The organism is Acidimicrobiia bacterium, assembly GCA_030584185.1.
GTDB lineage: Bacteria > Actinomycetota > Acidimicrobiia > Spongiisociales > UBA11373.
Window position 1 is genome coordinate 1,930,477 of sequence record CP129495.1, and the last position, 225,154, is coordinate 2,155,630.

232 protein-coding genes, 3 tRNA genes and 1 pseudogene (2 of these 236 running past the window's edge) are annotated in these 225,154 nt (G+C 69.7%); 165 read left to right on the top strand and 71 right to left on the bottom strand.

Annotated features, from left to right (window positions below; all coding sequences use genetic code 11):
* Positions 1-739: the beginning of a gamma-glutamyltransferase gene (locus QY307_09980; protein WKZ82396.1), read on the bottom strand. Its footprint begins 845 nt before the window's first position; the window shows 739 of its 1,584 coding nt (coding positions 1-739); it begins with the start codon at positions 737-739; the stop codon falls past the left edge of the window.
* A gap of 9 nt (positions 740-748) precedes the next feature.
* Entirely contained in the window at positions 749-1,363 is a 615-nt protein-coding gene (locus tag QY307_09985; protein ID WKZ82397.1) for a hypothetical protein, read from the bottom strand.
* 504 nt (positions 1,364-1,867) lie between these two features.
* Between QY307_09985 and QY307_09990 the strand changes: the two genes are divergently transcribed.
* The 4 genes from QY307_09990 to QY307_10005 are packed head-to-tail and all read left to right on the top strand — an operon-like array spanning position 1,868 to position 5,632.
* The gene (locus QY307_09990; protein ID WKZ82398.1) at positions 1,868-3,169 is read left to right on the top strand and encodes an HD domain-containing protein; all 1,302 of its coding nucleotides are present in this window, start codon (positions 1,868-1,870) and stop codon (positions 3,167-3,169) included.
* A complete protein-coding gene (locus QY307_09995) occupies positions 3,162-4,346 on the top strand; it encodes a hypothetical protein (GenBank protein WKZ82399.1) in 1,185 nt (394 codons plus the stop codon). The genes QY307_09990 and QY307_09995 overlap by 8 nt, the downstream gene beginning before the upstream one ends.
* Before the next feature lie 36 nt (positions 4,347-4,382).
* Positions 4,383-5,150 (top strand): enoyl-CoA hydratase-related protein, encoded by a 768-nt coding sequence (locus tag QY307_10000; GenBank protein ID WKZ82400.1) that lies wholly within the window; start codon positions 4,383-4,385, stop codon positions 5,148-5,150.
* Positions 5,147-5,632: an NUDIX domain-containing protein gene (locus QY307_10005; protein ID WKZ82401.1), complete on the top strand. Its 486-nt coding sequence runs from the start codon at positions 5,147-5,149 to the stop codon at positions 5,630-5,632. Before QY307_10000 ends, QY307_10005 begins: the two co-directional genes overlap by 4 nt.
* 4 nt (positions 5,633-5,636) lie before the next feature.
* On the opposite strand, the gene QY307_10010 is transcribed toward QY307_10005, so the two are convergent.
* The gene (locus QY307_10010; GenBank protein ID WKZ82402.1) at positions 5,637-6,257 is read right to left on the bottom strand and encodes a TlpA disulfide reductase family protein; all 621 of its coding nucleotides are present in this window, start codon (positions 6,255-6,257) and stop codon (positions 5,637-5,639) included.
* Positions 6,258-6,308: 51 nt separating this feature from the next.
* On the opposite strand from QY307_10010, the gene QY307_10015 reads away from it, so the two are divergent.
* Entirely contained in the window at positions 6,309-6,923 is a 615-nt protein-coding gene (locus QY307_10015; protein WKZ82403.1) for a sulfite oxidase-like oxidoreductase, read from the top strand.
* Here the strand turns inward: QY307_10015 and QY307_10020 are convergent.
* Positions 6,895-7,971 (bottom strand): enolase C-terminal domain-like protein, encoded by a 1,077-nt coding sequence (locus QY307_10020; protein WKZ82404.1) that lies wholly within the window; start codon positions 7,969-7,971, stop codon positions 6,895-6,897. The genes QY307_10015 and QY307_10020 overlap by 29 nt on opposite strands.
* Before the next feature lie 17 nt (positions 7,972-7,988).
* Positions 7,989-10,676 (bottom strand): aconitate hydratase AcnA, encoded by a 2,688-nt coding sequence (acnA, locus tag QY307_10025; protein ID WKZ82405.1) that lies wholly within the window; start codon positions 10,674-10,676, stop codon positions 7,989-7,991.
* Positions 10,677-10,769: 93 nt separating this feature from the next.
* On the opposite strand from acnA, the gene QY307_10030 reads away from it, so the two are divergent.
* From QY307_10030 to QY307_10045, 4 genes are all read left to right on the top strand, one after another.
* Positions 10,770-11,321: a LemA family protein gene (locus QY307_10030; GenBank protein WKZ82406.1), complete on the top strand. Its 552-nt coding sequence runs from the start codon at positions 10,770-10,772 to the stop codon at positions 11,319-11,321.
* Between the two features lie 101 nt (positions 11,322-11,422).
* Complete coding sequence (locus tag QY307_10035; protein ID WKZ82407.1) at positions 11,423-13,198, top strand: DUF2207 domain-containing protein; 1,776 nt, start codon at positions 11,423-11,425, stop codon at positions 13,196-13,198.
* 51 nt (positions 13,199-13,249) lie between these two features.
* Complete coding sequence (locus QY307_10040; GenBank protein ID WKZ82408.1) at positions 13,250-14,329, top strand: Mrp/NBP35 family ATP-binding protein; 1,080 nt, start codon at positions 13,250-13,252, stop codon at positions 14,327-14,329.
* Positions 14,330-14,352: 23 nt separating this feature from the next.
* Entirely contained in the window at positions 14,353-14,589 is a 237-nt protein-coding gene (locus tag QY307_10045; protein WKZ82409.1) for a DUF3107 family protein, read from the top strand.
* A 42-nt stretch (positions 14,590-14,631) separates the two neighbouring features.
* Here QY307_10045 and QY307_10050 read toward each other — a convergent pair whose 3' ends face one another.
* Positions 14,632-14,898, bottom strand: a complete 267-nt coding sequence (locus QY307_10050; protein WKZ82410.1) for a WhiB family transcriptional regulator — start codon at positions 14,896-14,898, stop codon at positions 14,632-14,634.
* Positions 14,899-15,060: 162 nt separating this feature from the next.
* Between QY307_10050 and QY307_10055 the strand changes: the two genes are divergently transcribed.
* Genes QY307_10055 through tdh form a run of 4 tightly spaced genes read left to right on the top strand, consistent with a single transcriptional unit; the run spans position 15,061 to position 18,592 of the window.
* The gene (locus QY307_10055) at positions 15,061-15,525 is read left to right on the top strand and encodes a GatB/YqeY domain-containing protein (GenBank protein WKZ82411.1); all 465 of its coding nucleotides are present in this window, start codon (positions 15,061-15,063) and stop codon (positions 15,523-15,525) included.
* Positions 15,526-15,579: 54 nt separating this feature from the next.
* A complete protein-coding gene (locus QY307_10060) occupies positions 15,580-16,341 on the top strand; it encodes a CPBP family intramembrane metalloprotease (GenBank protein WKZ82412.1) in 762 nt (253 codons plus the stop codon).
* A gap of 35 nt (positions 16,342-16,376) precedes the next feature.
* Complete coding sequence (locus tag QY307_10065; protein WKZ82413.1) at positions 16,377-17,567, top strand: glycine C-acetyltransferase; 1,191 nt, start codon at positions 16,377-16,379, stop codon at positions 17,565-17,567.
* A complete protein-coding gene (tdh, locus tag QY307_10070; protein ID WKZ82414.1) occupies positions 17,564-18,592 on the top strand; it encodes an L-threonine 3-dehydrogenase in 1,029 nt (342 codons plus the stop codon). Before QY307_10065 ends, tdh begins: the two co-directional genes overlap by 4 nt.
* Positions 18,593-18,596: 4 nt before the next feature.
* Here the strand turns inward: tdh and QY307_10075 are convergent, their stop codons facing one another.
* The 5 genes from QY307_10075 to QY307_10095 form a co-directional block, all read right to left on the bottom strand.
* Positions 18,597-20,366 (bottom strand): ABC transporter ATP-binding protein, encoded by a 1,770-nt coding sequence (locus QY307_10075; GenBank protein WKZ82415.1) that lies wholly within the window; start codon positions 20,364-20,366, stop codon positions 18,597-18,599.
* Positions 20,363-22,159, bottom strand: coding sequence for an ABC transporter ATP-binding protein (locus tag QY307_10080; protein ID WKZ82416.1), 1,797 nt, complete (start codon positions 22,157-22,159; stop codon positions 20,363-20,365). Before QY307_10080 ends, QY307_10075 begins: the two co-directional genes overlap by 4 nt.
* Positions 22,160-22,273: 114 nt before the next feature.
* A complete protein-coding gene (locus QY307_10085; protein WKZ82417.1) occupies positions 22,274-22,606 on the bottom strand; it encodes a TraR/DksA C4-type zinc finger protein in 333 nt (110 codons plus the stop codon).
* Between the two features lie 31 nt (positions 22,607-22,637).
* A complete protein-coding gene (locus QY307_10090) occupies positions 22,638-24,257 on the bottom strand; it encodes an NAD(P)/FAD-dependent oxidoreductase (protein ID WKZ82418.1) in 1,620 nt (539 codons plus the stop codon).
* Between the two features lie 434 nt (positions 24,258-24,691).
* Positions 24,692-24,763 (bottom strand) — tRNA-Arg (locus QY307_10095).
* A 62-nt stretch (positions 24,764-24,825) separates the two neighbouring features.
* Between QY307_10095 and argS the strand changes: the two genes are divergently transcribed.
* From argS to QY307_10140, 9 genes are all read left to right on the top strand, one after another.
* A complete protein-coding gene (argS, locus tag QY307_10100) occupies positions 24,826-26,484 on the top strand; it encodes an arginine--tRNA ligase (protein WKZ82419.1) in 1,659 nt (552 codons plus the stop codon).
* Positions 26,485-26,492: 8 nt separating this feature from the next.
* Complete coding sequence (locus QY307_10105) at positions 26,493-27,776, top strand: homoserine dehydrogenase (protein ID WKZ82420.1); 1,284 nt, start codon at positions 26,493-26,495, stop codon at positions 27,774-27,776.
* The gene (gene thrC, locus QY307_10110; GenBank protein WKZ82421.1) at positions 27,773-28,798 is read left to right on the top strand and encodes a threonine synthase; all 1,026 of its coding nucleotides are present in this window, start codon (positions 27,773-27,775) and stop codon (positions 28,796-28,798) included. Before QY307_10105 ends, thrC begins: the two co-directional genes overlap by 4 nt.
* Positions 28,799-28,948: 150 nt before the next feature.
* The gene (fsa, locus tag QY307_10115) at positions 28,949-29,617 is read left to right on the top strand and encodes a fructose-6-phosphate aldolase (protein WKZ82422.1); all 669 of its coding nucleotides are present in this window, start codon (positions 28,949-28,951) and stop codon (positions 29,615-29,617) included.
* 13 nt (positions 29,618-29,630) lie between these two features.
* A complete protein-coding gene (rho, locus tag QY307_10120) occupies positions 29,631-31,163 on the top strand; it encodes a transcription termination factor Rho (protein ID WKZ82423.1) in 1,533 nt (510 codons plus the stop codon).
* 39 nt (positions 31,164-31,202) lie between these two features.
* Positions 31,203-31,487 carry a type B 50S ribosomal protein L31 gene (locus QY307_10125; GenBank protein WKZ82424.1) on the top strand — a complete coding sequence of 95 codons (285 nt, stop codon included), beginning with the start codon at positions 31,203-31,205 and terminating at the stop codon, positions 31,485-31,487.
* The gene (locus tag QY307_10130; protein ID WKZ82425.1) at positions 31,488-32,420 is read left to right on the top strand and encodes a DUF1385 domain-containing protein; all 933 of its coding nucleotides are present in this window, start codon (positions 31,488-31,490) and stop codon (positions 32,418-32,420) included.
* The gene (gene prfA, locus QY307_10135) at positions 32,420-33,496 is read left to right on the top strand and encodes a peptide chain release factor 1 (protein ID WKZ82426.1); all 1,077 of its coding nucleotides are present in this window, start codon (positions 32,420-32,422) and stop codon (positions 33,494-33,496) included. The genes QY307_10130 and prfA overlap by 1 nt, the downstream gene beginning before the upstream one ends.
* Positions 33,497-33,847: 351 nt before the next feature.
* On the top strand, positions 33,848-34,021 hold the full coding sequence (locus QY307_10140) for a hypothetical protein (protein ID WKZ82427.1): 174 nt from the start codon (positions 33,848-33,850) through the stop codon (positions 34,019-34,021).
* A gap of 86 nt (positions 34,022-34,107) precedes the next feature.
* On the opposite strand, the gene QY307_10145 is transcribed toward QY307_10140, so the two are convergent.
* From QY307_10145 to QY307_10155, 3 genes are all read right to left on the bottom strand, one after another.
* Positions 34,108-34,776, bottom strand: coding sequence for a 50S ribosomal protein L11 methyltransferase (locus QY307_10145; GenBank protein WKZ82428.1), 669 nt, complete (start codon positions 34,774-34,776; stop codon positions 34,108-34,110).
* A gap of 122 nt (positions 34,777-34,898) precedes the next feature.
* Positions 34,899-35,246 carry a type II toxin-antitoxin system PemK/MazF family toxin gene (locus QY307_10150; protein WKZ82429.1) on the bottom strand — a complete coding sequence of 116 codons (348 nt, stop codon included), beginning with the start codon at positions 35,244-35,246 and terminating at the stop codon, positions 34,899-34,901.
* Positions 35,246-35,470, bottom strand: a complete 225-nt coding sequence (locus QY307_10155; protein ID WKZ82430.1) for a ribbon-helix-helix domain-containing protein — start codon at positions 35,468-35,470, stop codon at positions 35,246-35,248. Before QY307_10155 ends, QY307_10150 begins: the two co-directional genes overlap by 1 nt.
* Positions 35,471-35,626: 156 nt before the next feature.
* Here QY307_10155 and QY307_10160 point away from each other — a divergent pair, with 156 nt between their 5' ends.
* Both QY307_10160 and QY307_10165 read left to right on the top strand, forming a co-directional pair.
* Positions 35,627-36,727, top strand: coding sequence for a DUF222 domain-containing protein (locus tag QY307_10160; protein ID WKZ82431.1), 1,101 nt, complete (start codon positions 35,627-35,629; stop codon positions 36,725-36,727).
* Positions 36,728-36,757: 30 nt separating this feature from the next.
* Positions 36,758-38,386: a PQQ-binding-like beta-propeller repeat protein gene (locus tag QY307_10165; protein WKZ82432.1), complete on the top strand. Its 1,629-nt coding sequence runs from the start codon at positions 36,758-36,760 to the stop codon at positions 38,384-38,386.
* A 9-nt stretch (positions 38,387-38,395) separates the two neighbouring features.
* On the opposite strand, the gene QY307_10170 is transcribed toward QY307_10165, so the two are convergent.
* Complete coding sequence (locus tag QY307_10170) at positions 38,396-40,312, bottom strand: prolyl oligopeptidase family serine peptidase (GenBank protein WKZ82433.1); 1,917 nt, start codon at positions 40,310-40,312, stop codon at positions 38,396-38,398.
* Between the two features lie 58 nt (positions 40,313-40,370).
* On the opposite strand from QY307_10170, the gene prmC reads away from it, so the two are divergent.
* The 14 genes from prmC to QY307_10240 all read left to right on the top strand — a co-directional run bounded on the left by prmC (position 40,371) and on the right by QY307_10240 (position 50,816).
* Positions 40,371-41,162, top strand: a complete 792-nt coding sequence (gene prmC / locus QY307_10175; GenBank protein WKZ82434.1) for a peptide chain release factor N(5)-glutamine methyltransferase — start codon at positions 40,371-40,373, stop codon at positions 41,160-41,162.
* Positions 41,163-41,263: 101 nt separating this feature from the next.
* A complete protein-coding gene (locus QY307_10180) occupies positions 41,264-41,842 on the top strand; it encodes an L-threonylcarbamoyladenylate synthase (protein WKZ82435.1) in 579 nt (192 codons plus the stop codon).
* Positions 41,839-42,471 carry a hypothetical protein gene (locus QY307_10185; GenBank protein ID WKZ82436.1) on the top strand — a complete coding sequence of 211 codons (633 nt, stop codon included), beginning with the start codon at positions 41,839-41,841 and terminating at the stop codon, positions 42,469-42,471. The genes QY307_10180 and QY307_10185 overlap by 4 nt, the downstream gene beginning before the upstream one ends.
* A gap of 37 nt (positions 42,472-42,508) precedes the next feature.
* Complete coding sequence (gene glyA / locus QY307_10190; GenBank protein ID WKZ82437.1) at positions 42,509-43,780, top strand: serine hydroxymethyltransferase; 1,272 nt, start codon at positions 42,509-42,511, stop codon at positions 43,778-43,780.
* A 34-nt stretch (positions 43,781-43,814) separates the two neighbouring features.
* Complete coding sequence (locus tag QY307_10195; GenBank protein WKZ82438.1) at positions 43,815-44,066, top strand: AtpZ/AtpI family protein; 252 nt, start codon at positions 43,815-43,817, stop codon at positions 44,064-44,066.
* Positions 44,056-44,454, top strand: coding sequence for a hypothetical protein (locus QY307_10200; GenBank protein ID WKZ82439.1), 399 nt, complete (start codon positions 44,056-44,058; stop codon positions 44,452-44,454). Before QY307_10195 ends, QY307_10200 begins: the two co-directional genes overlap by 11 nt.
* Positions 44,454-45,260 (top strand): F0F1 ATP synthase subunit A, encoded by an 807-nt coding sequence (atpB, locus tag QY307_10205; GenBank protein ID WKZ82440.1) that lies wholly within the window; start codon positions 44,454-44,456, stop codon positions 45,258-45,260. The genes QY307_10200 and atpB overlap by 1 nt, the downstream gene beginning before the upstream one ends.
* Positions 45,261-45,275: 15 nt before the next feature.
* The gene (gene atpE, locus QY307_10210) at positions 45,276-45,488 is read left to right on the top strand and encodes an ATP synthase F0 subunit C (protein WKZ82441.1); all 213 of its coding nucleotides are present in this window, start codon (positions 45,276-45,278) and stop codon (positions 45,486-45,488) included.
* Positions 45,489-45,507: 19 nt separating this feature from the next.
* Entirely contained in the window at positions 45,508-46,071 is a 564-nt protein-coding gene (gene atpF, locus QY307_10215) for a F0F1 ATP synthase subunit B (protein ID WKZ82442.1), read from the top strand.
* Positions 46,071-46,610, top strand: a complete 540-nt coding sequence (gene atpH, locus QY307_10220) for an ATP synthase F1 subunit delta (protein ID WKZ82443.1) — start codon at positions 46,071-46,073, stop codon at positions 46,608-46,610. The genes atpF and atpH overlap by 1 nt, the downstream gene beginning before the upstream one ends.
* A gap of 10 nt (positions 46,611-46,620) precedes the next feature.
* Positions 46,621-48,135, top strand: a complete 1,515-nt coding sequence (gene atpA / locus QY307_10225) for a F0F1 ATP synthase subunit alpha (GenBank protein ID WKZ82444.1) — start codon at positions 46,621-46,623, stop codon at positions 48,133-48,135.
* 7 nt (positions 48,136-48,142) lie between these two features.
* The gene (locus tag QY307_10230; protein ID WKZ82445.1) at positions 48,143-49,021 is read left to right on the top strand and encodes a F0F1 ATP synthase subunit gamma; all 879 of its coding nucleotides are present in this window, start codon (positions 48,143-48,145) and stop codon (positions 49,019-49,021) included.
* A 16-nt stretch (positions 49,022-49,037) separates the two neighbouring features.
* Positions 49,038-50,459, top strand: a complete 1,422-nt coding sequence (gene atpD / locus QY307_10235; GenBank protein WKZ82446.1) for a F0F1 ATP synthase subunit beta — start codon at positions 49,038-49,040, stop codon at positions 50,457-50,459.
* A 33-nt stretch (positions 50,460-50,492) separates the two neighbouring features.
* On the top strand, positions 50,493-50,816 hold the full coding sequence (locus QY307_10240) for a F0F1 ATP synthase subunit epsilon (GenBank protein ID WKZ82447.1): 324 nt from the start codon (positions 50,493-50,495) through the stop codon (positions 50,814-50,816).
* A 9-nt stretch (positions 50,817-50,825) separates the two neighbouring features.
* On the opposite strand, the gene QY307_10245 is transcribed toward QY307_10240, so the two are convergent.
* From QY307_10245 to QY307_10260, 4 genes are all read right to left on the bottom strand, one after another.
* Positions 50,826-51,257, bottom strand: coding sequence for an SRPBCC family protein (locus tag QY307_10245; GenBank protein ID WKZ82448.1), 432 nt, complete (start codon positions 51,255-51,257; stop codon positions 50,826-50,828).
* A gap of 28 nt (positions 51,258-51,285) precedes the next feature.
* Entirely contained in the window at positions 51,286-51,735 is a 450-nt protein-coding gene (locus QY307_10250) for a hypothetical protein (GenBank protein WKZ82449.1), read from the bottom strand.
* A 17-nt stretch (positions 51,736-51,752) separates the two neighbouring features.
* Positions 51,753-52,898 carry a peptidoglycan-binding protein gene (locus QY307_10255; GenBank protein WKZ82450.1) on the bottom strand — a complete coding sequence of 382 codons (1,146 nt, stop codon included), beginning with the start codon at positions 52,896-52,898 and terminating at the stop codon, positions 51,753-51,755.
* 98 nt (positions 52,899-52,996) lie between these two features.
* Positions 52,997-54,073 carry a CapA family protein gene (locus tag QY307_10260; GenBank protein ID WKZ82451.1) on the bottom strand — a complete coding sequence of 359 codons (1,077 nt, stop codon included), beginning with the start codon at positions 54,071-54,073 and terminating at the stop codon, positions 52,997-52,999.
* Between the two features lie 55 nt (positions 54,074-54,128).
* Between QY307_10260 and QY307_10265 the strand changes: the two genes are divergently transcribed.
* Both QY307_10265 and QY307_10270 read left to right on the top strand, forming a co-directional pair.
* Entirely contained in the window at positions 54,129-54,947 is an 819-nt protein-coding gene (locus QY307_10265; GenBank protein ID WKZ82452.1) for a PIG-L family deacetylase, read from the top strand.
* Positions 54,948-54,984: 37 nt separating this feature from the next.
* Positions 54,985-55,722, top strand: a complete 738-nt coding sequence (locus QY307_10270) for a HisA/HisF-related TIM barrel protein (protein WKZ82453.1) — start codon at positions 54,985-54,987, stop codon at positions 55,720-55,722.
* On the opposite strand, the gene QY307_10275 is transcribed toward QY307_10270, so the two are convergent.
* From QY307_10275 to sodX, 6 genes are all read right to left on the bottom strand, one after another.
* Entirely contained in the window at positions 55,719-56,438 is a 720-nt protein-coding gene (locus QY307_10275; GenBank protein ID WKZ82454.1) for a hypothetical protein, read from the bottom strand. The two genes, QY307_10270 and QY307_10275, sit on opposite strands and share 4 nt — an antisense overlap.
* Before the next feature lie 77 nt (positions 56,439-56,515).
* A complete protein-coding gene (locus QY307_10280; GenBank protein ID WKZ82455.1) occupies positions 56,516-57,523 on the bottom strand; it encodes a 2-oxoacid:ferredoxin oxidoreductase subunit beta in 1,008 nt (335 codons plus the stop codon).
* The gene (locus QY307_10285; GenBank protein WKZ82456.1) at positions 57,520-59,388 is read right to left on the bottom strand and encodes a 2-oxoacid:acceptor oxidoreductase subunit alpha; all 1,869 of its coding nucleotides are present in this window, start codon (positions 59,386-59,388) and stop codon (positions 57,520-57,522) included. The genes QY307_10280 and QY307_10285 overlap by 4 nt, the downstream gene beginning before the upstream one ends.
* A 149-nt stretch (positions 59,389-59,537) precedes the next feature.
* Positions 59,538-60,899, bottom strand: a complete 1,362-nt coding sequence (locus QY307_10290) for an amidase (protein WKZ82457.1) — start codon at positions 60,897-60,899, stop codon at positions 59,538-59,540.
* Positions 60,896-62,002, bottom strand: a complete 1,107-nt coding sequence (locus QY307_10295) for a DUF3048 domain-containing protein (protein ID WKZ82458.1) — start codon at positions 62,000-62,002, stop codon at positions 60,896-60,898. The genes QY307_10290 and QY307_10295 overlap by 4 nt, the downstream gene beginning before the upstream one ends.
* A 56-nt stretch (positions 62,003-62,058) precedes the next feature.
* Positions 62,059-62,433, bottom strand: a complete 375-nt coding sequence (sodX, locus tag QY307_10300) for a nickel-type superoxide dismutase maturation protease (GenBank protein ID WKZ82459.1) — start codon at positions 62,431-62,433, stop codon at positions 62,059-62,061.
* A gap of 62 nt (positions 62,434-62,495) precedes the next feature.
* Between sodX and sodN the strand changes: the two genes are divergently transcribed.
* The gene (gene sodN / locus QY307_10305) at positions 62,496-62,882 is read left to right on the top strand and encodes a superoxide dismutase, Ni (GenBank protein WKZ82460.1); all 387 of its coding nucleotides are present in this window, start codon (positions 62,496-62,498) and stop codon (positions 62,880-62,882) included.
* 54 nt (positions 62,883-62,936) lie between these two features.
* On the opposite strand, the gene murJ is transcribed toward sodN, so the two are convergent.
* Genes murJ through QY307_10335 form a run of 6 tightly spaced genes read right to left on the bottom strand, consistent with a single transcriptional unit; the run spans position 62,937 to position 68,610 of the window.
* Positions 62,937-64,496 (bottom strand): murein biosynthesis integral membrane protein MurJ, encoded by a 1,560-nt coding sequence (gene murJ, locus QY307_10310; protein ID WKZ82461.1) that lies wholly within the window; start codon positions 64,494-64,496, stop codon positions 62,937-62,939.
* A 51-nt stretch (positions 64,497-64,547) separates the two neighbouring features.
* Positions 64,548-65,300, bottom strand: a complete 753-nt coding sequence (locus QY307_10315; GenBank protein WKZ82462.1) for an ABC transporter permease — start codon at positions 65,298-65,300, stop codon at positions 64,548-64,550.
* Positions 65,297-66,232 carry an ABC transporter ATP-binding protein gene (locus QY307_10320; GenBank protein WKZ82463.1) on the bottom strand — a complete coding sequence of 312 codons (936 nt, stop codon included), beginning with the start codon at positions 66,230-66,232 and terminating at the stop codon, positions 65,297-65,299. The genes QY307_10315 and QY307_10320 overlap by 4 nt, the downstream gene beginning before the upstream one ends.
* Positions 66,229-67,098, bottom strand: coding sequence for a hypothetical protein (locus tag QY307_10325; GenBank protein ID WKZ82464.1), 870 nt, complete (start codon positions 67,096-67,098; stop codon positions 66,229-66,231). Before QY307_10325 ends, QY307_10320 begins: the two co-directional genes overlap by 4 nt.
* Positions 67,091-68,014, bottom strand: coding sequence for an ABC transporter ATP-binding protein (locus QY307_10330; GenBank protein ID WKZ82465.1), 924 nt, complete (start codon positions 68,012-68,014; stop codon positions 67,091-67,093). The genes QY307_10325 and QY307_10330 overlap by 8 nt, the downstream gene beginning before the upstream one ends.
* Entirely contained in the window at positions 68,011-68,610 is a 600-nt protein-coding gene (locus tag QY307_10335; GenBank protein ID WKZ82466.1) for a hypothetical protein, read from the bottom strand. Before QY307_10335 ends, QY307_10330 begins: the two co-directional genes overlap by 4 nt.
* Before the next feature lie 218 nt (positions 68,611-68,828).
* On the opposite strand from QY307_10335, the gene rpiB (QY307_10340) reads away from it, so the two are divergent.
* The 10 genes from rpiB (QY307_10340) (at position 68,829) to QY307_10385 (ending at position 74,409) form a co-directional block, all read left to right on the top strand.
* Positions 68,829-69,281 (top strand): ribose 5-phosphate isomerase B, encoded by a 453-nt coding sequence (gene rpiB, locus QY307_10340; protein ID WKZ83793.1) that lies wholly within the window; start codon positions 68,829-68,831, stop codon positions 69,279-69,281.
* Between the two features lie 77 nt (positions 69,282-69,358).
* Positions 69,359-70,135, top strand: a complete 777-nt coding sequence (gene deoC, locus QY307_10345) for a deoxyribose-phosphate aldolase (protein ID WKZ83794.1) — start codon at positions 69,359-69,361, stop codon at positions 70,133-70,135.
* The gene (locus QY307_10350; GenBank protein ID WKZ82467.1) at positions 70,122-70,748 is read left to right on the top strand and encodes a hypothetical protein; all 627 of its coding nucleotides are present in this window, start codon (positions 70,122-70,124) and stop codon (positions 70,746-70,748) included. The genes deoC and QY307_10350 overlap by 14 nt, the downstream gene beginning before the upstream one ends.
* A gap of 45 nt (positions 70,749-70,793) precedes the next feature.
* Positions 70,794-71,096: a BMC domain-containing protein gene (locus QY307_10355; protein WKZ82468.1), complete on the top strand. Its 303-nt coding sequence runs from the start codon at positions 70,794-70,796 to the stop codon at positions 71,094-71,096.
* Positions 71,097-71,106: 10 nt separating this feature from the next.
* Positions 71,107-71,394 carry a EutN/CcmL family microcompartment protein gene (locus QY307_10360; protein WKZ82469.1) on the top strand — a complete coding sequence of 96 codons (288 nt, stop codon included), beginning with the start codon at positions 71,107-71,109 and terminating at the stop codon, positions 71,392-71,394.
* A 1-nt stretch (position 71,395) separates the two neighbouring features.
* Entirely contained in the window at positions 71,396-72,850 is a 1,455-nt protein-coding gene (locus tag QY307_10365; GenBank protein ID WKZ82470.1) for an aldehyde dehydrogenase, read from the top strand.
* 1 nt (position 72,851) lies between these two features.
* Positions 72,852-73,451: a BMC domain-containing protein gene (locus tag QY307_10370; protein WKZ82471.1), complete on the top strand. Its 600-nt coding sequence runs from the start codon at positions 72,852-72,854 to the stop codon at positions 73,449-73,451.
* Positions 73,438-73,710 carry a EutN/CcmL family microcompartment protein gene (locus tag QY307_10375; GenBank protein WKZ82472.1) on the top strand — a complete coding sequence of 91 codons (273 nt, stop codon included), beginning with the start codon at positions 73,438-73,440 and terminating at the stop codon, positions 73,708-73,710. The genes QY307_10370 and QY307_10375 overlap by 14 nt, the downstream gene beginning before the upstream one ends.
* Positions 73,707-73,976, top strand: a complete 270-nt coding sequence (locus tag QY307_10380) for a EutN/CcmL family microcompartment protein (protein ID WKZ82473.1) — start codon at positions 73,707-73,709, stop codon at positions 73,974-73,976. The genes QY307_10375 and QY307_10380 overlap by 4 nt, the downstream gene beginning before the upstream one ends.
* Before the next feature lie 37 nt (positions 73,977-74,013).
* Entirely contained in the window at positions 74,014-74,409 is a 396-nt protein-coding gene (locus QY307_10385) for a hypothetical protein (protein ID WKZ82474.1), read from the top strand.
* A gap of 4 nt (positions 74,410-74,413) precedes the next feature.
* Here QY307_10385 and pgl read toward each other — a convergent pair whose 3' ends face one another.
* Positions 74,414-75,088, bottom strand: a complete 675-nt coding sequence (pgl, locus tag QY307_10390) for a 6-phosphogluconolactonase (GenBank protein ID WKZ82475.1) — start codon at positions 75,086-75,088, stop codon at positions 74,414-74,416.
* Positions 75,089-75,130: 42 nt separating this feature from the next.
* Here pgl and QY307_10395 point away from each other — a divergent pair, with 42 nt between their 5' ends.
* Positions 75,131-75,808: a hypothetical protein gene (locus QY307_10395; protein ID WKZ82476.1), complete on the top strand. Its 678-nt coding sequence runs from the start codon at positions 75,131-75,133 to the stop codon at positions 75,806-75,808.
* Here the strand turns inward: QY307_10395 and QY307_10400 are convergent.
* Genes QY307_10400 through rpiB (QY307_10410) form a run of 3 tightly spaced genes read right to left on the bottom strand, consistent with a single transcriptional unit; the run spans position 75,787 to position 79,201 of the window.
* Complete coding sequence (locus QY307_10400; protein WKZ82477.1) at positions 75,787-76,248, bottom strand: phosphoglycerate mutase family protein; 462 nt, start codon at positions 76,246-76,248, stop codon at positions 75,787-75,789. The genes QY307_10395 and QY307_10400 overlap by 22 nt on opposite strands.
* Positions 76,230-78,719 carry a polyphosphate kinase 1 gene (ppk1, locus tag QY307_10405; protein WKZ82478.1) on the bottom strand — a complete coding sequence of 830 codons (2,490 nt, stop codon included), beginning with the start codon at positions 78,717-78,719 and terminating at the stop codon, positions 76,230-76,232. The genes QY307_10400 and ppk1 overlap by 19 nt, the downstream gene beginning before the upstream one ends.
* A gap of 35 nt (positions 78,720-78,754) precedes the next feature.
* A complete protein-coding gene (gene rpiB, locus QY307_10410; GenBank protein WKZ82479.1) occupies positions 78,755-79,201 on the bottom strand; it encodes a ribose 5-phosphate isomerase B in 447 nt (148 codons plus the stop codon).
* A 63-nt stretch (positions 79,202-79,264) separates the two neighbouring features.
* On the opposite strand from rpiB (QY307_10410), the gene murA reads away from it, so the two are divergent.
* The 3 genes from murA to meaB are packed head-to-tail and all read left to right on the top strand — an operon-like array spanning position 79,265 to position 81,811.
* Positions 79,265-80,539 carry a UDP-N-acetylglucosamine 1-carboxyvinyltransferase gene (gene murA, locus QY307_10415; protein ID WKZ82480.1) on the top strand — a complete coding sequence of 425 codons (1,275 nt, stop codon included), beginning with the start codon at positions 79,265-79,267 and terminating at the stop codon, positions 80,537-80,539.
* Positions 80,540-80,579: 40 nt separating this feature from the next.
* Positions 80,580-80,825 carry a NifU family protein gene (locus QY307_10420; protein WKZ82481.1) on the top strand — a complete coding sequence of 82 codons (246 nt, stop codon included), beginning with the start codon at positions 80,580-80,582 and terminating at the stop codon, positions 80,823-80,825.
* A gap of 59 nt (positions 80,826-80,884) precedes the next feature.
* On the top strand, positions 80,885-81,811 hold the full coding sequence (meaB, locus tag QY307_10425; GenBank protein ID WKZ83795.1) for a methylmalonyl Co-A mutase-associated GTPase MeaB: 927 nt from the start codon (positions 80,885-80,887) through the stop codon (positions 81,809-81,811).
* 53 nt (positions 81,812-81,864) lie between these two features.
* Here meaB and QY307_10430 read toward each other — a convergent pair whose 3' ends face one another.
* On the bottom strand, positions 81,865-82,281 hold the full coding sequence (locus QY307_10430) for a DUF1761 domain-containing protein (protein WKZ82482.1): 417 nt from the start codon (positions 82,279-82,281) through the stop codon (positions 81,865-81,867).
* Between the two features lie 123 nt (positions 82,282-82,404).
* On the opposite strand from QY307_10430, the gene QY307_10435 reads away from it, so the two are divergent.
* Positions 82,405-83,175, top strand: a complete 771-nt coding sequence (locus tag QY307_10435; protein WKZ82483.1) for an enoyl-CoA hydratase/isomerase family protein — start codon at positions 82,405-82,407, stop codon at positions 83,173-83,175.
* Between the two features lies 1 nt (position 83,176).
* Here QY307_10435 and QY307_10440 read toward each other — a convergent pair whose 3' ends face one another.
* On the bottom strand, positions 83,177-83,611 hold the full coding sequence (locus QY307_10440) for an SRPBCC family protein (GenBank protein WKZ82484.1): 435 nt from the start codon (positions 83,609-83,611) through the stop codon (positions 83,177-83,179).
* 55 nt (positions 83,612-83,666) lie between these two features.
* Between QY307_10440 and QY307_10445 the strand changes: the two genes are divergently transcribed.
* Genes QY307_10445 through QY307_10470 form a run of 6 tightly spaced genes read left to right on the top strand, consistent with a single transcriptional unit; the run spans position 83,667 to position 90,659 of the window.
* Entirely contained in the window at positions 83,667-84,806 is a 1,140-nt protein-coding gene (locus tag QY307_10445; protein ID WKZ82485.1) for a hypothetical protein, read from the top strand.
* Positions 84,807-84,845: 39 nt separating this feature from the next.
* On the top strand, positions 84,846-85,976 hold the full coding sequence (locus QY307_10450; GenBank protein WKZ82486.1) for a cysteine desulfurase family protein: 1,131 nt from the start codon (positions 84,846-84,848) through the stop codon (positions 85,974-85,976).
* Complete coding sequence (gene mnmA, locus QY307_10455; GenBank protein WKZ82487.1) at positions 85,973-87,034, top strand: tRNA 2-thiouridine(34) synthase MnmA; 1,062 nt, start codon at positions 85,973-85,975, stop codon at positions 87,032-87,034. The genes QY307_10450 and mnmA overlap by 4 nt, the downstream gene beginning before the upstream one ends.
* On the top strand, positions 87,031-89,079 hold the full coding sequence (ligA, locus tag QY307_10460) for an NAD-dependent DNA ligase LigA (GenBank protein WKZ82488.1): 2,049 nt from the start codon (positions 87,031-87,033) through the stop codon (positions 89,077-89,079). Before mnmA ends, ligA begins: the two co-directional genes overlap by 4 nt.
* A 54-nt stretch (positions 89,080-89,133) precedes the next feature.
* Positions 89,134-90,012: a CBS domain-containing protein gene (locus QY307_10465; GenBank protein ID WKZ82489.1), complete on the top strand. Its 879-nt coding sequence runs from the start codon at positions 89,134-89,136 to the stop codon at positions 90,010-90,012.
* Complete coding sequence (locus tag QY307_10470) at positions 90,009-90,659, top strand: GNAT family protein (protein ID WKZ82490.1); 651 nt, start codon at positions 90,009-90,011, stop codon at positions 90,657-90,659. Before QY307_10465 ends, QY307_10470 begins: the two co-directional genes overlap by 4 nt.
* 9 nt (positions 90,660-90,668) lie before the next feature.
* On the opposite strand, the gene QY307_10475 is transcribed toward QY307_10470, so the two are convergent.
* Complete coding sequence (locus QY307_10475; GenBank protein WKZ82491.1) at positions 90,669-91,073, bottom strand: hypothetical protein; 405 nt, start codon at positions 91,071-91,073, stop codon at positions 90,669-90,671.
* A 50-nt stretch (positions 91,074-91,123) separates the two neighbouring features.
* Here QY307_10475 and QY307_10480 point away from each other — a divergent pair, with 50 nt between their 5' ends.
* From QY307_10480 to dapE, 3 genes are read left to right on the top strand one after another with little or no spacing between them, the layout of a single operon-like run.
* Positions 91,124-92,266: a pyridoxal phosphate-dependent aminotransferase gene (locus QY307_10480; GenBank protein WKZ82492.1), complete on the top strand. Its 1,143-nt coding sequence runs from the start codon at positions 91,124-91,126 to the stop codon at positions 92,264-92,266.
* Positions 92,251-93,054 (top strand): 2,3,4,5-tetrahydropyridine-2,6-dicarboxylate N-succinyltransferase, encoded by an 804-nt coding sequence (locus QY307_10485; GenBank protein ID WKZ82493.1) that lies wholly within the window; start codon positions 92,251-92,253, stop codon positions 93,052-93,054. Before QY307_10480 ends, QY307_10485 begins: the two co-directional genes overlap by 16 nt.
* The gene (gene dapE / locus QY307_10490; protein ID WKZ82494.1) at positions 93,051-94,082 is read left to right on the top strand and encodes a succinyl-diaminopimelate desuccinylase; all 1,032 of its coding nucleotides are present in this window, start codon (positions 93,051-93,053) and stop codon (positions 94,080-94,082) included. The genes QY307_10485 and dapE overlap by 4 nt, the downstream gene beginning before the upstream one ends.
* A gap of 161 nt (positions 94,083-94,243) precedes the next feature.
* On the opposite strand, the gene QY307_10495 is transcribed toward dapE, so the two are convergent.
* Entirely contained in the window at positions 94,244-94,441 is a 198-nt protein-coding gene (locus tag QY307_10495) for a hypothetical protein (GenBank protein ID WKZ82495.1), read from the bottom strand.
* A 223-nt stretch (positions 94,442-94,664) separates the two neighbouring features.
* Between QY307_10495 and gatC the strand changes: the two genes are divergently transcribed.
* The 7 genes from gatC (at position 94,665) to QY307_10530 (ending at position 103,675) form a co-directional block, all read left to right on the top strand.
* Positions 94,665-94,952, top strand: a complete 288-nt coding sequence (gene gatC / locus QY307_10500) for an Asp-tRNA(Asn)/Glu-tRNA(Gln) amidotransferase subunit GatC (GenBank protein ID WKZ82496.1) — start codon at positions 94,665-94,667, stop codon at positions 94,950-94,952.
* Complete coding sequence (gatA, locus tag QY307_10505) at positions 94,953-96,428, top strand: Asp-tRNA(Asn)/Glu-tRNA(Gln) amidotransferase subunit GatA (GenBank protein WKZ82497.1); 1,476 nt, start codon at positions 94,953-94,955, stop codon at positions 96,426-96,428.
* Positions 96,425-97,867, top strand: coding sequence for an Asp-tRNA(Asn)/Glu-tRNA(Gln) amidotransferase subunit GatB (gatB, locus tag QY307_10510; GenBank protein WKZ82498.1), 1,443 nt, complete (start codon positions 96,425-96,427; stop codon positions 97,865-97,867). Before gatA ends, gatB begins: the two co-directional genes overlap by 4 nt.
* Positions 97,864-98,505, top strand: coding sequence for an HAD family phosphatase (locus tag QY307_10515; GenBank protein ID WKZ82499.1), 642 nt, complete (start codon positions 97,864-97,866; stop codon positions 98,503-98,505). Before gatB ends, QY307_10515 begins: the two co-directional genes overlap by 4 nt.
* Before the next feature lie 416 nt (positions 98,506-98,921).
* A complete protein-coding gene (locus QY307_10520) occupies positions 98,922-99,914 on the top strand; it encodes an NAD-dependent epimerase/dehydratase family protein (GenBank protein WKZ82500.1) in 993 nt (330 codons plus the stop codon).
* A gap of 12 nt (positions 99,915-99,926) precedes the next feature.
* Positions 99,927-102,443 carry an aminopeptidase N gene (gene pepN, locus QY307_10525; GenBank protein ID WKZ82501.1) on the top strand — a complete coding sequence of 839 codons (2,517 nt, stop codon included), beginning with the start codon at positions 99,927-99,929 and terminating at the stop codon, positions 102,441-102,443.
* Positions 102,416-103,675, top strand: a complete 1,260-nt coding sequence (locus QY307_10530; protein ID WKZ82502.1) for a hypothetical protein — start codon at positions 102,416-102,418, stop codon at positions 103,673-103,675. Before pepN ends, QY307_10530 begins: the two co-directional genes overlap by 28 nt.
* Here QY307_10530 and QY307_10535 read toward each other — a convergent pair.
* A complete protein-coding gene (locus tag QY307_10535) occupies positions 103,672-105,150 on the bottom strand; it encodes an LCP family protein (protein WKZ82503.1) in 1,479 nt (492 codons plus the stop codon). The genes QY307_10530 and QY307_10535 overlap by 4 nt on opposite strands.
* A gap of 85 nt (positions 105,151-105,235) precedes the next feature.
* Here QY307_10535 and QY307_10540 point away from each other — a divergent pair, with 85 nt between their 5' ends.
* The 4 genes from QY307_10540 to QY307_10555 are packed head-to-tail and all read left to right on the top strand — an operon-like array spanning position 105,236 to position 107,942.
* Positions 105,236-105,460: a hypothetical protein gene (locus QY307_10540; GenBank protein WKZ82504.1), complete on the top strand. Its 225-nt coding sequence runs from the start codon at positions 105,236-105,238 to the stop codon at positions 105,458-105,460.
* 3 nt (positions 105,461-105,463) lie between these two features.
* Positions 105,464-106,159, top strand: a complete 696-nt coding sequence (locus QY307_10545) for an ABC transporter permease (protein WKZ82505.1) — start codon at positions 105,464-105,466, stop codon at positions 106,157-106,159.
* On the top strand, positions 106,156-107,154 hold the full coding sequence (locus QY307_10550; GenBank protein ID WKZ82506.1) for an ATP-binding cassette domain-containing protein: 999 nt from the start codon (positions 106,156-106,158) through the stop codon (positions 107,152-107,154). Before QY307_10545 ends, QY307_10550 begins: the two co-directional genes overlap by 4 nt.
* Complete coding sequence (locus QY307_10555; GenBank protein ID WKZ82507.1) at positions 107,151-107,942, top strand: substrate-binding domain-containing protein; 792 nt, start codon at positions 107,151-107,153, stop codon at positions 107,940-107,942. The genes QY307_10550 and QY307_10555 overlap by 4 nt, the downstream gene beginning before the upstream one ends.
* Positions 107,943-107,951: 9 nt before the next feature.
* Here the strand turns inward: QY307_10555 and QY307_10560 are convergent, their stop codons facing one another.
* Both QY307_10560 and QY307_10565 read right to left on the bottom strand, forming a co-directional pair.
* Positions 107,952-109,175: an MFS transporter gene (locus tag QY307_10560; GenBank protein WKZ82508.1), complete on the bottom strand. Its 1,224-nt coding sequence runs from the start codon at positions 109,173-109,175 to the stop codon at positions 107,952-107,954.
* Positions 109,172-109,627 (bottom strand): phosphatidylglycerophosphatase A, encoded by a 456-nt coding sequence (locus QY307_10565; GenBank protein ID WKZ82509.1) that lies wholly within the window; start codon positions 109,625-109,627, stop codon positions 109,172-109,174. The genes QY307_10560 and QY307_10565 overlap by 4 nt, the downstream gene beginning before the upstream one ends.
* 65 nt (positions 109,628-109,692) lie before the next feature.
* Here QY307_10565 and QY307_10570 point away from each other — a divergent pair, with 65 nt between their 5' ends.
* From QY307_10570 to QY307_10600, 7 genes are all read left to right on the top strand, one after another.
* A complete protein-coding gene (locus tag QY307_10570; protein ID WKZ82510.1) occupies positions 109,693-111,615 on the top strand; it encodes a S9 family peptidase in 1,923 nt (640 codons plus the stop codon).
* A 7-nt stretch (positions 111,616-111,622) separates the two neighbouring features.
* The gene (locus QY307_10575) at positions 111,623-112,540 is read left to right on the top strand and encodes a branched-chain amino acid transaminase (GenBank protein WKZ82511.1); all 918 of its coding nucleotides are present in this window, start codon (positions 111,623-111,625) and stop codon (positions 112,538-112,540) included.
* 8 nt (positions 112,541-112,548) lie between these two features.
* Entirely contained in the window at positions 112,549-112,989 is a 441-nt protein-coding gene (locus QY307_10580; GenBank protein WKZ82512.1) for a hypothetical protein, read from the top strand.
* Complete coding sequence (locus QY307_10585) at positions 112,986-113,750, top strand: fumarylacetoacetate hydrolase family protein (GenBank protein ID WKZ82513.1); 765 nt, start codon at positions 112,986-112,988, stop codon at positions 113,748-113,750. Before QY307_10580 ends, QY307_10585 begins: the two co-directional genes overlap by 4 nt.
* On the top strand, positions 113,747-115,192 hold the full coding sequence (gltX, locus tag QY307_10590; GenBank protein WKZ82514.1) for a glutamate--tRNA ligase: 1,446 nt from the start codon (positions 113,747-113,749) through the stop codon (positions 115,190-115,192). The genes QY307_10585 and gltX overlap by 4 nt, the downstream gene beginning before the upstream one ends.
* Before the next feature lie 56 nt (positions 115,193-115,248).
* A tRNA-Gln gene (locus tag QY307_10595) sits at positions 115,249-115,319 on the top strand.
* A gap of 25 nt (positions 115,320-115,344) precedes the next feature.
* Positions 115,345-115,420 (top strand) — tRNA-Glu (locus tag QY307_10600).
* Positions 115,421-115,501: 81 nt separating this feature from the next.
* Here QY307_10600 and QY307_10605 read toward each other — a convergent pair.
* The 3 genes from QY307_10605 to cofC all read right to left on the bottom strand — a co-directional run bounded on the left by QY307_10605 (position 115,502) and on the right by cofC (position 117,983).
* Positions 115,502-116,209: an SDR family NAD(P)-dependent oxidoreductase gene (locus QY307_10605; protein WKZ82515.1), complete on the bottom strand. Its 708-nt coding sequence runs from the start codon at positions 116,207-116,209 to the stop codon at positions 115,502-115,504.
* Between the two features lie 63 nt (positions 116,210-116,272).
* Positions 116,273-117,397 carry an FAD-dependent oxidoreductase gene (locus QY307_10610; GenBank protein ID WKZ82516.1) on the bottom strand — a complete coding sequence of 375 codons (1,125 nt, stop codon included), beginning with the start codon at positions 117,395-117,397 and terminating at the stop codon, positions 116,273-116,275.
* Between the two features lie 4 nt (positions 117,398-117,401).
* Positions 117,402-117,983, bottom strand: coding sequence for a 2-phospho-L-lactate guanylyltransferase (gene cofC / locus QY307_10615; protein ID WKZ82517.1), 582 nt, complete (start codon positions 117,981-117,983; stop codon positions 117,402-117,404).
* Between the two features lie 45 nt (positions 117,984-118,028).
* Here cofC and pyk point away from each other — a divergent pair, with 45 nt between their 5' ends.
* Both pyk and QY307_10625 read left to right on the top strand, forming a co-directional pair.
* Complete coding sequence (pyk, locus tag QY307_10620; protein WKZ82518.1) at positions 118,029-119,450, top strand: pyruvate kinase; 1,422 nt, start codon at positions 118,029-118,031, stop codon at positions 119,448-119,450.
* 12 nt (positions 119,451-119,462) lie between these two features.
* The gene (locus tag QY307_10625) at positions 119,463-119,765 is read left to right on the top strand and encodes a hypothetical protein (protein WKZ82519.1); all 303 of its coding nucleotides are present in this window, start codon (positions 119,463-119,465) and stop codon (positions 119,763-119,765) included.
* A gap of 9 nt (positions 119,766-119,774) precedes the next feature.
* On the opposite strand, the gene QY307_10630 is transcribed toward QY307_10625, so the two are convergent.
* Complete coding sequence (locus QY307_10630; GenBank protein WKZ82520.1) at positions 119,775-121,805, bottom strand: VanW family protein; 2,031 nt, start codon at positions 121,803-121,805, stop codon at positions 119,775-119,777.
* Between the two features lie 80 nt (positions 121,806-121,885).
* Here QY307_10630 and QY307_10635 point away from each other — a divergent pair, with 80 nt between their 5' ends.
* Positions 121,886-122,671 (top strand): PD-(D/E)XK nuclease family protein, encoded by a 786-nt coding sequence (locus QY307_10635; protein ID WKZ82521.1) that lies wholly within the window; start codon positions 121,886-121,888, stop codon positions 122,669-122,671.
* Here the strand turns inward: QY307_10635 and QY307_10640 are convergent.
* A complete protein-coding gene (locus QY307_10640) occupies positions 122,668-123,330 on the bottom strand; it encodes an HD domain-containing protein (protein ID WKZ82522.1) in 663 nt (220 codons plus the stop codon). The two genes, QY307_10635 and QY307_10640, sit on opposite strands and share 4 nt — an antisense overlap.
* 143 nt (positions 123,331-123,473) lie before the next feature.
* On the opposite strand from QY307_10640, the gene QY307_10645 reads away from it, so the two are divergent.
* Complete coding sequence (locus QY307_10645; protein ID WKZ82523.1) at positions 123,474-124,880, top strand: 50S ribosome-binding GTPase; 1,407 nt, start codon at positions 123,474-123,476, stop codon at positions 124,878-124,880.
* Positions 124,877-126,061, top strand: a complete 1,185-nt coding sequence (locus QY307_10650; protein ID WKZ82524.1) for a hypothetical protein — start codon at positions 124,877-124,879, stop codon at positions 126,059-126,061. Before QY307_10645 ends, QY307_10650 begins: the two co-directional genes overlap by 4 nt.
* On the opposite strand, the gene QY307_10655 is transcribed toward QY307_10650, so the two are convergent.
* Entirely contained in the window at positions 126,058-126,990 is a 933-nt protein-coding gene (locus tag QY307_10655) for a diacylglycerol kinase family protein (GenBank protein WKZ82525.1), read from the bottom strand. The two genes, QY307_10650 and QY307_10655, sit on opposite strands and share 4 nt — an antisense overlap.
* Positions 126,991-127,032: 42 nt before the next feature.
* Here QY307_10655 and QY307_10660 point away from each other — a divergent pair, with 42 nt between their 5' ends.
* The 6 genes from QY307_10660 to QY307_10685 all read left to right on the top strand — a co-directional run bounded on the left by QY307_10660 (position 127,033) and on the right by QY307_10685 (position 133,941).
* Positions 127,033-127,662 (top strand): phosphoribosyltransferase family protein, encoded by a 630-nt coding sequence (locus QY307_10660; GenBank protein ID WKZ82526.1) that lies wholly within the window; start codon positions 127,033-127,035, stop codon positions 127,660-127,662.
* Between the two features lie 71 nt (positions 127,663-127,733).
* Positions 127,734-127,865 (top strand): hypothetical protein, encoded by a 132-nt coding sequence (locus tag QY307_10665; GenBank protein WKZ82527.1) that lies wholly within the window; start codon positions 127,734-127,736, stop codon positions 127,863-127,865.
* A gap of 54 nt (positions 127,866-127,919) precedes the next feature.
* Entirely contained in the window at positions 127,920-129,203 is a 1,284-nt protein-coding gene (locus tag QY307_10670) for an MFS transporter (protein WKZ82528.1), read from the top strand.
* 95 nt (positions 129,204-129,298) lie between these two features.
* Positions 129,299-130,855 (top strand): L-glutamate gamma-semialdehyde dehydrogenase, encoded by a 1,557-nt coding sequence (gene pruA / locus QY307_10675; GenBank protein ID WKZ82529.1) that lies wholly within the window; start codon positions 129,299-129,301, stop codon positions 130,853-130,855.
* 79 nt (positions 130,856-130,934) lie between these two features.
* Positions 130,935-132,425, top strand: coding sequence for a DUF2079 domain-containing protein (locus QY307_10680; GenBank protein WKZ82530.1), 1,491 nt, complete (start codon positions 130,935-130,937; stop codon positions 132,423-132,425).
* Positions 132,426-132,480: 55 nt separating this feature from the next.
* The gene (locus tag QY307_10685) at positions 132,481-133,941 is read left to right on the top strand and encodes a DUF2079 domain-containing protein (protein WKZ82531.1); all 1,461 of its coding nucleotides are present in this window, start codon (positions 132,481-132,483) and stop codon (positions 133,939-133,941) included.
* 4 nt (positions 133,942-133,945) lie between these two features.
* Here the strand turns inward: QY307_10685 and QY307_10690 are convergent, their stop codons facing one another.
* Genes QY307_10690 through QY307_10700 form a run of 3 tightly spaced genes read right to left on the bottom strand, consistent with a single transcriptional unit; the run spans position 133,946 to position 136,471 of the window.
* Positions 133,946-134,617 (bottom strand): hemolysin III family protein, encoded by a 672-nt coding sequence (locus QY307_10690; GenBank protein ID WKZ82532.1) that lies wholly within the window; start codon positions 134,615-134,617, stop codon positions 133,946-133,948.
* A 37-nt stretch (positions 134,618-134,654) separates the two neighbouring features.
* Positions 134,655-135,665: a GTP 3',8-cyclase MoaA gene (moaA, locus tag QY307_10695; protein WKZ82533.1), complete on the bottom strand. Its 1,011-nt coding sequence runs from the start codon at positions 135,663-135,665 to the stop codon at positions 134,655-134,657.
* Positions 135,662-136,471 carry a lamin tail domain-containing protein gene (locus tag QY307_10700; protein WKZ82534.1) on the bottom strand — a complete coding sequence of 270 codons (810 nt, stop codon included), beginning with the start codon at positions 136,469-136,471 and terminating at the stop codon, positions 135,662-135,664. Before QY307_10700 ends, moaA begins: the two co-directional genes overlap by 4 nt.
* A gap of 116 nt (positions 136,472-136,587) precedes the next feature.
* Here QY307_10700 and QY307_10705 point away from each other — a divergent pair, with 116 nt between their 5' ends.
* Positions 136,588-137,391, top strand: coding sequence for an alpha/beta hydrolase (locus tag QY307_10705; GenBank protein ID WKZ82535.1), 804 nt, complete (start codon positions 136,588-136,590; stop codon positions 137,389-137,391).
* 24 nt (positions 137,392-137,415) lie between these two features.
* Here the strand turns inward: QY307_10705 and QY307_10710 are convergent, their stop codons facing one another.
* Positions 137,416-138,768, bottom strand: coding sequence for an MFS transporter (locus QY307_10710; GenBank protein WKZ82536.1), 1,353 nt, complete (start codon positions 138,766-138,768; stop codon positions 137,416-137,418).
* A gap of 208 nt (positions 138,769-138,976) precedes the next feature.
* Between QY307_10710 and QY307_10715 the strand changes: the two genes are divergently transcribed.
* From QY307_10715 to dtd, 5 genes are all read left to right on the top strand, one after another.
* Complete coding sequence (locus tag QY307_10715; protein WKZ82537.1) at positions 138,977-139,549, top strand: hypothetical protein; 573 nt, start codon at positions 138,977-138,979, stop codon at positions 139,547-139,549.
* A 168-nt stretch (positions 139,550-139,717) separates the two neighbouring features.
* A complete protein-coding gene (locus tag QY307_10720; protein ID WKZ82538.1) occupies positions 139,718-140,872 on the top strand; it encodes a CaiB/BaiF CoA-transferase family protein in 1,155 nt (384 codons plus the stop codon).
* A gap of 19 nt (positions 140,873-140,891) precedes the next feature.
* Positions 140,892-143,039 (top strand): cation:proton antiporter, encoded by a 2,148-nt coding sequence (locus QY307_10725; protein ID WKZ82539.1) that lies wholly within the window; start codon positions 140,892-140,894, stop codon positions 143,037-143,039.
* 41 nt (positions 143,040-143,080) lie between these two features.
* Positions 143,081-144,154 carry a redox-regulated ATPase YchF gene (gene ychF, locus QY307_10730; GenBank protein WKZ82540.1) on the top strand — a complete coding sequence of 358 codons (1,074 nt, stop codon included), beginning with the start codon at positions 143,081-143,083 and terminating at the stop codon, positions 144,152-144,154.
* Between the two features lie 30 nt (positions 144,155-144,184).
* A complete protein-coding gene (gene dtd / locus QY307_10735) occupies positions 144,185-144,646 on the top strand; it encodes a D-aminoacyl-tRNA deacylase (GenBank protein ID WKZ82541.1) in 462 nt (153 codons plus the stop codon).
* Here dtd and QY307_10740 read toward each other — a convergent pair.
* Genes QY307_10740 through QY307_10750 form a run of 3 tightly spaced genes read right to left on the bottom strand, consistent with a single transcriptional unit; the run spans position 144,629 to position 151,145 of the window.
* Positions 144,629-145,201 carry a glycerol-3-phosphate acyltransferase gene (locus tag QY307_10740; GenBank protein ID WKZ82542.1) on the bottom strand — a complete coding sequence of 191 codons (573 nt, stop codon included), beginning with the start codon at positions 145,199-145,201 and terminating at the stop codon, positions 144,629-144,631. The two genes, dtd and QY307_10740, sit on opposite strands and share 18 nt — an antisense overlap.
* Positions 145,198-148,227: an ATP-dependent DNA helicase gene (locus tag QY307_10745; protein WKZ82543.1), complete on the bottom strand. Its 3,030-nt coding sequence runs from the start codon at positions 148,225-148,227 to the stop codon at positions 145,198-145,200. Before QY307_10745 ends, QY307_10740 begins: the two co-directional genes overlap by 4 nt.
* Positions 148,224-151,145: an ATP-dependent DNA helicase gene (locus QY307_10750; GenBank protein WKZ82544.1), complete on the bottom strand. Its 2,922-nt coding sequence runs from the start codon at positions 151,143-151,145 to the stop codon at positions 148,224-148,226. The genes QY307_10745 and QY307_10750 overlap by 4 nt, the downstream gene beginning before the upstream one ends.
* Positions 151,146-151,304: 159 nt before the next feature.
* Here QY307_10750 and QY307_10755 point away from each other — a divergent pair, with 159 nt between their 5' ends.
* The gene (locus QY307_10755) at positions 151,305-152,591 is read left to right on the top strand and encodes a Glu/Leu/Phe/Val dehydrogenase (protein ID WKZ82545.1); all 1,287 of its coding nucleotides are present in this window, start codon (positions 151,305-151,307) and stop codon (positions 152,589-152,591) included.
* Between the two features lie 13 nt (positions 152,592-152,604).
* Here QY307_10755 and QY307_10760 read toward each other — a convergent pair whose 3' ends face one another.
* Both QY307_10760 and QY307_10765 read right to left on the bottom strand, forming a co-directional pair.
* Positions 152,605-153,381: a PD-(D/E)XK nuclease family protein gene (locus QY307_10760; GenBank protein WKZ82546.1), complete on the bottom strand. Its 777-nt coding sequence runs from the start codon at positions 153,379-153,381 to the stop codon at positions 152,605-152,607.
* A 15-nt stretch (positions 153,382-153,396) separates the two neighbouring features.
* A complete protein-coding gene (locus QY307_10765) occupies positions 153,397-154,566 on the bottom strand; it encodes an MFS transporter (GenBank protein WKZ82547.1) in 1,170 nt (389 codons plus the stop codon).
* 994 nt (positions 154,567-155,560) lie between these two features.
* Here QY307_10765 and QY307_10770 point away from each other — a divergent pair.
* Genes QY307_10770 through QY307_10780 form a run of 3 tightly spaced genes read left to right on the top strand, consistent with a single transcriptional unit; the run spans position 155,561 to position 158,273 of the window.
* The gene (locus tag QY307_10770; protein WKZ82548.1) at positions 155,561-156,175 is read left to right on the top strand and encodes a PH domain-containing protein; all 615 of its coding nucleotides are present in this window, start codon (positions 155,561-155,563) and stop codon (positions 156,173-156,175) included.
* A gap of 21 nt (positions 156,176-156,196) precedes the next feature.
* Positions 156,197-157,810 carry a long-chain fatty acid--CoA ligase gene (locus tag QY307_10775; GenBank protein ID WKZ82549.1) on the top strand — a complete coding sequence of 538 codons (1,614 nt, stop codon included), beginning with the start codon at positions 156,197-156,199 and terminating at the stop codon, positions 157,808-157,810.
* 10 nt (positions 157,811-157,820) lie between these two features.
* Positions 157,821-158,273, top strand: a complete 453-nt coding sequence (locus tag QY307_10780) for a YbaK/EbsC family protein (protein ID WKZ82550.1) — start codon at positions 157,821-157,823, stop codon at positions 158,271-158,273.
* A 13-nt stretch (positions 158,274-158,286) separates the two neighbouring features.
* On the opposite strand, the gene QY307_10785 is transcribed toward QY307_10780, so the two are convergent.
* Entirely contained in the window at positions 158,287-159,975 is a 1,689-nt protein-coding gene (locus tag QY307_10785) for a histidine kinase dimerization/phospho-acceptor domain-containing protein (GenBank protein WKZ82551.1), read from the bottom strand.
* A gap of 316 nt (positions 159,976-160,291) precedes the next feature.
* On the opposite strand from QY307_10785, the gene QY307_10790 reads away from it, so the two are divergent.
* Genes QY307_10790 through QY307_10805 form a run of 4 tightly spaced genes read left to right on the top strand, consistent with a single transcriptional unit; the run spans position 160,292 to position 163,176 of the window.
* Positions 160,292-160,906: a class I SAM-dependent methyltransferase gene (locus tag QY307_10790; GenBank protein WKZ82552.1), complete on the top strand. Its 615-nt coding sequence runs from the start codon at positions 160,292-160,294 to the stop codon at positions 160,904-160,906.
* Between the two features lie 9 nt (positions 160,907-160,915).
* Positions 160,916-161,272, top strand: a complete 357-nt coding sequence (locus tag QY307_10795) for a hypothetical protein (GenBank protein WKZ82553.1) — start codon at positions 160,916-160,918, stop codon at positions 161,270-161,272.
* Positions 161,273-161,321: 49 nt separating this feature from the next.
* Positions 161,322-162,110 carry an enoyl-ACP reductase FabI gene (gene fabI / locus QY307_10800; protein WKZ82554.1) on the top strand — a complete coding sequence of 263 codons (789 nt, stop codon included), beginning with the start codon at positions 161,322-161,324 and terminating at the stop codon, positions 162,108-162,110.
* Positions 162,111-162,162: 52 nt separating this feature from the next.
* Positions 162,163-163,176 carry a D-alanine--D-alanine ligase family protein gene (locus tag QY307_10805; GenBank protein ID WKZ82555.1) on the top strand — a complete coding sequence of 338 codons (1,014 nt, stop codon included), beginning with the start codon at positions 162,163-162,165 and terminating at the stop codon, positions 163,174-163,176.
* Between the two features lie 67 nt (positions 163,177-163,243).
* On the opposite strand, the gene QY307_10810 is transcribed toward QY307_10805, so the two are convergent.
* A complete protein-coding gene (locus QY307_10810) occupies positions 163,244-163,477 on the bottom strand; it encodes an Lrp/AsnC ligand binding domain-containing protein (GenBank protein WKZ82556.1) in 234 nt (77 codons plus the stop codon).
* A 93-nt stretch (positions 163,478-163,570) separates the two neighbouring features.
* On the opposite strand from QY307_10810, the gene QY307_10815 reads away from it, so the two are divergent.
* Positions 163,571-164,125, top strand: a complete 555-nt coding sequence (locus QY307_10815; GenBank protein ID WKZ82557.1) for a GNAT family protein — start codon at positions 163,571-163,573, stop codon at positions 164,123-164,125.
* On the opposite strand, the gene QY307_10820 is transcribed toward QY307_10815, so the two are convergent.
* Positions 164,119-164,334, bottom strand: a complete 216-nt coding sequence (locus QY307_10820) for a cold shock domain-containing protein (GenBank protein ID WKZ82558.1) — start codon at positions 164,332-164,334, stop codon at positions 164,119-164,121. The genes QY307_10815 and QY307_10820 overlap by 7 nt on opposite strands.
* A gap of 3 nt (positions 164,335-164,337) precedes the next feature.
* Complete coding sequence (gene rpmB / locus QY307_10825; GenBank protein WKZ82559.1) at positions 164,338-164,526, bottom strand: 50S ribosomal protein L28; 189 nt, start codon at positions 164,524-164,526, stop codon at positions 164,338-164,340.
* Positions 164,527-164,608: 82 nt separating this feature from the next.
* On the opposite strand from rpmB, the gene QY307_10830 reads away from it, so the two are divergent.
* The 14 genes from QY307_10830 (at position 164,609) to QY307_10895 (ending at position 178,238) form a co-directional block, all read left to right on the top strand.
* Positions 164,609-166,255, top strand: a complete 1,647-nt coding sequence (locus tag QY307_10830; GenBank protein ID WKZ82560.1) for a DAK2 domain-containing protein — start codon at positions 164,609-164,611, stop codon at positions 166,253-166,255.
* A complete protein-coding gene (gene recG / locus QY307_10835) occupies positions 166,252-168,333 on the top strand; it encodes an ATP-dependent DNA helicase RecG (protein ID WKZ82561.1) in 2,082 nt (693 codons plus the stop codon). The genes QY307_10830 and recG overlap by 4 nt, the downstream gene beginning before the upstream one ends.
* Positions 168,330-168,872, top strand: coding sequence for an RsmD family RNA methyltransferase (locus QY307_10840; GenBank protein WKZ82562.1), 543 nt, complete (start codon positions 168,330-168,332; stop codon positions 168,870-168,872). The genes recG and QY307_10840 overlap by 4 nt, the downstream gene beginning before the upstream one ends.
* Positions 168,869-169,342, top strand: coding sequence for a pantetheine-phosphate adenylyltransferase (coaD, locus tag QY307_10845; protein WKZ82563.1), 474 nt, complete (start codon positions 168,869-168,871; stop codon positions 169,340-169,342). Before QY307_10840 ends, coaD begins: the two co-directional genes overlap by 4 nt.
* Positions 169,339-169,854 carry a hypothetical protein gene (locus QY307_10850; protein ID WKZ82564.1) on the top strand — a complete coding sequence of 172 codons (516 nt, stop codon included), beginning with the start codon at positions 169,339-169,341 and terminating at the stop codon, positions 169,852-169,854. Before coaD ends, QY307_10850 begins: the two co-directional genes overlap by 4 nt.
* Positions 169,855-169,856: 2 nt before the next feature.
* Positions 169,857-170,354, top strand: coding sequence for a DUF177 domain-containing protein (locus tag QY307_10855; GenBank protein ID WKZ82565.1), 498 nt, complete (start codon positions 169,857-169,859; stop codon positions 170,352-170,354).
* A gap of 21 nt (positions 170,355-170,375) precedes the next feature.
* The gene (gene rpmF / locus QY307_10860; protein ID WKZ82566.1) at positions 170,376-170,549 is read left to right on the top strand and encodes a 50S ribosomal protein L32; all 174 of its coding nucleotides are present in this window, start codon (positions 170,376-170,378) and stop codon (positions 170,547-170,549) included.
* Between the two features lie 10 nt (positions 170,550-170,559).
* Positions 170,560-171,537 carry a phosphate acyltransferase PlsX gene (gene plsX, locus QY307_10865; protein WKZ82567.1) on the top strand — a complete coding sequence of 326 codons (978 nt, stop codon included), beginning with the start codon at positions 170,560-170,562 and terminating at the stop codon, positions 171,535-171,537.
* On the top strand, positions 171,530-172,264 hold the full coding sequence (rnc, locus tag QY307_10870; protein WKZ82568.1) for a ribonuclease III: 735 nt from the start codon (positions 171,530-171,532) through the stop codon (positions 172,262-172,264). Before plsX ends, rnc begins: the two co-directional genes overlap by 8 nt.
* A complete protein-coding gene (mutM, locus tag QY307_10875; GenBank protein ID WKZ82569.1) occupies positions 172,257-173,084 on the top strand; it encodes a bifunctional DNA-formamidopyrimidine glycosylase/DNA-(apurinic or apyrimidinic site) lyase in 828 nt (275 codons plus the stop codon). The genes rnc and mutM overlap by 8 nt, the downstream gene beginning before the upstream one ends.
* A 79-nt stretch (positions 173,085-173,163) precedes the next feature.
* Positions 173,164-176,583 carry a chromosome segregation protein SMC gene (smc, locus tag QY307_10880; GenBank protein ID WKZ82570.1) on the top strand — a complete coding sequence of 1,140 codons (3,420 nt, stop codon included), beginning with the start codon at positions 173,164-173,166 and terminating at the stop codon, positions 176,581-176,583.
* Complete coding sequence (gene ftsY / locus QY307_10885) at positions 176,580-177,539, top strand: signal recognition particle-docking protein FtsY (protein WKZ82571.1); 960 nt, start codon at positions 176,580-176,582, stop codon at positions 177,537-177,539. The genes smc and ftsY overlap by 4 nt, the downstream gene beginning before the upstream one ends.
* A complete protein-coding gene (locus tag QY307_10890; protein ID WKZ82572.1) occupies positions 177,536-177,916 on the top strand; it encodes a cytidine deaminase in 381 nt (126 codons plus the stop codon). Before ftsY ends, QY307_10890 begins: the two co-directional genes overlap by 4 nt.
* A 55-nt stretch (positions 177,917-177,971) precedes the next feature.
* Complete coding sequence (locus QY307_10895; protein WKZ82573.1) at positions 177,972-178,238, top strand: hypothetical protein; 267 nt, start codon at positions 177,972-177,974, stop codon at positions 178,236-178,238.
* 7 nt (positions 178,239-178,245) lie between these two features.
* Here QY307_10895 and QY307_10900 read toward each other — a convergent pair whose 3' ends face one another.
* Genes QY307_10900 through upp form a run of 6 tightly spaced genes read right to left on the bottom strand, consistent with a single transcriptional unit; the run spans position 178,246 to position 183,046 of the window.
* Positions 178,246-179,193: an electron transfer flavoprotein subunit alpha/FixB family protein gene (locus tag QY307_10900; GenBank protein WKZ82574.1), complete on the bottom strand. Its 948-nt coding sequence runs from the start codon at positions 179,191-179,193 to the stop codon at positions 178,246-178,248.
* Position 179,194: 1 nt separating this feature from the next.
* Positions 179,195-179,971, bottom strand: a complete 777-nt coding sequence (locus tag QY307_10905) for an electron transfer flavoprotein subunit beta/FixA family protein (protein WKZ82575.1) — start codon at positions 179,969-179,971, stop codon at positions 179,195-179,197.
* Between the two features lie 60 nt (positions 179,972-180,031).
* Entirely contained in the window at positions 180,032-180,856 is an 825-nt protein-coding gene (locus QY307_10910) for a purine-nucleoside phosphorylase (GenBank protein ID WKZ82576.1), read from the bottom strand.
* The gene (locus QY307_10915) at positions 180,853-182,157 is read right to left on the bottom strand and encodes a thymidine phosphorylase (GenBank protein ID WKZ82577.1); all 1,305 of its coding nucleotides are present in this window, start codon (positions 182,155-182,157) and stop codon (positions 180,853-180,855) included. The genes QY307_10910 and QY307_10915 overlap by 4 nt, the downstream gene beginning before the upstream one ends.
* On the bottom strand, positions 182,154-182,432 hold the full coding sequence (locus QY307_10920; protein ID WKZ82578.1) for an MGMT family protein: 279 nt from the start codon (positions 182,430-182,432) through the stop codon (positions 182,154-182,156). The genes QY307_10915 and QY307_10920 overlap by 4 nt, the downstream gene beginning before the upstream one ends.
* On the bottom strand, positions 182,429-183,046 hold the full coding sequence (gene upp / locus QY307_10925; protein ID WKZ82579.1) for a uracil phosphoribosyltransferase: 618 nt from the start codon (positions 183,044-183,046) through the stop codon (positions 182,429-182,431). Before upp ends, QY307_10920 begins: the two co-directional genes overlap by 4 nt.
* Positions 183,047-183,119: 73 nt before the next feature.
* On the opposite strand from upp, the gene ffh reads away from it, so the two are divergent.
* The 4 genes from ffh to rimM all read left to right on the top strand — a co-directional run bounded on the left by ffh (position 183,120) and on the right by rimM (position 185,687).
* Positions 183,120-184,460, top strand: a complete 1,341-nt coding sequence (gene ffh, locus QY307_10930) for a signal recognition particle protein (protein ID WKZ82580.1) — start codon at positions 183,120-183,122, stop codon at positions 184,458-184,460.
* A 3-nt stretch (positions 184,461-184,463) separates the two neighbouring features.
* A complete protein-coding gene (gene rpsP, locus QY307_10935) occupies positions 184,464-184,940 on the top strand; it encodes a 30S ribosomal protein S16 (GenBank protein WKZ82581.1) in 477 nt (158 codons plus the stop codon).
* Positions 184,937-185,185, top strand: coding sequence for a KH domain-containing protein (locus QY307_10940; GenBank protein WKZ82582.1), 249 nt, complete (start codon positions 184,937-184,939; stop codon positions 185,183-185,185). Before rpsP ends, QY307_10940 begins: the two co-directional genes overlap by 4 nt.
* Positions 185,186-185,246: 61 nt before the next feature.
* On the top strand, positions 185,247-185,687 hold the full coding sequence (gene rimM, locus QY307_10945; GenBank protein WKZ82583.1) for a ribosome maturation factor RimM: 441 nt from the start codon (positions 185,247-185,249) through the stop codon (positions 185,685-185,687).
* A 128-nt stretch (positions 185,688-185,815) separates the two neighbouring features.
* On the opposite strand, the gene QY307_10950 is transcribed toward rimM, so the two are convergent.
* The 3 genes from QY307_10950 to QY307_10960 all read right to left on the bottom strand — a co-directional run bounded on the left by QY307_10950 (position 185,816) and on the right by QY307_10960 (position 188,322).
* Entirely contained in the window at positions 185,816-186,247 is a 432-nt protein-coding gene (locus tag QY307_10950) for a cupredoxin domain-containing protein (GenBank protein ID WKZ82584.1), read from the bottom strand.
* A gap of 66 nt (positions 186,248-186,313) precedes the next feature.
* Positions 186,314-187,315: a type I glyceraldehyde-3-phosphate dehydrogenase gene (gene gap / locus QY307_10955; protein ID WKZ82585.1), complete on the bottom strand. Its 1,002-nt coding sequence runs from the start codon at positions 187,313-187,315 to the stop codon at positions 186,314-186,316.
* Entirely contained in the window at positions 187,312-188,322 is a 1,011-nt protein-coding gene (locus QY307_10960; protein ID WKZ82586.1) for a glyceraldehyde 3-phosphate dehydrogenase NAD-binding domain-containing protein, read from the bottom strand. The genes gap and QY307_10960 overlap by 4 nt, the downstream gene beginning before the upstream one ends.
* 99 nt (positions 188,323-188,421) lie before the next feature.
* Here QY307_10960 and cofG point away from each other — a divergent pair, with 99 nt between their 5' ends.
* The 7 genes and pseudogenes from cofG to QY307_10995 all read left to right on the top strand — a co-directional run bounded on the left by cofG (position 188,422) and on the right by QY307_10995 (position 194,007).
* Entirely contained in the window at positions 188,422-189,558 is a 1,137-nt protein-coding gene (gene cofG, locus QY307_10965; GenBank protein ID WKZ82587.1) for a 7,8-didemethyl-8-hydroxy-5-deazariboflavin synthase CofG, read from the top strand.
* An 809-nt stretch (positions 189,559-190,367) separates the two neighbouring features.
* Positions 190,368-191,399, top strand: a pseudogene (gene cofH, locus QY307_10970) (5-amino-6-(D-ribitylamino)uracil--L-tyrosine 4-hydroxyphenyl transferase CofH).
* A gap of 29 nt (positions 191,400-191,428) precedes the next feature.
* On the top strand, positions 191,429-192,121 hold the full coding sequence (gene trmD / locus QY307_10975; GenBank protein ID WKZ82588.1) for a tRNA (guanosine(37)-N1)-methyltransferase TrmD: 693 nt from the start codon (positions 191,429-191,431) through the stop codon (positions 192,119-192,121).
* A gap of 47 nt (positions 192,122-192,168) precedes the next feature.
* Positions 192,169-192,516, top strand: a complete 348-nt coding sequence (gene rplS, locus QY307_10980) for a 50S ribosomal protein L19 (GenBank protein ID WKZ82589.1) — start codon at positions 192,169-192,171, stop codon at positions 192,514-192,516.
* 141 nt (positions 192,517-192,657) lie between these two features.
* Positions 192,658-193,251: a signal peptidase I gene (lepB, locus tag QY307_10985; GenBank protein WKZ82590.1), complete on the top strand. Its 594-nt coding sequence runs from the start codon at positions 192,658-192,660 to the stop codon at positions 193,249-193,251.
* A 133-nt stretch (positions 193,252-193,384) separates the two neighbouring features.
* On the top strand, positions 193,385-193,702 hold the full coding sequence (locus QY307_10990; GenBank protein WKZ82591.1) for a DUF2469 domain-containing protein: 318 nt from the start codon (positions 193,385-193,387) through the stop codon (positions 193,700-193,702).
* A 17-nt stretch (positions 193,703-193,719) separates the two neighbouring features.
* Entirely contained in the window at positions 193,720-194,007 is a 288-nt protein-coding gene (locus QY307_10995) for a YraN family protein (protein WKZ82592.1), read from the top strand.
* A 10-nt stretch (positions 194,008-194,017) separates the two neighbouring features.
* Here QY307_10995 and QY307_11000 read toward each other — a convergent pair whose 3' ends face one another.
* Positions 194,018-194,218 carry a hypothetical protein gene (locus tag QY307_11000; GenBank protein WKZ82593.1) on the bottom strand — a complete coding sequence of 67 codons (201 nt, stop codon included), beginning with the start codon at positions 194,216-194,218 and terminating at the stop codon, positions 194,018-194,020.
* A 145-nt stretch (positions 194,219-194,363) separates the two neighbouring features.
* Between QY307_11000 and QY307_11005 the strand changes: the two genes are divergently transcribed.
* The 31 genes from QY307_11005 to truB form a co-directional block, all read left to right on the top strand.
* Positions 194,364-195,131, top strand: a complete 768-nt coding sequence (locus tag QY307_11005) for an enoyl-CoA hydratase/isomerase family protein (GenBank protein WKZ82594.1) — start codon at positions 194,364-194,366, stop codon at positions 195,129-195,131.
* A gap of 43 nt (positions 195,132-195,174) precedes the next feature.
* Positions 195,175-196,644: a YifB family Mg chelatase-like AAA ATPase gene (locus QY307_11010; GenBank protein ID WKZ82595.1), complete on the top strand. Its 1,470-nt coding sequence runs from the start codon at positions 195,175-195,177 to the stop codon at positions 196,642-196,644.
* The gene (dprA, locus tag QY307_11015) at positions 196,641-197,663 is read left to right on the top strand and encodes a DNA-processing protein DprA (GenBank protein ID WKZ82596.1); all 1,023 of its coding nucleotides are present in this window, start codon (positions 196,641-196,643) and stop codon (positions 197,661-197,663) included. The genes QY307_11010 and dprA overlap by 4 nt, the downstream gene beginning before the upstream one ends.
* 30 nt (positions 197,664-197,693) lie before the next feature.
* Positions 197,694-198,803, top strand: coding sequence for a hypothetical protein (locus QY307_11020; protein ID WKZ82597.1), 1,110 nt, complete (start codon positions 197,694-197,696; stop codon positions 198,801-198,803).
* 81 nt (positions 198,804-198,884) lie between these two features.
* Positions 198,885-199,541: a helix-turn-helix transcriptional regulator gene (locus tag QY307_11025; GenBank protein ID WKZ82598.1), complete on the top strand. Its 657-nt coding sequence runs from the start codon at positions 198,885-198,887 to the stop codon at positions 199,539-199,541.
* A 169-nt stretch (positions 199,542-199,710) separates the two neighbouring features.
* Positions 199,711-199,878, top strand: a complete 168-nt coding sequence (locus QY307_11030; protein ID WKZ82599.1) for a Flp family type IVb pilin — start codon at positions 199,711-199,713, stop codon at positions 199,876-199,878.
* Positions 199,879-199,952: 74 nt separating this feature from the next.
* Entirely contained in the window at positions 199,953-200,315 is a 363-nt protein-coding gene (locus QY307_11035) for a pilus assembly protein (protein WKZ82600.1), read from the top strand.
* Positions 200,303-201,265 carry a Tad domain-containing protein gene (locus QY307_11040; protein WKZ82601.1) on the top strand — a complete coding sequence of 321 codons (963 nt, stop codon included), beginning with the start codon at positions 200,303-200,305 and terminating at the stop codon, positions 201,263-201,265. Before QY307_11035 ends, QY307_11040 begins: the two co-directional genes overlap by 13 nt.
* A 10-nt stretch (positions 201,266-201,275) precedes the next feature.
* On the top strand, positions 201,276-202,109 hold the full coding sequence (locus tag QY307_11045) for an RcpC/CpaB family pilus assembly protein (GenBank protein WKZ82602.1): 834 nt from the start codon (positions 201,276-201,278) through the stop codon (positions 202,107-202,109).
* Positions 202,106-203,281 (top strand): AAA family ATPase, encoded by a 1,176-nt coding sequence (locus QY307_11050; protein WKZ82603.1) that lies wholly within the window; start codon positions 202,106-202,108, stop codon positions 203,279-203,281. Before QY307_11045 ends, QY307_11050 begins: the two co-directional genes overlap by 4 nt.
* On the top strand, positions 203,282-204,658 hold the full coding sequence (locus QY307_11055; protein WKZ82604.1) for a CpaF family protein: 1,377 nt from the start codon (positions 203,282-203,284) through the stop codon (positions 204,656-204,658).
* Positions 204,655-206,556 (top strand): type II secretion system F family protein, encoded by a 1,902-nt coding sequence (locus QY307_11060; GenBank protein WKZ82605.1) that lies wholly within the window; start codon positions 204,655-204,657, stop codon positions 206,554-206,556. The genes QY307_11055 and QY307_11060 overlap by 4 nt, the downstream gene beginning before the upstream one ends.
* Positions 206,556-207,464 (top strand): type II secretion system F family protein, encoded by a 909-nt coding sequence (locus QY307_11065; GenBank protein ID WKZ82606.1) that lies wholly within the window; start codon positions 206,556-206,558, stop codon positions 207,462-207,464. Before QY307_11060 ends, QY307_11065 begins: the two co-directional genes overlap by 1 nt.
* Before the next feature lie 18 nt (positions 207,465-207,482).
* On the top strand, positions 207,483-208,400 hold the full coding sequence (locus QY307_11070) for a tyrosine-type recombinase/integrase (GenBank protein ID WKZ82607.1): 918 nt from the start codon (positions 207,483-207,485) through the stop codon (positions 208,398-208,400).
* Positions 208,375-209,172, top strand: a complete 798-nt coding sequence (gene whiG, locus QY307_11075; protein WKZ82608.1) for an RNA polymerase sigma factor WhiG — start codon at positions 208,375-208,377, stop codon at positions 209,170-209,172. The genes QY307_11070 and whiG overlap by 26 nt, the downstream gene beginning before the upstream one ends.
* Positions 209,173-209,328: 156 nt before the next feature.
* Complete coding sequence (gene rpsB, locus QY307_11080; protein ID WKZ82609.1) at positions 209,329-210,096, top strand: 30S ribosomal protein S2; 768 nt, start codon at positions 209,329-209,331, stop codon at positions 210,094-210,096.
* Positions 210,089-210,709, top strand: a complete 621-nt coding sequence (locus tag QY307_11085; protein WKZ82610.1) for a translation elongation factor Ts — start codon at positions 210,089-210,091, stop codon at positions 210,707-210,709. The genes rpsB and QY307_11085 overlap by 8 nt, the downstream gene beginning before the upstream one ends.
* A complete protein-coding gene (gene pyrH, locus QY307_11090) occupies positions 210,709-211,413 on the top strand; it encodes a UMP kinase (GenBank protein ID WKZ82611.1) in 705 nt (234 codons plus the stop codon). Before QY307_11085 ends, pyrH begins: the two co-directional genes overlap by 1 nt.
* A gap of 13 nt (positions 211,414-211,426) precedes the next feature.
* Positions 211,427-211,978: a ribosome recycling factor gene (gene frr / locus QY307_11095; GenBank protein ID WKZ82612.1), complete on the top strand. Its 552-nt coding sequence runs from the start codon at positions 211,427-211,429 to the stop codon at positions 211,976-211,978.
* 23 nt (positions 211,979-212,001) lie between these two features.
* Positions 212,002-214,353: a phosphatidate cytidylyltransferase gene (locus QY307_11100; protein WKZ82613.1), complete on the top strand. Its 2,352-nt coding sequence runs from the start codon at positions 212,002-212,004 to the stop codon at positions 214,351-214,353.
* 53 nt (positions 214,354-214,406) lie between these two features.
* Positions 214,407-215,489, top strand: coding sequence for a 1-deoxy-D-xylulose-5-phosphate reductoisomerase (dxr, locus tag QY307_11105; protein WKZ82614.1), 1,083 nt, complete (start codon positions 214,407-214,409; stop codon positions 215,487-215,489).
* A 44-nt stretch (positions 215,490-215,533) separates the two neighbouring features.
* Positions 215,534-216,643 carry a site-2 protease family protein gene (locus tag QY307_11110; protein ID WKZ82615.1) on the top strand — a complete coding sequence of 370 codons (1,110 nt, stop codon included), beginning with the start codon at positions 215,534-215,536 and terminating at the stop codon, positions 216,641-216,643.
* Positions 216,640-217,848: a flavodoxin-dependent (E)-4-hydroxy-3-methylbut-2-enyl-diphosphate synthase gene (gene ispG, locus QY307_11115; protein ID WKZ82616.1), complete on the top strand. Its 1,209-nt coding sequence runs from the start codon at positions 216,640-216,642 to the stop codon at positions 217,846-217,848. The genes QY307_11110 and ispG overlap by 4 nt, the downstream gene beginning before the upstream one ends.
* A 26-nt stretch (positions 217,849-217,874) precedes the next feature.
* On the top strand, positions 217,875-219,599 hold the full coding sequence (locus QY307_11120; GenBank protein ID WKZ83796.1) for a proline--tRNA ligase: 1,725 nt from the start codon (positions 217,875-217,877) through the stop codon (positions 219,597-219,599).
* 105 nt (positions 219,600-219,704) lie between these two features.
* Positions 219,705-220,196, top strand: a complete 492-nt coding sequence (gene rimP, locus QY307_11125; protein ID WKZ82617.1) for a ribosome maturation factor RimP — start codon at positions 219,705-219,707, stop codon at positions 220,194-220,196.
* Positions 220,193-221,368: a transcription termination factor NusA gene (nusA, locus tag QY307_11130; GenBank protein WKZ82618.1), complete on the top strand. Its 1,176-nt coding sequence runs from the start codon at positions 220,193-220,195 to the stop codon at positions 221,366-221,368. Before rimP ends, nusA begins: the two co-directional genes overlap by 4 nt.
* Positions 221,369-221,412: 44 nt before the next feature.
* A complete protein-coding gene (gene infB, locus QY307_11135) occupies positions 221,413-223,506 on the top strand; it encodes a translation initiation factor IF-2 (protein WKZ82619.1) in 2,094 nt (697 codons plus the stop codon).
* Positions 223,507-223,553: 47 nt separating this feature from the next.
* Positions 223,554-223,841, top strand: a complete 288-nt coding sequence (locus tag QY307_11140; protein WKZ82620.1) for a DUF503 domain-containing protein — start codon at positions 223,554-223,556, stop codon at positions 223,839-223,841.
* Complete coding sequence (gene rbfA, locus QY307_11145) at positions 223,838-224,218, top strand: 30S ribosome-binding factor RbfA (GenBank protein WKZ82621.1); 381 nt, start codon at positions 223,838-223,840, stop codon at positions 224,216-224,218. Before QY307_11140 ends, rbfA begins: the two co-directional genes overlap by 4 nt.
* The gene (locus QY307_11150; protein ID WKZ82622.1) at positions 224,181-225,149 is read left to right on the top strand and encodes a DHH family phosphoesterase; all 969 of its coding nucleotides are present in this window, start codon (positions 224,181-224,183) and stop codon (positions 225,147-225,149) included. Before rbfA ends, QY307_11150 begins: the two co-directional genes overlap by 38 nt.
* Positions 225,142-225,154, top strand: the 5' portion of a protein-coding gene (truB, locus tag QY307_11155) for a tRNA pseudouridine(55) synthase TruB (GenBank protein WKZ82623.1). It continues 875 nt past the right edge of the window; 13 of the gene's 888 nt are visible here — the first part of the coding sequence; it begins with the start codon at positions 225,142-225,144; the stop codon falls past the right edge of the window. The genes QY307_11150 and truB overlap by 8 nt, the downstream gene beginning before the upstream one ends.

Here is a 225,154-nt window from a genome sequence, read left to right on the forward strand (position 1 = left end):
TCCATGCCCGGAGGCCGAAGAGATCGGCCCCGAGCGCCGGCACCCAGTCCGGCCGGTTGGCTTCGAGGTCGGCGGCAGCGAGAACGCCATCGGTGGCGGCCACGATCGCGGCCGCCACCCTCCCCGAATAGAAGGCGTGGCGTCCCTCGGTGGCGATGGCGCCAAGCGTTCCGGCCAGATCGGGGCGCCGCAGCACGGTGCCGGGCGGGGGTGGCGACCCGCCCGGGTACAGGGCACGGGCCGGATCCTGGCCGGCGACGACGCCCTCGATCCGCACCAGGTCGTCCGCCAGCTCCTTCGACACCTCGAAGCCGTCCTCGGCGAGGGAGATCGCCGGTGCCAGGAGTCGGGCCAGGTTGCGCGATCCGTGGCGGCCGGCAAGGGCCTCCCATCCGTCGACGCATCCGGGCACCGTGATCGACTCCGGCGAGCGCCTCGGGATCGCCTTCAGCCCGCCGGCTCGCAGCGCGTCGGCATCGAGCCCCGATCCCCCCCGACCCGAGGCGTTGAGCACTTCCGGGGCTTCCATTCCCGGGCGGTGGACGATGGCGAACAGGTCGCCGCCCACCCCGCAGGTCGTGGGCAGCACGGTGCCCAGCACGGCGTTGGCGGCGATCACGGCGTCGGCGGCGTTGCCGCCTTCCCTCATCACCGAGAGAGCGGCCTCCGTGGCCAGATGGTGGGGGGTGACCGCAACGGCGCCGCTACCCCGGTACTCGGAGACGGGAAGCGGCGACACCGTCGGGGTTCAGTCGCGCCGGACGATGCGCCGGTTGAGGGCGTCGAGCACGGCTCGCACCACGGCCTCCGACTCGTCGCCCTGGCTGATCGCAGACCCCACGGCGATCTCCTCTCCCCGGTCTCCGGTGGAGACGACGACGGCGACGACCACGGTGCGCATGCCGATGGCGGTGGCGCCGACGGCGTCCAGGGCCAGGGCTTCGCCGGGGAGCAGGCCCTCCACGGCCCGGGTCGCCGCCTCGCCGACCAGGCGCATGCGAGCCGCCGGGGAGGCGGGGCCGGTGGCGGTTCCGACATGATCCTCCCCGTACCAGTGGAGGGTGACCGCAACCGTGGTCCGGGCCCCTTCCGGGATCTCGTGAACGCCTTTGATGGCCGGACGATCATCGCCGTCGCTCAGGTTCTCGGGGCCGATGGAGACGACGGAGATGGCGCGCCGGTCGATGCTGACCCCGAAGCGTGCCAGGGCCAGGGTCTGCACGTCGCGCACCACCTGCTTCGGCGCCTTCTGCGGCGAGGCGAGCACGTGCACCTCCGAGACGCCGTCGCCGTTGCCGGTGACGCGCACCGCCCTCACCGAGGGCAGCCTCGCCAGGGTCTCTTCGATCTCGTGGATGTCCACATCCCCTCCGCAGGGTGGGAAGGCCGGGTACGGGTCCCTCCGCCGTGGCCACCAAGCGTAGCCACCGTGGTGACCGGCTGTGATCCCTGCGAAAAGCCGCGAAATCCTCCCCAGAACCTACCGGGATGCGCTACCGTGTCTTCGGGCGGACGTCTCCCTGCGATGTGCAGGGGCGTCCGTTTTTTGGTGCCCGGAGTCATCCGGGTGGGTAGGTGAGGCCGCCGGTGGCGGCCCATCTTTGACATTGAGGTGGGCGCCCCGCGTGCCGATGAGGTACGCAGGCGACCTCCGGGGTTGCCCGGGTCACGTACGGCTGGCTAGCACTCGAGAGAGAGCGAAGCGGATCGATCCGTCGCCGGACTAGGGAAGGCGACGAGATTCAGGAAGGGAAGCGGTAAGTGACATGTGGCAGACCGTGGGAGTTAAGCCGAAGGCTTGCCGGTTCGAATGAGCTGGCGGGTCGGTTGATCAACTGACACCCGGGCAACCCCCTACCCAACCAACATGAGACCCAACGAACGCAAGGGCGCAGTCCTGGCAGCATGCCTGGCAGCAACAGGCATCGCCGTGCTCGTCGTGCTCTTCATCATCCAATCGGAACCCGATCCGATGTGGCTGTGGGCGACTCTGGCGGCAGCCTTCGTGGTGCTGGACTTCGCATCGGTGGAGGTGAACGACCGGCTCTTCGTGTCGGGTTCCATCATGGCGGCATTCACCGCTGCAGTGATCTTCGGGCCGGAGTCGGCGGTGCTCGCCGTGTCCTTGATGGCCGCCGTCGCCGTCCTCCACCCCGACGACCTGAGGGAGCGCAACTGGAGGCGCCCTGCGGCCAACTTCGGTCAGCTGGTGATCTCGGCGGCGGTGGGCACCGCCGTCTTCCTCCCCTTCCTCCCCGAAGGCCCCGTGGAGGCGTCGCACCTTCCGCTCCTCGCCGCCGGGGCCGCCCTGTCTGCGGCCGTCTACGACTGGGTCAACTTCCGACTGGTGCGCTTCATCGTGCGAATCCTCTACCCCGACCGAACCCTGCGGCCGTGGTCGAAGATGCTCACCAACCACCTGGCGCTCGCCGTGCTCGGCGGCTTCGGCGGGATCCTGGGCGCCGCCTATGTGATGGTGGGCCCGGTCATCCTCCCGCTGATGTTCATCGTGTTCCTGGTCGGCCAGATGGGTTTCCACACCTACTCGCAGCTCAGGGTGGCTCACGAGGATGCGGTGCGCGGCCTGGTCAAGGCGCTCGAGGCGATCGACCCCTACACCAAGGGGCACACCGAACGGGTCGCCCACTTCGTTCAGATCGCCGGCGGCCGCCTCGGGCTGGCCCCTGAGCGGCTGGAGCGAATGCGATGGGCGGCACTCATCCACGACGTGGGCAAGGTGGCGGTCCCATCCGGGCTGCTGCACCATCAGGGGCCCCTCACCCCGGAAGACCACCGGGTGATGACCGAGCGGATGCAGCCGGTGGAGCGCGTCCTCGCCACGGTCGACTTCCTCGCCCCCATGGTGGAGATCGCCGCCGCCCAGCATCTGGTCCATGATCCGTCGCGGGTGCCGCTCTCGCAGGAGCAGCGGCTGCTGGTGATCGCCGACGAGTTCGACGCCATGACCAGCACCCGCTCCTACCGGGCGGCCATCACCCAGCGGGAGGCGTTCGCCCGGCTGCGGGAGCGCGCCCTCGACCTCGGCCAGGTCGAGGTGGAGGCGCTCATCGGGGCCATCATCGAGCGTGGCGAGGCGTATGGCTCCCCGGAGCGGGAGTCCTCCGAGGCGGTGGAGCGCCTGGTCCGGGAGCGTTCGATCCGTGCCTGACCGTCGTCGCCTCGCTGTCGCCCTGGTCGCTGCTGCTGTCGGCACCGGAGCCCTGGCCGCCCGGTGGCCGGGCCCGATCGGGCTGCTCGTCGTCGGCCTCTACGCCTTGGCCCAGGTGCCGCTCATGCCGACACCCTCAGGTATGGGGGTCTCCTTCACCCCGGCGGTGGCAGGCGGTCTCGCCCTGGCCAGCGGTGGTTCCCCGATCCTGGTGCTGGCCGCCGGGGCGGTGGCACTCCCCATGGGTGTCGCCGCAACCCACTTGGTCCCGTGGGGAGCCACCGCGCGGTCCCGCATTCCCTCGGAGGCTGCAGGGGTGGCATCGTTTGGCGCCGTCTTCTGCGCCGCCGTTCTCCTGTTCCCCGAACGCCAGGTCGACCATCCGCTGGTGCTCGCCGCTTTCGCGGCGTCGGCGACGATCGGCTTGATGGTCACCACGCTCCTTCGCGCCGGCGCCGGAGGACGGCTCACACCTCGCCGGCTGCTGATGGTGCGCGCCTTCGCCGACTGGCCTGCGTACACGGTGCTGTATGCGGCCGCCGCCATGTTCGCCATCACCGTCCCCGAGATGGGGGCTTGGTCGCTCCTCCTCGCCGGCCTCCCGACGGCATTCGGGTACCTGGCCATGATGCGCCTGCAACGTACCCGCCACACCTACCGGCAGACCATCCACGCCCTGGGCCGGATCCCCGAAGCAGGCGGGCTGGTCGCAGATGGGCATTCCGAGCGAACGGCGGCATTGGCCACCGCGGTGGCGGCACAGCTCGGTCTGGGCGGCCGGGCCCTGGACCGGGTCGAGTTCGCCGCCCTGCTGCACGGGATAGGCCGGCTGGTGCTCGCCAACCCGGCGGTGACCGCCGGCGAGTACAGCCTCGCCGACGTCAGCGGCTGGAGCGCGGCGATCATCGGGGAGTCCGAGTATCTGGCGGAGGTCGCCGAGATCGTCGCCGTGATGAACAGCCCCTACCGACAACCCGGCCAGGAGCGCGACCGCTCCCTCCCGGTCGAGGCGCAGGTGGTCCGTACCGCCTCCGCGTTCTGTGACGGGAGCTCCGAGGGTGCAGGCCCACTGGAGGCCATGGAGACCCTGCACCGCGGTGCCGCCTACGACTTCGATCCCGAGGTGGTCGCCGCCCTGCGCCGGGTGCTGGAGCGCGAGGGCGCCATCGCCGGCTGACCCGGATTAGCCTCGGGCGCCCGCCTCCGAGGACTGATGCTTCGCTACCAGGTCACACCGCCACGGGCCACGGTCACCATCGACGATCCGGAGAGGCGCAACCCCCTCTCCAACGCGGCGATGGACGAGATGGCCGAACTGATCGTGCGCGCCGCTGCCGACCCGGAGGTGAGGGTGATCGTGATCACCGGCGCCGGCGACCAGGCGTTCTCCGCAGGGGGCGACCTCGGTGGAGGCTTCGTCGATCGGCCGGTCGCCGGGCACGGTGAGAGGGCCGCCCTCGCCCGGCTGCTGATGGCGATGCGGGACTGCGGCAAGCCGACGCTGGCCAGGGTCAACGGACACGCCCTTGCCGGCGGGTTCGGTATCGCCGCCGCCTGCGACGTGGTGATAGCCGTGGACGATGCCTCCTTCGGGGCTCCCGAGATCAAGGTTGGCCTGTGGCCGATGATGATCACCGCCGTGCTGCAGCGAGTGATGCCCCAGAAGGCGGCCTTGGAGCTGATGATGACCGGGCGTCGCATCGACGCCGAGGAGGCGCGGCGTCTCGGTGTGGTGTCGCGTGTCGTGGCCCGGCACGAGCTGGACACCGTGGTCGACCTGGTCGTCGCCGAACTGGCCTCGATGAGCCCGCTGGTGCTGCGCCTCGGTCGCGACGCCTTCTACGCCGTCGAGGACATGGCGTTCGAGGAGTCCTTGCAGCGCCTTCACGCCGGGCTGACGGCGGTGGCCGCCACCGAAGACGCCGCCGAGGGTGTCGCCGCCTTCGTGGAGAAGCGCAAGCCGCGTTGGCGGGGAAGGTGACATCCACGGAGCCGAAGCGTTTCCGACCGTCGGCGAAGGCGGTGGTCGTCGTCGACGGTCGGCTCCTGGTGACCCGAAACCGAACACCGGGTGACGCTCGGCCCGACTGGCACATCGTGCCCGGCGGCGGGCAGCGCCCCGGAGAGACCCTTCACGAAGCCCTGGTGCGCGAGGTGGCCGAGGAGACCGGCTTCGAGGTGGTACCCGGCCGGCTGCTCTGGGTGCGCGAGCTGATTGCCGCCCGTCGGACCGAGTTCCCCTTCGATCCCGAGGATCACGCCATCGAGGTGATGTTCGCCGCCACCCCGACCGGCGTGGTCTCCGAGCCCAGCGAGGTGGATTCCTACCAGCAGGAAGTGGTGTGGGTCACCGGGCCCGAGCTGGAGCGCATTCGCTTCTATCCGGCCTCACTGGTGCCGGCCATCCGCCGTTACATGACCGGAGGCGACCCGGGCCCGGTCTACCTGGGTGACGTCGACTGAGGCCTCACGGTCCGAACGCCGTCTCCAGCAGCGAATCGAGTTGAGCCTCGTCGAGCCTGCCGAACACGGTCTTCACGATCAGGCCGTCCGTCGAGATGAAGTAGGTGGCTGGCAGGCCAGGTGATGGGTAGCGGCGTGCCACCCGCTCCGCCTCGTCGATCGCCAGCGGGTAGGAGACGGCGATCTCGGCGGCGAACCCGGCGGCCGCCGTCGGGTCGTCCTCGACGGCCACCCCCAGGAAGAGAACCTCGGGGTGGGCGGTGGCGGCGGCGTCGAGCGCCGGCATCTCCGCCCGGCACGGGGTGCACCACGAGGCCCAGAGGTTGAGCACCACCGGCCGGCCGTCCTCCTCGAGATGGGTCGACAGTCGAAACGGGGTGCCGTCGATCAGGTCCACTTCGAAGTCGGGGGCGGTGTCGCCGGCCACGGTCGGGATCGGGCCCAGCGAGGGGAGGGAGGTGTCGGCGGCGTCGCCCTCGGTGCCTCCCAGAAGGGCGGCGCCGCCGGCGACCAGACCCACGAAGATGAGGGTGAGCAGGCCAAGAGGCCAGCGCCTGCCGGCTCGGGTCGGGGCGGGATCGGCAGCCGGTTCGGGCGTCGGCTCGGCAGCGGTGTCGAGATCCATCGCTGCGAGCGTACCGGGGCCACGTCGGTACCCCATGGGTACCATCGGTCGATGCCGTCGTTCTTCGAGCGCAACCGAGCCGGTCTCTCCGAGGGGGGGATCGATCCGGCCCGCCTCCCTCCCGGCCAGTACCACACAGATCGTTTCCCGGTGCTCCACGCCGGGGAGGTGCCCACCGTGGATCCGGCAGAGTGGGAGTTCACGGTGGGCGGTCTGGTGGGGAAGCCGGGACGATGGGACCTGGAGGGATTTCGATCACTGCGGCGGCGGTCGATCGTGGCCGACATCCACTGCGTCACCAAGTGGTCGCGGTTCGACACCGAATGGGAGGGGGTACCGACCACGGAGGTGCTCTCGCTGGTGTCGCCGCTTCCCACCGCCACCCATGTCCTGGTCCGGGCCGAGCACGGCTTCACCGGGAACCTCCCTCTCGAGGACTTCGCCCGGGAGGACAACCTCTTCGCCTGGCGGCACGGTGGCGAGGATCTGACCCCGGATCACGGCTGGCCGCTGCGGCTGGTAGTTCCACACCTGTATTTCTGGAAGTCGGTGAAGTGGGTGCGGGGATTCGACCTTCTGGACCACGACCGGCCCGGCTTCTGGGAGCGCAACGGCTACCACATGTACGGCGACCCGTTCAGGGAGCAGCGCTTCTGGGGGGATTGAGGGCGGCTCTCTCGAGGGACACCTCGGCCTTGCGGATGCAGGTCCGATCGAGGAGTTCGGTGTCGGGATCTATCCCGATGCCGGGGGCCTCCTCGGGCGCCACCGCACCGTCGACAGCGTCCGGGTAGGGCGCCAGGTCGGCGGCGAGGTAACCGTTGGGGGGTCCGACGGCGGCGTCGTCCACCCCGGGCAGCGTCGCCAGCGCCAACAGGTGCCTCCTCCCGATGGCGGTGTCGAAGGTCCCCCCCACCTGCACGCCGACGCCGGCCGCCGAGCACAGGTCGAGTATCGCCCGCAAGGCGGCCAGCCCCGCCCGGTTCGGTTTCACCGCCACCCGCCCGGCGGCGCCGGCGGCGAGTGCTCGGCGCACCGCAGCCTCGTCGGGGACGCTCTCGTCGAGGGCCACCACCGCCTGCAGGCGCCGCCTCAGGGCTGCATGAGAGTCGAGATCTTCGGCGGGGAACGGTTGCTCGATGAAGGAGACACCCATGGCGTCGAGGGCGGTGAGACGGTCGTCGCCCGGATCCCGGTAGGACCCGTTGGCGTCCACACCGATGTCGAGCCCGGGAACTCCCTCGCGAAGCACGCCCACCGGCTCCAGCTCGCGGTCGGGGGCCACCTTCACCTTCACCGCCCGCACGCCTCGGTCGGCCAGCCGGTTCGCCTCGGCGGCGGCCTGCTCCCGGTCGAGGATCCCCAAGGGTGTGCGGGCAGGAACCGGGCGTCCCGACGCCCCAAGGTGGCGGTGCAGCGGAACCCCGGCAGAACGGGCGGCGGCGTCGGCCCTTGCCGCCTGCATGGCGGCGGCTGCGATCGGGACCGGGGGGAGGCCATCGATCCAGATCTCGGGGCGGCAAAGGGTGGCGTATGCGGCCTCGGCGGTGCCTGCCCTGCCCGACGGGAACGCCGGGGCCTCACCCCAGCCGACTGAGCCTTCCGCGTCGAGGGCGACGATCACCGAGCGGCGGCCCGTGTAGGTGCCCGTAGCCGTGACGAGCGGGCTCAGGAACTGCACCTCGATCTCCCAGAGCCGCAGGCGCGGGGTCATGTCGGGCAGGGTAGGGGTCAGGCCTTCTCCTGGCGGGCGCCTTCGGCCATCTGCCGCAGCACCATGTGGAGGATGCCGCCGTGGCGCAGGTACTCCACCTCGATGGGCGTGTCCACCCTGGCCACGGCCGTGAACTCCACCGAAGAGCCATCGGAGCGGGCGGCGGTGATCCGGAGGAGCGACCTGGGCTCCAGGGAGTCGTCGAGGCCGATGGCGAAGGTCTCGGTTCCTTCCAGTCCCAGCGTGGCGGCGCTCTCCCCGTCCTGGAAGGTGAGCGGCAACACCCCCATCATCACCAGGTTGGAACGGTGGATCCGTTCGAAGGACTCGACGAGAACCGCCTTCACACCGAGGAGGAAGGTCCCCTTGGCGGCCCAGTCCCGTGATGATCCCATGCCGTAGTCCTTGCCTGCGATCACGATCAACGGCGTTCCTGCCCGCCGGTAGGAGAGAGACGCCTCATGGACGCTCTTCACCTCCCCGTCGGTGAAGTCGGTGGTGAGCCCGCCCTCGGTGCCGGGAGCGAGACCGTTGCGGATACGCACGTTGGCGAAGGTGCCCCGGGTCATGACCCGGTCGTTTCCCCGCCGCGACCCGTACGAGTTGAACTCGGCCGGGTCGACTCCGCGCTCCATCAGATACCTGCCGGCCGGGGAGTCCTCGGCGATCGAGCCGGCCGGGCTGATGTGGTCGGTGGTCACCGAGTCGCCGAGCATCAGCAGCGCCCGGGCACCTTCGATCGGCTGCAGCGAGGCCGGTTCGGTGGCCAGGTCGCGGAAGAAGGGTGGCTCCTGTATGTAGGTGCTGGCCTCGCTCCATTCGTAGATGTCGCCTGTCGGGGCGGCTATTGCCTGCCACTCGTCGGATCCCTCGAACACCGAGGCGTACTGCTCGCGGAAGCGGTCCTCGGTGACATGGGCCGCCACCAGGGAGGCGACCTCGTCCGGGTCCGGCCAGATGTCTCTCAGGAACACCGGGCTGCCCTCCGGGTCGTACCCGAGCGGCTCGGAGGTGAGGTCGATGTCGATCGTCCCCGCCAGTGCGTACGCCACCACCAGCGGTGGAGAGGCCAGGAAGTTGGCCCGCACGTCGGGGGAGATCCGCCCTTCGAAGTTCCGGTTGCCGGAGAGAACGGCAGCCGCCACCAGGTCGTGCGAGACGATGGCGTCGTGGATCGGATCGGGAAGCGGGCCCGAGTTGCCGATACATGTCGTGCACCCATAACCGACCAGGTGGAACCCGAGAGCCTCGAGGTCCTCGGTGAGCCCGGCGCGGTCCAGGTACTCGGTCACGACCTTGGAACCGGGGGCGAACGACGTCTTCACCCACGGCTTTCGGGTGAGACCCCTCCGGCGTGCCTTTCGAGCCACCAATCCGGCGCCCACAATCACGAACGGGTTGGAGGTGTTGGTGCACGAGGTGATGGCGGCGATCACCACGTCCCCGTTGCTCAGGTCGAAGCGGGCGTCGCCGTACTCGACACCGACCGCCGGCGCGACGCCCTTGCCGGCCCAGGCGCCCGCCATCTCGGTGGCCCAGGCCGCCTTCACCTGGTCGAGGTCGATGCGATCCTGTGGCCGGCGCGGTCCCGCCACAGAGGCGGTCACCGTGCCCATGTCCAGGGAGAGGGTCGACGAGTAGGCGATCGGGGCCGAGTCGTCGCGCCACATCCCCTGCATCCGGTAGTACTGCTCGACCGCCTCCACCAGCGCCTCGTCGCGCCCGGTGAGTCGCAGGTAGCGGGTCACCTGCTCATCTACCGGGAAGAACCCGACCGTCGCCCCGTACTCGGGAGCCATGTTGGCGATGGTGGCCCGGTTGGCCACCGGCATCCCCGCCAGCCCGGGGCCGAAGAACTCCACGAACTTGCCCACCACGCCGTGGGCGCGCAATATCTCGGTCACCCGCAGCACCAGGTCGGTCGCCGTCGAACCATGGGGAAGCGTTCCCTCGAGGCGGAACCCGACCACCTCGGGCACCAGCATGTAGATCGGCTGGCCCACCATCCCCGCCTCGGCTTCGATGCCGCCGACACCCCAGCCGAGCACACCGAGGCCGTTGATCATCGTCGTGTGCGAGTCGGTCCCCACCAGCGAGTCGGGGAACACCCGGCCCCCCTCGTCCCACAGCACCTTTGCCAGGTACTCCAGGTTGACCTGATGGACGATCCCGGTGGCAGGAGGCACCACTCGGAACCCGTCGAAGGCCTGCCGGCCCCACTTGAGGAACTCGTACCGCTCCCGGTTGCGCTCGAACTCACGCCTGCTGTTGAAGGCGAACGCCATCGGCGAGGCGAACATGTCCACCTGCACCGAGTGATCCACCACCAGGTCGGACTGCACCAGGGGGTTCACCAGTGCGGCGCTGGCCGGATCGCCGGTCATGCGGACGATCGCCGAGCGCATCGCCGCCAGGTCCACCACCGCGGGGACCCCGGTGAAATCCTGCAGGACGACCCGCGCCGGACGGAACGCCACCTCCACCTCGCCCACCTTGCTTGCGTCGTATCCGGCGAGGGCGGCCACGTCCTCGTCCCGCACCACCAGGCCGTCGTGGGATCTCAATGCCGCCTCGAGCAGCACCTTGATCGAGTACGGCATGGCGGCCAGATCCCCGAGATGTGCCAGGGCATCCAGGCGAAACACCTCGCGCTGCCCCAGCGGCGTGTCGACGGTGTAACGGGCTCGAAACGGATCGGGTGTCATCTCAGGTCCTCGGTCGGCACCTGCCGAGTCTACGAAGCCCGGAGAGACACGCCGTCCCAGCGACTCCAGGGCAATGCGGGTAGGCTTTCCGGCATGACCGCCATCATCATCGCCGCCGCCATCGTCGCGCTTCTGATCCTGCTCGTGGTGGTTCTCTACAACCGCCTGGTGCGTCTTCGCAACCGCACCGACAACGCATGGTCGCAGGTCGACGTCCAGCTCAAGCGCCGCTACGACCTCATCCCCAACCTGGTGGAGACCGTCCGCGGCTACGCCACCCATGAGCGCGAGACCTTCGAGGCGGTGACCCGAGCGCGCGGCCTCGCCCAGGACGCCTCCACCGTCGAGGAACAGGCCACCGCCGAGAACATGCTCACCGGCGCCCTGCGACGGCTGTTCGCAGTTGCCGAGGACTACCCGGAGCTCCTCGCCAGCGAGAACTTCCGCAACCTGCAGGCGGAGCTGACCGAGGCCGAGAACAAGATCTCGGTGGCGCGCCAGATCTACAACGACGCCACGCTGACCTTCAACAACACCGTGCAGACGGTGCCCTCGAATCTCGTCGCCGGCATGTTCGGGTTCCGGACCCGGGCCTACTTCGAGGGCGAGGACGACATCCGCAGCGCTCCCGAGGTGCAGTTCTGAAGCGAGCCCTGCCCGTCGCCCTGATCACAGCGGCGCTGCTGGCGCTGGCGGTCCCGCCTGCGGCGGCGAAGTCGTACCACGTCGCCGCCGCCCGGGTGGAGGTGGAGATCGCCTCCGACGGGTCGGTGTGGGTCACCGAACACCTCACGTTCTCCTTCGACGGCACCTTCGAGGGCGCATACCGCGACATCCCCACCTGTCCCGGTGAGCGGGTCCTCGACGTCGCCGTCTCGGAGGCAGGACAGGCCTACGCCCCCGGTGCCTCGACCGTGCTCGGGTCCACGGACAGGCCGGGCACCTTCGGAACGGTTGACCTCGGATCGCGGCTGCGGGTGGTGTGGCATTACCGCGCCGCCGACGAGGATCGCACCTTCACCATCTCCTACCGGATGACCGGTCTGGCCGTGGCCTACGACGATGTGGTGGACGTCAACCTCCAGGTGTGGGGCGACCAGTGGGCGGTGGATCTCGACCAGATCGAGGCGGTGATGTCGGTGCCGGGGTCGCCCGAGTCGGGTGAGGTGCTGGTGTGGGCCCATCCCGGCACCGTCCAGGGGTTCACCGAGTTCGATGTCGACGGCATCACCCCGCTGCTCTACGCCGTGAACGTGCCACCCAACCAGTTCGTCGAGATGAGGGTGGTGTTCCCCAGGGACCTGCTCACAGGCACCTCGGGGGCGACGGTGAGGTCGGGTGACGGCCTGGACGGAATCCTCGCCGAGGAGGAGGCCGAGGCAGCCCGCAGCGAGGCGGAGATCGCCGCCGAGGAGGAGCGCCGGCGCGCCCAGCGCAACTCGGTGCTCGCCCTGCTCCTCTTCCTGATCCCGATCCCGATCATCCTCACGTGGGGGTACCGCCGGTTCGGGGCCGAACCGCGCGTCCGTTTCGACCGGGAGTACGAGCAGGAGCCGCCGTCGAGCCATCCTCCCGCCGTAGTGGCCGCTCTGGTCTCCCAGGGCCACGCCGATGAGGCGGCCTTCACCGCCACCCTGTTCGACCTGATCCGCAGGGGAGTCTTCACCGCCGAGCCGGTGCAGGTCGAACGATCCACTTGGATGGGGCTGCGCAAGGAGATGATCTCCGACCTCCAGATCGGGCTGGGCGACACGGAGCGCTCCCTGCGGGCCTTCGAACGCTCGGTGGTAGACATCGTCGAACGCGTCCTCGACGGCGAACCCCAGCCCCTGCACGAGTTCCGCAAGCTGATCCGCGAGGACATCACCGAGAACGCCTCCACCTATCAGTCGTTTCGCCGTCAGGCGGTGGAGGCCGCCACCTCCGGCGGGATGATCGACATCTCGGGAAGGACGCGGGGCCCGGTGACGGTCGGGACGGTGATGGTGGTCTTCGCCGGCCTGGCCTGGATGGTGGCGCCGACCTTCATCGAGATGATCACCGGTGCCGCCGACACCGAGGTGTTCCGTGTGGGGATCGTCGTCGTGGGCGTGTTCGGTCTCTTCGCCGTCGGGATGAGCGCACTCTCCAACCGCTTCTGGGTGCGCCGATCGTCCGAAGGGGCGCTCCTGGCGGCCCGTTGGGAGGCGTTTCGCAGATACCTCCAGGACTTCAGCCGGATGGAGGAGGCCCCGGTCATCTCGCTCACCCTCTGGGAGGAGTTCCTGGTGTACGGGATAGCCCTCGGGGTCGCCGAGGACGTGCTCGAGGCAGCCCGGTTGAGCGCACCGGTGGAGGTCGAAGACTCCAGCCTGTTCTGGTACGGGAGCCACGGCTTCGGCGGGCACTCCTCGAACGCCATCTCCGGGATCGAGCGGGCTCTCACCGGGGCGTTCAGCCCGCCATCGTCCTCCGGTGGGGGAGGCGGGTTCTCGGGCGGTGGGGGTGGGGGAGGCGGCGGTGGCGGCGGAGGTGCCTGGTGAGGGTGCCGCCGGGCCACCGTTAGCATTCACCGTCCCTGCGAAAGGTTCAGCGTGAGCTCCCCCGATCCCGAGGCCATCGCCTCCGCCGTCGTCGAGCCTCTGCTGCGTCGCCCGGCGGGAGAGCTGGGGATGGTGCGAGAGGCGAGCGCTTCGGGTGCCGCGGCCCGGGTGGGGATCGTGGTCCCGTCGCAACGATGGGAGGCGTCTTCCCTGGCCGCCGCCATCGCCGACGCCCTCAAGCGTGCGGGCTTCTCCACGGTCGACGTCGAGGTCGCCTTCATGGACGACGACGAGCGCGACGCCCTGGCCGCCAGGCTGGCATCCGAACGCCCCGGACCGGTCGGTGGCCCGGGGTCCCGCACCCGGGTCATCGCCATCGCCTCCGGAAAGGGGGGGGTGGGCAAGTCGTCGATCACCGCCAACCTGGCGGTCTCCCTTGCAGGCATGGGTCACGACGTGGCCGTCATCGACGCCGACGTGTGGGGCTACTCGATACCCCGGATGCTCGGGATCGAGGATCCGCCGTCGGCTCTCGGCCCGCTGATAGTCCCGCCGTCGGCTCACGGCGTGCGCGTCATCTCAATGGACTTCTTCGTGCCAACGGACGAGGCGGTGGTGTGGCGGGGGCCGATGTTGCACAAGGCCCTCGAGCAGTTCCTGGGCGACGTCTTCTGGGACGAGCCCGAGTTCCTGCTGGTGGACATGCCGCCAGGGACCGGCGACGTGGCGATATCCATGTCCCAGTTCCTGCCGCGGTCCCAGACCATCGTGGTGACCACGCCTCAGCCGACCGCCCAGCGCGTCGCCAAGCGCGCTGCCGGGATGGCGGCCAAGGTCAACCAGGAGGTCATGGGAGTGGTGGAGAACATGTCCTGGTTCACCGGTGACGACGACCAGAGGTACGAGCTGTTCGGTGCCGGTGGCGGCCAGGAGCTGGCCGACGAGTTGGGGGTGCCGCTTCTGGGCCAGGTCCCACTGGTGCCCGCCATGCGTCAGGGCGCTGACGATGGTCTCCCGGTGACCCTGGCCGCCCCCGAATCGGAGGCGGCGTCGGCGTTCGCCTCCATCGCCGAGCGCATCGTGGCGCTCCGGCCGCGGGTCCGCACCCATCCCGAGCTGGTGATCAGGTGACCGGCACCATCTAGGATCGGGACATGGCCACGAACGCGCGCGTCAAGATCGGAATCACCTTCGCCCCTCGCGAGATCGACGTGGAGGTCGAGGACGCCGACGCCTTCATGGCCGAGTTCGCTCGGATCGTGGAGGAGGGGGTCCGCGTCTGGTGGGTGACCGATCGCGAGCAGCACCGGCACGGCGTGCTCGTCGACAAGATCGCCTACGTGGACGTGGAACCCGAGCGCGATCGAAAGATCGGATTCAGCAATCAGTAGTTGGGGCGGCGGCCGCCCGGGCGTGGTGCCCGGCGGCAGGGATCAGCTGGCGCGGCGGCGTCGTTCGGCGAGCCAGCGCTTGCGCAGGCGGCGCCGGTCGTCCTCGGCATAGCCACCCCATACCCCCGCCTCCTGGTTGGTCTCCAGGGCGTAGTTGAGGCACTCCTCCTGGACGGCACACTGGGCGCAGATGGCCTTGGCGGCTTCGATCTGCTCCACGGCCGGCCCGGTGGTTCCGATGGGGAAGAACAGGCTCGGGTCCGAGTCGCGACACGCCGAGAGCTCTCGCCAATCGGTGATCGTCAACATGATGTTGGTTTCCTCCTGGATTCGGCCGTGAATGTGCAAACTTTCACAAGGCCGTTGCGAAATGTAGGCGCGGAGGGGGCCCCGGTCAAGGGGTTTTCTCGGTGCACTCGGAAAAACACCTGAGCGCTTTGTGTTGTTCCCCCGGGGTAATCTCCCGACATCATGTCGATAGGTGAAGAACTCCACGCCGAGCTCCAGGACGCCATGCGCAGCCGCGACCGAAACCGGCTCGACGTCATCCGCCAGATCGAGACCGAGGTGTCGCGGGCCAAGTCCGAGCCCGGTTTCGCCGGCCAGGCCGACGACGCCCTGTATCTCGGGGTGATCGCCGCCTACATCAAGAAGATGGACAAGGCGAGGGCCGAGTTCGCCGCCGCCGGCGAACGGGGGCAGGACGCCGTGGAGAAGCTCACCTTCGAGATCGACTACCTGTCCCGCTGGCTTCCGGCAGCGGCCGGCGAGGACGAGACCCGCGAGGTGGTGCGCGTCGCCCTGATGGAGCTGCGCGCCGCCGATCCCAGGCAGGCGGGCCAGGTGATCGGCCACATCATGAAGAACGGCCCCAGGGGAATGGACGGGGCGCTGGTCGCCCGGCTGGTGCGTGAGGCCCTCGGCGCCGAGGGCTGAGGGGCCGCCGAACGCCGGGCCCCGCTCGGCCCCGTCTGATACCGTCGCCTGCCCGTGACCACCGAAGCGCCGGCCGGCGCCCCCATGCTCGACCGTCGCAGCCTGGTGGTCTACGTGTCGGCCACCGTGCTGCTCGTTCTGTTCAACTACTGGGCCCTGCCCGTTCGATTCGAGGGGACGGTGCTGGAGGGGCGGGTCATGGACCTGCTCGGTGACGGCTACGAGCATTACCGGCCACTTCTCGCCTACCAGTTCTGGGGGATGGCCAGCCTCGTGCTCCGGGTGCTGGTCCCGGCTGCGATCGTGGTCTGGGTGCTGAACGAGCGGCCCGGCGATTGGGGGTTCCGCATCCGGGGGCAGTGGGCGAAGCTCCGGCCCTACCTCCTGGCGCTCGCCGTGATGCTCCCGGTGCTCTTCCTCGTGTCCGGCCTCTCATCCTTCCAGGCCAAGTACCCCCTCTACGACTTCGCCGTCCTCGGCGGGTGGCACTTCTGGGGCTTTCACCTCTTCTATGGGTTGCAGTTCCTGGGGCTGGAGGCGTTCTTCCGCGGCTTCGTGCTCTTCGGCCTGCACCCCCGCCTGGGCAACCACGCCATCGCCGTCATGATGATCCCCTATGTGATGGTCCACTTCGGGAAGCCGATGCCCGAGACCCTCTCCGCCATCGTCGCCGGGTTCGTGCTCGGGTACCTGGCACTCAAGTCCGGTTCCTTCCTCTGGGGATGGATGCTCCACTGGGGGGTGGCGCTCACCATGGACGTGATGGTGATCGGCCGCGAGTTCGGGTTCGGGGCGATACCCGGGATCCTGTTCTGAGCGGCTCGGTGCCACAGTCGGGTAGCTTCGGGGTGATGTCCGACGCCTTTCGCTCCGATCTGGCGGCCCGCATCGCCGACCTGCGCCATCGCGGCCTCTACAAGTCGGAGCGGGTCATCGGCTCGCCCCAGTCGGCCCGGATCCGCCTCGAGGACGGCACCGAGGTGGTCAACATGTGCGCCAACAACTACCTGGGGTTGGCGGACCATCCCGCCCTGGTGGAGGCGGCGAAGCGCGCCCTCGACACCTACGGGTACGGCATGGCCTCGGTGCGCTTCATCTGCGGCACCTCGACGGTGCATCGGGCGCTCGAAGAGCACGTCTCCGGGTTCCTCGGCACCGAGGACACCATCCTCTATTCGTCCTGCTTCGACGCCAACACCGGGCTGTTCGAGACGATCATCGACGAGGGGGATGCCGTAATCTCGGACTCCCTCAACCACGCCTCGATCATCGACGGGATCCGCCTGTGCAAGGCCGAGCGCCTCCGGTACGCCAACAACGACATGGTGGACCTCGAGGCCCGGCTGGGGGAGGCCGCCGGAGCCCGCCACCGCCTGATCGCAACCGACGGCGTTTTCTCGATGGACGGGGTGCTCGCCGACCTGAGCGGGATCGTGGCCCTGGCCGAAGAGCACGACGCCATGGTGATGGTCGACGACTCCCACGCCGTCGGCTTCGTAGGCCCGCGAGGACGGGGCACCCCCGAGGCCACCGGGACCATGGGACGGATCGACCTGCTCACCGGAACCTTTGGCAAGGCCCTGGGCGGGGCCTCCGGCGGGTACACCAGCGGTCCCGCCGAGGTGATCGCCTGGCTGCGGCAGCGATCCCGTCCCTACCTCTTCTCCAACTCTCTGGCCCCGGTGATCGCCGCCACCACGATGCGGGCGCTCGACCTCATCGACGAGTCCGACGAGCCACGTCGGCGCCTGGCGGAGAACGCCCGGGCCTTCCGGGAAGGGATGACGGCAGCCGGCTTCACCCTGGCCGGAGCGGACCACCCGATCATCCCTGTGATGCTCGGGGACGCCCGGGTGGCGGCGCAGATGGCCGATCGGCTCCTCGACGAGGGGCTCTACGTGATCGGCTTCTCCTTCCCTGTGGTCCCCGAGGGCCAGGCCCGGATCCGGACCCAGATGTCGGCGGCACACACTCGAGCCGACATCGAGTTCGCCGTGGAGGCGTTCACCCGGATTGGGCGAGCGATGGGGGTGGTGAGGTGAAGGCCCTGGTGAAGGCGCATCCGGAGCCGGGGCTGTGGATGGAGGACGTCGATCCGCCTTCCCCCGGTGACCACGACGTGCTGATCAGGGTGCTCAAGACCTCGATCTGTGGCACCGACCTGCACATCCTCAACTGGGATCCGTGGGCACAGGCGACGATTCCGGTGCCGATGGTGGTCGGTCACGAGTTCATGGGGGAGGTTCTCGCCCTCGGAGGCTCGGTGGGAGGCCTTGAGGTGGGGCAGCGGGTCTCGGGCGAGGGACACATCACCTGCGGCCACTGCCGCAACTGCCGGGCGGGGCGCCGTCACTTCTGTCACAACCACCTGGGCCTGGGCGTCACCCGCCCCGGGGCGTTCGCCGAGCAGCTGGTGCTTCCCGCAGAGAACGTGTTCCCGGTGCCCGCCCACGTCTCCGACGACGTGGCTGCGGTCCTCGACCCGCTGGGCAACGCCGCCCACACCGCCCTCGAGTTCGACCTGGTGGGGGAGGACGTGCTGGTGACCGGGGCAGGCCCGATCGGCCTAATGGCGGCAGCGATCGCCCGACATGTGGGGGCCCGCTTCGTGGTGGTCACCGACGTCAACCGGTTCCGCCTGGCACTGGCCTCGGCGATCGGGGTCGATCGAGTCGTCGACGTCGCCTCCGAGGCGGTGGCATCGGTGATGGGAGAACTCGGCATGACCGAGGGATTCGACGTGGGGATGGAGATGTCGGGAAGCGCCGACGCCTTCAACCAGATGCTCGGCGTGATGAACCACGGCGGGAAGGTGGCGGTGCTGGGGATCCCTCCGGGCGAGGTGACCCTCGACCTCGACGCGGTGATCTTCAAGGGCCTCTCGGTGCACGGGATCTACGGGCGCAAGATCTTCGACACCTGGTACAAGGTCTCGTCGATGCTTCAGACCGGCCTCGACGTGGCGCCGACCATCACCCACCACTTCTCCGTGGACGAGTACCAACAGGCGTTCTCCGCGGTGGCCTCGGGGGAGTGCGGGAAGGTGATCCTGGACTGGGCCCGGTGAGGCCTCACATCACCGCCGTGCCCAGGGTCCAGTCGGCGTAGAGCCGGGCGTACACCCCACCCGACACCACCAGGCGATGGTGCGGTCCCCGTTCCACCAGGCGGCCCTGGTCGAACACCAGAACCTCGTCCGAGGCCTCCGCCGTAGCCAGTCGGTGGGCGATGGTCACCGAGGTGCGCCCGGTGGTGAGCCGGTCGATGGCGTGACGCAGCGACACGTCCAGTGCCGGGTCCACCGCCGAGGTGGCCTCGTCGAGCACCAGCAGGTCGGGGTCGGAGATCCAGGCGCGCACCATGGCGATCAGCTGCCTCTCCCCGGCGGACACCCCCGAACCGCGTTCGCCGACCGGGGAGTGGATCCCGGCGGGCAGCCCGGCCAACCAGTCCTGCAGGTCTAGCTCCCGGAACGCCTGGCGTATCTGCTCGTCGGTGGCGTCGGGGCAACCGTACCGGACGTTGTCCGCCACCGTCCCCGTGAACAGGAAACCCTCCTGGGGGACGAACGCCACCCGGGAGCGCAGGCTGGCCATTCGCACCTCTCGCAGGTCGATGCCGCCGATGCTCACCTCGCCCTCGCTGGGGTCGAGGAGGCGGACCAGGAGCTTGGCGAAGGTGGTCTTCCCTGAACCGGTCTCGCCCACCACCGCCACCCGCGTACCCGGCGGCAGCTCGAGGTCGATCCCGGAGAGGACCTCGCCGCCCGTCGGATATGAGAACGACACGCCGGAGAAGGCGAGCCCGAGGGGACCCTCCGGAAGGTCCGCAGCATCCTCTGCCTCGGCCACCTCCACCGGTGCGTCCAGGGTCTCCACGATGCGGCGCAGGCCCGAAGCGGCGCTCTGGGCGAAGTCGAGGATCTCCACCAGGCTCTGGATCGGTGCGATCAGGAGGTTCACCAGGAAGAGGAAGGCGAGAAGCACCCCTGCGGTGACACCGTGCTCCGGGCCCAGGTAGAGCCCGACCACGATGACGGTGGTGGTGAGTGCGGCGGCGAACAGCTCGGCGGTGGAGAACAGCACGTTCCCGAAGTGGGCGGCCTTGAACTGGGCCCGGAACCGGGTCTCGAGGGCGTCGTCTACCCGCTGCAGGGTCACCGCCTCGGCGCCGTAGGCACGAACCTCGGGGAGGGCGTTGATCGCCTCGCCCATGATCGCCAGGCTGTTGGCCACGCGCTCCCGCACCCGGTCGTAGCGGCGACGAAGCACCTTCTGCGCCCACAGCAGGTTGATGGTGAACAGGACGGTGCCCCCGAGCACGATCAGCGCCAGCAGCCACTGGTACAGGGCCATGACCACCAGCGCCGCCAGCACCTGGGTTCCGTTGACCATGAACATGATCCCGCCCCAGTTCATGAAGTCCTGAAGGGTGCGCATGTCGGAGGTGACCCTTGAGACCAGTGCGCCGCGGCGTTCGGTCTGCACGTGGAGCACCGATCGGCGCAGCAGATGGGAGAACACCTCGACCCTGAGGTCGGAGATGCCCGTGGACGCCTGGCGAACCAGCCGCACGAGCCCGGTGCGGGTCATGACACCGCCGGCCACCACCGCCACCAGGCCGACCACGGCCAGGGTGATCACCCCGCCGAGGTCGACGCCGTCGGAGGTGATGTGGCGATCCAGTGTCAGCTGGGTGAGTATCGGGATCAGGATCTGCACCGCCGTGCCACCCAGGTTGAGCAGCACCACCAGCCACAGCCTGCGGCCGATGATCGGCGCCTCGGCTAGGGCGCGTCGGATCGCCTGCAGGGTCGACAGGCGGGCCGCGGCGGTGGTCATCCCACCCCCCGGGACCTGGCGGCGGCCTCCTGCTCGTACGCCTCGACCAGCCGGGCGTAGCCGCGCTCGGTGGCGAGCAGTTCGGAGTGGGAGCCCTGGGCGATCACGCGGCCGTCGTCGATGAAGATCACCTGGTCGGCGAGACGGATCGAGGACGGCCGGTACGCCACCACGATGATCGTCGAGGGCAGGGCGGCGGTGTGCAGACGGCGCAGGATCTCGGCCTCCACCGACGGATCCACCGCCGAGGTGGCGTCGTCCATTATCAGCACCCGGGGACGGCGAGCCAGGGCCCGGGCGAGGGCGATTCGCTGCCGCTGGCCGCCGGAGAGCGACGCTCCCCGCTCACCGACATGGGTGTCATACCCCTCGGGGAGTGCCTCGATGAAGTCGTGGGCGCCGGCGAGCCGGGCCGCCTCGATCACCCTCTCGTCCGGCATCTCCACGCCGAGAGTGATGTTGCCCCGCACCGTGTCGTCGAACAGGTACGCGGTCTGGGCCACGTAGGCGATCTCCTTGGCCAGTTCGTGCCGGGCGAATTCCCGCAGGTCTCTCTCGTCGAGGTGGATGCGCCCACTCGCCGGGTCCCAGAGGCGGGCAAGGAGCAGGGTGAGGGTGGTCTTCCCCGAACCGGTGGGGCCGACCACGGCCACGGTGCGTCCTGCGGGGACGTCCACCACCACGTCGGTGAGGACGGCCTCCCCGGTCTCGTAACCGAAGCCGACCGCCGCCGAGTCGACCGGCGCCGGCCCCGTCTCGGGCCGGGCGGCGAGGTCGCCGTACTCGACGCGTTCGTCGGCGGCGAGCACGGCAGCCACACGGTTCCAGGCGGGGATGGCCGCCGCCATGTCGAAGAGCACGAAGGCGATCAGCTGGATGGGAAAGGTGAGTAGCGAGAGCAGGTACATGGCGGTGACGATGTCGCCCTCGGTGATCGCCCCGGCGTCCACCCGCAGTGCACCCACCGCCAGGACGCCGAGGGCGACCGCCGGGATGAGAACCACGATGAGCGTCCGGAAGGTCTCCCAGCGAACCCCCAGGTCGACGGTGATGTCGCGCAGCCCGTCCGAAGCCACCCGCATGCGCGCCGTCTCATGGTCCTCCCGTCCCAGTGCCTTGACGGTGAGCGCCCCGTCGAAGCTCTCGTGGGCGACCCCGCTGACGACACCGTTCTGCGTCTGGATCCCCTCCCATGCCGGGTACAGGGTGATGGCGGCCCGCACCTCGATGGCCACCACCACGCCCATCCCGGCGAGCGCCACCATACCGAGCCACGGGTCGAGCAGGGCGAGCATCACCACGGTTCCGATCACCAACAGCGACACGCCGGTGGCGTAGGGGAGTGGAGCGAGGACGCTGGTGCCCCGCTCGGTGTCGTTGTCTGCCACCGCCAGCAGATCGCCGATCGACTGGCGATCGAACCACGCCAGCTCCAGTTCCAGCTGGTGCTCGATGAGCCGGCTCCGTAGCTGCTGCTGGTTGCGCAGCTGGAGCCACCCGGCCGAGGTGCGGCGCATCACGATGGCCGCCGCCTTCCAGGCGGCCACTCCGACCACGGCCAGCACCACGGGAAGCGCCTTGCCCGACATCGGCTTCCCGTCGCGCAGGACGGGCAGCACCGCAGTGTCGGTAACCCAACCGATCACCAGCGATGAGGCGATGATCGCGGCGGCGAACCCGGCGGCGCCGGTGACCGCCAGGGCGAATGCGAGCGGCTGGGTTCGGATGAACCCGCCGACGATTCGCAGGCCTTTGCCCAGAACCTGGGCGGCATTCAGGGGTGGTTGCTCCACCGGGTCAGGATAGGGGCCGTGACGGGGGATCCTCACGGGCGGTCGGGAGCGTCGCGGTGCGCACATCTCGTGATACGGCGGTCGTGGCGTCAGGTACTGCTTCCTGGTCGGGGATCAGCTCTCACCGGCGCAGGAAACGCATCGAGAGGTCCATGGAATCACCTCGAGGCGCGCCTCAGGGATGTCGGATGAGCAGACCTCACACCGCCCGTACCCGCCCTCGGCGAGGCGGGTCAGGGCGTGATCCACTTCTTCCAGGGATCGGGCGATGGAGCGGGCGGAGGCGGTGGTGGCCAGCCTCTCCACCGCCTCGGAGGTGCCGTCCCCGACCCTTTTCCCAAACGAGACCCCGACACCCGGTGCTCTCGGCTCGGTGAGACGGTCGAGCTCGGCCTGGAGCTCGGTTCGCCTGATCGTCAGCCTCTCGCGTGCCACGCCAAGGTCCATGGGGCCATGGTGGCATGCCGGCCTCAGCCGGTCACCGGACCTCGGGGAGTATCGGGGGACGCATCAGCGGCCGGAGGAAGGCGAGGGCGGGGCGCGGCTCGGCGGCGGCAGCGGCGAGCACCCCGCCGTTCAAGGCACCCACGATCCCGGGTGCCGAGGCGTCGGCCCCGCCCAGATAGAGGCCTCGCAGACGGGTCCTGGGTAGGAGCGAACCGTCATGGAACCGGGCGACCGCCGTGCCCAGTCCGTAGATCGAGCCGCGGTGGGCTGCGGCGAAGTGGTTGGTGGACAGCGGGGTGGACATCTCGACGTGGTCGACCATCTGGGCCAGGGCGGGGTATCGGCCCAGGTACTGCTCGAGCAGTCTGGCGGTGAGGGCCGCCTTGAACTCGTCGTAGGCGGCGGGACGGCGCTGCCACCTGGTGCCCTGCCACCGTGCGAACGCCTCCCAGGGGACGAAGGCGATCGCCTCCCCCGTGTGGCGCGTCTCCGTCCCGGGGTCGTGGAGTGGATCCTTGAGCGAGGGGAACGAGCAGAACATCACGGGCGAAGCGCCTGGCTCACGATCCGGCGCCACCTGCCACAGCCCCTCCTCGACATCCCATGAACCGAAGTACCACTGGCACCATCTGCGGGCGCCCGCAGCAGCGATGTCGCCCCGGAAACCGAGGTAGAGGCTGACGTGGGCGGGCCCGGCCTCCCGGTAGGGCTCGCCGGGACCCCCCAGTTCTTCGCCGAGCAGCCCGGCGGTGGGTATGGCTCCGATCGTGCTGACCACCCGCCGCGCTTCCACGAGGGATCCGTCACCGAGGCGGACGCCGACGACACGGCCGCGATGGCGCTCGATGGCGGTCACGGGGCGTCGTACCGCCGTCCAGCCGCCGGCGTCGGCGACGGTTCGCAGCAGCGAATCGGCGATGCTCGCCGCCCCGCCCACCGGGTAGTAGGCGCCTCGCAGGAAGTGGCGGACCATCAGGGCGTGCATGGCGAAAGAAGACCGCGAGGGCGGGGTGCCGTAGTAGCCCCACTGGGCGGCGAGAACCGCCCGCATCCGGGGGTCGTCGGTGAGGGAGGCCAGCACCTCGGCAGTGGTGGCGTCGACGTGTGGTGCGGCTGCGGCCATCGCCCTTCCCGCCGCCCCCGGGGCCAGCAGGCGGGGCATGGCCCGCGCCTGGATCGCCTTGGACACCGATCGTGCCGCCGTCCTGGTGAGGGCGAGGTACTCGTCGATGGCGGCCCTCTCCCCGGGGAAGGACTCCCCCAGGGTCTGGCGGAACCCTTCGGCGGTGTCGGGAAGGCGGACCGAGAACCCGTCCGGGAAGTTGAACTCGTCGTAGAACTCGCCCACCGGCTCCCAGGCGAGCCGCCCGTCGCCGAGTGCGGCGAGGAGCCGCCCCGGATACGACTGCTGGGACATCTCCCCGACGATGTGCACGCCTACGTCCCAGCGGTATCCGGGCCGCTTGAAGGTCTGGGTGAATCCCCCCGGGATGTTGTGCTGCTCCAGGATCAGCACCCGGCGTCCGAGGCGGGCGAGGAGGGCGGCGGCGGCCATCCCGCCGATGCCCGAGCCGATGACCACGTAGTCCCATGGCCCTTCGGGGACGTCGTGGCTCCAGGGTCGAGACGGCTTCGGGTCGGTGTCGGTCACTGTTCCACCTCGGGTATCGGATCCAGGAGGGTACGCCGAAGCGGGTTCGGCAGCGATGGAAGGATCCGGTGTGGGGACGCGAGGAGTGTCGCCCCCTCCGGCAGTTCGTTCCTACCCCCGCTGGGAGGAGCACCCCGAAGGGGAGCGATGGGCAGGCCCCGACGGACCAGTGTCGCGCGGTGCCCCCTCCGGCCATTCGGGCCACCTCCCCCTGCGGGGGAGGGAACACGCCACACCTGCTTCGGGCGGTTTCTTCCTCCCCTCGTTTGGGGAGTACCCCGATGCGGAGCGGCTCATTCGTCCCCGGCAGGGGGGAGTACGGCGAAACCGGGAGGGGGGCAAGAGCAACATGAGCCATGGACTCGATCTCGCCGCCGATGCCTTGGCGCAGATGCCGCCACGCGACAACCGTGCACGATGTCTCGCGACCTCGGCGCCCTCGGCAGGATTCGAACCTGCGCACCCGGCTCCGGAGGCCGGCGCTCTATCCCCTGAGCTACGAGGGCGGTTCCACCATTGTACCGGTGCGGGGTGCGATCACCGGCGGCCGGTACGATGCCACCACACCATGGTCCAGTTCCCCGACGCCATCCGCGAGGCACTTCAAGCCGCCCTGGACGCAGCCGCCGCCGATGGCGCACTGCCCGGCCTCGGTCCCGTCGAGTTCGTGGTGGAGCGGCCCCGGGATCGGGCCAACGGCGACTGGGCATGCAACGTCGCCCTGGTCGCCGCCGGGGCGGCGAAGATGCCGCCCCGTGCCGTTGCCGATGCGGTCGTCGCCCACCTTCCCCCCATCCCTCACGTCGAGCGGGTGGAGGTCGCCGGCCCCGGTTTCATCAACTTCACGGTGGCGCGCTCCTGGTACCTGGAGGTGCTGCAACGCGCCGCCACGGGTGGTCCCGGGTTCGCCCGGTCCAGCGCTGGATCGGGGGAGCGGGTCCAGGTGGAGTTCGTCTCCTCCAACCCCAACGGCCCGCTGCACATCGGGCACGGTAGGGGTGGCGTGATCGGCGACGTACTGGCTCGCCTGCTCGAGTACGTCGGCCACCCGGTGGAACGGGAGTACTACTACAACGACGCCGGGGCACAGATCGACCGCTACGCCCTCAGCCTCCAGGCCCGATACCTCCAGGCCCTCGGCCGGGACGCCGCCGTGCCCGAGGACGGTTACCACGGCGCCTATCTGGAGGAGTGGGGCCGGGAGTTGGCCACCGAGGTGGGTGACGTCCTGGCCACCGACGGCCTGGCCGAGATCCGTGCCTGGGGCCTGGCCCGGGCGATGCGCGACATCGAGGAGACCCTGATCCTCGCCCGCATCCCCTTCGACGTCTGGTTCAGTGAGACCAGCCTGCACCAGGACGGCCGGGTGGACGAGTCGATCCGGGTGCTCGAGGAGCGGGGTCACGTCTATCGGGACGAAGGCGCCACCTGGTTCCGCACCACCGAATTCGGCGACGAGAAGGACCGGGTCCTGGTCAAGTCGAACGGCGAGTACACCTACATCGCCCCCGACGTCGCCTACCACCGGGACAAGTTCGAGCGCGGCTTCGACCGGGTGATCAACATCTGGGGTGCCGACCATCACGGATATGTGCCGAGGATGAAGGCGGCGGTGGAGGCGATGGGATACGACCCGGAGCGCCTGGAGGTGGTGATCACTCAAACGGTGAACCTGATGCGGTCCGGCGAGCCGGTGCGGATGTCCACCCGGGCGGGCGAGTTCGTCACCTTCCGCGAGGTCCTGGAGGAGGTGGGCACCGACGCCACCCGTTACCACCTTGCCGCCTTCAGCCCCGACACCGCCATCAACTTCGACCTGGAGGCGGCCCGGGCACAGTCGATGGACAACCCGGTCTACTACCTGCAGTACGCCCACGCCCGCATGTGCTCCCTGGAGCGGTTCGCCTCCGAGCAGGGAGTGACCCGCGTGCCGTTGGGCGACGCCGACCTGTCGCTGTTGACGCACCCGGCCGAGGCCTCCCTCCTCGAACAGCTCGACCTGCTGGCCGAGGAGGTCGCCGAGGCGGCCCGGCGTCGCGCCCCGCACCGCCTCTGCGGTTTCGGCCAGGAGTACGCCGCAGCCTTCCACCGCTTCTACACGGATTGCCGCATCGTCACCGACGATCCGGAGATCACCCAGGCCCGCCTCTGGCTGGTGGAGGCCTCCCGCAACGGGATCAGGGCCATCCTCGATCTGCTCGGGCTCAGCGCGCCCGAGCAGATGTAGGGGGCGCCGTGGCGGTTGGCATCGGAATCGCCGGAGCCGGGACGGTGGGAGGCACCCTGATCCGACGGCTGGTGGACGAGCGGGAGATGGTGACCGCCCGCACCGGGCTCGACCTGGAGGTGCGCCGGGTGGCCGTGCGCGACCCCTCCAAGGCGCGGGTGTTCGACCTGCCATCTGGGATCGTCACCGGCGACGTCATGGATCTCGTCTCCGACCTCACGGTGGACCTGGTGGTGGAGGTGATGGGGGGGCTGGAGCCGGCCGGGTCGCTGGTGCTCGCCGCCCTGCAGGCGGGCAAGCCCGTGGTCACCGCCAACAAGGAGCTGATCGCCGCTCGTGCGCCCGAGCTGGTTGCGGCCGCCGCCGCCTCCGGGGTTCCGCTGCTGTTCGAGGCGGCGGTGGGCGGGGGTATCCCGATCATCCGGCCGCTCTCCGAGACCCTTGCCGGGGAGCAGGTGGACCGGGTGATGGGGATCGTCAACGGCACCACCAACTTCATCCTCACCGCCATGGCCGAACAAGGCTGGTCGTACGAGGAGGCCCTGGCCGAGGCCCAGCGCCTCGGTTACGCCGAGCCCGATCCGGAGGCCGACGTCTCCGGAGCCGACGCCGCCTCCAAGGCGGCCATCCTGGCCGGGCTCGCCTTCGGCGTGTGGGTCGACCCGGCCCGAGTCCATCGTGAGGGCATCGACGGGATCACCGTCGACGACCTGGCAGCTGCTTCGCGGCTCGGATACGCCATTCGCCTTCTCGCCGTGGCCGAGCGCATCCCGGCCGGTGTCGTCGCCCGGGTGCATCCGGCGATGGTGCCGCTCGCCCATCCGCTGGCCTCGATCCGGGGGGCGACCAACGCCATCTTCATCACGGGAGCATCGGCCGGCGAGCTGCTCTTCGCCGGCCCTGGCGCCGGCGGCGATCCCACCGCCACCGCGGTGCTGGGGGACGTCATCGACGCCGCCCGGGAGCTTCTGTCGGGGGCCCAGGCGGCCCCCCGTCTCGCCTTCGGCCCCGGCGAAGTGGCCGGCTTCGAGGAGGTGGAAACCCGCTGGTGCCTGCGCCTGGAGGTCCAGGACAGTCCCGGGGTGCTGGCCCGGATCGCCGGGGCGTTCGGCGACGCCGGCGTGAGCTTGCGATCGGTGTGGCAGGAGGGTCGGGGCGACCGGGCGACCCTGCTGCTCGTGACCCATGCCGCCCCCGAGGCGGCGCAGCGCCGGGCGCGAAGTGCCCTCGAGGGCCTCGACGTGGTGGCCGAGGTGGCGTCGGTGATCCGCGTGGAGGGCGAGCCGGGGTGAGTGCCTGGCCCGGGGTGATCGCCCGATTCCGCGACCGACTCCCCGTGACCGACTCCACGCCGGTGGTCACCCTGCTCGAGGGCGACACCCCGCTGCTGCCGGCACCGCACCTTTCGGGCCTGGTGGGGCGCCAGGTTTTCCTCAAGGTCGAGGGGGCCAACCCGACCGGCTCCTTCAAGGATCGGGGGATGACCCTGGCGGTGAGCAAGGCCCTCGAGGAGGGTGCTACCGCCGTCGCCTGCGCCTCCACCGGGAACACCTCGGCGTCGGCCGCCGCCTACGCCGCCCGCGCCGGGATCGAGTGCATCGTGGTGCTGCCCGCCGGGAAGGTGGCGCTGGGCAAGCTGGCCCAGGCGGTTCGCCATGGCGCTCGGGTGATCTCGGTCGACGGCTCCTTCGACCAGGCCCTGGAGATCACGGTCGCCCTCTCGGAGCGTCACGGGGTGTCCCTGGTCAACTCGATCAACCCGTACCGCATCCTCGGCCAGCAGTCGGTCGCCTGGGAGGTGGTGGAGGCGCTAGGGGAGGCGCCGGCGGTCCACGCCCTGCCGGTCGGCAACGCCGGGAACATCACCGCCCACTGGATGGGGTACCGGGCGGTGGGGGCGGCACCCCGGATGTGGGGGTTCCAGGCGGCAGGGTCGGCGCCGATCGTCCTCGGGCGGCGGGTGGAGCGTCCGGAGACGGTGGCCACCGCCATCCGCATCGGGAACCCGGCGTCATGGGATGGGGCCGTCGCCGCTCGCAACGAATCCGGGGGGCGCATCGAGGCGGTGACCGACGAGCAGATCCTCACCGCCTACGACCTGCTCGCCTCACGTGAGGGGGTGTTCTGCGAGCCGGCGTCGGCGGCGTCGGTGGCCGGGGTCCTCGCCTTCGCCGGGGATCTGCCCGACGGGCCGGTGGTGTGCACCCTCACCGGGCACGGCCTCAAGGATCCCGGGGTGGCGGTCGACGGTCTGGAGCCCGCCGCACCGGTGGAGGCGACCCTGGAGGCGGTGGTCTCGGCGCTGGGTTGGTGAGGGCTCTGCCTGCCTTTGCTCCCGGCGGAGAATCCCCTACAATGCGAATCGGGCATCCGCCCCGATCTCCTCGACCGGTTCCCCATGGCCCGCGTACACGCCGGTGCCGTGCCCGATCGAGGGACATCCCAAGACCTCGCTGGAGGTAGCGTGAAGCTCTTCCTGGACACGGCGCACCTCGCCGACATCGAAACCGCACGCGGCTGGGGGATCCTCGACGGGATCACCACCAACCCCACCCTTGCCGCCAAGGAAGGTCTCTTGTTCCACGACCTGATCCGCGCCATCACCTCGATCATCGATGGCCCGGTCTCTGCCGAGGTGGTCGCCGACGACCGCGAGGAGATGCTGCGCCAGGCACGTGAGATCTCCGCCATCGCCGGCAATGTGGTGGTGAAGGTGCCCATGACCCGCGAGGGCGTCGCCGCCGGCGCCCGCATCGTTGAGGAGGGGATCCCGATCAACGTGACCCTGGTGTTCTCCGCCGCCCAGGCGATCCTGGCGGCCAACATCGGGGCCACATTCGTCTCGCCGTTCCTGGGCCGGGTGGACGACGTGGGCAACGACGGCCTCGGCCTCCTATCCGAGATCACCTCCATCTACGCCACTCAGGGGTACGACACCGAGGTGCTCGCCGCCAGCCTGCGCCACCCGGTGCACGTGGTGGAGTCGGCCCGGCTCGGCGCCGACGCCGCAACCATGCCCTTCGCCGTGATGGAGAAACTCTTCGACCATCCACTGACCGACATCGGCAACGAACGTTTCAACCGCGACTGGGAGGCCTATCAGGCCGCCCTCGCCGCTCGCAAGCAGTCCTGAGGAAAGGGACCAGATGACCAGCAGAGCCATGCTCCACGAGAAGTCGCTCGACGAGCTGCGGGTGATCGCCGCCTCCGTCGGTGTGACCGATCACGAGTCGCTGCAGAAGTCGAAGCTGATCGCCGCCATCCTCGGCTCCGACGCCTTCGACGCCAGCTCCGAGCCGGCCCCGGTCGAGCTGCCCGCCGTCGAGGAGCGTCGCTCCCCGGACGGCCAGGGCGGAGCCGAAGCGGAGGAGGACCTCTCGGGTGAGTCGGCCGACCGCCAGGCGCGGGTCACCGCCCGCAGCGACCAGCGGGGCGGCCAGAGCCGTCGTGACGACCCCCGCGGCAACCGGCGCGGCGGCCGCAGCCGGAACGGGCGCCCCGGTGCCGTCACAGGCGGCGGGGGAGCCCCCGAACCACAGCAGCAGTGGGACGATGCCGACCTGGAGAACCGTGAGGGGATCCTCGACGTCCTCCCCGAGGGGTACGGCTTCCTGCGCTGCACCGGGTACCTGCCCGGCGACAAGGACGTGTACGTGTCGGCCACCCAGGTGCGCCGCTTCGGCCTGCGCCGGGGCGACATCATCAGCGGCCCGATCCGTCCGCCCCGGTCACAGGAGAAGTTCCCTGCCCTGACCCGGATCGACAACGTGAGCGGGATGGACGTGGAGGAGGCCCGGCGCCGCCCCAAGTTCGGCGACCTCACCCCTCTCTTCCCCGACCAGCGGCTCCGCCTCGAGGTGCCCGGTCAGCCCAACCACGTACTGGCCCGGATCGTCGATCTGATCGCCCCCATCGGCAAGGGGCAGCGCGGCCTGATCGTTTCGCCCCCGAAGGCGGGCAAGACCACGGTGCTCAAGGAGATCGCCAACTCGATCTCCCACAACAACCCGGAGTGCCACCTGATCGTGGTCCTGGTCGACGAGCGTCCGGAGGAGGTCACCGACATGCAGCGCTCGGTGAAGGGCGACGTGATCTTCTCCACCTTCGATCGTCCCGCCGAGGAGCACACCCAGGTCGCTGAGCTTGCCCTGGAGCGGGCCAAGCGGCTCGTGGAGTCGGGCAACGACGTCGTGATCCTGCTCGACTCGATCACCCGCCTCGCCCGGGCGTACAACCTGGCCACCCCGGCATCGGGGCGTATCCTCTCCGGAGGCGTCGACTCCACCGCCCTGTACCCGCCGAAGCGCTTCTTCGGTGCGGCGCGCAACATCGAGGAGGGGGGCAGCCTCACGATCCTGGGCACCGCCCTGGTCGAGACCGGGTCCCGCATGGACGAGGTGATCTTCGAAGAGTTCAAGGGCACCGGGAACATGGAGCTGCGGCTCGACCGCAAGCTCGCCGACAAGCGGGTGTACCCGGCGATCGACATCGAGGCCTCCGGGACCCGCAAGGAGGAGCTGCTCTTCGAGCCCGATGAGCTCACACAGGTGTGGAAGCTGCGGCGGGTGCTGCTCGCCCTGCCCGAGCCTTCGGCCGGGCTGGAGTTGCTCATCGACCGCCTCAAGAACGCCAAGTCCAACGCCGAGTTCCTCGCCGATGTGGCCAAGTCGGGCAACTGACCGCCACCGGGTAGGATCCAGCACCCCAGGAGAGACACCGTGAAGCAAGGCATCCATCCCCATTACCGCGAGGTCGTTTTCCAGGACACCTCCTCCGGGTTCAAGTTCCTCACCCGATCCACCATCGACACCTCGGAGACGATCGAGTGGGAGGACGGCAACACCTACCCGCTGGCCCGGGTGGAGATCTCCAGCGCCAGCCACCCCTTCTACACCGGGAAGCAGATCCTGGTCGACTCGGGGGGCCGGGTGGAGCGCTTCCGCAAGCGTTACGGGCGCCAGGGCTTCACCAGCGGGCCCGGCGAGACCGCCCAGGGCGAGTAGGTGTCCCGGTCCCCGGGGGCCACGGTCGGGGGACAGGCCGTCATCGAAGGCGTGATGATGCGCGCCCCATCCAAGTGGGCGGTGGCAGTGCGTCGCCCCGACGGGGTGATCGAAGCCCGGCGCCACGACCTTCCCCGTCTCTCCGCTCGATCCCGCCTGGCCCGCATCCCCTTCGTGCGCGGGGTGATGGTGCTGGGCGAGTCGCTCACCCTCGGGTTCCGGGCACTCACCTGGTCGGCCCGCAAGGCGTCCGAGGAGGAGGGCGAGGAGGAGCTGAAGTCGTCCCACCTGGTCGTCGCCATGCTCGGGGCGCTTGTGGTGTTCGTCGGGGTGTTCATGCTCCTGCCCCTGCTCGCCGCCAAAGGGGCCGAGCGCCTCTTCGGTGAGTCCACCATCGTGTTCAACGTGGTCGACGGCGTCGTGCGCGTGGTCCTCTTCGTCGGGTACATCTGGGCGATCGGGAGGTCGGCCGAGATCAAGCGGGTGTTCGAGTTCCACGGGGCGGAGCACAAGACGATCCATGCCTACGAGGCGGGCGACCCGCTGACCCTGGATGCGATCCAGAAGTACAGCCCCCGCCATCCTCGCTGCGGCACCAACTTCCTGTTGATCGTGATCCTGGTGGCGATCGTGGTGTTCACCTTCGTGGGGCGGCCGTCGCTGGTGTGGTTGGTGGCGAGCCGCGTATTCCTGATCCCCGTGATCGCCGGGATCTCGTACGAGTTGTTGAAGGCAGCCGCCGACCGCAGGTGGATGGCGGCCGTGTCGCGGCCGGGGATCTGGCTGCAGCGGCTCACCACCGCCGAGCCCGACGCCGACCAGGTGGAGGTGGCGGTGGCTTCTCTGCTCGCCGCACTCGACGACGGCGAGAGGGTGGCGGTGGAGGGTCGAGGCCCGGTGCTCCCCGGGGCCCTCGCCTTCGAGGTGACCTGATGGACCCCGGCCTCCTGGCCCGCCTGCAGGAGGTGGAGGCCGCCTTCGAGCAGACCCTCGAGGAGATGGGCGACCCGGCGGTGGCCGGCGACCAGGAGCGCTACGCCGTCATCGCCCGGCGTCACGCCGAGCTGCGCGACGTGGTGGAGGCGTTCCGGCAGTGGCGGGATGCCGAAACCGAGGCGTCCGAAGCCGCCGAGTTGGCCGATGCCGAGACCGAGCCGGGCATGGCGGCCGAGCTGCGGGCCATGGCCGACGAGCGATCCGGTGCCGCTCAGCGGCTGGAGCGCCGCATGCGGGTGATGCTGGTACCCAGGGACCCCAACGACGACAAGGACGTGATCGTCGAGATCCGGGGAGCCGTCGGGGGCGACGAGGCTGCGATCTGGGCGGGGGACCTCTGCAAGATGTACCAGAGGTACGCCGAGGAGCACGGCTGGATCGTGGAGCCGGTCGCCTCGTCCCCCTCGGAGGCGGGTGGATTCAAAGAGGTCACCTTCGCCGTGAAGGGTCGGGGCGCCTACTCCCGGCTCAAGTACGAGGCGGGGCCCCACCGGGTGCAGCGGGTCCCCAGGACCGAGTCGCAGGGCCGGGTGCACACCTCGATCGCCACGGTGGCGGTGCTGCCGGAGGCCGAGGAGGTGGAGGTGCAGGTCGACGACAACGACCTGGAGATCGACGTGTTCCGCTCCACCGGGCCTGGTGGGCAGTCGGTGAACACCACCGACTCGGCGGTCCGCATCACCCACAAGCCGACCGGGCTGGTGGTGACCTGCCAGGACGAGAAGTCGCAGCTGCAGAACAAGGCCAAGGCGCTGCGTGTGCTGCGCGCCCGGCTGTATCAGATCGAGATGGAGCGCCAGCAGGCCGCCCAGGCGGCGGACCGGCGGTTCCAGGTGGGTTCGGGGGAGCGGGCCGAGAAGATCCGCACCTACAACTACAAGGAGAACCGGGTCACCGACCACCGCATCGGTCTCACCATCAAGCGGCTCCCCGAGATCCTCGAAGGCGACCTCGACGAGTTCGTCGACGCCCTCACCCTGGAAGACGAGGCGAGGCGGCTCGGCGGGGGTTGAGGGGCCGGGGTGATGGCTGGTCCCACTACCCCCGGCCTTCTCGGCTGGTGTCTCGCATGGGTGCCCTGGACCGCCGTCTCGGTGGCCCATCATCTCGCCGATCGGTTCCCCGAGGCCTGAGAGCGAACCGGTTGACCTCGACCCCACCCCATGGCACGGTTGCGCGGAGTGACATCTCAGGACGCATCCCGCCTCGATCTATACACTGGCCTCGTCGAAGTCCTTGGACCCAACAGGGCGGACACGCTCATGGCCTACCTTCCGACCACGGATCTTGGCACGCTTGCCACTAGGTCCGACCTCGCAGTGCTGAGGTCCGACCTCGCAGTGCTGAGGTCCGACCTAGGAGTGTTGAGGTCCGACCTCGCCCTGCTGGTCGATCGCGTGTCGGGCATCGAGCAGGCGGTGGTTCGCCTCGACGGGAGGATGACCCAGCGCCTGGACCGACTCTTCCTCGCTCTCGTGGCCGGGCTGTTCGTGGTGGTCGCCGCCATGGCCGGCGCGGTGGCAGCGGCACTGGGATAGTCGGGTCGGCTTCCGGCACGCGAAGTCGCCTACTGGGTTCGGCCGTGCTTGGCCGGGTCGTGTCGAGTGGACACGAGTTCAGGCGTTCAACCCGCAGTGCACTCCCACACCCGTGCGGTCCACAGCATGCGCGACCCCTTCTCGCGGAGCTGCACGATCCGCTCCTTGGCCAGGGCCACCACCACCGGTGCCTCGGCCAGGGCGCGGGGGAGCGGGATCTGCCTCTCGCTCAGCTGGGTGATCTTCCCGTAGATGGTGCGCGCAGCGCGCAGGATCGATCCCTCGTCCTGCAGGCTTCCAGTGGGCAGGAAGAGGCGTCCCCCCGCCCGCAGCCGCTCCCGCGCCGCCCGCAGCATCCGGATCGGCAGCTCGGAGCCCCGCGGGCCACCCCCGCCACGCGACGGGAACCATCCGCTCTCGGCGGCGATGGCATCCGGGATGCCCGAGACGTCGCCGATGATGACATCCGCCTGGACGTCCGCGGGGAGCGGGTCGAAGAGGTCGCCATGGAGGAACGTGATCCGATCGCCGACGCCGTGGCGCTCGGCGTTGCGTGTCGCCAGCTCGGCGACGTCGGGGGCCGAGTCGATCCCGAACACCCTTCGAGCCCCCAGCTTGGCGGCGATGATCGACAGGATGCCCGAGCCGCAACCGACGTCGATCACCTCGTCGCCCTCGGCAACCTCGATGGCCTCGGCGAGGACCGTCGAGATCGTGGAGGGCTGGAAGGTGCTCTCGGAGATCTCGAGGTCCATCGGGCCGCACCGGCCCGTCCAGTGGAAGGTTCCAGCGTCCATGCGTGCCCCCAGGGGTCGGTGCCCTCGGCGAGGACCAGATCAGTGTACGCCCACGGTCGACCTTTGTCGGGGGTGGTTGTTCACAGGGCGAGGTGGAGGCGCAACGCCTCGTCGATCGCAGCCATTAGGGTTGGCGGCACGGATCCGAGCCGGGCGCCGACACGGCCGACGGCGAGCGACCGCACCTGCTCCGCCTGGGCCTTGGAGTCGTGCCCCAGCCCGGTGGCGGCCGAAGGCAGCAAGACTTGGAAGGGGTATAGCCGCGCGACGCTGGTCGAGAGGGGCACGACCGTGATGACTCCCCTGCCGAGACGGGCCGCCGCGGTGTTGGCGCCGTCGTTGGAGACGATCACCGCCGGCCGCCGCTTATCCGCCTCGCCCGACTTGGCTGGATCGAGGTCGACCGAGCGGATCTCGCCGCGCAGCATCAGCGAATGCCCAGCCCGTCGCCGACCACGGCATCCCACGCATCGGCCTGATCGGATCCTTCCCACTCCTCCCAGGCGTCGGCGTACTCCGCACCAAGTTCCTCCGCCCGCAACATGCGCACCGCCCGGTGGACCACAGCCGATCGAGACTCGTAGCCGCGGCTGCGTGCGTAGCGATCGAGGAACTCGACGTCTTCGGCCGGGAGGCTCACGCTCAGCTTCACACCACAATCCTACCTTTGGTATGACCAGAGTACTACCAGGGAGATGCCACCCATCGCCACGGGGTGTGCCCAAGCACTGCGAACCACCCAGCCGCTGCACCACCGCGCCCGTCGGTGCAACGGGTTTCTGTCATACCGGGGTCGTATCTTCGGGGAATGACTGTCCTTCTGGATCGGGTCGACGTGCCGATGTTCACCGAGGACCTCGTGGACCGGCTGGCCGACCGCCGCCGGCAGATCGCAGCCCTCGAGGCCGAATGCGCCGACCTGGTCGCCGAGCTCGTCGAGCGGGCCGATCACGAGGCCCTGGGGCATCGCTCCCTCGTCGGCCTCCTGGTCGATCGCGTGGGCGTCTCCTCTGGCGCAGCCAGGGGGATGATCAGAGTGGCGACCGCCCTCACCGACATGCCAGCCACCCGCCTCGCCCTTGCCGAAGGCGACATCGACCTGCCCCGGGCGCGCTTGCTCGCCTCGGCCCGTGACACCAACCCCGTCCTCTTTGCGCGACATGAGCGCACCCTGGTCGACGCCGCCACCAGCCTGGGGATGACCGACACCACGCGGGCGGTCTCCTACTGGACCCAGCAGGCCAACCTGGGCGCCGCCGAAGCAGGTGCCGCCGCGGCGTGGGACCGCCGCCGCCTCTTCGTGTCGACGGTGGGCAGCGTCGTCCATCTCGACGGCGTCCTCGACCCGGTCTCCGGGCAGGTGGTGATGACCGCCCTCGGGCTCGCCACCGACCGGGGCAACCTCGATCCGTGCGACACCCGCTCCGCCCCCCAGCGGCGCGCCGACGCCCTCGTCGAGATGTGCCGGGACCGCCTCGAGCGGGTCGAGCCCGACGACCCGCGCACCGAGCGGCCGCACGTCATGGTGCACCTCTCTCTGGATGCCCTGGAGGGCCGGGCGGGACGGCCCTGCGAGCTCGACGACGCCGGGGTGATCACCCCGCAGGAGGCCCGGATGCTCTCCTGCGACGCCAGGGTCACCCGGGTGATCACCGGCCCCGACTCCCGGATCGTCGACGTGGGGCGCACCACCAGGGTGGTGTCCACCGGGATGCGCCTCGCCCTCGCCGCACGCGATCGGGGATGCGTGATGCCGGGATGTGGGGCACCTCGCCGTTGGTGCGACGCCCACCATGTGGTCCACTGGGCCGACGGTGGGCCGACCACGCTCGACAACCTGGTCCTGCTCTGCGCCCGCCATCACACCCTGGTCCATCAGGGCCGGGCCTGGATCCCCAGGCGGGAGTGAGCCGCCCCACGCCCATACACTCGCCGTCACATGCCACCGCTTCGCCCCGTCCTGGTCGGAATCCTGATCGCCGGCCTGGTCGCCGCCGTTGCCGTGGGCGCCTTCGTGCTGCTTGGCGACGACACCCCGAGCACCACCGGCACGACCGCTCTCGCCGCCACCACCAGCACCACCGAAGCGGCGCCGGCGACGACCACCACTCCCGCCACCACCACGACCATCGTCCCGTCCACGACCACCACCACCGAGCCGCCCCTGCATCCCTGGGTGGACCGCCGCACCGTGGGGCTGCCCTGGGGAGACACCGTCACCGGCCTGCTCACCTTCCGGGGCAACCCCACCCACACCTTCCACGGCACCGGCCCGGTCCCCGACGATCCGGTGATCCTGTGGCGGTACCCGCAGGGCTCCCCGATGTGCTCGCAGCTCGCCGACTTCGGGGTGGTCTACACCTGGTGTGGCAACGGATGGACCGGCCAGCCGGTGGTGTGGGAGCGGCCCGACGGCGTGGTCGAACTGCTCTCCGGCTCCTACGACGCCCGATTCCACTTCGTCGACACCGCCACCGGGCTGCCGACCCGTGCTCCACTGCAGACCGGGAGCGTCGTCAAGGGCAGCCCCACCCTCGACCCCGATGGCTTTCCTCTTGTCTACTTCGGCAGCACCGACGGCCGGCTGCGGATCGTCGCCCTCGACCGGGGTGAGGCCGAAGAGCTCTGGCAGTTCGCCTCGCCTCCCTTCTCGGAGGAGGGACGCTGGAACACCCACTGGGACTCCGCCCCCCTCGTCGTCAACGACTTCATGTTCGAAGGCGGCGAGAACTCCATGTACTACGTGTGGCGGCTCAACCGCTCCTACGACGCCTCGGGCCTGGTCGCCGTCGACCCGGAGCTCGTCTTCAAGATTCCCACCTGGGACGACGACCTGCTGGCCAAGATCCAGCGGGGCTGCTCCGCCAGCAACCAGGCCCGCTGCACCTCCACCAGCGTCGAATCCACCACAGCCATGTTCGAGGGTCGCATCTACTTCGGCACCTCGGCGGGACGGATCCTCGGGCTGGACATCACCGGCGTCGAGCAGGGCAAGGTCGAGGTGGTGTTCGACTACTGGGTGGGCGACGACTCCGACGGCACCCTGGTGGTCGACCCGGAGGGGATGCTCTACGTCCCTGTGCAGTGGAAGCGGTTCAACGATCGCAGCCGCGAGGTCGGACAGCTGGTCAAGCTCGACCCGTACACCGACGGCGATCCCCGGGTGTGGGGGATGTCCTCCGTCACCGACTCCTCCGCCTACGGGGGGGTGTGGGGCAGCCCGGCGCTGGGGGACGGCGTCGTCTATGTGCTCACCAACAAAGGCAACGTGGTCGCCGTCGATCAGGAGACCGGCGAGGAGCTCTGGTACCACCACATCGGCCCGGCCCCCCGGGTGGGGATGTCGACGGCGCTCACCTCCCCCGTGCTGATCGGCGACGACCTCCTGGTGGCCGGATGGGAGGGCACGCTGCACCGGTTCGACGTCTCCGACCCCCGCAGCCCGACCCTGGTGTGGTCCTTCCCGGTGGGAGGGGCGACCATCGAGGCCACCCCGGCGGTGTGGGACGGAGTCATCTACCTCTTCTCGCGCGACGGATACCTCTACGCCATCGGCGATGCCGGCTGATCGCTCCGGCTACAGGCCGGCGATCTCCATGGGTTCCAGGTCGTCGGCCGGTTCGAAACCGAGCACCCGCCCGTAGAACCACAGTTCCGCCTCCAGCGCCCGCACCTGGGTGGAGGCCGCCCGGAACCCGTGCCCCTCGCCCGCGAACTCCAGGTACCCCACCGGCACCCCCTGCCTCACGAGGGCGTCTCGCATCGCCCGGGCTTGTTCCGGCGGGACCACGCGGTCGTCGGCGCCTTGGAGCAGCAGCACCGGCACCCGGATCGATCCGACCTGCTCGATCGGGGACCGCTCCCGGTACACCTGCCGCTCCTCCGGGTACGGCCCCACCAGCCGGTCCAGATAGCGTGACTCGAACTTGTGGGTGTCGGTGGCCAGGGTCTCCAGGTCGGTTACGGCGTACTGCGCCGAACCGGCGGTGAAGGTCTGGTGCTGCGCCAGTGCCAGGAGGACGGTGAACCCGCCGGCGCTCCCGCCCGAGATCACCAGCCGCTGCGGGTCTGCTCTCCCGGCGGCGGCGAGGTGGGCGGCGGCGAGGGCGCAGTCCCTCACGTCCACCACACCCCAGGTCCCCTCCAGTCGCCGGCGATAGGCCCGTCCGTACCCGGAGGAGCCCCCGTAGTCGACGTCGAGGACGCCGAAGCCCCGGCTGGTCCAGAAGAGGCGGCCCGGGAGCAGGCCCGGGCGCGCCGCGGCCGTGGGTCCGCCATGGATGGTGACGATCACCGGCGGCCGCTCGCCCCCCGGTGCGGTGAACTCCGGGTTCGCCGGCGGGTAGTAGAGGGCGTAGGCCTCGCCGTCGGGTGTGTCGAAGGCGATTCGCTCCGGGATGCTGAGCAGGCCCGGGTCGAACCGCGGCCCCGGGGAAACGTGGATCTCCTCGACCGTTGTGTCGTCGATCCCGACCCGGACCACACCCGTGGTGCGGTCCGGTCCCGAGGCCACCAGGAACACCGCCCCCTCGGCGGCCGCCAGGCTGCTCCCAGCGCCGGCAAAGGGGAGGGCAACGGTCCGTGGCTTCCTTTCCCCGAGGACCAGCAGGGCGTCGCCGTCCGGGCCGCCGAACGCCGCCACCAGCCTCCCGTCGGGCAGGAAGCAGTACCGCGACATGCCGAAGCCCCACTGCGGCACGCCGAACTCGGCGGTCATCGGGGCCAGCGGTTCCGCTTCCTCGCCCCGGTACAGGTTCCACCACCCGGTGCGATCCGACACGAAGTGGATCACCCCGTCCGGTCCCCACTCCGGCTGGAAGATCGACTCGCTCTCGCCCCCGGCCACCAGGTGGGGCGTCGACACCCGGCCCTCGGCCGTCAGGTCGGCCACCCACAGCCCGGTCGCATCCCAGGGCATGTCCGGGTGATCCCATGCCAGCCAGGCGAGCCGGGTGCCGTCGGGGGAGATGCGCGGCGACGAGAAGAAGTCGTGGCCGGAGGCGACCACCTCCACTCCTGACCCGTCGAGGGCGATCCGCACCAGCTCGTTGGTCGGCTCGCCCCCCGTGTCGTGCCGTTCTCGCACCCCGATCGCCCATCGGTTTCGGATCGTCAGATCGGCGTAGCGCAGGCCGCGCGCCGGTTCCGGCTCGGGGGTGATGGGGACCGCCGAACCGTCTACGGACAACCGGTACAGCCGCTGATCGGCGAACGACGAGGCGTAAGCCACTCCTGCCGACGCCGCGTAGGCGCCGCCGCCGTACTCGTGTGCCGAGGTGCGGGTGTTGAACTCGGGCGGTCCGAAGTCGGCGATCACCCCGTCGGGGGTGCGCCGCACCAGGGCGCTGCGGCCGGACTCGATGGGGCGGCTCTCCACCCAGAAGAGGCACCCTTCGTCGGTGGCGAGCCTGTCGGTGATGCGGATTCCGGCGCGCGTGGTGGCCTCGGCGGTGATCGGCGAGGACCAGGTTCCGTACGGGGCTACAGACGGCATGGGCCCAACCTAGCGATCCGGTCCCCGCTCCCGACCCGGGGCGACCTACCCTCGGACCATGACCCTCCCGGCACACGAGATGGACCGTCTGCGACGGGCGGTGACCGGACGCACTCGCGCCGGCCTGGTGCTCGAGCCCGGCCTCTCGCCCGACGAGCAGGCCCGACTCGACGCCCTGGTGGGGCGCCGCCTGGCCGGTGAGCCCCTGCAGTACCTGGAGGGAACGGTCGAGTTCGGCCCGATCACTCTCAGCATGGACCGCCGCGCCCTCATCCCGCGTCCCGAGACCGAACGGGTGTGGGAGGAGGCGGTCGCCTCGCTGCGGGAGGCGGGGCCGGGGACGGTGATCGTCGACCTGGGCACCGGGTCCGGTTGCCTGGCCCTGGCCCTCAAGCACGCCTTTCCTGAGGCCCGGGTCATCGGCATCGACACCTCCGCCGAGGCGCTGTCCCTGGCCAGGGAGAACTCGGTGCTGACCGGTCTCGACGTGGAGTGGCTGCAGGGAGACCTCTTCGAGCCGCTCGACCGGGCTCTGGAGGGGCGGATCGACCTGGTGGTGTCCAACCCGCCCTACGTGGCGACTGGCGACCCCCTACCCCCCGACGTGTTCGACCACGAGCCCCACGAAGCCCTGTTCGCCGGTCCCGGCGGCACCGAGGTTCTGGCCCGGATCGCCGACGAGGCGTTCTGGTGGGTGGGGGTCGGGGGATGGGTGATATGCGAGATCGGCGACACCCAGGGCGCCGCCACTCTCGACCACTTCTCCGCCTTCGACCGGGAGGTGCGCCCCGACCTCGCCGGACGGGATCGCATCCTGGTGGCCCGCCGCGGTGCTTCGTGCTGCGTGTAGAGGGGCGGTCCGTTCGCCCTGCTGAATGAGGGAGCACCCCCGAGAGCGGAGGGGGTGAGCCTGGACCCGCGCGGGGCCCATCACCATGCGATTACCCTGCCGTGTCGTCCATCAAGACTCTAATGTCCTCCACCGCCCTCGCACTCGAAGCGCTCGCCCGTGGTGAGGTGATCGGCTTCCCCACCGACACCGTCTACGGGATCGGCGCCGCCATCAACAGCCGCGAGGGCGTCGAGGCCCTCTTCGAGATCAAGGGCCGCAGCGAGGAGAAGCCGATCCCGGTGCTGGTCGCCTCCCTCTCCGACGCCCGTGGCGTGGGGATGGTCGACGCCGGGGTCGCGCCCCACTGGCCAGGGGCTCTCACAGTTGTGGTGCGTCGCATGCCATCGGTGCCTTCTTGGGTGGGGGACCCCGATGCCGGCACCGTCGCCATCCGGATCCCGGACCACCCTGTGGCCCTGGACCTGCTGCAGCGCTCCGGCCCCCTGGCCGTGACCTCGGCCAACCGGTCCGGCGAGCCGTCCGCCCTCGACGACACTACGGCTCGGGCGTCGTTGGGGGACGCCGTTGCGGTGTATGTGCCCGGCACCTCGCCCGGGGGCAGCGCCTCGACCGTCGTCGACCTCACGGGTCAGACTCCCGTCATCCTCCGCCCCGGCCCAGTGGTCTGGGAAACATGAGCAGGCGCAAGGGCTCCCGAGAGAGGCCCCGGGCGGAGCAGCGGCAGTATCGGGAGAAGTTCACCGGCGGGGGCCGCCGTACCCGGCCTGTCCCAGCGGCGTCTCCAGCCCGAACCGATCCCGGCGAGCCGATCACCCGGGCCAGGCGGTGGGCGGCCGCACTGCTCGCCACGGTCGTCCTCATCGGGGCGTTCGTCGCCGTCGTGATGGCCATCATCGCCCAGGACGAAGGCCGCGAGGAGGCGGCCACTCGGGCCACGGCGGTGGCGGCCGGCCTGGTGCCCGTCGCCCTGGCGGTGTTGGCGATGGTGTCGCGCACGCCGAAGCCGATGCGCCGGGTGCTGCTCGCCACCCCGCTCTCCATCGCCGGTTTCGCCGGCCTGGCCACCCTCCTCCGGGAGCCGGCCACGGCCCTGGTGTTCTCCTTCGGCGTGGCCGGGGCGTTCCTGCTGCGGGCCGATGCCGGCCACCGGGTGACCCTCAGGATCTCGATGGTCTCGCTGGCGGCTGCGGCCACCCTGCTGCTCGCCGTGCTGGTGCCCGAGGCGGCAGTCCTGCTCGCCCCGCTGCTCCCGTTCCCCGCCTCGGTGGCGGCGGACATCCTCGCCGAGTCCCGGCGGGCCGCCTGACCGGCTCCGCTACCCTCGCCGCAGAGGAGGAGGCAGGATGGTTTCGACCCGACCGCTGGAGGAGACCGACCCGGAACTCGCCCGGATCATCGCCGGCGACGTCGCCCGGCAGCGGGGCAACATCCAGCTGATCGCCTCCGAGAACTTCGTCTCGCGCGCCGTCATGGAGGCCTCGGGGTCGGTACTCACCAACAAGTACTCCGAGGGCTACCCGGGCCGTCGCTACTACGAGGGCTGCGAGCACGTCGACGAGGCGGAGAACCTGGCGATCTCCCGTGCCAAGGCGCTGTTCGGCGCCGAGCACGCCAACGTGCAGGCCCACAGCGGAGCCCAGGCGAACATGGGGGTCTACTACGGCCTGCTCCAGCCGGGGGCCAAGATCATGGGGATGCGCCTAGACCAGGGCGGCCACCTCACCCACGGATCCCCGGTCAACTTCTCCGGGATCCTCTACGACTTCGTCTCCTACGGGGTCGATCCCGAAGCCGAAGTGGTCGACATGGAGGAGGTCGCCGAACTGGCGCGTCGGGAGCGCCCCGCGATGATCGTCGCCGGCTACTCCGCCTACTCCCGGCTCCTCGACTGGGGGCGTTTCCGCCAGATCGCCGACGAGGTTGGTGCTTTGCTCATGGTCGACGCCGCCCACGTCATCGGCCTCATAGCCGGCGGTGCCCATCCCAACCCGACGCCCTACGCCGACGTGGTCACCGCCACCACCCACAAGGCACTGCGGGGGCCTCGAGGCGGGATGATCCTGTGTCGGGAGGAGCACGCCGCCGCCATCGACAAGGGGGTGTTCCCCAACGCCCAGGGTGGCCCCCTCAACAACCACATCGCCGCCAAGGCGGTGTGCTTCCACGAAGCCGCAGCCCCCGAGTACCGCGCCTACGCCGCCCAGATCGTGGCCAACGCCGCCGCCATGGCCGATGCCGTCGCCGGCGAGGGCGTTCGGATCGTCTCCGGCGGTACCGACAACCATCTCTTCCTCATCGACCTGCGCTCCGTCGACGACGACCTCACGGGCCGCGACGCCGCCCGGCTGCTCTCGACCGTCGGGATCACCCTCAACTTCAACACCATCCCGTTCGACCCGCGACCGCCGTACAGGGCCTCGGGCCTGCGCGTCGGCACCCCTGCGGTGACCACCGCAGGGATGAAGGAGGGCGAGGTGGCCGAGGTGGGCCGCCTGCTGGCGCGTGCGCTGAGGGAGCGGGCCGACGGCGCTGCGCTGGACGCGGTGCGAACCCGGGTGGGGGAGCTGACCGCCGCCTTTCCTCCCTACCCGCCCGACTTTCCCGGGCACGTGTGACCGACTTGCCCCGCCCGCAGCGGGGGGATACATTGTGAAAGAAATCACAAATAGATCAGAGGGGCGAGGGGTCGGCGGGGGTTCGTACCACGAGGAACTGGGCCGTTCGGTCGCCTCGGAGCACGCCGCCGCCGGGTTCTTCGCCTCGATCCTCGCCGGGATGTTGCTTGGCCTCGGCCTCGACGCCTGGCTGGGCACGGCTCCCGGCCTGGTGATCCTGGGGATAGTGTCCGGATCGGTCATAGGTTTCTGGAGGATGTGGCAGGTGGCGAATCGTGACGACTGACGTCGAGGCGGTACTGGCGCGCCACACCGCCCGCCGGGTGGTGGTGGTCGGCCCGTTGATCATGGGTGCCTTTCTCATCGCCCGGGGACCCGAGGGCGCCCTCGCCGCCGCCATCGGCGTGCTCATCGTCGTCGGATACTTCCTCTTCGGTGGGGCCATGCTCTCGGTGGCGGCACGCATCTCGCTTGGTGCCTATCATGCCGCCGCCCTGCTCGGGTTCTTCATGCGGCTCGGGCTAATCGCCTTGACGATGCTGGTGGTGGCGCGGGTGACCGACATCGATCGGATCGCCCTGGGGATCGCGGTGGTGGTGTCCTACCTCGTCCTGCTGGGATGGGAGACGGTCGCCGTTTCTAGGGGAAGGGAAAGGGAACTGGAGTGGACCTGATGATCTGGGCTTCGGGCTCGTGCGATCCGGCGGTCGACATCATCTGCAAGCCGGAGTTCGTCAACGAGCTGTTCGAGACCCCGGTGGTCTTCAGCATCGGCGGGTTCGACGTCAACCGGGCCATGCTTCTCATGTTCCTCGCCGCCTTCATCGCCATCGCCCTGCTCTTCTTCGCCTTCCGCAAGCCCCGCGTGGTGCCCACCAAGTTCGGCACCGCCATGGAGGGGCTGGTGGGATTCGTACGCGACGAGATCGCAATAGGCATCATCGGCCATGACGGGATCAAGTACTTCCCCTACCTGCTCTCCGTGTTCCTCTTCGTCCTCGTGGGCAACCTCTTCGAGGTCACCCCGCTGATCAACTTCCCGATCACCTCCCGGATGGCGATCCCCGCCTTCCTCGCCCTGGTCACCTACCTGATCTTCGTGGTGGTCGGGTTCAAGAAGAACGGGTTCAGCTACCTGGGCGACATCATCTGGCCCAAGTCGGTGCCGGTGGCGCTGCGTCCGCTGGTCGGTCTGATCGAGCTGGTGTCCACCTTCCTGATCCGCCCGCTCACCCTGGCCGTCCGGCTCTTCGCCAACCTGGTCGCCGGACACGTCATGCTCACCCTCCTGCTTGCCAGCGGGTGGGTGTTCATCTCCCACGTCGCCGAGATCGGCCCCCGCGCCGCCATCGGCCTGGGATGGTTCCTGGTGGGGATGGGGATCTTCCTCTTCGAGATCGCCGTCGCCTTCCTGCAGGCCTACATCTTCACGCTGCTCTCCGCCGTCTACATCCAGACGTCGGTGCATCCGGAACACTGATCGGAGGAAACCAGAATGGAAGACATCAGCGGCGCCCTGGCGCTCATCGGCTACGGCCTGGCGGCCATCGGCCCCGGCATCGGCATCGGCATCGTTGCCGGCAACGCCGTGCAGGCGATGGCCCGTCAGCCGGAGGCTGCCGGAATGGTCCGTACGACCATGTTCCTCGGCATCGCCTTCACCGAGGCCCTGGCCCTGATCGGCTTCGTCCTCTTCTTCATCGCCTGAACGAGAGGAACCAGAAGTCATGATGAGACTGTTCGCCACCATCGCCTGGGCGGCGGAGGAGACCGTCGAGGAGGCGCCATCGGGCATCGACCTGGTGCTCCCCGAGATCAACGAGCTGATCGCCGGGGTGATCGCCTTCGCGATCGTGTTCCTCGTCGTGTGGATCTGGGCTCGCCCTGCGATCGCCCGCACCCTGGAGGCACGCCAGGACGCCATCACCGGTCAGCTGGCCGCCGCCGAGGGCTCAAAGCAGGAGGCCGAGAGCCTGCTCGCCGACTACAAGGCGCAGCTGGCCAAGGCGCGTGCCGAGGCCAACCAGATCGTCGAGGATGCCCGTCGGGCCGCCGAGGCGTTGCGAGCCGAGATCACCGCCAGGGCCGAGGCCGAGGCCGCCGAGATCGCCCGGCGCGCCCAGGAGGAGACCAGGGCGGAGCGGGAGCGGGCCACCGCCGCCATCCGCGACGAGGTGGCGTCGCTCTCGCTGAGCGTGGCCCAGAAGGCGGTCGCCGAGTCCATCGACGCCAAGGTGCACAAGGCCCTTGTCGACAAGTACATCGCCGAGCTGGGGAGCCTCGCCAACTGATGGCCGCCGACGACCGCATCGACGGGTACGCATCCGCCATCCTCGAGCTGGCCAAGGCCGAGGGGCAACTGGAGCGCGTGGGCGACGAACTGTTCCGGATCGCCCGCGCCTTCGAGTCCTCGGCCGAGTTGCGAGACGCCCTAACCGACCCCCGGGTTCCCGGGGAGCGCAAGAAGGGCGTCGTCGACGACCTGCTGGGCGGCCGGACCTCGCCTCTCACGCTGAACCTGGTCAACTTCGTGGTGAGCGCCGGGAGGGCCTCCGACCTCCCTGCCATCGCCGACCGGGTCGCCGCCATGGCCGCCGCCGGCCGCAACAAGGCCATCGCCGAGGTCCGGACCGCCGTCGACCTCGACGAGCCCACCCTGCAGGCCCTCACCGAGGCGTTGAACCGCGCCACCGGCAAGGACGTCGAGGTGAAGACCGTGATCGATCCTTCCGTGATCGGCGGCGTCGTCGCCCGCATCGGTGACGTCGTCATCGACGGCACCGTGGGCCACCGCCTGCAGCAACTTCGTGAGACCCTGAACAAGCGCTGAGGAGACCGCAATGGCCGAACTGACCATCAATCCCCAGGAGATCGCCGAGGCGCTGCGCCGCAACCTCGAAGGCTGGGACCCGTCCCTGGAGGCCGCCACCGTGGGCCGAGTCATCTCGATCGGTGACGGCGTCGCCCGGGTCGAAGGTCTCCCCGACGCCATGGCCTCCGAGCTGCTCGAGTTCCCCGGCGGCCTCTTCGGCGTCGCCCTCAACCTCGAGGAGGACTCGATAGGCGCCGTGCTCATGGGCGAGGCCAAGCACGTCCAGGAGGGCGACCCGGTGCGTCAGACCGGCAGGGTGCTCTCGGTTCCTGTCGGCGACGCCCTGCTGGGCAGGGTGATCGACCCCCTGGGCAACCCGCTGGATGGAAAAGGGCCGATCGAGGCGACCGAGACCCGGTTCCTGGAGACCCAGGCCCCCACCGTGGTCGAGCGTCAGCCGGTGCACGAGCCCCTGCAGACCGGGATCAAGGCGATCGACGCCATGACCCCGATCGGCCGCGGCCAGCGGCAGCTGATCATCGGCGACCGCCAGATCGGCAAGACCGCCATCGTGGTGGACACCATCATCAACCAGCGCGACTCCGGCGTGAAGTGCATCTACGTTGCCATCGGCCAGAAGGCGTCCACGGTCGCCGAGGTCGTGGACACCCTGGAGCGCAACGGCGCCATGGAGTACACCGTGGTGGTCAACGCCTCGGCGGGAGTGTCCCCGGCGTTGCAGATGTATGCCCCTTACTCCGGCTCGGCCATCGGCCAGCACTGGATGTACGAGGGCGAGCACGCCCTGATCATCTTCGACGACCTCTCCAAGCAGGCGGTCGCCTACCGGTCGATCTCGCTGCTGCTGCGCCGTCCGCCAGGCCGTGAGGCCTACCCGGGCGACGTCTTCTACCTGCACAGCCGGCTGTTGGAGCGCTGCGCCAAGCTCTCCGACGACCTCGGTGCCGGGTCGCTCACGGGTCTCCCCATCGTGGAGACGCGGGCCGGTGACGTCTCCGCCTACATCCCCACCAACGTGATCTCGATCACCGACGGGCAGATCTACCTGGAGGGCGACCTCTTCTACTCGGGCGTCCGCCCGGCGATCAACGCCGGCATCTCGGTGTCCCGGGTGGGTGGCAACGCCCAGATCAAGGCGATGAAGGGCGTGGCCGGCACCCTGCGCCTCAACCTGGCTCAGTTCCGGGAACTGGAGGCGTTCGCCGAGTTCGGTTCCGACCTCGACGCCGCATCGCAAGCGCAGCTGGCGCGGGGACGGCGGGTGGTCGAGGTCCTCAAACAGCCTCAGTACTCCCCGGTCCCGGTGGCCGACCAGGTGATCTCCATCTACGCCGTGAGCAACGGCCACATGGATCGGATTCCGGTGGAGCGGATCTCGGAGTTCGAGAAGGCCCTGGCCGACCACGTCGCCACCCACCATCCCGCCCTGCTGGCGCAGATCGTCGACTCCGGGACCCTGCCCGATCGGGAGGCGCTCGACGCCGCAATCGGCGAGTTCGTCCCGCGATTCCTGGGGGAGTAGCCAGCCGATGGCCAGCGCCGAGCTTCGCCGCATCCAGAGACGGATCAAGAGCGTCCAGTCGACGATGAAGATCACGCGCGCCATGGAGCTGATCGCCGCCTCCCGGATCGTGCGGGCGCAGAGCCGGGTGGCCGCCGCTCAGCCCTACACCCGCAAGATGAACGAGGTGATCCGCAACGTGGCGGCTGCATCGGGGGGCGCCAGCCATCCGCTCCTGGAGGCCCGCCCGGCGGGGACCGTCGGCGCACTGGTGGTGAGCTCGGATCGCGGTCTGGCCGGGGCCTACAACACCAACGTGCTGCGTCTCGCCGAGGGCAGGCTGATCGACCTCAAGGGCGCCGGCCGCGACCTGCGGATCTACGTCGTCGGCAAGAAGGCTGCCGCCTACTTTCGCTATCGCGGATACATCGTGCAGCAGACCTTCCTGGGGGTCACCGACGCCCCCGGGTACGGCGACGCCCGGGGGATCGCCAACGTGCTGATGAACGACTTCGCCGAAGGCACCGTCGACTCGGTCGAGGTGTTCACCACCCGCTACCAGTCGGCGTTGACCCAGACGGCTTCCACCTGGAACCTGCTCCCCATCGAACCGCCCGCCGGCGGCGATGACGCCGCAGGGCCGGTGGGGTACACCTACGAGCCGTCGGCCGACGCCATCCTGGGGCGGCTGCTGCCGCGTTACGTCGAAGGGGCCGTGTTCGGCATCCTGCTCGAGGCATCGGCCTCCGAGCACGCCGCCCGTCGCCGCGCCATGAAGGCGGCCACCGAGAACGCCGAAGAACTGACACGGGTGCTCAGCCGGCAGGCCAACCAGGCCCGCCAGGCCGAGATCACCACCGAGATCTCCGAGATCGTCGGCGGTGCCGAGGCGCTGACCCGCGGATGAATCGAGGAGGAGAACAGTGAGCGAAGCAGTCAGCATCGGCCGGATCGTCAAGGTGGCGGGCCCGGTGGTCGACGTCGAGTTCCCGCCAGACGGGCTCCCCGACGTGTATCACGCCGTCGAGTTCGACATCGCCATCGAAGGCACCTCGCAGACGGTGGTGGCCGAGGTCGCCCAGCACCTGGGGGAGGGGCGGGTGCGGGCCATCGCCATGAAGCCCACCGACGGCCTGGTGCGGGGTGCTCCGGTGCGCAACACGGGAGCGCCGATCAGCGTGCCGGTGGGCCAGCAGACACTGGGACACATCTTCAACGTGCTCGGCGAGCCCCTGGACGTGGATCCTTCGACCATCGACTTCGCCACCCGCTGGCCGATCCACCGTCCCGCCCCGGACTTCGACGACCTCTCCGCCCAGAGCGAGATGTTCGAGACCGGGATCAAGGTCATCGACCTGCTCGAGCCCTACGTGAAGGGCGGCAAGATCGGCATGTTTGGCGGCGCCGGGGTGGGCAAGACCGTGGTCATCCAGGAGATGATCCACCGGGTGGCCACCGAGCACGGCGGCGTCTCGGTGTTCGCCGGCGTCGGCGAGCGCACCCGTGAGGGCAACGACCTCTTCCGGGAGATGCGCGAGTCGGGGGTGATCGACAAGGCGGCCCTGGTGTTCGGCCAGATGGACGAGCCGCCCGGGGTGCGCCTCCGGGTGGGTCTCTCCGCACTGACCATGGCCGAGTACTTCCGCGACGAGATGGGCCAGGACGTGCTGCTCTTCGTGGACAACGTCTTCCGGTTCACCCAGGCGGGGTCCGAGGTGTCGACGCTGCTGGGGCGCATGCCCTCGGCGGTGGGGTACCAGCCGACGCTGGCCGACGAGATGGGAGCGCTCCAGGAGCGGATCACCTCGGTGAAGGGGCGGTCGATCACCTCGCTGCAGGCGGTGTACGTGCCCGCAGACGACATCACCGACCCGGCACCGCACACGACATTCGCCCACCTGGACGCCACCACGGTGCTCTCCCGGAAGATCTCCGAGCTGGGCATCTACCCGGCGGTCGACCCGCTCGACTCGACCTCGCGGATCCTCGATCCGCTGATCGTCGGTGAGGAGCACTACACCGTGGCGCGGCAGGTGCAGCAGATCCTGCAGCGCTACAAGGACCTGCAGGACATCATCGCCATCCTCGGCATCGACGAGCTGTCGGAGGACGACCGCCTCACGGTGGGCCGTGCCCGCCGCATCGAGCGGTTCCTCTCCCAGCCCTTCTACGTGGCCGAGCAGTTCACCGGTATCCCCGGCAAGACGGTCCCGCTCGAGGAGGCGATCCGTTCCTTCAAGATGATCGTCGACGGCGAGGTGGATCAGATTCCGGAGCAGGCCTTCTACATGCAGGGCGGCATAGAAGACGTCCTGGCGCGGGCCAAGGAGATGGCCAATGCGTGATGACCGGCATGCCCTCGGGGGATCGAGGTCGGTGTGAGCAAGGCCTTCCACCTCGACGTGGTCTCGCCCGAGGCGATCGTGTGGTCCGGAGAAGCCGAGATGCTGACAACCCGGACCACCGAAGGCGAGATCGGCATCCTGGCCGACCACGAGCCGACCATGGCGGCGCTTGCCACCGGATCGTCCGAGATCCATGCCGCCGGCGGCGGCACCATCACCCTGGCGATCCATGGCGGGTTCCTCCAGGTGTTTCGCAACGAGGTGACGCTGCTCACCGACCGGGCCGAGATCGCCGAGGGGGATCGAGACCAGGCGCGGGAGCTGGCACGGGCCCTCGCCGAGGTGGAAGAGGGCTGACGCCCCCCGCTATCCGAACGAGGCGGCGAACTCGTCCAGTTGGCTCCTCAGGCCACCGCCGAGGGCGGAGGCCACCGGTCCCCAGAACAGCCCGGCGAGGACGCCACGCGACTGGGCGGTGAGAGCCGCCGCCACCGTGGTGCCCCCCGCCTCGGGCTGGATCTCGAGCACCATGACGCCACTCATCTCGGCGGACTCGAGGGTGAGGCTCATCCCCCTCAGGGGCCGCGACTCGTCGACGATCGCCGACCCCCGATAGGTCCGGCCGGCCACCAGAGCGGTCCAGGAGAACGACGCCAGCCCGGAGTCGGTGGTGACCACGTCCGCCATCTCGTCGATCATTCCGAACCCCTGCCAGGTTTCGGCCCGCTGCAGGGCGTCCCACACGGCGGCGGGGCGGGCGGCGACTTGCACGCGGTGGGAGAAGGTGTCCCGGGGCATGAACGGCGAGGCTAGCCCGTGCCCCGCATCAGCAGGCGAGCTCCACCGCGATCCCCAGGTTCTCGCTCCGGTCCTCCCACGCAGAGCAGGCCGCTGCCACCGCCCGGGCCAGGGCGTCGACCTCGGTCGAGGTCTCCAGTGCCGCCACGAAGGCTTCAGGATCGAGGGACTCGGTGTCGGCCAGGAACGCCTCACCTCCGGACACCAGCCGGCGAAGGGCCTCCACCAGCACCAGGTGCTCCGGCTCCATCTCGGCGGGAGGGCTGAGAGCCTCCAGCGCCTCCGCGGCACGTCTGCGCGCCTCCACCACGGTCGAGATGGCCTCCCGGCCTGGTGTCGATCCGGCGGGCACGGCGGCGAAGGTGTCGGCGGTCATGGATGCGATCACCTCCTGCACGGCCAGGTCGTAGGTCGCGATCGAGCCGGCATCGGCTCCGGAATCCCCTCCGCAGGCGGACAGCGAGGCCACGAGCGCCACGGCGAGGAGCGACCTGGTCAGCCGCTGCAGGCCTTGACGTTGCCCAGGCCGAGGAAGGTCGCCAGGGCGGCCCGGGTGGCGGGTCCGATCTTTCCGTCGATGTCGAGGCCGCCGTACGCCCTCTGGAAGGCCGCCACCGCAGCCTCCGTCTTCGGCCCGTACACGCCGTCGGCGGGGCCGGGGTCGTAGCCGGCGAGGGCGAGCAGCTTCTGCATCGACTTGGCGTCCTCTCCGCGGTAGCCGGGTCGGAGGATCCGGTTGGTGGTGTCCAGCGCCGGGACCACCGGGAGCACCTTGCCGATCCGGTCGATGTGCTGCCTGGTTGTTGGGCCGACCACCCCGTCGGCGGCGATGCCCCTGGCCTCCTGGAAGGCGCGCAGTGCGGTGATCGTCTTGGATCCGGCCACGCCGTCGATCGGGCCCGGATCGTGCCCGACCGCTGCCAGGAAGGCCTGCAGCTCGCGAACCTCGACGCCCCTGGTGTCCTGCTTGATGAGGGTGTTGCTCCCGAGGAGGTTGTCCAGGCTGGCGGTCGCCGGCTTGCAGATCGTCGGCGGGATGCCGGTCGCCGCGGAACGCAAGGATTCGTAGGGGTCGACGAGCACGCCGTCGGGGTCCATGAGCTCGAAGTGGAGGTGGGGCGAGGTGCCTTCAGCGTTTCCGCTGTCGCCCACCCAGCCGATCACCTGGCCGGCCTGCACCCGAGTGCCCAGGGCGAGGTCGGGGGCTATCCCCCAACCCTGGCCGTCGTCGGTGCCCGGGGTGTCGTTGTTGAGGTGGATGTACTTGGAGGTCCAGCCGTCGTCGTGGGCGATCCACAGCGTGCAACATCTGCTGTAGCTGTCGATCCAGGCCTGGTTGGTGCCGCCGTTGTACCGGCCGACCACGCCGTCGGCGACGGCGACCACAGGGGTCATCTTCGGCGACATGATGTCGATCCCGTGGTGGATGCCGGTGCCCCGCGCCGCCCAGAAGGAGGCGCTGTACCGGTTCTCGCCGCCGACGGGGAACACCATCGGGTAGTCGACCACCTCGCCGTACTCGTGCTGGGGCCCGTCGAAGGGGGCGGCGTGGTTGGCCTCGGCCGGGGATGCAGGAACCATGGCGAGAGCAGCCGTCAACGCCACGGCGAGTCCGATGCTGGCTGCTCTGCTGGGGCGCATGGTCTCCGGCCTTCTGCGCGGCTTCCCTGGGGGCGAGTCGCCCCGAGGGGATGGCAACGCTAGTCGAAGACGCGAAAAAGCACCATGTGGCGAACCGGTCATGGCGTGCCGGCGGCGTCGGCGGGCCTGGTCGGCAAGGAGCCGCAGAACCGGCTCACGACGCTCGGATCGGGTGATCCCTCGAGCACCGGGTGGCTGTCGGAGGCCAGGTAGGCCGGGATCAACCGAGCGGTGATCGAGCCGTCACGCTCCACCACGATCTCGGCGACCGCAGTCACGTCGCGATCCGGGCCTTGGGCGCTCCACACGAAATTGCCCATCCCCCAGAAGATAGGGCGGTCCTGGAAATACTCGAACGGAAGCAGGCGATGGTGATGGTGGGCGATCACGGCGTCCGCCCCGGCTTCGATCAGGGTCTCGGCCCGCTCCCTCTCCAGCTCGGTCGGGATTCGCGTCTCGTTGTACTCACCCTGGTGAAGTGAGACCAGCACGATGTCCACCTGCTGGTCCAGGGCCGACACCACCTCTCGCATCAGGTCGAAGCGAGCCGGCGCCACGCCCGGATGATCCGGTTCTGCGAACCAGGGGTTGATCAGCGCCGGCCCGGCGGGGTAGGCGGAGGTGTAGGTGAGCCCGGTCACCCCGGAGAATGCCACCACGGCGATCGTCCAGCCGCCACGTTCGAACACCGCCGGTTGCGTCGCCTCGGACTGGTCGGCGCCGGCCCCGATCGGGTTGAGCCCCAGTGCCTCCAGGTTTCGTCGCCCTTCGACCAGCTTCTCGAAGCCGAAGTCCCCGGCATGGTTGTTGGCCATCACGGTGACGTCGATGCCGTACTTCGCCAGGACCGGAAGCGCCGATGTGTCGCAGCGCAGATTGTTCGGCTTGTTGGACATGATGGCGCCGCCGTCCGCCGGGGCGCACTCCAGGTTGGCGATGGTGAGTGCGTCGCGCAGGAAGATGCCCTGCATCCCGGTGAAGGCGATGTCGTGACCCATCCGGCGGAAGGTCCCTTCGAAACAATCGCAGAGCAGGATGTCCCCGACGGCGTGGATGACCACCCGCTCGCGCCTCTCGGGCGGCTCCGGAGGCTCGGGGCTCGCCGCCGCCTGCGAGATCGGTGTCGCCGCCGCCAGGGCGAGGAGCAGGGCGGCGGTGGCTCGACGGGCGGTCATCGGCGGCGAGGGTACCGGCGGCATGGTCGGCGGGGATGGTTAGTGTCGCCCCGTCATGGCTGGACTCCTCGCCTTTCACGCCCACCCCGACGACGAGTCGATCTCGATGGGGGGCACCATGGCCGAGCTGGCCGGGCGAGGGGTCCCGGTGACGGTGGTCACCGCCACCCGGGGTGAGGCCGGCGAGATCCACGGCGAGCCCGACCCGGAGTCGGTCCGCCCCCGTCTCGGCGAGATGCGCGAGGCCGAGGAGCGCGCCGCCCTGGCCGTCCTCGGGGTGACGGACATCGAGTTCCTCGGCTACCGCGACTCGGGGATGATGGGAACACCCGAGAACTCCCGACGAGACGCCTTCTGGAACGCCGACTTCATGGAGGCCACCGGCCGGCTGGTGCGCCTGATCCGGGATCGTCGACCGACCGTGGTCACCGCCTACGACCCGTTCGGTGGATACGGCCATCCCGACCACGTCCAGGTGCACCGCGTTGGCACCGCCGCCTTCTTCGGCGCTCCCGACCGGGGGCGTTTCCCCGTCTCCGAGTTCGGTGAGCCCTGGGAGCCGGAGACACTGCTGTGGGCCTCCTGGTCGCGCGATCGGATGATCCGGGTGCGGCGGGCGATGCAGGCCGACCTCGGCGCCGACGATCCGGGGGAGGAGCCGGCCACCGGGTTCCTGTCCCGGTTCCTCACCCTCCGTCGGGACGTCTCGAGGTTCGCCGAGACCAAGCATCGCGCGCTTCTGTGTCACTCCACTCAGTTCTCTGCCGAGTCCTGGGTGCGCGGAGCCGCCGCAGACCTCCGTTCCGAGTTCCTCGGGGAAGAGGTGTTCGTCGGGGTCTGGGCCGCCTCAGGAGATCCGTTCGCCGCCCTCTGAGCCCTCACAGCGTCGCCGTCGGGCGTAGGCTCTGCGGGTGGACCTGTACGCCCGCATCAACATCCTCGACGGCCGTGCTGTTCGGCTGCCCCACGGAGACGTCCGCCACGCCATTGCCCTCGACGCCGACCCGGTGGCGCGCGCCATGGGCTGGGTGAGCAAGGGAGCCGACCACCTCCACGTGGTCGATCTCGATGCAGCCGCCTATGGGGACTACGAGAACCGGCCGCTGATACGGGACATCATCGAGGCGGTGTCGGTCCCGGTTCAGGTGGCAGGCGGGGTCCGATCCGGTTCCGAGGTCGAGAGGCTCCTCGGATACGGCGCCTCGCGGGTGGTGATGGGCACCGCCGCCATCGAAGACCAGGTCGCGCTGTGGGACCTGTGCCGCGACTACCCGGACCGGATCGCCGTCGGGCTCGACGTCCGGCCCGACGAGGAACTGGCGATCCGCGGGTGGATGGTCGACAGCGGGGTGTACATGGAGCAGGCCCTGCTGGAACTCTCGTCGGCAGGGGTGGCCGCCTTCTTCGTCTCCGAGGCGGGGCGCGACGCCCTGGAGGAGCAGTCGAACCTGGGGATCCTTCGCCGGGCCCTGGAACTCGCAGATGAGCCGGTGATCGCCGCCGGGGGCGCCAGGGATCGTGACGACCTGCGGTCCCTGGTCACCCTTCAGGCCGGAGGCAGGCATCTCTCGGGAATCGTCGTCGGGCGCGAGGTGACCGAGGGGCGGTTCACCATGGCAGAGGCGATCGAGGTCCTCGGCGGCGCCTAACCCCGGGGGCGTCCCGCCAGCCGGGCGCCGACCCAGATGAGAACCAGGCCGACCAGCAGAGTCGGGGGGAGGGCAGCGGCCCCACCGAGACGGGAGGCCACCCCTCCCAGCGCCGGGGTGATCGCACCCAGAGCAAGGAGAGCGTTCCCCGCCACCTGCGTTCCGCCGCCTCCGCCTCCCAGGCGTTGCCACCCGGATCGTATGGCTCCTCCAGCCAGGTAGGTGACGGCGAACACGTTGAGGAACGGCGTGAAGATGCGCACCCACCCCCATCCGAGAGACGCTCCGGCCAGATCCCCCGACGGCAGGGGGGCAACCGGGGACATCATCACTGCCAGGGTGCATCCGGCCGCCACCACTCCAACCGTGCGGACGATCTGGGAGGCGGTCTCGGCCCGGTGGTGCAGGTGCACCGTCCCCAGCGCCAGGATCGCTCCGCCGAGCACGGCGCCTGCGGTGTACCAGATGCGGAAGGCGGCAGGAGACCACCCGAATCTCTCGACATGAGCGGCGGCGCCGGTTCCCAGGCCGTAGAGGACGACCCCCAGGCCCCACCAGAGGAGGTGACGGCGACCCGGCGCCTTCGCCCAGCGTCGCATGAGATCGAAGCCGAACCCGGCGGCGAGGAGCGTCGTCATCAGGGACACGGCGAGCACCGGCTCAGGATGGCCGGGTCGTGATCCGACGGCGTGTCGGGCCGGGTTGGGGAGCGACAACCGCTCCGATCACGAATCGGGCGACGGCTGTTTGCAGGCACCGACTCCGATTGCCGTCGGCCGAGCCGACGAGGGTCTCAGCCGACGGTCCAGGTGCCAGCCGAGGCGATGAGCGCCGCCAGATCGCCTGGACCCTTGCGTGCCTGGGCGTCGTGGATCTGCCCCTGGAGGGTGTCCTCGTAGACGGGTCGCTCCTTGGAGCGGAAGATCCCGACCGGGGTCGGTCCGAACGGGCCATGGCTCAGCCGGCTCAGGGCGTACGCCGCCGCAGGGTCGTCGGCGTGGGCGTCGTGGACGTGGACGGCATCGATCCCCACCTCGGCCACCTCCACGATCCGTGCCGAACCCCCTTCGATCACCACTCCCCGGGAACCGTCGGGTCCGAACACGACCTTCTCACCGTGGGTGAGGTTGATCCGATTCACCTCGCGCTCCTCCCGTCCGGTGAGGGCGGCAAACGCCTTGTCGTTGAACACGTTGCAGTTCTGGTAGATCTCGACGAACGCCGCCCCGCGATGCTCGTGCGCCGCCGCCAGGATCTCTTGCGTGTGGGGGCGGTCCATGTCGATGGTGCGGGCCACGAACGAGGCCTCGGCCCCCAGGGCAAGGCTCACCGGGTTGAACGGGTGGTCGATCGACCCCGACGGGCTCGACTTGGTCCGCTTCCCCACCTCCGAGGTTGGGGAGTACTGCCCCTTGGTCAGGCCGTAGATCTGGTTGTTGAACAGCAGGATCTTGACGTTGACGTTGCGGCGGAGGGTGTGGATCAGATGGTTGCCCCCGATCGACATGGCATCGCCGTCACCGCTCACCACCCATACCGAGAGGTCGGGCCGGGCGACGGCCACACCGCTGGCGATGGCCGGTGCCCGGCCGTGGATGCTGTGCATCCCGTAGGTGTTCATGTAATAGGGGAAGCGTGCGGCACACCCGATGCCGGAGATGAAGACGATGTCCTCCCGGGCGATTCCGGCCTCGGCCATGAAGTTCTGGACCGAAGCCAGGATCGTGTAGTCGCCGCAGCCGGGACACCACCGCACCTCCTGGTCGGTCTGGAAGTCCTGCCGGGAGTACTCGACGGTCATTCGGTCATCTCCATCAGCCTTGTCTCGATCTCACTCGCCTTGAACGGCTGGCCCTGGACCTTGGTGAAGCGCTCGGCATCGACCAGGAACTCGGCCCGGATCAGGCGCCACAGCTGGCCCCGGTTCAGCTCCGGGACCAGTACCCGGTCGTAGGACCCCAGCACCTCGCCCAGGTTGGCCGGGAACGGGTTGAGATGGCGCAGGTGGACGCGGGCCACCTTCCGTCCCCGGGCGCGCACCCGGTGCACTCCGGCGGCGATCGCCCCGTAGGACGATCCCCATCCCACCACCAGGACCCGGGCTCCCTCCTCCCCTTCGACCTCGGCGGGCGGGATGTCGGCGGCGATCCCGGCCACCTTGCCCTCACGAAGCATGGTCATCCGCTCGTGGTTGGCCGGGTTGTAGGAGACGTTCCCGGTGCCGTCCTCCTTCTCCAGGCCGCCCAGGCGGTGCTCCAGCCCGGGTGTCCCGGGGACGGCCCACGGCCTGGCCAGCGTCGTCTCGTCGCGCAGGAACGGGAGGTACTCCCCGTCGGGGGTGTTGGGTTCGGTGGTGAAGGGCACGGAGATGTCGGGGAGCGAGTCGAGGTCGGGAAGCAGCCAGGGCTCGGCACTGGTGCCGATGTAACCGTCCGATAGGAGAATGACCGGGGTCATGAACTTGAGGGCGATGCGGGCGGCCTCGATGGCACACTCGAAGGCGTCGGAGGGCTTGGAGACCGCCACGATGGGCAGGGGCGCCTCCCCGTGGCGCCCGTACATCGCCATCAGCAGGTCCGACTGCTCGGTCTTGGTGGGCAGGCCGGTCGAGGGCCCGCCTCGCTGCACGTCGACGATCACCAGAGGCAGCTCGGTCATCAGGGCCAGGCTGATGGTCTCGCTCTTGAGTGCGAGGCCCGGACCCGAGGTACCGGTCACCCCCAGGTGACCGGCGAACGCCCCGCCCAGTGCGGCACCGGCGGCTGCGATCTCGTCCTCTGCCTGGAAGGTGCGGACCCCGAAGTTGCGATGCCGGGAGAGCTCGTGGAGGATCTCCGAAGCCGGGGTGATCGGGTACGAGGCGTAGAAGAGGGGGAGGCGAGCCGCTTGGGCGGCGGCGACCAGGCCCCACGCCAGCGCCTGGTTGCCGGTCACATTGGTGTAGGTGCCGGCAGGGAGTCGGGCCGGAGGCACCTGATAGGTGTGCCGGAACATCTCGGTGGTCTCCCCGAGGTTGTATCCGGCTCGAAACGCCATCTCGTTGGCGGCACGCACCTCGGGGCTCTTGGCGAACTTGTCGGCGATCCAGGTCAGGGTCGGCTCCAAGGGGCGGTGGAACATCCACGCCATGAGCCCGACAGCCAAGAAGTTCTTGGAACGGAGCACCTCGCGGCCCTTGACGCCGGAGCCTTCGACCGCCTTCTTGGTGAGGTCCTCCATCGGCACCTTGAGCACCCGGTATGCGTCCAGTGAGCCGTCCTCGAGCGGATTCGAGGTGTAGCCGGCCTTCTCCAGGTTGCGTTCGTCGAAGGCGTCGGTGTTGATCACCAGGATCCCCGCCGGCGCCAGGTCGGCGAGGTTGGCCTTCAAGGCCGCCGGGTTCATCGCCACCAGTACGTCGGGCTGGTCGCCCGGCGTCAGGATGTCGCGATCGGCGATGTGGACCTGGAACGAGGAGACACCGGGAAGCGTTCCCGCAGGGGCCCGGATCTCCGCCGGAAAGTTGGGGAAGGTGGAGAGGTCGTTGCCGAAGATCGCCGAGGCGTCGGTGAACCGGGCACCGGCCACCTGCATGCCGTCGCCGGAGTCTCCGGCGAAGCGGATGGCCACTGCGTGCAGTTCTTCGGTGTCGCGGTCGACGTTCTCTACGGTGGGGGCTTCGGACATGGTCCGATCACTCCTCGGAGGGGGTCGCCGGGTGTGCCGGAGAGTGGGCTCGTGTGGAGCCCGGTTCGGCGGTTTCGTCCAGTTGGATCACGGCGTGGGGCATTGTAAGTACATCTGCGACGGGTCCATCCGGCGCGACGATGCCGACTCTAGGGTCGGTCGGTTGGCAATTGGCCGCTCTCGGCTCGGACCGGTGGCGAGAACCCGACGAGTCCCGCCTCCTCCAGCGCCAGCCCGATCGCCAGCAGTGCCGGCTCCCGGTGGCGCGGTGCGATCAGCTGCACCGACGCCGGCGGCCTGCCCGGGGCCGCCGTGCCGGCCACGGGCAGGGCCAGGGCGGGAAGGCCGGCCTGGCTGGGCAGGGTGGTGAACCACGAGAACGCCCCTCGGTAGCCCTCCCTCGTCCCGGCGACCTCGACCTCGTCGACCCCGATCACCTTTCGCCACGCTGCCGTGGTCGGCGTCAGCAGCAGGTCGGTGGAGGCGAAGGCGCCGGCGAAGGCGTGGCGCAGGCCGGCACGCCATCGGTGTGCCTCGGACACTGCGTCTGCGTCGAAATCGATCACGGCGGCGACGCGGGATCGGACCGATGGGCCGTAGCGTTCGGGATCCTCTTCGAACCAGCGGCGGTGGACGGCTCCGGCCTCTGCGTAGGTCGCCGGGGGGAGCGCATCCGGGTCGAGCGAAGGGAGGCGCACCACCGTCACCACGGCGCCGGCGTCCGCCAGGCCGGCGACGAAGGACTCGAAACCGGATTTCAGCCAGGGGTCGAGGGGGCGATCCACCCAGGGATGGGGAACGGCGACCCGGAGCCCCTCGAGGGTGGCGGCGCCACCGGTCGCCTCCACCGGTTCTGGCGACGACCAGGGGTCGGCGGGGTGGTGGCCGGCGATGACCGAGAAGGCGGCGGCGGCGTCGGAGACGGTGCGGGCAATCGGGCCGACCGTGTCCAGAGAGCCGCACAGCGGGAACACACCGGTGAGCGGCACCCGGCCGTGTCCCACCTTCAGGCCGACGCAGCCACACAGGGCCGCCGGCACCCGCACCGATCCCCCGGTGTCGGTGCCGATGGCCACCGGCACGATGCCCGCCGCCACAGCCGCCGCCGAACCGCCGGAGGAACCGCCGGCCGAGAGGGTCGGATCCCAGGGGTTGCGCACCGGGCCGAACCAGGCGTTCTCCGAGGAGAAGCCGAAGGCGAACTCGTGAAGGTTGTTGCGGCCCATCACCACGGCGCCCGCCGCCTCCAGTCTCTCCACCACGGTCGCCGAGCGGGTCGCCAGGTGCCGGTAGAACGAAGATCCGGCGGTGGTCGTCCGGCCGGAGTGGTCGATCAGGTCCTTGAGGGCGACGGGCCTGCCGGCGAGCGGCCCGGGACGGTCGTCCTCGTCGATCAGTCGGGCCCGTTCGAGGGCGTCCTCATCGACCGAGATGAACGCGTTGAGATCGTCGTCGCCGGCGGCTCCCAGGGCCGCCTCGACTGCGGCCCCGGGCTCCCGACCGGTACTCATGGGCCCGAGATCTCGATCTGGTTTCCCCCGGGGAAGATCGACACCCAGGGCACCCCTGCCGGAACCACGGCCTCCTCGCCGTCGGGGCCGAGGAGCCGGAACTGATCGGTGATGGCCTCCCGCTCCCAGGTTCCGGTCCAGACTGCTCCGCGCGAGATCACCCAGGCGGTCCCGGTTCCCACGGTGTCGGTGGCGGGAACCGGAGTGCCGTCGCCTCCGGGCGGCTCGGCGGTGTACTGCCGCCCGGCGAGGATTACCAGCACGTCAACGGTGATCTGGCCCTTCTCCCCGCTCTCGGTTCGGTACTCGTGCGGGGTCGAACCCATCCAGCGGGTGTACCGGCCACCCTCGTAACGCCAGGTGATCACCGAGTTCTGCGACCAGTGGAGGATCACCTCGGTCGCCGTCGCGTCCGGGATCTCCCACTCGTCGACCCGGTAGAGCCACTGCGGGGGGTCGTTGGAGATCGCCCGGGCGTCGGCGGCGGCGCGAACCTTGGCGGTGTCGGCGTAGAGGTTGTGGGGTGCCGTCCGGGAGGAGGTGCGGAACAGGCCCGAGGTGCTCTCCCCGAGCAGGCGCACCTTGCGGCTGGCGGTGAGCGACTGCACCCAGGGCTGCCCGCCGGACATCACCAATACCGACGGGATGGCCGGCATCAGCGTCGAGTCGGTGGGGCGCAGCGATCTCACCGGCCCCAGGTACTCCGAGTCGTCATCGTGGAAGACGGCGATGAAGCGGGTGAACCCACCCTCCACCAGCAACTCGATGACGGCGTCGGCCTCCTGCAGGCCCGACTGGGGCCTGGCCTCGGGGTGGTTGTCGATCTTGAACGAGATCGCCCTCCTGTCGAGCAGGGTCTCCAGCGGCGGGGACAGGCCGTTCACGGGGGACCGGTAGCCCTCGGGTGGAAGCGTGACCACGTTGCTCGTCGTAGTCGTGGTGGCAGGGACGGTGGTTGTCGTCGTCGAGGTGCTGGTGGTCGATGTGCTCGTGGTCGTGGAGGGAGGCGCGCTGGTGGTGGTCGAGGTAGAGGGGGCGGCCTCGCCGCCACAGGCGGCGAGCAGGATCATCACGGCGGTCAGGCTGCGGATCGGGGTGCTCACCGCCGGGAGCGTACCGGTGGAGCCGGGCGTCGGTGTCCGCCGGACCGGGGCGACCCTCAGAGCGGCCTCATCGGGAGCGGGCGGTACACCAGGATCAGCCGCGCCTGCACGGAGTCGGAGGCAATGACCCCGAACAGCCTGCTGTCGACGCTCGCCTCGGGCCGATCCCCGAGGACGGTGAGGCGGTCCCCGTCGACGGCGGCGACCCGCTTGACCAGGGTGAACCCGGGCCGGTCGGGATGATCGATCGCCACCACGTCGCCCACATTCGGGGATCGGGGTCTCTTCACCGCCAGCACCCAGTCTCCAGGTGCCAGGACGGGCAGCATGCTCTCCTCGGCGACCTCGTACCTGGTGAGCCTGAATGACAACGCAGCCAGCACCGCTTCGAGGATCGCCCGGGCCCTGGATGGCGTCTTGTGGGCCTTCACACCCTTCCCCCCGTGCTGGCGGCGAGTGTAGGGTTGAACCGATCACAGGAGGGAAGGAAGAGATGCGATTGCTGCGTCCCAAGAAGGTGGCTCACGCCCACTGCGACCTGATGTGCGGGGTGTACGACCCGGCTCAGGCGCGCATCGAGGCGGAGTCGGTGCGGGCCATCATGCAGAAGTACCAGGACTCCGACGACGAGGTCTTCCGGCAGAGGTGCGTGATCATCAAGGAGCAGCGCGCCGAGCTCGTGAAGCACCACCTCTGGGTGCTCTGGACCGACTACTTCAAGCCGCCCCACGTGGAGCAGTTCCCACACCTCCACGACCTCTTCTGGAGAGCCACGAAGAAGGCGGGTGACGCCAAGAAGTCGGTCGACCCGGCGGTGGGAGACGAACTGCTGGCGCTGATCGCCGAGATCGCCGACGTCTTCCAGAAGACCAAGAGCTAGCCGTACTCGGAGCGACCCGGAAGGGGGCGGCCCCAGGCCGTCCCCTTCCCCGCGTCACCCGACCGGTCCGGGCAGGCGAAGGTCGCGGCGCACCCAGGGAAGCCCGATCGTGGCGCCCGCCACCACCAGGCCCCCCAGGGTCACCGCCACCAGGTCGGACCAGGCGCCGGCTTCGAGCAGGTCTCCGATCGATGCGGCCAGCCACCAGACGGCCAGGCCGGAGAGCCCGGCCGGAACCAGTGCCCGCCCGGCGGTGATCGCCACCGGAAGCGCTTCATGGGGGCCGGTCCGGCGATACCACACGATCGCCAGTGCCGCCGTGTACAGGGTGATCGCCAGGCTGGAGGCGAGGGCCAGACCCTCGATGCCGAGGGCTCGGTTCAGGACCCAGTAGATGGGCACCGCGGCGACGGTGGCGGCGGTGCCGATCAGCACTGGCGCCCACATCTCCTCCCGGGCGTAGAAGCCGCGCGCCAGTATCTGCTGGATCCCCCACATGGGGATGCCGATGGCGAAGAACAGCACCGTTCCCGCGGTGGCAGCGGTGTCGGCGGCGTCGAACGAGCCCCGTTCGTACAACAGGCGCACGACGGGTTCGGAGAGCGCCATCAGGGCCGCCGCCCCCGCCAGGCTGAACACGATCACGTATCTCACCGCGCGGCCGACCGCAGCCGCCATCTCGCGATGGCGGCCCTCGGCGGCCAGCCGGGCGAGGAACGGATACGCCGCCACCCCGGCGGCCTGGGCGATGACCCCCACCGGCACCAGCATCGCCTGTCTTCCGAACGAGAGCCATGAGATGCCGCCGTCGGCGTGCAGCGAGCCGAAGGCCCGTCCCAACTGCTCGTCGAGGACGACCAGGGACTGCCCCAACATCAGGGGGATGGCCAGCGTGAAGTACCGGCGGACCGCCGGGTGCCGCCGCAGGCCGTCGCTCCGCCAGCGCAGGCCCTGGCGCCACGCTCCCCAGACCTGGAGGAGGAAGATCCCGGCGAATGCCCCGGCCAGGGCACCCCAGGCGAATCCGTCCGCCCCAGGATCCTGGCGTCCCAGAGCCCCGATCAGGCCGCCGGCGATGATCCCCAGGTTGTAGATGATCGGCCCGAGAGTGGGTATCAGGAACCGCTCCCTGGCGAACTGCCAGGCGGTGAAGAGCTGGCCGAGCACGAAGAACACCTGGGCGGGGAGGACGATCCGGGTGAGGTGAGCCGCCCTCCCCACCTGCTCCTCGGTGAACCCCGGCTCCACCAGCCGCAGGATGGGCTCGACCAGGGGGAAGGCGAGCACGGCGAGCACGGTGATGCCCAGCGCGAGTGGCCGGGCCACCGCCCAGAACGCCCGTTGAGCGTCGTCTTCGTCGCCGTGGGCGAAGCGCCGAGTGAGCAGCGGAATCAGGGTGATCGCCATGTACGCCCCGGCGAGCAGATAGTTGAGCAGGTCGGGGATGAGGAAGGCGACGAAGTACTCGTCTCCGGCGGTTCCGGCTCCGAGCAGCCCGGCGAACACGACCTGACGGATCAGGCCGAGTAGGCGCGACACCAACACGCCGCCGGCGACGATGGCGGCGGCGATGCCCATTCGCCGGTAGAGACCGCGTCGGGGCGGTGCTGTCATCGCTGCGACGCTAGCCCCCGATCGCCGGTCCGGGCGCTGGGTCGGCTTGGATCACTCGGATCCCAGATCCCGGCGCTTCAGCAGCGAACCGGTGGCGATCGTCGCCACGAAGGCCACGGCGATCGCCTTGGCCACGGCCCCTCCGGCCCCGGGAGTGACGCTCCCCAGGACGTCGTCCAGGATCGATCGGCTCTCCGGGACGAGGCCGGCGTATGCGCTCAGGCCGATCCGGAACAACGAGACGTTCGCCAGGGATGCTGCGGCGAAGGTGAACCCGCTCTCCCAGATGAAGACGTAGAGCAGGCCGAGCAGCACCGCCCTTGCGGTCAGGTAGCCGAGGGGCACGAACACGGCGCAGTAGGCCATGGCGGACACGGCGGCCCCCAGCGCCACCGGGCCCAGCCGCGACCAGTCCCCGCTGCGGGCCCCCACCGCCGCTGCCGCCGCTGCACCTGATGCCGCCACCAGGGCCGCGGCGACCAACCAGGCGGCGAAGATCTTGGCGGCGGCGATCGACCACCGAGGGCGGGGGCGCAGGGCGAGGAACGACAGCGTGTCGTCCCGTCGCTCGTCACCCAGGGCCCCTGCTCCGAGGATCAGCGAGACGATCGGAACCACCACCAGGAACAGGATGGCGATCGGTGCCTCGTCGAATCGGCGTTCGACGCCATCGGCGGTGAGCCCGCCCGACGACAGCCACATGACCACCCCCGGCAGCGCCGCCAGGAGGCCGAAGAGCAACAGGCGCTTGCCGCCTGCGAGCTGGCGCATGGTGGTTCGGACCATGGCGAGCCAGCCCCTCATCGCCGCCTCACCAGGTAGCGGAACACGCTCTCCAGCGACTCGTCCTCCGGCTCGAATCCGGTGAGCCGGGCACCCTGGGTTCGGGCGAGGCGCGGCACCAGGGCTCCCAATCGCGCCAGATCGCCGGCCTCCACCCGAAGCCGGCCGCCGGTGATCGCCACCGACTCCACTGCCTCTTCCAGGACCAGTGCCGCGGCGAGCTCGCGTGGTCGATCGACGTCGATCCGCACCCGATACGGGATGTCGGTCATCGCCCGACGGATGGCGGCCACGTCGCCGGCGGCCGCCAGCCTTCCGTCGACGATCGCCAGGACCCGGTCGGCCATCCGCTCCACCTCGGCGAGCACATGCGATGAGACGATCACGGTCTTTCCGTGGGCGGCCAGCGCCTGGAAGGTCTCGATCAGGCGAGCCCGCTGCACCGGGTCGGTCCCGTTCAGGGGCTCGTCGAGGATCAGCACCTGGGGATCGGTCACCAGCGCCGCCGCCACCTTGGCCCGCTGGCGCATCCCCTTGCTGAACCCCGAGATCGGTCGGTCCGCTGCACCCTGGAGGTCGACCTTCGCGATCGCCTCGTCCACACCGGCCCCGGGTGCACCGGAAAGGGTCGCCGAGTAGGCGACGAACTGGCGCGCCGTCAAGAATCCGTACACGGCGTCCTCCTCGGGGACCAGGGCGACCCGCCGGTACACGAGGTGGTTCACCCGGGGGTCGTGGCCGAGCAGGCGCACCTCGCCGTCGGACGGTCGGAGCAGACCGCACAGAATCCGCAGCAGGGTCGTCTTCCCGGCGCCGTTGGGCCCGAGGAGCCCGGTGAGGCCGGGCCCGAACGAGCAGGAGAGGTCGGAGACGGCCACCTTGTGGCCGAACCACTTCGACACCGACGACACCTCGATCGTCGGCTCGGGGGCGAAGGCGGGGCCGGTGGTCACAGCGCCTTCCGCTGCCGGAAGAGGACCACCAGCCAGCAGGCTGCCGCCAGGGTCGCCATCATGACCAGGGAAGCGGCCGGCCCGTATCCGGCCACCTCGGGGAGCCACTCGTTGGTGGAGGCGCCCATCACCCAGTCCTTCACGTAGCCGGGGTGGTGGGGAAGCGCCAGCAGGCTCAACGACGAGTAGCCGGATTCGGTGAGGGCGGTGGCGGTGGGGACGCTCACCGTGACGACGCCCAGGAAGGCTCCGGCGGCGATGGCGGGCCGGCGCGAGACGCTGGCGACGGCGAAGGCCAGCGGCGTGTAGGCGAGGAGGTAGGCCAGGGAGGCGATCGCCGTGGTCAGCAGGACATCGGCCTCGGCAACCGCGTACGAGGCGAACCCCTCGGCCGACACCCACGCCCGCCCCAAGTAGAGCACCAGGTGGGGCAGCCAGAGGAACGAGAACGCCACCGTGGCCAGGGCGGCCGCCCGTCCCAGGAGGTAGTCGACGGTGGTCAGCGGGCGCGAGGCGTACACCTGGAGCGTTCCGAAAGAGCGGTCCGGGATGAGCAGCTCGCCGGCGGCGAGGGCCACGAAGATCAGCGCCATCTGGCCGGTGAGGTCGAAGTACTGAGGGTGGCCGAACAGCACGAGGGCGGCATCGAACTCCCCGACCACGACGCCGATCGCCACGAAGAAGAGGGCTGGGAGCAGGGCGCCGCCGATCAGCACCATCGGGAGGAGCTTGCGTCGCGCCCGGCGCCTTATCCCGAGCACGCGGCGGATCCCGTCGCGATACAGCGCCCGCCTGGCGCCGCGGCGACCGGTTCGCGGCCCCTCGTGGGGCCGGTAGCCCAGATCGAAGACCACGCCTTCAGCCATGGGCGCCGCTGCCTTCCACGAGGAAGACGTCCTCGAGGGTGGTGCGGCGAACTCCGAGTCGCTTGATCGAGGCACCGGCCTCCACCACGGCATCGCGTGCCACCTCGAAGGGGTCCAGGTCTTCGTGGGAGATCACCAGCGACCTGGCCTCCCGCCGGACTTCGGCTCCCAGACGGCGTGCCGCCGCCTCGGTCGCCTCCGGATCACCGATCACCTCCAGCTCGGCCTCACCGGCTGTGGAGAAATCGGTGAGCGGCCCCGAACGCAGCACCCGGCCTCCGTCGAGCATCACCACCCACTCGCAGGTGTGCTCGATGTCGGTGAGCACGTGGGACGAGGTCAGCGAGTTGATCCCGAATCCGGCGAGCCGGGTGATCAGGTCGAGCATCTCCTCCCGGCCCTCCGGGTCGAGGCCGGCGGTCGGCTCGTCGAGCAGCACCAGCTCCGGATCGTGGACGATCGCCTGGGCCAGCTTGGCCCGCTGCCGCATTCCCGTTGAGAACTCACCCATGTAGCGGAAACGCTCCTCGTGCAGGCCGACCAGTCCGAGCACGTCGGAGGCGCGTTGCCGGGCGGCCCTGGTGGGGAGCCCGCCCAGCTCTGCGGCGTAGACCATGAAGTCGGCTGCCGTCTGGTCGTCGGGGAGGCAGTCGCGCTCCGGCATCCAACCCACGCGGCTGCGCACGTCTATGGCGCCGCCGGCGAGACCGTGGCCCAGCACGCTCACCGCTCCGGCGGCAGGGGTGAGCACCCCCAGGAGCACCTTGAGGAGCGTCGTCTTGCCGGCGCCGTTGGCGCCCACCAGGCCGATACGGCCGCGGGGCACCTCGAGGTCGATGCCGTCGAGGGCGACGATGTCCCCGTACGAGAAGCGGAGGCCGCTGGTGGCTATGGCAGCCGGGGAGGTGTCGGTCATCCGCTTCCCCTCAGGCGCCTTCTCAGGCGCTCCCAGGCGCCGGGAGCGGCCGTCGGCGGTGGCTCCGCTACCTGCGGTGTGGCTGCCCTCTCGGCACGCATCTCGGCGAGACGCTCGCGCAGGAACGCCGCTTCGGTCTCCGCCTTGGCCGCCCGCTCCCTGGCCTCGGCCAGCATCAGCCCGGCCTCGTGCAGGTTCCCCAGCTGATCCATCATGCGGTCCCAGGCGTCGCGCGGCACCAGCATGGCGGTTCCGTCGGCGGTGGGGCCGGTGGCCTCTTCCCTGACCGTCTCCTTGCGAGCGCCCTTTGGCGGTGGCGCCGACCTCCTCGGGTTTCTAGACAGGCGATGGGCCACCGACTCCGGGGTCACCATCCAGCGCGGTCCCGAAGGGCCCGCCTCGGAGACGGCGTCGACGGCACCCTTGCTGGCCCATGAGCGAAGGGTTCCCACCGGGACGCCGAAGCGGTGATGGGCCTCGCGCAGCGTGATGCGGGCCTCGGTGGGCGAGGGATCCGCGGCAGGGAGGCGCCGGGTGCGGGCAGGCGCCGCCGTGGACCGGCGCTGGGCCCACACGAATGCCGGGTCGTCCGCCATCTTCTCCTTCGTCGAGCAGCGAGGTTAGAGGCGCCGCGTCGGCACCACCGGACCGGCGGCCCGGTTCGTGGAATAATCCTCCCGTGCCCCTGCGCCCAGCACCCACCGAGGACGAGGTGAGATCTCTGGTGGAGCGCGTCGTCGCCGGCCTGACCGTCGACTCCCCGCAGGAGGCACCGGAGGCGATCCCAGGCCCCGCCACGGAAGACGCGGGCGCAATCGCCATCGGCGCCGACCACGGCGGATACCGCCTCAAGGAGCGGATCGCCTTTCGGCTGCGCGAGGCCGGGCACCAGGTCGTGGATTGCGGAACCGACTCCACCGACCCGGTGGACTACCCCGACATCGCCGTGGCGGTGGCCCGACGGGTCGCGTCGGGGGAGTGCGGCGTCGGGATCATGATCGACGGCGCCGGCATCGGCTCGGCGATGGCTGCCAACAAGGTTCCCGGGGTGCGGGCGGCGTCGTGCTACGACGTCTCCTCCGCCCGTAACTCGCGGGAGCACAACCATGCCAACCTGCTCACGCTGGGGGCGGGGCTCATCGGCGAGAACCTGGCGTGGCAGATCGTCGAGGAGTGGCTGGCGACTCCCTGGGCGGGTGGTCGCCACGCCGCCCGGGTGGCCAAGATCGACGCCCTCGACGCCATCGCCGCGGTGAGGTCGGCATGACCGACCGCGATGCACTGGTCGAAGCCGTCACCCGCGAGGTGCTGGCGACCATCGCCGGTGGAGCATGGGACGACTGCATGGTCTGCATCGGCGACTGTGTCGCCCACTCGGCGGACAGCGTGCGCACGGTCTTGGCTGCCGGGGCGTCGCGCATCACGTTCAACGGGGCCGGGGCCGACGTCCCCACCGACCTCGCCGGCTTCATCGACCACACCATCCTGAAGCCCGACGCCACCGCAGCCGAGATCGATCGCATGTGCTCAGAGGCCATCGAGTACGGTTTCGCCTCGGTGTGCGTCAACCCGACCTGGGCCCGGCGGGTGGCCACCAACCTGAAGGGCACCGGCGTGATCACCTGCTGCGTGGTCGGCTTCCCTCTGGGGGCCACCACTCCCGAGATCAAGGCGATGGAGGCGCGTCGCGCCCTGCGCGACGGTGCTCGAGAGATCGACATGGTGCTCAACGTCGGCGCCCTCAAGTCGGGGGATCTCGACCTGGTGCGAAGGGACATAGCCGGGGTCACCGAGGCCTGCCGCGAGGCCGGGGCGGTGTCGAAGGTGATCCTGGAGACGGCCCTGCTCACCGACGAGGAGAAGGTCATCGCATCCCGACTGGCCGTCGGCGCCCGGGCCGACTTCGTCAAGACCTCGACGGGGTTCGGGCCGGGTGGTGCCACCGTCTACGACGTGGCCCTGATGCGAGAAGCGGTCGGACCGGTGGTGGGGGTCAAGGCATCGGGCGGCATCCGCAGCGCCGATGATGCACGGCAGATGATCGCCGCCGGGGCGACCAGGATCGGCGCTTCGGCGGGAGTGGCAATCGTGACGGGAGGAGCATCCGGTGAGCAGTATTGACCTGAGGGGCTACTCGTTCCTCGACAGCCTCCAGCCGCAGTATGCGGCTTTCCTGGGCACCGTGGCCCAGGGTTTCCTGCCGCTCGCCGGCGATGCCTCCCTCTACGTCGAGATTTCTCCCGGGGTGGAGATCAACCGCCTCACCGACGTGGCACTCAAGGCCACCGAGGTCCGACCAGGGATGCAGATCGTGGAGCGCTACTTCGGGCTGCTCGAGGTCCACTCGCCCTCGCAGGCAGAGGTCCGGGCGGCGGGCCAGGCGATCCTCGCCGAGATCGGGGCCGAGGAGTCGGATCGGATCAAGCCGCGGATCGCCTCCAGCCAGATCATCCGCCGCATCGACGACCATCACGCCCAGCTGATCAACCGCACCCGCCACGGGCAGATGATCATCCCCGGTCAGACCCTGTACCTCCTGGAGATGGAGCCTGCTTCCTACGCCCCGCTGGCGGCCAACGAAGCGGAGAAGGCGGCTCGGATCAACGTGCTCGAGGTGCGGTCGTTCGGATCGCTGGGAAGGGTGTACCTGGGCGGGGAGGAGGCGGACATCGACGTCGGCTGGAGGGCCGCGGTGGCCGCGTTGGAGGAGTTGGAGGGTCGGGAGCTCTCCTGATGGAGCGCTCCCGCCTGCGAACACGGAAAGGAAGAGCGAGAACCGATGGCTGAAGCATTGGGAATGATCGAGTGCCGCGGGTTCGCGGCGATGGTGGAGGCGGCCGACGCCATGGTGAAGGCGGCCAAGGTGGAGCTGGTGTCGTATGAGAAGACCGGCGGCGGATACGTCACCGCCGTGGTAAGGGGCGACGTCGCCGCGGTCAAGGCGGCGATCGACGCCGGCGTCCGCAGCGCCGAGAAGGTCGGCGAGGTGGTCTCGACCCATGTCATCGCCCGTCCCCACGCCCTCATCGACATCGTGCTGCCGTTGGGGCGGGGCGACCGCACCGACACGGACGAGGGTTAGGGGGCGGGCCGTGCTGTTGGGCCGGGTGACCGGCACCGTGGTCGCCACCCGCAAGGAGCCGACCCTCGACGGGCTCACCTTCCTGGTGGTCGCCCACCTGGACGCAGAGGGCAAGGAGACCGGCGGTTCGGTGGTGGCCGCCGATGCCGTCGGAGCCGGTGTCGGGGAGGTCGTCATGTACGCCTCGGGATCGTCGGCGCGCCAGACGATCGCCACCAAGGACCGCCCCTGCGATGCGGTGATCATGGCGATCGTCGACACGTGGGAGGTGGGCGGCCAAGTGAAGTTCGTGAAGTGAGATGAAGCAGTCGTTCTCGGACGACGAGGTTCGGGCGATCATCGCTCGGGTGAGGTCGCGTCTCGGCGGCTCCGCCGAGGCCGCGCCCGAGCGCCCCCGGATCCCGGTCGACGTGCCCGAGGTCCCGCTGGGCGAGGGCGTGCACGACGGTGTCGACGGGGCAGTGGGGGCGGCGGCTGCGGCCCAGGAGCGGTTTGCCGCGATGGGCACCGCCATCCGTTCCTCGGTGGTGGCTTCGATCCGCAGTGCCATGATCGAGAACGCCGAGCGCCTGGCCGCCATGGCCCATGAGGAGACCGGGCTGGGTCGGGTCGCGGACAAGACCCGTAAGAACCTGTTGGTGGCCAACCGGACCCCGGGCCCGGAGGACCTGGAACCGATCATCGAGACCGGCGACGGCGGGATGATGCTCACCGAGCACGCTCCGTTCGGGGTGATCGGGTCGATCACCCCCACCACCAACCCCACCGCGACCATCATCAACAACTCGATCGCAATCCTGAGCGGCGGCAACGCCGTGGTGTTCAACGCCCATCCCAACGCCCGAAGGGTCTCGGCGGAGACGGTGCGGCTGATCAATCGGGCGGTCGTGGCTGCCGGCGGCCCATCCGACCTGGTGACCGCAGTTGCGGTGCCCACCATCGAGTCGGCCCAGGAGTTGATGCACCATCCCAGGGTCCCCGTCCTGCTGGTGACCGGCGGACCCGGCGTGGTGCGCGAGGCGCTCAAGACCGACAAGCGGGCGATCACGGCCGGGCCGGGGAACCCACCGGCCGTCGTCGACGAGACCGCCGACGTGGTGAAGGCGGCCCGGGACATCGTCGCCGGCGCCTCGTTCGACAACAACGTCATCTGCACCGACGAGAAGACCACCATCGCCGTCCGGGCCATCGCCGACGACCTGGTGCGGGCCATGGGGCGCGCCGGCGCCCGGGTCCTCCAGGAGCACGAACTGCGCAAGGTGGAGCGGGTCATCTTCGAGACGATGGGCCCGCCGGGGAAGCCGGGTGTGATCGATCGCTCCTGGGTGGGCAAGGACGCCGCCGCCATCGCCACCGCCGCCGGGATCGAGACCGACGGCGATCCGCGCCTCCTGGTGGCCGTGGTCCCCAACGATCACAACCTGGTGTGGACCGAGCAGATGATGCCGGTGATGCCGGTGACCGTGGTCTCCGATGTGGAGGCGGCGATCGACCTCGCCGTGCGGTCGGAGCACAGGTTCCGGCACACGGCCTCGATCCACTCCAACAACGTGGACACCATCACCCGAATGGCGCGCACCATCAACGTGTCGATCTTCGTGGCCAACGGCCCCAACTACGCCGGGCTGGGCCAGGGGGGTGAAGGCTTCACCTCGTTCTCGATCGCCAGCCCGTCCGGAGACGGGATGACCCGTCCCCTCACCTTCACCCGGGAGCGCCGCATCGCCGTCGTCGGCGCCCTCAGGATCGTCTGAAGTGCGTCCCGCCCTCGCCCTGCTCGAGTTCTCCTCGGTGGCTGTGGGGATCGTGGCCGGGGATGCGATGGTGAAACGGGCCCCGGTGGCGGGGATCGTCGCCGGGACGGTTCATCCCGGCGGGTACCTGGTGATGGTGACCGGAGAGGTGGGTGACGTCGAGGAGGCGGTGATCGGCGGAGTGGCTGCCGGGAGCGATGCCCTCGTCGACCGGGTGTTCCTCCCCGAGGTGCACGCCGCGGTGACCGCAGCCCTGGGCGGAGGGCGCGGCGCCGTCCGGGGGGAGGCGCTGGGGGTCATCGAGACCGTCACCGTCGCCGCCACGCTGGAGGCTGCGGATGCCGCCATGAAGCGAGCCGAGGTCTCGCTGCTGGCGGTGCGCCTCGCAGACGGTCTCGGCGGGAAGGCGTACGCCCTGTACTCCGGAAGCCTGCCCGAGGTGCAGTCGGCGATCGATGCCGGCCTGGCGGCGATCCATCCCGATGTCGTCGTCGGATCGAGCATCGTGCCCAACCTGGCCGGGGAGATGGGTGAGAACGTGTACGACGCCCCCCGCTTCGGGGACCGCGCCGGCTGGGGGAGCGGCGATGCAGCTGGCTGAGGTGATTGGAACCGTGGTGGCCAGCGTCAAGGCCGACGGGCTCGAAGGCGTCAGGTTCCTGATCGTGCAGCCGCTGGATCGGGACCTCGTGCCTCGGGGGTTCCCCGTGGTGGCGGCCGATGCGGTGACGATGGCAGGCCCGGGGGACACCGTGAACGTGGTCGCCAGCCGGGAGGCTGCGCTCGCCCTCCCCGTGCCGTTCGTGCCCGTCGACCACGCCGTGGTCGGCATCGTGGACCACGTGGAGCGTGACCGGTGAGGCTGGGCAGGGTGAGCGGCACCGTGGTGGCGACCATCGGAGTTCCGGCATACGGGTCCCGTCGGCTGCTCATGTGCGACCTCCTCGATGGCGCCGGCGCTGATACCGGCGACTACCTGGTGTGTGTCGACTCGGTGGGGGCCGGGGCAGGCGAGACGGTGCTCATCCTCGACGAGGGCAACGGAGCCCGTCAGGTCCTCGACGCCCCGGACGCCCCGGTGCGGGCGGTGATCGTCGGGATCGTCGACGCCGTGACCATCGACTGACCGCTGCAGCACCGACCCGGCGGTACCCTGGCGTACCGTGCACCGTGCCGTCTCCCTTGCCGCCGTGGTCCTGGCTCTCGCCGCCTGCAGCACCCCGTCGGCACCCATCCCCACGACCGCCCCTCCCGGCACTCCGAGTACGGTCACCACGATCGAGGACGACACCTGCGGACTGCTCGCCACCGACACCGCCCGGTATCTGGAGTCGGTGATGGCGGTCCTCGACCAGACGACGCTCGATGAGGCCAGGGACCGCGAGTCGTGGCCGGAGGGAATGGTGGCCCTGGAACAGATGGGAAAGGATCTCGATCTGCGCTCGCAGGCGATGCGCTGTGATCGGGCTCGGGTCCAGACGCAGGCCTTCGAAGAGGCCCGTCTCGATCCCCAATCCGAACTGGCACAGTATCTGCTCCACCTCCTGGGCCAGGAGTAGCCGGTCAGAGCAGCGCGGCCGCCTCGCGGTCGAGCATCCACACGACGTCCTCGGCGAGCCCGGCGACGACGGCCGCCGGAAGCGAGCGGTCACCAGAGATCGCCGCCGCCACCGACTCCGCCTTGGCGGATCCGGAGGCGACGAAGATGATCCGGCGGGCGCCTGCCAGGAGCGGTGGCGTGGCGGTGAGACGCCACCCGCGGCCGGGGACCTCCACGGCGGCGAAGTGCCGCGTCGTCTCGGCGAGCACAGGAGAACCGGGAAACAGCGAAGCCGTGTGGCCGTCGTCGCCGATCCCGAGCATCACCAGGCCTGGGCGGGGACCACCGTCGCCGGGGAGGATCGTTCGCAGGGTCTGCTCGTAGCGGGAGGCGGCGACCTCGGGGTCCGGGTCCCACGGAACCTCATGCAGGGTGGCGGGGACGTGGTCGAACAGTGAGCGGAGCGCCATTCCCGCGTTGCTGTCGGGGTGGTCGACGGGGACGTGGCGCTCATCGGTCACCCATGCCGTGACCTCCGCCCAGGGCACTCGGGCGCGCCGCAGCCGCTCGTAGGCCCGACGCGGCGTGGATCCACCTGCCAGGCCGACGTCGGTGCCATCGTGGCGCAGCCAGCGGGCCACGGCGGCGGCGACGCCGGCGGCGAGTGCTTCGGGGGAGGTGAACACCCGCACCCTCATGTGGGGCGATGGTAGGGGGAGCCCCGCTGGCACACTGGTTCCATGACCGCGCGGGAACACTCGCCCCGGCCGTTGCACCAGGGCGTGATGAAACTGGAGTGGGCGCCGGGAAGGTGTACCACCGTGGAGACCATCGGAAACGGGCCGGGGGTGGTTCTCGCCCATGGCGCAGGCGCCGGCCCGAGGCATCCCTTCATGGTCGGGCTCGCCGGTCGGCTGGGGGCCGCAGGCTTGCGGGTCTCGGCGTTCGAGTATCCCTATGTTGCCGAGGGGAGGAAGGCGCCCGATCGCCTGGAGACCCTGATCGCCTGTCACCGGGCAGTGGCCGCCGCCGCAGCCGACGGGGGCGCCGTGCCGTTCCTCGTGGGCAAGTCGATGGGAGGGAGGGTCGGTTCGCATCTCGACCTGGAATCTCCGGGGCGGGTGTTCCTCGGATACCCCCTGGTGGCGCCCGGGAGCGGGAGTCGGCGGGGTCACGAGCATCTCTCCGGGAAGGGCCCGCTGCTCTTCGTACAGGGCTCGCGTGACCGGCTCGGTCCCCCCGCCCTCATTGCCGAGGTCGTGGAGTCGCTGGCGTTCGCCGAGATGGTGGTGATCGAAGGCGCCGATCACTCGTTCGCCACGCCTAAGGCCATGGGAATCCGACCGGAGGAGATGCTCGACCGTCTGGCGGCGACAGTCGTGGACTGGATTCGCCGTCAGCCGGGTGGCGGAACGTAGCGGCCCCGCACCACCTTCCCCTTGACGATCTTCAGCACCCAAGCGGCCCCCTTGCGGATGGGCAGCGCCTCCTCGAGGGGTGCACCCAGGCCGACGAAGTGGCTCACCAGCTCCGCCAGCTCGTCTCCATGGCTGCACATCAGGACTCCGTCCCAGTCGTCGAGGCGCTTCAGCAGCCTGATCGGGCGACCGCCCTCTCCCAGATCATCGATCGCCTCCACCTTCACCCCGTTGGCGCGGGCTAGCGGTTCGACGGTCTGCAGGCACCGGGTGTAGGGGCTGCTCAAGATCCGGCGCGGCCCCAAGGGGCCGATCGTGTTCACGAGATCCCGGGCCTGTCGTAGACCCTCGGCGGAGAGAGGTCGCTCTCGATCGGGGTGGTGGCTGCCGCGCTCGCCCGCCTGGGCATGGCGCAGCAGGATCAGCCGCCGTCCGCCCACGATCTGAGCAGGGCGCGGTCCCTGCCATAGCTGAGTCGCTCCACCGCCGCCGACGGTGTCAGCCAGGCGATCTGGTCCACCTCGGGGTTGGGGGCGAACCTGCCTGTCTGGTGCTCCATTGCGAAGTAGTGGACCACCTTCGGGGCTCCCGAGCGGTCGCGGTACTCGACGATGCCCACCCGGTCGCCCAGGGAGCAGTAGAAGCCGGTCTCTTCTTCCACCTCGCGCATCGCCGCCTCGGCCGGCGACTCGCCCTCGTCCAGCTTCCCCTTGGGGAACGACCAGTCGTCGTAGCGGGGTCGGTGGACCAGGAGCATCTCGGTGACGCCGCCGACCACCCTGGTCACCAGGCCGCCTGCCGCGACGACGAGATCGGGGGGGGCTGCCGCCGTGCCGGGGTCGGGCAGGGCTCCCTGGGACCGGGCGGCGGCGAGGTGCTGGAAGCGCACCTGGGCGTCGAGGCCGATCTCGGTGGCGACCTTCTCCCAGGACTGGTCGGAGAGCTGCCAGGCGAGCCGATCGTCGGCAAGGTAGACCAGGAGCATCTCCTCGAGCCGTCGCCGCAGGCGGGGATGGGTGATCGGGACCAGCACCTCGACCCGCCCGCCCAGGTTGCGGGGCATCATGTCGGCCGAGCCGATCAGGTACTCCGCCGTCTCGCCCCGTCCGAACCGGTACACCCGGGAGTGCTCCAGGTACCGACCCACGATGGAGCGCACCGTGATGTTCTCCGAGAGGCCGGGCACGCCGGGACGCAGGCAGCACATGCCGCGCACGATCAGGTCGATCCTGGTCCCGGCCGCCGAGGCGGCGTACAGCTCGTCGATGATCGCCGGGTCCACCAGGTGATTCAGCTTGATGCAGATCGAGCCCTCTTCCCCGAGGGCTGCCTGGGTCCGGATCCGGGCGGTGACCTCGTTTCGCAGGTGATCGGGGGCCACCAGCAGACGCCGGAAGCGGCCGGCGTACCCGAACCCGGTGAGCAGGTTGAACAGCTCGGAGAGGTCGGCTCCGATGTCGGGATCCACGGTGAGCAGACCGAGATCCTCGTAGAGGCGCGCCGTCTTCGGGTTGTAGTTTCCGGTGCCGATGTGGGAGTACCGGCGCAGCTCGTCGCCCTCGCGTCGTACCACCAGGGCCACCTTGGCATGGGTCTTCAGACCGGCGACCCCGTACACCACATGGACGCCGGCTTCCTCCAGCATTCGGGCCCAGGCGATGTTGGCCTCCTCGTCGAAACGAGCCTTCAGCTCGACCAGCACCACCACCTGCTTCCCGGCGCGGGCGGCACCCATCAGGGATTGCACGATCGACTGCTCGCCACCGCGCGCCGGGTCGTCGGCGGCAGAGGTCCGGTACAGGGTCTGCTTGATCGCCACCACCTGAGGATCGCGGGCGGCGGCTGCGATGAACGCTCCGACCGATGTGCCGAAAGCCTCGTACGGGAGGTGGACGAGCACGTCGCGTCGCTGCAGGCGGTCGAACAGGGTCTCGCCGGGATCCAGGTGCCCGAGGATCGGCTGGGTCGTCGGGACCCATGATCTGTGGACCAGGTCGGGGCGCGGGAGGGAGGCGAGCAGCGACAGGCCTGCCATGTCGAGATGGCCATGCTGGGTGTACACCTGGTCGCTGCCGATCCGCATCTCCTCCATGAGGAGGTCGACCACGGCTTCGGGCATGGTGGTGTCGATCTCGAGCCGGACCAGCCTGCTGAAACGATGGCGGGTCTGGAGGAGCTCTTCGATTGCCTCGAGGAGGTCGTCGGCCTCGTCCTCCTCCAATGCCTGCTCGGCACTGCGGGTGACCCGGAACGGGTGGCTGCTCACGATCTCCATGCCGGGAAACAGTGCCTCGAGGTGGGCGGCGATGACTTCCTCCACCGGCACGAAACTGGTCGTTCCGGGGACGGCCAGGAACCGCGGCAGCAGGGGCGGAACCTTCACCCTGGCGAAGCGTTCCCGGGCACCTCTCGGGTCGCCGACTGTCACCGCCAGGTTCAGCGACAGGTTGGAGATGTAGGGGAAGGGATGGGTGGGGTCTACGGCGAGCGGGGTGAGCATCGGGTAGATCTCTCGCTCGAAGATCGCCTCCAACTGCTTGCGCTCCTCATCGGCCAGGTCGTCCCAGGTGACCATGAGGATCCCGTGCTCGGCAAGGCCAGGGAGCAACTCGGCTTCGAGCAGCCGGCCCATCCGTTCCCGCAGAGTGATGCACCGGCTGCGGATGGCGTTCAGCTGGTCGGCCACGGAGATCTCATCGGGTGCGCCACCGTCGAGGCCAGAGGCCATCTGCTCACGCAGGCCCGCCACCCGCACCTGAAAGAACTCGTCGAGGTTGGAGGCGACGATGGCGAGGAATCGAACCCGTTCCAGGATGGGAAGGTTGGGATCCTCGGCGAGCGCCAGCACCCGCTCCTGGAAGTCGAGCAGGGACAGCTCGCGGTTGGTGTAGCGGGAGGTCGATTCGATCACTGGTGCCGATGGTATCGGCGGCCGTCGCGGGAAGTTCAGCCGTCTCCCTCGAGGGCCTTGATCTTGGCCACCCGCCTCAGATGGCGCTCCTCGGCAGTGAAGCGGGCCGCCAAGAAGGTGCTGACGATCTCGGCCGCCAGGGCGGGCCCGATCACCCGGGCGCCGATCGCCAGCAGGTTGGCATCGTCGTGTTCGACGGCCTGGTGTGCGGTGTAGGTGTCGTGGGCCTGGGCAGCCCTGACCCCGCGCACCTTGTTGGCGGCGATGGCGGCACCCGCTCCCGAGCCACACACCACGATGCCTCGCTCGACCTTTCCCTGGACCACCGCCCGACCGACGGCGGCGGCGTAGTCCGGGTAGTCGACCGGCTCCTCGGAGTGGGTTCCCAGGTCGGTGACGGCGTGGCCGGTGGCGGCCATGGCGGCCGCCAGCTCCTCCTTGAGCCGGAACCCGGCGTGGTCCGAGGCGATGGCGACGCGCATTGCGGGTGGAGGGTAGTGACGGCCGGCGGCGCCGGTCGGACGGGGTGTCCATACAATCGCCACATGGATCGGTTCGTCGTCACCGGTGGTACCCCCTTGGAGGGCTCGGTGGCGGTGCTGGGGGCGAAGAACGCAGTGCTCAAACATCTGGTGGCCGCCCTCCTGGCCCCGGGAACCCACCGCATCGAGAACATTCCGGCGATCCGCGACGTGGCACTGATGGGGAGCGTCATCGAGCACATCGGGGCCCGGTGCCGTTTCGACGGATCGGCCGTCGAGGTGGAGGTCCCCGAGGAGCTGCTTCCGGAGGCGCCACTGGAGCTGGTGCGCAGGATGCGGGCATCGATCGTCGTTCTCGGGGCTCTACTCGCTCGCTGTGGCGAGGCCCGGGTCGCCTTGCCCGGCGGCGACGACTTCGGGTCCCGGCCCATCGACATGCACCTCGGTGGGCTGGAGGCCATGGGTGCCCACTTCGAACTGGTGCACGGCGAGCTCGTCGGCAGCGCCCCGGAGGGCCTGCGCGGCGCCGAGGTCCACCTCGACTTCCCCTCGGTGGGCGCCACCGAGAACGTGCTGCTCGCCGGGGTGACGGCCGAAGGAACCACCGTCATCCACAACGCCGCTCGGGAGCCGGAGATCCAGGACCTGGCGGCGTTTCTCGGGCGGATGGGCGCCCGAATCGATGGAGCAGGTACTTCCACAGTGGTGGTGGAGGGCGTCGGGAGCCTGTCTCCGGCGACACATCGCGCTGTTCCCGACAGGCTGGAGGCAGGCACCTACCTGGTCGGCGCCGCGATCACGGGGGGTGAGGTGACCGTGGTCGACTGCGTTCCCGAGCACCTGCGGATGGAGCTGCGCAAGCTGGGGGAGGCCGGGTGCGGCATCGAGGTGGGGGAGGACTGGGTTCGACTCACCGGCCCGTCGCGGCCGATCCCGGTCGATTTCGCCACGCTTCCCTACCCCGGGTTCCACACCGACATGCACCCGCAGATGGTGGCGCTCCTGTCCCTGGCTGCCGGCCGCTCGGTGATCACCGAGAACATATACGCCGCGAGGTTCCGCTACGTCGGCGAGCTGAACCGGCTCGGAGCCAGGGTCAGGCTGGAAGGTCAGCACGTGATAATCGACGGCACCGACGCCCTCTCCGGATGCGAGGTCGACGCCTGCGACATCAGGGCGGGGGCGGCTCTGGTGCTGGCAGGGCTGGCCGCCGAGGGGGAGACGACGATCACCGAGGTGGGCCACATCGATCGCGGCTACACCGACTTCGACGGGCGGCTTGCCTCGTTGGGGGCCAAGATCACTCGCCAGACGGTGCTCCCGCCAACACCCACCTAGAATCGGGAATGATCCCGCCCGCCAATCGTTGGAATCACCGATGAGCGAAGACATCGCCACCGAGGTCGACCTCGACCTGCTCACCGAGACCCTCGAGTACATCCGCCCGGCACTCCAGGCAGACGGCGGCGACCTGGTGCTGCTCGGGGTCGAAGACGGCGTGGTGAACCTTCAGCTGGTCGGAGCCTGTGGCGGCTGTCCCATGTCGACGATGACCCTGACCGCCGGGATCGAGCGGATCCTCCTCGACCGGGTTCCCGGAGTGGTCGAGGTGAACGCAGTCTGAGGTTCACCGGAGCCGCCCGCCGATTGCGGGGACGGTGCCACCGGTAACCTCCCGGCGTGATCACCGCACCCGAGGCCCTGGTGTCCGCCGTCACCGCAGGTGACCGCCGGGCGCTGGCCCGTCTGATCACCCTGGTCGAAGACGACCTCCCGGGTGCCGCCGAGGCGTTGAGGGAGGCGTTCACCGCCGCCGCACCCTCCCACCGCATCGGCATCACCGGAGCACCCGGCGCCGGGAAGTCGACGCTCACCGACCGGCTCATCGCCGCCGCCCGTGACGCCGGCGAGACCGTGGCGGTGCTCGCCGTCGACCCCACCAGCCCGTTCACCGGCGGGGCGGTACTGGGCGATCGGGTGCGGATGCAGGATCACGTGCTCGATCGGGGCGTGTTCGTGCGCTCGATGGCGAGCCGCGGCCACCTGGGCGGGCTGGCAGTGGCCGCTCCCAAGGCGCTGCTCGCCATGGAGGCCGGCGGGTTCTCTCGTCTGATCGTGGAGACCGTCGGCGTGGGTCAGGATGAGGTGGAGGTGGTATCCGCCGCCGACACCGTGGTGGTCGTGGTCACCCCCGGCTGGGGAGACGGGATCCAGGCCGCCAAGGCGGGGATCCTCGAGATCGGGAACGTGTTCGTCGTCAACAAGGCCGACCGGGAAGGGGCCGCCGAGACCGTCGCCGATCTCCGGGCGATGCTCGACATGGGAAGCCATGACGGCTGGGTGCCGCCGGTCCTGGAGACGGTCGCCGTCGAGGACCGCGGAGTGGCCGAGGTGTGGGAGGCGATCCGGGCCCATCGCACCCACATGGGAGACCCGGGTGTGGCGCGTGCTCGGAGCCGCCGCCGGCTCTGGGAGTTGGAGACTGCCCTGGTGGGTGAGCTGAGGGAGCGGGCGCGTCGGGCGATGGACCAGGGCTCGCAGCTGGTTGCGGCGGTCGCCGCCGGTGAGACCGACCCGTGGACGGCTGCCGGGATTCTCGCCGCACGCTGACGCGCTGCGGGCCGGCCCCGGGGGACCGGCCCGCAGACCACTGACCAACCCGCTCAGGCCATCAGGCCCTGGACGTAGCCTCCGACGGCCACGGCACAGAAGTAGTACCCGAGATCGATGGCATATGCGGTCTTGCTGGCGTTGAGCCAGATCACGCGGGCCATGAGCGCCGGGCCGATGAGGAAGAGTGTCACCATCAGGGCGGTGACCAGTGAGTGCTCGATGTCGTCGGCGGCGCCCATGTAGGCCACCCCGATCTGGAGCAGGAAGGCCTGCACCAAGCCGGGGATGTCCTGCTTGAGGTCCATCTTCATGCTGTACTCGGTGCCGTTCGCCTGGGCCCACTTCTTGCCCAGGCCGGGCCCGTAGAAGAGCATGGTGATCACGGCCAGCACCACGATGGTGGCGACGACGATCGCCAGCCAGTCGAGGTCACCCAGCGTCTCGAAGAACCCGCTGAAGGTCCTCACGGTCTTGCCTCCCTTTGGTCGATGGACCGGCAAACTAGCGGCGCCCTCTGGCCGCCGTCGGGGGATCCGGGGGGTTTCTTCTGCGACTCCTACCATCGCCTCCAGTCGCCCCTGGAGGTACCCATGACCCTGGTTCGTACCGATCGCCACGGTGCGGTCGCCGTGATCACCCTCGACCGCCCGCCGGTGAACGCCCTCGGGGCGGCTCTGATCGCCGACTTCGGTGTGGCGGTGGCCGAGGCGGCGGATCCGGAGGTGCGGGCCGTGGTCGTGACGGGATCCCCACACTTCGCCGCCGGGGCCGACATCGCGGCGTTCAAGACGCTGATGGACGAGGGAGGCAGCGCCGCCGAACTCGGGGAGGACCTGGGGCGGGTCCTCCAGATGCTGGCCGCCCTTCCCAAGCCGGTGGTGGCGGCGGTCCGCGGCTTCGCCCTGGGCGGTGGCCTCGAGCTGGCCATGGCTTGCGATCTGCGGATGTTCTCCGCCGACGCCCGCGTCGGTCAACCCGAGATCAAGCTGGGGGTCATTCCCGGGGCCGGAGGGACGCAGAGGCTCCCCAGGCTGATCGGTATCGGTCGGGCACGCGACCTCGTCTACACGGGAAGGATGGTCGACGCCGCCGAGGCCAAGGCGATCGGGCTGGCCGATCGCCTCGTCGCCGACGCCGAGTTGGACGATGCCGCCCTGGAATGGGCCACCGAGCTGGCGTCGGGCGCCACGGCGGCGATCGCCATCGCCAAGGCCGCCATCGACCGGGGATGGGACCTCCCGCTGCTTGATGCTCTCGGGCTCGAGGCGGCAGGCTTCCGGGAGGCGTTCGGGACCAGCGACGCCGTCGAGGGGGTCACCGCCTTCCTCGACAAGCGCCCACCCAGATTCCAGGGGGTGTGAGTCAGGGCTTGAAGCGGGCGGCAAGGCGGCGAAGGTTGCGGCGCCAGATGGCGCCGAGGATGGGGCGTGCTGCCCAGGCCCCCACAGGGCCCCCCAGGAACCAGGGGAACCGGATCTGTTCGGACCAGGTGAAGCGGGTTCCTCCTGCCTCTGCTGCCAGCGTGAACCGACCCGACCCGGTGAACAGGCCCTGATGGTGCACCCCCATCGTCTTCGGTGGGTCCCAGGCTGTGAACTCCATCACGTCGTTGGTGCGGAAGGGACCGACCCGGGTGGCGACGGCGATCCGGGTGCCCACTCCGGTTCGTGTCTCCCCGAGGAACTCGATCCCTTCGGCGTCGGCCATCCACTCGGTGTGGCTCTCCAGGCGGGACAGGTCCGCCCAGACCGCCTCGGGCGGGGCGGGGATGAACACGGAGACGGTGATGCCGGACATGGCGCCACGCTACCGGTCAACTCCTTCCAAGGGGCGTCGGTACCATCCCCTGCCAATGGTGACCAAGCGGGCGCGGAGATGGCTGACCCGAGCGGCGCTGGTCGGCTCGGTCGTGGTGTCGGGGACCCTGGCCGTCTCGGCGTGGTCGCTGGCCGGGTCGATCTCGGAGACGCTCCTGGAGTTCCCGCCACGATCCACCGCCGTGGAGGTGGTGGCGATCGACGACGACACGGTGACCCTGAGAGCCGCTGCATCCGTCTCTCGTCCCGGTCGGTGGGCGCTGGTTGGGGAGGATGCCTGGGTCGAGGTCGGTCCGGTCGTGGCCACGGCTGCGGGAACGGTGACCCGGCAGGTCATCGCGGTATCGGGTCGGCCCGGGGGGACGATGCGGATCGAGGCGGAGGCCTACGGTCCCGATCCGGGCGCCATGGGCATCGAGTTCGACGAGAGGATCGTCGCCGGGAGCGGAGGTGACCACTCGGTGTGGACCGTCGAAGGAACCGGAACCCTCTGGGTGGTGATGGTCCACGACGGTGACACCGGCCGCACCCAGGCGCTGCGCGCCCTGGAGACCGTCGTCGGGATGGGCCTGCCGGCGGTGGTGCCGGCGATGCTCGGCGCCGACGGAGCCCCCGAAGGCGGTCGCCCCGGCCTGGGCGCCGCCGAGTGGCGTGACGTCGAGGCGGCGATCGGCCTCGCCCTCTCGCTCGGAGCCGAGGAGGTTGTGCTCATGGGTTGGGGCACCGGGGCATCGGCGGCGCTGGTCACGGCGCGCCAGTCGCGTCACGCTCCCCGGGTGGCGGCGCTGGTGCTCGAGGACCCCCTGCTCGACCCGGGATCCATCGCCGAGGCCCGACTGCGAGAGGACAAGGTTCCCGGATTCCTCATCGGCTGGTCGAAGGCGGTGGCGGTGTTTCGCTTCGGAATCGACTGGGATCGGCTGGACCACCTGGCGGTCGCCGCAGATCAGACCTTGCCGACCCTGTTGATCCACGGATCGGCCAACGATCGACATCCGCCGGCGGCGACCGAGGCGTACGCCGCGGCGGCCCCCGAGGCCGTTGCGTTCGTGGTGCCCGGGGCGGGGCACGGAGAGGCATGGAACGTCGATCCTGATCGGTATCGAGCAACGCTGGAGGAGTTCCTGGCCAAGGTTGTCGTCGGGAGAGCGCAAGACGATCCCGAGTCCGACTGAGGTCCTCGCAGGGTTGCCGCCACCGGCATACTGGGGCTCGTGCCGTATCTGGATCACGCCGCGACCACACCGCTGCGCCCCGAGGCGGCCGAGGCGATGCGCCCCTGGCTGGGTGGATCCTTCGGCAACCCGTCGGGGGTGCACGCCGTGAGCCGCCGCGCCAAGGCCGCCGTCGAGGACGCCCGGGAGCGAGCCGCCTCCCTGCTCGGGGCGGCCCATCCCCTCGACATCGTCTTCACCGGTGGCGGGACCGAGTCGGACAACCTGGCCCTGTTGGGGGTGGCCCTGGCCGGCGGTCGGCGTGGCGGCGTGGTCACCACCGCCGTGGAGCACCCGGCGGTGCTCGAGACGGCCCGATTCCTGGAGACCCTCGGGTGCGCCGTCACCACCGTCGGAGTCGATGGGAGCGGCGTGGTCAGTACCGAGGCCCTGCTGGCGGCGATCGAGCCCGGTACGGCCGTGGTGTCGGTGATGACGGCGAACAACGAGACCGGCGTGGTGCAGCCGGTGGCGGAGGTGGCCGAATGGCTCGAGGGCACCGGGGTCCTGCTGCACACCGACGCCGCACAGGCGGCGGTGTCGCGCTCGGTGACCCTTGATGATCTCGGTGCCGACCTGGTGTCGCTGGCGTCCCACAAGCTGGGCGGCCCGCAAGGCGTCGGCTTGCTTGCGCTGCGCCCGGGAATCGTCCTGGAGCCGTTGCTCCACGGCGGTGGTCAGGAGTTGGGGAGACGCAGCGGCACCCACAACGTCGCCGGGATACTGGGGCTGGTGTCCGCCATGGAGGCGGCGTTGTTCGACCGGAAGCGCTTCGTGGCCGAGGTGGGGGAGGGGCGCTCCCGCTTCGAATCGGCGATCCTCGCCGCCGTGCCCGGCGCCAGGGTGACCTCCGGTGATGCCGATCGCCTCGTGCAGCACAGCCACCTGCAACTCCCGGGTGCCGATGCCGAGACCCTCCTGGTGCGTCTCGATGGGATGGGGGTATCGGCCGCTGCGGGCTCGGCATGCCACAGCGGAGCCATCACGCCGTCGCACGTCCTCACCGCCATGGGCCTCTCCCCGGCGGACGCAGCATCCTGCGTTCGGTTCTCCTTCGGCTGGGACTCGGTCGCCGAGGACGGGGAGGTGGCGGCATCGGCGGTGATCGCAGCCCTGGGGGCGAGCAGATGAGGGCCCTCGTCGCCATGTCCGGTGGAGTCGACTCGAGCGTGGCGGCGGCCCTGACGCTCGCCGAGGGCCACGAGGTGGTCGGGGTCACCCTCAAGCAGTGGGTGGGGGAGGACGGCCGGCTCCCCGCCACCGGATGCTGCACCGTGGCCGACGCCGAGGACGCCCGCAGCGTCGCTGCCCGCCTCGGAATCCGCCACTACGTGCTCGATCACGTCGCCGACTTCACCCGGGAGGTCGTGGATCGGTTCGTGGCCGGCTACCGGGCCGGCCTCACCCCCAACCCGTGCATCGAGTGCAACCGGCGGGTGCGGTTCGGGGCGCTGTTCGACCGCCTCGAAGCCCTGGGTTGCGACTTCCTGGTCACCGGGCACCACGCCCGGGTCGTGCGGCGGGACGGATCGGCCCGACTGCTCGTGGGGCGTGATGGCGACAAGGATCAGTCCTACGTCCTGCACATGCTGTCCTCAGACCGGTTGGAGCGGGTGCGCCTCCCCATCGGCGAGCTCACCAAGGCCGAGGTCAGGGAGCACGCCTCCCGGCTCGGGTTGCGCACCGCCGCCAAGCCGGACAGCCAGGACCTGTGCTTCGTCGACGGCGATTACCGCCAATTCCTCGCCCGGCGCGCCGGCGTCGGCCAGGCGGGAGAGGTGGTCGATCGCGGCGGCAACGTGCTGGCCGTCCACGACGGCGTCGGGCGGTTCACCGTCGGTCAGCGACGTGGCCTCGGGATCTCCGGCGGCGAGCAGCGGTTCGTGCTGGAGACCGACTCCGCCACCGGGCGCGTGGTGGTCGGCAGTCGCCACGACCTCGCTTCTCGGGGGTGCATCGTGTCGGAGGTGGGGTTCATCGGTGCCGCCGAGCCACCCGGCACCGAGGTGGCGGTGAAGGTGCGCTATCGGACGCCGCCGGTCCCGGCGCGCATCTTCCCCGAGGGCGACGAGTGGCGGGTCGAGTTCCAGCGCCCGCAGGAGGCCGTGGCTCCCGGCCAGGCTGCTGTGTTCTACCGTGGTGACGAGGTGCTGGGTGGGGGAACGATCTTGACCACGGTGGCGGCGTGAGCGGGATCTCCGAGCGGATCGAGGATCTGCGTCGGCTGATTCGGCATCACGGGCACCGCTATCACGTGCTCGATGTGCCCGAGATCTCCGACGCCGAGTACGACGCACTCTTCCGTGAGCTGTTGGAACTCGAGGAGGCAAACCCGGAACTGGTGGCCCCCGACTCGCCGACCCAGCGGGTGGGCGCCCCTCCCGACGGTGCCTTCGCTCCGGTGGCGCACCGCAGCCCGATGTTCTCCCTGGACAACGCCGAGAGCGCCGAGGACCTCGACGCCTGGGCGGGCCGGGCCGTCCGGGTGCTGGGCCGGGAGCCATCTGGATACTCCTGTGAGCTCAAGATCGATGGAGTGGCGGTGTCCCTCACCTACGAGGGAGGACGGTACGTTCGCGGCGCCACCCGCGGGGACGGGGCCGTGGGGGAGGACGTCACCGCCAACCTGCGGACCCTGGAGCAGCTGCCCCTGGTGATGCTGGGCGAGGGCGCTCCGGGTGTCATCGAGGTTCGCGGCGAGGTGTACATGCCCGAGACCGCATTCTCCGCCCTCAACCGGACGCAGGCCGATGCCGGCGAGCGGATCTTCGTCAACCCTCGCAACGCCGCCGCCGGGGCCCTGCGGCAGAAGGATCCGGCGGTGACCGCCTCCCGCCGTCTCGCCCTGTGGGTGTATCAGATCGGGTACATGGAGAGCGACCCGGGCCTGACCACGCACTCCGAGGCCATGGCATGGCTGGCGGATCGCGGCTTCCCGGTGAACCCGGCGTCGCGCGTGGTCTCCGATCTCGACGGCGTGAAGGAGTTCGTGACAGACGCCGAGGGTTCACGGCACTCCCACGGCTATCAGACCGACGGTGTGGTGGTGAAGGTCGACTCGCTCGCCGAACAGGCCGTCCTCGGGTTCACCGCCCGTTCGCCGCGTTGGGCGATCGCCTACAAGTTCCCACCCGAGGAGCAGACCACCCGCCTCGTTGCGATAGAGGTGAACGTGGGTCGAACCGGTGCGGTCACTCCGTACGCCGTCCTCGAGCCGGTGTTCGTCGGGGGTGCCACCGTGACCAACGCCACCCTGCACAACCAGGACGAGGTGGCGAGGCGCGACCTGCGGATCGGGGACACAGTGGTCGTGCGCCGCGCCGGAGACGTCATTCCCGAGGTGGTCGCTCCGGTCGTCTCCCTGCGAACCGGGAAGGAGAGGGTGTGGCGGATGCCGGTGCAGTGCCCGTTCTGTGGGAGCCCGATCGTCCGCAAGGAGGGCGAGGCGGTGGCGCGTTGCACCGGCGGGTTCTCCTGTCCGAGCAGGCTGCGCGAGCACCTGGTCCACTTCGCCGGACGGGGGGGGATGGACATCGAAGGCCTGGGGTACAAGACGGTCGACCTGCTCCTGAACCGGGGCCTGGTGCGGGATCCGGCCGACATCTTCACGCTGCGTCCCGACGATCTGAGGGGACTGGAAGGCTGGGGTGAGGTCTCGGTGGGGAACCTGATGGCTGCGATCGACGTCGCCCGGCGACGCCCGCTGGCCCGGTTGTTGACGGCATTGGGGATCCCTCTCGTCGGTGCGACCGTGGCCCGCATGCTCGCCCGACGGTTTGGTTCGATGTGGTCCCTGCTCGACGCCACCGAGGAGGATCTCGCCGCCATCGACGGGGTGGGGCCGGAGATCGCCGGTTCGGTTCGAGTCTGGGGGTCCGATCCGGAGAACCGTGCCCTGGTCTCCCGGTTGGAGGCGGCCGGGGTCGCGATGGAGGAGTCGGTTCCGGGTGCTCGGTCGGCGATGCTCGACGGGGTCACGCTCGTGGTGACCGGAACCCTCGACGGGTTCTCTCGCGACGAGGCGCAGGTGGCGATCGAAGAGCGCGGGGGCCGGGTCACGGGCTCGGTGTCGGGGCGCACCACCGCCGTGGTCGCCGGAAGCGAGCCCGGGGCCTCCAAGCTGGCCAGGGCGTCCGAGCTCGGGATACCGGTGATCGACGAGGCCGTCTTCGAGCGCCTGCTTGCCGAAGGGTCGGGAGCCCTCGCCGGGACGGATGTCGCCGACTCCGTGTAGCGTGGCGCCCATGCTGTTCAGTTCGCCTGGCGTGAGCGCGTCGTCGCCGCAGGCATGAGCCACCGGCTGGCCGGTTTTCCCCGGCGTGTGATGTGGACCCGCGGCGAGGGCTGCGCCGAACTGGCGACGGCCATCGGACCCGCGGTTCAGGTGGAAGGCGACCTGCGCTCCGCCGTGATCAAGGGTCGGGCCGACCTGTTGGTGGCCCGCAAGCTCACCTCGTTCGACCTGGTGGGCGTCGCCGTCCCGCACGGATTCTCCGCTCCCGAGGTCGCGGGGGTTGTGGCTGCAGTCGGTGGCGGGCCGCACTCGGCCCTGGCAGCGGTGGTCGCCGGGAGGCTCGCCGCCTCGCTCGGTGTCACCGGTTCGATCGCCTCCGCATCTGCGTCCAGTGAGGACGACGCCGCCGCCGAAGGGCTGCTGGCGGAAGTCGGTTCTCTGGTGCCTGAGATGCCCGCCAAGGTGGTACGCGCCGCCAGCGCCCGGCATCTCGTGGATGGCCTCCCCCATGGATCCCTGCTGGTGGTGGGTGCCCCGGGCGGCTCCTGGATGCAGCGCCAGTTCTTCGGTCCCGGGCGGCAGTTGGTGGTCCGGGCATCGGCGGGGGCGGTTGTGGTGCGCAGCGCCCCGGCACGCTGCTTCCACGCCATGGAGGAGGCTTCCCCGTTCGGTCCGGCGATGCCAGTCGCCGAGGCACGGCGGCTGTTGATCGACTCGTCGGCTCCGGTGGTCGACGCCGGGGTGCTGGTAGGGATCGTGCGCCGATCTGCACTCATCGATTCAGCCGGGGGGACGGTCGGTGACGTTTCCGAGGATCCGGTGTTCGTGAGCGATGCCGATCCTCTGGAGGCGGCAGCCGACCTGCTCGGCTTCATCGATCCGGTGCCGGTGGTCGACTCTTCCGGCCGGCTCAAAGGCGTGGTTCGGGGTTGAGCCTCCTCGGCGAACCGGTGGGGCAATTGCCGCCTTCGGCGCCGGCCCGCTCCGAGATCCGCGGCCGCGGTCTGATACTGAGGCGGCCCGACCCTGTCGGCGACGTCTCCGACCTGTACTCGGCCACGCACGGTGCCCCGGAGTGTGAGGCGGTGTGGGAGTACATGGGGTACGGCCCCTGGTCCGACGAGTTTCAGATGGCCGGGTGGATGGCGTCGACGCTGGACTCGGCGGACCCCTTCTGGTGGGTCGTGGAGTCGGAGGGCCATCCGGTGGGGATGGCGGCGGTGCTCAACGTGGACCAGATCCACCGGCGAGCCGAGATCGGCCACATCTGGTACGTCCCGTCGGTTCATCGAACGACGGTCAACACCGAGGCGGCGTACCTGATGATCCGGGAGTGCTTCGAGACGATGGGCTCGCGGCGCGTGGAGTGGAAGTGCGACGCCCTCAACCTTCGGTCCCGGGAGGCGGCACAACGCCTCGGTTTCGTGTTCGAAGGCGTGTTCCGGCACCACATGATCGTGAAGGGCCGTAATCGCGACACGGCGTGGTTCGCCATGACCGCCGACGACTGGCGAGGCGCTCGTCCCATGATCGAGGCCTGGTTGTCGGATCCGAAGCCGGGCGGCCTGCGGGGCGGATGACCGATCCGGTCAGATCACCCGAAACGACCAGGTGAACGAGCCCGGGTCTGGCCGGCCCCCCGCAACCCGTTCCCAGGCGACCTCGACGACGTGGTCGCCCGGACCCCACGCTTCCACGATCCCACCCACGGCGGGCTGCCATCGAAAGGTGCCGGTGGCCTCCACCCACTCCACCTCCGACTCCGGGATCGGGGTGCCGTCGACCACCAGGTCGAGGCGGTAGCCGACCGGGAGGACCACCACGACCTCGGCCGGACTGACCACCACCGCCCCGGGGACGGGTTGCACCGATACCAGTGGCGGGGGAACCCCTTCGGGATCCCCCTGCGGAGCGAACGCCCATGCGGCGGCGATCACCGCAGTGGCGGCCGTGGCGAGCAGGGCGAGGGTGAACCGGTGGCGGCGGGCGCTCATGCCCCGATGGTAGGAAGGCCTTGCCCGGTAGCCCGCTACCGTTCCGGCGGATGCGCCGCAACCCCGTTCTCGACCGTCTCGGTGAGTACCCGATCGCCGAGCTGCAGAGCCTGGCCCGCAGCATGCGTGCCGCCGGGGAACGGCTCATCGACTTCTCGATAGGCGACCCCAGGGAGCCCACCCCCGAGTTCATTCGGGAGGCGTTGCGCCGGGCGGTTCCCGAGGCGTCGCAGTACCCGACCGTGGCCGGACTGCCCGAACTGCGCCATGCGGTCTCCGCCTATCTGCGGCGCAGGTTCGGAGTGGATGTCGATCCAGAGACCCAGGTGGTCCCGGTGTCCGGGGCCAAGGAGGCGATCTTCTCCACCCCGCTCGCCTTCATCGATCGCGCCGCCGGGGAGGCGGGTGCCTTCGCCACCCCGGGGTACCCGATCCACGAGAGGGGGCTGGTGTTCGCCGGCGCCGATACGGTCGCCATCAGGCTCGCCGGGGACTTCGTGCTGCGGTCCGAGGACGTCCCTGCCGCCTCCTGGGAACGCCTGCGTCTGCTGTGGACCTGCTCGCCGCACAACCCGACCGGGGCGGTGGCCGCTCTGGAGGATCTCGCCGACCTCTACGGGGCATGCCGGAAGCACGACACCCTGTTGCTGAGCGACGAGCCCTACACCGACATCTACGAGGGAGAGCCACCCCATTCGGCTCTCGAGGTCGCCGGCCCGGGTTCGCCCGGTGTCCTCGCCTACCTGTCGTGCTCGAAGCGGTCTGGCATGACCGGGTACCGGTGCGGCGCCGTGGTGGGAGATCCCGAGGCGATAGCCGCCCTCAAGGCCCTGCGCTCGTCGGTCGGGGTGGCACCGCCCGAGTTCGTCCAGGCGGCCGCCGCCGTGGCCTGGGCCGACGACGACCACGTGGCGGAGCGCCGCGCCGTCTTCGCCGCCAAGCGAAGGGTGCTGAGAGATCGGCTCGAGCTCGCCGGGATCCGGGTGGCCGGCGCGTCGGCAGGGCTGTACCTGTGGGTCGAGGTCGAGGACGACACCGCAGCGGCCAAGCGGCTGCTCGCCGAGGGCGTGGTGGTGTCGCCGGGAAGGGTGTTCGGCCCTGGCGGGGAGGGGCACCTGCGCCTCGCCCTGGTGCCGACCCTGGACGAGTGTGCCGAGGCGGCAGAAGTGGTGGCGAGATGCCTGCAAGCCTGATCGACGCCGTCTACGAAGACCTGAGCCGCATCGAGGAGGCCCGTGAGGCGGTGCTGGAGACGATAGACGCCCTCGACCGGGGTGAGATCCGGGTGGCGGAGAAGCGGGACGGGGAATGGGTGGTCAACGAGTGGGTGAAGCGGGCGATCCTGCTCTACTTCCGCCTCGCCGGGATGGAGACCTGGCGGGCCGGTCCGCTGGAGTTCCATGACAAGATCCCTCCCAAGACGGGGCTCGAGGCAGCCGGGGTGCGGGTGGTTCCCCCTGGGACGGTGCGCCGCGGGGCCTTCTGCGAGCCCGGTGTGGTGGTGATGCCGGGGTACGTGAACATCGGGGCGCGCGTGGGGTCGGGAACCATGGTCGACACCTGGGCCACGGTCGGATCCTGCGCCCAGATCGGCCGGGACGTGCACCTCTCCGGCGGTGTCGGGATCGGCGGGGTGCTGGAGCCGCCATCGGCCCGTCCGGTGATCGTCGAGGACGGGGCCTTCATCGGGAGCCGCTCCATAGTGGTCGAGGGGGTGATCGTCGAGGAGGGCGCGGTCCTGGGGGCCAACACCACGATCACATCGTCGACCCCGATCATCGACGTCACCGGTTCGGAGCCGGTGGAGCACCGGGGGAGGGTCCCCGCCAACTCGGTGGTCATCCCCGGCACCCGTCCCCGGGAGTTCCCGGCCGGCACCTTTCAGACCCAGTGCGCCCTGATCGTCGGCAAGCGGTCCGAGTCGACCGATCGCAAGACCACGCTGGAGGCTGCCCTCCGGGACTTCGGGGTCCAGGCGTGACCCTGGCGGGCGACCTGGCCTGGCTGGTCGACATCCCTTCACCCACGGGCAACGAGGAGGCCCTCAGAGACGCCCTGGGGGAGCGGCTCGCGGGACGCTCGCCCCGGATGGTGGGGAGCTCCCTGGTGGCGGGAAGGCGCACCGACAAGCCCCTGATAGTCCTGTACGGGCATCTCGACACCGTTCCCGAACAGGGCAACCTGCCCGCCCGGGTGGAGGGGGGGCGGGTCCACGGCCTGGGCGCCTCGGACATGAAGGCTGGCCTGGCGGTGATGGTGGCCCTGCTCGAGGATGCGGCTGTCGAGGCGGGCCCCCACGATCTGATGGCGGTGTTCTACGACGGTGAGGAGGGCCCCTATGAGGGCAACGGCCTCGAGGCGGTCCTCGATGCGGTCCCCGAGTTGGGCGAGGCGGCCTTGTCGATCGTCATGGAGCCCACCGACGGGGAGCTGCAGCTCGGATGTCAGGGGACCATGAACGCCCGGGTGGAGTTTGGCGGCACCGCCGCCCACAGTGCCCGGCCCTGGCTGGGGGTGAACGCCATCACGCGGGCGGGGAGGTGGCTGGCGGAGATGGACGGGATCGGCTGGCACGACGTCGAGGTGGCCGGGCTCGTGTTCAAGGAGACCTTCGCCGTGACCACCGCTACAGGCGGGATCGCCCGCAACGTGATCCCGGCATCGTTCGAGGTGACGGTGAACCATCGTTTCCCTCCCGACAGGACGCCGGCCGAGGCGGAGGCGCGGCTACGGGAGATCTGCAGTGCCGCCGACCGGGTCGAGATACTCGACTACGCGCCTGCCGCCCCGATCCCTTCCGGCAACCCCCACCTGGAACGCCTTCGGGACCTGGTCGGGATCGTGACCGCCAAGACCGCCTGGACCGACGTTGCCCGCCTGGCGGCGCGGGGCTTGGACGCGGTCAACTACGGGCCAGGTGAGGTGGCACTGGCGCACCGCGCGGACGAGAGCGCTTCCATGGCTGCCATGGAGCGGTGCCTGGCGGTGATGCGGGAGTTCCTGGGGTAGGGGTGGGGCCGAAGGGGGCAAGGGAGCGAGACACGCGCACGCAGGGTTGCCCCCCTCCCGGCTTCGCCGTACTCGCCCCTGCGGGGGTAGGAAATGCGGTGGCCGGTGGGTCGGGGGGCATGGAGGCGACTGAGGCTGCAACCGATCGCTCCGGCATCGACCTACCTGGCGCCCTCCTCGAGCCGTCGGGCCTCGGCTTCGGTGTGCTCCTGCTTGCGGCGCGTCTCGGCTTCCTCGGACTCCGCCAGGCGCCGCTTCTCGGCCTCGAGGCTCTCCTCGCGCTGCAGCCGTTCGGCTTCCATGCCGGCTTGTCGACGGTCGGCGTCTTGTGACGCGTCGTCGGTGTGGGCGGTCGTCATGTACCGAGGGTAGGTGTGGCGTCTGCCGTCGGTGGCGGGTTGCGCCCCGCAATCGGATCGGTTGCAGGTGAGGGCATTGGAGAGAAGGTGTCGGCCGCGGTCGCGGGTTCGTTCCCGCCGGCCACCAACAGGTGGTGCGGGACACACTCGTTTCGGCTTGGTCCCGACTCCGACCTGAAGCGTCTCGCCCTGGCCGCCACCTGCGGTCGGTACCATCCCTGCCATGCCCGTCGAGATCGACATCGCCAAGGTGGCCCGCCTCGCCCGGATCGGGTTGAGCCCCGACGACCTGGCCCATCACAGCGAGCAGCTGCAGGTGATCCTGGAGCACGCCGCCCGGGTGCAGGCGCTTCCCACCGAGGGCGTGGAGCCCACGGCGCATCCGCTCCCGATGGTGAACGCCCTCCGGAGCGACGAGGTCGAGCCGACCCTCGACCGGGACGAGGTGCTCTCCCAGGCGCCCGACCGGGAGGGGCCCTACTTCCGGGTCCCGCCGTTCCTGGAGGACTGAGTGGACCCGGCCGACCTGACCATCGCCGAGGCCGGCACCCGGTTGCGAGCGGGTGACCTGACGTCCGCCGACCTTCTCCATGCCGTTCGCAGGCGCGCCTCGATGACCGAGGCGGTGCTGCACGCCTACCTGAACATCGATCACGACGGGGCGGCCGCAGCGGCGGCAGCGGCCGACGAGGCGCTGCGACGGGGTGACGATCGGGGGCCCCTGCACGGCATCCCCGTCGCCCTCAAGGACAACATGGTGACCCGGGGTCTGGAGACCACCTGCTCCTCCCGTATCCTCGCCGGGTATCGCCCTCCCTACGACGCCACGGTCGTAGAGAGGCTCCGGGCCGCCGGGGCGGTCGTGTTCGGCAAGACCAACCTCGATGAGTTCGCCATGGGGTCCTCGACCGAGAACTCGGCGTACGGGCCGACACGCAACCCTTGGGATCCGGACCGCGTTCCCGGTGGCTCCAGCGGCGGATCGGCTGCGGCTGTGGCCGTCGGCTCGGCGTTCGCCGCACTCGGGTCGGACACCGGCGGTTCGATCCGGCAGCCGGCGGCTCTCACCGGCACCGTGGGGATGAAACCCACCTACGGCCTGGTCAGCCGGTACGGACTGATCGCCTTCGCCTCGTCGCTCGACCAGATCGGTCCGATCACGCGCAGCGTCGACGACAGCGTCACGATGCTCGCCGCCATCGCCGGGCATGACCCGTCGGATGCCACCTCCTACCGGGGCGGATACCCGGACTTCGCCTCGTCGATGGGTGATGGCGTCGCCGGCCTGCGCATCGGTGTCATCCGGGAGCTGTCCGGCGAGGGGATCGCCGCCGACGTGTCGGCCGCCTTCCGGGCGACGGTCGACGCCCTGGTGGCCGCCGGGGCCGAGGTGAGCGAGGTGTCGCTCCCCTCCACCGAGTACGCCCTCAGCGCCTACTACCTGATCGCCCCCGCAGAGTGCTCCGCCAACCTGGCGCGATTCGACGGGGTGAGGTACGGGCCCCGGCTTCCCGGATCCTCCGTGGAGGAGATGATGGCCGCCACCAGGGCGGACGGCTTCGGCCCCGAGGTCACCCGTCGCATCCTGCTCGGGACCTACGCACTCAGCGCCGGGTACTACGACGCCTTCTACGGGCAGGCCCAGAAGGTCCGCACGCTGGTGGTCGAGGACTTCCGCCGCGCCTACGCGGAGGTGGACGTCCTGGTCACCCCCACCAGTCCGACCACGGCGTTCGCCTTGGGGGAGCGGGCCGACGACCCGCTGGCCATGTACCTGAGCGACATCTGCACGATTCCGAGCAACCTGGCAGGTGATCCGGCGATCTCGCTGCCGTGCGGGCTCGACTCGGCGGGGCTGCCCATCGGGTTCCAGGTGTTGGCGCCCGCCCTGGGGGAGCCGGTCATGTTCCGCGTGGCCAAGGCGGTCGAGGAACTGGTCGGCTTCTCCGCTCGGCCAGCCCTGGCCTCCTCGGAGGGGGCGGCATGACCTGGGAGGCGGTCATCGGGATCGAGACCCACGTCGAGCTGCTCACCCGTTCCAAGATGTTCTGCGGATGCCCGGCCGACTTCGGCGCCGAGCCCAACACCAACGTGTGTCCGGTCTGCCTCGGGCTCCCCGGTGCCCTCCCTGTCCCCAACGCCGCTGCCATCGAGTGGACCGCCTCCCTCGGCCTGGCCCTCGAGTGCGAGATCTCGCCTCGTTCGGTGTTCCATCGCAAGAACTACTTCTACGCCGATCTGCCGAAGAACTACCAGATCAGCCAGTTCGACCTGCCTCTTTGCATCGGGGGGAGGCTGGAGGTAGACGGGGGGTCCGGGCCGCGAGTGATCGGCATCACCCGGGTGCATCTCGAAGAGGACACCGGCAAGTCCACCCACACCGGTGCCGGCGGTCGCATCCATGACGCCGAGGGGGCGCTCATCGACTTCAACCGGGCAGGCATCCCACTGGTGGAGGTGGTCACAGAACCCGACCTGCGCACCCCCGAGGAGGCCCGGGCCTACGGCCAGGCCCTGCGGGCGATCGTGCTCGCTCTCGGCATCTCCGACGCCCGTCTCGAGGAGGGGTCGATGCGCTTCGATGCCAACGTGTCGCTGCGACGCCCCGGCGCCGACACGCTGGGGGTCAAGGTCGAGGTGAAGAACATGAACTCGCTGCGCTCGCTGCAGAGGGCGCTGGCACATGAGATCGCCCGACAGACTGCTTTGCTCGATGCCGGCGAGGTGGTGGCTCAGGAGACCAGGCACTGGGACGAGGAGGCGGGCCGCACCTCGTCGGGCCGCTCCAAGGAGGAGTCGAGCGACTACCGGTACTTCCAGGAGCCCGATCTGGTGCCCATCGAGATCGATGCCTCCGAAGTCGCCCGACTGCGCCATGCCCTTCCCGAGCTCCCCGGTGACCAGCAGGGTCGCCTGGTCGAAGCGGGTGTAGACGAGATTGCGGCGAGGACGATCGTCGCCGGTGGGCTCGTCGGGTTGCTCGATGCCGCCGTGACAGCCGGGGCGTCGGCGCGCGGTGCCGCCAACTGGCTGGCGGGAGAGGTCACCGCCCACCTCAACCGGACCGGTGAGGACCCCTCCACGCTGCCTTTGGACGGTTCCGGCCTCGCCGAGTTGGTGGCGATGGTGGAGGGCGGCGAGCTGTCCGCCACCGCCGCCAAGGAAGTGCTGAGCGGGGTGCTCGCCGGAGAAGGTGGCCCCCGGTCGGTTGCCGCCGATCGCGACCTGCTCCAGGTGAGCGACGAGGTTTCGTTGGCCGCCATCGTCGCCGAAATCCTGGCCGACCATCCCGACGAGGCGGCACGCCTCGCTGCCGGGGAGGAGCGGCTCGTCGGATTCCTCGTCGGGCAGGCGATGCGGCGCAGCGGGGGCCGCGCCGACCCGAAGGTGGTCGACCGCCTCATCCGGGAGAAGACGGGCAGGTGACTCTCCCGGGCGGGGTGGTCTTCGACTGCGACGGCGTCCTCGTCGACTCCGAGCCGCACTCGGTCGCAGCCTGGCTCGCCGTCTTGCGGCACCTCGGCCATCCCGCCGGCGCCGCCCAGGTGGAGCGCTGTACCGGCCTCGGGTTCATACCGACGCGTCGGGCGTTGACCGATCTGGGTCCCCTCCCGCCGCCGGAGGAGTTGTGGCCTGCGCTGCTCGCCGCCCTCGAGGAGTCGTTCCGGCATCGCCTGGTGGTGTTCGACGACGCCCTGGGCGTGCTCGCAGCCTGCGAGCGATCAGGGGTGCCGGTGGCGGTGGCATCGGCCAGCCCCCGTGAGCGTCTCGACCTGACACTTGCGGTGGCGGGGCTGAGCGGCCGGTTCCCGGTGTCGGTCGGCGGCGACGAGGTGCCCGAAGGCAAGCCGGCGCCTGACGTCTACCTGCGCGCTGCCACCCTTCTCGCTGTCGACCCGGAACGATGCGTCGCCGTCGAGGACTCCCCGACGGGGGCGGCTGCAGCGGTGGCTGCCGGGATGCGGGTCCTTGGCGTGGCGCGGCGGCCGGGCGAGGCGGCGGCGCTGCAACTGGTCGGGGCCGAGGTGGTGGATCGGCTGGACCCGGCGGCGCTGGGGCTGTAGGGCGAGGTTCCCTCGCACCCGTTGACGGAGCACCCCGTCGGGCGGAGGGGGGTGGTCCACTCCTCCCCCTGCAGGGGAGTACGGCGAAGCCGGGTGGGGGGGGCAGACCCTTACAGACCATTGTCGCCTGTTGCCCCCTCCGGCCCTGCGGGCCACCTCCCCCGTCGGGGGAGGGAACGTCGGCGTCGGCCCTGTGGGCCTCCGCGCTCTTCCCCGAGCAGGGGTGATACCGCGAAGTGCGATCAGCCCGGTCATTCCTCCCCCTGCAGGGGAGTACGGCGAAGCCGGGTGGGGGGGCAGACCCTGACAGACCTTTGTCGCCTGTTGCCCCCTCCGGCCCTTCGGGCCACCTCCCCCGTCGGGGGAGGGGAGGCTCCTCGCCGATGCCGATCGACCGCCCGGATACCATTCCGCCCGTGCACTACTTCGTCACCGGAGCCACAGGGTTCGTCGGCGGGTATGTGACCGCCCAGTTGCTCGAGGGCTCCCACCGGGTGACGGCCTTGGTCGCCGACCGGGAGCAGGCCCGCGAGATCGCTGCCTACGGGGTCGAGCCCCACGTCGGCTCGGTGGTGGACAAGGAGAGCCTGCGTCCTGCGATCCGACACGTGGAGGGCGTGTTCCACCTCGCCGGACATCGGATCGGGTTCGGCCGCCGTTCCACCGCCGAGGCGGTCAACCTCACCGGCACCCGCTCCGTGGTGGACCTGGTCCGCGAGCACCGGATACCCCGCCTCGTGGTCACATCCACTCTGGGGATCAACTCGGACACCAGGGGCAAGGTCGTCGACGAGTCGTACCGGTTCACCGGGAAGCATCTCACCGCCCATGACCGGATCAAGGCGAGGGTGTATCGCGAAGTGCTGCAGCCCGCCATGAGCGGGGGAGTTCCCCTGGTGGTGCTGCTGCCGGGGGCGGTGTACGGCCCCCGCGACACCAGCCTGATGGCCGACGTCCTGGCTCGCTACCTGGTGGGGCGCGCCTGGTTCGTCTCGGCCCGGTCCGCCTTCTGCTGGGCGCACGTGGAGGATGTCGCCCAGGCTCACCTGCTGGCGATGCAGTTCGGGCGGGTCGGTGAGTCCTACATCGTCGGCGGCGAGCCACGCCGGGTACGCGAGGTCCTGGCCCTGGCCGGAAGCCTGGTGGGCCGCCGGACGCCCCCGATCCCGCTGCCGGCGCCCGTCGTATGGCCTGCGGCCGGGGCGGTTCGCCTCGCCTCCGTCTTGATCCCCTGGCTCCGTCCCACCGCCGACCGGCTGCGGGTCGCCACCGGCGTGACCTACCTCGGAACGGACGCCAAGGCGCGCTCCGAGCTCGGGTTCGCGCCGAGGACCCTCGAAGACGGCCTTCCCGACGCCGTCGAGTGGCTGCTCCGTGACCGTTTCGAGGCCGAGCCGGCCTCCTGGTAGAAAGCTCGAACCATGACCACATCAAGAGACCGTCTCGGCCGCGACGAGGCCGCCCGGCGCGCCGAGCAGGTGTCCGGAGTCCAGTACACCCTGCACATCGATCTCGCCGCCGGCGAGAAGGAGTTCGGCGGCGAGGCCACGATTCAGTTCGACCACTCCGGCGGGGACACCTTCCTGGAGTGGATGGGCGGGCGCATCGAGTCGTTCGAGGTGAACGGGGCCGAGTCGGACCCGGAGTGGGACGGCCACCGGATCTCCCTTCCCGCCTCCATCCTCGGGTCGCACAACCGGATCCGTGTCTCCTACCGGCGCCCCTACGACCGGACCGGTGAGGGGCTGCACCACTTCATCGATCCCGAGGACGGACGGGAGTACCTCTACACCCAGTTGGAGCCGTACTCCGCCCATCGCATCTTCCCCTGCTTCGACCAACCCGACCTCAAGGCCACCTACGACCTGACGGTGACCGCCCCCTCCACCTGGGAGGTGACCGGTCCCTCGTCGGAGGTGGAGCGTGAGGATGTCGGAGAAGGGCGTGAACGGCGGCGGTTCGCCACCACCAAACCCTTCAGCACCTACCTGATGTCGATCGTCGCCGGAGAGTACGGGTCGATCTCCGCCGGCCAGGCACCGGTGCCGATGCGGCTCCTCACCCGTGCATCTCTCATGCCACACCTGGAGCGAGACGCCGCGTCGCTGTTCGACACCACCACGCGTGCGATGGAGTACTTCGCCGGTCTGTTCGGCGAGCCTTATCCCTTCGACAAGTACGACCAGGCGTTCGTCCCCGAGTTCAACTGGGGGGGCATGGAGAACGTGGGCAACGTCACCTACACCGACACCGTGGTGTTCCGTGAGCCGCCCACCGCCGATCGGGTGCGGCGTCGGGCGGAGTACTTCACCCACGAGCTCGCCCACATGTGGTTCGGGGACCTGGTGACCATGCGCTGGTGGGAGGACATCTGGCTCAACGAGTCGTTCGCCTCATACGCCGGCTACCTGGCACTCGAAGCGCTGGGCGACCACGAGGTGTGGCAGGACTTCAACTTCCGCATGAAGGCATGGGCGTACCGGGAGGATCAGCGCCCCACGACCCATCGCATCGCCGATTCGGTGGCCTCGACCGACGAGGTGTTCCTCAACTTCGACGGCATCACCTACGGCAAGGGGGCTGCGGTCCTGAAGCAGCTGGTGCGCGCCAGCGGGATCGAAGGCTTTTCGGCGGGCCTGCACACCTACTTTCGCCGTCACCGCTTCGGCAACGCCAACCTCGCCGACTTCCTGGCGGCACTGCAGGAGGGCAGCGGCCTCGATCTCGTGGGCTGGGCGGCGCGCTGGCTGAAGACTCCCTCACTCAACACGATCGGGACCACCCTCACCTCGACCGGTGACACCATCACCCGCCTCGAACTGATGCAGTCGGCGCCCGACGACCATCCCCACCTGCGGCCGCACCACCTGGACATCGCCCTGGTGTCGGCATCGGGCGCCGTCACTGCGGTGCCGGGCGTGATCGAGGGGGTCACCGCAGTCGTGCCCGAGGCCGAAGGCCTTCCGGTCCCCGCCTTCGTGTACCCCAACCTGGGCGACCACGCCTTCGCCAAGGTCGTCCTCGACCCGGGCTCGCTCGAGTTCGTGACGCACGACATGGGCCGGCTCGACGACGCCCTGCTGCGCCAGCAGGTGTGGGCGTCCCTGTACGAGATGACCCGTGACGCCATCCTTCCCGCTCCCCGATACATGGGCCTCGTGGAGCGCCTCCTCCCGGATGAGCGGTCGCTCCCGATCGTGGAGATGGTTACGGCAACCCTGCCGACGGTGATCGGCCGCTTCCTCCCCGAGGATGGGATCGAGGAGGCGGCGAGCAGGTTCGTCGCCACGGCGCGCGCCGCCGTGGAGTCGGTACCCGAGGGCGACGCCCGCGTGCTGTGGGCGAGGACGCTGGTCGCTGTCGCCGCCTCGGCGCCCGACCTGGTGGTTGCCGCCGCCCTGGTCGACGCTCCTCCTGAGGGGCTGCTGGTGGATCAGGACATGCGGTGGTCGGTGGCGGTCAAGGCGATCGCCTTCGGCGTCGAGGGCGCCGACGCCAGGCTCGCCGGAGAACGGGAACGCGACCCGTCAGACCGGGGCGATCGAGCCATGGCCTCAGCCGGATCCTCGCGCCCCGAAGCCGGGGCCAAGCAGGAGGCGTGGGACCGCATCCACGGCGACGGTCACGGGTCGCTCGCCATGCGCCGCGCCGCCGCCTCCGGGTTCTGGCGCCGCTCCCAGGCGGCGCTGGTCGAGCCATTCGTCTCGCCGTTCTTCGACGACCTTCCGGATCGGTTCGTCGAGTACGAGGCGGAGGAGGCGAAGGCCTACTTCGCCACCTTCTTCCCCCGGCACCGCGTCGACGAGGAGCTGAGAGGAAGGATCGCCGCCCTTCTTGCCGGGGCCGAGATCGGGCCCATGCTGCGCCGCATGCTCGTCGAGGAGGACGACGACCTCGCCCGAGCACTGCGATGTCGCGCCGCCGCGGCGTCGGAATGAGCGCAGGCGGCCCCGCCGGGGACTCCGCGGCGAGGCGATACGCCACCGACGGCACGCCCTACATAGTCGCCGGGACGCTGGTCGCCTCCCTGGGAGTGGTGGCGTTCCAGGTGATCGGTGGCAGGTCGTTGGGTCCGGAGGGCTTCGATCCGGTCACGGCCCTGCTCACTGTGCACTTCCTGGTGTTCACTGTGCTTCTGCTCCCCGTGGAGCAGTTCGAGGTGCGCCGGGTGACCCTGGGGCTCACCGGGGGAGGCGTGCTGGTGACGGCGGTCGTGGTCGCCGGCAGCATCGGCGTGGCCACATTCGTCTTGCTGACCCGCCACCGCTACTTCGAAGGCGATGCTTGGTACGTGGCCATCGCCCTGGTGTCGGTGGTGAGCCACACGGTGATGGCCGTGGGGCGGGGCCGTCTCGCCGGAGCGAGGCGTTTTCGCGCCTATGGCCTGGTGAGCGGGGCGGTGGCGATGGTTCGCCTGGCGCTCGCCCTGGTGGTGGTGGCGGTGGCGGCAAGCGGACCCGGCTTCGGATGGGCTCTTGCCCTCGCCGGGTTCGTCACCCTGGCCTGGCGGCCTTTCGGCAGGACCCCGAGGGGTGTCGAGCGGGTGGAGCGGGCCGGTCGGTTTCTCGGCGGCTTCGTACTGGCCGCCGCCGCTTCCCAGGTGCTGCTCCTCGCCGCGCCGCTGGCGGTCCGACTGCTCGACTCGGAACCCGGCCTGATGTCGGTGGTGTTCGTCACCTTCCAGGTGTTCCGGGCCCCCATCGTCGTCGTGCAGAACCTTCTGGCCCGGCTGCTGCCGCCGTTCACCACGCTCGCCGCAACCGGGCGCGGCCGCGAGCTGGGCGCCTGGGCGACCCGGTTCGGCTGGGGTGGTGTCGCCGCTGCAGTACCGGCGGCTGCTCTGTCTGCGCTGTTCGGACCGGCAGTGATCGGCCTGCTCTTCGGGGAGGGCTTCACCCCATCGGCTGGAGTGGCCGCGGCAGCCGCTGCCGGAATGGTGTTGGCATCGGCGGCGCTCCTCGCCGGACAGGTGCTGGTGGCGGCGGGTCGTACCGGGGCACTGGCCGCCTCCTGGCTTGCGGGGTTGGTTGTGGCGGCTGCGGCGCTGCCGGCCGTCCGCGGGGGTGCCGACCTGCGGGTCACGATGGCGTTCGCCCTCGGTGAGGCCGCAGCCCTGGCCGCCACGGTCGTCGCCGCCCGCCGTTCCGACGGCACCGGTGTCGCCGCCTAGCCGGAGCTCCCGCAGACGTCGTCGATCGGCTGCAGGTTGAGCTGCTCGATTGCCTGCAGAGGCGGCAGGGAGAGCGCGGTGTCCACCGTGGCGGCGATGAACTCCCGATCGGGTATCGGGAACCGGTCGTCGGTCCAGGCGCCTATGTACGACGTCGGGGTGCCGGCGAACTCCGGGGCGTCGGGCATGAACCGGATCGAGACCACCTCTTCGACGTTCACCTTCTCTAGGAGCCCGATGAAGTCGGGTATGACGCTCACCGGCACGTCGGTGATGACACTGCTCTCGATGGCGGGAACCAGGGTGGGGAATTGGCGGATGGCGGTCACCGGGTCGGTCTGGGCGGCGATCGCCTCCAGGAGGCACCGTTGCCGGTTCATCCGGTCGAAGTCGTTGGAGCCCTGGCGGGATCGGGTGTAGTAGAGGGCCATCTCGCCGTCCATGTGGTACTCGCCAGGCTGGAGGTCGATCACCGAGAAGGTTCCGTCGGGGTTGGGGTACTCGGTGTCGTAGATCCGGGCAGTCACTGTGATGTCCACGCCGCCGATCGCATCGATGATCTCGATGAAGCCTTCCAGGTCGACCAGGGCGAAGTAATGGATGTCGATCCCCAGCAGGTGTCCCATGATCACCTTCATGCTGTTGCCGCCCGAGTTGGGGCCGCCGAAGAGGTCGGGCCGGACCAGGCCCCATTCGTAGACCTGGTTGGCGAGCAGCGGGAAGCACCCGTCGCAGGAGTCCCAGGCGTTGGTGGCAGGGTGGTCCGACGGGATCGGTATGTGGGTCAGGTTGCGGGGGATCCCGAGCATCGCCGTCCATCCGGTCTCCGGGTCGATGCTGACCACGATCATGGTGTCGGTGCGGATCCCCTCCCGGTCGACGCCGGCATCCCCGCCCATCAGCAGGACGTTCACCCGGCCCGCCTCGGGGAAGGCATCGGAGAGCGTCGTGGTAGTCACCTGGCTGCTCGTGGTGCCGCCTTCGCCAGCGGTGGTGGATGTCACCTGATCCAGCGGCACCTGCCCGGGGTCGGCGGAGAAATCGTGGGTCATCAGGTCGTAGAGGAGCAGGTTGCGCTCACCAACCCAGCCGTGGGGAAGGGCGGTCAGGAACAGGAGTGCCGCCAGACCCACGGCCATGACACCGCCCGACCGGGATTGCGTCGACGACCGCCGGGCCAACAGGTAGGCATCGACCACCGCCACGGCGCGGAACACCAGCAGGAGGGCGTTGGCCACCAGCAGGACCCCCAGCAGGGTCGGGTGCTCGAAGAAGGGGCGCGACAGCGTTATCGCCAACCCGAGGCCGCTGACATAGAAGATCATCAGGTAGAGGAACGCCGCCGGCACCACGAGACCGATGGTGATCAGCAGGTAGGGGCGCGCCCTCCGCCGTGCCCCGGCGTACCACTGACCCGCCCCCGGCACCAGGGCGGAGAGCAACGCGGCGAGAAATGGGTTGCTCGGGCGGGGCATCGGCGGCATGTTACGGGTGCCCTGCGTTTGGGAGTGACCGCACGTTTGGTGTCGCGCCTGGCCGGTGTGGGTCTAACCTGGCTCCATGCTCCACCTTCTCGCCCAGATCCCGGTGACGATCCCCGAGAACGCCGAAGAGATCATCGATCAGGTGAAGGAGAACCCGGTCCTGGCAGCGATCCTGCTCGGCGTCGGCCTCCTCACCGCCTTCGTGTTCGTCTGGGGGATCACCAAGCAGGCGTTCAAGGCGGCCATCTTCGGTGGCCTGCTCAGCGCCGCCGCCTGGTACTGGTACTTCAACGTGAGATAGGCGATGGAGTTCCTCGGGGACGTCCTGCGCGACGCCCTGGAGCTCCTCGGGGCCTTCGGGTCGGAGCTGCGTGAGGTCCTCGGCCTCACGATCGTGGTCTCCGGGCTGGCCACCGTCATCGGGGCCGGGATCGGGATACCGCTCGGCATCGCCCTCGCCGCCGGCAGGTTCCGCGGTCGCACCGGGCTCACCATCCTGGTCAACACCGGCATGGGGATGCCGCCGGTCCTCGCCGGCCTGGTGCTGCTCCTCCTGCTGTGGAATCAGGGTCCCCTGGGATCATGGGGTCTCCTGTTCACGCCGGCGGCCATGATCGCCGCCCAGTCGATGCTCGCCATCCCCATCGCCGCCGGGGTCACGGCCGGGGCGGTGCGGTCCCTGCCGCCCGAGGCGCTCGAGCACATCCGGGCCATGCGCCTGCCGCGGGGGCGGGCGGGGATGGTGCTGGGACGCGAGGCGTGGCCGGGGGTGGCGGCAGCCGTGGCGGCCGCCTTCGGCCGCGTGGTGTCGGAGGTGGGTGCCGTCCTGGTGGTCGGGGGCAACATCGAGGGCGAGACCAGGGTCCTCACCACGGCGATCGTCCAGGAGGCGCGCCGCGCCGAGTTCGGGGCGGCACTGGCTCTCGGGATCATCCTCTTCCTGCTCGCCCTTGCGGTCAACGGAGTGCTCACCTGGCTGCAGCTCCGGGAGGCCCGATGACCGGGATCGCCATCGCAGGCATCGACCTCGATCTCGGGCCACTGCACCTCGTCATCGACGAGCTCACCGTCGGCTCGGGCGAGACCCTGGTCCTGTTCGGACCCAACGGCGCCGGCAAGACCACGCTGCTGAGATGCATCGCCGGGCTGGCTCCCGGTTGCGCCGGGGTGGAGGCGGCGTACCTCCCGCAGCGTCCGTGGGTGCTGCGCGGGCCGGCGCGACGGACACTGCATCTGGGATCGGGCCCGGCCGGCATCGAGAGGGCCGAGGCCCTCGCTGCCTCGATGGGCCTCGGTGGGAGGCTCGAAGGGCCAGGACGCGCCCTCTCGGGCGGGGAACGTCAGCGGCTGGCGCTCGCTGCCGTCCTGGCGAGGTCCGAGCCAGTGGTGCTGCTCGACGAGCCGCTAGGGGCACTCGATGCGGCGGACCGCCCCTCGGTGGCGGCCATCGTGCGGGATGCGCTGCGGGACAGGTCGGCGGTGGTGGTGACCCACGACCGGGACGAGGCGGTGATGCTCGGCGACGAGATGGCGGTGCTCATCGGCGGCCGGATCAGGCAGCGGGGGCCGGCCGCCGAGGTGGTGTCGCTGCCCGCCGACGAGGGGGTGGCCGGGGTGCTCGGTGTGGCCAACGCCGTGGTCGGAGAGGTGGTCGAAGCCGCTCCCGGGCTGGCCGCCGTGGTCGCAGGGTCGGGGGTCCTGGTCTGGGGCCTCGGCGACGCCACCGTCGGTGCGCCGGGTACCGCCCTGTTCGGGGCCGAGACGGTGACCGTCTTCCGGGGAGGCGACGCCGCCAGCGGATCGGCCCGCAACCACTGGACGGGGCGGGTGGTCGCCCTCCGCCAGGTGGGGAGGCTGGTCGAGGTGGTGGCCGAAGTCGGGGTGACCGTGGCTGCCCTGCTCACCCCGGGGAGCGTCGAGGCGATGCGCCTGGAGGTCGGCGAGGTGGTGACACTGTCGGTGAAGGCGACGGCGGTCAGGGTCGTTCCCAGGTGAGGCGTTCCCTGGGTATCGCCGTCGCCGTTTCGGTGCTGGCGTTCGGAGTCGCCTCCTGCGGCGCTGCTGAGGAACGCGTCGTGGTGGCTGCGGGCACCACGCTGGTCGACTCCGGGATCCTGGACGATCTCGTCTCCGCGTACGAGCGGGCGCGGCCTGAGGCGCGGATCTCCGTGGTCGGGGACGCCACTGCCCGGGTACTGGCGCTGGGCCGCAGCGAAACGGCCTCTGTGCTGATCACGCATTCGCCTGAAAGTGAGGAGCGGTTCCTCGAGGAGGCGGGCGCCGCCCGATACGAGTTGCTGATGATGAGCCACTTCCTGCTGCTCGGCCCCGCCGAGGCGGTGACCTCGCTGGCCGGGATGTCGGCGGCCGAGGCGTTCGCCGCCATCGCCGGACAGCGGTTCGTCGCCCGGGCGGATGGCTCGGGCACCTCCGAGGCCGAGGCCGCCATCTGGAGTGCCGCCGGGATCGATCCATCGGCCGAGACCTGGTACTCGACGACCGGGTTGGGAATGGCGGAGACGCTTCAGGTGGCCGAAACGCGGGGTGCCTTCGTTCTCGCCGAGGCGGGGGCCTACCTGGAGGCTTCCGGGGTCCTCTCCCTGGTTCCGGCGGCCCTCGCTCCCGGGCCCCTCCTCGACAACCCGTACCACCTCATCCTCACCGTGGGGGCCCCCCAGGAGGCGACGGCCCTGGTCGAGTGGCTGCTCTCGCCGGAAGGCCGCGACGCACTGCACCGCGCTCAGCGGGAGCGGTTCGGCGAGGTCGTGTACCAGGCACCATGATCGCCGACCTCAGGCGGAGTCGCTCCGTTGTGCCGCCAGGCGGCGCCCCCCGGTCACGACCATCAACGGGACCACGGTCAGCGCTGCTCCCACGAAGCACAGCACGGCGTAGCTGCTCGCCGCCAGTACGAACCCCGAGGCCAGGCTGGCGACGGCGCCACCGACCCACACCACCGAGTCCCCCTGCCCCTGGCGCCGCACCCGCAGAGCCGGCAACAGCCCATCGCTGAGCAGGGCCGATCCGCCCACGAAGGAGAAGTTCCAGCCGAGCCCGAGGAGGAAGAGGGCCACGGTGAGCACCCCGCTGGCGGCCGGGTCGGCCACCGCCGCCAGCAGGGCCGACACCGCCAGGATGAGGTGTCCGGTGACGATGACCGGAACCCTCCCCAGGCGGTCGGCGAGGAGCCCGGTGATCGGGGACACGGCGAACATGCCCAGCGTGTGGGCGGAGATGATCACCCCGACCGTTCCCAGGCCGTGGCCGTGGTCCCGCACATGGATGGGGGTCATCGCCATGATCACCACCATGACCACCTGTCCGATGGCCAGTGCGGTCAATGCGGTCAGAGCGGCGTGCGACATGGGAACCCGGCCGGTGGTGGACGGCTCCAGGGGATCGCCCCGATCGGCGAAGGTGAGGGGGTCGGGCCTGAGCAGGACCTGGATGACCGCCATGGCGGCGAGGGCGCCGATCACGGCCAGCAGGAAGCCGCCGGCGAGAGGCTCGATCCCCAGGGCCGTTCCCAGGTCCTCCGCCGGACCGAGCAGTGAAGGGCCGACCACCGATCCGATGGTGCCTGCCCACACCACGAAGGCGATCGCCGTTCCCCGGCGAGCCGGAGGGTGCACGTCGGCTGCGGCGTAGCGCCCCAGGTTGTCGGCGCTGGCGCCGAACCCGAACACCGCCATGGCGACGATCAGCACGCAGAACGATCCGATGGCGGTGGCGGTCGCCGCCCCTGCCCCTCCTAGTGCCATCATCGCGTAGCCGCCTGCGATGCCGGGCCGCCTGCCGTGACGCTCCATCAGCGCCGAGAGGCGGGTGCTCCCCAGGGCCGAGCCGAGCACCGACACCGCACCGGGGAGCCCGGCCCAGGTCGCCGAGCCGAGCATGTCCTTGGCCACCAGGGTGACGACGGTGATCGCCGCGATGTAGCCGGTGCGGCTGATCGCCACGCCTGCGAACAGCGTGGCGGTGAGTCTCCGGGCGACCGGCTTGGGGGCGCCGCTCATGCCGCCATGGTCAGGGCCCATCCCACCGCCAGTCCGTACAGTCCGGCCATCAGGTCGTCGGCCGTCACACCCCAGGCGCCGGGGAGCCGTTCGGCGCCTCTCACGCCGGGCAGGACCTTGAAGATGTCGGCCAGCCGGCCGACCACCAGGGCGACAATCCACGGGAGGCCGCCCAGCCCGATGAGGGCCACCAGCGTCCCAGCGGTCTCGTCGATGGACACCCAGCCGGGGTCGGAATGGTCCGAGGCGAACGGGCGCGCCGCCCAGACCGAGAGCACCAGGAGTGCCGCAGCGAGCAGCGCCCCCACCCACCATGCCGCCTCGATCAGCAGCAGCCCGCCGCCCAGGGCGGCGCCCAGGGCGGCACCGAAGGTGCCCGCCCCGGCGTCGGTGCCCCACAGGCGCCGGGGGATGAGGCCGAGGCCGAGGGAAGAGGCGAGGAGGCGGCGCATTCGGCGGAGCGTAACGCGGCGATCCCCCGCCGCCGGCCCATGACCACCGGTTACCCTCGCCACCCATGGACCCGACATCGCTCGATCGCTTCTTCACGCCCTCGGACCCGCAGATCCATCCCGACGGGGTGCGGGTCGCCTTCGTCGTCTCCCGGATGGACTTCGATTCGGACCGCTATGAGCGTCGCATCTGGTTGTGGGATGGGGTCGAGGCCCGTCCCTTCACCCACGGACCCGTGGACTCTCGCCCCCGGTGGTCGCCCGACGGATCGTCGCTGGCCTTTCTTCGCTCTTCCGGCGAGCCGGGTGCCACGCCCCAGGTGGCGGTGATGCCAGCCGGAGGGGGGGAGGCCAGGCTGCTCACCTCTTTCGACGGCGGCGCCGAGGAGGCCGAGTGGTCACCGGACGGCTCGCGCCTGGCAGTGGTGGCCACGACGCTGGTCGACCCCGACCTGGATGGCGACGAACGCAAGCGCCGACCCCGGCGGGTCGCCGGCCCCAACTACCGTTTCGACAGCATCGGGTGGCTCGCCGATCGCACCCGGAGCATCTTCGTCCAGGACCCCGACGGCGGGGATCCGGTGCGCCTCACCTCCGGTGCGGGTCGTGACTCCGGTGTCGCCTGGCGTCCCGACGGCGAGGCCGTCGGCTTCCTGAGCGCCCGCCACCCGAGGGCGTTCATCGATCCCGGCCAGCAGCCCTGGGAGGTGGCGGCGGGCGGAGGGGAGCCCACGGCGCTGGCCGAGGTGGGTGCCTGGTCGGGGATCTCCTACGGTCCCGACGGGACCGTCCATCTCATCGGCGATCCCGACCCGTGGGACCAGCCGGGGACCTCTGGGGTCTGGCGCCTGAAGGGCGAGGTCCCGGAGCGCCTCGCCGCCGACCTCGACCGCAACTTCGCCGTGCCCTCGCCGCCGGTGGCGCCCGGTGGCCCCCAGTGGCTAGCCGATGGTTCGTTCCGATCCGTGGTTGAGGACCGGGGGACCACCATGGTGGTCGGGGTAGGGCACGACGGAGCCTGGCACAGACTGGCGTCCGGCGACCGCCTGGTCACCGGACTCACCACGCGTGCCGACGGCTCGGCGTTCGTGATGACGGTCACCACCCCCACCGACCCGGGGGAGGTCGTCTGGTGGGAGGGCGGCGAGGAGCGCACCATCACGGCGCTCAACGAGGGGTTTCGGGCGGAGGCCGGCTTGTTGGAGCCGCAACACTTCGTGGTGGAACACGACGGGGTCGAGCTCGACGCCTGGGTGGTGCTTCCCCCCGGGGAGGAAAAGGTCCCCTTGCTGCTCAACATCCATGGCGGGCCCGCCACCCAGTACGGGTTCGGGTTCTTCGATGAGTTCCAGGTGTATGCCGGCGCCGGGTTCGGGGTCGTCGGGTGCAATCCTCGAGGGTCTTCGGGACGGGGCCGCGACTTCGTGCGGGTGCCGGTGGGACGGTGGACAGAGGAGCGCCCGCCGGACCTGGAGGACGTGCTGACCGTGGTCGACGCCGCCCTGGCCCGCTTTCCCCGGCTGGACCCCGAGCGGATGGGGATCATGGGCGGCTCCTACGGCGGGTTCCTCACCGCCCGCATCGTCGCCGTCGATCATCGGTGGCGCTCGGCGGTCCCCGAGCGGGGCGTCTACTCCTGGACGTCCTTTGCCGGCACCTCCGACATCGGGCACACCTTCCCCCACCACTACCTGGGGAGGTGGAGCCATGACGAGTGGTCGTCGTTGTGGCAGGCGAGCCCGCTGGCCATGGCCCACCGGATCACCACGCCCTGCCTCATCGTGCACTCGGAGGACGACCACCGATGCCCGATCGAGCAGGCCGAGCAGCTGTTCGCCGTTCTGATCGCCAACGACGTCGAGGCCGAGATGCTTCGCTTCCCGGGGAGCAGCCATGAGCTGTCACGCGGGGGAAGGCCTCGTTACCGGAGGGAGCGATTCGAGGCGATCCTGGAGTGGCATCGTCGTCATCTCGATGTGACAACATAGGAGGCGAATGCTGCAGCCCACCTCCTTCGTGTGGTTCAACGGCCGCCTCGTACCCTGGGACGAGGCCAACGTCCATGTCCTGACCCACGGTCTGCACTACGGCACCGGAGCCTTCGAGGGGATCCGCGTCTACGCCACCGATGACGGCCCCGCCGCCTTCCGGCTCTCCGACCACATCAAGCGGTTGATCGGCTCGGCCAAGGCCTTCGGCATTCCGATCGAATGGACGCAGGCCGAGCTGGTGGAGGCCGCCCTCGAGGTGGTCCGGGTCAACGAGCTCTCCGCCTGTTATCTGCGTCCCATAGTGTTCTACGGGATGGGGTCGCTGGGCCTCAACCCGGCCGGGGCGTCGATCGACGCCGCCATCGCCGCCTTCGTGTGGGGCGCCTATCTGGGCGAGGAGGGTCTGGAGCGCGGCATCCGCGCCAAGGTCTCCTCCTGGCGCCGGATCGGCCACGAGGCTCTGATCCCCAATGCCAAGGGAACCGGTCAGTACGTAAACAGCGTCATGGCCAAGCAGGAGGCACTCGCCGGAGGCTACGACGAGGCGCTGATGCTCAACTACGAGGGCTACGTGGTCGAGGGGAGCGGCGAGAACCTCTTCCTGGTGCGCGACGGGATGGTGGCCACTCCGTCCACCACCTCCGGCGCCCTCGACGGGATCACCCGGGCCAGCGTCATGACCCTGCTCCAAGACGACGGGTACCAGGTGGTCGAGATGCCGATCACCCGTGCCGACCTCTACTACGCCGATGAGGCGTTCTTCACCGGAACCGCCGCCGAGGTGACGCCGATCCGCGAGATCGACGATCGTCCGGTGCGGGACGGGACTCCGGGGCCGGTCACCCGTCACACCCAGGACCTGTTCATGCAGGTCGTTCACGGCCGCCTGGATCGCTATCGCAGTTGGTTGGACTTCGTCTAGGAGGTTTCGTGGGCCAGCAGCCGAACCTGTCGCACTCCATGGAGCACCTTCCCCGGCCCACCACCCACCCGCCGGCTCCTCGGCGTTGGTCGCCGGACCGTCCAGGGGAGCTGACCGAACCGTCGCAGGTGCCCTGGGGGGGAGCGTTCGGCACGACCGGGCCCGACGCCGGGTTCGCCCTTCGCCTTGCCAGCGGTCGCCCGCTGCCCGGTGACGAACACCTGCGCCGGGATGTCGTCGCCGCCGTCGCCTCCGTGGCGGCGGCCAGGGCGTCGGCCCTGGGGCGCGGTCCCATGGCCGACGACCTCGACGTTGCGATCGATCTGCTCGACCTCGACGACTCCACGGCCCCCGCCCTGGCCGGCGTGGCGCACGATCACGGCAGGTTGCGCGCCCTGGTCGCCTCGATCCCGGCTGAGCGCCTCACCGCCACCATGTCGCCGCGGTGAAGATCGTTCGGATGGCCCTGGCGGGTGACGAGATCGCCTATGGGGCGGTCGAGCCCGAAGGTGTTCGCCTCCACAGGGGCTCGCCTCTGGTCGCCTGGGAGCCCACCGAGACCGTGGTGGCATTCGACGACGTCCGGCTGCTGGCCCCGGTGCTGCCGACGAAGGTGGTCTGCGTGGGGCGCAACTACGTCGACCATGCCGCCGAGCGTGGAGCACCGGTTCCCGAGGAGCCGGTCATCTTCATCAAGCCGTCCACGGCGGTGATCGGGCCCGGAGCGGCCATCGTGCTCCCACCCGACTCGTCGGAGGTCCACCACGAGGCCGAGCTGGCGGTCGTCGTGGGCAGGGTGAGCCGCAACGTGGCCGCCGACGACGCATCGGTTTACATCCTCGGATACACGGCGGGCAACGATGTGAGCGCTCGCGACTTGCAGGCGCGCGACGGCCAATGGGCGCGGGCAAAGGGATTCGACACATTCTGTCCGCTGGGACCGGCGATCGAGACCGAGATCGATCCCGCCGACCTGGGCATCACCTGCTCGGTCGACGGGGTGCTGCGTCAGGAGGGCAACACCGCCGACATGGTGTTCCCGGTGGGCGAGTTGTTCGCCTTCGTCACCAGGGTGATGACGCTGCTCCCCGGGGACGTGATCCTCACCGGGACACCGGCCGGGGTCGGTCCGATCGGAGCCGGCGACCGGGTCGACGTCGAGATCGAGCGCATCGGAATCCTCTCCAATCCGGTGGTGGCGGGCCGATGACCGTTCGGGTGAGGTTCGCCCCGTCGCCCACCGGCCATCTGCACGTGGGCGGTTGCCGCACCGCCTTGTACAACTGGCTCTTCGCCCGGCACAACGGCGGGGTGTTCGTGCTGCGCTCGGACGACACCGACCTGGAGCGCAACGCACCCGAGTACCAGCAGGACATCCTCGACGGCCTCGCCTGGCTCGGTCTCGACTGGGACGAAGGGCTGGTGGTGGGCGGGCCGCACGGCTCCTACCGGCAGTCGGAACGCTTCGCCCGCTACCGCCAGGTGGCGGCCGACATGGTTGCCGCCGGGCACGCCTACCACGACGGTGCCACCGCAGAGCAGTTGGAGGAGATCAGACGCAGCGCCGCACTGCGCTCGGAGTCGCCCGTGTACGACGGGAGACATCGCCTGGAGCCCGAGGAGGCCGAACGGCGCCTCACCGCCGGGGATCCTCCTCCGATCCGCTTCTCCGTCCCCCGGCCGGGAGCCACCGGGTTCGAGGACGAGGTTCGCGCAGAGGTGGTGTTCGATCACTCCAACGTGGACGACTTCATCATCCTGCGCGGAGACGGCACCCCGACCTACCACCTGGCTTCGACGGTCGACGACGTCGACTACGGCATCACCCATGTCATTCGCGGGGAGGACATCTTGTCGTCGACCCCAAAGCACCTGCTGCTCACCGAGGCCCTCGGCGCTCCTCCCCCCCGGTACGCCCACCTGTCGCTGCTCAACGGGCCCGATGGCAAGAAGCTCTCCAAGCGGCATGGTCACACCGCCCTGCGGGCGTTCCGGGAGGCCGGGTTCCTTCCCCAGGCGATGGTCAACTTTCTCGCCATCCTCGGCTGGTCGCCGGGCGAGGACCGAGAGATCGTGTCCCTCGATGAGATGGTCGCCCTCTTCGATCTGGGCGCCGTCTCCCGGAATCCGGCGGTGTTCGACGTGGCCAAGCTGGAGTGGATGAACGGCGTCTATCTGAGGGGAATGACCGCCACCGACTTCGCCGAGGCGACCCGGCCGCTCGTCGAAGCCGACCTGGACCGGAGCCTCACCGAGACCGAAGCCGCCTCCTTGGAGTCGATCCTGCCTCACGTCCAGGAGCGGGCTCGCCTCCTCGACGAGGTGCCTGCGCAGGTGAGGTTCCTCTTCGGGCAGGAGGTGGAGCTCGACCAGGCGTCCTGGGACGAGGTGATGGCCGGCCCCGGGGCCCGAGAGTCGCTTGCTGCCGGGAGGAGCGCCCTCGTCGACGCCGAATGGACCGCCGAGGGCATCGAGGGGGCGCTGCGGGCGATGCTCGAATCCACCGGCCTGTCGGCCAAGCGGGGTCTGCAGCCACTGCGGGTGGCCATCACAGGCTCGAAGGTGAGCCCGCCGCTGTTCGAGTCGATCGCGGTGCTCCATCGAGAAACCGTGCTGGGGCGCCTCGATCGAGCATCCGGTCTACTCGCCTGACACCCGTCGGTGTCCGGCTTGGATCGGTCGTGCCCGGGGCTACCATTTGGCGCCCTTCGGGGGTGGTGTAATGGCAACACAGCGGGTTCTGGTCCCGTTATTGAGGGTTCGAATCCTTCCCCCCGAGCGAGGGGCGGCGTCAGCCGCCACTCGGCCCCGTCGTCTAGCGGCCCAGGACGCTGGCCTCTCAAGCCAGTAACGCCGGTTCGAATCCGGTCGGGGCTACCAGCCACCCCCCACGGAACCGCCGTGGGGGGTGATCTACACGAGCCGAGCCAGGCCGTCAGTCCCCGCCCGGCGACAAGCCGTTCAGACCTTTCCGTACACGGGCACGGCGGCGCCGTTGATCACCGATGCCTCGGGGGAAGCCAGGAAGTCGATCACGGCTGCGATCTGCGAAGGTGTCGGCCAGTCGACGTAGGTGGCGAAGGGGACGATCTCCCGGAATGCGGGGGTGTCGATCAGCGACGGGAGCACGACGTTGGAGGTCACCTCGGAGTCGGTCACCTCCTCGGCGATGCTTCGGGCGAGAGCCACGACGCCGGCCTTGGCCACGTTGTACATCGACTGGCCGGCCGGTGGGTCGACCGCAGAACGGCTGCCGACCATCACGATCCTTCCCCACTCGGCCTGCCTCAGGTGGGGGAGGGCGGCGCGCGCCGCGTTGAACGATGGCCGCAGGTTGAGATCGATCATCCTCTCGAAGCGCACGTCGTCGGTGTCCTCCACGTCGCGACCGCCGGCCCAACCGCCGACCAGGCAGGCGAGGACGTTGATGACGCCGTATCGCTCGACGGTCTCGGTGACGAAGGCGTCCATGGCGGCAGAGTCCGAGCAGTCGACCCGCTTCAGCAGCAGCCGATCTTCGGGGAGGCCGAGGAGCTCCTCGACCTCGTTGGCCTCTTCGGGAACCAGATAGGTGATGGCCAGTCGGTGACCTCTCATCGACAGCCGCTGGGCCACCTCTCGGCCCAGACCGCCGGTACCTCCGGTGATGATGCTTACGGGGTGGTCCAAGTCCGCTCCTCGCCGCCTACTGCGGCATGGTACCGGTGTCGACCGAGTCTTCCCGGCCGGCGCTCAGTCCGGGATCGGAGTGGCCCGTACTCCGACCTCGGCGAGGGCCCCCATCATCTCCTCGGCCTGGAACGACTCCTCCATGGTCGCCACCCCGCGCACCGAGACCGAGCCGGTGGCCAGGAGGTGCGCCAGGGCGGTGGTGGGGAAGGCCGTGGTGCGGGCCAATGCCGAGAAGGTGCCGTCATGGCGGTCCTCCACCTGGTGGCCGACCACCCGGCGCCGACCGCCCCGGTCGGCGACTGCCCACACCCTCACCAGCACCACGTCTTCGGCTCCGCGAGGCAGGTGTTGCGCCAGTGCCTCGAGAAGGACGCTCCTCGGGGCGACCCCGGTGCCGGGCTGAGGATCCTCGTCGAACAGCCCCACCTCGAGCATCGCCCGCATGATCGCTGCGTGGCCAGGGAATCGCAGGGTCTTGTAGTCGAGCGACGCGACCCGACCCTCCCAGCGATCGGGGAGCGACGACGACCCGCCCGCCGTGTGGAACGCCTCGAGCGGCCCCCATCCCTCCCAGGCGATCTCTTCGATCTCGGTCAGGGGCTCCACCTCTTCGCGCACACCGCCGTGCAGCACCTCACACGGTTCGGCGTACTCGTTGATCAGCCCGGCGGGGTTGAATGCCAGCTGGTAGCCGAGGGCGCCTCTCGGATGGGCGGGGAGGGCGCCGACGCGCAGCCGCACCTCGTCGATCGGCCCTTCCCCGATGGCCTCCACTGCGCCCGTCGCCAGCACGTTGGCCATCCCCGGAGCCAGCCCACAGTCGGGTATCACCGCGATCCCGGCCTCCCTCGCCGCTGCGTCGAGGCTGCGCTGGGCGGCGACGATGCTGGGGTTGCCACCGAAATCCAAGTAATGGGTGCGGGTGTCGACCGCAGCCGATGCGATCGCCATGCCGAACGAGTAGGGGAGGGCCGACACGACGATGTCATGGGGGTCGAGCATCCGGCGGACCGCATCACCGTCGCGGGCATCCAACTCGGCCGGTGTGGCTCCGGCGACTTCGGCTGCCGCCGACGCCGCCGTCAGGTCCTGGTCGGCGACGGTGACTTGGTGGCCGCGTCGCGCCATGTCCCAGGCGGCAGCGGTGCCGACGATCCCACCTCCGAGGACGATGGCGCTGCTCATCGATTCAGGATAGGAATGTCGCCAGCCATGCCCCGTCGCGGTGGGATCGGGCCGCCTCCAGATCGGACGGCGTGTCGATCTCGACGGCGGTGGCGGCACCGATCATGACCAGGGGGTTGCGGTGGGCAGCGCGCCCGAGGTGACGGGCGAAGGAGCCCGGGCCGTAGGCGAACTCGAAGCTGCCCGACCCGGCAACCAACTTGGTGCCGCCGTCACGCGACGGGGCCAGGACCAGGTGTCGCTCTGCGACCCCGAGAGACACGGTTCGCATGCTCTCGGCGGTGAGCAGGGGAAGGTCGCCATGGACCACAACCCACGACCCGTCAGCGGCGCCGATCACGGCGGATGCCGCGGCATCGAGGCCACCGCCGGGATCGGCTATCACCTCCAGCCCCAGTTCCGTGGCCCATGCCGCCACGGCGTCGTCGCCGGTGACGACTGCTGTCCGAAGCCCGGCTTGGGTGCAGGCCCGGGCCACGCGGGTTGCCACCCCCTTGGCCAGCGCGCTGCGTTCGTCGGGCGACAGCGCCGGATCGAGTCGTTCCTTCGCCAGGTCGAACGCCTTGAGCGGGATGGCAGCCAGCACCGGTGCAGCCTACGTCACCCCGGGTACCGGTATCGTGACCGGGCCATGGCCCGCAAGACCAAGATCATCGCCACCATCGGGCCGGCGTCCGCCACTGCCGAGATCGTGGCGGCGATGGTCGAGGCCGGCCTCGATGTCGCCCGGCTCAACTTCAGTCACGGGGACCACGACTCGCATCGAGCGGCCATCGGCTGGATACGCGATGCGGCCCGCGACCAGGGCCGCGCCGTGGCGATCCTCCAGGACATCCAGGGACCCCGGATCAGGGTGGGCACCTTCCCTGGCGGATCGATCGAGCTGGAGGTCGGGTCGCGAGTGTCGCTGGTCCCCGGACAGGGCGAGGGTGGTCCGGATCGGATATTCGTGCAGCACCTGGACTCGATCGAGCTCGGCCCGGGCAACCGGGTACTGGTGGCCGACGGCATGGTGGGTCTGCTGGTCGAGAAGGTCGGGCCCGGGGAGATCGTGGCGATCGTGGCCTCCGGTGGGGTGGTGGCCGACCACAAGGGGGTCGCCCTCCCCGGCGCCACCATCGGTCTCCCGGCGGTGACCGCCAAGGACGAGGTGGACCTCGCCTTTGGGCTGGAAGCCGGGGTCGACCTGGTGGCAGCCTCTTTCGTCACCAGCGGCGCCGACATCCGCTCGGTCAGGGCCATCGCCGGGGAAGTGCCGGTGATCGCCAAGGTGGAGCGGGTCGACGCCTATGAGAACCTGGCCGACATCCTGGCCGAGGCCGACGGCGTGATGGTGGCGCGGGGCGATCTCGGCGTGGAGATGGGGTTCGAGAAGCTCCCTCGGGTGCAGAAGGAGATCATCACCAGGACCCGAGCAGCGGGTGCGCTCTCGATCACCGCAACCGAGATGCTGGAGTCGATGGTGACCTCGGCCCGCCCGACCCGTGCCGAGGTCACCGACGTGGCCAACGCCGTGCTCGACGGTTCCGATGCGGTCATGCTCTCGGCCGAAACCGCCGTGGGTCGCTATCCGGTGCGCACGGTCGAGGTCATGTCCGCCATCTGTCGGGAGGCGGAGCAGACGCCCGGTTACCCGCAGCGGGTCACCGACGGATTCCTCGAGGACGACATCCCCTTTCCGACGGCGATCGCCCACGCCGCCGCAGAGACCGCCAGCGACCTCGGCCTGGCCACGGTGGTCGCCTTCACCGAGAGCGGCAACACCGCTCGGCTCGTGTCCCGATTCCGGCCCAACTCCCGCATCGTCGCCTTCACCCCGATCGAAGCCACCTACCGGCGTCTGGCTGCGGTCTGGGGGGTCACACCGCTGCTATTTCCGAGATACGCCTCTACCGATGAGATGATCGCCGAAGCGGAGAGGGTGCTCCTGGAGCGGAGTCTGGTGGTTCCAGGGGAGTGGGTGGCCATGGTCGCCGGGATCCCCCCCAACCAGCGTGCCTCCACGAACCTGCTCAAGCTGCACACGGTGGGTGGCACCTCGGCCGCGGTCTAGAGTGGCGCCGCGATGGGCAAGCCGATAGCGATTCACGACACCACGGTGATCGACGAAGTGGCCGTGATCGACACCGATCGCAGCATCACCGGTCAGGACGGAGCCGGATTCGCCACCCCCGATGAGGCCGCTGCCGGCGGCACGCTTCCCGCGGACCTTGCGGGGCGCCTTTTCGAGGGCGTCGACGGCCTCGAGAACGTCTTCGCCGCATCCAGCCAGGTCGTGTTGCGTCGTGGCCAGGGCTGGGATGACGACTCGCTGGAAGTGGTCCGGCAGATCATCACCGACTTCTTCGTGTTCTACGACGAAGCCTGATTCGAGGGCTCACTCCTCGACCAGCACCCCGATCCTCACCGTCACCGTCTCGCCGACCTCCAGCCAGGTGTCCGGGCCGGGAGAGTGTGCCCGCACCGTGCCAACCATCAGCGGATCGTTGACCTCGAACGGCGGACCCTCGGCGTAGACCAGGCCGAGGGTCTGCAGGGCCGCCTTGGCCTCGGCGATGGTCATGTTCCCCAGGTTGGGGACCTTGACCGGGCATGGGATCGGCTCGTACTGGACATGGTCCTCGGGGAGCTCACAGGGATGGACCAGGATCCTGATCGGATGGGGGTCGTACGTCCAGGTCCATTTGCGGGTCTTGACCGTGCCGTCGGGGTAGGTGATGGTCCGGGTGACGTCGGCGGTGAACCCGGCCTCGCCGTCGTCGGTCTCCTGGGGCTCGCCGGGGTTGACCGTCGGGTCTGGTTCGAGGTACTCGAACGGCTCGACCAGATTGTGCTTCTCCGAGGTCTCCGACTCGACGACGATCCCGCCGTTGTCCCCGAAGAACTTGACCGTGACGCTGTCATCCGTGTACTCGGTCTTGATGTAGATGCCGAACTCGGTGTCGTTGCGGAACACGACGTCGGGCGTCGGCCAACCCAGGGTCGCCTCACGAACCATGGGGTACCGCTTGATGTAGAGGCTGTGCGGGCTGTGGGCGATGTCCTCCAGACCGGACCAGAAGATTGCGTTGTACAGGGTGGTGGCGAACTGGCTCACCCCGCCGCCGATGTTCGCCGGATGGTCGCAGCAGTAGACGATCGGGCCGACGATGGCGCCGGCGGCGCGGTAGCCGTCCTCGACCGTCCTGCGTCCCACGTACTCGTTGAGCGAGAAGGTCTCGCCGGGCAGCACGATCGCCCCGTTCACCTCGTCGGCGATGCGGTGGATGTTGATGATCCGGTTGCGGTTCTTGGTGTCGCCGCAGCAGGGATAGAAGGTCGTGGCGGTGTAGAGCAGATTGCGGATCCCCAGGGCCTCGGCCTCGGCGGTGGTGAAGGTGGGCGGGGTCCCATCCCGCGTCGGCAGGGCGGCTGTGCGGGTCACCGATGTCGCCGCCTGCATCACCGAGTCGGGCAGGTGGCCGTCGTCCACGAGGAGGGCATTGTGTCCGGGGAGGATCAGCGGCACGTCGTCGGGGCGAATCACGATCTGGGCGTCGACCGGTTCGGTCTCCACGTCTGCCCTGATCGGGTTCAGGTACTGGACCAGGGGCCCCACCTGGAAGAAGAGATCCACCTCGGGGTCGTCGGTGGGACCCGTGATCCTGCTGGCGATCGACTGCAGAAGGACTTCCGGCGGGATGGTCAAAGTGATCTCCGGGATGATCTTGGCGAGGGTCACCGGCCCGGAGACCAGGGTGCGCGCCCGGTCGACGGCGAGGTCGATGTCGGCATCCTGCAGAGACGGCGTGCGGAACTCGGTGACCGCCGTCACCGGCTGTCGCTGACCCAGTATCTCGGCCTCGATCAGGTCGGCGGTGGCGGCGAGCGCCAATCCGGTGCCGGCCTTCGGGTACACCGCGGCTATCTCCCCGCCGGTGACCGTGATCCCGCCCTCCTGTGGAGGATCGTTGATGGCCTGTCCCTCCCACATGGAGAGAAGCCCTTCGAGTGCCGGCCGGCTGTAGCTGCCCTCGATCTCGAGGCGATGGGTGCCGCCCCCGCCGAGGTGCCTAACCCACCAGTTCAGGTCGGACAGGAAGCCACCGGGGCGTCCGACCTGCATCGCCTGGGCCAGCAGAGCCTCCTCGTCGAGATCGAATCCCACCTGGGAAGGGAGCAGTGTGAACTCGGTGCCCTCGATGGTCACCAGGATCGGCTCGGCCCCGAGGGCGGCCTCGACCGACCGGATCGCAGCCAACGCCTCAGACTCGTCGAGACCGCCCAGTGACAGGTCGCCGACGGTGACCCTTCCCAGGACCTCACCCCTGTCGGAGGCTCGATCCATTGCGAACACCGCCCCGACCCACACCCAGAGGGCAATGGGCACGGCGGCGATCAGCAGGGCGAGACGGAGTGGCTTGGGCATGGTGGATCCCGGGGCTGGGATTGTAAGCCACCCTGGGAGACTCGGGTCGGGGCGGCGGGTAGGGGATACCATCGGCGGGAATGACGAAGTTCGGCCCGATCGAGTTTCCGGAGGTGCCGCCGGGCGAGCCGATGACGCTCAGCGCCACGGCCTATGTCGCATTTGAGCGGTGTCCCGAGCAGGCGGCGGGAAGGTTGCGCGGCGTGTACGGGCCCGAGTCGCGGGCGTCGTTCGTCGGAGGGCTCGCCCACCGTGTGTTCGCCCGCCACCTGTCGGGCGGCCCGATCGCCGAGACGGAGTTCCCGGCCGCCTGCCGTGAGGAGATCGGGACGTCGATGAACGCCAAGCTGGCGGGCCTGGGGTTGAAGCCGAGCCAGTTGGCGGAGGTGGTCGACGAGGTGGGTCGGCTGTACGAGCGTTTCAAGACCATGGGCATCGAAGGTTTCGTCGGCGCCGAGGTGATGCTCGAGGCTGAGCCGTCTCCGGGGGTGGTGCTCCGGGGTTCGGTGGACGCCGTCTTCGAGGACGAGGCCGGGGTGCGCCTCGTGGACTGGAAGACCGCTGGACTGGGGGACCCGGTCCCGCAGCTCTCCTTCTATGCGCTCCTGTGGACGCTGGCCCGTGGAGACATTCCTGGGAGGGTCGAAGCGCTGTCGGTGGGCTCCGGAGAGCGGATCGACGAAGTCCCGACCGCGGCGGGCCTTCAGGAGACTGCTGGGCGCGTGGCCCACATGGCCTCTGAGGTGAGGCGGATCTGGTCGCAAGGGGGATCCCTGGAGAGGATCGCCGGGCCCTGGTGTCGGTGGTGCCCGCTGCTCGCCGAGTGCTCGGAAGGCGCCTCTGCCGGCGCCATCCTCGGTGACTAGCCGGTGGCGCGGAACATCCCGCCCAGCGTCCCCCCCGCCGGCGGCTCCTTCTCGGCGCTCAGGGCGATGAGCCCCGTATCCCGGTCGGACCCCGAGAGCAGTCGTTCGAATGCGGCCACGACGTCGGGGTCGAACTGTTCACCGGCACATCGGCGAATCTCGGCCACGGCGGCCTTGGAGCCCACGGCGCCGGCGTAGGGGCGCACCGAGGTGATGGCATCGAAGGCGTCGGCGACCTGGACGATTCGCACCGCCAGCGGAAGCGTCCTGAGGTCGAGGCGGAACGGGTACCCGTCCGAGTCCATCCGCTCGTGGTGATACAGGACGCAGGCGGCCACCTCGGGATCGACGATGTCGGCGACCAGCCCATGACCGGCCTCTGGGTGGGTGCGCACAGTGCCCCACTCCTTGGCGGCGAGTCCCTCCGGCTTCCACAACACCTCCTCGGGCACGCCCAGCTTGCCGACGTCGTGGAGCAGGCCGCCCAGGTAGACGCGGTCCACCGAAGCGCCGGTCAGCCCGATCTCTGTGGCGACGGCGGCGGCGACGTGGGCGGTGCGCACTCCGTGGTCGGCCAGCTCCGGATCACGCATGCGGACCACGGCCAGCAGCTTGGCCACCACCGCCGACGCGATCTCTCCGACCGCTCCCGGGATCATCGCCGTACCCGCCCCTGTCTCGTGGTGGTGAGCATGGAGGCAGGTTACGGATGGGCGTGCCTGGCGTCGCGGATTTTCGCGTACTTCTAGGTGCCACCGCCCGGGGGATGCTTCGGTCGTGCCCTCCGTGCCACAATCGCCCGATGACCCACACGCCCCCGCCGGAGGCCCTGGCTGCCGTCCTGGAGAGCCTGGTGTCGCATCCCGGTCTGGGAGCGGCGGCCCTGAAGGCTAGGCGGCTCTTGGCCGAGCGAATGGGGCCGGCGTCTTCGGATCCGGACCGCCCCCTCGTGGTCGTCTTCATGGGGCCGTCGGGAACGGGGAAATCGACGCTGATCAACTCCCTTGCCGATCGAACGGTGACTGCGGCGGGTTCCCGGCGACCCACGACGACCGAGCCGGTGGCATGGACCGGTGGGCCGATGCCGCCGGTGCTCGATGGGATTCGCTCCCGGCTGCCGGGGCTCTTGGTGGAGACCCTGAAGTCTCCGCCCGGCGGCGTGGTGCTCATCGACTCCCCACCACCCGGAATCGGGGACGGGGACGGTACCTCGGTCGTCGAAGAGCTCATCGACGCCGCCGATGGCGTGGTGCTGGTGGCTTCTGCTCGGCGCTACGCCGACGAAGCCGGCCTGGCACTCGCCCGGAGGGCGAGGCGACGGGGTTCGTGGCAGGCGTTCGTCCTCAATCGCCTCCCGACCGCGCAGGAGGACCAAGGCCCGCTGGTCGCCGACTTCGCCGCCAAGCTGGCGCAGGCGGAGGTGATCCCTTCCGGCGATCCGGGGGTGGTGATCGCAGTCGAGGAGTTTCCCGCCGACGGCGGCTCCAGGCTCCCGGACGAGGCGGTGATCGGCCTGAGCAAGGAACTCGATCACCTGTGCGATCCGGTGGTGCGCCAGGAGGTGCTGCAGTCGGTGGCTGCCGGCGCCCGTCGCGAGCTGCATCGCCTGCTCGCCGGACTCCGGGCCGCCCTCGTCGATGCCGAGGCGGAGCGCGCCGCCCGGCTCGATGCAGCAGCTCTCGCCTACGCCGGCGCCGCGCGGACCCTGGCGGTGGCGATCGATGCGGGGGAGTACGCCCCGGGTTCGGATCCGGACGAGATGTTCGCGCTGATGGCGACGGCGGTCACCCGTCATGCCGGACGGGCGGCCCTGCGGACCGCCCACCGGTGGGAGGAGCTGGGCGATCGCCTACCGACCTCGATGTGGGTGCACGACCCGGAGACTCCCGGGCTAGCCGCGGAGAGGTTCGCCTGGTGGCAGGGCGAGGTGTTGCGGCGGGCCGGCGCCCATGGCCTGTTCTGGGGCAGACGCCGTCGGCGCCGGCTGATGGAAGCCCTCTGCCGGGCGGTGGCCGATCCTGCCGCCGCCGTCACGCCGGCGCAGGCCCGGCTGATCGATCGGCATCCAGGAGGTGCCGCTGCCGCCAGGGACTCGCTCCTTGGTGAGATCGAAGGCGTGCTCCAGGCCGATCGCGCCCGGTTCACGGGGTCGCTGGGAGGCCCGTCCCGGCCGGAGGCTCTCGAATCCCTCACCCTGGAGGCTGGATGAGCGACATCGTCGACCTGGTCGACGGGCTCGATCTGGTGGTGGCGCTCGCCGACGGAGGCTTGGCCGAGACCGACCTGGCGACGGCGCGTCGTGATGCGCTTCGGGCGCGCCGCGAGGTCGGCCACCTCGGGGCGACGCTCGTCGCCGCTCTCATCGGGGGCACCGGTGTGGGCAAGTCGAGCCTGCTCAACGCCATCGCCGGCGAGGAGGTCTCCACCACCGGATCGCTGCGCCCTCACACGGTCGAGCCGATCGCATGGGTCCCGAGAGACGCCGAACCGTCGCTGGTGGCGGCGCTGCACGCCATGGACGTCCGCAAGAGCGTGACCCAGGATCGCATCGCAGGGCTGGCCGTCGTCGACCTCACCGACGTCGACTCCCTGCGGCGGAGCCATCGCCGGCTCGTCGAGGGGGTGCTGCCGCTCGTGGACCTGCTCGTCTGGGTGTTCGATCCGTTGAAGTACGCCGACCCCGAGGTCCATGGCCAGTTGATCGCCCCCATGGCCGGCGCCTCCGGCCGGATGATCTTCGTGGTCAATCAAGTCGACCGGGTTCCGGACCTGGATCGTCCCGCGCTGGCGGAGCACCTCGAGTCGCTGCTCCTCGATGCCGGGCTCTCGGACCCGGCGGTGTTCCTCACCGCGGCAGCGCCTCCGGTGGGCACACCGCTGGGAGTGGACGACCTGGTGGCGCACCTCTCAGGCCGGCTCGACGAGAAACGGCTCCACCTGAGCCGGGCCGTGGAGGCGGTCAGGGACACGGCAGGCCGGGTGGCCGAGGCTGCGGGGGTGGCCGAGGTGGCGAGCCTCGACTTCGAGAATCGTTGGTCGGAGGCGTGCTCCGAGGTGATCGCGCTCGGCGGGCCCGGTTGCGGTCCGCATCGGGTCGAGCAGGCCCTTGTCGTCGTCGAGCGGATGGTGGCCAGGCTCTCGGTCGAGGCGGGCCGGACCTTCGGCGCTCGGATCCGGAGGGAGTGCCCGCCGGAATGGATCGAGCAGGGTGTCCGACGCGCTCTCGCCGCAGGAGGCGGCGAGGCGATCGCCGCCGAGCTTCAGCGGTCCATCGGCGCCCCGTTGCGCCTGCTGCTGTGGGAGCGTGCCGCTCTCGCCGCAGCCGTCGCCGGTTTGGCCGTGGAGACCGAAGAGGCGGGCTCCAGGCTGAGAGCCGGCAGGCGAACCTAGTCCCTGTCGGCACCGGACTCGGAGGGGTCCAACAGGCTCAGCCCGTCCGGGACCATCTCCAGAGAGAGACGGTCCACCCGTCCGAACGTCTCGCCGTCTGCCTCGAAGGCGACCGGCCCTTGGGCGACGACCTCGATGGAAGAGATCGGGTGCCAGGTGTTCACCCCGGCGATGCCGTCGGGGGAACGGCGCAGGCCGGTGGCTGCGATCACCCGAAGCAGGCGGAGAGGGTCGACTCGCTGCACGGCCAGGGCACTGGGACCGCCGGCAGGATGCAGCGACAGGGAGCGCCTCCCCAAGTATGTGAATCGTTCCCCCACCTGCGCGATCAGGGTCACCGCCTCCACGGTCTCGCCGTCGACCGTGGCCAGGAGTTCGGGACGCCTCCTGCTGAAGCGGCGGGCGGTTCGTAGGGCACTGGAGGCGTAGTGCCAGGCGCCTGCCCCCACCTTCTTGAGGGGCCTGCGATCGGACTCGGCGATGACCTCGGCATCGAAGCCCACGCCGGCGGCGAACACGGCGATACGGTCGAAAGACCCGCTGCCGGCAACGGCGTGGAGCCGGGCGACCGGAAGCAGGCGGATCCGATTCGACCCGGCCAGGACGCGCGCCGTCTTCCGGGCCGAGCGAGGATGCCCGGTCAGCCGGGCGAACACGTTGGTCGTGCCTGCCGGTATCACCGCCATGACGGCAGAGGAGCCGTGCAGTGCGTTGGCGACCCGATGGACGATGCCGTCGCCGCCCATGGCGGCGACCACCTCCACGCCCTCGCCGGCGGCCCTGGTGGCGGTCTCCTCGGCAGCCTCGGGTCCGTCGGGCCACACCGAGGTCACCCGGAAGGCCTCGCCGAGGATCCCCACCACCTCGCGGTGGGTCGACGAGTTGAAGCCCGAGGCTGCCGGGTTGGCGATCAGCAGCATGCTGCGCATTCGTCGAGGCTACCGGTGTGGTACTGCGGGTAGGCTCGGGTGGTGCGCAGGTTCGAGGATCGACGGCACGCTGGGCGCCTCCTGGGGTCGTTGCTCTCCCACCTCGCCGGGACCCGACCCGTGGTTCTGGGCATTCCCCGAGGAGGCGTCGTCGTCGCCGCCGAGATCGCAGATGCTCTCGGTGGCAGCCTGGGGGCCCTGGTGGCGGTGAAGGTGAGAGCACCGTTCAATCAGGAGCTGGCGATAGGAGCGGTGGCTCCCGGCGCCGAGCCGACCCTCGACCGCGGGCTTCTCGATCGTCTCGGCCTGTCACCGGCAGATTGTGACCGGGCGGTGGAGGTCGCCGTCGCCGAGGCCTCCCGCCGTCAGTCGGTGTTCGGGGCGGTGCCACCACTCGAGGGTGCCACCATCGTGGTCGCCGACGACGGGGTGGCGACGGGTGCCACGCTCGAGGCCGCCCTGGGCAGGGCCCGCGGCGGCCGGCCCGACCGCCTGGTGTGTGCCATCCCGGTGGGACCTCCCGACACGGTGGCGCGGCTGGCGGCCCTGGTCGACGAGATGGTGTGCCCGCTGCAGCCGGCTCGGTTCGGCGCCGTCGGAGAGTTCTTCGAAGACTTCGGTCAGGTGCCGGACGACGAGGTGCTCAGCCTGTTGGGTCGCCCACCGGCCTAGTTCGATCCTTCCCCGAACATGTGGATGGGGTGGGAACGGTTCATGTCACTGCCGCGTTGTACGTTGTGACCATGAAGAAGGAACGATCGATGAACGAAGCCGCCTTGTCCCTTTTCGTGCGTCTCCTCGACGCCGATGTGGTGGATCGCTGCCCGGAGCCCGGTTGCTCCTGGTGCCATCCGGCGGTGCCGGCAGCAGCCTGAGTGTCGCCGTGGCAGAGGCCGAGAGTTCGTTCGGCCGCTGTTACCTTGACACCGGTGGAGAACACCTGGCGGCCCACCAGACGCAGCGTCGCCTCGTGGGCCGTCTACGACCTGGCCAACACCATCTTCGCCCTCGGCGTCGGCTCACTCTTCTTCGCCGAGTGGCTCACCGACAACCGTTCGGGGCTGCCTTCCTGGCTTACCCGGGGCGACACCGCCGACCTGGCCCTCACGCTCGCCGTCGATGCCGCCATGGTGGTGGTCATCTTCTTGGGCCCGTGGATCGGCGCTCGTAGCGATCACCGCGGATCACGGCGCGGATACCTGATGCCCCTGACCCTGGTGGCCGTGGTGCCCACCTTCTTTCTCGCTTCGGTCGGCGTGGTGCCCTCGCTCATCCTGTTCTCGATCGCCCTGATCGGGTTCAACCTCGGCTCCGTGGTCTACGACGCCCTACTCCCCGAGGTCTCGACCCCGGCCAACGTGGGGTTGGTGTCCGGCTTCGGGATCGCCGTCGGCTACCTCGGATCGTTCATCGCCGTGGGCGTCGGGGCGCTGCTGCTCGACTCTCACGGCCCCGCCACGGTGTTCCGTGTGATCGCCGTGCTGTTCCTGGTCTTCGCCATCCCCACCTTCCTCTGGGTTCGGGAGCGCCCGCGGGTCGCCGAGGCGGGACCGCCGCCCGGGATCGGTTCCAGCGTGCGGCGGCTTGCCGCCTCGTGGAGACGCGCCCGCCTCCACCGAGGCGTGGCCCGCTTCCTGGTCGGGAGGTTCTTCTACACCGATGCCGTCAACACACTCATCGGCGGGTTCCTCACCATCTATGCCAAGGAGGAGTTGGGTTTCACCTCCGGCGAGCTCCAGGCACTGCTGACGGTGGCCATCACCACCGCAATACTCGGCGGGGCGGTGGGGGGCCGGTATGTGGACCGTTTCGGGCCGCGCCGGCTCCTCCACGGCGTCCTCTACGCCTGGATGGTGGCGATGTCGATGGGAGTCGCCGCCGGCGCCGCCGGGATCAAGGCATTGGCCTGGCCGCTCGGTGCCCTGGGAGGCGCCGCACTGGGTGCCACCTGGGCGGCGGATCGCGTCTACATGCAGCGGATCTCGCCGCCTCGGCATCTCGGGGAGTTCTACGGCCTCTACGCCACCGTCGGCCGGTTCGCCACCTTCCTCGGGCCGCTGGTTTGGGGGCTCATCGTCACCGCAGCCGGTCTGCCCCGAGAGGTCGCCCTGGGTGCACTCATCGGGTTCCTCGTCGTGGCACGCCTGATCCTGCAGGGGGTGGACGACTCCCCCCGCCAGTGGTCTGCATCCGACCTGGTGGCGGCCGGCTGAGGAGGTCCCGGGGTCACGGGCGACGCCGGCGGCGTCGGTTATCGACCGGCACCGCGACGGGCCATACTTGGGAGTCGACGACGCCAGGAGGACCGATGTTTCAGCCGTACCGACCAGAGCCGTACTCGGATTTCGCCGAGCCGGCGGCACGCGCCGCCTATGAGCTGGCCCTGGCCGGAGTCCGGGGGCGCTTCGGCGCAGAGTACGGCCTGGTGATCGCCGGCGAGACCGTGGTCACCGGTGACTGGATCGACTCGGTCAACCCGGCTCGTCCTGCAGAGGTGGTCGGTCGTGTGGCATCCGGCGGTGCTGCAGAGGCCGAGGCAGCCTTGGAGGCGGCGTGGGCCGCCTTCGCCGTCTGGTCGGCACTCGACGCCCTGGAACGCTCTCGCCTCGGGATGAAGCTGGCGGCGATCATGCGTCGTAACAAGTTCGAACTGGCCGCCATCGAGACCTTCGAGGCAGGCAAGAACTGGGCCGAAGCCGAGGCCGACGTGGCCGAGGCGATCGACTTCGTGGACTACTACGCCCGGCAGGCTCTGGAGATGGCCGAGCCCATCCCGGTGATGAGCGTGCCGGGCGAGGAGAACGAGTCGCACCTGGTTCCGATCGGTGCCGGGGTCGTCATCCCGCCGTGGAACTTCCCCGGGGCGATCCTGGTGGGAATGGCCATGGGCCCGGTCCTCGCCGGCAACACCGTCGTGGTCAAGCCGGCCTCCAACACGCCGGTCCTCGGTGCGCGCTGGATGGAGATGCTCGACGAGGCGGGGTTCCCGCCCGGGGTGGTCAACTATGTGCCGGGCCCGGGCGGCGAGATCGGCGACCTCCTGGTCGATCATCCTCGGACCCGGTTCATCAATTTCACCGGTTCCAAGGATGTGGGTCTCCGCATCGCCGAACGGTCGGCTCGGGTTCATCCCGGCCAGCGCTGGCTGAAGCGGGCCTTCATGGAGATGGGCGGCAAGGACGCCATGATCGTCGACGAGACCGCCGACCTCGCGGCAGCCGCCGCCGACGCCGTGCGGTCCGCCTTCGGGTTTCAGGGGCAGAAGTGCTCTGCGGCGTCACGCCTCATCCTGGTCGAGTCGGTCCACGACGAGGTGTTGGAGCGGGTGATCGCCGGTGTGGCGGCTCTGGAGATGGGCCCACCCGAGGAGAACAAGGCGGTGGGTCCGGTCATCTCGGCGGCACAGCACCGCTCGGTGCTCGCCGAGATCGCCTCGGGCAGAGACGAGGCCAGGCTGCTCGCCGGGGGGGAGGCGGTCGACATGGATGGTGGCTGGTACCTCCAGCCGACCGTCTTCGCCGGTGTCGACCCGAAGGCGAGACTTGCCCAGCACGAGATCTTCGGGCCGGTGCTCTCTGTGATCTCGGCCCGGGACTTCGACCACGCCCTGGAGATCGCCAACGGGACCGAGTTCGGGCTGACAGGTGGCCTCTACTCGCGTCGACGGGACCGGATCGACCGGGCGCGGCGCGAGTTTCGAGTGGGGAACCTCTACATCAACCGCAAGATCACCGGCGCCCTGGTCGGTGTGCAGCCCTTCGGAGGTTTCGACATGTCGGGTTCCAACTCGAAGGCGGGCGGACCCGACTATCTGCGGCTGTTCATGGAGATGAAGACCGTCTCCGAACGCTGGGTCTCCAGCTGAACCCCGGCCCCGCCGAGCCACCCGTCGTCGCCGGGTGCAATCCGTTGGCGACGCAGGGGTGCCCGGTACCCTCGCAGCGGTGAACACCAGCGGCGCCCCCGAACCGGCCGTCGAGGAGCGGAAGCCCCTCTCGGCGTGGCTGCTCGGTGGTTCCCGCAGCGACCGGCTGTGGCGACTCGCCTTTGCAGCCGCACTGGTGTGGTGGGTGTGGAACTTCACCCACACCTCGTTGCGCGTCCATCACGGTCTGGGGACCTCGGCGTACGACTACGGCCTCTACGACCAGGGAGTGTGGCTGCTCTCTCGACTCGAGGCGCCGTTCATCACGCTGATGGGACGCAACCTGTTCGGTGACCACGTCTCCCTGATCCTTGTGGTCCTAGTGCCGTTCTACTGGTTTCTTCCCGGCGCCGGGACCCTGTTCACTTTTCAGTCGATCGGGCTCGCCGGGGGAGCGATCCCGGTCTACCTGCTGGCGCGGCGTCTGCTGGGGAGCGAGCCGGTGGCAGTGTTGCTCGGCGTCGCCTTCCTTGCCAACCCTGCCCTGGGTGGCACCGCAATGGAGCAGTTCCATCCCGATTCGGCGTTGCCCTTGCTGTTCGGATTCGCCGTCTACTTCGCCGTCACCTCCCGATGGGGTCCTTACGCCGTGTTCGTGGTGCTGGCGCTCCTGGTCAAGGAGGACGTGGCCCTCCTGGTCATACCCCTGGGTGTCTGGGTGGCGTTCCGGCGGGACCGCACCATCGGTCTGGCGACGCTCGCCTTCGGTGTGGGGTCCCTCCTCTTCGGTATCGTCGTGCTGTTCGCACTGTCCGGAGTCGCCTTCCCCAACGCGTGGCGGATTCCTTTCGGAGGCGTGACCGGCCTCGTGGCGGCCACCCTGAGCCGGCCCGGTGAGGTATTCCGGTACTTGCTCGCCGACGGGCGACCCTGGTACCTGTGGCAGCTGACCGCCCCCTTTGCCGGTGTGTTCCTGTTCGCCCCCGAGATCGCAGCCGTGTCGGTGCTGGTGATCGTGAGCAACGTGATCAGCACCTTCGGGTACCAGCACATGATCGGCTTTCACTACACCGCCCCACTGCTGCCCGGACTCGCCCTGGGGACCGTGTGGGCGATCTCACGAATCCCTGCCGGCCGCTTTCGCAGAGGCGCGCTCACGGCGGTGGTGGTCATGAGCCTTTGGACCGGGTACCTGTGGGGGGAGTTCCCGTTCTCACGAGCCCCCGGCGCCCACTGGCCGCCAGATCAACCTTCGGCGGTGTGGGCCCGCGATCTGATGGATCTGGTCCCGGACGACGCCGTGGTGTCGGCTCACTGGTCGATCACACCTCACCTGGCTCATCGCCGGGAGATCTACATGTTCCCCACCCCGTTCTACGCCTTGTTGTACGGGCCGCAGGACCAGGTCGTCGCCCTGGAGGGCAGCAGGCTGCCTCAGGCCGACGGTGTCGAGTACGTGTTCATCCCGACGGATCTGGACGAGCGCGATGGCGAGGTGTGGGACCGGGAGCAGCCCGCGTTCCAGTTGGTTGCGTCGAACGAGGCCTGGCAGCTGTGGCGTCGCCGCTGAGCGCTCGCTTCGACAACGATCGGTAATGCTCGTGCCTTCCCGGACATTGGTGGGCGTGGAAGACCAGCCCTGGAGGGATCGGTTGCCGTCGGCGATCCGCCGCATCGGACCTTGGCGGCTGGCCCTGGCGCTCGTCATCGTCTGGTGGGTGTGGAACTTCACCCACACGATGCTTCGTACCCATCACGGGTTGGGCACCGGCAACTACGACCTCGGCCTCCACGAGCAGGGGGTATGGCTGCTGTCGCGGTTGGAGGCGCCGTTCGTGACCCTGATGGGCCGCAACCTGTTCGGCGATCACGCATCCTTCGTGCTGCTCCTGCTGGCGCCGGTCTTCCGGCTGTTCCCGGCGACCGGGACCCTGTTCTTCGTGCACGTCCTGGCACTCGCTGCAGGCTCCATCCCGGTGTGGCTCCTCGCCAGGCGCCTGCTGCAGAGCGAGGCGGCGGCGACGGTCCTCGCCGTCGGCTACCTCGCAGGCCCGGCCCCCGGGGGAATCTCCCTGGAGCACTTCCATCCCGACGCCTTCCTTCCCTTCCTGGTGGGGATGGCGATCTGGTTCGCCCACGAATCGCGCTGGGCTCCCTACTGGGTGTTCGTCGCCCTGGCGCTGCTCGTGAAAGAGGATGTGGCCCTGGTCATGATCCCGGTGGGCGTCTGGGTGGCCTGGCGCCGAAACCGGCGGGTGGGCCTGGCCACGGTGGGGGCGTCGGTGGCGGCGTCCGCCGCCGGGATCCTGGTGATCTACGCCCTCACCGGAGTCGCCTTCCCCAACTCGTGGAGGTTGCCCTTCGGCGGCTTCGCCGGCCTGCTCGCCGCCACCCTCACCCGACCGTGGGAGGTCGTCGCCCATGCCTTCGAGGGCAGGCGTCTCGACTACCTGTGGCAGCTCACCGCATCGTTCGGCGGGATCTTCCTCAGGGCACCCGAGATCGCCCTCACCTCATCGCTGGTGCTGGCGAGCAACCTGTTGAGCACCTTCCCCTACCAGCACGACATCGAGTTCCACTACACGGCGGCGGCGCTTCCCGGTCTCGCCATGGGAACGGTGTACGCCGTGGGACGCTTCCGGGCGGCGATCAGGCCTTTCGTGCTGGGATTCGTGCTCTCTGCGGCGATGGTCTCGGGATACCTCTGGGGCGACTTCGCCTTCTCGCGGGCTCCGGAACTGAACTGGTATCCCGATCACCCGAACGCCGTGGCCGCCAGGGAACTGATCCCCCTGGTTCCCGGGGACTCCTCGGTGGCGGCACATTGGTCGATCACCCCACACCTGGCTCGCAGGCGGGAGGTCTACATGTTCCCGACGCCGTTCTCCGCCCTGCTCTACGGTCCGCCGGGGATGGCATCACAGCGGGCGCTCGAGGGGATGAGGCTGCCCCAGGCCGACACCGTGGAGTACGTGTTCATCTCGATCGAGATGGACGAGGAACAGGCGGCGGTGTGGGCGCAAGAGCGGGACGCCTTCGAACTGGTGGCCGGCAGTGGACCGTGGGAGCTGTGGCGGCGGCGTTGACGCCTCAGGTGCGGTAGCCGGCCACGAAGGCGGCGATGGCGACGAAATGGGTGGCTGCGGCGGCGACCACCAGCACGTGAAACGCCTCGTGGTAGGAGAAGACCCGTGGCCACAGGCGGGGCCGCTGCGTCACCAGGAACACCATCCCCACCGTGTACATGACCCCGCCCGCCCCGATGAGGATCAGAGCCGTAGCCGGCAGCCGTTGGCCCAGTGGCCAGAGGATGAAGATGGCCAGCCAACCCTGGGTGGTGGATAGGGCCACCGACACCCAATGACGCCCCACCTTGGTGCGGGCCTTGAGGGCGGCACCGATGGCGACGATGCCCCACTGGATCAGCAGGGTCGCCGGCCGCAGCCAGCCGTCGAGGACGATCACCGCCAGCGGTGTGAATGTTCCCGCCACCAGCACATGGATCATCGTGTGGTCCAGCTTTTGCATTCGCTTCTTCCACTTCTCACCCCAGGGGATCGAGTGGTACAGCGACGAGGTGGTGAACAGCGCCACCAGGCTGAGGCCGAAGGCCAGCAGCGAGAGCCGGTGGGCTGCGGTTCCCGGGCTGAGCACCGTGAGCAGCACTCCGCCGACCAGGAAGGCCAGGGCGGCTCCACCGTGGAGGAAACCGCGTACCGGGTGGGTCATCTTGCCGAGGCGGGCCCTCTCGTGCGGCTCCATGCGGCAACCGTACCGTCGGGACGGGATTATCGGGGGATCAACCGCCGATGTAGGACATCTCGACCTTCTCCCAGCCGCTGGTCGCCGCCGAGCGGATCTCCGAGTACCGATCGGAGCGAGAGGTCCAGACGGCGGCGATCGCCGCAGCCATCTCGGCTTCGTCGGCACCCGAGCGAAGCGGGGTGCGCAGGTCGGTTCCCTCGCCGGCGAAGAGGCAGGTGAATAGGAGGCCCTCGGCGGAGAGCCGCGCCCTGGTGCATCCTCCGCAGAACGGACGCGACACCGAGGCGATCACCCCCAACTCGCCGGCTCCGTCCCGGTACCTGAAGCGGCTGGCCACCTCCCCGGGGTAGGCAGGAGGAATCGGTTCGATCGGGAACACCTCGCCGATGATGCGCAGGATCTCGGCGGCGGTGACCACGTCGTCGAGTCGCCAGCCGTTGGTGTGGCCGACGTCCATGTACTCGATGAAGCGGACGATGTGGCCGGTTCCGCGGAAGTGGCGTGCCATCTCCAGCACCCCGGCGTCGTTGACCCCGCGTTTCACAACTACGTTCACCTTGATCGGCCCCAGCCCGGCGGAGGCGGCGGCGTCGATCCCGTCGAGGACCCGCTTCACCGGGAATCCGACGTCGTTCATCGCCATGAACACTCCGTCGTCGAGGGAATCCAGGCTGACTGTCACCCGGCGCAGGCCGGCGGCGGCGAGAGCGCCCGCCTCCCGCCCGAGGAGAGCACCGTTGGTGGTGAGGGTGAGGTCGTCGATCCCCTGCACCTCGGCCAGCATGGCCACCAGGTCGGGAAGCCCCCGGCGAAGCAGGGGCTCGCCCCCGGTGAGCCGGACCTTGGTGACCCCGAGGCGCGCCGCCGCCCGTACCAGGCGGGCGATCTCCTCGAACGAAAGCAGCAGGTCACGCCCCAGGAAGGGGTGGTCGCGTCCGAACACCTCCTTGGGCATGCAGTAGGTGCAGCGGAAGTTGCAGCGGTCGGTCACCGAGATCCGAAGATCGCGCAGTGGTCGTCCCAGGGTGTCGATCGGGCCGGTCATGAGGCCTCTGTGTACCGCAGATGGGAGACCACGGTGCCGCGCTCGTCGAGGAGCAGGGCGATGTCGCCCTGATTGCCCCACACCGGCTCCTCGGAGCACCAGTAGAGGTCGGTGGGCGTCGGGGTCCCACAGCCGGATCGGACCAACACCGTGGCACCCGACTCCAGGACGAACCCGCTCGGAAACCGGAAGCGGTGGCTGGAGGTTCCGTCGCGCAGCACCCATCCGGTGAGGTCGATCGGCGGCCCGCCGTTGGTGACGGCGGCGAACTCTGCATTGGGGCTGTCCTCGTCGCGACCCGGCGGGTCTGCCTCGACGCTCCACACCCGCACATCGGGAAGGGGGATGGTCGCCCCACAGGCGTCTTCGGCCCACATGCCCAGCCGGCGCTCCGCCGCCTCGGACTCGGCCGCAAGGAACTCGGCGGCTCGGGGATGACCGAGGGTGGCGATGGCCGAGCCGCTCTGGATCGCCGACAGGTTGAGGTCGGTGTCGCCCGAGGTGGCGAACGACAGGATCCGTCCGAACCTGTCTCTTTCGGGTCCGACCAGACCGATGGAGCTGGCGATCGCTGCCTGAAGATTCTGTGCCGAGCGGTCGGCATGACACTCGCCTCGTTCCGGGGCGTCGATTCCGATCAGGCGAACCCGCTCTTCGATCCCGTCGATCTCGACCAGCAGGGAGTCGCCGTCTTCCACGCGCACCAGGGAAGCCACCTGATCGGCGGCACGGGGAACGGTGGAGGCGGTCGGGGCGGCACCGGCGGAACACGCCGCCACCAGGACGAAGACGGCGGTCGACCTCATCGGGCGACGCTACCGCATCGGCGGCCGGACCCCACACCGTGGCACCTGACGGCGACGCCGGCGGCGTACCCGGACGACCTCTGGCAGAATCCGGGCCTCAGGCGAGGAGATCGGTGATGCCTCAGGTGCGGGTCAACGGGAACATGCTGTACTACCGCGAGATCGGAGAGGGTCCGGCGGCGTTGTTCGTGCACGGCTTTCCTCTCGATCACGGGGTGTGGCTCGACCAGATGCGCGGCCTCGCCCACGTCCGGCGCTGCATCGCCCCGGACCTCAGGGGATTCGGGCGATCCGATCCGGTGGTCGACCAGACGCTCACGATGGAGATGCTCGCCGACGACCTGATCCAGGTCGTCGAGGCGCTGCGGATCGGACCGGTCGACCTGGTCGCCCTCTCGATGGGCGGTTACGTGGCCCTGGCACTGTTGGAGTTGCGTCCCGACCTGGTCCGCTCGGTGGCCTTGGTGGCCACCCGGGCTGGTGCCGACGGCGTGGAGGCGCGGGCGGGGCGCGACGCAATGGCCGCCCGGATCCTCGACGGCGGGCGTGCCTCGCTCGCCGACGAGCTGATGCAGGTCCTCCTCGGCCGCGATCCGACGCGACTTGCCCAGGCCCGGCTGCGGTCGATGGTGGAGTCGACCCGGTACGAGACCCTGCTCGGAGCCATCGAGGGGATGAAGGAGCGCCGTGACCGCCGCACCGTCCTCGGCAGGATCACCGTGCCCGCCGCCGTCATCGCGGGCGATGAGGACCGCCTGATCTCGCTCGACGAGATCAGGGAGCTTGCCGCAGGCATTCCCGGCGCCAGATTGGTGATCGTGCCCGGGAGCGGGCATCTGGTGCCGATCGAACACCCGGAGCCGGTCAGCCAGGCCCTCCTGGAGCTGTTTCAGGGCCGCAAGGTGGTCTGGCCCCGCTGAGCGAAGGTGCGGCCCTGAGCCCTGTCAGCCGGCCGAGTCGGCCTCGAATCCCCAGCGCAGCCGGCTGGCTCGCGCCTCTTCGACGTCGACCCGACTCAGCAGGAGGCCGCCGACCACGAAGAACACGACCAGGGACAGGATGGCCCCTCGTGACGAGCCGGTGATGCGATTCACGGCGAAGAAGATGAACGGGCCGATGATCGCCGAGAACTTCTCGAAGACGGCGAAGAAGCCGTAGAACTCGGCGGACGCCGCCTCCGGGATCATGGAGCCGTACAGCGAGCGGCTCAGCGCCTGGGTGCCTCCCAGCACCAGCCCGATCAGCCCGGCGAGGACGAAGAACGGGGCCGGCTGCCCGGCAGGGATGAAGAAGCCCCAGGCGAGCACTGCGCTCCACAGCGATATGGAGAGCAGGATCGCCGGCTTGGTGCCGTACCGGCCGGCAAGCCTGCCGAAGGCCAGGGCGCCGGCGACCGCTATCGCCTGGACCATCAGTATTCCCAGGGCCAGGGTCTCGGTCTCCAGGTCGAGGGTCTCCTTGGCGTAGAAGGGGGCGATGGCGATCACAGTCTGCACGCCGTCGTTGTAGAGGATGAAGGCGATCACGAACCGCAGGATCTGCTTGAACTCGCCGAGGCGCTTCGTGGTGGCGATGGTTCGCCTCACCCCTACGGTGAGGTAGGCCAGTGGACGCGGCCTGGCGGCGAGGTCGACCGGCAATGGCTGTGCCACGCCGGTCTCGCCGAGATGGGAGATGGCGAACAGGCCGAAGCCGAGCCACCAGAGCCCGGCGAAGCCCATTCCGATCCTGGCGGCGTCGATCTCGGCCAGACCCAGGTCCTCGTGGAACATGAGCATGATGAGGACGAGCAAGAAGTTGAGACCGCCCCCCATGTACCCGAAGGCGAAGCCCTTCGACGAGACCCGGTCGATGGTGTCGGGAGTGGTGATGTCGGGGAGGAACCCGTCATAGAAGACGATGGATCCGACGAATCCGGTCTGGGCGAGCAGGAAGAGGATGATCGCCAGCACCACGTCACCGGTTCCGATGAAGTACATGGAGGTGGCGAACACGGCGCCGAAGACGGCGAAGGCCCGCATGAACCTCTTCTTGGAGGCGGAGAAGTCGGCGATCGCCCCGAGCACAGGGCTGACCAGGAACACCAGGACCGCTCCGAAGCCGATCAGCAGGCTGCCCAGCTGTTCTCCGTCGACGACGAACCCGAAGAGGCGGTAGCCCTCTGCGGGGACGATCTCGTCGACGAGGAGGGCTGGGAAGAGAACGGCCACCGTGGTGGTGGTGTACGCCGAGTTCGCCCAGTCGTACAGCGCCCAACCGCGGATCGTGCGCCGGTCGTTCTTCGGTTGGGACGGCATCGGCCGCAACCCTAGGCGGTCGCGAAGCGCCGCGTCGTGCTCGCCGATGCGACCGGATGTCCCGGTTGTGGTCCCTGTCCACTTGGGACCTTCGGGTCCCTTGTCGGTGCCGTGTAGCCCTGGCGCGGCCAGCGGTCATCCAGCATCTTGTGAGCAGTTTCACGAGCCACCCCCGCCGGGGGTGGCGATCGAAGGGAAAGGGAAAGCAATGACTGTCACCCTGGAGCGGAAGCCCTCGGAGGTCGAGGAGCGGATTCCCCCGCTTCCCGAGCTGAGGGGTCTCTCGCCGCGACGGAGCCTGCTGCTCCTGGTGGCCGGCGTCCTGGCCATCACGGTCGGGCTCGGATCGGTCATCGGCGGAGCGGTCGGAATCGTGTACACGTGGGGACAGGCGGTCGAGCAGGGGATCGTCACCCCCGAAGACGCCTCCATCCCCAACACGCCGGTGCGCGGCCCGTTCACGATGAAGGCGCAGGCCGACATCATCGAGCATCACCAGCTCGATAGGACCGGCGGCCTCTACTACGCCGAGATGCCCCGTCAGGTGCAGGCGACGGATGCCGATGGCACCCTGCTGTTCGACGACACCGGAGAACCGGTGATGGTCAACAACGACGCCCGCACCTCATGGATCACCGCCACGACTCTGACCACGGTCCTCAACCTGGGGATCATGGCCTACGCCCTTGGCGCCTTCGCCATCGTCGTCGGCCTCTCGCTGCTGGCATCCGGGATCGTGTTCCTGGTGCTTCGCCGCACACTGGCGGCAGCGCCCGCCTGAGTGCCCATCGCCGGATCGAGTTGGGACCCCGGGTCCGCCCGGGGTCCCAACGTCTGGTGCGCGAGGTGGTCTGGCGGGAGGTCGTGCCGGGTTAGGATCGCCGGGCATGAGGCGGCGCACCCAGCAATCGCCCTCGCCGGGCTGGGTGGTTCCATCCGGGACCCCGGCGTGACCGGGCCCCTCGCCGGGACCCTCGTGGTCGAGGTCGCCGCCATCGGTCCGGCCCCGTTCGCCTCCATGGTCCTCGCCGACCTGGGCGCCGGCGTGATCCGTCTCGAGAGGCCCGACGCGGTGGGCGACCCCCGGACCGACCCTCTCCTGCGAAGCCGGGCGGCGGTGATAGGGCTCGACCTGAAGGCGCCCGGCGGGGTCGAGCGCGCCCTGAGCCTCATCGACCACGCCGACGTGCTCATCGAAGGGTTCCGCCCCGGAGTCGCCGAGCGGCTCGGCATCGGCCCCGAAGACTGCTTGTCGCGCAACCGGCGGCTGATCTACGGGAGGATGACCGGCTGGGGTCAGACCGGGCCTCGATCCGGAGAGGCGGGCCATGACATCGACTACGTCGCCGTCGCCGGGGCCCTCCACCCGATCGGACCCTCCGCCGAGCCTCCTCCACCGCCCCTCAATCTGGTCGGTGACTTCGGCGGGGGTGGAATGCTGCTGGTGGTGGGGGTACTCGCCGCCCTCTTGGAACGGGGGCGATCGGGTCGAGGCCAGGTCGTCGACGCCGCCATGGTGGACGGGGCCGCTCTTCTCACCACGATGATCCACGGGATGGCCGCCACGGGGCTGTGGTCGGATGAGCGTCAGGACAACCTCCTCGACGGTGCCGCTCCCTTCTACCGCTGCTACCGGACCTCGGATGGGCGGTTCATGGCGGTGGGGGCACTCGAGCCCAGGTTCTACGCCGAACTGCTCGATGGCCTCGGCCTGGCGGAGGCGGGCCTTCCCGCCCAGTACGACCGTTCGGGGTGGCCGGTTCTCGCCCAACGGTTCGCCGAGGTGTTCTCCGGCAGGACTCGATCCGAGTGGACCGCCGTCTTCGAGGGAGGCGACGCCTGTGTCGCACCAGTCCTCGCCCTCTCGGAGGCGCCGGTCGATCCCCACATGGTGCAGCGCAACGCCTTCGTCTCGGTGGAGGGCGTGTTGCAGCCTGCCCCCGCTCCGCGCTTCTCCAGGACGCCCGCAGCTGGTCCGGCGGCGCCCGTCTCCGGTGCCGCCGCCGTCGGGGCCCTGCGGGCGATCGGTCTCACCGATGACGAGGTGGCCGTGGTGATGGGCGAGAAGAGTCCGGGCCCCTCGACGGGTAGATTCCCCGAATGAGCCAGACCGCTGCGACCTCATGGCCCTGACCGACCACCAGGTGCTGGTGTTCCTCGTGCAGTTGGCGCTGCTGGTCGGCATCGCCAGGATCCTGGGTGGCCTGGCGCGTGCACTCGGCCAGCCGTCGGTGGTTGGTGAGCTCCTGGCGGGTGTCGTCCTCGGCCCCTCCATCTTCGCTCAGGTCTGGCCCGCCGGGTTTCGCTGGGTGTTCTCCTCGGAGCCGGCGGCGTCCTCCGCCACCTTCGGCCTGGCCTGGCTGGGCGTCGTGTTCCTCTTGGTCGTCATGGGCTTCGAGACCGATCTGGCCATCATCTCCAGGTTCCGGGCGGCTGCGGTGGCGGTGGCCGGCGGAAGCCTGCTGCTGGCGATGCTCACCACCGGGATCCTCGGCTTTGTCATCGCCCCCGAACTGGCCGGTGGGGATGATCCCCGATGGGTGGTGGCGGCGTTCTTCGCCCTCGGCCTCTCCGTGTCGGCACTCCCGGTGGTGGGCAAGATCCTGCACGACCTGGGACTGATCCGCCGCAACGTAGGTCAGATCACGATCGCCGCCGCAATGACCAAGGACGCCGTCGGCTGGTTGTTGCTCGCCGCCCTCACCGGCGTCGCCCTCGGTGGTGTCGACGCCTCGCGCATCGCCGTTTCGTTCGGTGGTCTGGCCCTGTTCGCCCTGGCGATGATGACGCTGGGCCGGAGGCTGCTGGACCTTGCCTCCAAGCTGGTCCTGGCGCGCGGCGGGGGATCGACCGCCGGGTTGAGCATCGTCGCCGTAGCGGCATTGGCGGGTGGCGCCATCACCCAGGCGCTGCACGTGGAGGCGATCCTCGGGGCCTACCTCGTCGGGCTGGCGCTGTCCCTCGGCCGGTACCAGGTGCCCCACACCCGGCACCTCTTGGAGACCATGACCGCCGCCTTCTTCGCCCCGGTCTTCTTCGCCTACTCCGGCCTTCGGGTAGACGTCACCATCCTGTCTTCGGGGCGCGTCGCCGCCATCGCCGCCATCGCCATCGCCCTCGCCCTCATGGCCAACATCGGCGGATCGATGATCGGGGGGAGGATTGCCGGCCTCGATTCGAAGGTGGCGCGAGCCCTCGGAGCCGGGTTGACGCCACTGGGTGTGATGGGTGTCGTGGTGGCCATCATCGGTCTCAACGCCGGGGTGCTCAGTGAGGAGGCTTACACGATCCTGGTGCTGGCGGCCGTGCTCACGTCGTTGCTGGCGCCGCTCCTGCTCAGGCTCACCGTGCACAGCATGCCGCCGGCACCCGAGGAGTCGGCCCGGCTGGAGCGAGAGTCGCTCCTCGACGAGGCCGAGATCCTCGCCGCCTCCCGCATCCTCCTTCCAACGCGAGGTGGCGCCAACATCCGCTATGCCAGCCGGCTCGTCGCCCAGGTGTTCCCCGAGGCCGAGATCACCGTCCTCACCATCGAGGTGCCCACCGAGCGCCGGCTGTTCCGGTGGAGGCGTTCGGTCGGGTCCGCCGACGATCCGGCTGCGGTGGTCGAGTCGCTCGGCGACGTCGGTGTGCGTTCGTTGCGCCGGGTGGCGCGCGATCCCGCCGAGGCGATCGCCGCCGAGAGCCGCCTCGGCTACGACCTGGTGGTGATGGGAGCTTCCGAAGGTCGCGAGGCAGGCGCAGTGATCGGTTCGACCGTGGTCGACCGGGTGATGGCGCGTGCCCGCATTCCGGTGGTGATCGTCCACACTTCTGCCGGACGGGACGACGACACCGAGCTGCCGCGCAACATCCTGGTTCCGGTCACGGCCAGCAGGTCGACCAGGGCCGCAGAGGAGTTCGCCTACTCGGTGGCCCTCGCCGCCGGTGCTGCGGTGACCGCCATTCATGTGATCAATCGGCCCGACGGCGTCGGTGAGTACGGCTCCCTGGGGGCCGCCTCCGAGTCGGCCGAGGCCGGTGTCGAGCTGGCTCGCACCGCTCAGGAGTTCGGCGCCCGCCTCGGGGTGGAGGTCGGCTCGGTGACCCGACGGGCCTTCAACGCCGAGCAGGAGATCATGGAGTACGCCAGGTTCGCCGGGGTCGACCTGCTGGTACTCGGTGCTGCGGCCCGGCCCCTCAGCCGGCTCCCCTTCTTCGGTCATCGGATCGGCTACATGATCGAACACGCCGACTTCCCGGTCGTGGTGATCGCCCTTCCCGGAGCCTGACCGGAGGCGGTGGAAGGCAAGGGGGGTAGCATCCGGCCCTCGTGGCCCGCGTCGGCATCCTCGGTCTCCCCAACGTCGGTAAGACGACGCTGTTCAACGCCCTCACCGGCCTCTCGGCACCCACCGCCCCACATCCGTTCTCCACGACCGAGCCGAACGTGGGGGTGGCGCGAGTCCCCGACGATCGGCTGGAGCGCGCCGCAGTGCTGGAACGGTCGGAGAAGGTGGTGCACGCCACCCTCGATCTCTTGGACCTTCCGGCGATGTCCCAGGGAGGCTCCGGGTTCGGGGCCAGGTTCCTGGGGCGGCTCCGGGAGATGGAAGCGATGGCCGCCGTGCTCAGGGCATTCCCCGACGAGGCGGTTCCCGACGGGGAGTCAGGAGTCGATCCGGTGTCCCAAGCGGAGACACTGATGCTGGAGCTGGCGTTCGCCGACGCCGAGGTCTTCGGCAGGAGAGCCGAGAAGGCGGCCAAGGAGGCGACCTCCGATGCCTCCAAGCGGCAGGGGGCCGAGGCGTTCCTGAGGGCGGCTGCGATGCTGGGGGAGGGCCGCCAGCTGCGCTCCGGATCGTGGAGCGAGTCGGATCTGGACGCCTTTCGCGATCTCGCCTCCCTCACCCTCAAGCCGGTGGTGTGGGTGATCAACGTCGCCGAGGACGAGGCTGCCGGCGCCGAGATGGAGGCACGGGTTGCGGCGGTGGTGCCCGACGGGGATGTGGTGGTGACCCTTTCGGCCCGTCTCGAGGAGGAGGCGGCCCGTCTCGACCCGGCCGACCGGGACGAGCTGTACGAAGGGTTGGGTCTCGGGGGAGGAGCCCTGGCTCGCGTGGTCGGCGCCACCTACGCCGCCCTGGGACTGATCTCCTTCTTCACCGTGGGCCCCAAGGAGTCCCGAGCGTGGACGGTCAGACGGGGGGCGCGTGCACCCGAGGCGGCGGGAAAGATCCACAGCGACCTGGAGCGAGGCTTCATCAGGGCCGAGGTGGCCCCGATCGAGGCCGTGCTCGCTGCCGGGGGCTGGGATGCGGCCAAGGCGGCCGGCTCGATCCGGGTGGAGGGGAAGGAGTACGTCGTTGCGGAGGGGGATGTGCTGGTGATCCGCTTCTCGGTCTGACGGCATCACCGGGGCCGGTAGCCTCTCCCCGTGCGGGCAGTGGTGCAGCGAGTCGGGAGGGCGAGCGTCTCGGTTGCCGGCCAGGTGGCTGGACGGATCGGGCCGGGCCTGCTCGCCCTGGTCGGCGTCGGTCATGGCGACGATCGGCGTTCTGCAGAACGACTCGCCGACCTCATAGCCGGGTTGCGGATCTTTCCCGATGCCGACGGCAAGATGAACCTCGCCGTGGCAGAGGTGGGTGGGGAGGTGCTGGTCGTGAGCCAGTTCACGCTGTTCGCCGACGCCTCCCGGGGGAGGAGGCCGTCGTTCGCCGGCGCCGCCCCTCCCGGGCTCGCCGAGCCGTTGCTCGGACAGGTGGTGGCGTCGCTCTCCGGCCGAGGCCTCGGTGTCTCCACCGGCCGGTTCGGTGCCCGCATGGAGTTGGAGCTGGTCAACGACGGCCCGGTGACCATCGTGCTCGACACCGAGCGGAGATCACCGGCGGAGCAGTGAGCGAACGAACTTTGGGGCGGTGAGGCCGGCAACACCGACCGCGTACCAGGCCAGGGCTGCTTCGGGAGCGACACCCCAGGCGGTCGGCCAGGCGTTCGCCACCCATGGCGTCGCCGCCACGGACAGGGCTCCCAGACCGGCGAGGGCGCCGGTGGCCGACCCGGCGACCCTGGCGCCGGCACCGGTGACGACCAGGGTGATCAGGAGGCCTTGGGGCCAGATCACCAGGCCGGTGCCCGCCGCCACTCCGAGGCCCTTTCCGCCGCGAAAGCGAAACCAGGGGTTGAGCACCTGCCCGGCGACGGCGGCGAGGGATGCCGCCACCGCCGTCCGGTCGCCGCCCATGGCGGCCCCGGTGAGTGCGGCGCCTGCCCCTTTCGCCAGGTCCAGGCCGAGCACCGCCAGGGCCAGGCCGACGCCTCCGACCCGCAAGGCGTTGGCGGTCCCCGGGTTACCCGACCCCGACCGGCGCAGATCGATGCGCCGGGTGCGTGCCAGGAGATCGGCGGTGGGAAACGACCCCATGGCCAGCCCGGCGACGACTGCCAGGATCATCGCCCCATCCGTGCCCGACCCTCGGGACAGAGGTGGAGGAAGTCGCAGCGGTGGCAGGCGTCGGAAGGCGCTGGAGGGTGGTCGTCTCCGGCAGCTCGCTCCACCAGTTCTGCGAGGTGCGTTCGCGCCGCTTCCAGGCGCTGGTCGTCGACGACCTCGGTGTACTCCTCGAGGCCGCCACCCCCGAGATACGCCAGGGTCGCCACCAGCCGGTCGGCGGGCTCGGGGAACAGGCCCGCATCGTTCACCGCAACCGAGTACGCCTCTAGCTGCACGACTCGGGCCGGGTCGTCACCGGCCCGGCCGCTCTTGAAGTCGACGATCTCCCGCCGGTCGTCCCACTCGTACACGGCGTCGATACGACCCACCACACGGGTCGTGCCGACGGCGAGGTCGAATGCCGCCTCGACCAGGGCGGGCCGCCTGGTGGCGAAGCGCGACTCGAGAAACACCTCGTATGCGGAGATCGCCGCCGGTTCCGGTTCGGGTGATGATTCGTCGAACCGGGGGTCGATCTCGTCGAAGGCGATGGTGCCTCGGTTGTGGGCCTCGATGCGACGGTGCACCTCGACCCCGCGTCGGGCGGCGATCCCGAAGTGCCGGGGTAGGCGTTCGATATCGGACCATCGGAAGCGTCGCGGACACGATGCCAGGGTCATCAGGCCGGTGACCGATACCGACAGCGGTGGCGGTGGCGGCTCGGCCGGTGCTGGTCGGGGGAGGCGATCGAAGGCGTCGAGGAGCTCAGTCAGACGCCGATCGTACGCATCGCCGACACCCTTCTCCACTGCCATGGCGCGGGCGGCAGAGGCGTCGGCGGCGACGGTGGCGAGAGCCATCGCCGGGCCGTTCGGAAAGAGTGGATCGGGAGTCGGGGCGACCGGCTCCTGGGAGAAGCCCTCGGGGCGCCCCCCAGGCTCGGTGCAGGACAGGGGGTCGGGGCCGGCGACTCCGCTCAGGAGTTCGAACAGCGGGCTCGGCAGCCGATGTTGGGCACCCCCGGTCCAGAATGCCCCGCTGGCGGCGAGCAGGCTCCGCGATCGGGTCACGGCCACGTACGCCGTCCGCCACTCCTGCTCGGCATGGCGCATCTTCAGCCGGTCTTCGTCGCTCTCCCCATCGTCGCCGTCGAGTCGGAGCCCGCCGGGAAGCACCGAGGGGTCCTTCTCCGGGTTCTCCAGCGACACGACCTTGGCCGGGAAGACGTCCTTCTCCAGAGCAGGCAGGAACACTGCATCCCACTCCAGGCCCTTGGCCTGGTGCACGGTCATGAGCGGTACGGCATCCTCCCCGCTGATGCGGGCGGTGTCGAGGTCCTGGCGGGCGTCGTCCTCGGCCAGCCGGTCCAGATGGTCGAGGAAGGCGGTGAGGGTTGGTGGGCCGAGCACTGGGCTCCATGTCTCGGCCAGGTCGAGGAAGCGGAACAGGTTGAGCCGGGTGGAGAGACGCGCCGCATCGGATAGGGCCTCGACCTCGGGCCAAACCTCGGTCGCGTCGAGGACGGCGCGGCACAGGTCGCCGTGCCCTAGCCCCTGGGCCTCCGTGACGAGGCTTCGGTAGGTCTGGCGGAACCGGTCGATCTTCTTCATGCCGGACGTCGAGATCTCCGAGCCCTCGGTCAGGTCGTCGACGGCTTCGAGCAGCGCCCAGCCCGGTGCGTCGCCGACGCCGTCGGCTGGGCGGCGTCGCATTCGTGCCACGGCGGCGAGGTCGGCCAGTCCCAGGCGATGTCGGGCCCCGGTGAGGATGCGGGCCACGGCGACCGCGTCGTCGGGTCGGGCGAGGAGACGCAGCCAGGCGTGGAGATCGACGACCTCTGGAACCTCGAGCAACCCGCCCATGGAGGTCACTTCCACCGGTACCTCTGCCGCTACCAGGGCATCGCGGATGGAAGCCATCTGGCGGTGCTTTCTGAACAGGACTGCCATCTGGCGCCAGGGAAGCCCCTCATCGTGAAGGGCGAGCACCTTCTCCGCCAGGTGACGCGCCTCATCCTCACGGGTGCGGAACCAACGTGCGTCGACCGATCCGGGACCGGAGCCGGGGCGGTCCATCAGGCGATCGAGCGGCCCGGGGGACTGCATTCTCTCGCGGACCCGGTTGGCGGCATCCACGATCGCCCGGTCGTTCCGCCAGGTGACCGAGAGCCCGAGCGTCGGCGCCGGGGTGCCATCGGCTCGCGGAAAGTGGGTGGGGAAGCCATCGAAGTTGTCTGCCGACGCTCCTTGGAACTCGAAGATGGTCTGGTCGGTGTCGCCGACCGCAGTGACCGGGAAGCCTCCACCGAAGATGGCCCGCAGCAATTCGCGCTGTGCCGGGTTGGTGTCCTGGTACTCGTCGAGCAGGGCCAGGCCGTAGCGGTCTCGTACCCGCTCGGCCACCAGCGGATGTTCCACCACCAGACGGTGTGCGCTCCTCACGAGGTCGGCGAAGTCGAGTACTCCGAACTCGGCCTTGCTTCGCTGATAGGCGGCAGCCACCTGGGCCAGGGCTCGTCGCTCGGCAGCGACCGGTCCTTCACCGGGGTACTCGAAGAGTTCGTCGGGTGTTCGGAGATGGTCGCCGAGACGGGCCGTCAGAGAGGCGACTCCATCGATGACCGCCGAGGGTCGGCGCAGGTCAAGATCGAGGGGTGCGACCTCCGTCAGGGCCCGCCGAAGCAGCTGCCGGGCGATGCTGGCGGTCACCACACGCGCCTCACGATCGATGCCGACCAGGGGTCCGAACTCACGGATCAGGCTCAGGGCGAAGCCGTGGTAGGTGGTGACCTCCACCTCCCTGCCCTCGGCGGCGAGGTCGGGAAGATGGGAACGCAGCCTGTCTGCCAGCTCACCTGCAGCCTTGCGGGTGAAGGTGATGCCCAGGGCGGCCTCGGGTTCCACCTGCCCGGAGGCGACGAAGTGGGCAAGCCGCATGGCCATGGTTCCCGTCTTGCCGGAGCCGGCACCGGCAACCACGCGAAGCGGAGTGAGGGGATGATCGATCACCGCCTTCTGTTCCGGCGAAGGCTCGTAGTGGAGGTTCATGAGGCGAACGCCTCCCTGCCTTCGGGCCACATGGGGCACACGATGCGCACCGCGCATCCTTCACAATGGCTTCCCGGGGTCGGCCGCCACTCTTCGGCGAGGATTCCCACCTGAGCATTGCGCATGGCGTTCTCGACCTCGTCCAGGGTGCCCAGGTCGAACTCCCGGACGGCGACGCTCTTGCGATCGCCCGGCTGGTGTCCCGGGTACCAGAACTCGGCGCCGGCGACCTCCGGGCCGAGCGCCATCGTGTAGAAGCCGAGCTGGATCGAAGCGCCGGCCTCGGCTTTGGTCGCAGGTGTGGCGCCGGTCTTGTAATCGATCACGTGGAGCCCTTCGCCACGCTGCTCCACGCGGTCGATGCGGCCTCTCCAGGTGATCCCGTCGAGCACGAGCTCGACGTCGCGCTCGAACTCGACACCGGGACCCTTCCCCGGCCACAGGGCGTACAGGTGGCGCAGTATCGCCTCGGCGTGGCGGCGCCAGGAAGCAGCCCAGGGTTCTCCTCCGAACTCGGAGGGATCGAACTGGTCGTCGAGACAGGCGACGGCTTCGGTGGCGGCGGCGTGCTCCCTGCCGGTGGCGGCGGCCCTGCGTTCCACGGTCTCCAGGACACCGTGCAGCAGCGAGCCCAGTGCCTGGTAGACGGTGGTTGCGCCCCCCACTCCGAGATGCCGTTCGAACACGTAGCGGCGAGGGCATCTCAGGTACGACTCGGCCTGGCTGGGTGAGAGCCGGTGTCTGCCGGTGAGGACACCGTGGTCGGTCCCCGGGGCCTCGATGCCGGCGAACCGTTCGGGATGCCGCGGCCGCCACCAGGTGTTGGCGGCGATCGCCCCCAGGGCTGCCAGTCGCTCGACATCGGGCATGGACGGGTCCGAGACGCGGCGGCGGAGCCAGGCCTCGACCTCGGCCGCTGTGGTGGGGTCGTGTCGCAGGGGGGGTGGGTTTGCCGCCTCCTCCAGGGGCAGCCCCGACACCAGGCTCAAGAACCGGCTTGGTCCGCCGCCGGTGATGCGCTCCGGGTCGCCATCGGTGGTGGCCGTCCACACCACCCGGGCCCGTGCCCGGCACATGGCCGTGTAGGCCAGCCGGCGCTCCTCCTGGACGCGAAAGCGACGGTAGGCGTGGTCGTCGCCCGTGAGGGTCGGTGAGAGGTGACGGGTACCGAGAATGGAGTCGCGTCTTCTCAGGTCGGGCAGCACACCTTCGCGGGCATCGGCGATGAAGACCACGTCGAACTCCATGCCCTTCGCCTGATGCAGAGTTGCCAACACCACCCGGTCGTCGTCGGGGAGGCTGGCCAGCAGAGGCTCGGCCTCGAAGTCCTCGGAGTCGAGCAGTGCTGAGTAGCCCGCCAGGGTCACGGTGGGGTCCCGCTCCGCCAGCCTCCCCAGCGCCTGGGAGAAGGCGGTGAGGGCACGTCTGGCTTCCGCATCGTGCAGCGCCATCTCCCCGAGTGCCGGCAGGCCGATCCACGCCCGCCAGAATCCCTCGACTGCTGGCAGGCGCGTCGCCCACCCGGGGTCGGCCACGAGGTCGGCGAGCGGTGCGGTCGCCTCGGCCGAGCGCAGGGCGGCCTCGGGGGACTCGGCCACCGCCTGGTGCTCCAGCTGGCGAGCCGCCGCCAGGCCCAGCCGACCGAGCATGCCCAGCGCGAGGCGACGCACACCGGCTGGCGTGGGCTCGGCGGCGGTGCCGGCGAGGTCGAGGATCGGACGAACACAGGCGTGGTCGCCGAGGCGGGTGTCGGGCCGCAGGTGGGGGATCCGGTGGCTGTCGAGCACGCGCGACATCTCTCCGAGGAAGCGACGCTTCGAGCGCACCAGGATGCCGATCCGGTGCAGCGGGACGCCGTCGCGCAGGCGAACCCGGTCGATCTCGGCGGCGATCCACTCGGTCTCCCCGGACTGCTCCCGGAACCCATGGGTCTCGACCGAGCCACTGCCCGGTGCGGCGACGACCGGGCCGGCAGCCCCGGGAAGCCCCGCCCCCTCGGTGAGCCGTACCGCGGCGTCGAGTATCGCCGCCGGAACGCGAAACGAGGTTGTGAGGACGATTCGGCGAGCAGGTTCCCCCCTTGCGTCACGAAACCGGTCGGGGAAGTCGGCCACGTTGGAGAGCTCGGCGCCACGAAAGGAGTACACCGACTGGTAGGGATCGCCCGCGGCCGTGATGTTGCGGTGGGAGGCGACCAGGAGTTCCAGCAGCCGGGCCTGGGCGACGGTGGTGTCCTGGAACTCGTCGACCAGGACGTGGCCGAAGCCGCCACCGACGGCGGTGGCGACCACGGGATCCTCCAGGAGGCGGACCGCCTCCACCTGCAGCGATCCGTAGTCGATGCGGTTGGCGGCGATCAGCGCCGTTCGATAGCGCGCCAGGAAGCCGGGCAGAGGGCGCCAGTCGTCCCGGCCGAGTGCGTCGATCTCGGAGGGTCCCATGAGCCGTTCCGAGGCGCGCAGAACGAAGTCGGCAACCTCCTCGGCGAAGTTACGGGATGGGAGCAACGGTCGAAGCGTGCTGGGCCACCGTCTGGGATCTTCGGACCCGAGCAGGCGCGCCACCATCTCCACCTGCTCGGGACCGGTGAGCAGGGTCGGCACCCGAGGCCAGTCGCCGGCACCTCCATGAGCCTCGACGACCCGCATCGCCAGCGAGTGGAATGTGGAGGCCGGGATCGAGGTGAAGGAGCGATCGAGACCGGAGGTCACGCGGTCCCGAAGAGCCGACGCACCACGCCTCGAGAAGGAGAGCAAGAGCACCGAATCCGTCGGGGTGCCTCGTTCGATGAGGTGGCGGGCGCGGCGGACCAGGAACTCGGTCTTGCCTGCCCCGGGCCCTGCCACCACCAGCTGGGGCCCCTCGGCTTGGGGGACGATGAGGTCCCAATCCTCGGGGTCGACCCTGATCTCGGTCATGTCGCCACGCTAACGCCCGGGTGTGACGGCCCGAAGGGAGCGGCCCGATCCGGTGTCCGGTTAGATTGGTCGGCGGTGTGCGCCAAGGACCGTCAACATGGGCTGGTGGCGTGACCGGGGTCGAACCGACAGAGAAGACGCGCATCCAGGAAGGGTGAGATGGTCCAGGGCATTCTCGACGACGGGCTCCGCGAGTGGGAGTCGCCGCTGTACCGCGAGGCACTCAAGCAGTTCGATCACGTTGCCGGCCTGATGAACCTGGACGGCAACATCGCCGAGCGGCTGCGGGTGCCGCAGCGGTCGATGGTGGTCACCTTCCCCTACCGCCACGACGACTACTCGGATGTGGACAGCCTCTTCGGGTATCGGGTGCAGCACGTGCTCACCATGGGCCCCACCAAGGGCGGGATTCGCTTCGCCCCCGACGTCAACCTCGGTGAGGTCGCCGCCCTGGCGATGTTCATGACCTGGAAGTGTGCCATCGTGGGCCTGCCCTTCGGCGGGGCAAAGGGTGGGGTGCGGGTGGACCCCATGAGTCTCACCCGCGCCGAAAAGCAGCGGGTGACCAGGCGCTACACCGCCGAGATCATCAACTTCATCGGTCCCGACAAGGACATCCCGGCCCCCGACATGGGCACCGACGAGCAGGTGATGGCCTGGATCATGGACACCTACAGCCAGCAGGTGGGACACACCGAGCCGGCGGTGGTGACCGGCAAGCCTCCCGCCCTCGGAGGTTCGATCGCCCGCCGCGAGGCCACCGGGCGGGGACTGGTCAGCCTGCTGCCCACGGCAGCCAACCGGCGTGGTATCTCCACCGACGGCATTCGGGTTGCGGTCCAGGGTTTCGGAAACGTCGGACAGTACGCCGCCCTGGCCGCCGAGCAGAGTGGTGCCACCGTTGTGGCCATCTCCGACATCTCGGGGGGCATCTACAACGGCCGCGGTATCGACGTGGCCGAGGCGATGACCTGGGTGGGGGAGCACCGGACGCTGGAGGGCTACACCGGGGACGGCGACCGCATCTCCAATGAGGACCTGCTGGTGAGCGACTGCGACGTCCTCATGCCGTGCGCCACCGGCGGCGTGCTCACCGAAGAGAACGCCGGTGGGGTCCAGGCGTCCATCGTCATGGAGGGAGCCAACGGGCCGACGACCATGGAGGCCGATCGCATCCTCAACGATCGAGGCGTGCTGATCGTGCCCGACGTCCTCGCCAACGCCGGTGGGGTGACCGTCTCCTACTTCGAGTGGGTGCAGGATCTGCAGAACTACTTCTGGTCGGAGTCGGAGATCGTCGGCCGGTTGCGGGAGATCCTGACCCGGGCATTCGACGAGGTCATATCGGTGGCCACCCGCCACGACACCGACCTGCGCACCGCCGCCCTGATCAAGGGGATCGGACGGGTCGCCGACGCCAAGCTTGCTCGCGGCGTCTTCCCCTGAGCCTCGGAGGACCTCAACCGGCAGCGGCCAGGCCATCGACCGCGAACGCCGGGCACCGGTCGCGGAACGAGCACCAGTCACAGAGCCTGCTCACCCGTGGCGGGAAGTGGCCATCGTCGAGTGCCCGCTCGATGGCCCCCCAGAGGGCGCGCAGCTGGCGATCCATGGCGTCCAGGGCGGCGTCCGAGACCGGGATCGAGTACACGGTGGGGCCGTTCAGGTAGATCAGCTTGACGGCATCGGGGGTGCGCTTGGTGCGTCGTCGAATCAGCAGGGCATAGATCTTGAGGGCGAAGAAGGCGGGCAGGGCGTACTGCTCGGGGGGCGCCTTGCCCGTCTTGTAGTCGGTGATCACCAACCGGCCGTCGTCGGTCTCCTCCATGCGGTCGAGGATTCCCCGGATGACGATGCCATCGAGATCCTCGAGGAGGTCCAGTTCCCGGTCGAGTGGCTCGATGCGGGTCGGATCCTCCACCGTGAAGTAGTTGGCCAGCAGTTCGAGGCTCTCGATCCCCCAGTCGCGTTCTTCGTCGAGGTCGGTGAACAGGCCCTCGAACTCGGAGGTACGGAGTTCGGCCCACGCCTGGCGGAACAGCTCGTAGAGGGTTTCGGGAGTTCGCTCGTCGGCCGGACGGTCGAAGAGCCGCTGCAACGCGAGGTGGGCGGTCGTCCCTCGGGCCTGTGCGGGTGTGGTCGGCTCCGGCAGACGATCGATGGCGCGGAACTTGAAGAGTTGCGGACAGTGCTTGTAATCGCCGGCCCGACTCGGGGAGAGCGTCTCGAGTCCCATGGGGCTGACTATACGTCAGGTGAGTGACAGGCGTGTAGTTCGGCGGGCCAGGCTGCGCTCCCAGAGGGCGAACCAGGTGAGGCCCCCCAGGACCCAGACGGCGGCGATGCGGAACATCGCCGGGTAGTCGAGCCAGGCGACGATGGCACCCAGCACAGGGGCGCCCACCAGCGCTCCCATGTCGAAGAGCCCCGTGAAGATGGCCGAAGCCGAGCCGCGTGAGCCCTCCAGCGCCCTGCCGAAAGAGAGGGCGTAGAGGATGGGAAAGCCGTAGCCGTGACCGGCGCCACAGAGCACCCCGGCGAAGGCGATTGCACCTCCCGATCGAGCTGACGAGATGACCACCAGGCCGGCGGCGAAAAGGATCATCGACGGGTAGAGGACACGCGTGAGGCCGAGACGGTCCGGTACCCACCCGGCGACCAGCCGGAGCGTGATGGCGGTGCCGGCGTAGGCGCCGAAGAAGGTGCCCACCGACCCCACCCCGGTGGTGTCGACGAAGGTGCGCAGGAAGGTGAAGTAGGCGGTGAGGGCGAACGAGAACACGAGGGTCACCCACCACAGCGGCAGCAGGTCTCGCTGGGTCAGCGAGGCGGTGAACGAGATCCGGGTGGCGTCGGGCGCAGGCGCCGCCGACTCCCTCAGTGGGATTGCCAGGAGGAGCGCCACCGCCCCGAGGATGATCGCCGCCGTGAACACGGCGTCGAAGTCGCCGCGCGAGAGCAGGGCGTCGCCCAGGATCCCACCAACGGCGATCGGGAGCATTCCCGAGACTCCGAAGAGTGCCAACCCCTGGGCGCGCCGTCCCTCGGGCACGAGGTCTGCGGCGTAGGTGAAGATCGAGGCGAAGGTGAGGGCCTCACCCAATCCGTGCAGGACCCGCACGGTGTAGAGCCACGGGCCGATCGAGTCGATCGTCGGGTACAGCACCAGGGCGAGCAGATGCACCGCCGATCCGGCGAGGATCACAGGCCGCCGGCCCCTGCGGTCCATGACCCGGCCGAGTGCTGGCCTGATGGCGATCGCCGCCAGGGCGGTCGATGCGACCACGACTCCGATCTCGGTGGTGCTCGCTCCCAGGTCCTCCAGATATCGGGGGAAGTGGACGAACAAGAAGAAGGCCAGACCCGAGGAGAAACTCAGAAGCCAGGCGAGGACGAACCGACCCGAGAGTAGGGAACCCATCGCGGGGAGAGGTTAGGAACCGGAGGGATGGCCGGCGTCATCCGAATCGCTCGCGAAAACTACTCTTATGACGCGAAATTCAGGCTGCAGTTTTTCTGGCAAGCCTCGATCGCCGGGCCTATGGTTCACCCACTTCCTCCCCTGACCGCAAGCGAAGGGGAGGCGGCCCCGGGGAACACCCCCGCAAGGGGGCCGCCGGAGAGGGTCTTCGGGCTCACTTCGGCGCCACGGGGCCACGGCCCACCCCCCGGGCTCCGGCTCGGAGGGAGGGTGCCGGAACGGCGGCAACGTCGAACCGGTTCCCCCTGAGGGCGGCCCGCAAGGGTTCGTCGACAGGGGGACATGGAGCCCCGAGGGGGCTGAGGCTTCGGCCAAGGCTTCCTCGGGGTTCCGCCTTTTCCGGGTGGCCGCTCTCCTTCGACACTCACCGACCGGCTCCCACCGCTGCACCGAACTGGTCCTCGCCGCGACCTTCGCCGCTGCGTGTCGGGTCCATCCATCGGCCTCCGTCCATCATCGAGTCCGGACTCGTGGCGGCCCGATGCCGTTCGAGAACCGGGCCGCCTCACCTGGGAAAACTTCCGCAAGCTCGCGAAATCCAGGTCGGCCCTGGACTTGACGGCAGTGTGAACGATGGCGTACATTCATCACTGTCACCCGGAGCGATCCGGGGACGCCAAAGGGAGGCAACTTCCGGAGGCGGCTACCGACCTCGCTCCCGCAAGGGAGGGTCGCACCAGGCGAAAGCCGAGTGCGGTCGCCGGGCCAGCCTTCGCACCGGACTCGTCCGAGGCGGGGGACAGGAGTGAGCCGAAAGGAACACTTCGTACGGTGAACCCCGAGAGGGTCAAGGCTTCGGCCAAGGCTTCCTCGGGGTTCCCCGCGTTCCGGGTCATGCTTGCTGTTTCTCTCCCGGTGGGCCGGGATCGGGTCGGCTCGCAGCCCTGGGCGGGTCGAGAAGCGTTCCCCCCGCCTCGCGCGTTACGCTTCGGTCATGACGTACCCCCGCCGCCTGCTCACCGAAGGCGAGGAGGTGATCCGCGAGTTCCGGCCCCACTGGCGGCTGCTGATCATCCCGTTCGCCTGGACCCTGCTCTTCGCCGTGGCCGTGTTCCTCACATGGAGGTACCCGCCCGACGCCTCCGCCTTCGACTGGGCGGTGACTGCGGTGGCGGGGATCGCCTTCGCCCGGCTGGGGCTGTACCCGGTGATCGCCTGGTGGTTCACCCACTACGTGCTCACCAATGAGCGGCTGATCCGCCGCTCCGGGATCCTCTCGCGCGCCGGCAAGGAGATCCCGCTGGAGAACATCAACGACCTGGCGTTCTCGCAGACGATCCTCGAGCGCATCCTGCGCTCGGGCGACCTGCTCATCGAGTCGGCGGGCGAGCAGGGGCAGCAGCGTTTCGGCGACATCCCCGACCCCGAGGCCTTCCAGAGTCTCGTGTACAAGATCCGCGAGGAGCGCTCACGCAGCCTGGAGCATCGTGGAGGCCCGGTGGGGGACGACCCCATCTCCCGGTTGGAGCGGCTCGGCAAGTTGCTCCAGGAGGGTCTCATCACCCAGGAGGAGTACGACCGCAAGAAGGCGGAGCTGCTCGGCGGCTAGACGGCCGGGAGGAATTCGGCGATGCCCCACATGATGGATGACTTCCCCCTGCTCCTGTCCACGCTCTACGACCACGCCATGACCGTCCACGGGGGGCGGACCATCGTCTCCGTGGAGCACGACCGATCCATCGTGCGGACCACCTACACCGCCACCGACGATCGGGTGCGCCGGCTGGCGACGGCCATCGCCGGGCTGGGCGTCGGGCCGGGTGATGCCATCGGAACCTTTGCCTGGAACAACCGGCGCCACCATGAGCTGTACTGGGCCACCGCCAACACCGGACGGGTGTGTCACACGCTCAACATCCGGCTGTTTCCCGACCAACTGGCGTACATCGTCAACCACGCCGGGGATCGCCTGCTGTTCGTCGACCCCGACCTGGTGCCGCTTGTGGAGCGCCTCGCCCCTTCGCTCACGACAGTGGAGCGGTTCGTGGTGATGGGGGACGCCGTCGGGGATACCACCCTTCCCGACGCCATCGCCTACGAGGACCTGATCTCCGACACCGAACCGTGGAAAGAGTGGCCCGTCCTGGACGAGCGGTCGCCGATGATGCTCTGTTACACGTCGGGCACCACCGGGAACCCCAAGGGGGTCGCCTACACCCAGCGCTCCACCTACCTGCACACCATCTCCAACCTGGCGATGAACCCACTGGAGCCGACCGACGTGATGCTTCCCGTGGTGCCCATGTTCCACGCCGCCGCCTGGGGTTACCCGTTCATGGCGGTCACCGCAGGCGCCGGATTGGTGTATCCGGGGCCCGACCTGAGTCCGGCCGGGCTTGTGGGTTTGTTCCAGAGCGAGCGGGTCACCTTCGCCGCCGGGGTGCCCACGGTGTGGGCCGGGGTGCAGCAACACCTGCTGGAGCATCCCGAGGCCGACGTCTCCAGCATCCGCACCTTCCTGTGTGGGGGCTCGGCGGTGCCGCGGGCGATGATCGAGTGGTTCCTGGAGAACCGGGGAATCCTGGTGCGACAGGGGTGGGGGATGACCGAGACCAACCCGGTGGCCACCGTGGGCACCCTGCTTCCCGAGCACCAGGGCCTGGGCCTGGCCGAGCGCCTGGATCGGCTGGAGACCGCCGGGATTCCGGTTCCCGGACTTCAGGTGAAGATCGTCGACGAGGAGGGAACGCCACTTCCCCGCGACGGCGAGGCGTTCGGTGAGTTGCTGATCCGGGGCCCGTGGATCGCCGCCGAGTACTTCCGTGACGCCAGGCAGGAGGCGTTCGTCGACGGCTGGATGCGCACCGGCGACGTCTGCAAGATCACCCCCGAGGGCTACGTGGTGATCACCGACCGGGCCAAGGACGTGATCAAGTCGGGCGGCGAGTGGATCTCGTCGCTCGACCTGGAGCGGGAGCTGATGGCCCATCCCGCCGTCGCCGAGGCGGCGGTGGTGGGGGTGAAACACGTCAAGTGGCAGGAGCGCCCACTGGCCCTGGTAGTGCTGCGCCCGGGCATGGCCGTCACCGAGGACGAGCTGCGGGAACACCTCTCCGGCCGGGTGGCCGACTGGTGGCTGCCCGACGTGATCGAGTTCGCCGCGGAGCTGCCCAAGACGGGCACCGGCAAGTTCGACAAGAAGGTGGTGCGGGAGAGGTACTCGTCGCTGCTGCTCGATGGGTGAGACCGCTGCGGTGACGGCCGTCAGGGCCTCCGGCCTGCGTCATCGGGTCGTCGAGTTCGAGCCGGCGCGCAGCGTCGAGGAGGCGGCGGTGGCCCGCGGCGTGCCCCTCCACGCCGTCACCAAGACCATCGTGGTGCGCCGCGGCGACGGCGACCTGCTGATGGTGCTGGTGCCGGGGGATCGCACCATCGACTGGCGGCGGCTCCGATCCCACCTCGGGGTGAGCCGGCTCTCGCTGGCATCGGCCGAAGAGGCTCACGCCGCCACCGGATACCGGCCGGGGACGATCACGCCGTTCGGGTCGACCACCTTGCTGCCGGTCATCGCCGACGCCTCGATGGACGGTTTGGTCTCGGTGGGTGGCGGTGCACCGGGGATGGCGATCGAGCTGGAGGCCGCCGACCTCGTACAGGCTCTGGCCGCGGCCGTTGCCGATGTGACGCAGACCGCCACGGGACGGTGATCGCGGGCCGTGATCAGTCAGGCTCGGTCCTGGCGTTGCGCTTGCTGGTCCGGGTCGGACCGGACGAGCGCCGCCTGCTGGCGCCCGCCTGTGAGGCACGCTTGGAGAAGTCGGACATCTCATCGAACCCGATGGTGCCCTCGGAGGCGTCGACGTCTGCGAGGAGGTCTCGATGGCGCTCCGCCTGTCCCGGCTTGAGCAGCACCCTCACCGGTGTCGTCCTGCCGAACTCGGTGCGGTATCGGTGAAGGACCTCCCGGTTCTCGGCGACGTCGAGGTCGAGTTCGAAGAGGATCCCGTCCGCCATGGCCGCCAGCTGGCACTCGCCGGAGTCGAGCAGGCTGCAGCAGCCGTTCTGCTCCGGGCCCCGGCAGGAGAGGACCATGTGGCCCATGTCCTCCAGGCGAGCCCGGCTGACGTGGTCTCCGTCGGCAGCGACGGTGAGGACGACACCCTGAAGGTCGCCTTCGACCAGATGCCCCAGATCGCCGATCGGCGGCTCCTTCGACGGCGTCGCTGCGGCGTGAGCCGCCTGCAGGGTGAAGACGAACGACGGGCCCCTGGGGTGGTCGGCGTCGTACAGGACTTCACCTCCCATGGCACGCGCCAGGCGGCGGGCCACCGGCAGACCGAGGCCCAGGCGGGGGGGCTCCCTGACGGTCCCGTGGGTGACATACGGCTCGAAGATCTCGTCTCGAATCCTTGCCGGTATCGGAGGGCCGCCGTCGGTGAGGCCCAGCAGGACACGATCGCCCGCCAAGACCTCGAGCCAGAGAGCCGGCCGGCCGCCCCCGTGCTCGGCGGCGTTGCGCAGGAGGTGTCGCATCACCATGGTGGCGTAGTAGGGATGGGCCCGTACCAAGACCGCTGCATCGACCGTCATGTCCGTCCATCCCGAGTACCCGGTGTCAGCAACCGCCTTGTCCACGACCTCCCCGATCTGGAGCGTCGACATCTCGGGAGCGAGATCCCGGTACCCCGCTGTGGTGGATACCAGCAGGTCGTCGACGATTCCCCACATGCGGCGTCCCTCCTGGCCGATCGCAGCCAGGTACTCGCGCATCTCCTCGGGTCCGGCGGCGTCGGTTCCATCCACCAGGTCGGCGTATCCGACGACCGTGGTCAGTGGGGTGCGCAACTCGTGGCCGACGCTGGCCAGGAACTGATCCTGGGCCTTCTGGGCCTCGCTGCGAAGCAGGATCTCGGAACGAAGCTGGAGGAACACGAAGGTCACCGCCACGAACAGAAGCCCCTGTGCTCCGAGCGTGATCAGATGATCGGTCCCGTGACCGTTGGTGAGGAGACACCGCCCAAAGTGGATCCCTCCGGCGGCACCGATGGTCACCAGGAACCAGGAGAGTCGTCTCTGATCGGCGATCAGGAACACTCCGATGGGGGCGAACCCGACGAGGAGCGTGCCGAAGCCGAGGCTCATCTCTGGGGAGACATGACCGGGCATCACCAGGATGGCGATGGTGAAGGCGAAGATGTGGGCGATCGGAAAGAAGCGCCCGACGTGGAGCTCCCAGGCGGCGGCGACCCCCGAGACGGCGCCGACGATCCCGAGGATCACCCACTGCACCTTCCCGCCGGTGGCCAGGGAGAAGGCTGCCAGGGTGGCGCCGGACACGCCGGCGAGGACGAACGCCGCCGTGACGGATCGCGTGAATCGCTCCTGGCCGGAGCGCCTGAGAAGGGCCACACGGGGGGTTTCGGCTCGAATGCGTTTGGTCTGAACCGGTTTGGCAGATCGTTCCGGGAGTTTCTCGCGCCCCGAGTCCGATCCGGATCTGCCCTGCGTTGCCATGTTCAACCAGATACTCGTCCCCTTGTAGCCCGGATCGTGGGAAATCGGGTCCACGGGTCCAGGTGCGCGTCCTGAGCGGGTGCGTGTCGGGGAGCGACAATCGGTACTGCGGCCTGGGCCCTCCTGCCCACCGCCGAGCCGACGTCAAGACTTCGGGCCGACCGCCCGTCCTCGGTGAGCCGGTGTGGCAGGTGGCCTAGCCTCCCCATCCATGTTCGGCGACATCCCCGAAGAAGTGGTGGACCGCATGCGACACCTCGAGGCACGCGACGCCGCCGATCGCCTCGACGGCACCGGTCGCCTGGAGAGACTCAGGCAGATACCGCCGGAGACGGGCAGGTTCATCGCCCTGCTCGCCGCCGCAGCCCCGCACGGGAGGGTGATCGAGGTCGGGACCAGCGGCGGTTTCTCGACGCTGTGGCTGGCACTCGCTTGCCGGGAGCGAGGTGACCGCCTGGTCACCTTCGAGGTGCTCCCCGAGAAGGCGGCCATCGCCGCCGAGACCTTCCGGGTGGCCGGCGTCGACGACCTCGTCGACCTGGTCGTCGACGATGCCCGAAACCACCTGGATGGGATGTCGGGAATCGCCTTCTGCTTCCTCGATGCCGAGAAGGAGGTCTACCGCGATTGCTATCGGTCGGTGGTGCCCAACCTGGTTCCCGGCGGACTCCTGGTCGCCGACAATGCCCTGAGCCACGCCGAGGACCTCCAGACGATGATCGACGATGCGATGGAGGACGATCGGGTGGACGCGCTGGTCCTGCCGATCGGGAAGGGCGAACTCGTCTGCCGGAGGCCTTCCCGGGCCGGGCGAGCCGTTCGGTAGCATCGCCCGATGCGCACGCTTCACGCCTACTGGTTCTGGGTGGCGGTCCTGGACACCGGCTTCGTAGGAGTCTGGGGACTGGTCCTCACGGTGATGCGGCGAAAGCCGGATCGGGGTTTCCGGCTGGCGACCCGTGTGGCGATCTTCTCCATGCTGGTCCAGGTCGGCCTCGGCTTCGGCGCCTACTCACAGGGGTTCCGGCCCGCCAACGACTTCCACATCTTCTACGGCTTCGTCATCCTGTTCACCCTGTCGTTCGTCTACATCTACCGCACCCAGATGGAGAAGCAGCCCGCGCTCGCCTGGGGCCTGCTGTTGCTCTTCGTGATGGGACTCGGGCTGAGGGCCTGGGCCAACGTGTCCTGAGGCCCGCCTTGCACCGATAGCATTGGTTCCCGGCTCCGAGGAGGGATCTGTGCTGCTCGAAGGCAAGCGCCTGCTGATCACCGGCGTGCTCACCGACGACTCGATCGCCTGGCACACCGCCCGCATCGCCCAGGAGCAGGGCGCCGAGGTGGTCCTCACCGGGTTTGGGAGGGGGATCGCACTCACCCGAAGGGTGGCCGGGCGGCTTCCCTCCGAGCCCGACGTCCTTGAGCTCGACATCAACGACCCGGCCCACATGGAGGTCCTGGTCTCCGATCTGGAGCGAAGGTGGGGAGCGATCGATGGTGCCCTACACGCCATCGCCTTCGCTCCCGAGGATGCTCTCGGCGGCAACTTCCTCAACACGCCGCCGCAGAGCGCGGCGACGGCCTTCATGACCTCGGCGTTCTCCTACAAGACCCTGGCGGTGGGTCTGCTTCCGCTGCTGAAGGAGGCGGGTGGAGGGTCACTGGTGACCCTCGACTTCGACAACACCCAGGCCTGGCCCGCCTACGACTGGATGGGGGTCGCCAAGTCGGCCCTGCAGTCGGTGACCAGGTACCTGGCGCGTGACCTGGGCAGGCACGGGATCCGGGTGAACGCCGTGTCGGCGGGACCGCTGGCCACGGTGGCGGCGAAGAACATTCCCGGCTTCGGTCGGTTCAAGGACGTCTGGGGGGAGCGGGCACCGCTCGGCTGGGACGTGGGCGATCCCTCGCCGGTGGCCCGGATGATCTGCGTACTCCTCTCCGACTGGGCGCCAGCCACCTCCGGTGAGGTGGTTCACGTCGACGGCGGGTTCCACGCCATCGCCGCCGGCCTCGGCGAGCCCGAGTAGGCGGGGCCGCCTCCCCGGATACACTCGGAGCACGGCGACGAAACGGTGAGCGATGGCGCGCGTTGCGGTCTTCTTCGGGGGTCGGTCCGAGGAGCACGATGTCTCGTGCGTCTCGGCGGTGTCCACCCTCGCCGCCCTGTCATCACGCGGTCACGAGGTGGTGGCGGTGGGTATCGACCGGTCCGGAGGGTTTCACCTGGCAGATCCCGGCCTGGCGCCGCTGGTCGCCGAGGGTCCGGCCCTGCGGGTCGAGGTCCCGGGAGGCGCCCTGGCGATCGGGAGCGAGCGGATCGTCGTGGATGTCGCCTTCCCGGTGCTCCACGGTCCCTTCGGTGAGGACGGGACCATCCAGGGCCTCTTCGAGATGGCCGGGCTGCCCTATGTGGGATCGGGGGTGCTGGGGTCGGCGATCGCCATGGACAAGGACGTGGCCAAGAGGTTGTGCCGGGAGGCCGGAATACCGGTGGGGGAGTACCTGGTGATCCGGGCACCGGAGTTCGGTGACGATCCGGGCGCCGTGGCCGATCGGGTCGGGTCCGAGCTCGGGTTCCCGGTGTTCGTCAAGCCGGCCAACCTGGGGTCGTCGGTGGGTATCGCCCGGGCCGACGACGAGGCCTCCCTGAAGGACTCGGTGGAGGCGGCTTTCGTTCACGATCCCAAGGTGCTGGTGGAGGCCGAGGTGAGGGGGCGAGAGATAGAGGTCGCCGTCCTCGAGGGTCCCCGGGCGTCCCTGCCTGGAGAGATCGTCGTCGGAAGTGGCTGGTACACCTACGAGGCCAAGTACCGGGACGACTCGACCGACCTGGTGGTGCCGGCGGTCCTCGGCGACGCCGCCACCGAGACGGTGCGTCGACTCGCCTGTCTCGCCTTCGGGGCGCTGGAGTGTCGGGGGCTGGCCCGGGCCGACTTCTTCTACGAGGAGGGCGGACGCGGGTTCCTGCTCAACGAGGTGAACACCATGCCCGGATTCACCCCCAAGTCCATGTTCCCGATGATGTGGGCCGCCACCGGAATGCCCTACCCGGAGCTGTGCGACGAGCTGGTGTCCCTGGCCCTGGGACGCTGAGAAGTGCGGCAGTGGGCACGACGAGAGGCACGGTCACGGAATTGTGACCGGCTCGTGCTCCGTCGGGCTACAGCTTGACGACGGGGCAGGTGAGCGTGCGGGTGATCCCTTCGATGGCCTGGATCTTGGCCACGACCAGCTTGCCGAGGGCGTCGACGTCGTCGGCAACGGCGTGCACGATGGCGTCGTACGGACCGGTCACGGCATGCGACGACTTGACGCCGTCGATCTTGTCCATGGCCAGGGCAACCTGGGCGGCCTTGCCAACCTCGGTCTGGATCAGCACGTACGCTTCGACCATGTCTCTCCTCGAGTCGCCTGACGCCGACTATACCGGAGGCGGGCCGATCGAGTCGCCGGCCAGGGGTCGCTTTGGTCCCGGCAAGGCTACGAGTTGAGGGATCAGGTCCTCGCATCGGGGCTGCTGCTGAGGCCGTTCGTCGCCTCCGATGCCGCCTCCCTGCTCGCCACCGTCGACGGATCGCGCCTCCGGCTCGCGCGCTGGATGCCCTGGGTGCCGTACTCCACCACCGTCTCCGACTTCGCCGCCTTCATCGATGGTGCCGGTCGATCGGAGGCCGACGGCGGCGCCTTTCATCGGGGCCTGTTCTCCGACGGAGTCCCGGTGGGGGCGGTCGGCGCCTCGCTGGACCTGGTCAACCACTGCGCCGAGGTCGGCTACTGGCTTGTCCCGGAGTGGGAGGGTCGGGGGGTGGTGACCGAGGCGGTGGGGCTGATGCTCGATTTCCTCTTCGAGGAGATGGCGGTGCACCGGGTGGCGTTGCGGGCGGCGACGCAGAACCGCCGCAGCCGGGCCGTGGCGGAACGGCTCGGGTTCGAGTTCGAGGGGGTGTTGCGGGAGGCGCTGTGGCTGGAGGACCGCCCCACGGACACGGCGCTGTACTCGCTGTTGGAACCGGAGTGGCGGGGACGCCGGGAGGGTCAGTAACCCTCGGTGCCGAAGCGCACCGTGTGTGCGAAGCGCCTGCCGCCCTGTTCGTCGAGATCGAACACGATTCGCTGACCCTGGCGCAGGGTGCGAAACGAGCTCCCCTTCAGGCTTCCCGGGCGGAGGAACACCTCGGAGCGGTCGGTGTCGAGCACGACCACGCCGATCCCGGTGGCCGGGTCGTACACCTTGACCACGCCCTGGGCCACCGCCTAGGCCTTCTCGACCTTGCCGGCCTTGATGCAGGAGGTGCACACGCGGGCACGGCGCGAGTTGCTGCCGTGCTTCACCCGTACCCGCTGCACGTTGGGAAGCCAGCGTCTGGAGGAACGCTTGTGGGAGAACGACACCTGCTTGCCCACCCAGGGCTCACGGCCGCAGATTTCGCAACGGAACGACACTTGGGAATCCTTCTGGAGAACGGCGCTGGAGGTTACCAGCCCACACCGGGGACGCCAGACGGCTGTTCGTATACTCGCCGGGATGGCCACCCGACGGGCGCTGCTGATGGCGCAAGACCTCAAGGCGGTGATGCACCGCTACCTGGAGCGGCTTCGCCAGCATCGCACCGCCATCGATCGGCTGAACGTCTATCCGGTTCCCGACGGGGACACCGGGACCAACATGACCTCGACCGTCGAGTCGGTGATGGCGGCCGCCGACGGTGCCGAGAGCATGGTCGAGATCGCCCACGCCATGGCTCACGGATCCCTGATGGGAGCCCAGGGGAACAGCGGGATCATCCTCTCCCAGATACTGCGGGGCCTGGCCGACGCCTTCGGCGACCAGGCCTCGCTGGGGACGGAACAACTGGTCGACGCCCTGGAGCGGGCGTCGCAGGCCGCCTACGAGGCGGTGGGACGCCCCGTGGAGGGCACCATCCTCACCGTGCTGCGCGCCGCAGCCAAGGCCGCCCGGGCCGCCGACACCCCGGCCGGCGAGGACCTTGCCGGCCTGATGCTGCGGGTGTACGGGCGCGCCCTGCAGTCCCTCGAGGAGACTCCCGAGCTGCTTCCGGTCCTCAAGCAGGCGGGGGTCGTCGACGCCGGTGGCGCCGGGTTCCTCCTGCTGCTGGCGGCGTTCCTCGAGGAGGTGACCGGGGAGGAGCCGCTCCTCCCGGCCACCATCTTCAGGGCGGCGGCCACCGCCCTGGTGGTGGATCCCGGCGGGGATGATCCGGAGGCCAACCTGGCCGGTCTTCGCTACGAGGTGATGTATCTCCTCCACTGTGCGGACTCCGACGCCGGAGACCGGTTGCGGGAGGCCTGGGTCGGGCTCGGCGACTCGGTGGTGGTGGTCGGCGGCGAGGGTGTTTGGAACTGCCACATCCACACCGACCACATCGGTCCGGCGATCGAGGCCGGGATCGGCTTGGGGAGGCCGGAGCGGATCAAGGTGACCGACCTGCTGATCCAGGCGGCGGCGGAGCAGGCCGCCCGGGAACCCGACTTCGAGCCGCTCCCAGGGTTCGCCGGCACCGCCCTCGGGGTGGTGGCGGTCGCTTCCGGCACCGGGGTGGTCGAGCTGTTTCGCCAGAGCGGGGCGCAGGGCATCGTTGCCGGCGGCCAGACCCGCAACCCCTCGGTACGGGAGATGCTTCAGGCGGTGGAGCGGGTGCCGGCCGCCGCCGTGCTCCTGCTTCCCAACAACAGGAACGTCATCCCGGCCGCCGAACAGGTGGTGGACCTCACCTCGAAGCGGGTGCTCGTGGTGCCGACTAGATCCGTCCCCGAGGGGCTTGCCGCCATGTTCGGGTTCATGCCCGACGGCGACCCCGAGGTGATCGCCGCCGCCATGAGTGCGGCGGCCGCCCGATGTGCTTGGGGTGAGGTGACCCAGGCGGTCGGCGACGCCATCACGCCGGCGGGCCGCATCGCCGCCGGCGATTGGCTGGGCGTGGTGGCCGGGGAGGTGTCGATCGTCGCCGGAGGCGTCGCCGAGGCGGCGATCGGGGTGCTCGACCACCTGGTGTCGGAGGAGTGCGAGTTGGTCACTGTGATCGAGGGCGAAGGGGCGACCCCCGAGGCGACCTCGGCGATAGCCGGGCACCTGTCGGCCGGATGCGCGGCCGAGGTCACCGTCCTCCGCGGCGGACAGCCCCTCTACGCCTACCTCCTCGGCGTGGAATGACCGGGAACTCGCTCGCCGAGCTGGCGGACAAGGACATCGACCTCGTTCCCGGCCTGCGAGGAAAGCGCGGGGCAGATCTGCGCAAGGCGGGTGTCGCCACCGTCGCCGATCTGCTGCTCCACATCCCCCGCAGGTACCTGGATCGCTCCAAGACGGTCCCCCTCGAGGCGCTTCCGCTGGGCGAGGAGGTGACGGTGTTCGGCCGGGTGGAACGGATCAAGGAGCGGCGCCCCCGCCGCAACCTGCTCATCGTGGAGGCGACCATCGACGACGGGACCGGCATCCTGCACGTGGTCTGGTTCAACCAGTCGTTTCGCATGAGGCAACTCGCCGAGGGCACCGAGGTGGCCCTCTCCGGCAAGGTGGAGCGGTATCGGGGGAGGCTGCAGATGCAGGGGCCCGATGCCGATGTGCTCGACCGGTCCGGGGAGTCGCTGATCACCGGGCGGGTGATGCCGGTGCACCCCACCGTGGGCGGAGTGGGCCCGGGCCACCTGCGGCGCGCCATCCACGACGCCCTGCGCAAGGCGCGCCCGATGCCCGACCCGCTTCCCGATGAGGCGAGGGTACGCCTCGGGCTGGTGGAGCGCGACCGGGCCATCGGCGACATCCACTTCCCTTCGGAGGTGTCCGACGCCATTGCTGCACGCCGTCGGCTCGCCTTCGACGAGCTGTTCCGCCTGGAGGTGGCGCTGGCCGCCCGCCGCCAGCGGATCGTGGACACGGCCGAGGGAATCGCCCACAGCACCGACACCGGGCTGGTCGAGGAGTACCTGTCCTCCCTGCCCTTCGAACCGACCGCCGCCCAACTCCGGGTGATCGACGAGATCCGATCCGACATGGCGGCCCCTCATCCCATGCACCGGCTGCTTCAGGGGGAGGTCGGCTCCGGCAAGACCGTGGTGGCGATGGCGGCCCTGCTCATCGCCGTCCAGGGCGGACACCAGGGGGCCGTGATGGCGCCCACCGAGGTGCTGGCGGAGCAGCACCATCTGGGCCTGGCGCCGCTGGGGGCCCTGGTCGGAGTCCGCATGGCCCTGCTCACCGGATCGTCGCCCGATCGGGAGCAGGTGCTGGCGGCGGTGTCCGCCGGCACCGTCGACGTGGTGGTCGGCACCCACGCCCTCATCCAGGAGGGGGTTCGCTTCGCAAGACTCGGGCTGGCAGTGGTCGACGAGCAGCACCGCTTCGGCGTCCACCAGCGGGTGGAGCTGAGGGAGCGCTCCGAGGGACCGCAGCCGGACATGCTGATCATGACGGCCACCCCCATTCCCCGCACCTTGGCGATGACCCTCTACGGTGACTTGGTGATGTCGCGTCTCGACGAGATGCCCCGGGGCCGGATGCCGGTCGAGACCGTGGTCCTGGCGCAGGACGAGCAGGGCGAAGAGCAGGTGTTCGCCCGCATCGGCGCCGAGGTGGCTGCCGGGCGTCAGGCTTTCGTGGTGTGCCCGCTGGTGGAGGACTCGGAGAAGCTGGCTGCGGTCTCTGCGACCGCCGAGCATCGACGCCTCGCCGAGGCATGGCCCGACCTGCGCTTCGGGCTCCTCCACGGGCAGATGCGCTCCGCAGAGAAGGAAGCGGTGATGGCGGAGGTGCGTCGCCGGGAGATCGACGTGCTGGTGGCGACGACGGTGATCGAGGTCGGCATCGACGTGCCCAACGCCACGGTGATGGTCGTCGAGGACGCCGACCGCTTCGGGCTGAGCCAGCTGCATCAGCTTCGAGGTCGCGTCGGTCGCGGTGAGCACCGATCGTGGTGCTTCCTCATGGCATCGGAGCCCTCGGAGGAGGGCTCCGCCCGCCTGGCCGCCATGGCCTCCACCAACGACGGGTTCCGCCTCGCCGAGGAGGACCTGCGGATCAGGGGCCAGGGCACCGCCTTCGGATCGCGTCAGGCAGGGGGCACCGACCTCCGGATCGCCGACATCCTCGCCGACCAGGAGTTGCTCGAGATCGCTCGTCGCGAGGGTTTCGCCCTGGTGGCGGCCGATCCGGGGCTGCGCAGGCACCCGGCGATCGCCGAAGAGGTGAACGCCTTCATCGGGCGCTCCGACGAGTGGCTGTTCATCTCGTGAGGATCATCGGGGGTGTCGCCGGTGGAAGGAGGCTCAAGGGCCCGCGCTCACCGGATACCAGGCCGATGATGGACCGGGCCAAGGAGGCGATCTTCTCGGCGCTCGGTGATCGCGTCCGGGGTGCGGCAGTACTCGACCTCTACGCCGGTTCGGGATCCCTCGGCCTGGAGGCGCTGAGCCGCGGCGCCGCCTCGGCCACCTTCGTCGAGTGGGGGCGAGAGGCCCGCGCCGCCTTGAGGGACAACATCTCCGCCGTCGGGCTTGGAGGCGAGGTTGTGGCCATGAAGGTGGAGGAGTTCCTGGGAAGGCCCGGTCCCGCCTACGACCTGGCATTCGTTGACCCTCCTTACGCCTTGCCGCTACCGTCCGTGGAGCAGGTGCTCGGCGCGCTTTCCTTCAGGCTGGCCCCGGGTGCGGTTGCGATACTGCACCGTCGGGCCGGCAGCGGTGAGGCGATGCCGCCCGACGGCCTCGTGGCCGAATGGCGACGCCGCTACGGCGATGCCGACATCACGAGGTTGATCAAGGAGGAGCGGTGATCACTGCGCTGGTTCCGGGGAGCTTCGACCCGCCGACCAACGGCCACGTCGACGTGGTCTCGCGCTGCGCATCGCTGTTCGAGCGGGTGGTGGTCGCCGTCGTCGCCAATCCATCCAAGAAGGCGCTGTTCACCATCGAGGAGAGGCGCGACCTGCTAGTGGAGTGTTGCCCGTGGGAAAACGTCGAGGTGGCCGCATTCGACGGGCTCCTGGTCGACTTCGCTCGCGACGTCGGAGCCAACGTGATAGTCAAGGGGCTGCGGGCGATGACCGACTTCGACTACGAGATCCAGCTATCGCAGATGAACCGGCACCTCTCCGGCATCGTGACCATGTTCGTCGCCACCAAGCCGGAGTTCGGTTACCTGTCGTCTTCCCTGGTCAAGGAGGTCGTCGCCCTGGGCGGCGAGGTTTCCGGCCTGGTTCCCGACTCTGTTTCCAAGGCCCTTGCGGAGAGGTACCGATCATGAGCGACGAGCTCGAGCTCGATCAGCAGGAGTCGATGCCGGTTCCCCCGACCTCGGGGGAGCTGTTGGAGCTGGTCGACGAACTGATCATCGCCGTGGAGGGGGCGCGCACCGTGCCCCTCTCCGGAAACGTGATGCTCGACCGCGATCGCCTCCTCGACATGCTGTACCGGCTCCGGGATGAGCTGCCGGAGGAGATGCGGGCGGCGCGCTGGATGGTGCGGGAGCGCGAATCGTTCGTGGCCCGGACCAACGAGAAGGCCCGGGAGATGTTGGAGCGCGCTCGGGAGCGATCCGAGGAGTTGATCAGCGAGTCGTACATCGTCAAGGAGGCGGTCGACGAGGCCAACGCCCTGGTGCGACGCGCCGAGGGTGAGTCCACCCGGATCCGGCTCGAGGCCGAGGACTACAGCGAACAGGCCTTCGAGCAGACCGAGTCGGTGCTCTCCGACCTGCTCGGGCAGGTGCGACGATTCCGGGCCGAGCTGCATCAGGCGAGGCGGGAGGGGGACTGATCGTGGAGCGGGGGTCGCCGTTCCGGTTCCCCGTCTCCGATCTGCTCTCCGACCCGGGCAGCAGGCGTCGGGTCTCCATCGACGCCCCCATCGACTGGCCGCTCGAGCTCTCGGTGGCGGGTCCCGCGATACATGCCGAGATCGTCCTCCAGGAGGCTGCGGGCGGCATCCTGGTGCGGGCGACGGCGTCGACCACCGTGCATCACACCTGCCACCGCTGCCTGACCGAGTGGGACGAGACCATGGCGGTATCGATCGACGAGCCCATGGGCGTGGGCGACGACGAGGACGAGTATCCGATCCTGGGCGAGGTCGTCGACCTCGAGCCGCCGCTGCGCGACGCCGTATTGTTGGAGATCACCCCGGTGCCGACCTGCCGTCCCGAGTGTCTCGGACTTTGCGCCGTGTGCGGAGCCGACTTGAATACGGGTCCCTGCCCGGGGCACGACGAGGAGCCCGACTCCCCGTTCGCATCCCTGCGCGGCCTGCTCGAAACCTGATGAACCTGAAAGGGCGCGTCCATGGCGGTCCCAAAGAAGAAGATGTCCCGCTCCCGCACCAGGCAGCGCAAGGCGAACTGGAAGGTGGAGGCGCCCAACGCCTCCCGCTGCCCGCAGTGCCACGCAGCCAAGCTTCCCCATCGCGCCTGCCCGGAATGCGGCTCGTACCGCGGCCGGGAGGTCGTCCCGTCCTGAGGTCGGGTCGATGGCGCGCATAGCCCTCGATGCGATGGGGGGCGACCTGGCACCCGAACAGGCGGTGCTGGGCGGTGTCGACGCTGCGGCGCGCGGTGTCGATGTCGTCCTGGTCGGTGACGACGGTGCGATCGCCCCGATCCTCGAGGCCCAGGGCGTTTCGCTTCCGATCGTCCACGCTCCCGAGGTCATCGACATGGGTGATGATCCGGCTGCGGCCATTCGCCGCAAGAAGGGCGCCTCGGTGACGGTCGCCGCTCGACTGGTGGCCGATGGTGAGGCCGACGGGATGGTCTCCGCCGGCTCGACGGGAGCGGCGATGGCGGCGGCGACCCTGGTCATCGGTCGTATCGACGGGGTCTCTCGACCGGCGATCGCCACCATCTTCCCCCTGGGGAGCCCGACCGTCGTGCTCGACGCCGGCGCCAACCTCGAGGTCCGTCCAGAGCACCTGGTGCAGTTCGCCGTCATGGGGTCCGTCATCGCCGAGATCTACCTGGGCAGGGAGCGCCCAACGGTGGGGCTGCTCAACATCGGCGAGGAGCCCGGGAAGGGAAGAGATCTCGAGAAGGCTGCCCACGCCGCACTCTCCATGCTCCCCGACTTCGTCGGCAACGTCGAGGGGCGCGATCTGGGCCGCGGGAAGGCCGACGTGTTCGTCACCGACGGGTTCTCCGGCAACGTGCTTCTCAAGACGGCCGAGGGCGTGGCCCGGGTCGTGGGCCGCTTCGTCCTCGAGGGGCTGGCCGAAGGAGCCGACGCCGCCACCCAGGAGGCGCTCGAGGTCCTGATGCCACACTTCCTCGCCCTTCGCCAGCGCTTCGACCCGGAGGCCTACGGCGGGGCTCATCTCGTAGGCGTGCGAGGGGCAGTGGTCATCGCCCATGGGTCGTCCAGCCGGGTGGCCATCGCCAACGCCGTGGCGATGGCGGCCGAAGGGTGCGATCGGGGCCTGGTGCCCCGCATCGAGGCCGGAATCCGTGGCTGAGTCCAGGGGTGATGGGGATGAAGCACTCGGCGAGGGTCGGCGGCCGGTCCCGGTGGGGCGGCTGGAACGGGCCCTGGGTCACCGATTCGCCGACCGGTCGCTGCTCCACCGCGCCTTGACCCATCCTTCGATGTCGGCCGAGATGCCCGGGGAGGAGTCGAACCAGCGACTCGAGTTCCTCGGAGACGCCGTGCTCGACCTGGTGGTGGCGGCGACGCTGCATCGGGACTGGGATCTCCCGGAGGGATCGATGAGCAAGGTTCGGGCGGCGGTGGTCGACGAGGGCACCCTGGCCGAGGTGGCACGCGGCATCGGTGTGGACGGCGCCATCCGGCTGGGCAAGGGCGAAGAGGCATCTGGAGGCCGCAACAAGGATCCGATCCTCTCCGACTCCATGGAGGCCATCATCGGGGCGGTGTTCCTCGATGCCGGTTTCGAGGCTGCCGCCGCCGTGGTGGAGAGACTGTGGGCGCCGCAGATCTCCATTCGCGTGGAGGCTCCTGGCGAGCCGGACCACAAGACCCGTCTCCAGGAGATGCTCGCCCGCCAGGGATTGGCACCGCGATATGAGGTGTCAGGGACCGGCCCGGCTCACAGGCGGACCTTCACCGCCACCGTCTGGCTGTCGGGCCGGCCGCTCGGCACCGGCGTCGGGACGTCGAAGAAGCGCGCTCAGCAGGAGGCCGCACTCGCCGCTCTGGAGGTGTTGGAAGCCGGCGATGCCTGAACTGCCCGAGGTCGAGGCGACCCGGCGGCATCTCGAGCCTGCCGTGGTGGGGAGGCGGATCGTCGCCGTCGAGGTGCGCCGCAGCCGCATGGTGCGGCGGCATCCGGATCCCGACGCCTTCGCCGACATGGTGGCGGGGCGACGGGTGCGCCGTCTGTGGCGGCGGGGAAAGTTCCTGCTCGCCGACCTGGATGGCGACATCGTCTGGGTGACCCACCTGGGAATGTCGGGTCGCATCGCCCTGGCCGAGAGTGGCGACGCGGTGGCACCGCACACCCAGGTGGTGGTGGCTCTCGACGGCGGGGCGGAGGTGCGGCTGGTCGACCCACGCACGTTCGGGTTCGTGGCCGCCTTCACGCCGGAGGATCTCGAGGTCGCCCTCGGCGGGTTGGGGCCCGATGCCCTCGACGATCTGCCGTCGGCGGTGGCACTCGCCGACGCCCTCTCTCGGCGGACCGCTCCGATCAAGGCGCTGCTCCTCGATCAGCGGATCTTGGCCGGCCTGGGGAACATCTACGCCGACGAGGTGCTGCATCGGGCTCGGATCTCGCCGCTGCGCCCCGGCGGCTCGCTGGAGCACGGCGAGTTGGCGGCACTGAGAAGGGCGATCCGCCCGGTGCTTCGCGCCGGGCTGCGTAGGGGCGGCACCAGCCTCGGAGACCTGGCGTATCTGCTGCCCGACGGGCGGGCCGGTGAGCACCTCGCTCACCTTGCCGTGTACGGGCGCGACGGTGAGGTCTGCCGGAGGTGCGGCAGCGAGATCGTGCGCACGACGATACGCGCCAGGAGCAGCCACTGGTGCCCGGGATGCCAGGCGTGAGCCGATGCGTCTCGGGTGCCACCTGGGTGCCGCCGGAGAATCACACACCTGTGATTCCGGTGATACCCTTTTTCCCGCAGTGCATCTGAAGACCCTCACCGTGACCGGGTTCAAGTCGTTCGCCGATCGCACGCGTGTCGAATGCGAGCCGGGGGTCACGGTCGTCGTCGGTCCCAACGGTTCGGGCAAATCCAACCTGGTCGACGCCATCGCCTGGGTGATGGGTACCCAGGCGACCTCCACGCTGCGCACATCGCGCATGGAGGACGTGATCTTCGCCGGCACCGCCGTGCGTCCCGCCCTGGGTCGCGCCGAGGTCACCCTCACCCTCGACAACGGGTCCGGCATGCTCGATCTGGACCTCGCCGAGGTGACGCTCACCCGGAGGCTGTTTCGCGACGGCACCAGCGAGTACCTGGTGAACGGCGTCGCCTGTCGGCTGCTCGACATCCAGGAGCTTCTCCACGACAGCGGGATCGGTCGCCATCAGCACGTCATCGTCGGCCAGGGGAGGGTCGATGCGGTGCTCAACTCCGGCCCCGAGGAGCATCGGGCGGTGATCGAGGAGGCCGCAGGCGTCGTCAAGCACCGGGCCCGACGCGACCGGTCGATGCGGCGCCTCGAGGCGACCGAGGTCGACGTCACCCGCCTCCGCGATCTGCTCGAGGAACAGCAGCGCCGCATGCGCCCGCTGAAACGGCAGGCGGCCGCCGCCGAGCAGTACGACTCGGTGCGGGCCGAGTGGCATTCCCTGCGGCTTTGGCTGGGCGGCGAGCATCTCCGCAATGGGCGCAACAGGCTCGCCGCCGTCGTCGCCGAAGAGGACGAGATCAAGGCCCGAATCGAACAGGCTGCCTCCGAGAGAGACGCCATCACCGGATCTCTTGCCGAGCTGCAGGCAGCGGCCGGCGAGACCGGGGAGGCACTGGAGCGCGACACCTCCGCCGCGGCGCGCCTGGAGACGACCGCCGAACGGATCCACTCCATCGCCCTGGTCGCCCGAGAGCGTCGACTCCATTCCGAGCGCAGTGCCGCCGGGGCCGAGTCCAGGCGCCAGGACCTGCTCGCGGAGCAGGCCGACCTCGGCCGCCGTCTCGACGAGGCCGTGGCGGCGGAAGCGGCCGCGGTCGAGGCGGCCGAACGCTCCGAGATGGCGTTGCGAGCCCTCGAGGACGAGGAGCGTGCCCTGGCGCGTGCCGACACCCTGCCCGCCGAGGGCCGGGTGGCCGCCATGCGCGGAGACCTGGCTGCCCTGGAGGGCGCCGAGTTGAGAGACCATCGCGAGTCCGGAGACCTCGCCCGGAGTCGCGGTGCCCTGGCGGCCGTGATCGCCGAGGAGGTGGCCGAGGCGCGTCGTCTGGAGGACGAGGCCGAGGCTCTCGCCCCGGAGTTGGCTGCCGCCGAGCGGGCGCTGGGAGCTGCCGTTGCGACCGCCGGACGCGACCGCGATGCCGCCACCATCGCAGAGACCGCCCACGCCGCGGCCGAGTCCGCCCTCGTGGCCGCCCGGGCGCGGCTGGAGGCACTTCGGGCCGCCCGAGCCGGACTCGCAGACCCCGACGCCAGGCGGCGAATGACCGCCGCCGTGGGAGTGGCCGGAACCCTGACCGCCCTGCTCGACGTTCCCGACGGACTGGCCACCGCCGTCGATGCGGCCCTGGGTCCCTGGGCCGAGGCTCTCGTGGTCGCCGGCCCCGGGGCACTTGCGGATGCAGCCGATCGCGCTCGAGCACTGGGCGGCGGTGGGGTAGCACTGGTAGCGGCTTCCGCTTCTCCGGTCGGGCCTCGGGAGATGGGCGATGCGCCGGTGCTCGCATCGCTGATGGGGCAGGGTGCCGATGCCGCCCTGGCCTCCTCGCTCCTGGGCGATGTGGTCCTCGTGGACGACTGTGCCGCCGGCCTGGCCTTTGTCGCCTCACACCCAGGATGGCGTGCCGTAACCGCCTCCGGCGACCTGATCACCGGCAACGGAGTACTCCTCGCCCATCCCGACGGGGCCACGCCTGCTGTGATCGCTGCCGCCGATCGCGCCGTCGAGGCTGCTGCCACCGAGGCGGCACGGGCGCACAGCCGGAAGGTGACTGCCTCACGCAGCCGCGATTCGTCGGCGGCGGCACTGAAGGACGCCACGGAGAGGTTGGAGTCGCTGCGCCGTCGCATCGCCGCCATCGAGGAGGGCATCCGCCTCCTGGAGCGCTCACGATCCGGTCGCACGGCCGAGCTCGATCGGCTCGATGCCCGCGCCCGGGCGCTGGCCGAGGCTTCGGCCGGCAGGGCCGAGCGGATCGCCGACCTCAGGGCACGGATCGCCGACCTGGAGGGGGAGCAGGCTGCTCAGCAACAGGTCTGGGACGACATGGCCCGCCGACTGGCCGAGGTCTCCGAGCGACGCGAGCGAGCGCGTCGGTCGCGTGAGGATGCGGCTGCGACCCTTGCCACAGTGGCCGAGCGCCGCACGACGATCGAGGGCCGCCTTGCCGAGATCGGGTCGCTGCTCACCGAGGAGGCCGCGCCGTTCGATCCTGCCGAGGGAGCCCGCCTCGAGAGCGTCGAGACCCTGGCGCGACGGGCCCTGGCGGCGGTGAGGAGCCATGTGGAGAGCCTCCGGGCTCGACAGCGGCTGCTACGGGTCGAGGCCGGGGAGGCCGGAGCCAGGCTCGATGCCGCCCGCAGGCGGCGCGACCAGCTCGGCGTCGAACTCGAAGAGGCCCGGGAGTCATTGTCCCGGCTGGCGGTCGAAGCGGCCGAACTGAAGGTGAGGGACGAGGCGATCGCGGAGGCGCTCAGGCGCGACGCCGATGCCTCCGAGGAAGAGGCGCTTGGCGCTCCGATGCCCGAGGTCTCCGCCGAGGTCGATCCAGAGGCGCGCCTCGACTCGCTTTCGGCGCGGCTGCGGCGCCTCGGTCCGGTCAATCCACTAGCGGCAGCGGAGTACCGGGAGCTTGCGGAGCGGGTCGAGTTCGTCGAGGGTCAGCTCGCCGACCTCGAGGAGTCGCGCCGCGAGCTGCGTAAGGTGGTGCGCGCCCTCGACGAGGAGATCGCACGGCTGTTCGAGGAGGCGTTCGAGGACATCGCCGCCAAGTTCGCCGAGAACTTCACGCTGCTGTTCCCTGGCGGGACCGGTCGCCTGACACTGACCGACGGCGACGACGTCCTGGCATCGGGCGTGGAGATCCACGCCCAGCCCATGGGGAAGAAGGTGGGCCGGCTTCAGCTGCTGTCGGGAGGCGAGCGCTCGCTCGCCGCCCTGGCGTTCCTCTTCGCGGTGTTTCGCTCCCGTCCCAGCCCGTTCTACGTCCTCGACGAGGTGGAGGCGGCCCTCGACGACGCCAACCTGCGTCGCTTCCTCCGGCTGGTCGACACGCTGCGGGACTCGTCGCAGCTGGTGATCGTGACCCACCAGCAGCAGACCATGGAGGCCGCCGACGTGCTCTACGGGGTCACCATGGAACCGGGCGAGTCGTCCCGGGTGCTGGCCAAGCGGCTCTCACCGGTGTGATCGTCGCCGTCGCCTTGATCGTCGGCGCCGTGTCGATCGTCGCCGTGGGCCTGCTGTGGCTGCGCGTGACTCGCCGCCGCACTCCCTCCGGCGGGCCGCCGGCACTGGTCACGATGTCCGGCCCCCGACTGGGGGATCGCATCGGTGCCCTCCTGGGCAGGGACCCCGGTCCATCGGCATGGGCGGCGCTCCAGGACCTGCTGCTCGAGGCAGACCTCGGTGTGGCGGCCGCCGCCGCCGTGGTGGCGGCGGCCCGCGAGAGCGGTCCGACCGACGCCGTCGGCGCCCGCGCCGCCGTGCGCTCCGGGATGCTCTCCGTCCTCGAGGGTCGGGAGCGTGGCCTCCGCCTCGAGGGTGCCCCGGCGGTGATCGTCGTGGTGGGGGTCAACGGTTCGGGGAAGACGACCACGATCGCCAAGCTCGCCTCCTTCCTCGCCGCGGCGGGCCACCGCGTCCTCCTCGGTGCCGCCGACACCTTTCGCCCCGCCGCCGCCGAGCAGCTCCAGGAGTGGGGCGAACGCCTCGGTGTCGATGTGGTCTCCGGCGCTCCCGGTGCCGATCCGGCTTCGGTGGCCCACGACGCCATCTCGGCGGCGAGGGCGCGTGGCGCCGGGGTGGTCGTGGTCGACACCGCCGGGAGGCTCCACGACAAGGCGAACCTGATGGGCGAGCTGGGAAAGGTGGTTCGGGTGGCGGGCGCCTCCGAGGTTCTGCTCGTGATCGATGGCACCACCGGACAGAACGGGATCGCCCAGGCCGAGGCCTTCACCAAGGCCGCAGGGGTCACCGGGGTCGTGGTGACCAAGCTCGACGGATCCTCCAAGGGGGGGATCGCCTTCGCCATCGAGAGCCGGCTCGGGATAGCGGTGAAGATGATCGGGCTCGGCGAGGGCCTCTCCGACCTGCGAGTATTCGAACCCGAGACCTTCGTCGACTCGCTGCTGGAGGAGAGATGACCGGAACCGAGCTCGTCGCCGAAGCGAGTGCCGCAGCCGAGAACGCCTACGCCCCCTACTCCGGGTTCCGCGTTGGCGCCGTGGTCGTATCCCAGGATGGGCGGCGATTCGTCGGTGTGAACGTGGAGAACGGCGCCTACGGCACAACCATCTGTGCCGAGGCGGTGGCGATCGCCGCCGCCGCATCGGCAGGGGTCCGCAAGATCGACACCCTGGCGGCGTCCTGTATCGATGCCGAAGGCCCCGGGTACCCGTGTGGGAACTGCCGCCAGATGATGGTGGAGTTCGAGGTGGATCGGGTGTTCGTGGGCGGCGGTCCGGACGGGCCCCTCGAGTACGCCCTCGACGAGCTCATTCCCCACGCCTTCAGGCTTTGACCTGTCGGGACGAATCGATGTTCAACCCGGTGATGTCACTGCCGATAGGGGGGAGATGACCGCACCAACAGCCCGCACCTCCGATTGGAAGGTGACCGTCGGCCACCGCCTGGGTCTTCGTGCCGGATGGGCCCTGGTCACCCTGGCAGTGTTCGTCGCCGTCGTCGCCGCACGCCTCGACTCGGTGGGTGCATGGTGGGCCGTCGCCGGTCTTGCCGCTCTGGTGATGGTCGGGGCGACGCACCTTCCGGAGCCCGTTCCGAGCGACCTCCTGGTCGAGGGCCGAACCCGAGTCGATTCAGGTCCGCTGTCGAACGACTGAGCGGCCGTCAGCCGGATCGGGCCCGCAGGGCTTCCAGCAGCCTCGGCAGGACCTGATGGACGTCACCGACCACCCCCAGGTCGGCGATCCCGAAGATCGGTGCCTCTTCGTCCTTGTTGATGGCGATGATGATCCCCGAATCCTTCATCCCGACCAGGTGCTGCATGGCACCGCTGATGCCACAGGCGATGTAGACGTTGGGCTTGACCGTCTTCCCCGTCTGGCCGACCTGCATGGCGTAGGGCACCCAGCCCGAGTCGACGACGGCGCGCGTCGCCCCGACGGCGGCCCCGAGCAGGCCGGCGATCTCGCCGAGGATGGCGAACCGATCGGCGTCGCCCATCCCCCGGCCGCCGCTGACGATGACATCCGCCTCTGTGAGCGAAGGCCCTTCCGAGGCCTCGACGTGCCTGGCCACGATCCGGGCGACGCCCGAGTGGCCGGTTTCGGGAGCCTCGACCGGCATCACCTCGGGACTCGATCCGCCGGCAGGCTCGGCGGCGAACGACTTGGGTCGAACCACCACCAGGTGCGGCCCGGGACCGGTGAAGGCGGTCTCCACCAGGGTGGTTCCGCCCAGGATCTCGTTCACCACGGTGGCTCCCGCCGGGTCCAGGGCGACGGCGTTGGCCAGGATCGGAACCCCCAGCCTGGCCCCGAGCCGTCCGGCGACGTCGCGGTCCGTGGGACCCATTCCGAACAGCACCAGATCGCCGGGCGCCACCAGCGTGGCGAGGGCGGCGGCCGCTCCTGCGGCGGGGAGTGCCTCGCCGGGATCCAGGTGATGGATCCGGGTCGCCCCGTGGGCACCCAGGGCGGCCACCGCCTCCTGGCTTCCCGGACCGACGAGAAACACGTTCGACTCGTCGGCGAAGCCGCCGGCGGCGGTCAGCAGCTCGAGTGCTGTCGGCGACGGCCTGCCGGAGGACTCCTCGGTGAACACCCACACGCTCATCTCAGATCACCTTCGCCTTCTCGAGCAGCTTCACGATCTCCAGGTGCGCCTCGCCCTCGTCGGTCACCTTCAGCCCCGAGGCCCGTTCCGGGGCGGGTCGAACGCCGACGATCTGCTGTGCCGATCCGGCGGCACCCACCTGGCCCGGCTCGAAGCCGAGATCGGCGGCGGTGAGGACCTCGACCTCCTTCTGCTTCGCCTGCATGATCCCCTTGAAGGTCGGGTACCTTGGCTCCACGGCGCCTGCGGTGACCGACACCAGGGCCGGCATCGGGGACTCGACCTCCTGATACCCGTCTGGAGTCTGCCGTTCGAGCCGGAGGGAGCCCTCGTGCAGGGCCACCTTGCGAGAAAAGGTGAGGGCGGGAAGCTCCAGGAACTCGGCGAGCATCTGCGGCACCACTCCCGAGTAGCCGTCCGAGGACTCGGTTCCGGCAATCACCAGGTCGATCTCCTGGCGAGCGATGGCGGCGGCGAGCACCCGGGCGGTCACCAGGGCGTCGGAACCGCGAAGCGCCGGATCGCTGACCACCACCGCCTTGTCGGCCCCCATGGCCAGGGCCTGGCGCACCCCTTGCAGGTTCCCCGCCGGGCTCACGGACACCAGGGTGACGGAACCGCCCGTCTCCTCGGCGAGCTGCAGGCCCAGTTCGATGCCGTGGCGGTCGGTGTCGTCGAGCACCTGATCTTCGGGGCGCGCTACGAAGTGCGTGTCGGGATCCAGGGTGTACGGCGTGGCCGGATCCGGGATCTGCTTGATGCAGACGGCGATCTTCATGACCCTCCTCGGTCGAGGTCGGGGCGATGTTAGGACGGCCCGACACCGTCCCGGCCGGGGTCAGCCGGAGGTGAGGGCGGGAAGCAGGGAGTCGAGCAGCCGGGTGAATCGCCCCCGGGCTGCGGCGGCGGTGGCCGTCACCTCCTCGTGGCTGAGCGGAGTCGGGGAGATCCCGGCCGCGAGGTTGGTCACCAGCGAGATCCCGAGGACGGCGGCACCCATGTGTCGCGCGGCGATCGCCTCCGGGACCGTGGACATGCCCACCAGGTCGGCGCCGAGCCGCTTCGCCATCTGCACCTCGGCCGGGGTCTCGTACGACGGCCCCAGGAACCAGGCGTAGACGCCTTCCCCGAGGTCGACATCGACCCGTTCTCCGGTCCTGCGCGCCAGGTCACGAAGCCTCTGGGGGTACACCTCGGACATGTCCGGGAAGCGCGGTCCCAGCGAGTCGTCGTTGGCGCCCACCAGCGGGTTGCGTCCCGTGAGGTTGAGGTGGTCGCGGATGAGCACCAGATCGCCCGGGGACAGTCCGTCGCCGACCCCGCCGGCGGCGTTGGTGAGCAGCACGGTCGAGCACCCCGTTCGGACGGCGGTCCGTACCGCGAACACGACGTCCTCCTGTTCCCATCCCTCGTAGGTATGGACCCTTCCCGCCAGCACCAGGACCGGTCCCCCGAGGTCGGCGGAGAAGAGCGAGGCGGCGTGACCCTCGACCCGGGGGGTGGGGAATCCAGGAATCTCGTGGTAGGGCAGCTCGATCGCTCCGGGCAGTTCTGCGGCGTAGCCGGATAGCCCGGAACCGAGCACCACTGCGAGCCGGTGGCCCGGGCGCCCGGTTCGCTCGGCGATCGTCGCCGCAGCATCGTCGAGGCGGTGGCGGTTCATTCGATCTTCTCCAGGATCAGCTGTGGCTTGGTGACCGGTCCATCTCCGACCTCGTGGGCGCGGTGTGCGAGCGGAAGGGCATCTTCCAGCCGAACCCGGTCGCGCCATCTGATCTCGAGAAGCGGGTCGCCCGCCGAGACCCGGTCTCCGACCTTGGCGAAGACGGTCAAGCCGACCCCGAGATCGATGACATCGTCCTTGGTGGCTCGTCCCGCACCGAGCCTCTCGGCGGCATGCCCCACATCCAGGGCGTCGCACCGGGTCACCGTCCCGGAGCGGGATGCGGCGACAACCTCCACCTCCGGTGCGGATGGGAGGAGCGACGGATCGTGCAATGCCTTCGGGTCCCCTCCCTGGGCGACGACCACCTGTTCGAACTTTTCGAATGCGCTGCCGTCGTCGATCGCCCGGCGCAGCCTTGCTTCGGCGGCGGCAGGGTCGTCGGCGAGCCCACCCAGGAGCAGCATCTCGGATCCCAGGCGAAGCACCAGCTCCACCAGGTCCTCCGGTCCACCTCCCTTGAGCACCTCGAGTGATTCGGCGATCTCATTGGCGTTTCCGACCATTCGGCCCAGCGGCTGGTTCATGTCGGTGATGAGGGCGGTGGTCGCCGTGCCCCCCGCCCGTCCGATTCCGACCATCGTCCTCGCCAGGTCGCGGGCGCCGTCGATCTCCTTCATGAACGCACCGCTCCCCACCTTGACGTCGAGCACCAGGCCATCGAGCCCCTCGGCGAGCTTCTTCGACATGATCGAGGAGGCGATGAGCGGGATCGACTCCACAGTGCCGGTGACATCGCGCAGGGCGTACAGGCGGCGATCGGCGGGGACCAGGGTCTCGGACTGGCCCCCGAGCACCAGACCGTTGCGCTCCAGGAGTGCGGTGAACTCGCCGCGGTCGAACCCGGTGCGAAACCCCGGTATCGACTCGAGCTTGTCCAGGGTGCCGCCGGTGTGGCCCAGGCCCCGCCCGCTGATCATCGGAACCGCCACGCCACAGGCGGCGACCAACGGGGCAAGGGGAATGCTCACCTTGTCGCCGACACCACCGGTCGAGTGCTTGTCCACCTTGGGTGCGCCGACGTGGGAGAAGTCGAGCACATCGCCGGAGTGGAGCATGGCGTCGGTCCACGCCGCCAGCTCGTCGGGGTCGAGCCCCTCCTTGAAGATCGCCATCAACAGAGCCGACATCTGGTAGTCGGGCACCGAGTCGGTGGTGTAGGCGGCGATCAGATCTCGGATCTCGCCGCCGGCGAGGGTTCCGCCGTCGCGCTTGCGTTGGATCAGTTCGACGACGTTCATCCTTCCCCCATTGTGCCCACGCGGCCGCCTCGAACCGAAACCCCCTCGCCTCTCAGCCTTCGTGCCTGATCGGCCTCGTGGCCCGGCGCCAGCCGTCCGGCGGCGGTCACCACCCGCCACCATGGGTAGCCGGCACCCTCTCTCGCCAGGAAGCGTCCCACGGCGCGGGCTGCTCCGGGGTGCCCGGCCTCGGCGGCCAATTCGGAGTAGGTGATCACTTCGCCCTCGGGGATGGACTCGAGGACGGCGGCCACCGCCGCCTCGAACGGGGTCACGTGGTTCCGAAGAGGCGGTCCCCCATGTCGCCGAGTCCGGGCTGGATGTAGAAGTGGTCGCTCAGGTCGCGGTCGAGGGCGGCGGCGACGATGCGCACGTCGGGATGCTCGGACTCCATACGCTGGACGCCAGCCGGGGCGGCGACGACACAGAGGGCGATGATGCGCGACGCCCCGGACTCCTTGGCCTTGCCGACCGCCCATGCCAGCGATCCTCCCGTGGCCAGCATCGGCTCCAACACCAGGACCGTGGCTCGCTCCAGGTCCGGCGGCTTGAAGTAGTACTCGATCGGCTCGGCGGTCTCCTCGTTGCGCTGGACACCGGCGAACCCGACCTTCACGTAGGGGATGAGGTCGATCACGGCGTCGAGCAGCCCGAGGCCGGCCCGCAGGACGGCGATCGCCACCACCTTCGACGTCTCGTGGCCCGATGTCGTCTCCAGCGGGGTCTCCACCGGGCGTTCCCGTACCGGGAGGTCATGGGTCGCCTCGTGCACAAGGAAGTAGCACAGCCTGCGTGCCGCCGCCCGGAACTCTTCGGGCAGGGTGGTTCGATCACGCAGGATCGTCAGGTAGTGGCTCGCCAGCGGGTGATCGAGGACCGTGAGGCTCATGGCTGCTCCGATGCCGGGTGCGGCACCGAGGCTAGTGACCGTCCCGCACCCTTGGCTCCCTACCCTGGGGGGCATGTTCGAAGGCCTCACCGAACGGCTCTCGGGAGCACTCGGGCGTCTCACCGGCCGTGGGCGGCTCGGCGACGCCGATCTCGACGCCGCCCTCGGCGAGGTGCGGCTGGCCCTGCTCGAGGCCGACACCAACGTCGAGGTGGTTGCCGAGCTCGTCGAGCGGGTGCGAAGGCGGGCGCGAGGGACCGAGGTCGCCTCCAGCCTGACCCCGGGGCAGCAGGTGATCAAGATCGTGAACGCCGAGCTGGTGTCCACCTTGGGGGAGAAGGCGGAAGCGCTGGCGACGGCCTCGCGACCGCCGCTGGTGGTGCTCGTGGTGGGCCTGCAGGGGTCCGGGAAGACGACGACGGCGGCGAAGCTCGCCGAGCGGCTCAAGGCGCAGGGGAAGCGGCCGCTTCTGGTGGCTGCCGACCTGCAGCGTCCGGCTGCGATCGATCAGCTCGAGGCCCTGGGGGGCCGGATCGGGGTCCCGGTGCTGGTGGACCGCAAGGCGAAGCCCGAACGGCTGGCCCGGGAGGCGCGAAAGAGGGCGGCGGCGGAGGGCTTCGACGCCGTGGTGATCGACACCGCCGGCCGCCTTCAGGTGGACGAGCCGCTCATGGACGAGCTGGCGGCGGTGCGTTCCGCCGCCAAGCCGGATGAGGTGCTCCTGGTGCTGGACTCCATGATGGGCCAGGAGGCCGTCTCGGTGGCCAGGGGGTTCCTGGACCGGGCAGGGGTGACCGGCCTGGTGCTGTCCAAGCTCGACGGCGACGCCAGGGGCGGAGCCGCAATCTCCGCCCGGGCCGTCACCGGTATGCCCATCAAGTTCGCCGGGGTGGGCGAGGGGCCGGGCGATCTCGAGGTGTTCCACCCGGAGCGGATGGCGTCGCGCATCCTGGGGATGGGCGACGTGCTCACGCTGATCGAGAAGGCAGAGGCGACCCTCGACCGGCGGAATGCGGCAGAGGCCGCCGAGAAGCTGCGCCAGGCGTCCTTCGGTTTCGATGACTTCCTCGAGCAGTTCCAGCAACTTCGCCGGATGGGGGGCATCGGGCAGTTGCTTGGTATGCTCCCGGGTGCCGCCACGGCCTCGATGAGGTCGGGGGTGTCCGATTCGGACCTCGGTCGGGTGGAAGCGATCATCCGGTCGATGACGCCCGGCGAGCGGCGGGACCCAAAGATCATCGACGGAAGCCGCAAGCGGCGCATCGCCTCCGGGTCGGGAACCTCCCCCCAGGATGTGAACGCCTTGCTGCGGCAGTTCGCCGAGATGCAGAAGATGATGAAGACGCTGGCCGGTGGACGCAGCCCGATTCCGGGCCTCGCCCTGCCGGGGCAACGGCGCAGAAGGAAGAGGTGACCGATGGCGGTGAAGATCCGCCTGACGCGAATCGGCAAGAAGCGGCAGCCCTCGTATCGGGTCGTCGTGACCGACGCCCGCAGCCCTCGCGATGGGCACTACATAGAGCAGATCGGCCGCTACGACCCGCGGCAAGAGCCCTCGCTGGTCGAGATCGATAACGAGCGCGCCGCCTACTGGCTGGCCAACGGTGCCCAGCCGTCGAGCCAGGCTCGCAAGTTGCTGCAGATCTCCGGGGCGGTCTCGGCGCCGGCGGCGCGCCGACCGGCGCGCCCGGCGAAGGTTCATGTCGTCGAGGCGGAGGCGCAGAAGGCTGCCGCCGCCGAGGACGAGGCCGTGATCGAAGCAGCCCTCATCGCCGAGGACGAGGCATCCCAGGCTGCCACCGCCGGTGATGCGGAGCCGAAGGCCGAGGAGCCCGGCGAGGCCGGGGAGACTGTGGAGGGCTCGTCGGCGGACGACTCGGGGGAGGAGTCGTGAAGGGCGAGATCGTGCAGCGGGTGGTCGAGTACATCGCTCGCGAGATCGTCGAGCACCCGGATGACGTATCGGTGACCATCGTCGAGGAGGGCCCGGACGAGGTCATCGCCGAGGTCCGGGCCGCACGCGGGGACATGGGGCGGGTCATCGGCCGCCGGGGACGGGTCGCCAAGGCGATTCGAGTGCTCGCTCAGGCCGCTGCCGATGAAGAGGGTCTCCAGGCTCGCGTTGAGTTCATCGACTGACTCCGGCCTGGTCCCGGTCGGCCGTTGCGGCCGGCCTCACGGCCTGCGGGGCGATGTGACCGTGCTGCCGACGACCGATGACGCCTCCCGATTCCTGCCCGGGTCACGCCTCGTCACCGCCGACGGCTCCGTGTTGACGGTCGTTCGCTCCTCGCCGCATCGGGACCGGGGGCTGGTGGTTGCCTTCGAAGGCCACCATGACAGGAGGGGCGCCGAGAGCCTGCGCGGCCTCGATCTCTTCGCCGAGGCGGCGACTCGCCGGCACCTGAGCGAGGGCGAGTTCTGGCCCGATGAGCTGGTGGGCCTCACCGCCATCGATCCGGATGGCTCGGTCCTGGGGGAGGTGACCGCCGTCGAGTTGGCCACCGCCCAGGATCGGCTGGTGATCACCACGGCGGACGGAATCGAGGTGTTGGTGCCTTTCGTGTCGGCTCTGGTCGGCGAGGCGACCGACGACACCATCGTGATCCACGACCCAGGGGGCCTGTTCCCCGGGCCCTGAGTGCCGGTCTCCAACGGGCCCTGCTTGGAGCGTGGTGGGAGCGGCCGCGGCTGTTCTGATCACTCCACTGTTCAGGGAGAACCGTCGACGGTCACTCCGGGTGTCCGGGCCGACCGATGGCGCTTCGGTCACCCTTCGACAGTGATGACCGCCTGCATCTGCTGCGGGTGGATGGAGCAGAAGTAGCGGAACTCTCCCGGACCGTCGAAGACGACGTCGAACGTGCCTCCTGCCGCCATGTCACCCGAGTCCCAGGATCCGTCCTCGGCGGTGCTGGTGTGGGTCCCCTGCTGGAAGGCGAACGTCACCGAAGCCCCCACGGGAACCTTCACCTGGGCAGGCTCGAACCGGAACGAGACCACGGCAACCTCGAACGTGGGGCGGCCGGGGGCCGTCGTCGTCGAAAGGGTCGTCGTCGTGGCCGGCTCGAGAATGGTGGTGGTCGGGGCTTCCGCCGAACCGGAACAGGCTGCCGTGAGCCAGGTCGTCAGGATGAGCCCGGCGAGGATGTGCGGACGGGGCCTCGGTGCTGCCATCGTCCGCACATCCCCAGCGGTCACGCGCCCCTCCTCCAAACCTGTCACGAGTCTATCGACCGTTCGGTCGGTAGCGCAACGGGGTTCTCGTCAGAGTGCGGAGATGCGCTCGATCAGGTCCACGACTCGGTTGGAGTATCCCCACTCGTTGTCGTACCAGGCGAGGACCTTGAGCGTGGTCCCGTGGAGCACCTGCGTGAGCGGTGCGTCGAAGACCGACGAGTGGGGGTTGCCGATGACGTCGCTGGAGACCAGGGGCGCCTCGGAGTACTGCACGATCCCCGCCATCGAGGCCTCTGCGGCGTGCCTCACGGCACCGTTGACCTCCTCCACGGACACGCCCTGCTCCAACTCGACCACCAGGTCGACGGTCGATCCATCCGGTACCGGAACCCTCATCGCCATCCCGTCGAGGCGCCCCTTGAGTTTGGGCAACACCTCGCCGACCGCCTTGGCGGCACCGGTCGAGGTGGGGATGATGTTCTCGGTGGCGGCCCGGGCGCGCCGGAAGTCCCGGTGGGGGACATCGGCCAAACGCTGGTCGTTGGTGTAGGCGTGGACCGTGGTCATCACCCCGCGCCGGATGCCGAAAGCGTCGTCGAGGATCTTGGCGATCGGTGCCAGGCAGTTGGTGGTGCACGAGGCGTTGGAGAGGAGGCGCACCTCGGGGGTCAGGGCCTCGTCGTTGACGCCGAGCACGATCGTGGCGTCGAGCGGGTCCTTGGAGGGCACGGTGAGAACGACCCGTGAGGCGCCGGCCTCGAGGTGGCGCGACACGGTCTCGCGGGTGCGAAACACACCGGTCGACTCCACGACGACGTCGACGCCGAGGTCGCCCCAGGGCAGCAGGCCGGGATCCTTCTCCGTGAGGAGGGCGACGCTGCGGCCGCCGGCGATCAGGCGACCGTCTCTTGCCGTCACCTCGCCCGGGAACTCGCCCATGACGGTGTCGTACTTGAGCAGGTAGGCGGCCATGGCGTCGTCGGCGAGATCGTTCACCGCCACGATCTCCACACCCGAATCAGGTCGCTGGGCGACCACACGAAACACGGACCGCCCGATCCGCCCGAAGCCGTTGATGGCGACCCTCATGAGTCCTCCTCGAGAGCTGACATGAGGCCGATCATGTCGACCACCCGCGCCGCGTATCCCCAGCCGTTGTCGAACCAGACGACCGCCTTGAGCAGGGTCCCGTCGACCAGCATCGTGGCCAGCCCGTCCCAGGTACCCGAGTGCGGATCTCCGATCACGTCGCTGGATACGATCGGATCCTCGGTGTAGGCGAGGACGTGGGATGCCTCGGCGGCCCGGGACATGACGGCGTTCACCTCTTCTCGATCGGTGGGTCTGCCCAGGAAAGCGACCAGATCGACGTTGGAACCGTCGGCGACCGGGACGTTGAGGGCGATTCCGGCGAGACGCCCCGCCATCTCGGGGAGGGCCACCTCCACGATCCCGGCAGCGTTGGTGGCCGCCGGAATGATGTTTTCTGCCGCCGCCCGGCTGGTACGAAACTCCCCGCCGGGCACGTCGGCGAGCCGGGCCTCGTTGGTGAAGGCGTGAACGATCGTGAAGAGGGCGCGTTCCACGCCGAACGCCGCGTGCAGGGCCTTCAGGGTGGGTGCCAGGGCGTTGGAGGAGTTGGATCCGAGCGCCACCATGCGGTCCTCCGGTCCCAGCATGTGATCGTTCACGCCGAGGATCACGGTGTCCATGTCACCCGGGTGTTCGGGCGTGGAGGCCAGGATGACCCTGCGGGCTCCTCTCTCCAGGTGCCGGGCGCAGTGCTCGGCGGTGCGATGCTTGCGGGTCGCCTGCACCACGATGTCGACACCCAGCGCCGCCCAGTCGACGCCGCCCGGCTCGGGAGTGGAGAGCATCGGTATCCGCAGTGGTCCGGCGACGAGGTGACCGTCGGTGAAGGACACGTCGTCGGGGTACCGGCCGAAGATGGTGTCGTACTCGAGCAGGTAGGCGAGTGCGGCCGGGTCGGCGACGTCGACGATCGCCGCCACCTCGATGTCCTTGCGTTCCCGCACCTGCCGGAAGACGTTGCGGCCGATTCTGCCGAAGCCCATGAGTCCGATGCGGGTGGTCACCTGCAGCAGGTTAGGTGGACGGCGTCGCCATCCAAGCAGCCGCCGACCGGGTGTCGACTCCGGGTGGACTGTGGACCGAGCCCGGTCTACCTTGACCACATGCCTTTTCCCGCCCCCGATCCGGAACTGGCCGCATCCCTGATCCGAGGTCGCGGTGACGTCGGCGGCCTCCTCGCCGAGGCGTCTCGCCTGCGCGACGAGGGCAGGGGTCGAACCGTCACGTACTCGCGCAAGGTGTTCATTCCGCTGACGACGCTGTGTCGGGATCGCTGCTCCTACTGCACCTTCGCCAGGTCGCCCGGAGCCGGCGGCGCTTTCATGACCCCCGAGGAGGTCCTGGGCGTGGCGCGAGCCGGTGCCGATCGACGGTGCACCGAGGCACTCATCACCCTCGGCGATCGCCCCGAGGATCGATGGCCGGAGGCCCGCCGGTTCCTGGACGAACAGGGCCTGCGATCGACGATGGATTACGTGGTGGAGCAGGCCGCCGCAGTGCTGGAGGGAACGGGCCTGTTTCCGCACGTCAACCCGGGGATCATGACCGACACCGACCTGACTGCCCTGCGGCCGGTTTCCCCGTCGGCCGGTCTCATGCTCGAGAACTTCTCGGCGCGGCTGATGGAGCCGGGGATGCCGCATCACGGGAGCCCGGACAAGGAGCCCGCGCTTCGGCTGGAGGTGATCTCTGCCGCCGGAAGGGTGCGGGTCCCGTTCACAACCGGGATCCTGGTCGGGATCGGGGAGACCGTCGAGGAGATCGTGGCCAGCCTGTTCGCCATCACTGCCGCGGCGGCGGAGTCGGGAGCGGTCCAGGAGGTGATCGTGCAGAACTTCAGGGCCAAGCGGGGCACCGTCATGCGGGGGCGGCCCGAGCCCACGGTCGCCTTCTTCACCCGGGTGGTGGCGGTGGCGCGCTGGATCCTGGGGGCGGAGGCGAACCTGCAGGTGCCGCCCAACCTGACCGAGAGGTTCGAGGTCTACCTGGATGCAGGCATCAACGACTGGGGCGGCGTGTCACCGGTCACCATCGACTGGGTGAATCCAGAGGCGCCCTGGCCCCACCTCGACGACCTGGAGCGCAGGACGACGGCAGCCGGATTCCGGCTCGTCCCCAGGCTTCCCGTGTACCCGCAGTATCTGAGCGAGGAGTGGATCGATCCGGGCCTGCTGCCCCGTCTGCTGGAGGCGGCCGATTCCGATGGATACGCTCTCTCCCCACGATTGGAGTCTGCATGATCACCTTCTTGCGCCTGCGTCGCTCGGGACCGGTGTCGCCCGGAGTCGCCGCTTCGCGCAGGCGCGAGGGGACCACTGCGCTCGAGCTGTCCGCCCCGACCCCGCAGGACCTCGCCGCCACACTCGGTGCCGGGCTGCTTCCGGTGGCCACGGGCGCCGAGCCCAGGGGCGTCGCCGCCTGGGTGGTGGCGCCCTCGGCGGTCGACGGGATGACGGCGGCGGGCACCGCCGGGTGGATGATCACCGTGAGGTACGAAGGTCCCGACGAGCAAGTGCTGGCTGCGCTGTCGCGTTCGGGCGCCCGGTACCTGCGAGCCGGCCGCCGGAGGGTCGCCGGGGCGGCGCGTCTCGCCGCCCTTCCCGGGCTCGACGCCACGGTGTCGGTTTTCGTCGACTCGGTCGAGGACGCGATCACCGCCGTGGCGGCCGGTGCCGGCGACCTGCTGCTGCGCGACTGGGACACGGCGAGCATCGGTGAGCTGCGGGACCGCCTCGACGGGTTTCTGGTGGAGCGCACCGCCCTGCCGATCGGCCTTGGAGTCGACGAGGCTCGGGCCGTGCTGCCGGCGGAGGTGTTCACCGCCTGGCTGGGGCTCACCGACGGCTCGGGTGCGGGACGCCCTCGCCACGAATGGGCACCCGGTCGTGACCTGCCGGTGCCGGCCGAGGGGCGGCTGTCCGCCGAGTGGGGAGACTCCGCCTGGTCCCGCGGGCGTCGGCCGGACCGGGGCGGCGAGATCGCCGCCATCCTGCGGCGGTCGCGCGACGGGATCGTCCCCGACCAGCGCGAGGTGGAGCGCCTCCTGCGGAGTCGCGGCGCCGAGGTCGAGGCGGTGGCGGAGACCGCCGATGAGCTACGCCGCCGTTCCGTCGGCAGCACGGTCACCTATGTGGTCAATCGCAACATCAACTACACCAACCAGTGCTACTTCCGGTGCGGGTTCTGTGCCTTCTCCAAGGGGCCTCGATCGCTCTCGCTACGCGGCGAGCCGTACCTGCTGGAGACCCATGAGGTGGCGGCCCGGGCCAAGGAGGCCTGGGATGCCGGTGCCACCGAGGTCTGCCTCCAGGGGGGGATCCATCCCGAGTTCACCGGTGACTTCTACGTCTCGGTGGTGGAAGCGGTGAAACGGGTCACCCCCGCCATGCACATCCATGGCTTCACCCCGCTCGAGGTGTGGCAGGGTGCCGAGACCCTCGGGCTCGGAGTGCCCGAGTTCCTGAGCAGGCTCCGCGACGCCGGTCTGGGCACCCTCCCGGGAACTGCGGCCGAGATCCTCGACGACGGCGTGCGCCGGCACCTGTGCCCCGACAAGATCACCACGGCACAGTGGGCGTACGTAATGGAGACGGCACATGGCCTGGGGCTCAGATCGACGGCGACCATGATGTTCGGACACGTCGACGGGCCCGCATCCTGGGCGGAGCACTTCGAGGTGCTCCGCCGGATCCAGCGCAAGACTGGGGGGTTCACCGAGTTCGTTCCCCTCCCGTTCGTGCATATGGGGGCCCCCATCTTCTTGCGGGGGAGGGCTCGCCCCGGGCCCACCTGGGACGAGGTGGTGCTGGTACACGCAGTGGCGCGCATCGCCTTCGACGGCCTCATTCCGAACATTCAGACATCTTGGGTCAAGTTGGGGCTCGACGGCGCCGCCCGACTGCTCGACGCCGGCTGCAACGATCTTGGCGGGACGCTGATGGACGAGAGCATTTCGCGGGCGGCGGGGGCGTCCCACGGGCAGATGGTCGGCACCGGGGATCTGGAGGCGACCATCACCTCCGCCGGCCGGGCACCCGCCCGGCGCAGCACCCTCTACGAGATCCTGCAGGTCGCCGACTGAAGGGCCGTCGGGCGCGATACCCTCGGCCGGTGCGCATCAGTGTGGTCACCCTGTTTCCCGCGTTCTTCGAGAGCCCGCTGCGGGTTGGCGTCGTGGCGCGAGCCATCTCCGAGGGCCTGCTCGATGTGGATACCGTGGACCTGCGGGCCCACGGCCTCGGTGCTCACCGTCAGGTGGATGACGCCCCCTTCGGTGGCGGTCCGGGAATGGTGCTGATGGTGGAGCCGCTGGCTTCCGCCTTGGAGCCACTCGGCGACTCACATCGGGTGCTGCTGACCCCTGCGGGTAGGCGACTCGATCAGGACTGCCTGGAGCGCTGGGCGCGCCTCGAACACCTGACCCTGGTATGTGGCCGCTACGAGGGCGTCGACGAGCGGGTGGCCGAGCACCTCATCGACGAGGAGGTCTCGCTGGGCGACTTCGTACTCGCCGGTGGCGAGGCGGCAGCCCTGGCGATCGTCGAAGGGGTGGGCAGGCTGGTCCCCGGCGTGGTGGGCAACCCGGAGTCGACCGCCGGGGAGAGCTTTGCCGGCGATGGGCTGCTCGAGGAGCCCCAGTACACCCGGCCTGCCGAGTTCGGCGGGTGGCAGGTGCCCGAGGTGCTCCTCTCCGGGGACCACGGTCGCATCGCCGAGTGGCGAAGGCAGCAGCGGCTGGATCGCACCCGCAGGCGGCGTCCCGACCTGCTACCCGAATTACCCGTCCCCGACGGGGACGGCTAACATCGCCCCGACCGGACGCCCGTCCGGGCTCCTCCGGAGGACGCTCCATGAACACGCTCGACCACGTAGAAGCCGCCTACCTGCGCGACGACATCCCCGACTTCGGTCCCGGCGACACCGTCAAGGTCAACGTCCGGGTGGTCGAGGGCGGCAGGGAGCGGATCCAGACCTTCGAGGGCAACGTCATCGCACGCGACGGGGGCGGACTCTCCGAGACATTCACCGTGCGCAAGATCTCCTTCGGCGTCGGCGTGGAGCGGATCTTTCCGGTCCACGCGCCGATCATCGCTTCGATCGAGGTCGCCCGCCGCGGCGACGTTCGAAGGGCCAAGCTCTACTTCCTGCGCGACCGCGTCGGGAGCAAAGCGACGCGCATCAAGGAGAAGCGGGACTAGGACCGCCCCGGCGGACCAGGTGCCCGTGGGCGCTGCGCGGTGACACCAGAACCTCCCGACTCCGAGCCGGAGCCCAGGTCCGCTCCACAGCTCGAACCCAACTTGCAGGGCGATCCATTCGGCTCCGATCCCGGAGAGTCGGTGGTCATCGGGAAGCAGCGTTCGTTCTGGAGGGAACTGCCCATCCTGGTCGTGGTCGCCCTCACCGTGGCGGTGATCATCAAGACCTTCCTGGTCCAGGCGTTCTACATCCCGTCGGCCTCGATGCGCGACACTCTCATGGAAGGCGACCGGGTGATGGTGAACAAGCTCGCCTACCGGTTCGGCGATCCCTCACCCGGCGACGTGGTGGTGTTCGACTCGCCCTTGGCGCCGCACGACGACGGCGAGACCTTCTTCGGCGCCGTGCTGCGCAACGTCGGGGAGGCACTCGGACTGAGCACGCCCGACACCGCCCTCATCAAGCGGGTGATCGCCGTCGAGGGGCAGACCATCGAGATCCGGGACAGCCGTGTGATCGTCGACGGAACGGCCATCGACGAGCCCTACCTGCGGGAGGGGATCACCATGGCCGACTTCGGCCCGGTCACGGTTCCAGAGGGTCACATCTTCGTGATGGGGGACAACCGCAATCAGAGCGAGGACAGCAGGCGCTTCGGACCGGTTCCCGCGGAGGACGTCGTGGGCCGGGCGTTCGTGAAGGTGTGGCCTCCGGGCCGCTGGGGAGGCCTCTAGTCGTGGGCACCGCCAGGGTGTACAAGTCTGGGGAACACCGGACCGAAGGGTGCCTTCTGCCGGCGCCCTCCGCTCGGTTCCATCGCGCTATATCATCCGTCGGCGACATCGAACGGTCGCACCGGGAGACCCAGTGAGCGAAGAAGACCTCGAACGGTACGAATCGGACGTCGAACTGCAGATCTATCGGGAGTACCACGACGTGCTCCCGATGTTTCGCTACGTGATCGAGACCGAGCGGCGCTTCTACCTCGCCAACCAGGTCGACCTCGAGACGCGTGAGGCCGGCGGAACGGTGTTCTTCGAGATACGACTCGAGGATGCCTGGGTTTGGGACATGTACCGACCGGCGCGCTTCTTGAAGAACGTGCGGGTTCTCACCTTTCGCGACGTCAACGTCGAAGAGGTGGAGCACCCGGAGTTCAAGCCGCCGGATCACGACACGATCTAGGAGCCTTCGGTGAGGCCGTGGCCGCCGCCTTCCTCGCCCGGCGGGGGGCGCGGGTTCTCGTCGGCAACGTCCGCTCCGGTCGCGGCGAGATAGATCTGATCGTCACCCTTGAGGGGCGCCTGGTCGCCGTCGAGGTCAAGACCAGGGTCGGGGAGGACCCGATCGTGCAGTTGACCGATCAGAAGCGTCGGCGAATGCGCCAGGCCGCTGCCCGACTGCGTCCGACGCCGGAGCGCATCGACCTGGTGACGGTGACACTGGGGCCGGGCGGGGCGACGATCTCCTGGGTTCGCGCCGTGGCGTGATCGGCGAGGCCTACCTCCCGTGCCGCCGCCGCATCTCCTGAAACCAGCACGCCCGATGCCAGTGCCGGCGCAGGTCTGGTTCGAACTCGGGCACCACGACCAGGTGACCCTCGCCCGGCTCGATGAAGCCGTCGCAGCTGGGGCACAGGTAGCGCTTGCGGGCGGCATGGGGCTGAACCGGGCTCACCACCTCGTCGTCCATGGTGGTCATCCCGCCAGCGCCCACCACAGGACGAGCGCCGTGAGCACGAGTCCGACCACCGCCGCCACCATCTCGGAGGGGGAGGTTCGACCCGGTCGCAGAGGATTGAAGCCCATGGGGTCATGGTACGGCGAGGGGCGGTAGTGTCCCGCCCATGTTCCATGTGGTCGACGAAGGGCCGGTGCGGTGGCTCACCCTCGACAATCCGGGCCGCCGCAACGCCGTGCCCACCGACCAGTGGGAGGTGCTGACCGGCCACTTGGACGACTTCGAGGCATCAGATCTTCGGGCGCTGGTGGTGACCGGTGCCGGCGATGACTTCTGCTCGGGAGCCGATCTGGGGACCGGGTTCCAGGGGCGGGAGATGGTCCATGCCTATGAGGCCATGGCACGGGTCGGTGCCGCCGCTCGCGCCCTGCATCGCATCACCAAGCCGACGGTGGCCGCGGTGGACGGCGTGGCGGTCGGCGCCGGCCTCAACCTGGCATTGGGCTGCGATCTGCTCATCGCCACCGATCGGGCCCGGTTTGCCGAGATCTTCGTGCGCCGCGGGCTCACGGTCGACTTTGCAGGCACCTGGCTGCTGCCGCGCCGCATCGGCCTCGCCAGGGCGAAGGAACTCGCCCTCACCGGGCGCATGTTCGATGCCGCCGAAGCGGAGCGACTGGGGATCGTGACCAGGGTGGTCGCTCCCGACGGGCTCAGGGCGGCAGCTGCCGGGGCCGCCGGCGTCCTCGCCTCGGGCGCACCCCTGGCACAGCGGATGATCAAGGCCGGTTTCGACCGCTCGTTCGAGATGTCGTTCGAGGAGGCCCTCTCCTACGAGCAGGCGGCCCAGGCGATGCTCATGTCGTCGGACGACGTCGTCGAGGGGGTGGCGGCGTTCCTGCAGAAGAGGGATCCGGAGTTCCGCGGACGGTGACGACCCCCTAGCCCCCGGCCGCAGGTTCGCATACCTTGGCCGGGTGTTCGCCTCGGTGACCTCGGCCGCCCTGGTTGGGGTGGTTCCCCGTCCGGTGAGGGTCGAGGCGCACGTGTCCGGCCGCAAGGAGGCCTTTGCGCTGGTCGGCCTCCCCGACACCGCCGTGCGGGAGGCTCGGGAGCGGGTTCGGTCGGCGATCGCAGCCACCGGCCATCGCTTCCCCATGAGGAGGGTGACCGTGAACCTGGCCCCGGCGGACCTCCCCAAGGTGGGCTCGGCGTACGACCTCCCCATCGCCCTGGGAGTGCTCGCCGCTTGTGGGCACATCCCGCCAGGCGCCACCAGGGTGGTCGCCCTCGGCGAGCTGGCACTCGATGGCGCGGTGAGGCCGGCACGCGGCTGCCTGGCCGCCGGCATGGTGGCCCGCCGCCGCAACGAGCGATGCCTGGTCGGTGTCGATGCCGCAGGCGAGGCCGCCCTCTCTGGAGGCGACGTCCACGGTGTGGCCACGCTGGCAGAGGCTATCGCCGTCGCCTCCGGTGACCGCGACGGGTCACGCCCCGTCGCCGGAGGTGGCGATGACGGAGCCGGATGGGTCGACCTGGGAGCGGTGCGAGGCCAGGTCCTGGCGCGCCGGGCACTGGAGGTGGCGGCGGCAGGCGGCCACCACCTGCTGCTGTTGGGGCCACCCGGCTCCGGGAAGACGATGCTGGCCCGCGCCCTGCCCGGCATCTTGCCCGACCTGACCGCCGACGAGGCGTTGGAGGTGGCCCAGGCGCACTCCGCCGCCGGGCGCCCGCTGCGGATGTCGAGTCGGCCTCCGTTTCGCAGCCCCCACCACGGCGCCACCGCCCCGGCCATCCTCGGGGGTGGCTCTGGTGTTCCCGTGCCTGGGGAGCTCACACTGGCCGACCGAGGGGTGCTGTTCCTCGACGAATTGGCCGAGTTCCCGCGCGGTCTTCTCGACATGTTGCGCCAGCCTGTCGAGGAAGGTGTGGTCCACATCGCCCGCAAGGGGGTCTCGGTGGAGTTCCCTTGCCGAACCCAGTTGGTTGCGGCGACCAACCCGTGTCCTTGCGGGTACCTCGGGGATCGGAGGGTGGCGTGTCGCTGCAGCGCGTCGGCCGTGACCCGGTACCGATCGCGTCTCTCGGGACCACTGCTGGACCGGTTCGATCTGAGGGTCGGTGTGGGGAGGGTCGACGGAGAAGGGCTCATGGGCCCTTCGGGGGAGTCGGCCGCTTCGGTACGCATGCGGGTCGCCGCCGCCAGGGAGCGTCAGCGGATGCGGGGTGTGCTCAACCGCTCGCTCGATCGAGTGCGGCTGGACGCCTTGAACTGGGATGTCTCCGCCTTGGAGATGCTTCGGGCTGCGGTGGACCGCAGCGCCCTCACCGGACGCGGCTGGGATCGGCTGAGGAGGGTGTCGTCGACGATCGCCGATCTGGAGGGTGCCGACAGCATCGGTGACCACCACGTGGCCGAGGCGCTCTCGCTGAGGGTCGATCTGTGAGCACCGCTCTGCTCGAACTGGCCGGTCTGGGCCTGCACCCGGGACGCCTCGGCGAACTGCTGACCCGTTGGGGAAGCGCCGAGAGGACGGTGGCTGCCATCCGCGGCGGCCGTGTCGACGGTGTCGATGCCGGTTCGATCGTTCCCGCCGACACCCTGCTGGGCAGGCTGGAGCGCTGTGGTGCCCGGCCGGTGTTCCTGGGGGAGCCCGGATACCCCGAAGCGCTGGCCGCGATCGAGGACCCGCCTCCGACCCTGTTCGTGCGGGGAACGATCCCCGGCGGGCCGGCGGTGGCGGTCGTGGGAACCCGTCGGGCGACCGCTTACGGGCGGGCATTGGCACGGGCGTTCGGAGCGGCGGTCGCCGATGCCGGATGGGTGCTGGTCTCCGGACTGGCTCGTGGCATCGACGGAGAGGCCCATCGGGGGAGCCTCCACCGGGCGGGGGCCGGGATCGGCGTGCTCGGCTGCGGGCCCGACGTCGTCTACCCGCGCGAACATGGCGACATTGCCGACGACTTGATCGCCGGCGGCGCCGTGGTGAGCGAGTACCCGCCTGGGGCGGCCCCGCTGGCGTGGCGCTTCCCGCCGCGCAACCGGATCATCTCCGGGCTGGCGGGCGCCGTGGTGGTGGTCGAGGCCGGGGTCGCCGGCGGCGCCCTGGTGACGGCGGCGCGCGCGGTGGCCCAGGGACGCGAGGTGTTCGCCGTTCCCGGCGACGTCGACCGGGAGACCTCGGTGGGGTGCAACCTGCTGATTCGCGACGGCGCCGTCCCGGTGCTGGGAGCCTCCGACCTGGTCGAGGCGCTGTCCCTGGTGTTGGGGCCGCCACGAAGCGCCCCCTCGGCCGACGACCTCCCCAGTGCCGGAATCTCCCTGGACGCCCTGGCCGTCCGTCTCGGTCTCGAAGGTTCCTCCTTCGCCACCTGGCTGGGCCGCATGCGGCTGGCCGGGAGGATCCGCGTCGTCGGCGACCGTGTCCACCCGCAGGACCCGGCCCGCCGGGGCACGAACGGGTAAAGTCCGCGCCGACGCAAGGGAGGTGTCGGAGTGTCGCGCCGCAACGCCTGGATCGTGCTTCTCGTGGTGACTCTTGTCTCCGGCGCCTGTGGAGACGACGCCGCCCCGACCTCGACATCGACCTCCGTCAGCACGACGACGGTCGCCGTCACCACGACCACCGAGGGCGCCACCACGACCACCGAGGGCGCCACCACTGTGCCGGCCCCGGTGGCCGTCGCCGAGCTGTGCGTGGTGGACCGCACGCCGGGTGAGACCGCCCGGGTGCGGACCGGGCCCGGCGCCGAGTTCGACCTGGTCGCCGAGCTTCCACACGATGCCACCGGCGTGCTCACCACGGGGAACACGGCACTGGATGGGGAAGGGGATCCCTGGACCGAGATCATCCACGAAGGCCAGACCCGATGGGTCGTGTCGCAGTTCCTGACGCCGGGCGCCTGTGATCCGGCGGCGGGCGCCGCCACCTACGCCGTGACCGGCATCGCCTGTGGAAGCCAACTCAACGTGCGCACCGGGCTGGGGGACTCCTATGAGGCGATCGGGACCCTCGATCCCGACGCCATCGGGATCGCAGGGACCGGAGTCGTCGCTCTCGACGGCGAGGGTCGGACCTGGGTGCAGGTATCCCACGGAGGTGCCAACGCCTGGGTCGCCGGGTGGTACCTGACCACCGACGCCGGCCCGACCATCATCTGCGTACCCCCGCTGCCCTGGCTGCTCACGGCCGACGCTCTCGGGCCCATCGCCCTCGGATCCCAGGCAGCCGACCTGGGCACGGTGACGGCCCAGGCGTGGACGCTGGCCGACTCGTACGGGTCGTGCGCCTGGTGGGAGTCGAACGGGGTCGGGGTTCAGGCCCTGGACGGCGTCGTGGTCGAGATCTGGGCGATGAGCGCCGCCGTGGCGGTCACCCCGGAGGGCTTCAAGGTGGGCATGAGCAAGTCCGACGCCTGGACGGCGTTCGGGCCGCGGGGCACCGTGGTGCCCGGGCCGTACGCCGGCGAGGTGATCATCGTCGACGCCCCGAACTGGATGGTGGACTTCACCTATCTGATGACCCTCGCCGGTCCCGACCCCAACCTCATCGACGTGATCCGCATCAACGACGACGGCGGCTACATCGAAGGCGGGTGTTCCTGAATCGGGCCTGCTGACCGAGCCCTCGACTGAAGTTCTCGCCCCGCCCGTGCCGATACGACCAGGATCGGATCGGAGGTGCGGATGGCCGTCGAGGAACCGCAACGACGAATGGGCGCAATCGGCGCAGGGGAGGTGGTCGTCGTCGAGCCGCGCCCCCTTCCGGCCGCGTCCCTGATCGCCCTTTTGGGAACACTGGGATGGAGTGGCGTCCGGGTGGCTCCCTCCGATGTCGAGTACCTGCGGGGCCGACCGGGGCCGGCCCTGGTCTCGTTGGTGACCGGACCCCTGACCGAGGTCGTCGCCGGGCTGGTGGCCCGGCAGCGGACGGTGGTGGCGCTCGGCTCCGAACGCCGTGACGCCCTCGCCGCCGCGGTGGCGGCAGGTGCTCGGCTGGCGGTGGCCGACGCCGACGGGCCCGGTGAGCTCGCGGCATGCCTCAGGCTCGCCGCAGCCGGTGAAGCCGACGGGGGAAGGTCGCTGCGGCCTCGCCCGGTGCCTCGCCGTCTCCAGTCTCTGGCCGGGACCGGCCTGGAAACCCTCACCGCGCGTGAGGGACAGGTGCTAGAGGCACTGATCGTCGGGAGGCGTCCCTCCGAGATCGCCGCCGACCGCTTCGTGTCGATAACGACGGTTCGCAATCAGGTCCAGTCGATCCTCACCAAGCTGAACGTGCACTCGCAGCTGGAGGCCGTGGCGCTTGCCCATCGGGTCGGGTGGCCGGCGCAGGCGCTCGACTGAACACCGGCGGCCACGGTCGGTGGTGTCATTCTCTCCGATGGTCATCTGAATGATGTGAATTCATCATGACACGACCACCCAGGGTGGTCAGATTGCCATTCGTGCTAGTCGGCTCGACACGAGATGACTAGTGCGGGCAGAGACCGATGCCACTGGAGGGAGGTAATCCGTGTTGGAACGCCTGTACACACTGCTCCATCGGGATGATGGGGCGACGATGGTCGAGTACGGCCTGATGGTGGCGCTCATCGCCGTGGTCGCACTGATCGCCGTCACCGCTCTGGGCGGCAGCGTTCGGGACATCTTCCAGAACGTCGCCGACACCCTCGGCCCCTGACGGGGCATGAAGCCAGCGCCGTCCGGGTCCCGGGCGGCTCGACCGCCCGGGACCTGCGACGGAGGGGAGACCGCATGCAACGCGACGAAGGTGCCGCACTCGTGGAGTTCGCTCTGGTGCTGCCGCTGCTGGTGATGCTCACCTTCGGCATCATCGAGTTCGGCCGGGCGTACAACGCCCAGATCACCCTCACCCATGCCAGCCGCGAGGGGGTGCGGGTCCTGGCCATCACCGGCGACGCCGGTCAGGCAGCGCTCGCTGCCAGGAACGCCGCCCCCAACCTCGATCCCGGGCTGATCTCGATCTCCACCGGCGCCTGCAACGAAGGCGAGCCGACCTCGGTCGAGGCCAGCTACCCGCACGCCATCTCCATCCCGTTCTTCGGGGATCGGACCATGACCCTGCGATCCAGCGCGGTGATGCGATGCGGCGGCTGAACGACGATCGGGGGGCGGTCGGCGTCTTCACCGCGATAGTCATCGTCGTCCTTCTCGGGATGGTGGGACTCACCATCGACGCCGGAGCCCTCTACCGGGAGCGCCACGAGCTGCGCAACGGCGCCGACGCCGCCGCCCTCGCCATCGCCGAGGCCTGCGCATTCGAGGAGCCGGACTGTGCGTCTGGCCCCGCTTGGAGCCTGGCGCGTTCCTACGCATCGGCCAACGCCTCGGATGGCACCGCCGACGTCATCGACGTCGATCTGGACTTCGCCGCACGGACCGTCACCGTGCACACCGCAACGCTCACCCCCGGCGGTTCGACGCTGTTCGAGCCCTACTTCGCCTCGGTCGTCGGCTTCGACGGGACCACCGTCCACGCCCAGGCCACCGCCGAGTGGGGGCACCCACGCCGGCTGCGGGCCACGCTGCCGCTGATCATCTCCGAATGCGAGTTCCCCACCGAGGGGCCGTTGCCCACCCCGCCGGTGGTTCTCTACTTCCATGACGGGAACAACGCCGAGCCCTGCAACGCCCACGCCGGGCAAGATGCCGACGGGGACGGCTTCCTCCCCGGAGGGTTCGGCTGGCTCGACACCCCCGGCGGCTGCGAGGTTCAGCTCACCTCGGGAACATGGTCTTTCGCCGATCCCGGGTCGTCGCCGGCCAACGGCTGCACCCCCGCATACCTGGCGTCGTTGCTCTCCGATCCGGTTCCGCTGCCCTTCTTCGACGACATCCTCGGTCAGGGAAGCGGCGGCGAGTATCGGATCGCCGGCTTCGGGATGTTCCAGATCACCGGATACAACTTCGGCGGCCAGTTCAAGGTCGATCCCCCATGCTCCGGGGATCAGCGGTGTGTCTCCGGGTACTTCACCACCGGGATCGTCTATGAGGGCGACTTCGGGGGTGAAGACCACGGGATCGTGATCGTTCGGCTCACCGGGTAGGAGGGGTCAGATGCGCAGGAGTCTTGGAATAGTCGTCGCGCTGGGGTTCGCCATCCTCGGAACGCTGCTGCTCATCGGGTATGTCAGGTCCGCCGAGGAGCGCGCCCTCGCCGGTGAGGAGCTCGTCGAAGTGCTGGTGGTGCAGCAGGCGGTGGCGGCGGGAACGCCGGCATCGTTGCTCGACGGGTCGGTGACGCTGGAGCAGGTCCCGCTCAAGGTGAGGGCCGAGGGTGGGGTCGCCGATCTGGAGGTCCTGGGCGAACTGGTCGCCTCCACCGACCTGCTTCCGGGGGAGCAGATCACCGCCGCCCGGTTCGTCACCACTGAATCGCTCGAGCCCGACGCCGGAATCGAACCGCCATCGGGGACGATCGCCGTCACCGTCTCCCTGTTCCCGGAACGCGCCGTGGGTGGCCAGCTCCGGCCCGGCGACCAGGTGGCGGTGATCGCCTCCTTCAAGCCCTTCGACCTGAACTACCTGGAGCCCTCCGGCCTGCCGCCGGGCGAGATCATCGACCCCGGCGAGGTGTTCCTCGGCACCACCGACGAGGACGGGGGCACCGCCGTCAAGACCCCGACCTCCACCCACCTCATCCTCCACGGCGTGATCGTCACCAACGTCCAGCTCGAGAGCCTCCCGCGAGTGGACGAGTCGGACTCGGCGGGCGAGGCGCCGGCCCTGGCCCCCACCGGCAACCTGCTGATCACGCTGGCGGCCCAGCCCCACGACGTGGAACGGCTCGTGTTCGCCGCCGAGCACGGGACGCTGTGGCTCGCCTTCGAGCCGGAGGGAACGCCGGCGACGGCGACCGAGATCGTCACCAGGAGCAACGTCTACGAATGAGACCAATACTCCTCGCCGGCAGCACCGACGCCTTCGCCCGGGCCTTCTACGGCGCCGTGGACGAGGCGCTTCGTGATCGGGTCAAGCTGTGGCCGCACCCTCTCGCCGACGTTGGCGCCCTCGACGCCGCCTTGAAGGCCAACCCGGCGGTGCTGGTGCTGGGCCCCGCGCTGGTCGACCAGGTCTCGTTCCGCATCGCCGCCCAGGTGGATGCGGAACGGCCCGACGTCGGCGTGATAGTCGTCCAGCAGTCCGGTTCGGTGCCCCTCGAGGATGCGCTCGCCGCGGGGGTGCGGGGTGTCCTCGACAAGGACTCCGACGCGGAGGCGATCCGAGCCACGGTGGCGCGTGCTGTGAACACCGCCGAGCGGCGATCCGCCGGAACCGAGAGCTCGTCGACGGTACCCAAGGCGCGGGTGACGGCGGTGGTGGCCCCCAAGGGAGGTGCTGGCAAGACCGTGCTCAGCACCAACCTGGCGGTGGGCCTGGCCCAGGGGGCGCCGCGCGGCGTCGTGATCGTCGATCTCGACCTCCAGTTCGGCGACGTCGGCTACGCCCTGGGCCTGCGGCCTCGCCACACCATCTACGACGCCGTCACCACCAGCGGGCATCTCGACATCACCACCCTCAAGGTGTTTCTCACCCATCACAGGTCGGACCTCTACGCACTGTGTGCCCCGGACGAGCCTGCGCGAGGCGAGATGGTCTCGGTGGAGGCGGTGAGTCGGATCGTCGGGTTGCTCGCCGCCGACTTCGACCACGTCGTGGTGGACACCGTGGCCGGCCTCAGCGAGCACACCCTCACCACCCTCGAGCTGGCCACCGACGTCGTGTTCGTGGCCGACATGGACGTGCCATCGGTGAGGCACCTGGTGAAGGTGGTCACGGCCCTCGACAAGCTGGGCATGGCCAGGGCGCGACGCCACTTCGTGCTCAATCGGGCCGATGCCAAGGTGGGCCTGAGCATGGCCGATGTGGCCGCTTCGGCGGGGCTTCCCATCGACGTGCAGATCCCCCATTCCAAGCAGGTTCCGGTGGCCCTCAACGAAGGGTCACCGATCATCCTCGCCAACCCCCGCAGCCCGGTCTCACGAGCGATCTGGGACCTGGTGCAAAGGGTCGGCGGCAGGCAGGCGGTTGACCGTGGCGGAACCCTGAGACGGAGTGCCTGAATGAAACTGAGCGAACGACTCCAGGCCATCGACACCGGCGAGCGAGCGGCCCCTCCGGAGGCCAACGGCAGGCACGAGATGCCGATGCCCCCGGTTGACCCGCTGACCGAGTTCAAGACGCGAACCCGGGAGGACCTCTTCGGCAAGCTCGAGGCCAAGGTGCTCGATGCCAGCCTGAGCGAGTCGGACCTCAAGGCGGCGGTCATCGAAGAGCTGGAACGGCTCATCGCAGAGTCGGCGACCCCGCTGAGCATCGCCGAACGGGAGCGGATCGCCGCCGAGATCAGCGAGGACATCCTCGGATACGGCCCGGTGCAGAAGTTTCTCGAGGATCCAGCGGTCACCGAGGTCATGGTGAACTGCACCGACCCCATCTACGTCGAGCGGTCCGGGAAGATCGAGCGCACCACGGCTCGCTTCACCAGCGAGTCGCACCTTCGCCAGGTCCTGGAGAGGATCGTGGCCAGCGTCGGTCGTCGCATCGACGAGGCGTCGCCGATGGTCGACGCCAGGCTTCCCGACGGCTCGCGGGTCAACGCCATCATTCCGCCGCTTGCGGTCGACGGCCCGGCCGTCACCATCCGGAAGTTCGCCGCCGATCCCTACCGGGTGGAGCACCTCGTGGAGTTCGGAACCCTCACCCCCGAGGTGGCCGCCCTGCTCGAGGTGTGCGTACGCGGGAAGCTCAACCTTCTCATCTCGGGGGGAACCGGTACCGGCAAGACCACCCTGCTCAACGTGCTGTCGTCCTTCGTGCCCGCCAACGAGAGGATCGTGACCATCGAAGACGCCGTGGAGCTCCAACTGCTCCAGGACCACGTGGTCCGCCTCGAGAGCCGTCCATCGAACGTCGAGGGCCGCGGTGAGGTGACCGTGCGCGATCTGGTCCGCAACGCCCTACGCATGCGGCCAGACCGCATCATCGTCGGCGAGGTCCGGGGCCCCGAGGCACTCGACATGATGCAGGCGATGAACACCGGGCACGAGGGGTCGATGTCGACCCTCCATGCCAACGCCCCGCGTGACGCCCTCAGCCGGCTGGAGACGATGATCCTGATGGCCGGCCTGGACATACCGGTCACCGCCATCCGTGAGTACATCTCATCGGCCCTGAGCGTGATCGTCCACCTCTCCCGCATGTCCGATGGCTCCCGCCGGGTGACGCAGGTGGCCGAGATCGTCGGCATGGAGGGCGACGTGGTGACCATGCAGGACGTCTTCCGGTTCGAGCAGGCGGGGATCGACGAGCACGGCAAGGTGCAAGGGAGGATGGTCGCCACCGGGATCCGCCCCCGGTTCACCGAGAAGCTGGCGGCCCACGGCCTGCTACTCCCGTCGACCACCTTCGCCCCGTCACCGGGGGGGCGGGCGGCATGACGCGCCTCGGCGCCGCCGCCCTGGTCGGCGTGCTCCTCCTGGGCCCGGCCGCCGCCGCGGGTGGCGGCGTGACCATCGAATCGATCGACGACTCCGAGCACCCGGCGATCTCGATGGTGGTGTCGCTCGATGCCGAGTCGCTCCTGGAGAGGCCGGCAGCCGACGACTTCGTGGTGATGGTCGACGGGTCGCGAAGGACCGTCGATGTATTCGCCCTGGTGCGCGACCCGATGGAGGTCGTCGTGCTCATCGACGCATCGGGGTCGATGGCGGGAGAGCCGATGGCCGCCGCAATCGCCGCCGCCACGGCACTGGTCGAGGGGCTGCCGACGACGACCCGCTTCGCCGTGGTCGGTTTCGGGAGTCGCCCCGAGGTGCTGGCGCGGATGGGTGCCACGGCCACCGAGGCCACGGCCGCCATCGCCTCGATCGAAGCCTCCGGGGAGACCGCCCTCTATGACGGGGTGGTCGAGGCGTCGGGCCTCTTCGACCCCGAAGGCGACTCCCGCCGGGTGCTGGTGGTGCTCTCCGACGGTGCCGACACGGTGAGCGTGTCCACCCTGGACGAGGCCACCGCCGCCCTCGGGGGAATCGAATCCCGGGTGGTCGCACTGCAGACCTCCGAGAGCGATCCGGCGGCATTGATGCTCCTCGGTGGTGGATCGGTGCTCACGGTCGACGACGCCTCCGGACTGGTCGCCGTCTACCGGTCGCTGGCACTCGAGCTGACCGGCCGCTACCGGTTGGTGTTCCAGTCGACCACCCAGGGCCAGGCAGAGGTCTCGGTGTTCGTGGACACCCCTTCGGGGGTGGTGACCGCGCGCAGGACCGTGGAACTCGGCGAGCCGGTTGCGGCTCCGGGCACGACCCGGCCCGCCGGGCAGGCCCCGAGCCCGCCGTCGGTTCCGAACCCTGAAGTGACGGTGGCGGTTCCCGGTGCCCTCGAGGCCGGATGGGCCCTTCCAGCAGGAGCGGTCCTGGTGCTCCTGGGACTGGTCGGCCTCCTGTGGCTGGCCGGGCGGGGTCGCCCAGGAGGAGAGTCTTCGGAGGCGTGGCGAGAGCTCGAAGGGGGCGGATCGGCATCCCGCAGACTCCTCACCGGCCTGGGAGAGGGGGCGCGCCGCATCGGCGATCGGGTTGCCCGCCGCCGGGGCGACGCCGGTGGCAGTCTCGACTCGGCTCTCGACGCCGCCGGAGTGGCCCTGCGCCCGGGGGAGTGGGTGGTGATCTCGGCCACCGCCATAGTCGTCGGCGTCACCGCCGGGCTGGTCATGGGAGGGGCGCCGGGAGCCGTGGCCCTCGGTGGGCTCGCAGTCGTCGGCCCGCGACTCGTGCTGCGTCTGCTCACCGCTCGCCGCCGCACCGCCTTCGCCGACCAGCTGGAGGGCACGCTCCAGATCGTCGCCGGCAGCCTGCGCGCCGGGTACGGGCTAACCCAGGCGATCTCCACAGTTGCCGGGGAGTCGCCCCGGCCCACCTCGGACGAGTTCGAGCGGGTGGTCGCCGAGAACCGTCTGGGGCGATCCATAGAGGACTCCATGGGGGCGCTCGCCCACCGCATGCAGAGCGAAGACCTGGGCTGGGTCGTGGAGGCGATCGAGATCCAGCACGAAGTGGGGGGCAACCTCGCCGAGGTCCTGGACACCGTCACCACCACCATCCGGGATCGCAACCTGATCAGGCGGCAGGTGCACGCCCTCAGCGCAGAGGGCCGCCTGTCGGCGATCGTGCTGCTGGCCCTTCCCTTCACCATTGCCGGGCTCATCGGGATGATCAGCCCCGACTATCTCGCCGAGCTGACGAGTTCGACGATGGGCTTGGTGATGCTCGCCGGCGGCGTGGTGATGATGGCTCTTGGAGCCGCATGGATCAGGCGGATCGTTCGGGTGGAGTACTGATGTTCGGCGTTCCCATCCAGGTCGTCGCCGCCGCCGCCATGGTGGTGGCGTCGATCCCCGTGCTCGGGTGGGCGTTCTCCGGTACCCGCTCCCACACGCCGCTGCCGCTCAGCGCCGTGGAGGGATACGTGGATGAGCGCCAGGCGGTCCTGCGCGACGGTCCTCTCGACAGGGTGATCCGACCCACACTGCGCGCCGTGGCCCGGGGGGTGGGAAGGCTGTCGCCGGCCTCATGGACTTCGGCGCTGGAACGGCGGGTGATCCTCGCCGGCCCCAACTCGGGGTGGACCGTGGAGCGCGCCCTGGCGGCCAAGTTGGTACTGGGAGTCGGTGGCGTGATGCTCGGCATCCAGGGTGTCGGCGGTGGCGGCACCAGTGGTGTCCTCGCCGGCGGGTTACTCGCCGTAGGGGGCTACGCCCTCCCCGACGTGCTGCTCCGGTCGCGGGGCCGGGAGCGGCAGAAGGAGATCCAGAAGGCTCTTCCCGACGTGCTTGACCAGCTGACCATCAGCGTCGAGGCGGGCCTCGGCTTCGACGCCGCATTGAGCCGGGTCGCAGCCACCGGCAGCGGAGCGCTGGCCGACGAGCTGCGGCGACTTCTCGGCGAGATCAAGGTGGGGGTCAGCCGCCGCGAAGCGTTGCGTCACCTGTCGGACCGCACCGATGTCCAGGAACTGAGGCACTTCACGGTCGCCCTGCAGCAGGCCGAGCAGTTCGGGCTTCCGATCGCTCGTGTGCTGCGCGTCCAGTCGTCGGAGTTGCGTGTCCGCCGGCGTCAGCGGGCCGAGGAGGAAGCCCTCAAGATCCCGGTGAAGATCGTGTTCCCCCTGGTGCTGTGCATCTTCCCGGCGCTGTTCGTGGTCCTGCTCGGCCCGGCCATGATCAGGGTGGTCAGAACCCTGCTCTGAGACCGGTCGTTGACCTTGATGGCCGTCACGGCAACGATGGGCGCCATGGCAGCGATCCCCGAGATGCCGGCGTGGTCGGTGGATGCCACGGCCTCCTTCCTCAGCCGGGCCGCCGCCGAGAGGGGGCTCTCGGAGCACACCACCGATGCCTATCGTCGCGACCTCGCCCAGTTCTTCGACTTCTGCGATCGCCTGGGACTGCGATCGGTGGCCGCCGTCGATCGCCGGGTGCTACGGACCTGGCAGGCGCAGCTGGTGACCCGGCACATGACCTCGTCTTCGATCGCCCGCAAGGTCTCTGCCGTGCGCTCCTTCTATGGCGACGCCCTGCGCCACCGGCTGGTGGAGTCCGATCCCACATCCGGGCTGCCTCCCCGCAAGAAGTCAGGTCGCCTGCCTCGGGCGGTGGGTGCAGGTGCTCTCAGCACCCTGCTCGACGGGCTGGACGGGGCCGATCCGGTGGCGGTCCGGGATCGTGCCCTGCTCGAGGTGCTCTACGGTACCGGGCTGCGGGTGGCGGAGGCATCGGCTCTCACCGTGGATCAGGTGGCTTCGGACCTGCTGCGGGTACGCGGCAAGGGCGGTCGCGATCGGTCGGTGCCACTCACCGGGAAGGCACGCATCGCGGTGGATCGGTACCTCGCCGAAGGGCGCCCCAGGCTGGTCACCGACGCATCGGGGAGCGCACTCTGGTTGGGGGTTCGCGGGGCGCCTCTGGGGACGCGCGGCGTCCGGCGGGTGGTGCAGGCGCGCGCCGGGACCTTCCCCCACGCCCTGCGCCATTCGTTCGCCACCCACCTCCTGGAGGGCGGAGCCGACCTGCGGGTCGTACAAGAGCTCCTGGGCCACATTGATCTGGCCACCACCGAGACTTACACTGCCGTGTCTCGTCACCACCTCAGGGCGACCTATGACCGATCGCACCCGCGGGCCTGAGCCGAGCGCCGCAGAGATCGAAGGCTTCTGGGAGCGGTTCAAGGAGTCGGGAGATCAAGGCGCTCGCGAGGGTCTGATCCTCCACTACTCACCGCTGGTCAAGTTCGTGGCCGGTCGGGTCGGGGCCGGGCTGCCGCGCAGCGTCGAACAGTCCGACCTGATCTCGTACGGGATGTTCGGTCTCATCGACGCCATCGACAAGTTCGAGCCGGAACGCAACATCAAGTTCGAGACCTACGCCGTGAACCGCATCAGGGGGGCCATCCTCGACGAACTGCGCGCCCTCGACTGGGTCCCGAGGTCAGTGCGGCAACGATCCCGGGAGATCCAGCGGTCGCTGGACGAGCTCGAGCATCGCCTCAAGAGGAGCGTCACCGAGGAGGAGTTGGCCGAGCACATGGGGATCTCGCTGACCGCCCTGCAGACCCAGCTGGGTGAGATCTCGACCCTGGGGTTCGTCGCCCTCGACGAGGTCGTCGATGCCGGGGACCGCGGCTCGGCGACGCTGGGGGAGATGCTCTCCGACCCCAAGGGAATCGAGCCCGGGGGCTCCTTCGAGCAGCAGGAGACCCGCTACGTGCTGGTGGATGCGATCAGCAGGCTCCCCGAGCGCGAGCGCCTGGTCGTGACCCTCTATTACTTCGAGGGGCTCACCCTGGCCGAGATCGGTGAGGTCCTGGGGGTCACCGAGTCGCGGATCTGTCAGATCCACACCAAGTCGGTGATGAGCCTGCGCAACCGGATGGCTGAGCCGGGCCTGCCGCGAGACTGAGGCGTCCCCGGCCTCGAACGCCTTCTTCCGTTGCCCGACTACCATCGCCGGCAATCACACACGCTCGCCGCAACCACCCGCGGTCGGGACGCCTGGGCGTACCGAAGGGTCGGCCGAGGGCGGGCGGAGGAACCAACCGCGAACAAGGAGGCCCACGTGGCCGTCGTCACCATGAAGCAGCTGCTGGAGGCAGGTGTCCACTTCGGGCATCAGACCCGGCGCTGGGACCCCAAGATGCGCCCGTACATCTTTTCGGAGCGCAACGGCATCCACATCATCGACCTGCGCCAGACCCTGGAGGCGGCCAACCAGGCTCACGACTTCCTGCGCGACCTGGTGGCAGGCGGAGGCAGCGTGCTCTTCGTGGGCACCAAGAAGCAGGCCCAGGCTGTGATCGAGGCGGAGGCGACCCGTGCCGGGATGCCGTTCGTCACCAGCCGCTGGCTGGGCGGGATGCTCACCAACTTCACCACGATCCACAAGCGGATCCTGTACATGCTCGAACTGGAGCGCATGGACGGCAGCGGCGAGATGGACCTGCTCCCGAAGAAGGAGCGCCTGCGTCTGCGTCGTGAGCTGACCAAGCTCCAGCAGGTGCTGGGCGGCGTGCGCACCCTGCAGCGGGCGCCGGACGCCGTGTTCATCATCGACGTCAAGGCGGAGCACATAGCCGTCACCGAGGCGAGCCGGCTCGGCATCCCGATCATCGCCGTGGTCGACACCAACTGTGACCCGGACATGATCGATCACGTCATCCCCGGAAACGACGATGCCATTCGGGCGGCCGAACTGATGGCGGGTCTCATCGCCGATGCCTGTGTGGCCGGCGCCGAGCTGGCCGGGGCCAAGGCCGAGAAGGCGGACGCCCCCAAGACCTCCAAGGCCGCCAAGGCCGATGCCGTGGGGGCTGAGACCGATGGCTGAGATCACCGCGGCGCAGGTTTCGGAGCTGCGCAAGGCGACCGGCGCCGGGATGATGGATGCCAAGCGGGCACTCGAGGAGGCCGGCGGGGACATGGATCGTGCCGCAGATATCCTCAGGGAGAAGGGCCTGGCCTCGGTGCGCAAGCGCTCCGACCGCGCCACCGACCAGGGCACCATCGGGAGTTACCTCCATCACCAGGCGGATCGTCCGGTCATTGGCGTGCTCGTCGAGCTGTCCTGCGAGACGGACTTCGTGGCCAAGTCTCAGGTCTTCCAGGATGCGGCGCGAGACATCGCCATGCACGTCGCCGCCGCCCGGCCCCGCTGGGTCCGAAGCGAGGAAGTGCCCGAGGAAGTCCTCGCCAAGGAGCGGGAGATGATCGCTGCCCAGGCCCGGCACGAGGGCAAGCCGGAAGCGGTCATCGAGAAGATCGTCGAAGGACGGGTTCGCTCCTTCCTGGAGGACTTCGTCCTCTACGATCAGACCTTCGTGAACTCCGACAAGTTCGAAGGGACCGTGCGAGCCATGGTCGAGGCGCTGGCGGCTCAGATGGGTGAAAACGTGTCGGTGAGGCGCTTCGCCCGCGTCGGGGTCGGCGAGGACCTCGACTAGTGCCGAGACGGGTCGCCCTCAAGCTGTCGGGTGAGTCGTTCGCCGATCCGGGCACCGGATACGGGATCGATCCGGGCACCGTCCAACGGCTGGCGGCGGAGATCGCCGAGATCCACGCCGAGGGCCACCAGATCGCAATGGTCGTGGGCGGCGGAAACATCTTTCGCGGCCTCTCGTCGGCCGCAGCGGGCATGGATCGCGCCAACGCCGACTACATGGGCATGCTGGCCACGGTGATCAACGCCCTTGCCCTGCGCGACGCGTTGGAGCACGCCGGAGTACCCACCAGGGTGCAGACCGCCATCACCATCGCTCAGGTCGCCGAGCCTTACATCAGGCTGCGGGCGATACGGCACCTGGAAAAGGGGCGAGCAGTCATCTTCGCCGGCGGCACCGGCAATCCCTTCTTCACGACGGACACCACGGTGGCTCTGCGCGCCGCAGAGATCGGGGCCGACGCGGTGCTGAAGGCGACCCGGGTGGACGGTGTCTACGACGACGATCCGGAGAAGAACCCGAAGGCTCGCCTGCTCACCGACCTCACCTACATGGAGGTCCTGGAGAAGGGTCTTCGGGTGATGGACAGCACCGCCATTACGATGTGCATGGAGAACGATCTTCCGATCAGGGTGTTCAACATCTCCGTGCCGGGCAACATTGCCCGAGCCGTCCGCGGCGAGCCGGTGGGGACCCTGGTTCGCTGATAGGAGGCGCAGCGTGATCGACGAGCTTCTCGGCGAGGCCGGGGCGAAGATGGACCAGGCGGTGCAACACCTCCAGTCCGAGTTCGCCACCGTGCGCACCGGCCGGGCCAACCCCGCCATCCTGCATCGGGTAACCGTCGCCTACTACGACACCCCGACCCCGCTTCAACAGCTGGCGACCATCTCGGTGCCAGAACCGCAGCTGCTGGTAATCGCTCCCTACGACCGCTCGTCGATCGGCGACATCGAGCGAGCGATCCAGGCGTCCGACCTCGGTCTCAACCCGTCGAGCGACGGCACCGTCATCAGGCTTGCCTTTCCCCAGCTCAATGAAGAGCGGCGCCGCGAACTGATCAAGGTGGTGCGGCACATGGCTGAGGAGGGGCGGGTGGCGGTTCGCAACGTGCGCCGTCACACCAAGGACGACATGGAGGCACTCGGAGGCGAGGTCTCCGAAGACGACATCCGGCGCGGTGAGGCGAAACTGCAGGAGCTGACCGACTCCCACGTCGCCCGGATCGACACGATTCTCCAGCACAAGGAAGCCGAGCTGCTCGAGGTCTGATCGGGCTCGTCAGGAGGCGGCGAATGGCCAGTGGAGACGACACCGGGTTTCGACCCCTACCCGGTGACCCCTGGGCGCCCGAGCCCTCCTCGGAGTCCGACCCGGCTCCCGCCGGGGAGTCGGTGGAGGAGGCCGGTGAGACGCCAACCGATGGTTCGCGAAAGCGCCTGTTCGGGAGGCGCCGCCGCCGAGGGGATGAAGTGGAGTCGGAAACCTCGAACGACGAGGATCCTACTCCGGAGGCCGAACCGCCACCGGCGTCCGACGAACCCGACGATCCCACCCTCACCGTCGACCTGCCTCCCTGGGCAGAGGGAGGGACCTCCGGTGCGGAGCACGTGGAGGCCGGGTTCAACACCGATGACGATCTGGTGCCCGCCGATCCCGATTTCGCTGGACGCGGCTACCTGCCACCCACCGTTCTTCCCGAGGAAGGCCCGTCTGCAGAGGAGGAGTCGACTCTGACGGAAGCGACCACCGAGACGGTTGCGCTCCTCGAGGAGGAGGTTCCGGCCGAGCCTGTCGCGAGCGGAGATGAGGAGACTCCCGTCGCAGCCATCGATGCCTCCGAGGAACCACCCGGCGGTGATCGCCGAGATGATCAGGAGTCGGCGCCCGCGGGCCCCTACGGGGTGGCCGGGCCTGAGGCGTTCTCGGCACTGCATGACGACGAGTTGGGCGATCTCGACGACTGGGCCGCATTCGCCGGTGAGGCGGCATCGCGGCCCGAGCCCTCAGCCGAGGTCGAGGATTCAGATGTCGAGGACGCTCCCGAGCCGTCGGGACGACCACGACGTCGCCTATTCGGACGCGGAGCAAGGTTGGAGTCCGAGGGGTCGTTGGCCATGGGTGAGGACACCGACGAACAAGCCAACGATCAGGACGAGTCGGTACCTGCCCTCCAAGAAGTCGAGGGTGGGGAGTTCGAAGGCGCAACCGATTCGGAGGGATCGGCCGAACCCAGGAGGCGCGGCCTGTTCCGGCGCCGGAGGATCGTGAGCGAAGCCACCCACTCGAATGACGATCCAGCGGCGGCGATGCCCAAATGGCGGGAGGAGTCGCCCGTCTACGGCGACTCCGGCGACGAGTCCTGGCCGGAGGTTGCCGGGAGCGTCCCGGGTGCGGAGATGGCAGATGGCGGAGACGACGACATCTTTCTGCCATCGGCCGGCGACGAGGTCGTGGACGGGGAGTCCTACGAGCCGGCCATGTCAGAGCCAGATGACTCTGGCTGGTTCGACGAGGGAGCAGCAGAGGTTCCAGGGGTCACGTCGTCCGATCGGGAGGAGAGGGGTGGCGACGGCGGCGATTGGGTGACCGGGCCGGTCGCCGTCGATCCGGACCGCACCATGGAGCTGGACGATCCGGTCGGAGCCTCCATGACGGACGATTCCCATGCCCGCGCCGCCACCATGGAACATCGGGGCCTCGCCGACGAGATCGACCGTCTCGGTGCGGAGGACACCGATTGGCAGGCGATGGCAGCGGTGATGCCGGGGGTCGAGTCCGGTGTCGTCGGTTTCGAGGATGTCGCCGATCTGAGCACCGGTGAGGGATACCGCGAGGGGCCGCGATCCGACATGGGGGCCCGTTTGGCCACCGGGCTGGTGTTGGCGGTGTTCCTCTTCGGGTCGCTGTTCGTCGGCGGAGCGGCGATGGCGGTGTTCGTGGGGATCCTGGCTGTCGTCGGGATCGGCGAGCTGTTCGCCACGCTTCGAAGGGTCGGGCTTCGCCCCCTCACGCCTCTGGGGATCCTGGCCGGTGCCGGCCTCTTCGCCACCACCTGGTTCCACGGTCCGATCGCCATCGCCATCGCCATCGGCCTGCTCACCTCGGTCGTCTTCTTCGTGCTCGCCTTCGGTCCGCTGCGTGAGGATGCCCTGGTCAATGGTGGCTTGACCGTGATGGCCGTGGTCTGGGTCGTGGGAACGATGGCGTTCGCGTTCCCGATCCTGCAGCACCCGGACTTCCGGCCCCTCGTGCTGGCCCTCGTGCTGGCGACGGCGGCGATGGACATGGGTGCGTTCACCTTCGGGCGCGCCTGGGGGAGAAGGGCACTGGCTCCGGTCCTCTCTCCCAACAAGTCGGTGGAGGGTCTGGTGGGCGGGGTGATCGCCGCCGTGGCCGCCGGGGCGATCTTCGGGGCGCTCTACGAGCCGTTCGACCTGCGATCCGGACTGGCACTCGGCCTGCTGGTGGCGGTGATGGCGCCGATGGGCGACCTGGCGGAGTCGATGGTGAAGCGCAGCCTCGGGGTCAAGGACATGGGGACGATCCTTCCCGGTCACGGGGGGATCCTGGATCGAGTCGATGCGTTCCTGTTCGTGATTCCGGCGGTTTGGGTCCTCTACCGATCGATCGGCCTGCTGGGGTGACGGCGACAGTCGTGCTCGGTGCAACCGGGTCTATCGGGAGACAGGCAATCGAGGTGGCGGCCGAGCTGGGTCTCGAGATCGCCGGGATCGCCGCTCGATCCGGATCCGATCGGCTGTACGAGATCGCCCAGGGCCATCCTCGGGCGCGCGTCGTGGTGGCGGCGCCGACGCCTTCGGAACGCCTCCGGTTCGAAGCCCTCGGAAGCCGGGTCGGGTTCGGTTCCGAAGCCGTCGCAGGCCTCGCCTCGACACCGGGTGTGATCGTTGTGAACGGGATCGTGGGGGCGGCGGGCCTGGCGGCGACCATTGCGGCCCTCGAGGCAGGCAATCGGCTCGCCCTGGCCAACAAGGAGAGCCTGGTGGCCGGGGGGCCCCTCGTCGAGGAAGCCCGGCGCAGCGGGGGCGGGGAGCTGATCCCGGTCGACTCGGAGCACAGTGCCCTGTACCAGCTGCTCGACGGCCGTCATCGGGAGTCCGTCAACCGGCTGATCCTGCCCGCTTCCGGCGGCCCGTTCTTCGGCATGAAGGGCGAAGACCTGGCGACGGTGACCCCGGAGCAGGCGCTGCGGCATCCCACCTGGCAGATGGGGCCCCGCATCACCATCGACTCGGCCACCCTCATGAACAAGGCGCTCGAGGTCATCGAGGCGCATCACCTGTTCGGTTTCGGGTACGACGACATCGATGTCGTGGTCCATCCCCAGAGCGTCGTGCACGGACTTGTCCAGCTGGTCGACGGCTCGCTGATCGCCCACCTCGGCGAGCCCGACATGGCGATTCCGATTCGATACGCCCTGTCCCATCCCCAGACGCCGGTTTCGCCGAGACCTTCGTTGTCGCTCCTCGGGCTCGCCCTCCAGTTCGAGCCGCCGGACATCGAGGCGTTTCCCTGTCTCCGCCTCGGCTACGAGGCGGGAAGCGTCGGGGGAACGGCTCCCGCCGTGCTCAACGCCGCCGACGAGATCGCCGTCCACGCCTTCCTCACCGGGCGCATCGGATTCGGCTCGATACCCGTCGTCGTCGAGAGGACGCTGAACTCGGTCACCCACCACCAGGTCGACTCGGTGGCCGACGTCATGGCCGCCGATGCGGCTGCCCGGTCCGTCGCCACCGATCTTCTCGGTGACTCGTGCTAACCAGGGGTCACCGGTAGCGTGATGCCGCTCTCACGGAGGCAACGGTGGCAGGCGGTCTGATCGTCATCCTCGGAATCATCTCGATGGTCATGATCCACGAGGGCGGGCACTTCGTCGCCGCCAAGGCCGTGGGCATGAAGGCCACCGAGTTCTTCTTCGGCTTCGGACCCCGGATCTGGTCGACGCAAAGGGGCGAGACCGAGTACGGCGTGAAGGCGATCCCGCTGGGGGGGTACGTGCGGATCGTGGGGATGAATCCCTACGAGGAGGTCGACCCGGGCGACTTCGGACGCACCTATCGGGAGAAGCCGTTCTGGGCGAAGTCGGTGGTCGTGCTCGCCGGCGTCGCCAGCCACTTCGTCGTCGCCTTCCTGCTCTTCTTCGTGGTGGCCACCGCCTTCGGCGTTTCGGTGTCGACGACGGTGGTGGCCGAAGTGCAGCCGACCCTCACCGACGGCTCACCCACCCCGGCGGTACTCGCCGGGGTGCAGGCCGGAGATCGCATCGTCGCCATCGCCGGCGTGGCCGTCGAGGAGTGGGCCGAGGTGGTCGAAGTCATCGCCGCCCATCCCGGTGAGACCGTGCCCCTGGTCGTCGAGCGAGACGGGATGGTGTCGACTCTCGAGGCACCGCTGGCCTCGCTCGACGACGGAGCCGGCGGGTCTCGGGGCTACCTGGGCGTCAGCGCCGCCTTCGTCACCGATCGGGCCGGGCCCATCGAGGGCCTCGGTGATGCCGGTGCGGCCGTCGGCGAGGCGACGGTGGCGTCGCTGTCGGGCCTCTGGCGGATGATCACCGGGTTCGGCGGGCTGGTGGAGGCCGTGGTCACCGGAGATGCCGACAGCATCGGCGACACCCGCCCGGCCAGCCCCATAGGCCTCGTCCAGATTGGCGCCCAGACAGCCGACTACGGGTTCGGGTTCACCCTGCAGCTGGTGGCCCTGGTCAACGTCTTCGTCGGGGTGTTCAACGTGATCCCGATCTATCCGCTCGACGGGGGTCACTTCGCGGTGGCCCTGTACGAGAAGCTGCGGGGGCGGCCCGCCGATGTGCGCAAGCTGGCACCGGTCGCCGCCGTGGTGGTCGTGTTCCTGGTGCTCCTGGGCGTTCTCGCCATCTACCTGGACATCTCCAGCCCGCTCTCGCTGCGATGATCCAGCGCCGTCTCACCCGACAGGTGATGGTGGGCCGGGTCCCGGTCGGCGGCGGCTCACCGGTGACCGTTCAGTCGATGACCACCACCCGCACCGCCGACGTCGAGGCGACGGTCGCCCAGGTGTACGCCTTGAGGGCTGCTGGCGCCGACATCGTCCGTGTGACCTGCAACGACGTCGCCGCGGCGCGTGGGTTGGCGGCGATCGTCCCCCGGTCGCCGGTGCCCATCGTCGCCGACATCCACTTTCAGCATCGTCTGGCCCTGGCGGCGCTCGAGGCCGGGGTGCAGGCGCTTCGGCTCAACCCGGGGAACATTCGCAATCCTGCGCAGGTGAGGGAGGTCGCTGCGGCCGCATCCGCCCACGGCGTTCCGATCCGGGTCGGGGTGAACGCCGGCTCCCTCGACAAGGACCTGCTGGCAAAGCACGGGTCGGCCACGCCCGAGGCATTGGTCGAGTCGGCGCTGCACGAGTTGAGGCTGCTCGAAGAAGCGGGGTTCCACGATGTCAAGGTCTCGGTCAAGCACTCGTCGGTGCCCGCCATGGTCGAGGCCTACCGGCTGCTGGCCGATGCCACCGAACACCCGCTCCACCTGGGGGTGACCGAGGCCGGTCCGCCCCCGGCGGGACTCATGAAGTCGGTGGCAGGGATCGCCACCCTCCTCCTCGAGGGTATCGGGGACACCATCCGGTTCTCCCTCACCGCCGACCCGACCGAGGAGGCCGAGGCCGGCCGCCGGCTCCTGGAGCAGCTGGGGTTGCGCGAGCGCACCGGCCTCGACCTGATCGCCTGTCCTTCATGCGGACGGGCCGAGGTGGACGTCATCGCCGTCGCCGGAGAGGCGCAGCGTGTCCTGGAGGCGGAGGGTCTTCCCATTCAGGTGGCGGTGATGGGCTGCGTGGTGAACGGGCCCGGCGAGGCCCGCGAGGCCGACATCGGGATCGCCGCCGGCAAGGGCAAAGGCCACCTGTTCATCAAGGGCAAGGTGGTGCGCGTCGTGCCCGAGGCGGAGATGGTGGGCGCCCTGCTGGAGGAGGCGCGTCGCCTGGCCGCCGAAGGAATAGAGGCCCGGCTGGCCGCCGCCGATGCCGATGCCGACCGGCTCGCCCGGGAGGTGGCCACGGAACTGCTTCAGGCCGGCGGTGACCCCAACCACCTGGTGGAGCGCCAGGCCCGGGTGGCGGAGGTGGCGGGGGGCGAGTAGCCGGTCGATCCCGGCCCCCGATTACCCTGCGCGCCGTGCGCTGGTCCCAGGCCTTCATCCCCACGCTTCGCGAGGACCCCGCCGACGCCGAGGCGGTGAACCACCGCCTCCTGGTGCGCGGGGGTTTCATCCGCAGGCTCATGGCCGGCTCCTGGTCGTTGCTCCCCCTGGGCATGAAGGTCGCCAAGAAGATAGAGGCGATCATCCGCGAGGAGATGGACGCCATCGGCGGGCAGGAGGTCCTGCTCCCCGTGGTCCATCCGGCAGATCCCTGGAAGCGGACCGGGCGTTGGGACGACGTCGAGGGGATCCTGGTGAAGCTGAAGGACCGCCGGGATTCCGACCTGCTGCTGGCGATGACGCACGAGGAGATCTTCACCTTGATCGCCACCGAGCTCACCTCGTACCGGCAACTGCCCCAGCTCTGGTATCACCTGCAGACCAAGTTCCGCGACGAGGCGAGGCCCAAGGGAGGCCTGCTGCGCGTTCGCGAGTTCACCATGAAGGACTCCTACTCCTTCGACGTGGACTCCGCCGGCCTCGACCTCCAGTTCGAGAACCACTTCGAGGCCTATCGGAGAATCTTCGGCCGCCTCGGCATGAGGGCGATCCCGGTGCGGGCGTCGAGCGGGTGGATGGGGGGCAAGGAGTCGGTGGAGTTCATGGTGGAGAGCGCCGCCGGGGAGGACCTGGTCGCACACTGTGAGGCGTGTGACTACGCCGCCAACACCGAGAAGGCGACCTCGCGGCTGGCACCGATCCTGGATGAGCCCTGGCCCGACTCCCCCGAGGAGTTCGACACGCCTGGCATCCGGACGATCGCGGCCCTCGCCGATGCCTTTTCGTTCGCCGCCGCCGAGCGTCAGATCAAGACGCTGGTGTACATGGTCGGGAGCGAACCGGTGCTGCTCCTTCTCCGGGGGGATCACGAGCTCGAGGAGCAAAAGCTGATCGATGGGCTGGGGACCTTCGAGGTGCGACCCGCCCACGATGACGAGATCGTCTCGCTGCTCGGCGCCCATCCCGGGAGCCTTGGCGCGATCGGAGTCGTCGGGGCCCGGGTGATCGCCGACCCGGCGCTACAGGGCCGCACCAACATGACGACAGGCGCCAACCGCGACGACCGGCACATGCGGGGGGTGGATGTAGGGCGCGACCTCGCCGTGGGGGAGTGGCTCGACATGCGCCTGGTGAGGGAAGGCGAGAGTTGTCCCGAATGTGGTCAGCCGCTGCGCGTCAAGCGCACCATCGAGGTGGGGCACATCTTCAAGCTCGGGACCCGGTTCGCCGAGGCCCTGGGAGCATCGGTGCTCGATGAGAGCGGCCAGGACAGGGTGATATGGATGGGGTCGTACGGCATCGGCGTGGGGAGGAACCTGGCGGCGGTCGTCGAGTCGTCTCACGACGAGCGCGGCATCGTGTGGCCGGCTTCGATCGCTCCCTACGAGGTGGTGGTCACCCCGCTCGATGCCGGAGAAGCCGGCTCCGAAGCCGAGACCATCTACCGCCGACTGCGCGCTGCCGGCGTCGACACGCTCATCGACGATCGCGACGAGCGCCCTGGTGTCAAGTTCGCCGATGCCGAACTGATCGGGATTCCTTTCAGGGTCACCGTCGGGAAGCGAGGGCTGGCGGAGGGATTCGTGGAGGTCGTGTGCCGCAGCGATGGCTCGGTGGAGAAGATGGCGCCTGCGTCCGTGGCCGAGGCTCTGGGTGCCCGACTGGAGGTCGAGAGAGCCCGACGGGTATGATCCTGGCTTCGGGTCCGCCGATGGCGGGCCTGATATACTTGCGCGTCAATTGAGTGGACGCTTGAAGTGGGCGCCCCGCCCACTTCTTTCTATGAGGAGCACCGGATGGCTGACGTCGACGTCCGGCTCTGGGATCTCCTGGAGTCGTGGCTCGGGGCGGAGGGCGTGGAGCTCGACGACCTCCAGATGCTTGGCAGCAGTGCCGGGCGGATCGTGCGCGTCACCGTCGACACGCCGGGTGGCATCGACCTGGAGCGCATCGCCGAGGTGTCACAGGGCCTCTCGCGCCTGATCGATGCCGAAGGGGCGCTTGCCGGCTCGTACACCCTCGAGGTCTCCTCCCCCGGCCTCGAGAGGCCGCTGCGACGCCCGGCACAGTTCCGCAAGGCGGTCGGATGCGAGGTCGTGGTCAAGACCAGTCGGCCCATCTCGGGCGTCAACAGCCACCGCGGCGTCCTGGCGTCCGCCGACGACACAGAGGTTTCCCTGGTCGTGGACGGCGAGGACCGTCACATCCCCTTCACCGACGTCTCCCAGGCGCGTACGGTGTTCCGTTGGGAGAAGCCCCCGAAGCCGGGGAAGCGAGGTGCGCGGTGAACGAGTCTTTCATGGAGGAGCTCGAGGTCCTGGAGCGGGAGAAGGGGGTGCCGAAGGCGACCATCCTCGACGCCCTGGCCAACGCGCTCGTCTCTGCGTACAAGCGCATCCCGGGCGCCGCCGAGGAGGCGCGCGTCACCATCGACTGGGAGAGCGGCGAGATCAGGGTGTACGGCCAGGAGTTGGACGAGGACGGCAACGTCACCCGCGAGTGGGAGGACACTCCCGACGACTTCGGCCGGATCGGCGCCCAGACCGCCAAGCAGGTGATCCTGCAGCGATTGCGCGACGCCAAGCGCGCCCAGGTGTACGACATCTACGAGGGCCGGGAGGGCGACCTGGTCACCGGCATCGTCCAGCAGTCGGACCACCGCACCGTCATCCTCGATCTCGGGAACGCCGAGGCGGTCATGCCGTTCGGGGAGAAGATCCCGTATGAGCGCCTGGAGCGCGGGGCCCGGGTCAAGGCGCTGATCCTCGAGGTGCGCGACGAGGAGGCCAAGGGTCCCCAGATCGTCGTCAGCCGCAGCCATCCGGACTTCATCCGCCGCCTCTTCGAGCTGGAGGTTCCCGAGCTGGTCGAAGGAGTCGTCGAGATCCGGGCCATCGCCCGGGACGCCGGCCATCGCACGAAGATCGCCGTCGCATCCAACGACCAGAACGTGGATCCCATCGGCGCATGCGTCGGGGCGCGTGGATCCCGGGTCCGGCAAGTGGTGAACGAACTGCGGGGCGAGAAGGTGGACATCGTCGAGTTCCGGGAGGACCCCAAGCAGTTCATCGCCGAGGCGCTGAGCCCGGCAAAGGTTCGTCAGGTGACTCTCGAGGAGGAGCCCGAGAGGCGCGCCATCGTGATCGTCCCCGACCACCAGCTGTCGCTGGCGATCGGCAAGGAGGGGCAGAACGCCCGGCTTGCCGCCCGGCTCAGCGGTTATCGGATCGACATCAGGCCCGAGACCCCTCCGGAAGATGCGGTCCCCGCCCAGGAGGCCACCGTGCCCTCCGACCAGGAGCCGTCCGCACCAGCTGATGCGGCGGTCGTGGAGTCGGCCGAACCGGTGGAGCCCGCGTCGTCCTCCGAGGTCGATGCGGCCGAGGGGTCGGATCCGACGGTGACGGAACCCGAGCCGGTCGAGAACGACACCGACGACAGGCCGACGCCCGAGGCCTGATCGGGGGCGTGGCACAATGGGCCCGAGAAACCACTGAGGAGCGCATGCGCGTCTACGAACTGGCCCGTGATCTGGGCATGGACTCGAAGGACGTGCTGCAGCGCGCCCACGATCTGGGACTCGACGTCAAGACCGCATCCAGCGGGCTGTCGGACGACGACATCGCCCTGATCCGTCTCTCTTACGAGGACGAGAAGGCACCCGCCGTCACCCCTGCCGAGCCCGCTCCGGTGGCCGAGGCGGAGATCGGGGCCGGGGCCGCCGATGAGACCGCCGAGACCGAGCCGGCACCCGAGGCGCGACCCGATGCCAGGAAGGGGAGGGACGGGCGACGGCCGCGAGTCGAGGACGCCCCCCAGCCGCGCCGTTCGCTCACGGTCACCCAGGGGATCACCCCACAGGAGTTCTCCGACCTCACCCGGCGGCCGGTGGGGATCATCGTGCGCGAGTTGGTCACCCGCGGGAGGATGGCCGGTGCGACACAGCCCATTCCCGACGACCTGCTGGTCCCGGTTGGAGAGTCGCTCGGATACGACCTCACCGTGGAGGCGGCCCCCGAGGCCCCGGTGGTGGAGGAGGCGCCTGCAGTCAAGCCCCGCCAGGTCCACGACGATGCCGCCGCCGACCTGGTGCGGAGGCCACCGGTGGTGACCGTCATGGGCCACGTCGATCACGGCAAGACGCAACTGCTCGACACGATCCGCAAGGCCAACGTGGTGGCCGGCGAGGCCGGCGGCATCACCCAGCACATCGGCGCCTATCAGGCTCAGGTGGCCGACCGGCGGATCACGTTCATCGACACCCCCGGACACGAGGCGTTCACCAGCCTGCGCGCCCGCGGCGCCGAGGTGACCGACATCGTGATCCTCGTGGTCGCCGCCGACGATGGGGTGATGCCCCAGACGGCCGAGGCGATCAGCCACGCCAAGGCTGCCGGCGTTCCGATCGTGGTGGCGATCAACAAGATGGACCTCCCCGCAGCCGACCCGAACAACGTGCGCGCCCAGCTGACCGAGCACGGAATCGTGGTCGAGCAGCTGGGTGGGGACGTGGTCAGCGCCGAGGTCTCCGCCCTGACCGGTGACGGCGTCGATCAGCTTCTGGAGTACCTCGACCTCATCGCCGAGATCGAGGAGTTCTCCGCCAACCCGAACGCCCCGGCTTCCGGGACCGTGATCGAGGCACAGCTGGAGACCGGCAGGGGACCGGTGGCCACGCTGATCGTGCAGCGGGGGACCCTGCGTCGCGGTGACAGCCTGGTGGCGGGTCCGGTGTCGGGTCGGGTGAGGGCGATGTTCGACGAGCGCGGCGAGCAGGTGCAGACGGCCGGGCCCAGCACCCCGGTGCTGGTCATGGGATGGGACGACGTGCCCCAGGCGGGGGACTGGTTCGAGGCGGTCGAGGACGACCGCACGGCGCGGGCCCGGGCGGCCGAGAGGCAGTCGACGATGCGCGACGAGGACCTGGTGGTGCCGACCGCAGCCGAGCGGCTCACGGCGCTCCTCGAGGATCTTCGCACCGCCGAGGACGCCAAGCTGTCGATCATCGTCAAGGCGGATGCCTACGGCTCGCTGGAGGCGATTCGTGAGGCGGTGGGCAAGATCGAGCGCGAGGGGGGGCGGATCAGCATCGTCCACACCGCCGCGGGAGGCATCACCGAACGCGACGTGCTGCTCGCCGAGACCACCGGGGCGGTCGTCTTCGGGTTCAACGTCAGGCCCGACACCAACGCCCGCAAGACTGCGGAGAAGGCCGGCATCGAGATCCGCACCTACCGGATCATCTACGAGCTCCTCGACGACCTGGAGGCGATGCTGGTGGGTCGCCTGGCCCCTACCGAGGTGGAGAAGGTGTTGGGCACCGCAGAGGTGCGGGCGGTGTTCCGGGCGCCGCGTTTCGGGACGATCGCCGGCTCCTACGTCACCGACGGCGAGATGGTGCGTGGAGCGCGCGTGCGCCTGCTGCGCGATGGCATCGTCGTGCACGACGGCACCATCGGATCGCTGCGCCGCTTCAAGGACGACGTGAGGACGGTCGCCGGAGGCTTCGAGTGCGGCATCGGTATCGATGGCTATCGGGACATCAAGGAAGGCGATGTGCTCGAGGCGTACGAGGTCCGTGAGGTGGCGCGCACCTGATGGGCTCCGCCCTCGGCCGAGGTGCGAGCCGAGAGCGGGCCTGAGCGATGCAGGCTGCCGCCGTTCGGATCGAGTTGCGTGTGCCGGAGTCCCGTTCGCTCAAGGCGAAGCGGGCGGCGTTGCGCCCGCTGCTCGCCCGGCTGGAGGCGATGAACGTGGGGGTTTCCGAAGTGGCCGCTCAGGATGCCTGGCAGAAGGCGGTCATCGGAGTCGCCGTGGTGGCGCCCCGGCTGCATCGGCTCGAGCAGATCGTTGAGGCGGTGAAGCGGGTGCTCTACGCCGATCCCCGGCTGGAGGTGGTCTCGGTGACCGTGAGCCATCTGGAGTCGCCATGAGCCGTGAGTTCATGAGGCGCGTAGACGAGCAGCTGCGACAGGTGGTAGCCGACGAGGTGACCCGGCTCAAGGATCCCGGGCTCGGATTCGTGACGGTCACGGCTGTGAAGGCGTCGCCCGATCTGCGGATGGCGAGGGTGTACTACACCGTGCTCGGAGGCGACGAGGAGCGCGCCGAGACCGCCGCCGCCCTCACCCGGGCCAGGGCCCGGATCAGGAGCGCCGTCGGTTCGCGGGTCCGACTCAAGTACCTTCCGGACCTGGAGTTCGCCTACGACGAGTCGATAGACCACGGGATACACATGGAGGAGCTCTTGCAGCGCCTTCGAGAGGAGGATGATGACCTCGCTGGACACGGCGATGGCGGAGGCGGCTGAGGCGATCCGTTCGGCCTCGTCGCTGGCCATCACCGGTCACGTCTCGCCGGACGGTGATGCTCTCGGATCGGCGCTCGGTCTGGCTCACGCGGCGCGCGGCGCCGGGGTTCCAGCCGTGGTCGCCTTCGGGGGACCTGCCCCGATCTCGGACTCGCTGCGGTTCCTGGACCTGTCCCCGTTGGTCGATGCCGAGCAGTTCCCCGAAGCGCCTGAGTGTGCCGTCGTCTTCGACACCGCCACCGCCGATCGCCTCGGAGACCTGGCACCCCGGGTGAACCGTTCGACCACGGTGGTGGTCGTCGATCACCACCTCGAGGACGGCAGCGAGTTCGGCGACATCCGGGTGGTCGATCCCAGCGCTGCGGCATCGGCCGAACTGGCGGTCCTCCTCATCGACGCCGTCGGATGGAGCATCGGGGAGGCTGCCGCCCAGTGCCTGCTCACCGGGATCGTCACCGACACCGGCAGGTTCCAGTACTCGGCGACGGGTGGCGACACGATGCGCACCGCGGCGCGCCTCATCGATCTCGGGGCGCACCCCGAGATCGTCGGGCAACACGTCTACGAGTCGGTTCCGTTCGGATACCTCAAGGTGTCGGCGGCGATGCTGGGACGGGCGGTGCTCGAGCCCGACCTCGGACTGGTGTGGTCGTGGGTGGAGGAACCGGACGTGAGGTCGGCGGGGGTGTCCCTCGGGGACCTGGACGGCCTCATCGACGACCTGAGGGTGGCGCGCGAGGCGGGGGTCGCTGCGCTACTCAAGCAGACCGCATCGGGATGGAAGGTGAGCCTGCGCTCTCGAGGCCACGCCGACGTCGCCGCAGTCGCCGCCCGTCACGGCGGGGGTGGGCATCACAACGCCGCCGGGTTCACCATGGATGCCGACCGGGCTGCGGTCGTCGAGGCCGTGAGGAGCGGGCTTCGTGGTTGACGGCT

Excerpts from the sequence above, each read along its gene's own strand:
- QY307_09990 (WKZ82398.1), top strand. The coding sequence starts at position 1,868 with ATGAGACCCAACGAACGCAAGGGCGCAGTCCTGGCAGCATGCCTGGCA.
- QY307_10000 (WKZ82400.1), top strand. The coding sequence starts at position 4,383 with ATGCTTCGCTACCAGGTCACACCGCCACGGGCCACGGTCACCATCGAC.
- QY307_10010 (WKZ82402.1), bottom strand. The coding sequence starts at position 6,257 with ATGGATCTCGACACCGCTGCCGAGCCGACGCCCGAACCGGCTGCCGAT.
- QY307_10015 (WKZ82403.1), top strand. The coding sequence starts at position 6,309 with ATGCCGTCGTTCTTCGAGCGCAACCGAGCCGGTCTCTCCGAGGGGGGG.
- QY307_10020 (WKZ82404.1), bottom strand. The coding sequence starts at position 7,971 with ATGACCCCGCGCCTGCGGCTCTGGGAGATCGAGGTGCAGTTCCTGAGC.
- acnA (WKZ82405.1), bottom strand. The coding sequence starts at position 10,676 with ATGACACCCGATCCGTTTCGAGCCCGTTACACCGTCGACACGCCGCTG.
- QY307_10030 (WKZ82406.1), top strand. The coding sequence starts at position 10,770 with ATGACCGCCATCATCATCGCCGCCGCCATCGTCGCGCTTCTGATCCTG.
- QY307_10045 (WKZ82409.1), top strand. The coding sequence starts at position 14,353 with ATGGCCACGAACGCGCGCGTCAAGATCGGAATCACCTTCGCCCCTCGC.
- QY307_10050 (WKZ82410.1), bottom strand. The coding sequence starts at position 14,898 with ATGTTGACGATCACCGATTGGCGAGAGCTCTCGGCGTGTCGCGACTCG.
- QY307_10055 (WKZ82411.1), top strand. The coding sequence starts at position 15,061 with ATGTCGATAGGTGAAGAACTCCACGCCGAGCTCCAGGACGCCATGCGC.
- QY307_10065 (WKZ82413.1), top strand. The coding sequence starts at position 16,377 with ATGTCCGACGCCTTTCGCTCCGATCTGGCGGCCCGCATCGCCGACCTG.
- QY307_10075 (WKZ82415.1), bottom strand. The coding sequence starts at position 20,366 with ATGACCACCGCCGCGGCCCGCCTGTCGACCCTGCAGGCGATCCGACGC.
- QY307_10085 (WKZ82417.1), bottom strand. The coding sequence starts at position 22,606 with ATGGACCTTGGCGTGGCACGCGAGAGGCTGACGATCAGGCGAACCGAG.
- argS (WKZ82419.1), top strand. The coding sequence starts at position 24,826 with ATGGTCCAGTTCCCCGACGCCATCCGCGAGGCACTTCAAGCCGCCCTG.
- rho (WKZ82423.1), top strand. The coding sequence starts at position 29,631 with ATGACCAGCAGAGCCATGCTCCACGAGAAGTCGCTCGACGAGCTGCGG.
- prfA (WKZ82426.1), top strand. The coding sequence starts at position 32,420 with ATGGACCCCGGCCTCCTGGCCCGCCTGCAGGAGGTGGAGGCCGCCTTC.
- QY307_10145 (WKZ82428.1), bottom strand. The coding sequence starts at position 34,776 with ATGGACCTCGAGATCTCCGAGAGCACCTTCCAGCCCTCCACGATCTCG.
- QY307_10150 (WKZ82429.1), bottom strand. The coding sequence starts at position 35,246 with ATGCTGCGCGGCGAGATCCGCTCGGTCGACCTCGATCCAGCCAAGTCG.
- QY307_10160 (WKZ82431.1), top strand. The coding sequence starts at position 35,627 with ATGACTGTCCTTCTGGATCGGGTCGACGTGCCGATGTTCACCGAGGAC.
- QY307_10165 (WKZ82432.1), top strand. The coding sequence starts at position 36,758 with ATGCCACCGCTTCGCCCCGTCCTGGTCGGAATCCTGATCGCCGGCCTG.
- QY307_10170 (WKZ82433.1), bottom strand. The coding sequence starts at position 40,312 with ATGCCGTCTGTAGCCCCGTACGGAACCTGGTCCTCGCCGATCACCGCC.
- prmC (WKZ82434.1), top strand. The coding sequence starts at position 40,371 with ATGACCCTCCCGGCACACGAGATGGACCGTCTGCGACGGGCGGTGACC.
- QY307_10185 (WKZ82436.1), top strand. The coding sequence starts at position 41,839 with ATGAGCAGGCGCAAGGGCTCCCGAGAGAGGCCCCGGGCGGAGCAGCGG.
- glyA (WKZ82437.1), top strand. The coding sequence starts at position 42,509 with ATGGTTTCGACCCGACCGCTGGAGGAGACCGACCCGGAACTCGCCCGG.
- atpB (WKZ82440.1), top strand. The coding sequence starts at position 44,454 with ATGATCTGGGCTTCGGGCTCGTGCGATCCGGCGGTCGACATCATCTGC.
- atpE (WKZ82441.1), top strand. The coding sequence starts at position 45,276 with ATGGAAGACATCAGCGGCGCCCTGGCGCTCATCGGCTACGGCCTGGCG.
- atpF (WKZ82442.1), top strand. The coding sequence starts at position 45,508 with ATGATGAGACTGTTCGCCACCATCGCCTGGGCGGCGGAGGAGACCGTC.
- atpH (WKZ82443.1), top strand. The coding sequence starts at position 46,071 with ATGGCCGCCGACGACCGCATCGACGGGTACGCATCCGCCATCCTCGAG.
- atpA (WKZ82444.1), top strand. The coding sequence starts at position 46,621 with ATGGCCGAACTGACCATCAATCCCCAGGAGATCGCCGAGGCGCTGCGC.
- QY307_10230 (WKZ82445.1), top strand. The coding sequence starts at position 48,143 with ATGGCCAGCGCCGAGCTTCGCCGCATCCAGAGACGGATCAAGAGCGTC.
- QY307_10245 (WKZ82448.1), bottom strand. The coding sequence starts at position 51,257 with ATGCCCCGGGACACCTTCTCCCACCGCGTGCAAGTCGCCGCCCGCCCC.
- QY307_10255 (WKZ82450.1), bottom strand. The coding sequence starts at position 52,898 with ATGCGCCCCAGCAGAGCAGCCAGCATCGGACTCGCCGTGGCGTTGACG.
- QY307_10260 (WKZ82451.1), bottom strand. The coding sequence starts at position 54,073 with ATGACCGCCCGTCGAGCCACCGCCGCCCTGCTCCTCGCCCTGGCGGCG.
- QY307_10265 (WKZ82452.1), top strand. The coding sequence starts at position 54,129 with ATGGCTGGACTCCTCGCCTTTCACGCCCACCCCGACGACGAGTCGATC.
- QY307_10280 (WKZ82455.1), bottom strand. The coding sequence starts at position 57,523 with ATGACCGTCGAGTACTCCCGGCAGGACTTCCAGACCGACCAGGAGGTG.
- QY307_10285 (WKZ82456.1), bottom strand. The coding sequence starts at position 59,388 with ATGTCCGAAGCCCCCACCGTAGAGAACGTCGACCGCGACACCGAAGAA.
- QY307_10290 (WKZ82457.1), bottom strand. The coding sequence starts at position 60,899 with ATGAGTACCGGTCGGGAGCCCGGGGCCGCAGTCGAGGCGGCCCTGGGA.
- sodN (WKZ82460.1), top strand. The coding sequence starts at position 62,496 with ATGCGATTGCTGCGTCCCAAGAAGGTGGCTCACGCCCACTGCGACCTG.
- murJ (WKZ82461.1), bottom strand. The coding sequence starts at position 64,496 with ATGACAGCACCGCCCCGACGCGGTCTCTACCGGCGAATGGGCATCGCC.
- QY307_10315 (WKZ82462.1), bottom strand. The coding sequence starts at position 65,300 with ATGAGGGGCTGGCTCGCCATGGTCCGAACCACCATGCGCCAGCTCGCA.
- QY307_10325 (WKZ82464.1), bottom strand. The coding sequence starts at position 67,098 with ATGGCTGAAGGCGTGGTCTTCGATCTGGGCTACCGGCCCCACGAGGGG.
- QY307_10330 (WKZ82465.1), bottom strand. The coding sequence starts at position 68,014 with ATGACCGACACCTCCCCGGCTGCCATAGCCACCAGCGGCCTCCGCTTC.
- QY307_10335 (WKZ82466.1), bottom strand. The coding sequence starts at position 68,610 with ATGGCGGACGACCCGGCATTCGTGTGGGCCCAGCGCCGGTCCACGGCG.
- deoC (WKZ83794.1), top strand. The coding sequence starts at position 69,359 with ATGGTCTGCATCGGCGACTGTGTCGCCCACTCGGCGGACAGCGTGCGC.
- QY307_10355 (WKZ82468.1), top strand. The coding sequence starts at position 70,794 with ATGGCTGAAGCATTGGGAATGATCGAGTGCCGCGGGTTCGCGGCGATG.
- QY307_10365 (WKZ82470.1), top strand. The coding sequence starts at position 71,396 with ATGAAGCAGTCGTTCTCGGACGACGAGGTTCGGGCGATCATCGCTCGG.
- QY307_10375 (WKZ82472.1), top strand. The coding sequence starts at position 73,438 with ATGCAGCTGGCTGAGGTGATTGGAACCGTGGTGGCCAGCGTCAAGGCC.
- pgl (WKZ82475.1), bottom strand. The coding sequence starts at position 75,088 with ATGAGGGTGCGGGTGTTCACCTCCCCCGAAGCACTCGCCGCCGGCGTC.
- QY307_10395 (WKZ82476.1), top strand. The coding sequence starts at position 75,131 with ATGACCGCGCGGGAACACTCGCCCCGGCCGTTGCACCAGGGCGTGATG.
- rpiB (WKZ82479.1), bottom strand. The coding sequence starts at position 79,201 with ATGCGCGTCGCCATCGCCTCGGACCACGCCGGGTTCCGGCTCAAGGAG.
- murA (WKZ82480.1), top strand. The coding sequence starts at position 79,265 with ATGGATCGGTTCGTCGTCACCGGTGGTACCCCCTTGGAGGGCTCGGTG.
- QY307_10420 (WKZ82481.1), top strand. The coding sequence starts at position 80,580 with ATGAGCGAAGACATCGCCACCGAGGTCGACCTCGACCTGCTCACCGAG.
- QY307_10435 (WKZ82483.1), top strand. The coding sequence starts at position 82,405 with ATGACCCTGGTTCGTACCGATCGCCACGGTGCGGTCGCCGTGATCACC.
- QY307_10440 (WKZ82484.1), bottom strand. The coding sequence starts at position 83,611 with ATGTCCGGCATCACCGTCTCCGTGTTCATCCCCGCCCCGCCCGAGGCG.
- QY307_10445 (WKZ82485.1), top strand. The coding sequence starts at position 83,667 with ATGGTGACCAAGCGGGCGCGGAGATGGCTGACCCGAGCGGCGCTGGTC.
- mnmA (WKZ82487.1), top strand. The coding sequence starts at position 85,973 with ATGAGGGCCCTCGTCGCCATGTCCGGTGGAGTCGACTCGAGCGTGGCG.
- QY307_10465 (WKZ82489.1), top strand. The coding sequence starts at position 89,134 with ATGAGCCACCGGCTGGCCGGTTTTCCCCGGCGTGTGATGTGGACCCGC.
- QY307_10475 (WKZ82491.1), bottom strand. The coding sequence starts at position 91,073 with ATGAGCGCCCGCCGCCACCGGTTCACCCTCGCCCTGCTCGCCACGGCC.
- QY307_10480 (WKZ82492.1), top strand. The coding sequence starts at position 91,124 with ATGCGCCGCAACCCCGTTCTCGACCGTCTCGGTGAGTACCCGATCGCC.
- QY307_10485 (WKZ82493.1), top strand. The coding sequence starts at position 92,251 with ATGCCTGCAAGCCTGATCGACGCCGTCTACGAAGACCTGAGCCGCATC.
- QY307_10495 (WKZ82495.1), bottom strand. The coding sequence starts at position 94,441 with ATGACGACCGCCCACACCGACGACGCGTCACAAGACGCCGACCGTCGA.
- gatC (WKZ82496.1), top strand. The coding sequence starts at position 94,665 with ATGCCCGTCGAGATCGACATCGCCAAGGTGGCCCGCCTCGCCCGGATC.
- gatB (WKZ82498.1), top strand. The coding sequence starts at position 96,425 with ATGACCTGGGAGGCGGTCATCGGGATCGAGACCCACGTCGAGCTGCTC.
- pepN (WKZ82501.1), top strand. The coding sequence starts at position 99,927 with ATGACCACATCAAGAGACCGTCTCGGCCGCGACGAGGCCGCCCGGCGC.
- QY307_10530 (WKZ82502.1), top strand. The coding sequence starts at position 102,416 with ATGTCGCGCCGCCGCGGCGTCGGAATGAGCGCAGGCGGCCCCGCCGGG.
- QY307_10535 (WKZ82503.1), bottom strand. The coding sequence starts at position 105,150 with ATGCCCCGCCCGAGCAACCCATTTCTCGCCGCGTTGCTCTCCGCCCTG.
- QY307_10540 (WKZ82504.1), top strand. The coding sequence starts at position 105,236 with ATGCTCCACCTTCTCGCCCAGATCCCGGTGACGATCCCCGAGAACGCC.
- QY307_10545 (WKZ82505.1), top strand. The coding sequence starts at position 105,464 with ATGGAGTTCCTCGGGGACGTCCTGCGCGACGCCCTGGAGCTCCTCGGG.
- QY307_10550 (WKZ82506.1), top strand. The coding sequence starts at position 106,156 with ATGACCGGGATCGCCATCGCAGGCATCGACCTCGATCTCGGGCCACTG.
- QY307_10560 (WKZ82508.1), bottom strand. The coding sequence starts at position 109,175 with ATGAGCGGCGCCCCCAAGCCGGTCGCCCGGAGACTCACCGCCACGCTG.
- QY307_10565 (WKZ82509.1), bottom strand. The coding sequence starts at position 109,627 with ATGCGCCGCCTCCTCGCCTCTTCCCTCGGCCTCGGCCTCATCCCCCGG.
- QY307_10570 (WKZ82510.1), top strand. The coding sequence starts at position 109,693 with ATGGACCCGACATCGCTCGATCGCTTCTTCACGCCCTCGGACCCGCAG.
- QY307_10575 (WKZ82511.1), top strand. The coding sequence starts at position 111,623 with ATGCTGCAGCCCACCTCCTTCGTGTGGTTCAACGGCCGCCTCGTACCC.
- gltX (WKZ82514.1), top strand. The coding sequence starts at position 113,747 with ATGACCGTTCGGGTGAGGTTCGCCCCGTCGCCCACCGGCCATCTGCAC.
- QY307_10610 (WKZ82516.1), bottom strand. The coding sequence starts at position 117,397 with ATGAGCAGCGCCATCGTCCTCGGAGGTGGGATCGTCGGCACCGCTGCC.
- pyk (WKZ82518.1), top strand. The coding sequence starts at position 118,029 with ATGGCCCGCAAGACCAAGATCATCGCCACCATCGGGCCGGCGTCCGCC.
- QY307_10625 (WKZ82519.1), top strand. The coding sequence starts at position 119,463 with ATGGGCAAGCCGATAGCGATTCACGACACCACGGTGATCGACGAAGTG.
- QY307_10630 (WKZ82520.1), bottom strand. The coding sequence starts at position 121,805 with ATGCCCAAGCCACTCCGTCTCGCCCTGCTGATCGCCGCCGTGCCCATT.
- QY307_10635 (WKZ82521.1), top strand. The coding sequence starts at position 121,886 with ATGACGAAGTTCGGCCCGATCGAGTTTCCGGAGGTGCCGCCGGGCGAG.
- QY307_10640 (WKZ82522.1), bottom strand. The coding sequence starts at position 123,330 with ATGATCCCGGGAGCGGTCGGAGAGATCGCGTCGGCGGTGGTGGCCAAG.
- QY307_10645 (WKZ82523.1), top strand. The coding sequence starts at position 123,474 with ATGACCCACACGCCCCCGCCGGAGGCCCTGGCTGCCGTCCTGGAGAGC.
- QY307_10650 (WKZ82524.1), top strand. The coding sequence starts at position 124,877 with ATGAGCGACATCGTCGACCTGGTCGACGGGCTCGATCTGGTGGTGGCG.
- QY307_10655 (WKZ82525.1), bottom strand. The coding sequence starts at position 126,990 with ATGCGCAGCATGCTGCTGATCGCCAACCCGGCAGCCTCGGGCTTCAAC.
- QY307_10665 (WKZ82527.1), top strand. The coding sequence starts at position 127,734 with ATGAAGAAGGAACGATCGATGAACGAAGCCGCCTTGTCCCTTTTCGTG.
- pruA (WKZ82529.1), top strand. The coding sequence starts at position 129,299 with ATGTTTCAGCCGTACCGACCAGAGCCGTACTCGGATTTCGCCGAGCCG.
- QY307_10690 (WKZ82532.1), bottom strand. The coding sequence starts at position 134,617 with ATGGAGCCGCACGAGAGGGCCCGCCTCGGCAAGATGACCCACCCGGTA.
- moaA (WKZ82533.1), bottom strand. The coding sequence starts at position 135,665 with ATGACCGGCCCGATCGACACCCTGGGACGACCACTGCGCGATCTTCGG.
- QY307_10700 (WKZ82534.1), bottom strand. The coding sequence starts at position 136,471 with ATGAGGTCGACCGCCGTCTTCGTCCTGGTGGCGGCGTGTTCCGCCGGT.
- QY307_10705 (WKZ82535.1), top strand. The coding sequence starts at position 136,588 with ATGCCTCAGGTGCGGGTCAACGGGAACATGCTGTACTACCGCGAGATC.
- QY307_10710 (WKZ82536.1), bottom strand. The coding sequence starts at position 138,768 with ATGCCGTCCCAACCGAAGAACGACCGGCGCACGATCCGCGGTTGGGCG.
- QY307_10715 (WKZ82537.1), top strand. The coding sequence starts at position 138,977 with ATGACTGTCACCCTGGAGCGGAAGCCCTCGGAGGTCGAGGAGCGGATT.
- QY307_10725 (WKZ82539.1), top strand. The coding sequence starts at position 140,892 with ATGGCCCTGACCGACCACCAGGTGCTGGTGTTCCTCGTGCAGTTGGCG.
- QY307_10740 (WKZ82542.1), bottom strand. The coding sequence starts at position 145,201 with ATGATCCTGGCAGTCGTCGCCGGGCTGGCCATGGGGTCGTTTCCCACC.
- QY307_10745 (WKZ82543.1), bottom strand. The coding sequence starts at position 148,227 with ATGAACCTCCACTACGAGCCTTCGCCGGAACAGAAGGCGGTGATCGAT.
- QY307_10750 (WKZ82544.1), bottom strand. The coding sequence starts at position 151,145 with ATGACCGAGATCAGGGTCGACCCCGAGGATTGGGACCTCATCGTCCCC.
- QY307_10755 (WKZ82545.1), top strand. The coding sequence starts at position 151,305 with ATGGTCCAGGGCATTCTCGACGACGGGCTCCGCGAGTGGGAGTCGCCG.
- QY307_10760 (WKZ82546.1), bottom strand. The coding sequence starts at position 153,381 with ATGGGACTCGAGACGCTCTCCCCGAGTCGGGCCGGCGATTACAAGCAC.
- QY307_10765 (WKZ82547.1), bottom strand. The coding sequence starts at position 154,566 with ATGGGTTCCCTACTCTCGGGTCGGTTCGTCCTCGCCTGGCTTCTGAGT.
- QY307_10770 (WKZ82548.1), top strand. The coding sequence starts at position 155,561 with ATGACGTACCCCCGCCGCCTGCTCACCGAAGGCGAGGAGGTGATCCGC.
- QY307_10775 (WKZ82549.1), top strand. The coding sequence starts at position 156,197 with ATGCCCCACATGATGGATGACTTCCCCCTGCTCCTGTCCACGCTCTAC.
- QY307_10790 (WKZ82552.1), top strand. The coding sequence starts at position 160,292 with ATGTTCGGCGACATCCCCGAAGAAGTGGTGGACCGCATGCGACACCTC.
- QY307_10795 (WKZ82553.1), top strand. The coding sequence starts at position 160,916 with ATGCGCACGCTTCACGCCTACTGGTTCTGGGTGGCGGTCCTGGACACC.
- QY307_10805 (WKZ82555.1), top strand. The coding sequence starts at position 162,163 with ATGGCGCGCGTTGCGGTCTTCTTCGGGGGTCGGTCCGAGGAGCACGAT.
- QY307_10810 (WKZ82556.1), bottom strand. The coding sequence starts at position 163,477 with ATGGTCGAAGCGTACGTGCTGATCCAGACCGAGGTTGGCAAGGCCGCC.
- QY307_10830 (WKZ82560.1), top strand. The coding sequence starts at position 164,609 with ATGGCCACCCGACGGGCGCTGCTGATGGCGCAAGACCTCAAGGCGGTG.
- recG (WKZ82561.1), top strand. The coding sequence starts at position 166,252 with ATGACCGGGAACTCGCTCGCCGAGCTGGCGGACAAGGACATCGACCTC.
- QY307_10850 (WKZ82564.1), top strand. The coding sequence starts at position 169,339 with ATGAGCGACGAGCTCGAGCTCGATCAGCAGGAGTCGATGCCGGTTCCC.
- rpmF (WKZ82566.1), top strand. The coding sequence starts at position 170,376 with ATGGCGGTCCCAAAGAAGAAGATGTCCCGCTCCCGCACCAGGCAGCGC.
- plsX (WKZ82567.1), top strand. The coding sequence starts at position 170,560 with ATGGCGCGCATAGCCCTCGATGCGATGGGGGGCGACCTGGCACCCGAA.
- mutM (WKZ82569.1), top strand. The coding sequence starts at position 172,257 with ATGCCTGAACTGCCCGAGGTCGAGGCGACCCGGCGGCATCTCGAGCCT.
- QY307_10890 (WKZ82572.1), top strand. The coding sequence starts at position 177,536 with ATGACCGGAACCGAGCTCGTCGCCGAAGCGAGTGCCGCAGCCGAGAAC.
- QY307_10895 (WKZ82573.1), top strand. The coding sequence starts at position 177,972 with ATGACCGCACCAACAGCCCGCACCTCCGATTGGAAGGTGACCGTCGGC.
- QY307_10900 (WKZ82574.1), bottom strand. The coding sequence starts at position 179,193 with ATGAGCGTGTGGGTGTTCACCGAGGAGTCCTCCGGCAGGCCGTCGCCG.
- QY307_10905 (WKZ82575.1), bottom strand. The coding sequence starts at position 179,971 with ATGAAGATCGCCGTCTGCATCAAGCAGATCCCGGATCCGGCCACGCCG.
- QY307_10910 (WKZ82576.1), bottom strand. The coding sequence starts at position 180,856 with ATGAACCGCCACCGCCTCGACGATGCTGCGGCGACGATCGCCGAGCGA.
- QY307_10915 (WKZ82577.1), bottom strand. The coding sequence starts at position 182,157 with ATGAACGTCGTCGAACTGATCCAACGCAAGCGCGACGGCGGAACCCTC.
- upp (WKZ82579.1), bottom strand. The coding sequence starts at position 183,046 with ATGAGCCTCACGGTCCTCGATCACCCGCTGGCGAGCCACTACCTGACG.
- ffh (WKZ82580.1), top strand. The coding sequence starts at position 183,120 with ATGTTCGAAGGCCTCACCGAACGGCTCTCGGGAGCACTCGGGCGTCTC.
- rpsP (WKZ82581.1), top strand. The coding sequence starts at position 184,464 with ATGGCGGTGAAGATCCGCCTGACGCGAATCGGCAAGAAGCGGCAGCCC.
- gap (WKZ82585.1), bottom strand. The coding sequence starts at position 187,315 with ATGAGGGTCGCCATCAACGGCTTCGGGCGGATCGGGCGGTCCGTGTTT.
- cofG (WKZ82587.1), top strand. The coding sequence starts at position 188,422 with ATGCCTTTTCCCGCCCCCGATCCGGAACTGGCCGCATCCCTGATCCGA.
- rplS (WKZ82589.1), top strand. The coding sequence starts at position 192,169 with ATGAACACGCTCGACCACGTAGAAGCCGCCTACCTGCGCGACGACATC.
- QY307_11000 (WKZ82593.1), bottom strand. The coding sequence starts at position 194,218 with ATGACCACCATGGACGACGAGGTGGTGAGCCCGGTTCAGCCCCATGCC.
- QY307_11005 (WKZ82594.1), top strand. The coding sequence starts at position 194,364 with ATGTTCCATGTGGTCGACGAAGGGCCGGTGCGGTGGCTCACCCTCGAC.
- QY307_11025 (WKZ82598.1), top strand. The coding sequence starts at position 198,885 with ATGGCCGTCGAGGAACCGCAACGACGAATGGGCGCAATCGGCGCAGGG.
- QY307_11035 (WKZ82600.1), top strand. The coding sequence starts at position 199,953 with ATGCAACGCGACGAAGGTGCCGCACTCGTGGAGTTCGCTCTGGTGCTG.
- QY307_11040 (WKZ82601.1), top strand. The coding sequence starts at position 200,303 with ATGCGGCGGCTGAACGACGATCGGGGGGCGGTCGGCGTCTTCACCGCG.
- QY307_11045 (WKZ82602.1), top strand. The coding sequence starts at position 201,276 with ATGCGCAGGAGTCTTGGAATAGTCGTCGCGCTGGGGTTCGCCATCCTC.
- QY307_11050 (WKZ82603.1), top strand. The coding sequence starts at position 202,106 with ATGAGACCAATACTCCTCGCCGGCAGCACCGACGCCTTCGCCCGGGCC.
- QY307_11055 (WKZ82604.1), top strand. The coding sequence starts at position 203,282 with ATGAAACTGAGCGAACGACTCCAGGCCATCGACACCGGCGAGCGAGCG.
- QY307_11060 (WKZ82605.1), top strand. The coding sequence starts at position 204,655 with ATGACGCGCCTCGGCGCCGCCGCCCTGGTCGGCGTGCTCCTCCTGGGC.
- QY307_11065 (WKZ82606.1), top strand. The coding sequence starts at position 206,556 with ATGTTCGGCGTTCCCATCCAGGTCGTCGCCGCCGCCGCCATGGTGGTG.
- QY307_11070 (WKZ82607.1), top strand. The coding sequence starts at position 207,483 with ATGGCCGTCACGGCAACGATGGGCGCCATGGCAGCGATCCCCGAGATG.
- whiG (WKZ82608.1), top strand. The coding sequence starts at position 208,375 with ATGACCGATCGCACCCGCGGGCCTGAGCCGAGCGCCGCAGAGATCGAA.
- QY307_11085 (WKZ82610.1), top strand. The coding sequence starts at position 210,089 with ATGGCTGAGATCACCGCGGCGCAGGTTTCGGAGCTGCGCAAGGCGACC.
- QY307_11100 (WKZ82613.1), top strand. The coding sequence starts at position 212,002 with ATGGCCAGTGGAGACGACACCGGGTTTCGACCCCTACCCGGTGACCCC.
- ispG (WKZ82616.1), top strand. The coding sequence starts at position 216,640 with ATGATCCAGCGCCGTCTCACCCGACAGGTGATGGTGGGCCGGGTCCCG.
- rimP (WKZ82617.1), top strand. The coding sequence starts at position 219,705 with ATGGCTGACGTCGACGTCCGGCTCTGGGATCTCCTGGAGTCGTGGCTC.
- infB (WKZ82619.1), top strand. The coding sequence starts at position 221,413 with ATGCGCGTCTACGAACTGGCCCGTGATCTGGGCATGGACTCGAAGGAC.
- QY307_11140 (WKZ82620.1), top strand. The coding sequence starts at position 223,554 with ATGCAGGCTGCCGCCGTTCGGATCGAGTTGCGTGTGCCGGAGTCCCGT.
- rbfA (WKZ82621.1), top strand. The coding sequence starts at position 223,838 with ATGAGCCGTGAGTTCATGAGGCGCGTAGACGAGCAGCTGCGACAGGTG.
- QY307_11150 (WKZ82622.1), top strand. The coding sequence starts at position 224,181 with ATGACCTCGCTGGACACGGCGATGGCGGAGGCGGCTGAGGCGATCCGT.